The 230,686-nt window shown below is 33.7% G+C and carries 190 protein-coding genes, 9 tRNA genes and 3 pseudogenes (2 of these 202 running past the window's edge); 131 read left to right on the top strand and 71 right to left on the bottom strand.

The features are described from left to right. Positions 1–283 carry the final stretch of a UDP-glucose 4-epimerase GalE gene (galE, locus tag ACM55K_RS05865; protein WP_416849308.1) on the top strand. Its footprint begins 731 nt before the window's first position, so 283 of the gene's 1,014 nt are visible here — the last part of the coding sequence; its start codon lies off the left edge, out of view; its stop codon occupies positions 281–283. Between the two features lie 73 nt (positions 284–356). Here the strand turns inward: galE and ACM55K_RS05860 are convergent, their stop codons facing one another. The 6 genes from ACM55K_RS05860 to ACM55K_RS05835 all read right to left on the bottom strand — a co-directional run bounded on the left by ACM55K_RS05860 (position 357) and on the right by ACM55K_RS05835 (position 5,658). Next, on the bottom strand, positions 357–608 hold the full coding sequence (locus tag ACM55K_RS05860) for a hypothetical protein (RefSeq protein ID WP_416849307.1): 252 nt from the start codon (positions 606–608) through the stop codon (positions 357–359). A 120-nt stretch (positions 609–728) separates the two neighbouring features. After that, a complete protein-coding gene (gene fabD / locus ACM55K_RS05855; protein ID WP_416849306.1) occupies positions 729–1,604 on the bottom strand; it encodes an ACP S-malonyltransferase in 876 nt (291 codons plus the stop codon). Between the two features lie 199 nt (positions 1,605–1,803). Next, positions 1,804–2,754, bottom strand: a complete 951-nt coding sequence (locus tag ACM55K_RS05850) for a bestrophin family protein (protein WP_416849305.1) — start codon at positions 2,752–2,754, stop codon at positions 1,804–1,806. Positions 2,755–2,786: 32 nt separating this feature from the next. After that, a complete protein-coding gene (locus ACM55K_RS05845) occupies positions 2,787–3,512 on the bottom strand; it encodes a hypothetical protein (protein WP_416849304.1) in 726 nt (241 codons plus the stop codon). A gap of 80 nt (positions 3,513–3,592) precedes the next feature. Next, positions 3,593–4,981: a HAMP domain-containing sensor histidine kinase gene (locus ACM55K_RS05840; RefSeq protein ID WP_416849303.1), complete on the bottom strand. Its 1,389-nt coding sequence runs from the start codon at positions 4,979–4,981 to the stop codon at positions 3,593–3,595. Positions 4,982–4,983: 2 nt separating this feature from the next. Beyond that, positions 4,984–5,658, bottom strand: a complete 675-nt coding sequence (locus tag ACM55K_RS05835; protein ID WP_416849302.1) for a response regulator transcription factor — start codon at positions 5,656–5,658, stop codon at positions 4,984–4,986. 850 nt (positions 5,659–6,508) lie between these two features. Between ACM55K_RS05835 and ACM55K_RS05830 the strand changes: the two genes are divergently transcribed. The 4 genes from ACM55K_RS05830 (at position 6,509) to ACM55K_RS05815 (ending at position 13,466) form a co-directional block, all read left to right on the top strand. Then, a complete protein-coding gene (locus ACM55K_RS05830; protein WP_416849301.1) occupies positions 6,509–7,108 on the top strand; it encodes an RNA polymerase sigma factor in 600 nt (199 codons plus the stop codon). Between the two features lie 148 nt (positions 7,109–7,256). After that, entirely contained in the window at positions 7,257–8,441 is a 1,185-nt protein-coding gene (locus tag ACM55K_RS05825; protein WP_416849300.1) for a FecR family protein, read from the top strand. A gap of 97 nt (positions 8,442–8,538) precedes the next feature. After that, positions 8,539–12,021, top strand: a complete 3,483-nt coding sequence (locus tag ACM55K_RS05820; RefSeq protein WP_416849299.1) for a SusC/RagA family TonB-linked outer membrane protein — start codon at positions 8,539–8,541, stop codon at positions 12,019–12,021. A gap of 35 nt (positions 12,022–12,056) precedes the next feature. Then, on the top strand, positions 12,057–13,466 hold the full coding sequence (locus ACM55K_RS05815) for a RagB/SusD family nutrient uptake outer membrane protein (protein ID WP_416849298.1): 1,410 nt from the start codon (positions 12,057–12,059) through the stop codon (positions 13,464–13,466). 160 nt (positions 13,467–13,626) lie between these two features. Here the strand turns inward: ACM55K_RS05815 and ACM55K_RS05810 are convergent, their stop codons facing one another. Continuing rightward, entirely contained in the window at positions 13,627–13,989 is a 363-nt protein-coding gene (locus ACM55K_RS05810) for a DUF983 domain-containing protein (RefSeq protein ID WP_416849297.1), read from the bottom strand. A 91-nt stretch (positions 13,990–14,080) separates the two neighbouring features. On the opposite strand from ACM55K_RS05810, the gene ACM55K_RS05805 reads away from it, so the two are divergent. Further along, entirely contained in the window at positions 14,081–14,944 is an 864-nt protein-coding gene (locus tag ACM55K_RS05805) for an AraC family transcriptional regulator (protein WP_416849296.1), read from the top strand. Here the strand turns inward: ACM55K_RS05805 and purT are convergent, their stop codons facing one another. From purT to ACM55K_RS05790, 3 genes are all read right to left on the bottom strand, one after another. Beyond that, complete coding sequence (purT, locus tag ACM55K_RS05800) at positions 14,945–16,105, bottom strand: formate-dependent phosphoribosylglycinamide formyltransferase (protein WP_416849295.1); 1,161 nt, start codon at positions 16,103–16,105, stop codon at positions 14,945–14,947. A 235-nt stretch (positions 16,106–16,340) separates the two neighbouring features. Continuing rightward, positions 16,341–17,543, bottom strand: coding sequence for a pyridoxal phosphate-dependent aminotransferase (locus ACM55K_RS05795; protein ID WP_416849294.1), 1,203 nt, complete (start codon positions 17,541–17,543; stop codon positions 16,341–16,343). Between the two features lie 64 nt (positions 17,544–17,607). After that, positions 17,608–18,702: a fatty acid desaturase family protein gene (locus ACM55K_RS05790; RefSeq protein WP_416849293.1), complete on the bottom strand. Its 1,095-nt coding sequence runs from the start codon at positions 18,700–18,702 to the stop codon at positions 17,608–17,610. A 107-nt stretch (positions 18,703–18,809) separates the two neighbouring features. Between ACM55K_RS05790 and rsmG the strand changes: the two genes are divergently transcribed. Both rsmG and ACM55K_RS05780 read left to right on the top strand, forming a co-directional pair. Next, positions 18,810–19,439, top strand: coding sequence for a 16S rRNA (guanine(527)-N(7))-methyltransferase RsmG (gene rsmG, locus ACM55K_RS05785; protein ID WP_416849292.1), 630 nt, complete (start codon positions 18,810–18,812; stop codon positions 19,437–19,439). A 69-nt stretch (positions 19,440–19,508) separates the two neighbouring features. Next, on the top strand, positions 19,509–20,183 hold the full coding sequence (locus tag ACM55K_RS05780) for a DUF2490 domain-containing protein (protein ID WP_416849291.1): 675 nt from the start codon (positions 19,509–19,511) through the stop codon (positions 20,181–20,183). Positions 20,184–20,316: 133 nt separating this feature from the next. Here the strand turns inward: ACM55K_RS05780 and pruA are convergent, their stop codons facing one another. From pruA to ACM55K_RS05740, 8 genes are all read right to left on the bottom strand, one after another. After that, a complete protein-coding gene (gene pruA / locus ACM55K_RS05775; RefSeq protein ID WP_416849290.1) occupies positions 20,317–21,945 on the bottom strand; it encodes an L-glutamate gamma-semialdehyde dehydrogenase in 1,629 nt (542 codons plus the stop codon). A 293-nt stretch (positions 21,946–22,238) separates the two neighbouring features. Further along, positions 22,239–22,625, bottom strand: coding sequence for a Co2+/Mg2+ efflux protein ApaG (gene apaG / locus ACM55K_RS05770; protein ID WP_416849289.1), 387 nt, complete (start codon positions 22,623–22,625; stop codon positions 22,239–22,241). An 81-nt stretch (positions 22,626–22,706) separates the two neighbouring features. After that, the gene (locus tag ACM55K_RS05765) at positions 22,707–23,960 is read right to left on the bottom strand and encodes a type IX secretion system plug protein (RefSeq protein WP_416849288.1); all 1,254 of its coding nucleotides are present in this window, start codon (positions 23,958–23,960) and stop codon (positions 22,707–22,709) included. A 93-nt stretch (positions 23,961–24,053) separates the two neighbouring features. Further along, complete coding sequence (locus ACM55K_RS05760) at positions 24,054–24,887, bottom strand: class I SAM-dependent methyltransferase (protein WP_416849287.1); 834 nt, start codon at positions 24,885–24,887, stop codon at positions 24,054–24,056. Continuing rightward, positions 24,887–25,705 carry a type I methionyl aminopeptidase gene (gene map, locus ACM55K_RS05755; protein ID WP_416849286.1) on the bottom strand — a complete coding sequence of 273 codons (819 nt, stop codon included), beginning with the start codon at positions 25,703–25,705 and terminating at the stop codon, positions 24,887–24,889. Before map ends, ACM55K_RS05760 begins: the two co-directional genes overlap by 1 nt. 151 nt (positions 25,706–25,856) lie before the next feature. Then, positions 25,857–27,374: a 2,3-bisphosphoglycerate-independent phosphoglycerate mutase gene (gene gpmI, locus ACM55K_RS05750; protein WP_416849285.1), complete on the bottom strand. Its 1,518-nt coding sequence runs from the start codon at positions 27,372–27,374 to the stop codon at positions 25,857–25,859. Positions 27,375–27,515: 141 nt separating this feature from the next. Beyond that, a complete protein-coding gene (locus ACM55K_RS05745; protein WP_416849284.1) occupies positions 27,516–29,933 on the bottom strand; it encodes a DUF5916 domain-containing protein in 2,418 nt (805 codons plus the stop codon). A 193-nt stretch (positions 29,934–30,126) separates the two neighbouring features. Continuing rightward, positions 30,127–32,520: a DUF5916 domain-containing protein gene (locus tag ACM55K_RS05740; RefSeq protein WP_416849283.1), complete on the bottom strand. Its 2,394-nt coding sequence runs from the start codon at positions 32,518–32,520 to the stop codon at positions 30,127–30,129. Between the two features lie 188 nt (positions 32,521–32,708). Here ACM55K_RS05740 and ACM55K_RS05735 point away from each other — a divergent pair, with 188 nt between their 5' ends. Continuing rightward, entirely contained in the window at positions 32,709–33,431 is a 723-nt protein-coding gene (locus tag ACM55K_RS05735; RefSeq protein ID WP_416849282.1) for a murein L,D-transpeptidase catalytic domain family protein, read from the top strand. On the opposite strand, the gene ACM55K_RS05730 is transcribed toward ACM55K_RS05735, so the two are convergent. Both ACM55K_RS05730 and ACM55K_RS05725 read right to left on the bottom strand, forming a co-directional pair. Next, positions 33,420–35,006: a L,D-transpeptidase family protein gene (locus tag ACM55K_RS05730; RefSeq protein ID WP_416849281.1), complete on the bottom strand. Its 1,587-nt coding sequence runs from the start codon at positions 35,004–35,006 to the stop codon at positions 33,420–33,422. The genes ACM55K_RS05735 and ACM55K_RS05730 overlap by 12 nt on opposite strands. Next, positions 34,999–35,445, bottom strand: coding sequence for a GNAT family N-acetyltransferase (locus ACM55K_RS05725; RefSeq protein WP_416849280.1), 447 nt, complete (start codon positions 35,443–35,445; stop codon positions 34,999–35,001). Before ACM55K_RS05725 ends, ACM55K_RS05730 begins: the two co-directional genes overlap by 8 nt. A 171-nt stretch (positions 35,446–35,616) precedes the next feature. Here ACM55K_RS05725 and ACM55K_RS05720 point away from each other — a divergent pair. Together ACM55K_RS05720 and ACM55K_RS05715 are read left to right on the top strand one after the other, a co-directional pair. After that, positions 35,617–35,689: transfer RNA gene (locus ACM55K_RS05720), tRNA-Gly, on the top strand. Between the two features lie 48 nt (positions 35,690–35,737). Beyond that, a tRNA-Gly gene (locus ACM55K_RS05715) sits at positions 35,738–35,810 on the top strand. Between the two features lie 59 nt (positions 35,811–35,869). Here ACM55K_RS05715 and pepE read toward each other — a convergent pair. Further along, complete coding sequence (pepE, locus tag ACM55K_RS05710; RefSeq protein ID WP_416849279.1) at positions 35,870–36,577, bottom strand: dipeptidase PepE; 708 nt, start codon at positions 36,575–36,577, stop codon at positions 35,870–35,872. A gap of 172 nt (positions 36,578–36,749) precedes the next feature. Here pepE and ACM55K_RS05705 point away from each other — a divergent pair, with 172 nt between their 5' ends. The 7 genes from ACM55K_RS05705 to ACM55K_RS05675 all read left to right on the top strand — a co-directional run bounded on the left by ACM55K_RS05705 (position 36,750) and on the right by ACM55K_RS05675 (position 42,952). Further along, entirely contained in the window at positions 36,750–37,517 is a 768-nt protein-coding gene (locus ACM55K_RS05705; RefSeq protein WP_416849278.1) for a hypothetical protein, read from the top strand. Next, positions 37,504–38,232 (top strand): carboxypeptidase-like regulatory domain-containing protein, encoded by a 729-nt coding sequence (locus ACM55K_RS05700; protein WP_416849277.1) that lies wholly within the window; start codon positions 37,504–37,506, stop codon positions 38,230–38,232. The genes ACM55K_RS05705 and ACM55K_RS05700 overlap by 14 nt, the downstream gene beginning before the upstream one ends. Next, entirely contained in the window at positions 38,222–38,974 is a 753-nt protein-coding gene (locus ACM55K_RS05695) for a peptidase associated/transthyretin-like domain-containing protein (protein WP_416849276.1), read from the top strand. The genes ACM55K_RS05700 and ACM55K_RS05695 overlap by 11 nt, the downstream gene beginning before the upstream one ends. Positions 38,975–39,054: 80 nt before the next feature. Then, a complete protein-coding gene (locus tag ACM55K_RS05690) occupies positions 39,055–39,558 on the top strand; it encodes a DUF6702 family protein (protein WP_416849275.1) in 504 nt (167 codons plus the stop codon). Between the two features lie 65 nt (positions 39,559–39,623). Continuing rightward, positions 39,624–41,867 carry a M1 family metallopeptidase gene (locus ACM55K_RS05685; protein ID WP_416849274.1) on the top strand — a complete coding sequence of 748 codons (2,244 nt, stop codon included), beginning with the start codon at positions 39,624–39,626 and terminating at the stop codon, positions 41,865–41,867. Positions 41,868–41,978: 111 nt separating this feature from the next. Beyond that, positions 41,979–42,380, top strand: a complete 402-nt coding sequence (locus ACM55K_RS05680) for a Sec-independent protein translocase subunit TatA/TatB (protein ID WP_416849273.1) — start codon at positions 41,979–41,981, stop codon at positions 42,378–42,380. Then, positions 42,380–42,952, top strand: coding sequence for a phosphatase PAP2 family protein (locus ACM55K_RS05675; protein WP_416849272.1), 573 nt, complete (start codon positions 42,380–42,382; stop codon positions 42,950–42,952). The genes ACM55K_RS05680 and ACM55K_RS05675 overlap by 1 nt, the downstream gene beginning before the upstream one ends. Before the next feature lie 181 nt (positions 42,953–43,133). Here the strand turns inward: ACM55K_RS05675 and ACM55K_RS05670 are convergent, their stop codons facing one another. Beyond that, entirely contained in the window at positions 43,134–43,775 is a 642-nt protein-coding gene (locus ACM55K_RS05670; protein ID WP_416849271.1) for an O-methyltransferase, read from the bottom strand. An 81-nt stretch (positions 43,776–43,856) separates the two neighbouring features. Between ACM55K_RS05670 and rlmN the strand changes: the two genes are divergently transcribed. Then, the gene (rlmN, locus tag ACM55K_RS05665) at positions 43,857–44,900 is read left to right on the top strand and encodes a dual-specificity RNA methyltransferase RlmN (protein WP_416849270.1); all 1,044 of its coding nucleotides are present in this window, start codon (positions 43,857–43,859) and stop codon (positions 44,898–44,900) included. Between the two features lie 53 nt (positions 44,901–44,953). On the opposite strand, the gene ACM55K_RS05660 is transcribed toward rlmN, so the two are convergent. Then, positions 44,954–45,832, bottom strand: coding sequence for a hypothetical protein (locus tag ACM55K_RS05660; protein WP_416849269.1), 879 nt, complete (start codon positions 45,830–45,832; stop codon positions 44,954–44,956). Between the two features lie 321 nt (positions 45,833–46,153). Between ACM55K_RS05660 and ACM55K_RS05655 the strand changes: the two genes are divergently transcribed. The 5 genes from ACM55K_RS05655 (at position 46,154) to dnaG (ending at position 51,694) form a co-directional block, all read left to right on the top strand. Further along, positions 46,154–47,131, top strand: coding sequence for a polyprenyl synthetase family protein (locus tag ACM55K_RS05655; RefSeq protein ID WP_416849268.1), 978 nt, complete (start codon positions 46,154–46,156; stop codon positions 47,129–47,131). A gap of 146 nt (positions 47,132–47,277) precedes the next feature. Next, entirely contained in the window at positions 47,278–47,838 is a 561-nt protein-coding gene (locus ACM55K_RS05650) for an RNA polymerase sigma factor (RefSeq protein WP_416849267.1), read from the top strand. Further along, a complete protein-coding gene (locus ACM55K_RS05645; protein ID WP_416849266.1) occupies positions 47,825–48,514 on the top strand; it encodes a hypothetical protein in 690 nt (229 codons plus the stop codon). Before ACM55K_RS05650 ends, ACM55K_RS05645 begins: the two co-directional genes overlap by 14 nt. A gap of 31 nt (positions 48,515–48,545) precedes the next feature. Beyond that, the gene (locus ACM55K_RS05640) at positions 48,546–49,586 is read left to right on the top strand and encodes a hypothetical protein (protein WP_416849265.1); all 1,041 of its coding nucleotides are present in this window, start codon (positions 48,546–48,548) and stop codon (positions 49,584–49,586) included. Positions 49,587–49,717: 131 nt separating this feature from the next. After that, on the top strand, positions 49,718–51,694 hold the full coding sequence (dnaG, locus tag ACM55K_RS05635; RefSeq protein WP_416849264.1) for a DNA primase: 1,977 nt from the start codon (positions 49,718–49,720) through the stop codon (positions 51,692–51,694). On the opposite strand, the gene ACM55K_RS05630 is transcribed toward dnaG, so the two are convergent. Next, complete coding sequence (locus ACM55K_RS05630) at positions 51,691–52,320, bottom strand: response regulator transcription factor (RefSeq protein WP_039108911.1); 630 nt, start codon at positions 52,318–52,320, stop codon at positions 51,691–51,693. The two genes, dnaG and ACM55K_RS05630, sit on opposite strands and share 4 nt — an antisense overlap. Positions 52,321–52,428: 108 nt before the next feature. Beyond that, on the bottom strand, positions 52,429–53,220 hold the full coding sequence (gene nadE, locus ACM55K_RS05625; protein ID WP_416849263.1) for an NAD(+) synthase: 792 nt from the start codon (positions 53,218–53,220) through the stop codon (positions 52,429–52,431). Between the two features lie 99 nt (positions 53,221–53,319). Here nadE and gldB point away from each other — a divergent pair, with 99 nt between their 5' ends. Together gldB and gldC are read left to right on the top strand one after the other, a co-directional pair. After that, positions 53,320–54,276 carry a gliding motility lipoprotein GldB gene (gene gldB / locus ACM55K_RS05620; RefSeq protein WP_416849262.1) on the top strand — a complete coding sequence of 319 codons (957 nt, stop codon included), beginning with the start codon at positions 53,320–53,322 and terminating at the stop codon, positions 54,274–54,276. Further along, positions 54,276–54,611, top strand: a complete 336-nt coding sequence (gene gldC / locus ACM55K_RS05615) for a gliding motility protein GldC (protein WP_416849261.1) — start codon at positions 54,276–54,278, stop codon at positions 54,609–54,611. The genes gldB and gldC overlap by 1 nt, the downstream gene beginning before the upstream one ends. A gap of 87 nt (positions 54,612–54,698) precedes the next feature. Here the strand turns inward: gldC and yihA are convergent, their stop codons facing one another. Together yihA and ACM55K_RS05605 are read right to left on the bottom strand one after the other, a co-directional pair. Beyond that, the gene (yihA, locus tag ACM55K_RS05610; protein ID WP_039108916.1) at positions 54,699–55,319 is read right to left on the bottom strand and encodes a ribosome biogenesis GTP-binding protein YihA/YsxC; all 621 of its coding nucleotides are present in this window, start codon (positions 55,317–55,319) and stop codon (positions 54,699–54,701) included. A 30-nt stretch (positions 55,320–55,349) separates the two neighbouring features. Continuing rightward, the gene (locus ACM55K_RS05605) at positions 55,350–56,123 is read right to left on the bottom strand and encodes an alpha/beta fold hydrolase (RefSeq protein WP_416849260.1); all 774 of its coding nucleotides are present in this window, start codon (positions 56,121–56,123) and stop codon (positions 55,350–55,352) included. 382 nt (positions 56,124–56,505) lie between these two features. Here ACM55K_RS05605 and mraZ point away from each other — a divergent pair, with 382 nt between their 5' ends. The 15 genes from mraZ (at position 56,506) to ACM55K_RS05530 (ending at position 73,118) form a co-directional block, all read left to right on the top strand. Then, a complete protein-coding gene (gene mraZ / locus ACM55K_RS05600; RefSeq protein WP_416849259.1) occupies positions 56,506–56,979 on the top strand; it encodes a division/cell wall cluster transcriptional repressor MraZ in 474 nt (157 codons plus the stop codon). Next, positions 56,954–57,862, top strand: a complete 909-nt coding sequence (gene rsmH / locus ACM55K_RS05595; protein WP_416849258.1) for a 16S rRNA (cytosine(1402)-N(4))-methyltransferase RsmH — start codon at positions 56,954–56,956, stop codon at positions 57,860–57,862. Before mraZ ends, rsmH begins: the two co-directional genes overlap by 26 nt. Positions 57,863–57,868: 6 nt before the next feature. Next, positions 57,869–58,216 (top strand): FtsL-like putative cell division protein, encoded by a 348-nt coding sequence (locus tag ACM55K_RS05590; RefSeq protein ID WP_416844727.1) that lies wholly within the window; start codon positions 57,869–57,871, stop codon positions 58,214–58,216. Beyond that, on the top strand, positions 58,207–60,210 hold the full coding sequence (locus ACM55K_RS05585) for a penicillin-binding protein (protein ID WP_416849257.1): 2,004 nt from the start codon (positions 58,207–58,209) through the stop codon (positions 60,208–60,210). Before ACM55K_RS05590 ends, ACM55K_RS05585 begins: the two co-directional genes overlap by 10 nt. Then, positions 60,207–61,670: a UDP-N-acetylmuramoyl-L-alanyl-D-glutamate--2,6-diaminopimelate ligase gene (locus ACM55K_RS05580; protein ID WP_416849256.1), complete on the top strand. Its 1,464-nt coding sequence runs from the start codon at positions 60,207–60,209 to the stop codon at positions 61,668–61,670. Before ACM55K_RS05585 ends, ACM55K_RS05580 begins: the two co-directional genes overlap by 4 nt. A 6-nt stretch (positions 61,671–61,676) precedes the next feature. Then, positions 61,677–62,906 (top strand): phospho-N-acetylmuramoyl-pentapeptide-transferase, encoded by a 1,230-nt coding sequence (gene mraY / locus ACM55K_RS05575; protein WP_416849255.1) that lies wholly within the window; start codon positions 61,677–61,679, stop codon positions 62,904–62,906. 1 nt (position 62,907) lies between these two features. Further along, complete coding sequence (gene murD / locus ACM55K_RS05570) at positions 62,908–64,239, top strand: UDP-N-acetylmuramoyl-L-alanine--D-glutamate ligase (RefSeq protein ID WP_416849254.1); 1,332 nt, start codon at positions 62,908–62,910, stop codon at positions 64,237–64,239. A gap of 30 nt (positions 64,240–64,269) precedes the next feature. Continuing rightward, entirely contained in the window at positions 64,270–65,559 is a 1,290-nt protein-coding gene (locus ACM55K_RS05565) for an FtsW/RodA/SpoVE family cell cycle protein (protein WP_416849253.1), read from the top strand. Between the two features lie 60 nt (positions 65,560–65,619). Beyond that, positions 65,620–66,708: an undecaprenyldiphospho-muramoylpentapeptide beta-N-acetylglucosaminyltransferase gene (murG, locus tag ACM55K_RS05560; protein WP_416849252.1), complete on the top strand. Its 1,089-nt coding sequence runs from the start codon at positions 65,620–65,622 to the stop codon at positions 66,706–66,708. A gap of 37 nt (positions 66,709–66,745) precedes the next feature. Further along, positions 66,746–68,095 carry a UDP-N-acetylmuramate--L-alanine ligase gene (gene murC / locus ACM55K_RS05555; RefSeq protein ID WP_416849251.1) on the top strand — a complete coding sequence of 450 codons (1,350 nt, stop codon included), beginning with the start codon at positions 66,746–66,748 and terminating at the stop codon, positions 68,093–68,095. Then, positions 68,082–68,804 carry a cell division protein FtsQ/DivIB gene (locus tag ACM55K_RS05550; RefSeq protein ID WP_416849250.1) on the top strand — a complete coding sequence of 241 codons (723 nt, stop codon included), beginning with the start codon at positions 68,082–68,084 and terminating at the stop codon, positions 68,802–68,804. The genes murC and ACM55K_RS05550 overlap by 14 nt, the downstream gene beginning before the upstream one ends. Before the next feature lie 6 nt (positions 68,805–68,810). Beyond that, positions 68,811–70,193: a cell division protein FtsA gene (gene ftsA, locus ACM55K_RS05545; RefSeq protein WP_416849249.1), complete on the top strand. Its 1,383-nt coding sequence runs from the start codon at positions 68,811–68,813 to the stop codon at positions 70,191–70,193. Positions 70,194–70,244: 51 nt separating this feature from the next. After that, positions 70,245–72,191: a cell division protein FtsZ gene (ftsZ, locus tag ACM55K_RS05540; RefSeq protein WP_416849248.1), complete on the top strand. Its 1,947-nt coding sequence runs from the start codon at positions 70,245–70,247 to the stop codon at positions 72,189–72,191. Between the two features lie 342 nt (positions 72,192–72,533). Continuing rightward, on the top strand, positions 72,534–72,983 hold the full coding sequence (locus tag ACM55K_RS05535) for a GatB/YqeY domain-containing protein (protein WP_416849247.1): 450 nt from the start codon (positions 72,534–72,536) through the stop codon (positions 72,981–72,983). Between the two features lie 61 nt (positions 72,984–73,044). Further along, positions 73,045–73,118: transfer RNA gene (locus ACM55K_RS05530), tRNA-Arg, on the top strand. A gap of 158 nt (positions 73,119–73,276) precedes the next feature. Here ACM55K_RS05530 and ACM55K_RS05525 read toward each other — a convergent pair. Next, positions 73,277–74,308 (bottom strand): zinc-dependent alcohol dehydrogenase family protein, encoded by a 1,032-nt coding sequence (locus ACM55K_RS05525; protein WP_416849246.1) that lies wholly within the window; start codon positions 74,306–74,308, stop codon positions 73,277–73,279. 123 nt (positions 74,309–74,431) lie between these two features. Between ACM55K_RS05525 and ACM55K_RS05520 the strand changes: the two genes are divergently transcribed. The 10 genes from ACM55K_RS05520 (at position 74,432) to ACM55K_RS05475 (ending at position 93,933) form a co-directional block, all read left to right on the top strand. Further along, positions 74,432–75,853, top strand: a complete 1,422-nt coding sequence (locus tag ACM55K_RS05520; RefSeq protein WP_416849245.1) for an aminotransferase-like domain-containing protein — start codon at positions 74,432–74,434, stop codon at positions 75,851–75,853. Positions 75,854–76,080: 227 nt separating this feature from the next. Further along, complete coding sequence (locus tag ACM55K_RS05515) at positions 76,081–76,890, top strand: zinc-dependent peptidase (RefSeq protein WP_416849244.1); 810 nt, start codon at positions 76,081–76,083, stop codon at positions 76,888–76,890. A gap of 366 nt (positions 76,891–77,256) precedes the next feature. Further along, positions 77,257–79,980 carry a hybrid sensor histidine kinase/response regulator transcription factor gene (locus ACM55K_RS05510; protein WP_416849243.1) on the top strand — a complete coding sequence of 908 codons (2,724 nt, stop codon included), beginning with the start codon at positions 77,257–77,259 and terminating at the stop codon, positions 79,978–79,980. Positions 79,981–80,378: 398 nt separating this feature from the next. Then, positions 80,379–81,917, top strand: coding sequence for a glycoside hydrolase domain-containing protein (locus ACM55K_RS05505; protein WP_416849242.1), 1,539 nt, complete (start codon positions 80,379–80,381; stop codon positions 81,915–81,917). A 750-nt stretch (positions 81,918–82,667) separates the two neighbouring features. Further along, the gene (locus ACM55K_RS05500; protein ID WP_416849241.1) at positions 82,668–84,008 is read left to right on the top strand and encodes a sugar porter family MFS transporter; all 1,341 of its coding nucleotides are present in this window, start codon (positions 82,668–82,670) and stop codon (positions 84,006–84,008) included. Beyond that, positions 83,992–85,590 (top strand): glycoside hydrolase family 32 protein, encoded by a 1,599-nt coding sequence (locus ACM55K_RS05495; RefSeq protein ID WP_416849240.1) that lies wholly within the window; start codon positions 83,992–83,994, stop codon positions 85,588–85,590. Before ACM55K_RS05500 ends, ACM55K_RS05495 begins: the two co-directional genes overlap by 17 nt. 12 nt (positions 85,591–85,602) lie before the next feature. After that, a complete protein-coding gene (locus tag ACM55K_RS05490) occupies positions 85,603–88,749 on the top strand; it encodes a SusC/RagA family TonB-linked outer membrane protein (protein WP_416849239.1) in 3,147 nt (1,048 codons plus the stop codon). A 9-nt stretch (positions 88,750–88,758) separates the two neighbouring features. Beyond that, entirely contained in the window at positions 88,759–90,501 is a 1,743-nt protein-coding gene (locus ACM55K_RS05485) for a RagB/SusD family nutrient uptake outer membrane protein (protein WP_416849238.1), read from the top strand. Between the two features lie 190 nt (positions 90,502–90,691). Then, positions 90,692–92,914, top strand: a complete 2,223-nt coding sequence (locus ACM55K_RS05480; protein ID WP_416849237.1) for an alpha-galactosidase — start codon at positions 90,692–90,694, stop codon at positions 92,912–92,914. Between the two features lie 122 nt (positions 92,915–93,036). Then, a complete protein-coding gene (locus tag ACM55K_RS05475; protein ID WP_416849236.1) occupies positions 93,037–93,933 on the top strand; it encodes a carbohydrate kinase family protein in 897 nt (298 codons plus the stop codon). An 83-nt stretch (positions 93,934–94,016) separates the two neighbouring features. Here ACM55K_RS05475 and rpe read toward each other — a convergent pair whose 3' ends face one another. The 5 genes from rpe to ACM55K_RS05450 form a co-directional block, all read right to left on the bottom strand. Beyond that, complete coding sequence (gene rpe / locus ACM55K_RS05470; protein ID WP_416849235.1) at positions 94,017–94,679, bottom strand: ribulose-phosphate 3-epimerase; 663 nt, start codon at positions 94,677–94,679, stop codon at positions 94,017–94,019. 371 nt (positions 94,680–95,050) lie between these two features. After that, on the bottom strand, positions 95,051–95,914 hold the full coding sequence (locus ACM55K_RS05465) for a sigma-70 family RNA polymerase sigma factor (RefSeq protein ID WP_007137700.1): 864 nt from the start codon (positions 95,912–95,914) through the stop codon (positions 95,051–95,053). A gap of 164 nt (positions 95,915–96,078) precedes the next feature. Beyond that, complete coding sequence (locus ACM55K_RS05460; RefSeq protein ID WP_416849234.1) at positions 96,079–98,241, bottom strand: polyribonucleotide nucleotidyltransferase; 2,163 nt, start codon at positions 98,239–98,241, stop codon at positions 96,079–96,081. 153 nt (positions 98,242–98,394) lie between these two features. Next, positions 98,395–98,661: a 30S ribosomal protein S15 gene (rpsO, locus tag ACM55K_RS05455; protein WP_066079886.1), complete on the bottom strand. Its 267-nt coding sequence runs from the start codon at positions 98,659–98,661 to the stop codon at positions 98,395–98,397. A gap of 112 nt (positions 98,662–98,773) precedes the next feature. Continuing rightward, complete coding sequence (locus ACM55K_RS05450; RefSeq protein WP_416849233.1) at positions 98,774–99,229, bottom strand: GAF domain-containing protein; 456 nt, start codon at positions 99,227–99,229, stop codon at positions 98,774–98,776. Between the two features lie 75 nt (positions 99,230–99,304). Between ACM55K_RS05450 and xrtF the strand changes: the two genes are divergently transcribed. The 8 genes from xrtF (at position 99,305) to ACM55K_RS05410 (ending at position 106,377) form a co-directional block, all read left to right on the top strand. After that, the gene (gene xrtF / locus ACM55K_RS05445) at positions 99,305–99,856 is read left to right on the top strand and encodes an exosortase family protein XrtF (RefSeq protein ID WP_416849232.1); all 552 of its coding nucleotides are present in this window, start codon (positions 99,305–99,307) and stop codon (positions 99,854–99,856) included. Beyond that, positions 99,831–100,274: an exosortase F system-associated membrane protein gene (locus ACM55K_RS05440; RefSeq protein ID WP_416849231.1), complete on the top strand. Its 444-nt coding sequence runs from the start codon at positions 99,831–99,833 to the stop codon at positions 100,272–100,274. Before xrtF ends, ACM55K_RS05440 begins: the two co-directional genes overlap by 26 nt. Positions 100,275–100,332: 58 nt before the next feature. After that, a complete protein-coding gene (locus tag ACM55K_RS05435) occupies positions 100,333–101,163 on the top strand; it encodes an ATP cone domain-containing protein (protein WP_416849230.1) in 831 nt (276 codons plus the stop codon). Between the two features lie 43 nt (positions 101,164–101,206). Beyond that, positions 101,207–102,562 (top strand): MBL fold metallo-hydrolase, encoded by a 1,356-nt coding sequence (locus ACM55K_RS05430; protein WP_416849229.1) that lies wholly within the window; start codon positions 101,207–101,209, stop codon positions 102,560–102,562. 52 nt (positions 102,563–102,614) lie between these two features. Further along, a complete protein-coding gene (locus ACM55K_RS05425; RefSeq protein WP_416849228.1) occupies positions 102,615–103,031 on the top strand; it encodes an HYC_CC_PP family protein in 417 nt (138 codons plus the stop codon). A 74-nt stretch (positions 103,032–103,105) separates the two neighbouring features. Continuing rightward, positions 103,106–105,115, top strand: a complete 2,010-nt coding sequence (locus tag ACM55K_RS05420; protein WP_416849227.1) for a TonB-dependent receptor plug domain-containing protein — start codon at positions 103,106–103,108, stop codon at positions 105,113–105,115. Positions 105,116–105,156: 41 nt separating this feature from the next. After that, positions 105,157–105,498, top strand: a complete 342-nt coding sequence (locus tag ACM55K_RS05415) for a heavy-metal-associated domain-containing protein (RefSeq protein WP_416849226.1) — start codon at positions 105,157–105,159, stop codon at positions 105,496–105,498. 198 nt (positions 105,499–105,696) lie between these two features. Further along, a complete protein-coding gene (locus ACM55K_RS05410) occupies positions 105,697–106,377 on the top strand; it encodes a DedA family protein (protein ID WP_416849225.1) in 681 nt (226 codons plus the stop codon). Between the two features lie 74 nt (positions 106,378–106,451). Here the strand turns inward: ACM55K_RS05410 and groL are convergent, their stop codons facing one another. The 8 genes from groL to miaB all read right to left on the bottom strand — a co-directional run bounded on the left by groL (position 106,452) and on the right by miaB (position 113,367). Beyond that, entirely contained in the window at positions 106,452–108,080 is a 1,629-nt protein-coding gene (gene groL, locus ACM55K_RS05405) for a chaperonin GroEL (protein ID WP_416849223.1), read from the bottom strand. Positions 108,081–108,118: 38 nt separating this feature from the next. Continuing rightward, positions 108,119–108,394 carry a co-chaperone GroES gene (locus ACM55K_RS05400; RefSeq protein ID WP_035670228.1) on the bottom strand — a complete coding sequence of 92 codons (276 nt, stop codon included), beginning with the start codon at positions 108,392–108,394 and terminating at the stop codon, positions 108,119–108,121. Positions 108,395–108,530: 136 nt separating this feature from the next. Next, on the bottom strand, positions 108,531–108,875 hold the full coding sequence (secG, locus tag ACM55K_RS05395) for a preprotein translocase subunit SecG (protein WP_416849222.1): 345 nt from the start codon (positions 108,873–108,875) through the stop codon (positions 108,531–108,533). 3 nt (positions 108,876–108,878) lie between these two features. Next, entirely contained in the window at positions 108,879–109,733 is an 855-nt protein-coding gene (locus ACM55K_RS05390; RefSeq protein ID WP_416849221.1) for a tetratricopeptide repeat protein, read from the bottom strand. A gap of 80 nt (positions 109,734–109,813) precedes the next feature. Next, positions 109,814–110,317 (bottom strand): LptE family protein, encoded by a 504-nt coding sequence (locus tag ACM55K_RS05385; RefSeq protein WP_416849220.1) that lies wholly within the window; start codon positions 110,315–110,317, stop codon positions 109,814–109,816. 71 nt (positions 110,318–110,388) lie between these two features. Beyond that, positions 110,389–111,648, bottom strand: coding sequence for a sigma-54 interaction domain-containing protein (locus ACM55K_RS05380; protein WP_416849219.1), 1,260 nt, complete (start codon positions 111,646–111,648; stop codon positions 110,389–110,391). Between the two features lie 80 nt (positions 111,649–111,728). Next, on the bottom strand, positions 111,729–111,872 hold the full coding sequence (locus ACM55K_RS05375) for a hypothetical protein (RefSeq protein ID WP_416849218.1): 144 nt from the start codon (positions 111,870–111,872) through the stop codon (positions 111,729–111,731). Positions 111,873–111,921: 49 nt separating this feature from the next. After that, positions 111,922–113,367: a tRNA (N6-isopentenyl adenosine(37)-C2)-methylthiotransferase MiaB gene (gene miaB / locus ACM55K_RS05370; RefSeq protein ID WP_416849217.1), complete on the bottom strand. Its 1,446-nt coding sequence runs from the start codon at positions 113,365–113,367 to the stop codon at positions 111,922–111,924. Positions 113,368–113,663: 296 nt separating this feature from the next. Between miaB and topA the strand changes: the two genes are divergently transcribed. The 7 genes from topA (at position 113,664) to ACM55K_RS05335 (ending at position 123,405) form a co-directional block, all read left to right on the top strand. After that, positions 113,664–116,180 carry a type I DNA topoisomerase gene (topA, locus tag ACM55K_RS05365; protein ID WP_416849216.1) on the top strand — a complete coding sequence of 839 codons (2,517 nt, stop codon included), beginning with the start codon at positions 113,664–113,666 and terminating at the stop codon, positions 116,178–116,180. A gap of 1 nt (position 116,181) precedes the next feature. Then, entirely contained in the window at positions 116,182–117,333 is a 1,152-nt protein-coding gene (locus tag ACM55K_RS05360) for a formimidoylglutamase (protein WP_416849215.1), read from the top strand. Between the two features lie 272 nt (positions 117,334–117,605). Beyond that, a complete protein-coding gene (gene porK / locus ACM55K_RS05355) occupies positions 117,606–119,012 on the top strand; it encodes a T9SS ring complex lipoprotein PorK/GldK (RefSeq protein ID WP_416849214.1) in 1,407 nt (468 codons plus the stop codon). A 56-nt stretch (positions 119,013–119,068) separates the two neighbouring features. Continuing rightward, positions 119,069–119,719 (top strand): type IX secretion system motor protein PorL/GldL, encoded by a 651-nt coding sequence (gene porL / locus ACM55K_RS05350; protein WP_416849213.1) that lies wholly within the window; start codon positions 119,069–119,071, stop codon positions 119,717–119,719. Positions 119,720–119,764: 45 nt separating this feature from the next. Then, the gene (gene porM / locus ACM55K_RS05345) at positions 119,765–121,312 is read left to right on the top strand and encodes a type IX secretion system motor protein PorM/GldM (protein WP_416849212.1); all 1,548 of its coding nucleotides are present in this window, start codon (positions 119,765–119,767) and stop codon (positions 121,310–121,312) included. A gap of 48 nt (positions 121,313–121,360) precedes the next feature. Then, positions 121,361–122,251 (top strand): type IX secretion system ring subunit PorN/GldN, encoded by an 891-nt coding sequence (gene porN, locus ACM55K_RS05340; protein ID WP_416849481.1) that lies wholly within the window; start codon positions 121,361–121,363, stop codon positions 122,249–122,251. A gap of 101 nt (positions 122,252–122,352) precedes the next feature. Next, positions 122,353–123,405, top strand: a complete 1,053-nt coding sequence (locus ACM55K_RS05335; RefSeq protein ID WP_416849211.1) for an NAD(P)/FAD-dependent oxidoreductase — start codon at positions 122,353–122,355, stop codon at positions 123,403–123,405. Between the two features lie 2 nt (positions 123,406–123,407). On the opposite strand, the gene ACM55K_RS05330 is transcribed toward ACM55K_RS05335, so the two are convergent. Further along, positions 123,408–123,791, bottom strand: coding sequence for a DUF983 domain-containing protein (locus ACM55K_RS05330; RefSeq protein ID WP_416849210.1), 384 nt, complete (start codon positions 123,789–123,791; stop codon positions 123,408–123,410). A gap of 74 nt (positions 123,792–123,865) precedes the next feature. On the opposite strand from ACM55K_RS05330, the gene abc-f reads away from it, so the two are divergent. Further along, a complete protein-coding gene (gene abc-f / locus ACM55K_RS05325; RefSeq protein WP_416849209.1) occupies positions 123,866–125,773 on the top strand; it encodes a ribosomal protection-like ABC-F family protein in 1,908 nt (635 codons plus the stop codon). Positions 125,774–125,810: 37 nt separating this feature from the next. On the opposite strand, the gene ACM55K_RS05320 is transcribed toward abc-f, so the two are convergent. Beyond that, positions 125,811–126,779 (bottom strand): App1 family protein, encoded by a 969-nt coding sequence (locus tag ACM55K_RS05320; RefSeq protein ID WP_416849208.1) that lies wholly within the window; start codon positions 126,777–126,779, stop codon positions 125,811–125,813. 63 nt (positions 126,780–126,842) lie between these two features. On the opposite strand from ACM55K_RS05320, the gene ACM55K_RS05315 reads away from it, so the two are divergent. Continuing rightward, complete coding sequence (locus ACM55K_RS05315) at positions 126,843–127,733, top strand: diacylglycerol/lipid kinase family protein (protein WP_416849207.1); 891 nt, start codon at positions 126,843–126,845, stop codon at positions 127,731–127,733. Here ACM55K_RS05315 and ACM55K_RS05310 read toward each other — a convergent pair. Continuing rightward, entirely contained in the window at positions 127,726–128,874 is a 1,149-nt protein-coding gene (locus ACM55K_RS05310; RefSeq protein WP_416849206.1) for an 8-amino-7-oxononanoate synthase, read from the bottom strand. The genes ACM55K_RS05315 and ACM55K_RS05310 overlap by 8 nt on opposite strands. 97 nt (positions 128,875–128,971) lie before the next feature. Here ACM55K_RS05310 and ACM55K_RS05305 point away from each other — a divergent pair, with 97 nt between their 5' ends. Further along, entirely contained in the window at positions 128,972–129,250 is a 279-nt protein-coding gene (locus tag ACM55K_RS05305; protein ID WP_416849205.1) for a 4a-hydroxytetrahydrobiopterin dehydratase, read from the top strand. Between the two features lie 57 nt (positions 129,251–129,307). On the opposite strand, the gene ACM55K_RS05300 is transcribed toward ACM55K_RS05305, so the two are convergent. Then, positions 129,308–129,790 (bottom strand): DUF1761 domain-containing protein, encoded by a 483-nt coding sequence (locus tag ACM55K_RS05300; protein ID WP_416849204.1) that lies wholly within the window; start codon positions 129,788–129,790, stop codon positions 129,308–129,310. 181 nt (positions 129,791–129,971) lie between these two features. Here ACM55K_RS05300 and ACM55K_RS05295 point away from each other — a divergent pair, with 181 nt between their 5' ends. Beyond that, positions 129,972–130,826 (top strand): leucine-rich repeat domain-containing protein, encoded by an 855-nt coding sequence (locus tag ACM55K_RS05295; RefSeq protein ID WP_416849203.1) that lies wholly within the window; start codon positions 129,972–129,974, stop codon positions 130,824–130,826. Positions 130,827–132,066: 1,240 nt separating this feature from the next. Here ACM55K_RS05295 and ACM55K_RS05290 read toward each other — a convergent pair. Next, a pseudogene (locus ACM55K_RS05290) lies at positions 132,067–132,405 on the bottom strand (transposase). A 274-nt stretch (positions 132,406–132,679) separates the two neighbouring features. Between ACM55K_RS05290 and ACM55K_RS05285 the strand changes: the two are divergent. The 7 genes and pseudogenes from ACM55K_RS05285 (at position 132,680) to istB (ending at position 142,546) form a co-directional block, all read left to right on the top strand. Further along, complete coding sequence (locus ACM55K_RS05285; RefSeq protein ID WP_416849202.1) at positions 132,680–133,243, top strand: RNA polymerase sigma-70 factor; 564 nt, start codon at positions 132,680–132,682, stop codon at positions 133,241–133,243. Between the two features lie 101 nt (positions 133,244–133,344). Further along, on the top strand, positions 133,345–134,313 hold the full coding sequence (locus ACM55K_RS05280; RefSeq protein WP_416849201.1) for a FecR family protein: 969 nt from the start codon (positions 133,345–133,347) through the stop codon (positions 134,311–134,313). Between the two features lie 102 nt (positions 134,314–134,415). After that, a complete protein-coding gene (locus ACM55K_RS05275) occupies positions 134,416–137,790 on the top strand; it encodes a SusC/RagA family TonB-linked outer membrane protein (RefSeq protein WP_416849200.1) in 3,375 nt (1,124 codons plus the stop codon). 12 nt (positions 137,791–137,802) lie between these two features. Next, positions 137,803–139,230, top strand: a complete 1,428-nt coding sequence (locus ACM55K_RS05270) for a SusD/RagB family nutrient-binding outer membrane lipoprotein (protein ID WP_416849199.1) — start codon at positions 137,803–137,805, stop codon at positions 139,228–139,230. 13 nt (positions 139,231–139,243) lie between these two features. Continuing rightward, complete coding sequence (locus tag ACM55K_RS05265; protein ID WP_416849198.1) at positions 139,244–140,821, top strand: calcineurin-like phosphoesterase C-terminal domain-containing protein; 1,578 nt, start codon at positions 139,244–139,246, stop codon at positions 140,819–140,821. 17 nt (positions 140,822–140,838) lie between these two features. Next, positions 140,839–141,732, top strand: coding sequence for a glycerophosphodiester phosphodiesterase family protein (locus tag ACM55K_RS05260; protein ID WP_416849197.1), 894 nt, complete (start codon positions 140,839–140,841; stop codon positions 141,730–141,732). Positions 141,733–141,975: 243 nt separating this feature from the next. Further along, positions 141,976–142,546: pseudogene (gene istB / locus ACM55K_RS05255) on the top strand (IS21-like element helper ATPase IstB). A gap of 247 nt (positions 142,547–142,793) precedes the next feature. On the opposite strand, the gene ACM55K_RS05250 reads toward istB, so the two are convergent. Further along, positions 142,794–142,866, bottom strand: a tRNA-Met gene (locus tag ACM55K_RS05250). A gap of 31 nt (positions 142,867–142,897) precedes the next feature. Continuing rightward, positions 142,898–142,970, bottom strand: a tRNA-Met gene (locus tag ACM55K_RS05245). Positions 142,971–143,088: 118 nt separating this feature from the next. Here ACM55K_RS05245 and era point away from each other — a divergent pair. Both era and der read left to right on the top strand, forming a co-directional pair. Next, the gene (era, locus tag ACM55K_RS05240; RefSeq protein WP_416849196.1) at positions 143,089–143,970 is read left to right on the top strand and encodes a GTPase Era; all 882 of its coding nucleotides are present in this window, start codon (positions 143,089–143,091) and stop codon (positions 143,968–143,970) included. Positions 143,971–144,188: 218 nt separating this feature from the next. Next, positions 144,189–145,499: a ribosome biogenesis GTPase Der gene (gene der / locus ACM55K_RS05235; protein WP_416849195.1), complete on the top strand. Its 1,311-nt coding sequence runs from the start codon at positions 144,189–144,191 to the stop codon at positions 145,497–145,499. A 63-nt stretch (positions 145,500–145,562) separates the two neighbouring features. Here der and ACM55K_RS05230 read toward each other — a convergent pair whose 3' ends face one another. Both ACM55K_RS05230 and ACM55K_RS05225 read right to left on the bottom strand, forming a co-directional pair. Continuing rightward, positions 145,563–145,799, bottom strand: a complete 237-nt coding sequence (locus tag ACM55K_RS05230) for a hypothetical protein (protein WP_416849194.1) — start codon at positions 145,797–145,799, stop codon at positions 145,563–145,565. 129 nt (positions 145,800–145,928) lie between these two features. Then, entirely contained in the window at positions 145,929–146,687 is a 759-nt protein-coding gene (locus ACM55K_RS05225; protein WP_416849193.1) for a DUF2490 domain-containing protein, read from the bottom strand. 111 nt (positions 146,688–146,798) lie between these two features. Here ACM55K_RS05225 and ACM55K_RS05220 point away from each other — a divergent pair, with 111 nt between their 5' ends. Next, on the top strand, positions 146,799–149,615 hold the full coding sequence (locus tag ACM55K_RS05220) for an outer membrane beta-barrel protein (protein ID WP_416849192.1): 2,817 nt from the start codon (positions 146,799–146,801) through the stop codon (positions 149,613–149,615). A 91-nt stretch (positions 149,616–149,706) separates the two neighbouring features. Here ACM55K_RS05220 and ACM55K_RS05215 read toward each other — a convergent pair whose 3' ends face one another. The 7 genes from ACM55K_RS05215 to ACM55K_RS05185 form a co-directional block, all read right to left on the bottom strand. Continuing rightward, a complete protein-coding gene (locus tag ACM55K_RS05215; RefSeq protein WP_416849191.1) occupies positions 149,707–152,295 on the bottom strand; it encodes a TonB-dependent receptor in 2,589 nt (862 codons plus the stop codon). 245 nt (positions 152,296–152,540) lie between these two features. Then, positions 152,541–152,954 carry an RrF2 family transcriptional regulator gene (locus ACM55K_RS05210; protein WP_039109009.1) on the bottom strand — a complete coding sequence of 138 codons (414 nt, stop codon included), beginning with the start codon at positions 152,952–152,954 and terminating at the stop codon, positions 152,541–152,543. Between the two features lie 175 nt (positions 152,955–153,129). Next, complete coding sequence (locus ACM55K_RS05205) at positions 153,130–153,939, bottom strand: TPM domain-containing protein (RefSeq protein WP_416849190.1); 810 nt, start codon at positions 153,937–153,939, stop codon at positions 153,130–153,132. Then, on the bottom strand, positions 153,939–154,376 hold the full coding sequence (locus ACM55K_RS05200) for a TPM domain-containing protein (protein WP_416849189.1): 438 nt from the start codon (positions 154,374–154,376) through the stop codon (positions 153,939–153,941). The genes ACM55K_RS05205 and ACM55K_RS05200 overlap by 1 nt, the downstream gene beginning before the upstream one ends. A gap of 11 nt (positions 154,377–154,387) precedes the next feature. Next, positions 154,388–154,981 (bottom strand): LemA family protein, encoded by a 594-nt coding sequence (locus tag ACM55K_RS05195; protein ID WP_416849188.1) that lies wholly within the window; start codon positions 154,979–154,981, stop codon positions 154,388–154,390. 61 nt (positions 154,982–155,042) lie between these two features. After that, entirely contained in the window at positions 155,043–155,375 is a 333-nt protein-coding gene (locus tag ACM55K_RS05190) for a MerR family transcriptional regulator (protein ID WP_035670311.1), read from the bottom strand. A gap of 92 nt (positions 155,376–155,467) precedes the next feature. Beyond that, positions 155,468–156,445, bottom strand: a complete 978-nt coding sequence (locus ACM55K_RS05185) for a M23 family metallopeptidase (RefSeq protein ID WP_416849187.1) — start codon at positions 156,443–156,445, stop codon at positions 155,468–155,470. A 334-nt stretch (positions 156,446–156,779) separates the two neighbouring features. On the opposite strand from ACM55K_RS05185, the gene alaS reads away from it, so the two are divergent. The 4 genes from alaS to ACM55K_RS05165 all read left to right on the top strand — a co-directional run bounded on the left by alaS (position 156,780) and on the right by ACM55K_RS05165 (position 162,173). Next, complete coding sequence (gene alaS, locus ACM55K_RS05180) at positions 156,780–159,428, top strand: alanine--tRNA ligase (RefSeq protein ID WP_416849186.1); 2,649 nt, start codon at positions 156,780–156,782, stop codon at positions 159,426–159,428. 324 nt (positions 159,429–159,752) lie between these two features. Further along, positions 159,753–160,439: a hypothetical protein gene (locus ACM55K_RS05175; RefSeq protein WP_416849185.1), complete on the top strand. Its 687-nt coding sequence runs from the start codon at positions 159,753–159,755 to the stop codon at positions 160,437–160,439. Between the two features lie 154 nt (positions 160,440–160,593). Then, a complete protein-coding gene (locus ACM55K_RS05170; protein WP_416849184.1) occupies positions 160,594–161,550 on the top strand; it encodes a GSCFA domain-containing protein in 957 nt (318 codons plus the stop codon). A gap of 2 nt (positions 161,551–161,552) precedes the next feature. Further along, positions 161,553–162,173: a DUF4230 domain-containing protein gene (locus ACM55K_RS05165; RefSeq protein ID WP_416849183.1), complete on the top strand. Its 621-nt coding sequence runs from the start codon at positions 161,553–161,555 to the stop codon at positions 162,171–162,173. 97 nt (positions 162,174–162,270) lie between these two features. Here ACM55K_RS05165 and ACM55K_RS05160 read toward each other — a convergent pair whose 3' ends face one another. The 6 genes from ACM55K_RS05160 to ACM55K_RS05135 all read right to left on the bottom strand — a co-directional run bounded on the left by ACM55K_RS05160 (position 162,271) and on the right by ACM55K_RS05135 (position 168,958). Beyond that, positions 162,271–164,028, bottom strand: coding sequence for an aromatic amino acid hydroxylase (locus ACM55K_RS05160; RefSeq protein WP_416849182.1), 1,758 nt, complete (start codon positions 164,026–164,028; stop codon positions 162,271–162,273). Positions 164,029–164,251: 223 nt separating this feature from the next. Beyond that, positions 164,252–165,385, bottom strand: coding sequence for an esterase-like activity of phytase family protein (locus ACM55K_RS05155; protein ID WP_416849181.1), 1,134 nt, complete (start codon positions 165,383–165,385; stop codon positions 164,252–164,254). A gap of 72 nt (positions 165,386–165,457) precedes the next feature. Then, a complete protein-coding gene (locus ACM55K_RS05150) occupies positions 165,458–165,844 on the bottom strand; it encodes a group III truncated hemoglobin (RefSeq protein WP_416849180.1) in 387 nt (128 codons plus the stop codon). A gap of 129 nt (positions 165,845–165,973) precedes the next feature. Beyond that, positions 165,974–166,510, bottom strand: a complete 537-nt coding sequence (locus ACM55K_RS05145) for a DUF4136 domain-containing protein (protein WP_416849179.1) — start codon at positions 166,508–166,510, stop codon at positions 165,974–165,976. A 49-nt stretch (positions 166,511–166,559) separates the two neighbouring features. Continuing rightward, the gene (locus tag ACM55K_RS05140) at positions 166,560–168,542 is read right to left on the bottom strand and encodes a urocanate hydratase (protein WP_416849177.1); all 1,983 of its coding nucleotides are present in this window, start codon (positions 168,540–168,542) and stop codon (positions 166,560–166,562) included. A 239-nt stretch (positions 168,543–168,781) separates the two neighbouring features. After that, a complete protein-coding gene (locus tag ACM55K_RS05135) occupies positions 168,782–168,958 on the bottom strand; it encodes a DUF5522 domain-containing protein (protein ID WP_416849176.1) in 177 nt (58 codons plus the stop codon). 123 nt (positions 168,959–169,081) lie between these two features. On the opposite strand from ACM55K_RS05135, the gene ACM55K_RS05130 reads away from it, so the two are divergent. From ACM55K_RS05130 to hemL, 7 genes are all read left to right on the top strand, one after another. Next, positions 169,082–169,417, top strand: a complete 336-nt coding sequence (locus ACM55K_RS05130) for a hypothetical protein (protein ID WP_416849175.1) — start codon at positions 169,082–169,084, stop codon at positions 169,415–169,417. A 456-nt stretch (positions 169,418–169,873) separates the two neighbouring features. Beyond that, positions 169,874–171,436, top strand: a complete 1,563-nt coding sequence (locus ACM55K_RS05125) for an ice-binding family protein (RefSeq protein ID WP_416849174.1) — start codon at positions 169,874–169,876, stop codon at positions 171,434–171,436. Between the two features lie 287 nt (positions 171,437–171,723). Then, complete coding sequence (locus ACM55K_RS05120) at positions 171,724–173,316, top strand: ice-binding family protein (protein ID WP_416849173.1); 1,593 nt, start codon at positions 171,724–171,726, stop codon at positions 173,314–173,316. Positions 173,317–173,474: 158 nt separating this feature from the next. Continuing rightward, on the top strand, positions 173,475–175,304 hold the full coding sequence (locus tag ACM55K_RS05115) for a T9SS type A sorting domain-containing protein (RefSeq protein ID WP_416849172.1): 1,830 nt from the start codon (positions 173,475–173,477) through the stop codon (positions 175,302–175,304). A gap of 91 nt (positions 175,305–175,395) precedes the next feature. Beyond that, positions 175,396–176,337: a 1-aminocyclopropane-1-carboxylate deaminase/D-cysteine desulfhydrase gene (locus ACM55K_RS05110; protein ID WP_416849171.1), complete on the top strand. Its 942-nt coding sequence runs from the start codon at positions 175,396–175,398 to the stop codon at positions 176,335–176,337. Next, a complete protein-coding gene (locus ACM55K_RS05105) occupies positions 176,285–177,175 on the top strand; it encodes a glucosaminidase domain-containing protein (protein ID WP_416849170.1) in 891 nt (296 codons plus the stop codon). Before ACM55K_RS05110 ends, ACM55K_RS05105 begins: the two co-directional genes overlap by 53 nt. A 33-nt stretch (positions 177,176–177,208) precedes the next feature. Continuing rightward, positions 177,209–178,495, top strand: a complete 1,287-nt coding sequence (hemL, locus tag ACM55K_RS05100) for a glutamate-1-semialdehyde 2,1-aminomutase (protein ID WP_416849169.1) — start codon at positions 177,209–177,211, stop codon at positions 178,493–178,495. 84 nt (positions 178,496–178,579) lie between these two features. On the opposite strand, the gene ACM55K_RS05095 is transcribed toward hemL, so the two are convergent. Continuing rightward, the gene (locus tag ACM55K_RS05095) at positions 178,580–179,008 is read right to left on the bottom strand and encodes a hypothetical protein (RefSeq protein WP_416849168.1); all 429 of its coding nucleotides are present in this window, start codon (positions 179,006–179,008) and stop codon (positions 178,580–178,582) included. Positions 179,009–179,277: 269 nt separating this feature from the next. On the opposite strand from ACM55K_RS05095, the gene ACM55K_RS05090 reads away from it, so the two are divergent. The 5 genes from ACM55K_RS05090 (at position 179,278) to ACM55K_RS05070 (ending at position 184,698) form a co-directional block, all read left to right on the top strand. Then, a complete protein-coding gene (locus ACM55K_RS05090) occupies positions 179,278–181,092 on the top strand; it encodes a hypothetical protein (RefSeq protein WP_416849166.1) in 1,815 nt (604 codons plus the stop codon). A 137-nt stretch (positions 181,093–181,229) separates the two neighbouring features. Continuing rightward, positions 181,230–181,604, top strand: a complete 375-nt coding sequence (locus tag ACM55K_RS05085; RefSeq protein WP_416849165.1) for a hypothetical protein — start codon at positions 181,230–181,232, stop codon at positions 181,602–181,604. A gap of 113 nt (positions 181,605–181,717) precedes the next feature. Further along, positions 181,718–182,515 (top strand): MbnP family protein, encoded by a 798-nt coding sequence (locus ACM55K_RS05080; protein WP_416849164.1) that lies wholly within the window; start codon positions 181,718–181,720, stop codon positions 182,513–182,515. A gap of 169 nt (positions 182,516–182,684) precedes the next feature. Then, the gene (locus ACM55K_RS05075; protein WP_416849162.1) at positions 182,685–183,722 is read left to right on the top strand and encodes a cytochrome-c peroxidase; all 1,038 of its coding nucleotides are present in this window, start codon (positions 182,685–182,687) and stop codon (positions 183,720–183,722) included. Between the two features lie 4 nt (positions 183,723–183,726). Then, entirely contained in the window at positions 183,727–184,698 is a 972-nt protein-coding gene (locus tag ACM55K_RS05070; protein ID WP_416849161.1) for a transporter, read from the top strand. A 128-nt stretch (positions 184,699–184,826) separates the two neighbouring features. Here ACM55K_RS05070 and ACM55K_RS05065 read toward each other — a convergent pair whose 3' ends face one another. From ACM55K_RS05065 to lysS, 3 genes are all read right to left on the bottom strand, one after another. Then, a complete protein-coding gene (locus ACM55K_RS05065) occupies positions 184,827–185,192 on the bottom strand; it encodes a DUF5615 family PIN-like protein (RefSeq protein WP_416849160.1) in 366 nt (121 codons plus the stop codon). Further along, entirely contained in the window at positions 185,192–185,422 is a 231-nt protein-coding gene (locus ACM55K_RS05060; protein WP_416849159.1) for a DUF433 domain-containing protein, read from the bottom strand. The genes ACM55K_RS05065 and ACM55K_RS05060 overlap by 1 nt, the downstream gene beginning before the upstream one ends. A 319-nt stretch (positions 185,423–185,741) precedes the next feature. Beyond that, complete coding sequence (lysS, locus tag ACM55K_RS05055; protein WP_416849158.1) at positions 185,742–187,451, bottom strand: lysine--tRNA ligase; 1,710 nt, start codon at positions 187,449–187,451, stop codon at positions 185,742–185,744. A gap of 206 nt (positions 187,452–187,657) precedes the next feature. Between lysS and ACM55K_RS05050 the strand changes: the two genes are divergently transcribed. After that, positions 187,658–188,398, top strand: coding sequence for a hypothetical protein (locus ACM55K_RS05050; protein WP_416849157.1), 741 nt, complete (start codon positions 187,658–187,660; stop codon positions 188,396–188,398). A 109-nt stretch (positions 188,399–188,507) separates the two neighbouring features. Next, a complete protein-coding gene (gene lipB / locus ACM55K_RS05045; RefSeq protein ID WP_416849156.1) occupies positions 188,508–189,212 on the top strand; it encodes a lipoyl(octanoyl) transferase LipB in 705 nt (234 codons plus the stop codon). Between the two features lies 1 nt (position 189,213). Here the strand turns inward: lipB and ACM55K_RS05040 are convergent, their stop codons facing one another. After that, positions 189,214–189,873 (bottom strand): ribonuclease HII, encoded by a 660-nt coding sequence (locus tag ACM55K_RS05040; RefSeq protein ID WP_416849155.1) that lies wholly within the window; start codon positions 189,871–189,873, stop codon positions 189,214–189,216. A 175-nt stretch (positions 189,874–190,048) separates the two neighbouring features. Here ACM55K_RS05040 and ACM55K_RS05035 point away from each other — a divergent pair, with 175 nt between their 5' ends. From ACM55K_RS05035 to ACM55K_RS05010, 6 genes are all read left to right on the top strand, one after another. Continuing rightward, entirely contained in the window at positions 190,049–192,004 is a 1,956-nt protein-coding gene (locus tag ACM55K_RS05035) for a putative porin (protein WP_416849154.1), read from the top strand. Positions 192,005–192,162: 158 nt separating this feature from the next. After that, entirely contained in the window at positions 192,163–193,524 is a 1,362-nt protein-coding gene (locus ACM55K_RS05030; protein ID WP_416849153.1) for a pyridoxal-phosphate dependent enzyme, read from the top strand. Positions 193,525–194,075: 551 nt separating this feature from the next. After that, positions 194,076–195,473 (top strand): Gfo/Idh/MocA family oxidoreductase, encoded by a 1,398-nt coding sequence (locus ACM55K_RS05025; RefSeq protein ID WP_416849152.1) that lies wholly within the window; start codon positions 194,076–194,078, stop codon positions 195,471–195,473. 140 nt (positions 195,474–195,613) lie between these two features. Then, positions 195,614–196,096: a 3'-5' exonuclease gene (locus tag ACM55K_RS05020; protein WP_416849151.1), complete on the top strand. Its 483-nt coding sequence runs from the start codon at positions 195,614–195,616 to the stop codon at positions 196,094–196,096. A gap of 139 nt (positions 196,097–196,235) precedes the next feature. After that, on the top strand, positions 196,236–197,507 hold the full coding sequence (locus ACM55K_RS05015; RefSeq protein WP_416849150.1) for a DUF2851 family protein: 1,272 nt from the start codon (positions 196,236–196,238) through the stop codon (positions 197,505–197,507). Positions 197,508–197,604: 97 nt separating this feature from the next. Then, positions 197,605–197,832, top strand: coding sequence for a PspC family transcriptional regulator (locus tag ACM55K_RS05010; protein ID WP_099714538.1), 228 nt, complete (start codon positions 197,605–197,607; stop codon positions 197,830–197,832). A gap of 74 nt (positions 197,833–197,906) precedes the next feature. Here the strand turns inward: ACM55K_RS05010 and ACM55K_RS05005 are convergent, their stop codons facing one another. Continuing rightward, positions 197,907–199,544, bottom strand: a complete 1,638-nt coding sequence (locus tag ACM55K_RS05005) for an amino acid permease (RefSeq protein ID WP_416849149.1) — start codon at positions 199,542–199,544, stop codon at positions 197,907–197,909. 278 nt (positions 199,545–199,822) lie between these two features. Between ACM55K_RS05005 and ACM55K_RS05000 the strand changes: the two genes are divergently transcribed. The 24 genes from ACM55K_RS05000 (at position 199,823) to ACM55K_RS04885 (ending at position 223,298) form a co-directional block, all read left to right on the top strand. Continuing rightward, complete coding sequence (locus ACM55K_RS05000) at positions 199,823–200,707, top strand: ComEA family DNA-binding protein (protein WP_416849148.1); 885 nt, start codon at positions 199,823–199,825, stop codon at positions 200,705–200,707. Between the two features lie 17 nt (positions 200,708–200,724). After that, on the top strand, positions 200,725–201,867 hold the full coding sequence (locus ACM55K_RS04995) for an acyl-CoA dehydrogenase family protein (protein ID WP_416849147.1): 1,143 nt from the start codon (positions 200,725–200,727) through the stop codon (positions 201,865–201,867). A 261-nt stretch (positions 201,868–202,128) separates the two neighbouring features. Next, positions 202,129–202,323 carry a 30S ribosomal protein S21 gene (gene rpsU, locus ACM55K_RS04990; protein WP_035670421.1) on the top strand — a complete coding sequence of 65 codons (195 nt, stop codon included), beginning with the start codon at positions 202,129–202,131 and terminating at the stop codon, positions 202,321–202,323. 69 nt (positions 202,324–202,392) lie between these two features. Beyond that, positions 202,393–203,289, top strand: coding sequence for a tyrosine-type recombinase/integrase (locus ACM55K_RS04985; protein ID WP_416849146.1), 897 nt, complete (start codon positions 202,393–202,395; stop codon positions 203,287–203,289). A gap of 34 nt (positions 203,290–203,323) precedes the next feature. Next, a complete protein-coding gene (hpf, locus tag ACM55K_RS04980; RefSeq protein WP_416849145.1) occupies positions 203,324–203,626 on the top strand; it encodes a ribosome hibernation-promoting factor, HPF/YfiA family in 303 nt (100 codons plus the stop codon). Between the two features lie 90 nt (positions 203,627–203,716). Further along, positions 203,717–203,790 (top strand) — tRNA-Thr (locus tag ACM55K_RS04975). Positions 203,791–203,823: 33 nt separating this feature from the next. Continuing rightward, positions 203,824–203,904, top strand: a tRNA-Tyr gene (locus tag ACM55K_RS04970). Positions 203,905–203,988: 84 nt separating this feature from the next. After that, positions 203,989–204,060: transfer RNA gene (locus tag ACM55K_RS04965), tRNA-Thr, on the top strand. Between the two features lie 54 nt (positions 204,061–204,114). After that, complete coding sequence (gene tuf, locus ACM55K_RS04960; protein WP_416844030.1) at positions 204,115–205,302, top strand: elongation factor Tu; 1,188 nt, start codon at positions 204,115–204,117, stop codon at positions 205,300–205,302. A 57-nt stretch (positions 205,303–205,359) separates the two neighbouring features. Then, positions 205,360–205,430, top strand: a tRNA-Trp gene (locus ACM55K_RS04955). Between the two features lie 18 nt (positions 205,431–205,448). After that, a complete protein-coding gene (secE, locus tag ACM55K_RS04950) occupies positions 205,449–205,646 on the top strand; it encodes a preprotein translocase subunit SecE (RefSeq protein WP_039109059.1) in 198 nt (65 codons plus the stop codon). A 10-nt stretch (positions 205,647–205,656) separates the two neighbouring features. Beyond that, positions 205,657–206,208, top strand: coding sequence for a transcription termination/antitermination protein NusG (nusG, locus tag ACM55K_RS04945; RefSeq protein WP_416847061.1), 552 nt, complete (start codon positions 205,657–205,659; stop codon positions 206,206–206,208). Between the two features lie 68 nt (positions 206,209–206,276). After that, on the top strand, positions 206,277–206,714 hold the full coding sequence (gene rplK / locus ACM55K_RS04940) for a 50S ribosomal protein L11 (protein ID WP_066082293.1): 438 nt from the start codon (positions 206,277–206,279) through the stop codon (positions 206,712–206,714). A gap of 13 nt (positions 206,715–206,727) precedes the next feature. Beyond that, a complete protein-coding gene (gene rplA / locus ACM55K_RS04935) occupies positions 206,728–207,417 on the top strand; it encodes a 50S ribosomal protein L1 (RefSeq protein WP_416847062.1) in 690 nt (229 codons plus the stop codon). 22 nt (positions 207,418–207,439) lie between these two features. Next, entirely contained in the window at positions 207,440–207,952 is a 513-nt protein-coding gene (gene rplJ / locus ACM55K_RS04930; RefSeq protein WP_416849144.1) for a 50S ribosomal protein L10, read from the top strand. A 92-nt stretch (positions 207,953–208,044) separates the two neighbouring features. Then, a complete protein-coding gene (gene rplL, locus ACM55K_RS04925; protein WP_416844035.1) occupies positions 208,045–208,413 on the top strand; it encodes a 50S ribosomal protein L7/L12 in 369 nt (122 codons plus the stop codon). A gap of 276 nt (positions 208,414–208,689) precedes the next feature. Continuing rightward, positions 208,690–212,502: a DNA-directed RNA polymerase subunit beta gene (rpoB, locus tag ACM55K_RS04920; protein WP_416849143.1), complete on the top strand. Its 3,813-nt coding sequence runs from the start codon at positions 208,690–208,692 to the stop codon at positions 212,500–212,502. Positions 212,503–212,773: 271 nt separating this feature from the next. Further along, on the top strand, positions 212,774–217,087 hold the full coding sequence (rpoC, locus tag ACM55K_RS04915; protein ID WP_416849142.1) for a DNA-directed RNA polymerase subunit beta': 4,314 nt from the start codon (positions 212,774–212,776) through the stop codon (positions 217,085–217,087). Between the two features lie 54 nt (positions 217,088–217,141). After that, complete coding sequence (locus ACM55K_RS04910) at positions 217,142–217,453, top strand: DUF3467 domain-containing protein (RefSeq protein WP_416844038.1); 312 nt, start codon at positions 217,142–217,144, stop codon at positions 217,451–217,453. A 293-nt stretch (positions 217,454–217,746) separates the two neighbouring features. Next, on the top strand, positions 217,747–218,106 hold the full coding sequence (locus ACM55K_RS04905) for a hypothetical protein (RefSeq protein ID WP_416849141.1): 360 nt from the start codon (positions 217,747–217,749) through the stop codon (positions 218,104–218,106). 117 nt (positions 218,107–218,223) lie between these two features. Next, positions 218,224–218,463 (top strand): transposase, encoded by a 240-nt coding sequence (locus ACM55K_RS04900; protein ID WP_416849140.1) that lies wholly within the window; start codon positions 218,224–218,226, stop codon positions 218,461–218,463. Next, complete coding sequence (locus tag ACM55K_RS04895) at positions 218,441–218,554, top strand: transposase (RefSeq protein ID WP_416849480.1); 114 nt, start codon at positions 218,441–218,443, stop codon at positions 218,552–218,554. Before ACM55K_RS04900 ends, ACM55K_RS04895 begins: the two co-directional genes overlap by 23 nt. A 127-nt stretch (positions 218,555–218,681) precedes the next feature. Next, positions 218,682–218,813: a hypothetical protein gene (locus ACM55K_RS04890; protein ID WP_416849139.1), complete on the top strand. Its 132-nt coding sequence runs from the start codon at positions 218,682–218,684 to the stop codon at positions 218,811–218,813. Positions 218,814–219,125: 312 nt separating this feature from the next. Then, positions 219,126–223,298: a hybrid sensor histidine kinase/response regulator transcription factor gene (locus ACM55K_RS04885; RefSeq protein ID WP_416849137.1), complete on the top strand. Its 4,173-nt coding sequence runs from the start codon at positions 219,126–219,128 to the stop codon at positions 223,296–223,298. Positions 223,299–223,451: 153 nt separating this feature from the next. Here ACM55K_RS04885 and ACM55K_RS04880 read toward each other — a convergent pair. Further along, positions 223,452–224,084 (bottom strand): annotated as a pseudogene (locus ACM55K_RS04880) (transposase); the annotation flags it as partial. Between the two features lie 384 nt (positions 224,085–224,468). On the opposite strand from ACM55K_RS04880, the gene ACM55K_RS04875 reads away from it, so the two are divergent. The 3 genes from ACM55K_RS04875 to ACM55K_RS04865 all read left to right on the top strand — a co-directional run bounded on the left by ACM55K_RS04875 (position 224,469) and on the right by ACM55K_RS04865 (position 230,153). Continuing rightward, the gene (locus tag ACM55K_RS04875) at positions 224,469–227,492 is read left to right on the top strand and encodes a SusC/RagA family TonB-linked outer membrane protein (RefSeq protein WP_416849136.1); all 3,024 of its coding nucleotides are present in this window, start codon (positions 224,469–224,471) and stop codon (positions 227,490–227,492) included. An 18-nt stretch (positions 227,493–227,510) separates the two neighbouring features. Beyond that, entirely contained in the window at positions 227,511–229,037 is a 1,527-nt protein-coding gene (locus ACM55K_RS04870) for a RagB/SusD family nutrient uptake outer membrane protein (protein WP_416849135.1), read from the top strand. A 162-nt stretch (positions 229,038–229,199) separates the two neighbouring features. After that, positions 229,200–230,153 carry a sugar phosphate isomerase/epimerase family protein gene (locus ACM55K_RS04865; protein ID WP_416849134.1) on the top strand — a complete coding sequence of 318 codons (954 nt, stop codon included), beginning with the start codon at positions 229,200–229,202 and terminating at the stop codon, positions 230,151–230,153. Positions 230,154–230,267: 114 nt separating this feature from the next. Here the strand turns inward: ACM55K_RS04865 and ACM55K_RS04860 are convergent, their stop codons facing one another. Continuing rightward, positions 230,268–230,686 carry the end of a peptide chain release factor 3 gene (locus tag ACM55K_RS04860; RefSeq protein ID WP_416849479.1) on the bottom strand. It continues 1,171 nt past the right edge of the window, so the window shows 419 of its 1,590 coding nt (coding positions 1,172–1,590); the start codon falls outside the window, past its right edge; its stop codon occupies positions 230,268–230,270.

Genomic DNA, 230,686 nt, shown 5'->3' with positions numbered 1-230,686 from the left:
TATTGCTTTACAACGACTATTGAATAAAAAAAACACGGCTAAAGTAGAAACTTTTAATTTGGGAACCGGAACAGGAAGTTCTGTACTAGAAGTGATTAAAGCTTTTGAAAAAGTAAGCGGTAAAAAATTACCTTACAAAATAGTTGCCCGTAGAGAAGGAGATATTACTTCGGCTTACGCCAATACGGATAAAGCGAATAATGTTCTGGGCTGGAAAGCGCAATCCACTTTAGAAGAAGCTATGGAAAGTGCATGGAAGTGGGAACAGAAAATCAGGAAATAAAAAAAAGCTGCCAATGCATTACCCCCAATAAGTTAGACGCTATTTGGGGTAATGCATTGGCAGCTTTTTTTTATTATTTTTTTGCTGCTTCTTTTAGTTTTTCCGCGGCTTGATTCATTTTATCAGCCCCTTTTTCAAGAACTTCTCCTGCTTTAACCTTAGTAGAATCAGCTGCAGCATCAACTTTTACAGCTGCTGTATCTATAGCCTCTTCCATCTCATTTCCAACAGCTTCGGTAGCCTCTTTTACTTCGTCTTTTGTTTCTTTTTTACAAGAAGTCATTAAAGTTGCAACAAATGCTAATCCTAAAAGTGCTTTTTTCATTTTTTTTATTTTAAAAATTGATAATTGGATGAACTCATCCTATAAAGATAAAAAAAATCCTCACAAAATTTTATTCGTGAGGATTCTATTTTAAATCAATTTAAGATCCGTTATCAGAAATTACGCATTCGCAGTCACTGCTTCTTTATCAATTTTTCCAATCAATCCTGCCAATACTTTTCCTGGACCTACTTCAGTAAACAAAGTCGCGCCATCTTTAATCATTTGTTGTACGGATTGTGTCCATTTTACTGGAGCTGTCAATTGGATGATTAGGTTTTTCTTGATTTCGTCAGCGTCAGAAACAGCACTTGCCGTTACATTTTGGTATACAGGGCAAATAGGATTTGAGAAAGTCGTTGCTTCAATAGCAGCGGCCAATTCTTCTCTTGCCGGTTCCATCATTGGAGAGTGAAAAGCACCACCAACAGGCAATAATAAAGCGCGTTTTGCACCTGCCGCTTTCATCGCTTCACAGGCTTTTTCCACTGCCGATGTTTCCCCTGAAATCACTAATTGTCCCGGGCAGTTATAATTAGCAGCGACTACAATTCCGTCAATCGAAGCACAAACTTCTTCCACGATATTGTCCGCTAATCCTAAAACGGCCGCCATAGTCGAAGGTTTTATTTCGCAGGCTTTTTGCATCGCCAGCGCCCGTTTTGAAACCAATTGCAATCCGTCTTCAAAAGACAATGCACCGTTTGCCACTAATGCTGAAAATTCGCCTAATGAATGTCCCGCTACCATTTCCGGTTTGAAATCTTCACCCAATGTTTTTGCCAAAATGACCGAATGCAAGAAAACTGCGGGTTGTGTAACTTTGGTTTCTTTCAATTCTTCGGCGGTTCCTTCAAACATGATGTCTGTGATGCGGAAACCTAAAATTTCATTGGCTTTCTCGAATAATTCTTTTGCTAATGGGGAGTTTTCATATAAGTCTTTGCCCATTCCTGTAAATTGTGCGCCCTGACCCGGAAATACGTATGCTTTCATGTGTCTAATTTAAAGATTGAAAAATTTAAAGATTGAAAAATTAGTTTCAATCAGAACGCAAAAATACTATTTTTTACGGTATTTGAAACCATCTGTTTGGGTTCATTTTGCTACTGAAAAGTTTGCCTTTATTGTAGATAATTAAGATTCAATCAAAAAAAAATCCACTCAAATTAAGGAGTGGATCTACAAGTCAAAATTAAAGAACGAAATAAGCGTTATTTAAAGGTTGTATATGATGTGCTTTTGCTTCAGAAGCATGCACTTCTTCATCAAATTCATCTCGATATTCGTTAACCATCTGCATAAGGTTTTTTTCAATTGCATTTGAAATGGCACTTACGGGAGTGTCTGTAGGTCTGTTTTCAAATGGATCTTGTAAATGAATAGCCATTTTTTCGATTAAGAAAAAAGCAGCGGCAATAGTGGTCACTAATGGAATTTGAAGCCAGCCGATAATGTTAATTAATCCAAAAGGTAAGAGTATTATAAATAAACACAGCGCAAATCGGATGTACATACTGTATGTTGTTGGGAAAATAGTGTTTTTTATACGTTCACACTTTCCCATTGCATCACACAATCGTGTTAATGTATTGTCAATTTCCACTTGCTGGTAAACATTTATTTTATTGGTACTAAGTGCCTTTTTTAAATCTTTGGCGTGTAACATTAAAATAGCATTAGGAACATGTTTATGTCTTTTTACAAATCGCAAATCATCTTCATCCAGTAAATCCTTTATTGTTTTTGTAGGATCTTTTTCTCGCAGCATTTGTCCAAGGCTATAACACCAAGCAGCTTGTCTTTTTGCAAATTTTTCTTTGAAATCGTTTGCCTCTACCGAAAAATCGGGATCATTGTAGAAAATAATAATTTGTCTCAATAGTGTTCGGGAATCGTTAACGATGGAACCCCAAATTATTCGAGCTTCCCACCAACGGTCATAAGCTTGGTTGGATTTGAATGCCAGTAGTAATGAAATAATTGTACCAATTATTGTGGGGATTGCAATAGGAATATTAATAGACACAGTTTTGAAAAAATAGCGAAAAATTTCAAATGCAATGCAAAAGAAAATGACTAATGCTAATTCATTTTTTATTTTACCCAATACATATTTCATGGGAATTTTCTTTTTTAGTAACATATATTTTGAATTAAAATTTTAAACAATCATTATTAATAAATCTCTTCATATAAAGAAAGAACGGGTAAACCTAATGTTTCGTTAAGAGCAGTTTTTTCTTTTTTTAGCAGCTTTAGTTTCTTGGGTTTTCGTGTTTCAATCAGAATATTTATGTTGTTTTTTGATATTGTATCGGTTAAAAAATGTTCTATTTCATTCGCTTTTTGTCGGTCATCTATCTTGGTTTGACTTACAATTTTTAAAGAAAAAAGAGCATCTACATAGGTTTGTAAATCTTCTACTTGAAGGACTGAATCTGAATTTTTAATATACAACGCTTGGCTAAATGGTTCTTCTTCAAAGTTCGTGTTGAGGTGTAAAATGGGACATTTGCTATTAGAAATGATTTGGACACAATACATATTTATTTTCTTTTTAGAAGATTTAAAAGAAGGAGTAAGTATTGTTAATTCAATAGCGAAATGCTCCATTAGATTTCTAAAAAGGGGAGAAGAAATACCGTATTGATGGTGAATTTTTAAGCTGCAATTGTTGGATTCTAAAATAATTTCTCTACACATTTGTAAAACATTTTCCTGTGTAGTGCTTAGGTCCTGATTGATGTTTCTTAATAAATTGCTAGATGAATACGTATCCGGAATGTCAGTTATCAGCATCAAGATAAGCTGGCATTGCTCAGCATTAGATGATTTTATTGCTGCTTTAATTGCATTGATTGTGTCACTTTGTAATGTCGTAGGAATTAGAATATTTTTCATATGTATTAAATTTGATTTATTTATACATACAAAATAACAATACCCAGTTTATAGCAATCTTAAATTAAAATTAGAATATTCTAAGAATTTACATTAGAATTTCTAATGTTGGCGGTATTAAACGTGATGCTTACAATAGTGCCTTGATCTGGCTCAGATTGAATTTTAAGTTCTCCATTATGCATCCTAATTATTTTCATGGCAAGTGGAAGTCCTAATCCATAGCCATTGTATTTTGACGCTTTTTTGCCCCGGAAAAAAGGTTCGTAAAGGTGTGGAATGTCTTCTGCCGGGATACCAATTCCAATATCAGTAATCGAAATTTTGATAGATGAATTATTTCCTGATAAAGTAACAAAAACGGTTTCGTTATCTGAATATTTCACACCATTGGCAATAATATTATTCAATGAAAGTTCCAATAAGGGTCTATTACACGGGATTTCTAGTAAACTCGGATCACTAGGAATTTTATTGATTTTTATCCTTACTCTGTTATTAGGATAGATTTTATCAATATCCGATTTTACATCCATAAGAAGTTCATCAATTCTGACAACATCTAATAATTGTTTTTTTCCATCGTAACCGGTTTGTGTCAGTTTTAAAAGACTTTCCGTAAGATCTCCCAGTCGGGAGGCCTGACTGTGAATGTTTTCTAAAGAGGAGATATATTCCGTAACACTTCTTTCTTTTAAGAGCATAATCTCTGCTTCGGCAATTATGGTTGTTACTGGCGTTTTTAGTTCATGTGAAGCATTGTTGATAAAATTAGCTTGAATTTCAAATGAGGTTTCCAGTCGGTCCAGCATATTGTTAAATGTCTTTATCAAATCGCTAATTTCATCGGTGCTTTTGCTTTCGGGAAGTCTGTTGTGTAGGTTTGATGCGCTTATTCTTTTTACGTCGTAAGTAATTCGGGCGACTGGATCTATAACTCTTCTCGCCAGAAATCTACCAAAAACATAGGCTAACAGTATGAAAGCCAATCCTCCAAAAAATAGAATCCGAATAATATAAATGCTGCTGGTATTTCCCCTACGGTCTTTTGCAGTAATGATTATAATGTATTTTTGATTGGATTCGGTAAAAGTCTGGCCATAAAAATAACGGTTATCATCTTCAATCCATTCGGAGCCATTCGCCATCACTTTTTTATAAAAATCAGCAGGTAAATTAAGATTGGTGTTGTATTCAAATGTGTTTGTCCCGTTGACTTTAAGAACAAAATCTTCTTCATCAATCAGTTCTTCAAGTCCCTTTGCTTTAAATTCTTTGAAATAACGAGTTTTTACAGAGTCATTCTGATAATGAATCGAAGCACTAATCTTTGCTCGATCTTGTAATCTTTTCAAAAAATAATACTGGTTATTTTGTTTGAACAAAAAGAAAACCACCATACTCAATAAAAGGGTGCTGAGGGTTGAAAGAGCGATATAGGTAAGGGTAATTTTTTTCTTAATCTGCATTTTTATTGTTTCATTACATAGCCCAAACCTTTCATGGTGTGAATTAATTTAGTGTCGTATGGTTTGTCAATTTTTTTTCTCAAATAGTTAATGTAGACGTCGATAACATTTGTATTCATCTCAAAATTGATGTCCCAAACATTGTCTAGAAGTTGTTCTCGGGATAAAATGGTTTCAAAGTTTATTGCCAGATAATGCAAAAGTTTAAATTCTTTGGCTGTTAACAGAATAGTATCGCCATTTCTAGTTACCGATTTTGTTCTGGAATTAATTTCAAGATCAGCAATGTTGATAATTTCATGCGGTTTTTGTATTTGACCAGCTCTTCTTGACAGCGCATTGACTCTGGCATCAAGTTCCAAAAATTTAAAAGGCTTTACTAAATAATCATCGGCGCCGGAATTCAATCCATTTATTATATTTTCGCTACTTCCTAAAGCAGTTAATAATAAAATGGGAACAAAGTTTTTTGCAGCTCTCAAACGTCTACAAATTTCAATACCATTAATATCAGGCAACATCACATCTAATAGCACGACATCAAAATCATGATTAGAAAGCAGCTCTAATGCTGTTGTGCCATCGAGTGCAACACTTACATCGTGATTTTTTTCTGAAAACCCTTTCCGGATAATTGACGAAAGATTGGGTTCGTCTTCAACTATTAATAACTTCATTAAGATGTACTATTTGTACAAATCTAATGATTTAACTTTTGTTTTTTTTTAAAATAGAGCTATAGAGCCAATATTAACAAAATCTTATAATTATCAAAAGTTTCAATTTTAATTTTTTTGCAATCAGATTAAGTGGTTCTTTTAGATTCATTTTTGGTCGAAAAAATGTATGGTTAATTCACAAGTGTGAACTTCCATTCTAAACGGGTATTATCCGCATGAAGCTTGAATAATCTGTGTTTTAGTTCTCCTTTTCTATCATATCTTTATTAATACAGCTTAAAATAAAAAGATTAGGGTTTAACTTTTTCAGGAATGCTTAATTTCCTTGAACCCCGATAATAGTTTTTACAGGGAATCATTTTAAAACATATAAATCCTCAATAACCTGGAAAAACGTATGTTAAAGCAGTAAGTTGGACGTGTTTTTTCTATATTGTTTATAATCAGAGATATTATTCTTTTTTAAAGATTGACTCTGCAATATAGCTATTTTTAAGGTTTTGTTCTTTTTCTTAATTTGAATAATTCATCAACAATATCAGTAATCTTATTGAAACAAATCATAAGGAAAAGTTGGTTTAAGTGTCTATTTGTCAATAAACTTAAATATGCTAAATTTTGCTTTTTGTGCAATGGTTTAATCCAAATTATTAATCGAGTTCAGATTATGAAAAAGGATTTTATGTTAGTTCTAATATTGTATGTTTGTTTATATGTTTAATTTAATTAATATTGTAATTCAAGTTGCTATATTAGTATTGAGTAGGGTTCTAAATGAGAATTTTGATGCAAAACAAGTTATTTTATAGTAAATCAATAATTTATATGTATATAGAAGCTATTCACAATGTCTGAAACAAAAGCAATTAATAATAAACTGTTGGTTACAGAACTTATCGTGGGTAATGAAAAAGCCTTCACTGAACTTTTTAATACATATTGTAATGATGTTTATGCTTATAGTTTAAGTATGCTTAAAAATCAAGTCCTTGCAGAAGAAATTGTTCAAGATGTATTCTTAAATATCTGGCTACATAGAGACAGACTTAATACTGATTTGTCATTCAAGTCCTATGTGTTTACCATTACACGTAACTTAACATTTAATCTTATTAGTAAAGTAGCAAACATCCATAAGCTTAAGAAAGAAGTCTTTTACGTAAGTCAAAAGTCATATAGTCCAATTGAGGACATCATTGCTGAAGCTGATTATGATGTTATAAAAAATAAGGCTATTGAACAATTGTCTCCCAAGCGTAGAGTTATTTTTGAAATGTCACGTAATAAAGAAATGAGTTACGAGGAAATAAGTAAGGAATTGAATATTTCTGTAAGTACCGTAAAAGGTCAAATGAGCAAAACCTTAGCAGATATTAGAAATTTTTTGGAAACTCATGGAGATGTTACACTCCTTATTACCCTTCTTTCATCCCGTTGGCTGGAATAATTATTCGTTAATTATTATCGTTTTTTTTTCTTCTTTTCTTTTTATTTCTTTTTATTTTTTCTGTTTTAGTATTATTATTCAAAAAAAATAATAATAGTCAATAGTACTTTTCCTTTTCTCATCTGTATTATATATAAGAAAGTATATTATGCAACACGATAACCATATCAAAAAAATACTAAAAAAGTTCATTCTGAATCAATGCTCTAAAGAGGAAGTTGATGAAGTTGTACAGTATATTCAAGGGTTAACTGAATCAAGTGGACTACCAAACGTAGAAGACGTGTTGGCAATTTTAGACGAAAAGCCAATGATGACAGAGCTTGATGTTATTCGCATTCGGAACAAAATACTAGCGATTCCTCAAAAACAACAAAAGACATCGTTAAAAAGGAAATCTCATTTTATGAAATATACAGCTGCCGCTGTTTTCGTAGGGATTTTAACTACAGCTTATTTTTTTAAGAATGTCATTTTCAACAAGCCAGTTCAAGCTATTCCAGTAATAGTCCAGCAAGATGTAAATGCCCTTGAACCAGGTACTGATAAAGCGACACTTACCTTAGGGAACGGATCGCAAATAGCTTTAGTAAATGGAACTTCATTGAAAACACAAAATGCCAAAAGTAATGGTGAGGAAATTATTTATGAAGCGAAAGAAAGAAATACAAGTGAAGTAGTTTATAATTATTTGACAATTCCTAGAGGAGGTAAATTCTTTATTAAATTGTCTGATGGTACCCAAGTGTGGTTAAATTCTGAAACTAAATTAAAATTTCCAGTAGCTTTTATTGAAGGACAAACCAGACAAGTAGAATTAGTTTATGGAGAAGCCTATTTTGATGTGTCACCTAGTAAAAAGCATAAAGGGGCTCATTTCAAAGTGTTTAGTAATAAACAGGAAGTAGAGGTTATTGGTACAGAATTTAATATCAAAGCTTATAAGGATGAAGCTAATACCTATACAACCTTAGTTGAGGGGAAGGTGGATGTGAATATTGAAAATAGAAAACAAAGATTAATGCCAAATCAACAATTAAATTTTAACATCACAACAAGCAGTTCGTTTGTAAAAAATGTAGATGTTTATAATGACATATCATGGAAAGAAGGGGTTTTTAGTTTCGAAAAAATAACACTTAAGGATATGATGAAAGTATTGTCTCGTTGGTATGATTTTAATTTTATATTCAAAAATAAAGAAATTGAAAACGAAATTTTTGATGGCGTTTTAAGGAAAACCCAAACCTTAGATGAAATTTTGAGAAGTATTAAATATTTTAAAATTATAAAAAACTATGAAATAAAAGATAAAGAAGTAATTCTGGAATAAAAACCGGGTAGGAAGCATACATTCCTCTGTGACGCTTACGTCATCACACCATTTTAATCTATTAACCTATTGTATAACCAACCAACCCAAAAAAAATATGAAAATTATTAAAGTACTTAATGTCTTTGTTCCTGTTAGAGAACGGCTAATTAAAACTGTTATGAGAGCATTTATCTTTTTATGGTGTACAAATGTTTTTTGTCTCAATGTACACAACACATTTGCACAAGTGAATGTAATTATTGAAAAGGATCAATCAGCAACAATTTATCAGGTATTTAAAATTATAAAACAGCAGACTGATTTAAATTTTGTTTATCCTAGAAAAGTTTTTAAAGACATTCCGAATGTTGAATTAAAAAAAGGTAGAATTGCAGTATCTAAATTATTAGGACAATGTCTTTCAAGTAATAATCTAAATTTTGAGCTAACGGAAGATAATACCATCTTAATTAAAGAAAAGACTGTAATTGTTCCTAACAAAATACAGCAGAAAATAATAAGCGGAAAAATAACTGATGAATCTGGACAGCCTATTCCAGGAGTTAATATTATCGAAAAAGGAACCACAAATGGAATCCAAAGCGATTTTGATGGTAATTTTTCAATAAAGATAAATAGCGAAAAAGCAATATTAGTGGTTTCTTATATTGGTTTTAAAACAAAAGAAATTTTGTTAAATGGTCAAGTTAATCTTTTGATTAAATTAGAAGAAGACTCAGCTAAGCTAGATGAAGTGGTGGTGGTTGGTTACGGTTCCATTAAGAAAAAGGACTTGACTGGATCAGTGGTTTCTGTTGGCGCAGAAAAATTGCAAGGTAGGTCAAATAGTAATGTACTTCAATCACTTGCGGGACAGGCAACGGGTGTTCAAATTACACAGTCCCAAGGTGCTCCTGGTCTTGCTCCTACAGTAAAAGTACGTGGTGCTTCTTCGATAAATGCAGGTACTACCCCGCTTTATGTTATTGATGGAATTCCGTTGGAAGATAGTTCAACAAATTCAACAGATACAGGAATTACTACAGGGAGTAATTTGAGTTTTAATCGAAATCCATTGAATTTTATTAACCCCAACGATATTGAGTCGATTGATATATTGAAAGACGCATCTTCAGCAGCCATTTATGGTTCCAGGGGGGCAAATGGTGTTGTTATCATTACCACCAAGCAAGGAAAAGCAGGTAAAACCAAAATTGACGCGACTTTTGAGTCTGGTTTTTCTCATGTCAACCGTAAGACTGATGTGATGAATGCTTCAGAATTTATTGCCTTCAACACGGCTGCAAGAAATAATTCATGGGCGACAATTGTTGCCGCTAATCCATCGGCTACAAGAGGAATTAATGTAACTGTTCCTGTGGAATTCTCTGATCCGGCGTGGATTGCCCGTATCGGAAATGGGACTGACTGGCAGGATGTTGCATTTAGAACTGCACAAAACAGAAATTTTCAATTGTCGGCTTCTGGTGGTAACGAGAAGACCCAATTCATGGTGTCAATGGGGTATCTCGATTCAGAAGGTGTTGTTGATAGTAACACTTACGAACGAATTAATCTAAGGTCAAATATCAAGCATAAGTTTAATGATAAAGTTCGTATGGGAATGAACATTGGTCTTAGCCGCGCAAAAGAAGCACCATACGGCACAGGTGGAAAAAGTGACGTGGTGAGTTTGGCTTTGCAAAGTGATCCATTTTTTCCCCTTTATGTTGAAACGGGAAGTCTGGGCTTTAAAGATCCTACTTCAATTTGGAATACATTTTCTAAATATGGTTTCCAGCTTTGGCATCCTTATGCATTAACTAGGGAAGCAATTGCTAAAAAAATAACGAATATATCTACGGTTACTTCTTATCTAGAATGGGATATTATTAAAGATTTAACTATTAAAACTTCTGCGAGTTCTAATATTGAGAATACAGTTCATAATTTCTATTGGAATGCAGGCCAGAACTGGGGGTATTCAGGATGGGTACCAGCCCAAGCCGATTTCAAAACGCTGCAATCTAATAATTGGATTTCGGAAACTACACTGAATTACAATAAGAAATTTAATGAAAATCACAATTTAAATTTATTGGCTGGGTATTCTGCTCAAGAACAACGTACAGATTTGAGTAGTATGACAGCGGGTAGTTTCTCGAATGATTTAGTGCATACCTTGAATGCAGGTGTTGTGAATGCAGGTAACACTTTTTCAGAAGAGTGGTCATTAGTTTCCTATTTGGCTCGTGCTAATTATTCTTATAAAGGTAAATATCTGGCATCTGCAGCAGTTAGAGCTGATGGTTCTTCCCGTTTTGGGGCTAATAACAGATGGGGGTATTTTCCGTCAGGATCGCTTGCATGGCGTATGTCTGAAGAATCTTTTCTAAAGGATGTTTCTTGGTTAACTAATATGAAAGTTAGGTTAAGCTACGGAGCAACGGGTAATAATCAGATTCCAAACTACGGATCGATTGGGGTATTAGGTTATAGCCCATATGTAAGTTCAGGCACCGTGAACCAGGGAATTTATACATCAAATTTTGCTGATAAAAATTTGAAATGGGAAAAAACTGGTCAGACCAATTTTGGGGTTGATTTCAGTGTTTTTAATGGACGTGTGAAATTTACTGGTGATATCTATTATTCAAAAACTAAGGATTTGTTGCTTAATGTACCTATTCCAATTCTTTCAGGTTTTTCTTCTACTTTGACGAACATAGGGGAACTAGAAAACAGAGGATTTGAAATAAATCTTAGTACACAAAATATCGACAGTGAATTCAAATGGAGTACAGACTTTAATATTTTTGCCAACCGAAATAAAGTGTTAAAACTAGGTGTAAATGATGCTCCAATAGATATTAATGTTAGTAGTATGACATCACGCACAGCTGTAGGAGAACCAATAGGTATGTATTATGGTTATGTTGTTGACGGTGTAATTATGTCAAAAGCGGAGTTGGATAGCAAAGCTTATCCAGTATGGCCAGGCAGTGAAGCGGGTGATCCAAGGGTAAAGGATGTTAATAATGATGGTAAAATTGATTCTAACGATCGTACCTACCTTGGGAACAATCAAGCTGATTTTCAATGGGGATTGACTAATAATTTTTCTTTCTCAGGATTTGAACTTTCCGTTTTGTTGCGCGGTTCACAAGGTGGAGAAATTCTTAACCATAATGCCCGATATTTGAAATCTGGTGTAGGTGGAGGTAACCGTAACATGTATTCTGTTGTAAATAATTACTGGAAATCCGATGCTGATCCTGGCGACGGAATGATTCCTAAACCTCGTATGTTGCCAACTACTGTTCGCGATTTTGGATCCAGTTATTGGGTTGAAGATGGATCATTCGTTCGTATCCAAAATATACGTCTAGGGTATAATATACCGAAAAAACTAGCTGAAAAAATGAAGGTAAGTAACATCAAGTTATATCTAAATATGGAAAATGTACATGTGTTCTCTGATTATTTAGGTTTTGATCCGGAAGGTAGTACTTATCAATCTGGTGTCTTGGTAGGCTTTGATTACGGAGCTTATCCAAATCCTTTTACTGCTACTGCTGGACTAAATGTTAGTTTTTAAAAAAATCTAGACCAATCATTTAAAACTTAAGAAAAATGAAAAAAATAATATATATCGTACTTTTTTGCAACTTATTCCTATTGGGATGCAGTTCAGATTTTTTAGATAAAGCGCCTATTTCAAATGCTAATGAAGAGAATTTCTATAAATCCCAAAAGGATATTGAAACAGGGATGTGGTCTGCTTATAATTCGCTTTATACCTTGTACGGTCCTGAAAGTCTGCCGTCGTTCTATGGCGAGTTAATGTCCGACAATGCATATAGTGATAATGCTGCGGGAAGAATACAAGACTATGAAAGCTTTGAATTGCACACGATGACTATCGATAATGAGTTAGTCTTCAATTTTTGGAATAATTACTATAAAGCAATATATACTGTAAATAATAGTATTGTCAGTGCCGAAAAACTTGATTTTGCTAGTCGAGATGCTTTAATTGGAGAAGCTAAGTTTTTACGTGCGTTATACTATTTTGACATGGTTCGTGCCTGGGGAGATGTGCCATTAGTTATTACTCCAATCAGTATTGCTGATGCTTACGCACAAGGACGCACGCCAAAGGAGCAAGTTTATGCCCAAATTGTTGCCGATCTTGATTTTGCGGCAGCTAAATTACCGGTAAAAACAAGTCAGCGTTTTGTAGGTGCTGCCAGCCAGGAAGCCGCCAATACTTTACTTGGTAAGGTTTATTTAACTATGGGGAATAAAACAAAAGCTGCTGAAACTTTGTTGAAAGTTTATGGCAAGTTTAGTCTGGTACCTTATGCCGATTTATGGAATTTAACTAAGAAAAATGGTGCGTCGTCTATTTTTGAGATTCAATATAAAGGCGGTGTGTCCAATCCATACAGTTTATATTGGGCCATGTTTTCACCAGTTGACAATCGTGTGGTTACAGCTTGGGGAGGAGGATTTAATCAGATTACCAATGATTTATGGAATGCCTATGAAACTGGGGACCCAAGGAGAGATATTTCTATTCAAAATGGGTACACAACGGCTAACGGTTCATTTGTAAATGTAAAATTCCCAATTAAATGGAAAGATAAAACAGCTCCAGTTGCTGGTTTAAGGGAAGCTTCGGATAATAACTTTATCATTCTTCGCTATGCAGATGTTCTTTTAATGTTGACAGAAGCAACTTCTGATCCAAAATACATGAATGAAGTTCGTGCCCGTGTAGGATTACCAGCTTATGGAACTATAGGTTATCCAACCAAGTACAATACGGTTGAGTTAGCTTTGGAACATGAAAGTCAAGTTGAATTTGCATGCGAATTCCATCGTTGGTTTGATTTAATAAGAACTGGAAGAGCAATTCCAGTAATTAAAAGCAGTAGTAAAAATATCACTATTATAGAAGAGAAATTATTATTGCCTATTCCGTTTTTGGTAATTAACCAAAATCCAGGTGTGATTACTCAAAATGAAGCTTATAAATAGAAATTAGGGTTTTGAGTTAGTGTTAGTTTAGTTAGGAGTATAGACTGCTTCCTTGTCGAATAGACAGGTAAGTGGTCTTTCTTTTTTTGTTATGTCAGAGACATTATCTTCTTTAAATTGACTCTGCAATATAGCTATTTGTAAGGTTTTGTTCTTTTTCTTAATTTGAATAATTTTTAAACATATAAATCCACAATAATCTGGAAAAACGAATGTTAAAAGAAGCCATTGTAACAATAACAACCGCAATAATAGGAATGATTTTTAAATCGAAAGTTTCCTTAAAGAAAAATTGGGCAATAACATAGGTAGCAATTCCTTGAGCTACTGTTAAGCCATAATTGACATACATGGCACCAAAGAAATACCCAGGTTCTTTCTCAAATTTGAATTGACAATGCGAACAATACGTATTCATTTTAGGAAATCCAATATTGAAAAAAATATTCTTTTCTTTAAATACTTTGCCTTCAAGACAATGAGGGCAATCATTATTTAGGATATGAGCAATAGCGTTTGACATTTTTGTTATTTTTATCAAAGGTATTTCTTATCCACGTCATGGATGTTTTCTATATTCGCTAGTTATAGCACAATAAAGACATTTGGGAATTATGAAAAAATATCCTATTTATAACATTCAGCGGTTTAATTGCAATTCCGTGAATAGTGATTTGTACATTAACACATTCAAAAATCACTTAATAGACCATAGTTTTGTTGAAGAACCGCATCGGCATAATTCTTATGTTTTGGTCTTTTTTACGAAAGGCTCAGGAACACATGAAATCGATTTTGATGTATTTTCAATTCAGCCGGGAAGTATGTTTTTTTTGCAACCCGGACAAATGCACCATTGGGATTTATCGGATGATGTAGAAGGATTTGTAATTTTCTATTCGCAGGAAATGTATAATCTCTATTTTGGACAAAAAACCATAGGCGACTACCCTTTTTATTCTTCGGTGAATAATAAGCCTGAAATTGTATTTGACAGTCCCGAATCAAAAGCTATTTTGCCTTATTTTGAGAGTTTAATTTCTGAAACTAAAGAAAATCAAATGTTAAAGCAGGATAAAATCATGAACCTATTGGATATCATACATATTGAAATTGCCAGAAAATATAGTGAAACGCGTCTCCATGAAGCGCACCCATATAATTTGAAAATTAAAAATTTTGAAGTGCTTTTAGAAAAGAATTTTAAAATAGAAAAAGCACCTTCTTTCTATGCAGCACAATTCCACATCACGCTAAAGCATTTGAATAGGATATGCAATGAAATCTTGCAAAAAACAACAACCGAAGTGATTTCGGATAGAATCTTACTCGAAGCGAAACGCATGCTGATGGATAAAAAGTTTACCGTCAATGAAATCGCTACGGAATTAGGCTATGATGATTATTCTTATTTTACAAGACTTTTCAAAAAACATACTGGGATAACTCCGTCAGCTTTTCGTGTTTCTAAAAAGTAGTTATGAATTCACCGTAACTAAACTGGCTGCTTTTTTCGCTTTTTCCACTACTTCTTCAATAGGAGTTTCTAATGTGTCATTGACTAAAGCGACTCCCATTCTTCTATACGGTCTTGAAGTTGGTTTTCCAAAGATTCTGAAATCAGTTTTAGGTAAAGAAGCCATTTTTTCAATACCAGAATACGTTGGATTTGTGGAGTTTTTCGAAGCTAAAATCACGGCACTCGCTCCGGATTTTTCTAATGTAATTTCGAAAATAGGCAAACTCAAAATCGCTCTTAAATGCAATTCGAATTCGTTGAAATTTTGTGTTCCGGCTAATGTTACCATTCCGGTATCATGTGGTCTTGGGGAAAGTTCTGAAAAATAAACGCCGTCATCAGCTAAGAAAAATTCCACACCAAAAAGTCCTGCGCCACCCAAAGCTTCGGTTACTTTTTCGGCTATGTCTTGTGCTTCATACAAATCCTTGTCGGAAATTCTGGCGGGTTGCCAGCTTTCCTGATAATCACCTCTTTCTTGGCGGTGACCTATTGGTGCGCAAAATAAAGTAGGATTGTTATTTTGAACTACAGTCAATAAAGTGATTTCGGAATTGAATTTGACAAAAGCTTCTACAATTACTTCCACCACATCGCCACGGGAACCTTCAACGGCATAATTCCACGCTTTTTCGATATCGGCTTTGGTTTTTATCGTCGATTGTCCTTTTCCGGACGAAGACATTAATGGTTTTACCACGCAGGGCATTCCAACGGCTTCAACACCTTTTCGTAACTCATCGGCAGTTGTAGCGTAGCGATACTTGGCGGTTTTTAAACCTAATTCTTTGGCAGCTAAATCGCGGATCGCTTTTCGGTTCATGGTGAAATTTGCCGCTTTCGCTGATGGAACTACAGTAATGCCTTGCTTTTCGTAGTCATAAAAACGTTCGGTACGTATGGCTTCTATTTCCGGAACGATAAAATCAGGTTGGTGTTTAGCAACGATTCTATCTAAAGCTTCTCCGTCAAGCATATTGATGACTTCAAAATCATGGGCAACTTGCATGGCAGGAGCATTTTCGTAACTATCCACCGCAATTACAATTTGTCCGATGCGTTGGGCGGAGATTGTAAATTCTTTTCCTAATTCGCCTGAGCCAAGAAGTAGTATTTTCATATTTATCGTGTTAGGAACAGCTCGCGAGCTATACGTACTTTTTTGTTGTTTTTGCATGAGGGATAGCAGTGGAAATCCTTTTTATTCCCGTAGCGGTAGCGAAGGTAATAAAAAGATTGCAGCGGATAGCCCGACCCGCTTTTTCAGCGTGGCATGCCCATAAAAAAATAGTTTAAAGTATAAAGCGATGAAACTTTAAACCTTAAACTATTTTAAATTTTAAACAAATTTTATATTATGCAGGAACTTCGGTTAATGTTACCGCTTCTTTGATTCTGCGTAATGCTTCTTTCAATAAATCTTCGCTTGTTGCGTAAGAAAAACGGATACAGTCTGGGTTTCCAAATGCATCACCAGTTACAGTTGCTACATTCGCTTCGCCTAAAAGGTACATAGAAAAATCGTTAGCATCTTTGATGAAAGTTCCTTTCAATGTTTTTCCGAAGAAAGAAGAAACGTCTGGGAATACATAAAAAGCACCTTCTGGAACGTTGATTTTTACTCCTGGAATGTCTTTTAATAATCCAACCACTAAATCTCTACGGCTATGGAAAGCGTCAACCATGTGTTTTAAAACGCTTGGATCAGCGTCTACAGCAGTAATGGTAGCACGTTGTGCGATACTGTTAGCGCCGCTTGTTACTTGACCTTGAATTTTTGTACATGCTTTAGCAATGAATTCAGGAGCTCCAATATATCCAATTCTCCATCCTGTCATAGCGAAAGCTTTAGCTACTCCGTTTACGGTAATTGTTCTTTCTAACATTCCCGGGATGGAAGCGATGCTACAAAAAGTTCCTGAGAAATTGATGTGCTCGTAGATTTCATCAGCAACAACATAAACGTTTGGATATTTCTCCAATACTTTTGCCAAAGCTGTTAATTCTTCTCTGTTGTAAACCGATCCGCTTGGATTACAAGGAGAACTGAACCACATCATTTTTGTTTTTGGTGTGATAGCTGCGTCTAATTGTTCTGGTGTGATTTTGAAATCAGTATCTACAGAAGTGGGAACTTCTACAGGAACTCCACCCGATAATTTTACGATTTCGAAGTAAGAAACCCAGTAAGGAGCAGGTAAAATTACTTCGTCACCATCGTTTAACATTACTTGCGCAATATTGTATAAGGATTGTTTTGCTCCCGTTGAAACTACAATTTGCGATGGTTTGTACTCTAAATTGTTGTCTCTTTTAAATTTTCTACAGATTGCTTCTTTTAATTCAGCATATCCTTCTACTGGAGAATACGTGCTGTAATTTTCATCAATCGCTTTTTTTGCCGCTTCTTTAATAAAGTCTGGCGTATTGAAGTCAGGCTCGCCTAAACTTAAGCTGATGATATCTTTTCCTTGTGCTTTTAATTCTCTGGCCAAAGCAGCCATTGCTAGTGTTTGTGAAGTAGCTAAGTTGTTAATTCTGTCTGAAAGTGGATTCATTTTTTAGTTAATTGTAATTAGTTTTTTTAGTTTTTTATTTTGATGCACTAGTGTTCTAGTGTGATTATATAAGTTCCGGTTTCATTCCCAATTCTTTCAAATGCTTAAAGTGAGCGATAACTGCACTTCGCATCGTTTTATATTCGTAATAAGGCAAGTTACATTCTTGAGCAGTTTCTTTTACAATTTTTGCGATTTTCCCGTAATGCACATGACTTATATTTGGAAAAATATGGTGTTCGATTTGGTGGTTTAATCCTCCGGTATACCAGTTTACAATTTTGTTTTTTGGTGCAAAATTGGTTGTGGTAAACAATTGGTGAATCGCCCACGTATTATCCATTTCCCCTAATTCATTTGGCGAAGGATTAGTGGTTTCTTCAACTACGTGTGCCAATTGAAAAACAACACTTAGTATTAATCCTGCTGTATAATGCATTACAAAAAATCCAATAAGTACTTTCCACCACGTGATTCCAATAACGATTGGCAAAACAATCCAAATGGAGACATAAATTACTTTTGTAATGATTAAAGTGGTCCAAAGTATTTTTGGGCTTTTCGCTTCACCATAGGATAATTTTCTTTTTAGGTAACTTCTCATTTGTCTAAAATCAGTTGTTATAGCCCAGTTGAAAGTTAATAATCCATATAAAAAAACAGAGTAATATTGTTGGAAACGGTGAAAATTATACCATTTTGCTTCTTTTGTAAAACGAATGACACGTCCAGCATCTAAATCTTCATCATGACCGGGAATGTTAGTATAGGTATGGTGTAAAACATTGTGTTGCACTTGCCAGTTATAAACATTTCCTGCAAGAACATAAATAGTTCCTCCCATGAATTTATTTACCCAATTTTTATTAGAATAAGAACCATGGTTGCCATCGTGCATCACATTCATTCCCACTCCAGCCATACCAATTCCCATGACAATAGTCAATAATACATGTGCCCAAAATGGCATACCCAAAGTTAGTATCAAAAAATATGGCGCAAGAAAAACAGTGAACAGAATTATGGTTTTCAAATAAAGTTTCCAATTTCCTGTTTTTTGAATATTGTTTTCCTTGAAGTAATTGTTTACCCGCGAGTTAAGCGTTCTGAAAAACTTCAGATTGTCTTGCTTTGCAAATGTAGGAGCGGTCTTGTTCATAGAATTTTATAATAATCCCCAAAGATAATTATTATAAATTTTCAATATGCAAAATTGAGTTAAATATTTACAATCTAAAAATAGTACTTTTGTTAAAAAAATAGAACATGGACGAGATTCTTAAGTATTTTCCTTATTTAACCGATATTCAAAAAGAGCAATTCGCAAAATTGGATTTGCTATACCACGATTGGAATGAAAAAATCAATGTCATTTCGAGAAAAGATATTGATGCTTTATATACCAAACACATTTTACATTCGTTGGGAATTGCAAAAATTATAAAATTTGAACCGGGAACTTATGTTTTAGATGTTGGTACAGGCGGTGGATTTCCTGGAATCCCATTGGCGATTCTTTTTCCGGAAACGCGTTTTTTTCTGATTGATATTATTGCCAAAAAAATAAAAGTGGTTCAGGCTGTTGCCGAAGCATTAGAACTGAAAAATGTAAAAGCCGAACAATTGCGTGCCGAAAATGTAAAAGGGGATTTTGATTTTATCGTGAGTCGTGCGGTAACAAATATGCCTGATTTTGTTTCTTGGGTGAAAACCAAAATCAAAAAAAATAACAAACACGAATTGAAAAATGGTATTCTCTATCTAAAAGGAGGCGATTTAACCGAAGAGTTAAAAGATTTTCCAAAAGCTACAGAATACAATTTAGCGGACTTTTTCGAAGATGAGTTTTTTGAAACAAAGAAAGTAGTTCATGTTCCGTTGAAGTTTGTGGTGTAAGGTTTGTTTTGTGATATCGAATTTGTGTCTGTAAACTAGAAAAACACATAATTTAAAAATAATAATTTAATGACAAATAAATTAAAATTAGTTTGCTTTTTGTTGTTGCTATTGGTGGCAGCTAATGGTATTGCACAAAAATCAGATGTAGGGAATTGGTTTGCTTATTTGGGCAACCAGAAAATAAATGACAGATGGAATTTTCATAATGAAGTGCAATATCGAAATTTTAATTTCGCAGGCGATCTCGAACAACTGCTTATTAGGACAGGTTTAGGTTATAATTTATCTGAAAATAATAATAATGTATTGCTTGGTTATGCTTATATTCATTCAGAACCTTATATAGCGGGAACAGATGATAAATCTCTAACAGATGAGCATAGGATTTTTCAGCAATTTATTACAAAACAACAGTTTGGACGAGTGAGTATTTTACATAGATATCGTTTTGAACAACGATTTCTTCAAGATGATTTTAAAATGCGTTTGCGTTATTCTCTCTTGTTAAATATTCCAATAAATAAAAAAGTGATGGAGAAAAATACTGTTTATGCCTCATTGTCAAACGAAGTCTTCATTAATACAAAACAAAATCATTATGATAGGGACCGTGTTTATGGTGGTGTGGGATATTGTTTCAGTAAATATATTAAAGTTGAGGCGGGTGTGATGTCACAACTTTTGCCAACAAAGAGTAGAACTCAATTTCAAATTATGATTTTTAATAACCTGCCTTTTTAATTTGTTTGTATAAAATGGGGAAAAATGCTTCCTGTATATTTAGTGTAAAAACAAAACCCACAAGAACTCAAATGACTTGAATTCTTGTGGGTTTTTTTATCTAAAATGAGATTACTTTGTTGCTCGTAAAGATTTATTCTCCTAAAAACGCATATCTATAATCCTCAGGAGTTACAAATGTTTCTTTGATTGTTCTTAAAGATACCCAACGTAATAAGTTCAATGCAGAACCTGCTTTGTCATTGGTTCCTGACGCTCTTGCACCACCAAAAGGTTGCATTCCTACAACTGCTCCCGTTGGTTTGTCATTGATATAGAAATTACCAGCAGCATTTTGCAATTTGGTAGTTGCTTGCTCAATTGCATAACGATCTTGACTAAAAACAGCACCTGTTAAAGCATATTCTGAAGTCGTGTCAACCAGCTCTAAAGTTTCTTCCCATTTAGCATCTTCGTAAACAAAAATGGTCATAACAGGTCCGAATAATTCGGTTTCCATTGTCGTGTAATGTGGGTTTGTAGTTACGATTATGGTTGGTTCAATAAAATATCCAACAGATTTATCATAATTACCCCCAACGATAATTTCGGCATCAGTATCTTTTTTGGCTTGGTCAATAAAACTCGCCAATTTGTCGAATGAACCTTCGTGAATTACAGCAGTAATAAAGTTACCAAAATTTTCCGGAGAACCCATTTTCATAGATTTTGTATCGGTGATTAGTTGTTCTTTAATTGCTGGCCACAAACTTCTTGGAACATACGATCTTGAAGCGGCGGAACATTTTTGACCTTGAAATTCGAAAGCGCCACGTACAATTCCTGTTGCCACTTGTTTTGCCTTTGCACTTGGATGTGCGATGATAAAATCTTTTCCTCCAGTTTCACCTACAATTCTTGGGTAGGTTTTATAATGGTGGATGTTTGTTCCAATTTTTGACCAAATATCTTTGAATACATGTGTTGAACCTGTAAAATGGATTCCTGCAAAATCGCGGCTTGCCAAAATAGTCTCAGTAATCATCAAAGCATCTCCAAAAACTACGTTGATAACACCATCAGGAACTCCTGCTTCTTTGAAAACTTCAATTATGATTTGTGCTGAGAAAACTTGGCTGTCGCTTGGTTTCCAAATCACAACATTACCCATCATTGCGGCACTTGCAGGAAGATTTCCAGCAATGGCAGTGAAGTTAAAAGGAGTAATAGCATATACAAAACCTTCGAGAGGTCTGTATTCTAATCGGTTCCACATATCCGAATTAGATTTTGGCTGATCGCCGTAAATTTGAGTCATAAATTCTACGTTGAAACGTAAAAAATCGATCAATTCACAGGAAGCATCAATTTCGGCTTGATGGATGTTTTTGGACTGTGCAATCATTGTTGCGGCATTTATTCTTGCTCTGTAAGGTCCGGCAATCAATTCAGCTGCTTTTAGGAAAATAGCTGCTCTTTGTTCCCAAGCCATATTTGCCCATGCAGTTTTTGATTCTAATGCATTTGCAATCGCTTTTTCAACATGTGCTTTTTCAGCAAGATGGTACGTTCCTACGATATGTTTATGATCGTGAGGAGCGGTCATGTTTTTTGTATTACCAGTTCTAATTTCTTCGCTTCCAATGTATAATGGCACATCGATTTTAGAATTCCACATTTTTGTGTAAGCGGCTTGAACAGCTGCTTTTTCAGGTGAATTTGGTGCATACCCTTTTACTGGTTCGTTTACCGCTTTTGGTACATGAAAAAATCCTTTTAACATATTTGTAAAGTTATAAAATTAGAAATCTTTGTAGTGTATTTTAAATAATGCACAAAAGTACGAAGGATTGTTTGAAAAAAAACATTTTTTGCTGTAAACTAAAAGGGATAGTAGAGGAAGTGGTGTTTTAGCCCAGATAGAAATGGAAAGCTTTTTGTAGTCTCGTTATATTTTTTCTTGTGAAATAAGAGCGACTTTAGAAGCTCCTTATTTTACTTAGAAAAAAATAAATGAGGCGACGAAAACTTGAAATGAATAGCTGGATAAGCTACTAAAAAAAATGGAGATAAATTCTAATTCAAGGCGAATGGAGCGCACAACCTAAAGGTAGGTACGATAACTTTGAAATTTTTTGTAGAAGTAAAATTGATCATGTTAAAATGCCCTTTCATTGCACCATAAGGAGACGATAATAAGCATCCAGAACTGTAGGTGTGGAATTCACCTGGTTTTAAAACGGGTTTTTTTCCAATAATGCCTTCGCCATCTACCACTTCTATATCATTAAGAGAATCGAAAATTTCCCAATGGCGAGAAATTAATTGAACAGAATCTTTGCTATGGTTTTCGATTGTGATTTCATAACTAAAGGCAAAGTGAATCTTATAGTTTTTGAAGTAGGTGCCTTCAAAACTAGTCAATACCGATATCTTTATGCCTCTTGTTATTTGAGAAACCATGATAAATAAGTGAATAGGTGCTTAATAATGACAAATTTACAAAAATTTGATTTTGTATAGTCATTTTTAGAAAAGTTTTTTTTAGTTGATGATATTTAATGAATTTGCCGTCCCTTTTCCAATGGCTCTGTCATATCGGCCGGTGTTTTCTCGGTAATATACCATTATGAAATAATCATTTTCTGTTTGATAAAAATTTCCGTCAATTGCATTTTCATGGTCGATAATTCCTTTGTTGTCTGCAATTGTATATTGGAAATTTGTAAATCCTTGTTTTATTAAAACTGCTTTTTCATAAACGCCCTTTTTTTCATTATAATCCATTTTATATTCGGGTGTCAGATTATAATTATTGAACATACCGTTTATGTAAATGTCTTTATTCATTCTAAAAGTAGGAGCCGAAAGACTAAAATACACCCAGGCATAATCGGCTTCAATTTCATTATTGGTTGCGTTTATGTTCTTGACAACAAAATTTCCGTTTATATCTTGTGTTACAGAATAGGGGAAATTTGTTCGTGCATTACTGGTATATAAATAAGAACTATAGATTTCATTATTTGAATCTACGCGAGCTACATTATTATTAGCAGCTCTAATGTCTTTGTTTTCAAAATATAAAAACTCGTTTCCTGCCCAAAATTGGGTTTGCGTATCGTATTTATAAATCAAATCATTTCCAATCGTGTATTGGGGGACAATATTTGTAATCGCATCATTGAATTGTCCATTTTGAAATAAAACTACTTTCACGTTTTTCAATGGATTTTGAAAAGTAATGGTACTGGATTTAATAGTAAATTCCAGGTTATGTTTAAATTCCAAATTACTAACGGTTCTGGCTCTTTTTACTTGGATAGGAATTGTGACAACATCTTCATAAAGAATAAATTTTCTGGAGAAAACGGCTTCTTTGTTGTTGTTTAAAATTTTCAGAATGTAATTACCGCTGATCAATAATTGTGTAAACTGATTGGGAATAGCTAGTCTATAATGGGAATAAAGTTGTAAGGCATTGAAAGAATTGGTATAATCTGAAATTCTTTGGTTGTCAAAACCTCTTAAATACTCGCTTTTAGGGATTTCTGTTGGTTTCCAATTATAATCACAATGGGTTATTTCGTAATAATAATCAGCTTCATTACCAAACAAATCGTCAAATTGCAACTGAAATCCTTCTCCTAATTTAAAAATTGGAATTACATTCTGTTCACTTTGTACAAAAGAAATTGTCTTAATATTATATGGCGGAGCAATCTCTTTTTCTACTTGTGCAGTAGCCGAAGTGATTATAAAAAGCAGAACTATTTTTTGAAAAAAAGCTTTAAACATAATATATTGGATTGCTAAAATGTAAATATAGCGAATTAAGCAATACTATTATTATGCCAATTATAAGGTAGCTTTATTTGATTTGTCCTAAATCTATTTAAAACAAACAGGGATGATTTCGCCTTTCGCCAAGCAATATTTTTCTACTAATTCCGGTGCTATTTTATTAGTATAATCTTCTTCAATTACTTTAAAACCAATGCTTCTTAATTTGTCAAAATAATCGCGGCCATAAATACGAACATGATCGTATTGTCCGAAGATTTTTGCTCTTTCTTTCTGATCAGTAATGGTATCGTCTGCAAAAGTAGTGGCTCTGGATAAATCTTGTGGGATTTGTAAAATGGCCATTCCGCCTGGTTTCAAAACTCGATATAATTCCTGCATTGCTTTTGTATCATCTGGAATGTGTTCCAAAACGTGATTGCAAAGAATAACATCATATTGATTGTCCTCGAAAGGCAAATCACAAATATCCGCTTTTACATCAGCTAGTGGTGAAAATAAATCGGTGGTGGTATATTCCAGGTTTTTTTGATTTCGAAATAATTTATAAAAGGCTTGTTCTGGTGCAAAATGAAGGACTTTTAATGCTGAATTCGTTTCAGTATCTCTTAATTTTATTTTTTTAGTATTTGTAACTGAAGAACCTGAAACAAGTTCAGGTTTAAAAAAATCAGTCTCTTCATTTAAATACAGCCACAACAAACGGTGTCTTTCCAAGGAAAGTGTACTTGGCGAAAGCACATTATTTCGTTGTGTCCCGTAACCATAAGGCAGGAACATTTTGAAACTTTTCCCGTCAATAGGATCAGTAAATGTATTTCCTTTTAATGCTAATGCAAGAACTGGACGGGCCACGTAACTTAAACGGATAAGTAGAGGACGGGGGATGGTATTGAGTATAAGTTTAAAGAGTTTTTTCATTATAGAACTAAAGGTATTTTTCTAAACTCGTCTTCTTCATTACTCACAATTCCTAATGCTTTGTAGATGTATCCAAAAGTCGATAAAATCTCAGGTTTTCCATCGATAATTGCAACATCATGTTCAAAATGGGCACTTGGTTTTCCATCGGCAGTAAGGATTGTCCAGCCATCTTTTAATTGTTTGATGTTTCGGGTTCCCATATTAATCATAGGCTCAATGGCCACAACCATTCCTTCAACAAAAAGCTTTCCTCTTCCTTTTTTACCATAATTAGGCATTTCGGGATCTTCATGCATTTTTTGTCCTACTCCGTGTCCTACTAATTCACGAACGACACCATAACCATGTGCTTCATTGTATCTTTGAATAGCATTTCCAACATCTTCCACGCGGTTTCCTAATTTTAATTCTCGGATTCCTACGTATAAAGATTCTTTGGTTATTTGTAATAGCTTTTTAGTTTCGGGGGCTACTTCGCCAATTTCAAAAGAATAAGCGTGATCGCCATGGTATCCATTTTTATAAGCACCACAATCTACCGAAATAACATCGCCACTTTCTAATGGTTTGTTATTTGGAATTCCGTGAACTACTTGAGCATTCGGACTCATACAAAGTGAATTTGGAAATCCGTACAAGCCAAGGAAACTTGGTTCAGCTCCATGATCACGAATGAATTCTTCGGCTAATTTGTCTAAATATAAAGTAGTGACTCCTTCTTTTATTTCAGAAGCAATCATTCCTAATGTTTTTGATACGATCAATGCGCTTTCTCGCATCAATTCTATTTCTTCACGTGATTTTACAATAATCATAATTTCGAATTTTCAGTTTGCAAAAGTACAATTTTATGAGAACTTTTGATGTCAAATATTTGATAATAAAAAAGCTGTTCCAATTAGAACAGCTTTTCTGAGTTTTATTTAAATCGGATTTAAATATTTTGATCCAAATCACTTCTATGTTTTACAACAAAGAATGACACGTCATAACTTCAGGTTTTTGAATGCCCATCAACTGCAAAATAGTTGGAGCAATATCACCCAAAACTCCATCATGAATAACCCTTAAGTCTTTATCCACTAAAATAATTGGGACTGGATTTGTTGTGTGAGCAGTATTAGGACTTCCATCAGGATTTATCATGGTTTCGCAGTTTCCGTGATCCGCAATTACAATGGTAGTATAATTATGAGCTAATGCAGCTGTAATTACTTTTTCGACACATTTATCAACGGCTTCACAAGCTTTTATTGCAGCACTCATAATTCCGGTATGGCCTACCATATCGCCATTGGCAAAATTAAGACATACAAAATCAACTTCTTCTTTTTCAAGTTCAGGAACTAAAGCATCAGTAAGTTCAAATGCGCTCATTTCTGGTTGCAAATCATAAGTAGCCACTTTTGGAGAATTTTTCAAGATGCGACTCTCGCCAGCAAAAGGTAATTCTCTCCCGCCAGAAAAGAAGAAAGTCACGTGAGGATATTTCTCTGTTTCGGCAATACGAATTTGTTTTTTATGCGCTTTTTCTAAAACTTCACCAAGGGTTTCGGTAATGTTGTCTTTGTTATAAACAACTTTTACGTTTTTATACGTTTCGTCATAATTAGTTAGCGTTACATAATACAAATTTAATTTGTGCATGTTTTGCTCATGGAAATCTTGTTGCGAAAGCGCTTCTGTCAATTCTCTCCCTCTATCCGTTCTGAAATTGAAGAATATTACAACATCATCATCTTCAATAGTAGCGATGGGTTTGTCGTTATCATCAACCACAATCATTGGATGAATAAATTCATCAGTTACATTAACTTCATAACTTTCTATTATCGATGCAACTGGATTTTTAGTGTGGGTACCAGTTCCATTTACTAATAAATCGTAAGCTAGTTTTACTCTTTCCCAACGTTTATCACGATCCATTGCATAATAACGTCCAATTACAGAAGCTATTTTCACGGTAGTATTTGCAATATAATCTTCTAAATCCTGAATGTAGTTTTTACCCGATTTTGGATCAACATCACGACCATCAGTGAAGGCATGAACGAAAACTTTTTGCAATCCGTATTGTTGTGTTGCATCAATCAAACCGCGTAAATGTGAAGTATGGGAGTGAACACCACCATCAGAAACGAGGCCTAGAAAGTGTACTTTTTTATTGTTTTCTTTAGCATAAGTAAAAGCATCAACCAATACTTGTTCTTTTGCCAAAGTATTATGTGCTACGGCAAGATTTATTTTAGCTAAATCCTGATATACTATTCGTCCAGCACCAAGGTTCATGTGACCTACTTCGCTGTTTCCCATTTGTCCTTCCGGCAAACCTACATTTAGGCCATCGGTTCTAAGTTGGGCACTTGGGTAATTTTTATAAAGGCTATTTATAAATGGTACATTGGCATTATCAATTGCAGATACCTTAGGGTCAGGAGATTTTCCCCAACCGTCCAAAATCATAAGAATTACTTTTTTGTTCATAGGAATATATTTTGAGCAAAGATAAAGCATTTCTAAAAATGTTCGAAGCAATCGAAATCACTATTATTCATTCGTAACTTAACAATAACAAATAATGATGATTTTGTTGCAGAAAACGAGCTTTTCTAAAATTAATGCAACTTAGAATTTATTTTTCACTTCGTTATAATCAATAAAATAACGAATACTTATTGAGAAAACATGTTTTAGTTGATCGTTAGTCAATAAAGTAGTAACTTTTTTTCCAAAGTCTTTGTCGATTTCTCTTTGAAAATTAGCAGCATTGTTTCTATATAAAATAGAAATTTCACTACCTGGGGCAAACCACCAGGAATAAGAAATATCACCATTCCAAGAGAAAAAACTTGAATTTTTGTTTTCAGTATAATTGGAATAATCCGTTAATCTGCCGTTTTGTTCTAATGATAAAAAATTCTTGTTCTCGGCAAAAGACCAATAATGGCGCAAGGAAAGATTAAAAGTCATTTTACTGTTGATGGAGTATTTTCCGGAAAGAGAGTTGGAGTAGGTAATCACATTTCTATTGGCAAAAATGATAGTGTTTGGCGTTACCGAATTTAAATCATCATTTATACTGTCTATATATCCTTTGTTATTGTTTTGTCTAAAAAAGCTAAAGCTATAATTCAATGAAAATTTATCATTGAAACGGTATCTTGGACCTATGTCGATACCATACGAATTTCTTCCAGGTTCACTCAAAATAGCAAATGAGGGATTTATATCAATTGCAAATTTATTATTATAATTCGAAGAAAACATAAACCATCCTCCAAATCGTTTTGGGAAAATTAAATACCTGTTTTCTGTCCTAGGCTCATAATAATCATGGGATTCGATCGGATTGGCATTTATTCCTAATCCAAAATAATGGTTTTGTTTATTGTTTGAATTAATATTAAAATTGATATTATTGCCTTGAATTTTTCCGGTCTCTTTTTGAAACTGGGTGTACATATTGATATTTGTATTGAACGTATTGAAATATTTGGTTGGGTTTAATATCCTATAATTTACATTTCCATAAATTGCATAATAGTTGGTTTCAAAATTGATTCCTAAATCATTGTTGTCGAAATTTTTTGAGAGAATTTCTGTTCCTAAACTATATCTGTATTTTCCAGAAGTCTCAGCAAAGTTTAACGATGTCGCAGTTCCTTTTTTGTCTTCAGTGTCGTTTATGTAACTGTATTTAAAATTTCCGGAAAGATTATAGGTGTTTTTCTTTGTGTTTAAATCCCAAACTAATGCAGAAACATTTCCGTCACGAAAACTCCCGTTTCGGGTAACATTAGTATTCACAAATGAAATTGAGGAATTTTTTCGAAAGCGCTGGTCCAGAACCAAAACATTATAATTTGCTAATGGTTCCACCAGTTCTTTTCTTATTTCTTGAGTATCATTGTTTTGTATTGACGCATACGTTTTTTCAGTAACGGCATTTAAGATTCCTATTCCCAAACCATCTTTTGTTCTGCCGGATACTTTTAAGGCATTGATAAGATTAACGCTTGATGGATTGTCAATAATTTTTTCATCACTTGCAGTAGCTGGATAATTTGAAGGTTTTCCTCCAATTCTTCTCGAATAAAGTAAATTTCCTTTGCTGAATAAATCGGTTCCTTCGGTGAAAAAAGGTCTGTTTTCATTAAATTGTTGTTCGAATGGACCTAAATTTAAAATCTGATCATCATATTTTGTTTGGCCAAAATCAGGAATAAGAATAGCATCAAGTGTAAAAGCATCGTTTATGCCATACTTTATATCCAGACCACCTTTGATTGTTCCGTATGTTTTTTGCTGTGAATTTGCATTTACATAAAAAGAAGAATACGGTAAAAGAAACAGTCTGGTAGGTGTTTTTATATTTTCAATTCCTTCCAAAACTCCGGTTTGTTGTGTAAAAGTCCCAATTTTTGAATCAATAAAATTCCAACTGTATTTATGTTTATCACGTTTTATTTCTCTGAAAAAATTGAGCCCCCAAGTTTGTTTGTTTTCACCTGAAAATCTCAAAGCGGCATACGGAATTCGCATTTCTACAATCCAGCCAAAATCGGTAATAGTAGCTTTGCTTTTCCAAACGGCGTCCCATGAATAATCTTCTCCATTAGTGTCGGTCGTAATACAATCAGCTTGTCCATCAGATGCGGACACGTAAAATTGAAAATCTTGCTGCCCGTCATTAAAACCATTTACAAAAACTCCAAAAAGGTCCGAAGCACCAAAGTTATCTCTTTGTGCTATTTCTTTCATTATTTTATTAGGCTCGTCATCATACATTGCCGCCGCTATATAGATAGCGTCATTGTCATATAAAACTTTTACTTCTGTTTTTTTATTTTCAGGAATACTCTTTCCATTATCTGGTGCAAACATGATAAAATCCTTTGCTACCGGGAGAGATTTCCATGTGTTTTCGTCCAGTTTTCCGTCTATGATTATATTATTGGGAATGAATTTAGTTTGTAACACTTTTTTTTGGCTGTAGCCAAGAAATGAAAACAAGAGGAAACTTAGGAAAAGTATTTTTCTCATGATTTTTTTGATTGATGTGATTGATGATAAAGCGATGCGAAAATATAATTTCAATAATAGACTGAGTTTTTAACAAATTGTTACAGCTTTTAGAAAAAAAAAGCAAGAGTCACATTATTAAGTCTATTTCATAGAGTTGAAAAACGATTGTTTTTGAATTTTATTTTGACAAAGTGGCAAGTTGCAAAAAACTTTAAAATTTATTTTTCACCACATTATAATCAATAAAATAGCGAAGACTAATTGAAAAAATATTAGTCAGGTTACTGTCAAAAACATTTTTGAAATTAGTTGATAACTCTTTTTGAACATTTCGAGTACTTTCGAGTGCATAGTTTCGGTATAAAATAGAGATTTCACTGCCTGGGGCAAACCACCAAGAATACGATAAATCAAAATTCCAGGAATTAAAATTCCTGTTTTTATTTAATGAATACGCATTATTTTGAACCAAATAACCATTATCCTGTAAAGTAAGGAATCCCTGATTTTCAGAATAGGACCAGTAATAACGAGCCGTTAGGTTTAGCGTCATTTTATTGTTTATGGCATATTTTCCAGTAAGGTCATTTTGTAATATTTCCCTGTTACGCTCCGCAAAAATGATTCCCGTGTTGTCTTGGTCTACCCAACCTCTATCATTTACTTTTCGAGTATATTGGATGCCATGTGCTATTGAAAGTTTATCGTTGAATCTGTATTTGACACCGCCATTTAACATATAAGTTGCTCTCTGATTTTCATCAAATTTAGTTATTGATGTTTCAGCTTCATAAGTAAATGGTTTGTTTTGATCACTAACAAATGCAACATATCCCAAAACACTTTTAGGAATATAAACATATCTTCCTGCTTCCCGAGGTTCATAAAAATCATATCTATTTATAGGGTTTATTCTTAAAAATAATTCGAAATAATTATTTTTTAAGGTTGTTGCTTTTATTTGGGTAATAGAATAGGCCTCCTGTGTTTTTCCTGTTGTATTTTGGGTTTCTAAACTTAATTCTTGATAAACTTTAAAAGTGTTAAATTTATTTGTTGGATTCAATATTCTATAACTGCCATTTGCAGCAATGCTGTTATAGTTAGTGTAAAAAATGATTCCAAGGTCATTTATATCATAATCTTTAGAAATGTATTTCCCTGAAAGTATATATCTATATTTTCCACTTGTTTTTGCGAAATTTAATTCTGTTTTGTAACCATCGTAATCTTTGATGGTATTTATAGAGCTGTATTTGAAATCGCCATATAAATTATAAGTGTTTGATTTTGTTTTCAAATCGAATAATGCTGCTGAAACATTAGCATCTCTAAAGCCACCATTACGAGTTGTATTTGTGTTTACAAATGCAACGGACGAATTTTGATTAAAACGTTGGTCTAATACCAATATATTATAATTTGTAAGTGGTTCTATGACTTCTTTTCTAGTTTCATTCGTATCATTATCACGAATAGTAGCGTATGTTTTTTTTGTAACAGCATTCAAAAGACCAATTCCTAAACCTTTTTCTGTTCGTCCAGAAACTTTTACAGCATTTAGTAAATTAACAGTACTTGGGTAATTTATGATTTCTTCATTAGCATCAATTGTGGGTTCTGTGCTTGGAGCTCCACCAATTCTTCTGGAATAAAATAATCCTCCTTTATTGAACAAATCGGTACCTTCTGTAAAAAAAGGTCGGTTTTCATCTAGCTTTTGTTCAAAGGGTTCAAGGTTCAAAATAGCATTGTCAAATTTTGTCTGTCCAAAATCAGGTACTAAAATGGCATCCAATGTAAAGGAATCGTTGATGCCATATTTTATATCTAAACCAGCTTTAAATGTAGTTCCTGAAGCAATATCATTTTCTTGGTAATAGGCAGATGAATAGGGAATAAAGAAAAGTCTGGTCGGTGTTTTTATATTTTTAATTCCTTCTAGAATACCTGCTTGCGGAATTACAGCACCAATTTTTGTGTCCACGCGATTCCAAGTGTATTTTTGATTGTCTCGTTTTATTTCACGCATAAAATTCAGTCCCCAAGTTTGTTTTTCCGCATTTGAAAATCGTAACGCTGCATAAGGGATTTTCATTTCTACTGCCCAGCCAAAATCGGTTATGGTTGCTTTACTATCCCAAATAGCGTCCCAAGTGAAATCTTCACTGTCTTCTATTGCTAAACAATCCATTTGAACTCCTGCTGAACTCACAAAAAAACGAAAATCTTGTTGTCCGTCATTAAATCCGTTGATACTAACAGAAAAGTTATCCGAAACCCCAAAAACATCACGGTTTGTAATTTCTTTTTTTATTTTATTAGGTTCATCATCATATAATAAAGCAGCAATATAAATGGCATTGTTATCATATAGCACTTTAACTTCTGTTTTCTTTTTAGAACTTATTGGTCTTCCATTATCAGGTTCAAACATTATAAAATCGGTAGCAACGGATTCTTTCTCCCAAATTTCCTCGTTAATTTTGCCATCAATAGTGATGTTTTCTGTAGTGGATTTTGCCAAAAGAACCTTTTTTTGGCTATAGGTATTGAAACTATATAATAGTAAAAAAAATAGTGCTGTAGATTGAAATTTGGACATAAATTGTGAGTGTATCAAAACAAAAATAACAAAATTAACATAGTAAGTGATTTTTTTATGAATTTTTACTCAATATTTCCCTCCCTTATCCGTTATAGTTGGACTAAAGTTTTGTTAAATTATTTTCAATTACTATTTTTTGACGTACGTTTGCAATCCCGAATTAATCTATAACTTAAAGACAACCAATGATTTATAAGATATTTCCTGCTATTTTGTTTATGCTGCTTTCGTTCTCACCGAGCAAAGCAAGTTTTTCTGAGTCAAAGACTGTTAAGTCTGTTGTTTATGCCAAAACGGTAAAATCTAGCGTTGAAGCCAATATTGAAATGGCTTATAATAATTTACATTCCAATGAATTTCTTCTGCCTAAATTAGAAAGTTTTTCAGAAGCGTTAAAAGGATACTATTTGTTGAAAGAAAAAGGTTTAATCCAGAAAGACATTTTAACGTTAGTCGATTTTAGTTTGTCATCCAATTCTAAAAGACTTTGGGTAATTAACTTGGCAACTGGCGAAATCTTGTTCAATACTCTTGTTGCACATGGAAGAAATACTGGTGATGAATTTGCCTCTACTTTTTCAAATTCAGCGGAATCTTATAAAAGTAGTTTAGGTTTTTATGCAACAGGTGAAATCTATAGTGGTAAACATGGAATGTCACTAAAATTAGATGGCTTAGAAAAAGGTGTTAATGACAATGCAAGAGCAAGAGGTGTAGTTATGCATGCAGCAGAATATGTTTCTAATTCATTTATAAAAAACAATCATAGATTAGGAAGAAGTCAAGGCTGTCCAGCTGTACCAGTAGAATTATCTAAAGAAATTATCAGTACAATAAAAAACAAATCATGTTTATTTATTTATCACCCTTCAAGAGCTTTTAAATTGGCTTCAGAGTTAGTTTCTTAATTTGTTATACAAATTGGCATCAAGATTATAAATATCATCTCTGAAAATCAATTTATTGTTTTCACTCCAAGCTGTCCAATACAATAAATGAAAGGAAACATCTTCCTTTATTTTGACAAATTTTGTTCTTTCGTTTTGTAATATGGTTGTGATTTTTTCCAGATCCCAATTGACTGGGTCGTTCAGTAAATATTCTGTTAATTCTAGTGGATTGTCAACTCTGACGCAACCGGAACTCAACGAACGATCTATTTTGTCAAAATAATCCCTGTGATTTGTATCATGTAAATAAACAGAGAAGCGATTTGGAAAAATAATTTTTACCATGCCGAGCGAGTTAAAAGTTCCCGGACTTTGAATATAGCGATACGTTTCGGCTTGGGATAATTGCCACTCATAAGGATCTACTATTCTCCCATTACTATCATATACTTTAATGTTTGAATTTGTTAAATAGCTTCGGCTTTTTAAAATAGCCGGAATAACATCTTCTCTTAGAATAGTTGGCGGAACTGTCCACGTGGGATTAAAAACGACCTGAGTTAATTTTGAACTTAGGATTGGTGTTTTTCTTTTTGCTCTTCCCACGATTACTCTGTGTGTTCTCAATGTATCCTTGTCTTTAACTAATGTCAATTTATAGTCTGGGATATTTATGATTACGTATTCTTTTCCCATCTCTTTTGGATACCATTTCCAGCGTTCGAGATTGGCAATGATTTGATGGATCCGTTGTTGTTTTGAAAAATTGAGTGAAGCAATTGTTGCTTCTCTAATAATTTCGTCAGTAGCTAAACCATGACGAGTTTGAAACCTTTTTACCGCCATTACCGTTTCTTCGTCATAAACTGGTGTCAAACTATCTTTAAGTTGTAAATCTTTCCAATAAATCAATCTTTTTTTGATATCAATTAGGGAAGGATTAGTGTCATTTGGAGTAATGTTTCCTGCAATTTTTAAATTTTTAAAGTTTTCTTTGGGGAAAGTACTAATTAGTTTAAGTGCTTTTTTTAATTTTTTGTAAACAAGATGATTGGGTTTTAATTGTTCTATTTTATAGATTAACGAATCGCTGTTCAACAATTGGACAACCGTTTCATTTAGATCAATGTGGTTTTCTTTTAAGTCCCAGTTTTTATATAATTTTCTTGGGTCTAATGTTCCTTTAGTTAAATGTGAAATGTATTTTTGTAAACTAGAGGTCAGTAAAATGTCATATTTAGCTAGATCTACAGAGTCTAGAGTTACTAAATTTTTTTCGAAATTACTTAATGCTTTGACTTTGTAGTCTTCTGGATTTAATCCTTCTTCTTCCGATTTGAGGAGTTCCTCTAAAATTATTTTTCTCTTCTTGTCAGATTGCCAAACGGTTCTATATCCAGTCGATTTATAGAAATCAGTGAGTATTTTGTTCTCAAAGGAAATTAGTAAAGCAGAGTCAATTTTAATTGATTTCCCTTCAGGTTGAACACGGGGTTTTGAAGCCTCTTTTTCTAAGACCACTTCGCTTTTTAGTGCTTCTTTTTTACAACTAATCACGATGCATAATAACAGTATTGGAAATAATTTATTCACTATTCATTGTTTTAAACATGATAACGTGTTCTCCAACTCCATTTATTTCAAAAGGCAACCCTTTTACTTGATATCCCATTTTTTCATAGAAATGAATTGCTTCTTTTCTGGCATTTAACCAAATTAAATTTACGTTTTGGTCTGAACAATGTTTCTCGGAATTGCGAATGAGTTTTTCGCCAAAACCTTTTTTCTGATATTCTTTCAAAACCGCCATTCCCCGAATTTGAAACTGTTTTTCTGCAGTAAATAAATTATTTTTTGCTTCGAATAGTGAAATAACACCAATCAGATTATTTTGGTCAAGCAAACCAAAATGAATAGTAGTTTCTAAATTGTCGCCATCGAAATGACAATTATCTGTGGATTTGTCGGCTCGAAGGACAGGATGTCTTACTAGAAATGTCTCCAATGCAGAGATTTGTTTGATGTTTTGCATTTTTTTTCAAAGATTTTTTTCGGCTTAATAAAGGTATAATATTTTCATAATAAATTCTTTATGATTTACAGATGCTTTATTAAAAAAGAATGTGAGGAGAAGTTTATGATTTTTCAGAAAAAAAACTTGCATTGAAGCAGAATTATTATTTATATTTGCACCGTTGTTAATGCGAAAGTAGCTCAGTTGGTAGAGCTCCAGCCTTCCAAGCTGGTTGTCGCGAGTTCGAGCCTCGTCTTTCGCTCTAAAACCTCAAATTTTGGTTTGAGGTTTTTTATTTAAATTTTGTCATGCGAAAGTAGCTCAGTTGGTAGAGCTCCAGCCTTCCAAGCTGGTTGTCGCGAGTTCGAGCCTCGTCTTTCGCTCTTCAAAGCCGAAACTTAATTGTTTCGGCTTTTTTATTTAGTATCAATTCGTTTCCGACTTATTTTATAAAACTCAAATCGTTTCCGCTTTCTAATTCTTCAGGAGCTTGGTTTTGTCTAAAAAGTCTCGCCGATAAATTGCCTCTTAAAGTTGTTTTTTCGCCTTGAACATCTAACCAGCTTCCTTCTCGTAATCCTAAAACAGGAATAGTATTAAAAGCATGAAATTCTTTGATTCGTGTTTCTCGCGTTTCACCCATGTGTGTTGATTGTTCATCAGCATCTAAATAATGCGGATTCAAATTAAAAGGAATTAATCCCAATGTTTGAAAACTCGGCGGATAAATAATAGGCATGTCATTAGTGGTTTGCATCGTCAGTCCACAAATATTACTTCCGGCACTTGTTCCTAAATAAGGAGTCCCTTTTTTAACGGTATCAGCAAGAACGACCATGATTTTGTTTTTATACAATTGCGAAACCAATAAAAAAGTATTACCGCCACCAGTAAAAATTCCTTCTGCATTTTGGATTGCTTCAGCTGCATCTTCAAATTCATGAATTCCTTTTACGGTTTTATTTATTTTGGAAAAAGCCAAAGCAACTTTAGAGGTATATTCTTCATGTGAAATGCCACCTGAACGAGCATAGGGGATGAAAAGTATCGTTTTACAATTTAGAAAATGTAAACTTAATTTAGGTAATAAATAGTCTAGATAGTCCCCGCCATGAAGGGTAGATGTACTGGCGATAAGTATGTTTTTCATTGCGTTTTTTCTTGTAAAAAATAGTTTGTGTTAAAGGTATAAAATTGTCTATTTTAATGTTGTGTTTTACGTTTTTTAATTAACATATTTTTACCAAGTCATTAGTAATTAATTTTGAAGAGAGTAAGATACTTTTACAATATATCAATAATCGAAATTTGATTATCATCTGATGAGTAGAGTTGTTTGCCTGTTTTTTATTTTAGTTGCTTCTAAAGCCTTTGCGCAAGAACCTGTTCCGGTTAAACTAAACGGAAAAATAATTGCAGATATATCAGATCTGGAAGGTATTTATGTTATAAATTTAAAAACTGAAAAAGCTGCAATTACTGAAAAATCGGGCTATTTTTCGATACCTGCTGTTGTAGGAGACACACTTCTGTTTTCGGCAGTTCAGTTTAGAGGAATCCGAATTGTCTTGACCCAAAAACATTTTGAAAATGATTTTCTCTTTGTGAAAATGGAACCAATAATGAATCAATTAAGAGAAGTTATAGTTAGAAGAGGATATGATAATATCAATGCAGTTTCGCTTGGTATAATCCCAAAAGGTCAAAAATCCTATACAGAGGCGGAACGTAAATTATATACGGCAACAGATCTTAACGCATCAGCAAGTTTATCTGGAATGGCTGGTGGTTCAGTTTCGGCAGATCCGTTACTCAATTTTATTTCCGGAAGAACAGGTATGCTGAAAAAACAATTGGAAGTGGAGAAAAAAGAGTCTTATTTAAAACAATTGGAGCGACTATTTGATGTGGATCATTTTGTAAATAAATTAAAAATCCCTTCTGAATATGTAAAAGGATTCGAATATTTTGCTGTTGAAAACACTAAATTCACCAAAATTTTGGATTCAAAGAATGTAACGACGATTGAATTTTTATTAGGCGAATTAGCCACAAAATATAACGAAATAATAGCCAGTGAAAATAAATAAGATACTACTGCTGATTTTATTTTTTATAGTTACGATCACCTTTGGTCAAACTAGTATTCAAAAAGAAATTCGAGGAAAAATCACTGCTGATACAACTGCTGTTGAAGGAATAAACATTGTTAATTTATCTACTGAAAAAGCTACTGCAACAGATAAGAATGGCTCTTTTTTGCTATTTGTAAAAGAAGGCGATATTTTGGTTTTTTCTGCTGTAAATCTTGTAACTTTACATAAGAGAATAGCTAAACAGGATTTAATGCAGGATATTCTTAAGATTCAAATGACTCCAAAAAGTATTGAACTTAAGGAAGTTGTTGTCAATGAAAATCCACAAATAACGGCTGAGAATTTAGGAATTATCCCTTATGGTCAAAAAAAATATACACCAGCAGAGCGGAAATTATATACTGCAACTTCCGGTGGTGGAATCGATGGATTGCTAAATACGATTTCGGGTCGTAAAGCAATGTTGAAAAAAGAAATAGCAGTAGAGAATAAAGAACAGTCATTGAATAGACTTGCACCGCTTTTTGAAGATAAATATTATACTGAAGCCTTGAAAATTGCTGCTGATTATATCAAAGATTTTCAATATTATTGTGTTGATGATACTAGTTTTACTGCGGCATTGAAATCTAGAAATAAAACATTGATTATGTTTTTAATTGTTGGATTGTCTGAAAACTATAATAAAATCATTACAAATGAAAAATAAAATCGTAATACTGGTTTTGTGTTTGTGTTGTCAATTTTGTTTTAGTCAATTGACAAGAAAAACTTTGTATGGTCAAGTGTTAAATGACTCAATCAAGTTAGAAAATGGGATTGTTTTTAATGTGAATTCTAAGACAGGAACTGTTATAAACCAAAAAGGGTTTTTTAGTATTTTGGCAAAAGCCAAAGACACATTGGTTTTTTCTGGCTTAGCCTTTAAATCTAAGAAAATAGTTATTACTGAAAAAGAAATGTCCACTCCATTATTAAGAGTGAAATTGGATGCATTTGTCAACCTGTTACCGGAACTGTTGGTTTCCGGAAAGAAAAACCTAAACCCAATTTCAGAGAATACACAAAAGTATGTCGATAAGCAATATTTTGACGATGAGAAGTCTTCTCCAAAAAACAGAACAATGCCATCTGACGGAAGTATTGAATACGGCATGAATTTTGTTAGAATTTACAAAGATGTATTAAAAGTTTTAAGAAAGAACAATCCTGAAAGAACTGATTTCACAACCGACAAAAGTTTTACGCAGCTAACAATGAATAAAGTTGGTTATTTCTTTTTCACCAACACATTGAAGTTAAATGATGATGAAATAGGTCTTTTTCTTATTTTTTGTGAAAATGATTCTAAATCAAAGTCGTTTATGAAGTCAGACAATGAGTTTCAACTGATGGATTTTCTGGTTACTAAAAACAAAGAATTTAAAAGAATTACTACTTTTGAAAAATGAAATCGCCATGATTCCAAAATATGAATAAGATTAAGAAAGGCGATACTATATTCCGATAAAAAAACAAATAGAATCTTCGTATGAAAAAAACAATCTTATATACTTTCATTGGAATTTTATTCCTGAGTTTAACTGCTTTTAATGTTCATAAATTTTATATGGCAGTATATCAGGTAAATTATGCTTCAGAAAAGAAAATGCTCCAAATTACATCTCGGATTTTTGTTGATGATTTGAATAAAGCGCTAGAAAAAAAATACAATAAAAAACTGTATTTAGGATCTGAAAAAGAATCACCTGAAGAAATGCTTTTGCTAAAGAAGTATTTTTTGGAGAAATTTTCTCTAAAAGTTAATGGGCAAACAAAGACTGTTAATTTTTTGAGCAAAGAGCTGGATGGCGATATTCTTGTTTGTTATTGTAATGTAAAGGAAATCAACAAGATTTATTCGATTGAAATTTTTAATTCGGTTTTGATAGATTGGAATACTGAACAGCAAAATATCACTCATGTAACCGTGTTAGGAGATAAAGAAAGTATCCTTTTTACCGATTCTAAAAAAAGTGAAATGTTAAAATATTAATAGAATGAGGGGAATTTGTTAAAAAATTATTAATTTCACGCTCTAAAATAATTTGCATTCCACAGATGAAAAAAATCACTTTATTATTTATTTTTCCAGTAATTCTATTTGCTCAAGAAAAAACCACTACGGTAACCCCAAAACAATCAGGAAAGTACGATACCAACAAGTTTAGCCAGATGTACGATTTATTGGCAACGCCCAATATGTTTCGTACAGCGTCTGGAGCTCCAGGGCCAGCTTATTATCAACAGCAGGCGGATTATAAAATAGACGTAGAGCTAGATGATAAAAATGCGAAGTTGAGTGGATCGGAAACAGTAACTTATTATAACAATTCCCCAGACAGTTTGGAATATTTATGGGTACAGCTAGATCAAAATCAAGCAGCAAAAAACTCGCAATCTCCTTTAGCTGAAAGTGAAAAAATTGAACAAGTATTAGCTGCTGAAAAATTTACAAATGAATATTTGAAGCAAGGATTGGATCGTGGATTCAAGATTGAATATGTAAAAGATGCGAAAGGAAATCCTTTGTCTTATACTATAAATCAAACCATGATGCGCATTAATCTGGTTACTCCTCTTAAGCCAGGTGAAAAATTTATATTTTCAACTAAATGGTGGTACAATATCAATAACTACATTCAAGATGGTGGCCGTTCTGGTTATGAACCATTTGAAAAAGAAGGTAATAAATTGTATGTTATTGCTCAATTTTATCCAAGAATGGCAGTTTACAATGATGTAGAAGGTTGGCAGAATATGCAATTTTGGGGAGGTGGAGAATTTGCTTTGCCCTTTGGAAATTTTGATGTAAATGTTACTGTTCCTGCGGACCATGTTATGGATGCAACTGGAGAATTGATGAATAGAAGTGAAGTGTTTACGCCTGCACAAGTTAAAAGATATGAATTGGCTCAAAAATCATTTGATAAACCAGTAGTTATTGTAACTCAAGCTGAGGCTGAAATTGCTGAAAAAGGCTTTTCTGATAAGAAAAAAACATGGAAATTTAGCGCTAAAAATGTGAGAGATTTTGGTATAGCCACTTCAAGAAAGTTTATTTATGATGCTATGGCTGTACAATTGAGTACTAAAGTAGTAATGGCAGAATCGGTATATCCTAAAGAAGCGAATCCGCTTTGGGGAGAAACTTCTACAAGAACGGTTGCGCATACTTTAAAAAGTTATTCTTCTCATACTTTTGACTATCCTTATCCAAAAGCGGTATCTGTTTCAGCAGAAGATCAAGGAATGGAATATCCTATGATTTGTTGGAATTATGGTCGTCCAGACGAAAATGGAGTGACTAGCGAGCGTACTAAAAATGGAATGATAGGAGTAGTAATTCACGAAGTTGGTCATAATTTTTTCCCTATGATTGTCAATTCTGATGAGCGTCAATGGACTTGGATGGATGAAGGATTGAACTCGTTTATGCAATATATGGCAGAACAGGAATTAGGAACTAATTTCCCTTCTAATCGTGGAATTCCCAGTAAAATTGTTCCTTATATGAGTGGAGACCAAAAATTCTTGGAGCCTATTATGTCTAACTCAGAGAATATAATTCAATTTGGTAATAATGCTTATGGGAAACCGGCAGCTGGACTTAACATTTTGAGAGAAACCATTATGGGAAGAGAATTATTCGATCATGCTTTCAAAGTATATGCAAATAGATGGAAATTCAAACATCCTACGCCAGAAGACTTTTTTAGAACAATGGAAGATGCTTCGGCAGTAGATTTAGATTGGTTCTTCAGAGGTTGGTTTTATTCGACAGATTTTGTTGATATTGGTATCAGTGAAGTAAAACAATATTATGTTTCTGAAACTGCGACAGCAGATTTGAAAGACACCAAAGTGAGAAAAGGACGTTTTGGTTTAGATAAAGGTCCGTTTGTATATTTAATATCAGATAAAAACGGAGAATTAAAAGTATCAGATAAGAAAGCTTTGAAAATGGAGGAAGTAAAATTGCTTTCAGAATATGTAGATCAAAAACTTACAGCAGAAGAACGTGCCACTTTAAAAACACCTAAATATTTCTACGAAGTTGAATTTAATAAACCGGGAGGAATGTTGATGCCTATTCTAGTTGAAATTACTTTTGAGGACGGCACGGTTGAAAATTACAAATATCCAGCTCAAATCTGGAGGAAAAATAATGATATAGCCAAAAAAGTGTATGCCACTGAAAAAGCAATTAAAAAAATTCAGATTGATCCAAAACTTGAAACCGCTGATGTAGATGTAACCAATAATAGTTGGCCAAAAGTAGAAGTGAAATCAAAATTTGATTAATCAATTAAAATAGAATCAAAAAGACTCCAAAATGGAGTCTTTTTTTATGAAAAAATTAAAATACTGCGATTCAAAATTTGATATATTTGTATCCAAGAAAAATCTAAAATTATGTTTGGTATAGGAGGAGGCGAATTAATTTTTATAATGTTTATTGTACTCATGCTTTTTGGCTCAGATAAAGTGCCTGAAATAGCGCGTACTATGGGAAAAGCGATGGCGCAAATAAAAAATGCAACCAACGATATAAAAAGTGAAATTCAAAAAGGGGCAGATGCTAATGGTTTTGATACAAAATCATTGAGCGATATAAGGGGCAGTATTACATCAGAGATCAATAAAGCCAAAGATAATCTATTAGGAGATACAAGCTCGTTGACCGATATGACCAGTAATATAACGTCAGAAATCAATAAAGTCAAAGACAATCTTTTGAGCGAAACAACAACACAAATAGAAAAAACAAAAGAAGGAATTGACGACATTACAGGACCGATAAAACGCCAAATGTAATGTTGGAAAAAATTCTTTCTCTTGATACCGAGTTATTTGTTTTTCTTAACGGTCTGGGTTCTGAAACCTATGATGGATTATGGTTATTTATTACCAAACAAAGCAATTGGATTCCATTATTTTTACTCTTAGCATACTTGCTTTATAAAAAAATGGGTGCAAAGCAAACGCTGTACATGCTTTTGTTTATAGCTGTTTTGGTGACAATTACGGATCAGACAGCCAATTTGTTCAAAAATGAATTTCAAAGATTGCGACCGTGTAATAATCCAGAAATAAGTTCATTTATACGCGTTGTGCAATTTCGTAATTCCTTTAGCTTTTTCTCTGGACATGCGGCAAATTCTATGGCAGTAGCTACTTTTTTATTTTTCAATTTTAAACACAAAATCAAATACTTCGGCTTTCTGTTTTTATGGCCGTTAATATTTGCCTACAGCCGCATCTATCTAGGATTGCATTACCCATCGGACATTCTTACAGGCTATTTGGTTGGATTTGTTTTTGGCTTCTCCATGTTTAAAATATACAAAGCAGCACAATTAAAATATTTTCTTCGAACAGATAATTAGTAGCTTTTGGAGCTGTTTCCTGCTTTTCACTTCAATCTTTCTAATCCTGAACTTGTTTCAGGATTCTGAAACAAGTTCAGGACTAGAAAGGATTTTCGTTGTAATCAGGGCTAGGGCATTAGTTTTCTAAAAGACTACCTTTTTTAATTGACACAATTTGAATTGAGAATTCTGCGCTAAGTTATAGAACCCGGCTCACTGTCAATCCATCTCGAATAGGTAATAGAACCGTTTCTACTCGGGGATCATTTGCTAGCAATTTATTGTATTCCAGTAATACTTTTGTACTCAAATCTTTAGGGTTCAGTGGTTCAAGAACTTTACCGCTCCACAACACATTATCCGATAAGATAATGCCGCCTTTATTCATTTTTGGAACAATCAATTCAAAATAGTTGAGGTAATTTTCTTTATCGGCATCAATGAAAACCAAATCAAATTTCATATCAAGCGTTGGAATGATGTCAGTTGCTTCTCCCAAGTACTGAAAAATTTGCTTTCTCCAAGGCGATTTATCAAAATGTTTGCGCTGAAAATCAACTAATTCTTCCTTGATGTCAATTGTATGTAGCGCACCGTTTTCTTGCATTCCTTCACATAAGCACAAGGCAGAATAACCGGTATAAGTACCAATTTCAAGAATATTCACTGGCCGAATCATTTTCGATAGTATACTCAAAACACGCCCTTGAAAATGGCCACTCAACATTCTTGGCAATAAGATTTTTTGGTACGTTTCTTTGTTTAAAGCAGCTAATAAAGCTGGCTCTTTTTCAGAATGTTGCTCGATATAATCTTCTAATTCTTGGGAAATGAAATGCATTTTTGGATTTTTTTTCAATTGGAAGCAAAGTTATCAAATTATCAAATCAACAAATCAACAAATTGTCATTAAATTTGCACCATGCAAATGGAGAAAAAAGACATACGAGCCTTATCAAAAGAACAATTACGTGATTTTTTTGTGGCTAATAACGATAAAGCGTTTCGTGGGAATCAAGTCTATGAATGGTTGTGGAGCAAAGGAGCACACAGTTTTGAGGATATGACCAATGTTTCTAAGGGAACTCGGACTATGCTTGAAGCTAACTTTGTTATCAATCATATCAAAGTTGATACGATGCAGCGCAGCGAAGACGGAACCGTGAAAAATGCGGTTCGGTTACATGACGGTCTGGTGGTAGAATCCGTTTTGATACCTACAAATACGCGAACAACAGCTTGTGTTTCCAGCCAAGTGGGTTGTAGTTTGGATTGTAATTTTTGCGCTACAGCGCGATTAAAAAGAATGCGTAATCTGGAACCAGCCGAAATTTATGATCAAGTAATTGCTATCGATAAAGAAAGTCGGTTGTACTACAATCATCCGTTGTCCAATATTGTTTTTATGGGAATGGGAGAACCCCTCATGAATTATAATAACGTTTTGAAAGCCATTGAAATGATTACTTCTCCGGAAGGTTTGGGAATGTCTCCTAAACGTATTATGGTTTCAACATCTGGTGTGCCTAAAATGATTAAAAAACTAGCGGATGATGAAGTAAAATTCAAGTTGGCTGTTTCCTTACATTCTGCAATTGATGAAATTCGTTCTAGAATCATGCCTTTCAGTGAAAATTTCCCGTTGGCAGATTTACGGGAAGCATTAGAATATTGGTACAGAAAAACCAAAAGTAAAATATCCTACGAATATGTGGTTTGGAAAGACATAAATGATAATAAAGCTTCGATTGATGCCTTAGTGAAATTCTGTAAATATGTTCCTTGTAAAGTTAATTTGATTGAATACAACCCAATCGATGATGGAGAATTCCAGCAAGCCTCAGAAGAATCAATTAATGCGTACATAAAAGCACTTGAAGCTAGCGGTATTGTTGTGAAAGTACGCCGTAGCCGTGGTAAAGATATAGATGCTGCCTGTGGTCAACTGGCAAATAAAGAAGCATAAAAAAAGGAGTTCAATTTTGAACTCCTTTTGTTTTATATAATTGAAAAAGGCTTTTAATTACCTAAAGTAATTTGAGTTGCTGTACCACCATCAATAGATAGCATGGCTAAATTATCACAATCACCTGCTCCGTAATCAATTGTTGCGTAATGCGAGTTTTTTGAAAGTTTTACTATTCCAGAAACAGGAAATGGCATAGGAACTGGTATTAAACTACAGGCTGTTTTATGAACTAATGGAGTCGCTGCCTCAATTAAAGAAGTGAAAATAGTTCCATTTGGGTGAGTTGTTGTAAATGTCCCATAAGTTGAATATACATCATCGGTTGGACTTAAACGGGTTAAAAATCCAGCAGTCATTTCTCTTATACGATCTCCATTACGCGTGTAAATTCCAGTTGATGTAGTTAATTTCATACCGGTCATAGTAAATGTAGTCTTTGGATGTAAGGTAGTTCCACTACCCAGCATTTCTCTTTTCCAAGTCGATGTTCCTTCTAATTTGTTTTCATTTACATAAAAATTATTATAAGTAACAGTCATGATTTTAGGAAAAGTGGTTCCAATAGTTCGGGTTAAAATAATTTGCCCCTTTAGGGAATGGCCTCTAAAAACACATGGAGAACCTGTAGTTCCAAAAGTAATAGTTATAACTCTAACAGAAACGGTTGACCCTAAATCGCTAATTGTAGCGCAGCTTGGGAGAATTGAATAATAATTCCCCACACTCTTTCCAGTTGTTGAACCTTCACTTACTTCATATTGATTATCAGCAATAAGTGAAACGTCATCTATTGCATTATCCATCTTCTGGGTTGCGGCGACATCGTTGCTGGTAACGGTTGCTTCTGTAGCGGAATTAGAGTCTTGTGAACAGCTTGTGAATACAAGAGTACTCAAAATCATTCCGAAAAATAAAATTTTCTTTTTCATAATAGATAGGTTTTTGGTTAAAGCTTTGATTTATAAAAGCATAAAAGGTTTAATTGGGGCATAATTAAGTTATAAAAATACAAAAAAATCATTTAGATAATTGTCCTTTCATAAGTTTAGTTATATGAAAGCGCTATTTATAGTTTTGCAAATGTATAATATGTAGTTAATGTATAAATTTTAATTGGCATCATGATTAAGTTTTCTTACGAAACGGAATGAGAATTCAAATTGATTTTAAATAGAAATTGAGTAAAAAACACATATAACTACAGGAAATAGACAGAGGTTTTTATTTAAAATAGTATATTTGAAATCTAAATGAATGTCACCTCAAAAATAAAACAGCCCATTTTCGATGAAATGGAACTTTTTGAAAAAAAGTTCTACGAATCGATGACCTCAAAAGTGGCTTTGTTAAATAGAATCACCTATTATATTGTAAACAGAAAGGGAAAGCAAATGCGTCCCATGTTTGTTTTTCTGACTGCCAAAATGGTTTCGGCAGGAATTGTAAATGAACGAACCTATCGAGGAGCTTGTGTTATTGAGCTAATTCATACCGCTACATTAGTTCACGACGATGTAGTGGATGATAGCAATCGTCGAAGAGGTTTTTTCTCCATCAACGCACTTTGGAAAAATAAAATTGCAGTTCTGGTTGGAGATTATTTGTTGTCCAAAGGATTATTGCTTTCTATTGATAATGGCGATTTTGATTTACTTCGAATTATTTCTGTCGCTGTTCGCGAAATGAGTGAGGGCGAGTTACTCCAAATAGAAAAAGCCCGAAGACTTGACATCACAGAAGATGTTTATTACGAAATCATTCGAAAAAAGACAGCGACACTTATTGCTGCTTGTTGCGCTCTTGGCGCAAGATCCGTTATTGAGGATGAAGTTCAAGTCGAGAACATGCGAAAATTTGGTGAACTCATTGGAATGGCTTTCCAAATAAAAGATGATTTGTTTGATTATACGGATGAAGCCATTGGAAAACCAACGGGGATTGACATCAAAGAACAAAAAATGACTTTGCCTCTTATTCATGTTTTGAATACTTGTACTTCAAAAGAAAAAAGTTGGCTGATTAATTCCATTAAAAACCATAATAAAGATAAAAAACGCGTCAAAGAAGTTATTGCTTTTGTGAAAAACAATAATGGATTGTTTTATGCGGAACAAAAAATGGTAGAATTCCAGCAAGAAGCACTTTTACTTTTAGATAATTATCCAGATTCTGAGTTTAAAGATGCGTTGATTTTGATGGTAAACTATGTTATTGAAAGAAAAAAATAATTTTTTTCAAAATAATTTCCTTCGTAAACCATTGATTTTGTTCCCTTTTTTTATTTTCGAACAGTGAATCGAAAAAAATATAAAATAACATGCAACCCTTTTGCATTGTTAATCGTCTATGCTAATAGAAACACTTTATAAAGATTTTGAAAGTAATCAACTTACATCAGGAGGAAAATGAATTAATCCAGTTAGCTGTCGAAAGTAATCGGCAGGCGCAACAGAAGATTTATACCCAGTTTTCTCCAAAAATGTTAAGTGTTTGCCGTCAATACATAAAAGACATTCATCAAGCCGAAGATATCATGATTACTGCTTTTATGAAGGTCTTTATCAATCTAAAAAATTTTCAGCACAAAGGAAGTTTCGAAGGTTGGATTAGAAGAATTATGGTGAACGAATGTATTTCTTTTATTAGAGTCCAAAAAAAGGTGAAATATATTGAGGATGAAGACTATTTTGAAGAAAGCTTCAATAACATTGAAAGCCAATTTTCAATTGATGCTATCCAGTTTTTGATAGACAGTTTGCCGGATGGTTATAAAATGGTTTTCAATTTGTATGCTATTGAAGGGTACAAACATCAAGAGATTGCCAGTATGTTAGGGATTAATGAAGGAACATCTAAATCGCAATTGTCACATGCCAGAAAAATGTTGCAAGAGCAGATTAACAAGTTAAAAAATTACGATAATGGAACGGAATAAATTAGAAGCAAACTTCAAAGAGCAGTTAAATTCTCGGGAGATCAAACCATCAGAAATGGCTTGGAACAAACTGGATGAAATGCTTACTGTTGCAGAAAAACCGAAAGCTAAGTTTCCTTGGATGTATATTGCTGCAAGTATTCTGGGTTTTTTGTTGATAGGAACAGTTTATTTTAGCCAAAATAAAAACGAAATTGGAAAACAGAAAAATGAAGTTGTGATTCAGAATACGGTTAATACTAAAACCAATGTAACTCCTACTGTTGTTGTCAATCCAAAAATAGAAGAAGGAAAAAGGGTAGTTACTAATGTTGTCCAAAAATCAACTTCAAAAATCAATAAAACTCCTAAGAATGATAAATCAATAACCATTAAGAACAGTTTAAATCAAAATCAAGTAGCAGAAGTTTCAATCAGTAATCAAAAAACAGAACAAAAATCAATCAAACCTCAAGCCAACAATGTTGTAGTTGACGAACTGTTAGCAGCTGTTGAAAATCCTTCGAAAAAGGAAAAACAATTGAATCAAAAACCGGTTGTGCATGTAAATGCAAGTAATTTACTCTCGCAAGTAGATGGAGAATTAGAGTTATCCTTTCGAGAAAAAGTAATCAATAGGGTTGGTAAGAATTACCAAACAGTAAAAGTTGCTTTGTCCAATCGCAACTTAGAATAAAATCATCAATCATCATTAAAATCAAATCATCATGAGAAATTTTACCATTTACTTAGCGCTACTTTTATGTCTTTATGCCAGCAAAATGCTCGGACAGGAAACATTTGAAAAACGAGCAAAAGATATTGCTTCAAAAATCGAAAATATAACAAAAGAAGAAAAGGCTGCTTTGAAAATAGAAGTAGAAGCGGTTAATGAACAATTGGAAAACGGAACTATTACTTTTGCAGAAGCGGAGAATAAAAAGAAAGTATTAGCAGAGGCCAGAGCAATAAATATTGAATCGAAAGTAGCTCAGGAACAAGAAAACTTAAAAAATCTAGTTCAGGAAAAAGTGGACGGGAAAATTAAGGAGCGAGATTCGACTAGGAAATTTATCGTTTCTTTTCGTGGAATAAATAGTAAACACAATTGCAAGGATACTATTCAAGGAGAAAAAAGAACAACTTCTCAATTCGTTTTTGCTGTGGGTTTAAATAATTTGGTTACAGAAGAGAAAGTTCAGGATTCGGACTATAGATTTCTGGGTTCTCATTTCTATGAATTAGGGGTTTCTTATAATACCAGAATCGCTAAAAATAATAATCTGCTTCATGCAAAATATGGCTTGTCAGTGATGTACAATAATTTGCGTCCTACAGACAATCGTACTTTTGTAATAAACGGTAACGAGACTAATCTTGTGTTGAATCCTGTTGATATAAAAGATTCGCGTTTTAGAAATGTATATTTAGTGGCGCCAGTTCATTTAGAGTTTGATTTTTCAGGTAAAAAAATGAAAGAGGACAAGCCATTTTTCAAAACACATCAAAGTTTTCGTCTTGGAGTAGGGGGTTATGCAGGAATCAACTTAAAGTCAAAACAAATTATCAAATACGATGATAATGATTTAAAAGCTACGGAAAAAACCAAAGGAGATTTTAATACCAGTAATTTTATCTATGGTTTGAGTACTTATATCGGATATAAAGAAATAAGTTTATACCTGAAATATGATTTGAATCCTTTGTTTAAAGAAAATGCAGTGAAACAAAATAACGTTTCTTTAGGACTGCGTTTCGATTTAAATTAAAATTTGGTTAGTTAGTTTTATTCTTTGAGAGGCACTTTGAAAGAAGTGCTTTTTTTGTTTTAGATATTGAATTTTAAAGTTTGATTTGCGTATTTTTACACACTTTTAAACTATTAAATATTTTACCCAATTTGATTTCAAAAGCCACTATAGATACTGTTTTCGAAACTGCTCGTGTAGAGGAGGTAATTGGTGATTTTGTACACTTGAAGCGTGCAGGAAGTAACTTCAAGGGCTTAAGCCCATTTTCTGAAGAGCGCTCTCCATCGTTCATGGTTTCCCCTGCTAAAGGTATTTGGAAAGATTTCAGCTCCGGAAAAGGAGGGAATTCTGTGGCTTTTTTGATGGAACATGAAAAATTTACGTATCCGGAAGCCATTCGCTATTTAGCCAAAAAATACAATATCGAAATTGAAGAAACGGAACAAACAGATGAGGAGAAAGCCAATACTGATGTTCGGGAAAGTATGTATTTGGTTTCGGAATTTGCGAAAACCTATTTTCATAATACGCTTTTAAACTCTGAAGAAGGCAAAGCTATTGGGTATTCTTATTTTAAAGAAAGAGGTTTTACCAATGAAACCATAAAGAAATTTGGTTTAGGTTATTCTCCCGAAACCTGGGATGCTTTCACAAAAGAAGCATTAGGAAAAGGATACAAATTAGAATTCCTGGAAAGTACAGGTTTAACAATTGCTAGAGAAGACAGACCATTTGACCGTTTCAAAAGTCGTGTGATGTTTCCAATCCAAAGTATGTCAGGAAGAGTTTTGGGTTTTGGAGGAAGGATTTTAACCAATGATAAAAAAGCGGCAAAATATCTGAATTCCCCAGAAAGTGACATTTACCATAAAAGTAAAGTCCTTTATGGCATTTTTCAGGCCAAACAAGCTATCGCTAAACTGAACAACTGTTATTTAGTTGAAGGATATACGGATGTGATTCAGTTCAATCAATCCGGAATTGAGAACGTGGTTGCTTCTTCTGGAACAGCTCTGACACCAGACCAAATCCGTTTAGTCAATAGATTGACCAAGAATATTACCGTTCTTTTTGATGGAGATGCTGCGGGGCTTCGTGCTTCTATTAGAGGAATTGATTTGATTCTGGAGGAAGGAATGAATGTGAAAGTGTGTACTTTTCCTGATGGTGAAGATCCAGATAGTTTTGCCAAAAAAACATCTTATGACGATTTAGTTTTATATCTCGAAAATAATGCAAAAGATTTCATTCAGTTTAAAGCATCGCTTTTGATGAATGAAGCAAAGAATGATCCTATAAAAAAAGCCGATTTAATTCGGGATATGGTATTAAGTATTTCTAAAATTCCAGATAGAATTCAGAGAGAAATTTACATCCAGGAATGTTCCAGAATCATGGATATTTCAGAGCAAGTTCTGGTTAGTACTTTGGCGCAATTAGTTCAAAAAGATGTTTCTGAAGTTGGAAAAAAACAAAAACAAGAGCAAAAAGCTTTTGAGGTTGTGAAAAATGAAAATCCGGTTGAAGCCGAAAAAGTAGATGTTCTCTATCGTTTGGAAAGGAAAATTATCGAGATTCTTTTGTTGTATGGAAATAAAACAGAAGAGTTTGAGGATACTTTTTTGAAAACAAATGAGGATGGTGAAATCGAGAATGTTTTAGAAAAAAAGGAATATAAAGTATACCAGAGAATTTATTTGAGTTTACAGGAAGATGAGGTTGAATTAGCCAATCCATTGTTTCGCGATATATTCAATGATTTGATAAACTTCTATCATCAAAATGAAAGTTTTAGTTTGGAGCAGTATTTGATGCGTTTGCAAGTGGATTTTGCACAAGAGGTAACTGATATTTTGATGGAAGATGAAAGAGTTATTTTACACAATTGGGAAGGACAGAATATTTTTCCAAAGTCCAAAAATGATACAATAGTTCAGAATGTTTCCGAGACTATTTTAACGTTGCGATGGTATTTAGTTGGAAGAATTATCGAAGAATTAAAAAGCTCTGTATTATCGGAAGTGAATTCAGATAATACAGAGCCAATATCAATGATTATGGATTATAATATGCTAATCCATTCGTTTTCAAAAAAATTAGGAAGAGTAATGTCTAGGTATTACTAAACAATTTCTAATGTTTTTGCTTTGTTTACTAAATCTACTAAATTAGTAACATTCAGTTTTGTTAGTAATCTTAATTTGTAAGTACTAATTGTTTTTTCGTTGAGTTTTAGAATTTCGGCTATTTCATGATTCTTTTTTCCATCACTTAAATAGCGTAATACTTCTACCTCACGGTTAGAAAGCTTTCGATACAATCGTTCGCTCTTACTTTGTTTTGCAATTAATGCTAGGTTTTTCTTAACGGTTTCGTTAATAATTATCTTTCCTTGATGTACTTTGATAATTGAAATTCCTAAAGTTTCAAGTTTTTCTTTTTTGTGAATAAATCCTGAAACTCCAGCTTTTATAGCATTAGGTGCATAAATTTGTTCAGAAAGACCACTGAATATAATAATTTTTGTTTTTGGAAAGTTTTTCAAAACTGATTTTACTTCAAAAATACTTGAAAGCCCCTCTAATTCCAAATCCAATATTAATACATCAATCTCTTTGGTAAGCAGTATATCCCGAACCATCAAAAAATTACCTACATTGGCAACTATTGATATTTCTGCATGGTCTTTAAAGTAAGATTTTACTCCAAAATGCACTACGGGATAATTGTCGGCTAAACATACTTTAATCATGGTATTTAATTTTATTTAAGTGTTGTTTATCTTTTGGATAGTAAATTTAATAAAAAAATTCTGTAATTAATTGAAAATCAATATAAAATATGATTTTTTTTAGAGTTTTTATATCAAACAAACAGGTATTGCATTCATTTTGTGTTTGTTGGCAGTATTTAATCGTTTGTAAATTTCAAAAACCACCTTTTCTCTGCCAGTAAAATTATTTGCTAATTTTCCTGCTTCATCCTCATTCATTGCCCATTCTAGCTCATCATAACTGGCTCCCAACTGATCTTCATCAGTTCTTTCATCACCAAATAATCCGTCAGATGGAGATGCTTTTAAAATAGAATCCGGAACTTCTAAATAAGCTCCCAAACTATAAACTTCAGATTTTAATAAATCAGCAATAGGACTCAAATCTACTCCGCCATCACCATATTTAGTGTAAAATCCAACACCAAAATCTTCTACTTTATTTCCTGTACCGGCAACTAATAATCCATAAATCCCAGCGAAATAATACAAGGTGGTCATTCGTAAACGTGCACGAGTATTTGCTTGAGATAAATGAAGTTTATGTGTGTCAATAGTATCAGGAACTATGTTTTTGAAACTTTCAAAAACATAAGTTAAATCAGCTTCAACACTTGTTACATTTGGAAATCTATTTTTTAATTGTTCGATGTGTTCGCGTCCACGAGTTACATGGCTGTGCGGTTGGTGTATTGGCATTTCAACACATAAAACTTGTAATCCGGTTTGGGCGCATAATGTTGAGGTGACTGCTGAATCTACTCCTCCTGAAATTCCTATCACAAATCCGTTAACTTTTGCATTTTCTGCATAAGTTTTTAACCAATTTACTATTTGAGTATTCACTTTTTCAACTTGGATTGTACTTTTTTTAGTCATAATAGTTTACGTTTAAAAAGCAGGAATGTATATTTGCAAACTAAATTAGTTGCGCATTCGTTTCCTTAAATTCTTAGGACACAAATTTAATTAATAAATATGAAAAAAAATCTATTTTTTGTAGTCTTTTGTCTCTTTTTTTTATCCTGTGAGAAAAAAAATAAGATAGAAAATACCGTTTCAGCAATTCCTTTAGAAGTAAAAGTAGAGCGCTTTGACAAAATATTTTTTGAAACTTCCCCGAAAGATTTACAAAAAGTAAAAAAAGAATTCCCTTTCTTTTTTCCTGAAGGGAATGATAATAGTGTTTGGTTAAATAAAATGCAGGATCCAATCTGGAGGGAATTATATACTGAAGTTGAGAAAAAGTATGCTAATTTTGAACCTGTAAAAGTTGAACTTGAGTCACTTTTTAAACATATTAAATATTATTTTCCCCAAACTAAAGTGCCAAAAGTTATCACAGTAATCTCTGAAATGGATTATAAGAACAAGGTTATTTATACGGATAGTCTGGTCATTATTTCACTCGAATTATATTTGGGAAAAAATCATAAATTTTATCAATTTCCAAATTATATTAAGCAAAATTTTGAGCAAAGACAAATCATGCCGGATGTAGTTTCAAGTTTTTCATCCCGTAAAATTGCTTCTGTTACTGATAAAAATATGCTTAGCCAAATGATTTATTTTGGGAAGCAATTGTATTTAAAAGACTTACTTTTGCCAAATTATAGTGACGCAGAAAAAATGGGATATACTCCTGAACAAATAAAATGGTGTGAAGAAAATGAAAGTTATATGTGGCGTTATTTTATTGAAAAAGAAATGCTCTACAGTGATGATCAAAAGCTAATACCACGATTTATTAATCCTGCTCCATTTTCTAAATTTTATTTGGAAATTGATAATGAATCACCGGGACAAGTTGGTGCCTGGATAGGTTGGCAAATGGTACGGTCTTATATGAAAAATAATGAAGTACCTATAGCTGATTTGTTGAAAACCGATGCGAAAGAAATATTTGTGAAATCAAAATACAAACCCAAAAAGTAATGTCAAATCAAAATACCTCAGAAATTAAGTTTCTAATAGAATTGGACGATAACCGTGTTCCGGAAAAATTAATGTGGTCTGCACAGGACGGCGGAGTAGATCAAGAAGAAGCGAAAGCTATTATGTTGTCCATTTGGGATAGTAGAGTAAAAGAAACGATGCGTATCGATTTATGGACAAAAGATATGCCGGTTGATGAAATGAAAATTTTCTTTCATCAAACTTTGGTTGCTATGTCTGAAACGTTCAAACGTGCTACTGATGATGAGAAAATGGCGGACACCATGAAAGATTTCTGTGATTATTTTGCTGAAAAATTGGAGTTGACGAAATAAATTAGGCATTGTTTAAAACAAAAAATCCCAAAACTACTTTTGAGGTTTTGGGATTTTTTGTTTTTAAAATGTGACGGAGAGTATTTTCTAAAACTGACTGTTGTTTTTGAAAACTTCTTGATTTACTTCGTCAATATAACTTAATAATTCTTCTTTACCAGTAGATTCAGTTGCTGATGTAACAAAATAATGAGGCATTTCAGCCCAGTTATTAGCGAACATTTTCTTTTTGTACGCTGCAATATGAGAGTCGATTTTTACTTTACTGATTTTGTCAGCTTTGGTGAAAACAATACAAAAAGGAATTTCACTTTCGCCCATATAAGACATAAATTCGATATCTATGGTTTGGGCTTCATGACGAATATCAATCAAAACAAAAGCACAAACTAGTTGTTCTCTAGTTTCAAAATAATCAGTTATAAATTCCTGAAAAATAGATTTCGTTTTTTTAGAAACTTTAGCATAACCATAACCGGGTAAATCGACTAAGAACCAATTGCTGTTGATCAAAAAATGATTAATCAACTGCGTTTTTCCTGGTCTTCCTGATGTTTTAGCTAGCTTTTTATGGTTCGTTAGCATGTTTATCAAGGAGGATTTCCCAACATTTGATCGGCCTATAAAAGCATATTCCGGCAAAAAGTCTTTGGGACATTTGGCCACATCGGAATTGCTAATTATAAATTCGGCGGTATTAATTTTCATTTCTTTTAGGTATAAAATTCTTCTTTAAGATTAGTGTACTGCTAAATGGGTATGGGTTAGCCAATCCTCTAGCAAACGATTAAACTCATTAGGATGTTCCATCATGGCAGCATGACCACATTTGTCTATCCAATATAAAGTTGAATTAGGTAATAATTTATTAAACTCTTCGGCAACATCTGGCGGAGTAACTTTGTCATTTTTCCCCCAAATAATACACGTTTGAACATGCATTTTTGGTAAATCTTTTGCCATATTATGACGAATAGCACTTTTTGCAATTGTCAATGTTTTTATCAATTTTATTCTGTCATTTACGGATTCATAAACTTCATCAATAAGTTCTTTGGTAGCCACTTTTGGATCATAAAATACATCTTCGGCTTTTTTCTTGATGTATTCATAGTCTCCTCTTTTTGGATAGCTATCACCCATTGCGCTTTCGTAAAGTCCTGAGCTACCTGTTATTACAAGTCCAGATACTTTTTCAGGATACATTTTAGTGTGATACAAAGCAATGTGCCCACCTAATGAATTTCCTAAAAGTATTACTCTTTCTAATCCTTTGAATGTGATAAAATCTTTAACGTATTTTGCAAAACTTTTTACGTTTGTTTTTAAAATATTCTGTGTGTATATAGGTAAATCTGGAATGATTATTTTATATCCTTTATTAGAAAAGTAGCTTGCAACAGCATCAAAGTTGCTTAGTCCTCCCATAAGACCATGTAAGATGACAATTGGTGTTCCTTCGCCAGCTTCATAATAGCTGTATCTACCTTCTTTTTTATAGTGTTTTTCCATGTTTTTGAATCTGGATTTTCAATTTTGACAAATATAGGATTTAATAAATAAAAATGAATTTTTACAACAATTTTTAATTATTTAATTCTATCAGCAAATATGAAAATAGGGATCTTTTTTTGTGTATTTACCTGTAGTTTTATGATTATACTCTTTTTATTCCTATTGATTTTAAAGGATGCTTCGTACTCTTTTAATCTTGTCTTTTTTTATAACATTACCTTTCTTACAAATAAAAGAAAATGTAACCTAACCCTCTGATTGTCCAAAAATTAAGGGTTTTTGTCTAAAAGTGGTTAAACTTATCAACAAAGTGGTATATAGTGGTAAATTGTGGTAATATTTTTTATATTTTTGCTCAACATCATTAATAACTTTTTACTTGGATACAATTATTGGAACATATGAATGTAAAGTTGATGCCAAAGGAAGGTTGCTGTTACCAGCGCCTTTAAAAAAGCAGTTGGCTTCTTCTCTTCAAAACGGTTTTGTTTTGAAGCGTTCCGTATTTCAGCCTTGTTTGGAGTTGTATCCTATGAAAGAGTGGGATTTGATGATGCAAAAAATTAATAAACTGAACCGATTTGTAAAGAAAAACAATGACTTTATCCGCAGGTTTACCGCAGGAGTAAAAGTGGTTGAAATAGATGCTTTAGGTCGATTATTAGTACCAAAAGATTTAGTGATTTTTGCAAGTATTGCTAAGGAAGTTGTGTTTTCATCGGCAGTGAATATTGTTGAGATTTGGGATAAAGATTTATACGAAAAATCAATAAATGGTGAAGATGTTGATTTTGCAGATTTGGCAGAAGAAGTAATGGGAAATATAAATGACGACGACAATGGAATATCATAATCCGGTTTTGCTTCAGGCAACAGTAGATGGTTTAAATATTAAGCCCGACGGCATTTATATAGATGTAACTTTTGGTGGTGGAGGTCATTCAAAAGAAATTTTGAAAAGACTGGGGCCAAACGGAAAATTATTTGCTTTTGATCAGGACGAAGATGCTTTGGCTAATGCATTGCCAGATGAAAGATTTACGCTTATTAATGAGAATTTCCGTTTTATAAAAAGGTTTTTGCGTTTTTACGGAGTAAAAAGTGTTGATGGGATTTTAGCAGATTTAGGTGTGTCCTCACATCAATTTGATGTTCCGGAAAGAGGTTTCTCTACTCGTTTTGATGCTGGCTTAGATATGAGAATGAGTCAGAAAAATGATTTGAATGCGTATCGAGTCGTCAATGAGTATGATGAAGCGAATTTGAAAAGAGTGTTCTTGGATTATGGTGAATTGAAAAGTGCACCTGCTTTGGCAAGAACAATTATTGAAGCCAGAGAGGAGCAACCAATCAAAACAACAGATGAATTGAAAGCCGTTTTGGCGAAATATTTACCTGAAAGAGTTAGAAATAAAATATTGGCTCAAATCTATCAGGCTATCCGAATTGAAGTGAACCAAGAAATGGATGTTTTGAAAGAATTCTTGGAGCAATCCTTAGAAATATTAAATCCGGGCGGCAGATTAAGTGTGATTTCATACCATTCTTTAGAAGATAGATTAGTTAAAAGGTTTATGAAAAATGGAATGTTTGAAGGGGAGCCAGAACGCGACTTTTTCGGTAATTTTTCGGTTCCATTTAAAACAATTGGAAAATTAATTGTCCCGGATAACGCTGAAATAAAAGAAAATAATAGAGCAAGAAGTGCTAAATTAAGAATAGCTGAAAAGAGATAATTAGTTATGAAAAACGGAGTTTACAGCCTATTAAAAGCTAGATTTCTTATAGATGATGATGCTGTTAAAAACTGGCGATTCATTGTTTTTGTAATTATTTTGGCGATTGTTATGATTGCTAATACACAACGATTTGAGCAAAAAGTATTTATGATTGCCGATTTGACAAATCAGGTTAAAGAATTACGTTCGGAATTTGTGGACAGGCGTTCGGAATTGATGAAATTGAAAATGGAATCGACTGTTTCTGAAAAAATGGTGGAAAAACAAATTTTTCCGTCAACAGTTCCCCCAGTTAAAATCAAAGTTAAAAAAGAAGAAGAAAAAAGCTTTTTCAAAAAAATATGGCAGTAGAAGATAAATACATATCGTACCGAATTTATCTGGTTGCATTCGCTATCTTTTTGATGGCCATTGCGATTGCTGTAAAATTGACAAATATTCAATGGGTCGAGGGTGATTATTATAGAAAATTAGCCAAAGAAAGAACCGTTAGAAATTTTGTGATTCCTGCTAATAAAGGTAATATTTATTCTGCGGATGGGAGTCTTTTAGCTACTTCTATTCCTAATTATGAAATTAGATTTGATGCTGTTGCTCCAAAAGCAGAAGCATTTGAAAAAAATGTTAAGTCATTGTCAGATTCACTGGCATTAGTTTTAGGCAAACCATCAAATTTTTTCCAAAACGAATTAAGAAAAGCTAGAGCAAACAAGAATAGATATTATTTGATTGCCCGTAATTTGAGTTATACACAATATTTTAAAATTAAAGGTTTTCCATTATTTAAATTAGGAGCTTATAAAGGTGGAATTATAATCGAGCAAGAAACCGTAAGAGAACATCCAATAGGAAAAATTGCAGAACGAACTGTTGGTTACGAAAGAACTTCTCACGGTGCATCACTCGATGGAAAGGGAATAGAATGGGCTTTTAGAAAATATCTGAACGGTAAAGACGGGAAAATTTTAAAGCAAAAAATCGCAAAAGGACAATGGAAACCGATACGCGATATCAATGAAGTTGATCCGCAGGATGGTTATGATGTGATATCTACAATTGATGTTTATATTCAGGATATTGCGCATCATGCTTTGCTAAAACAGTTGGAATTGTATCAGGCAGACCATGGTTGTGTTGTGGTTATGGAAACAAGTACAGGTCATGTAAAAGCAATTTCGAATTTAGGAAGAGCTACCGACGGAACGTATTTTGAAACAACTAATTATGCGGTAGCGGAATCTCATGAGCCAGGTTCTACCTATAAATTAGCCGATTTAATGGCGCTTCTTGAAGACAAAAAAGTAGATACCAGTGCCGTTTATGACAGTAACGGAGGTGTTGTTGTTTACTCAGGAAGAAAAGTTCGGGATTCACACGAAGGCGGTTATGGAAAAATTTCTTTAGCAAGAGGTTTTGAAGTTTCGTCGAATACTGTCATGGTTCAAGCCGTTTATAATAGTTATAAAAATGAGCCTTCTAAATTTGTAAATCACCTTAATGATTTTGGACTAAACAGACCTTTGGGGCTTTCGATTAAAGGGGAAGGCCGTCCTTATGTTCCACAACCAAGTGATAAACACTGGTCAAATATTTCGCTTCCTTGGATGGCTTTTGGATATGGAGTTTCTATTACGCCAATGCAAACATTAGCTTTTTATAATGCTGTTGCCAATAATGGAGAAATGGTTAAGCCTCAGTTTGTTTCTGAAATTAAAGAATGGAATAAAACGATTAAAAAATACGATAAAGAAGTTTTGAATCCTAAAATATGTTCCCAAGAAACTATTTTGAAATTGAAAGCAATCTTATTGAATGTTGTTAAAAAGGGAACAGGTTCTAAGCTTTATTCTAAAGATTTTTCAATGGCCGGAAAAACAGGAACGGCACAGGTAAATTACGCGAAAGATGGCGGTTCCGGTAAATATTATGCCTCCTCATTTGTTGGTTATTTTCCTGCAGATCATCCCAAATATTCCTGTATAGTTGTGGTGCATAAACCAAGTACAGCATTAAATAATTATTACGGTGCGGATGTGGCAGGTCCAGTTTTCAAACGTATTGCGCAAAAGATTTTTACCGATGCGCCTTCAACTAATGAAATTAAAAATTTAGATAGAAAAATACAAAAGCAAGAGCGTAATTACGATTCGTATTTTGTTAAGTCACAAAAGAAAGGGCAGTTAATTCCTAACGTAAAAGGAATGTCAGGAATGGATGCTGTAGCCTTATTAGAAAATTTAGGCATAAAAGTAAAAGCTATTGGAGTTGGAAAAGTTAAAAAACAATCACTTCAGGCCGGACAAAACATAGTTAGAAACACAACAATTTTATTAGAATTATCGTGAAAATCTTAAAAGACATATTGTATAGAGTAGCTATCGAAGCGGTAAAAGGTCCGACGGATATTGCTATAAACAAAATGGATTTCGATTCTAGAAAAATCGAGGTCAATGATGTTTTTATTGCTATTCGTGGTTCTATTTCTGATGGTCATGATTTTATAGAAAAAGCAATTCAGCAAGGAGCTGTAGCTGTTATATGCGATACATTTCCGGAGAATATTGTAATAGGAATTACCTATGTACAGGTAAAAAACACCAATTCAGCCTTAGCATTTATGGCTGCAAATTATTTTGGAGACCCTTCTCAAAACTTGAAGTTAGTTGGAATCACAGGAACAAACGGAAAAACAACGATTGCTTCTTTGTTATACCAGTTATTTAAAAAAGCAGGTTTTAAAGTTGGATTACTTTCTACAGTAAAAATTTTAGTTGACGATGTTGAATATAAAGCGACTCACACCACTCCGGATTCAATTACAATAAACCACTATCTAAAAGAAATGGTGAAGAACGGTGTTGAATATTGTTTTATGGAAGTGAGTTCTCACGGAATTCATCAAAAACGAACAGAAGCATTGCATTTTGTTGGCGGTATTTTTACAAATTTGTCTCACGACCATTTGGATTACCATCCCACATTTGCAGAATATAGAGATGTGAAAAAATATTTTTTCGATAATTTACCGAAAACGGCATTTGCATTGTCCAATATTGATGATAAAAATGGGCAAGTCATGTTGCAGAATACTGCAGCTAAAAAATTGACTTATGCTTTAAAAACCTATGCTGATTATAAAGCACAAATTCTGGAAAATCAATTGTCAGGTTTGTTGTTGAAAATAAATGGAGATGAAGTTTGGGTAAAACTAATTGGGACATTTAATGCTTATAATTTATTGGCTATTTATGGAACTGCGGTTGAATTAGGGATGGAAAGTTTGGAAGTACTTCGATTATTATCTGATTTAGAAAGTGTTTCGGGACGTTTTCAATTTATTGTTTCGGCTTCAAATATTACAGCGATTGTGGATTATGCGCATACGCCAGATGCATTAGAAAATGTGCTAAAAACAATCAATGACATTCGTACTAAAAACGAGCAATTGATAACTGTTGTAGGTTGTGGTGGCAATAGAGATAAAGCCAAGCGCCCAATTATGGCTGGAATTGCATCTGAGTTGAGTGACAAAGCAATTTTTACTTCGGATAATCCAAGAAATGAAGAACCGGAAGTTATTATTACTGAAATGGAGCAAGGAGTTGCACCTCAAAATTATAAAAAAACATTGACTATAACAGATAGAAAGCAGGCTATAAAAACTGCTTGCCAATTGGCTCAGCCAAATGATATTATTTTAATTGCCGGAAAAGGGCATGAGACGTATCAGGAAATAAATGGCGTTCGCCATGATTTTGACGACATGAAAATAGTTAAAGAAATATTAGATCAACTTCATAAATAGAAAAATATGCTGTATTACTTATTTGAATATTTAGACAAAACATTAGACGTTCCTGGTACAGGCGTTTTTCAGTACATTACTTTTAGATCTGCATTGGCATTGATGCTTTCTTTATTGTTATCTACAATTTATGGAAAAAGAATAATCCGTTTCCTGCAAAGACAACAAGTAGGAGAAACGGTTCGTGAGCTTGGTTTGGCAGGTCAAAATGAAAAAGCTGGGACGCCAACAATGGGAGGTTTAATCATCATATTTGCCACTTTGGTTCCAGTTATACTTTTTGCAAAACTGCATAATATTTACATCGTTTTATTGATTGTGACCACACTTTGGATGGGAATAATTGGTTTTATAGATGATTATATTAAAATTTTCAAAAAAGATAAAGAAGGACTAAAAGGAATTTTTAAAGTCGTAGGACAAGTAGGTTTAGGTTTAATAGTAGGTACTGTTCTTTATTTTAGTCCGGCAGTTACGGTTCGTACGGATACAGCAAAATCGGATATTTTTAAAGTGCAAACAGAAACGGTTATTACGCCTGCTCCAGTTGAAGAAAAATCTACAGCTACGACAATTCCTTTCTTTAAAAATAATGAATTTGATTATGCTGAATTATTAGCATGGACTGGTGAAGGATATGAAAAATGGGCTTGGTTAATTTTTATTCCGGTTGTTATTTTCATTATAACGGCAGTTTCTAACGGTGCTAATTTAACAGATGGTATTGATGGACTTGCCGCAGGGACTTCTGCTGTTTCAGTTCTTGCATTAGGAATATTTACGTTCGTTTCGGGAAATATTATTTTCTCCAATTACTTGAATATAATGTACATCCCTAGTTCAGGGGAAATGACGGTTTTTATAGCTGCTTTTGTGGGATCATTGATTGGATTTCTTTGGTATAACTCCTATCCGGCATCTGTTTTTATGGGAGATACAGGAAGTTTGACTATCGGCGGAATTATTGCAGTTCTGGCAATTGCTGTTCGAAAAGAAATGTTGATTCCATTGTTATGCGGAATTTTTCTTGTCGAAAATCTATCCGTTGTTTTACAGGTAAGTTATTTTAAATATACCAAAAAACGCTTTGGCGAAGGCCGAAGAATATTCCTGATGTCGCCTTTGCATCATCATTATCAGAAGAAAGGCTATCATGAAAGTAAGATTGTAACCCGTTTTTGGATTGTTGCTATAATGCTGGCCATATTATCAATTGTCACTTTAAAATTAAGATAGTATGAGGCTAGTAATTTTAGGTGGAGGAGAAAGCGGAGTAGGAACTGCTATTCTGGGTAAGAAAAAAGGATACGATGTTTTTGTGTCTGATTTTGGAAAGATAAAAGGAAATTACAAAGAGGTTCTTATCATTAATGAAATTGCTTGGGAAGAAGATAAGCACACGGAAGATTTGATTTTGAATGCTGATGTGGTGATGAAAAGCCCTGGAATTCCGGATAAATCTCCAATAGTAAAAAAGCTTTTGGCAAAAGAAATTCCGGTATTGTCGGAAATTGAGTTTGCGGCTCCTTTTACAGATGCAACTATTATAGGAATCACCGGAAGTAATGGAAAGACTACCACCACGATGTTGACCCATCATTTGCTGAAATCAGCAGGGTTGAATGTAGGATTAGGGGGGAATATTGGAAAGAGTTTCGCTTGGCAGGTGGCAGATAATAAATTCGATTCGTATGTGCTTGAATTGAGTAGTTTTCAATTGGATGGAATTATAAATTTTAAACCACATATTGCGATTATTACTAATATAAGTCCTGATCATTTAGATCGATACGATTACAAATATGAAAATTACATTGATTCAAAGTTTAGAATTACAATGAATCAAACCGAGGATGATTACCTCATTTATGATGCAGATGATGAAGCTATTACAGAATGGTTTAAAACACACACAACCAAAGCCAAATTAATTCCTTTTTCATTGACAAAAACTTTCAGCGAAGGAGCTTATATAAAAAACAACAAAATGGAAATTTCAATCAATCAAGAAGAGTTTACAATGGACACAGCGCATATTGCCTTGGAAGGAAAACATAACATGAAAAACGCAATGGCAGCAACCTCTGTGGCAAAATTAATGCAAATTAGAAAAGCTACCATACGTGAAAGTTTATCTAATTTTCAAGGAGTGGAACATCGTCTTGAAAAAGTATTGAAAATCCAAAATGTACAATACATCAATGATTCAAAAGCAACCAATGTAAATGCCACTTTTTTTGCATTAGACAGCATGAGTACGCCTACGGTTTGGATTGTGGGTGGAGTAGACAAAGGAAATGATTATAATGAATTGATGTCATTAGTCCGTGAAAAAGTGAAAGCTATTATTTGCCTTGGTGTGGACAACAAGAAAATAATTGATGTTTTTGGAAATGTGGTTGATATGATGATTGAAGTTTCTAATATGAATGATGCTGTGAGAATGGCGCAACGATTATCAGAAAAGGGAGATACAGTATTACTGTCGCCAGCTTGTGCTAGTTTTGATTTATTCGAAAACTATGAAGACAGAGGAAATCAATTCAAGCAAGCAGTTAAGAATCTATAAACAAAATAAAACTTTAAACAAAAATCAAAAATGAAACAACTAGTTAACAGTTTAAAAGGAGATAAAGGTATTTGGTCATTTGTGGCCTTATTAGCCTTGTTTTCGTTTATGCCTGTTTTTAGTGCGAGTAGTAATTTGGCTTATATTGGCCAAGGGAACGGAAATACATTGGGTTATCTGGTAAAACATTTGGCACATATTTGTATTGGTTTCGCCATTATTTATTGGATTCATAAAGTACCATATCATTATTTTCGGGCTATTTCTAAAATAGGATTGCCTGTTGTTTGGATATTATTGGCTTATACATTAATAAAAGGAACTGTTATCGCTGGTGCAAATGCGAGTCGATGGATTCAAGTTCCATTCATTGGAATAACTTTCCAAACATCAACATTGGCATCCATAGTGTTGTTTATATACGTAGCGCGCTATTTGTCAAAAACTAGAGAGGAACCAATTGAATTTAAAGCTTCTTTATGGGAGCTTTGGTTACCGGTGTTTTTTACATTAATACTAATCTTGCCGGCTAATTTCTCCACAACTGCCTTGATTTTCTGTATGATATTGATGCTGACTTTTATTGGTAAATATCCCTTAAAATATATTGGAATCATTATTGGTTCTGGAATTTTATTTCTCGCTTTTTTTGTTCTTCTTTCAAAAGCTTTTCCAGATTCCAGATTTTTTAACAGAGTACATACTTGGGAAAGTAGAATCGAAAATTTCAGCACGGATAAACCGGATGAAGATGATTATCAGATAGAGAAAGCTAAAATTGCTATTGCATCTGGTAAAATTTACGGATTGGGTCCGGGTAAAAGTGTTCAGAAGAATTTTTTGCCACAATCTTCATCTGATTTTATTTATGCCATTATTGTAGAAGAATATGGACTTTTAGGAGGTTTGGGAGTTCTTGCGTTATATTTATTATTGTTATTTCGATTTGTCATTGCTTCACATAAAGCCAATACTTTGTTTGGGAAATTAGTGGTTATAGGATTAGGTTTTCCCATGATATTTCAGGCAATGATTAATATGGCGGTTGCAGTAGAGTTATTACCAGTTACAGGACAAACATTGCCATTAATAAGTAGTGGAGGAAGTTCTATCTGGATGACCTGTTTCGCACTTGGAATTATCATTAGTGTAACTAAAAAAGAGGAAGAAATCGCCCAAGAATTAAAGGATGCTGCCAAAAGAGAAGAAGCACTGCAGAAATTAATCGATAGAGAACTAGGAGAGGAAGATCTAATAGAAGAAAATTATTCTATTGAAGATAAAGCTACGAATCCAATGCATGCAGTTTTAAATAAGTAATTCGATTTTCAGAGAAAAAGTAAATTATAAAAACTTAGGAACTCAGTAACTTTCATAAAAATGAAACAGTATAAATTCATATTAAGCGGTGGCGGAACAGGCGGACATATCTATCCGGCAATTGCAATTGCCAATGAATTAAAATCTCGTTTTCCTGATGCCGAAATTCTTTTTGTAGGTGCCAATAATAAAATGGAAATGCAAAAAGTACCTCAGGCAGGTTACAAAATCAAAGGACTTTGGATTGCAGGATTACAGCGAAGACTGACATTTGATAATGTACTTTTCCCAATTAAATTGCTTTCAAGTTTATTAAAATCCAGAACAATAATAAAGGATTTTAGACCAGATGTAGTTATTGGAACTGGAGGTTTTGCAAGTGGTCCGTTGTTGCAGATAGCTGGGATTGCAGGTATTCCAACAGTAATTCAAGAACAAAATTCCTATCCTGGGATTACCAATAAATTATTGAGTAAAAAAGCAAGCAAAATTTGTGTTGCTTACGAAAATCTGGAACGATTTTTTCCAAAAGGAAAAATGATTTTGACCGGAAATCCAGTGCGTCAGGATTTAATAGATATCGAAAGTAAAAGGGCTGAAGCAATTCAATATTTTAATTTAGACTCTAAAAAGAAAACATTATTAGTTCTTGGAGGAAGTCTTGGAGCGAGAAGAGTAAACCAATTAATCGAAAAAGAATTGGAAAATATTATTTCTCAAAATGTTCAGGTGATTTGGCAATGCGGAAAATTATATTTAGAAGATTATAAAAAATATAACAAAGGAAATGTTCAGGTAGTCGCTTTTATCGAAAGAATGGATTTAGTTTATGCTGCTGCAGATGTTATTATTTCCCGAGCAGGAGCGTCATCAGTTTCGGAGTTGTGTATTGTTGGGAAACCAGTAATTTTTATTCCCTCACCTAATGTAGCTGAAGATCACCAAACTAAAAACGCACAAGCGATTGTAGATAAAAAAGGAGCGTTAATGCTCAAAGAATCGGAGCTTGATTGGCAATTTGGTCTTGTTTTTGAAGCCTTGTTGAAAGATCATGGAAAACAAAAACAACTGAGCGAAAATATAAAACAATTGGCTATGCCAGAGGCAACAAAACAAATTGTTGACGAAATTGTGAAGTTGATTAAATAGAAAGAAAAAAGATAATAGAGCAAAGACTTAAAATAATATGAACTTACATCAAATACATAACGTCTATTTTATAGGAATTGGAGGCATCGGGATGAGTAATCTGGCTCGTTATTTCAAGAATTTGGGAAAACAAGTTTCAGGTTATGATAAAACGCCTTCAGCTCTTACCAATGAATTAATAGAAAGCGGAATTTCAATCCATTTTGAAGACAGTATCGATTTAATCCCTACAGATTTTTACGTAGAAAATACTTTGGTGATAATTACGCCAGCAGTTCCGAAGGCACATTCGGAGTGGAATTATTTCTTGGAAAGAGATTTTCAGGTTAAAAAAAGAGCCGAAGTTTTAGGGATAATCACAAAAGATACTTTTTGTTTTGCAGTTGCCGGAACGCATGGAAAAACGACCACTTCAGGTATTTTAGGTCATATTTTGTATGAAAGTGGTGCTGATGTTACTGCTTTTATTGGTGGAATTGTAGAAAATTACAATTCGAATTTAATAGGAAGCGGGAAAACCGTAACTGTTGTTGAAGCCGATGAATTTGATCGTTCATTCCTGCATTTACATCCAAATATTGCTTGCATAACTTCTATGGATGCAGACCATTTGGATATTTATGGAACCAGTGAAGCGATAGAAGAATCTTTTGTTGAATTTGCTTCTAAAGTAGAAGACAAGAGTAGGCTTTTTATAACGAAAGAATTACCATTAGAGGGTATTACATGTGCAGTAAATGAAGACGCTGTTTTCAAGGCTTTTAATGTTAGAGTAGGAAATGGCAGTTATGTTTTTGACGTACAAACGCCTACTGAGATAATCAAAGATTTATATTTTGGATTACCTGGAAAACACAATTTGATGAATGCATTAATGGCTATTGCAATGGCAAATATATTCGGCACCCCAACCGATGCCATTGCAAAAGCCATTGCATCATTCAAAGGAATAAAAAGAAGATTTTCGTACCAAATTAAAACGGATGAGTTAGTTTATATTGATGATTATGCACATCATCCAACGGAGATAAATGCAGTACATCAGGCGGTTAGGGAATTGTATCCAAGCCAAAAAGTATTGGCAATTTTTCAACCGCATTTATTCAGCAGAACGAGAGATTTTGCTGATGATTTTGCCAAAAGCTTATCTGCTTTTGATGATGTTGTTTTATTAGATATCTATCCAGCCCGTGAATTGCCAATGGAAGGTATAAATTCACAATGGTTGATGGATAAAATGACTAATAATCATAAAAAAATAGTCTCTAAAAGCGATTTAATTTCAACAATTTTAGCTAGCGATGCTACCGTTATTGTAACAATTGGAGCAGGAGATATTGGAGAATTAGTGCCATCCATTAAAAAAGCGATAAATGAAACTCTTTAATTGGACCAATATTCGGTTAATGCTAATGTTTATAGTAGTAATTTTTCTGTTTTCGTTTACCTCAAATCGAAATAAAAACAGAAAATTGACTAAATCTGTAGTAGTTTTTGTTGGAGATAATGCACCTTTTGTTAAACAGGAAACGGTTAATAAATTGTTAATAGAAAATAAAAGAGATGCATCAAGCATTCAAAAAGTTAAATTAGATTTGAATAAACTGGAAAGAACTCTAGATGCGCAGGAAATGATTGAAAAATCAGATGTATTTGTGAGTATTGATGGTGTATTGAAAGCAGTAGTAAAACAAAAAACTCCTATAGCTAGGATTTTTGACGGAGGTGGTTCTTTTTATATTGATTACGAAGGGAATAGGATGCCATTGTCAACTAATTTTACAGCGAGAGTTCCACTTGTATCCGGGGGGATAAATAAAAAAAATAACGAATATTTAGCCGACTTATTTCGGGCAATCTATGACGATGCGTTTTTGAAAAAAAACATCATTGGAATTGAAATTATGCCGAATGGTAGCTTAAAAATGCTCAATAGAAATTTTGATTATCAAATTGATTTCGGTAGAATGATTAATGTGGAGCGAAAATTTAAGAATTACAAAGCTTTTTTTCAAAAGGCGGTTTTAGATAGTTCGTTGTATAAATATAAAAAGATTGATCTCCGATTTACGGAACAAGTAGTTTGCACTAAATAATAGATAATGGAAAAAGAGAATATTGCAGTAGGTCTAGATATTGGGACAACTAAAATAGTTGCCATGATAGGCAAGAAGAATGAATATGGGAAACTAGAAATTTTAGGTGTAGGAAAATCTAAAAGTTTAGGTGTGGCTAGAGGCGTTGTAAATAACATCACTCAAACCATACAATCGATACAACAAGCGATACAAGAGGCCGAAAATAATTCAGGCTATAAAATAAAAGATGTAGTAGTGGGAATTGCGGGTCAACACATCCGTAGTATTCAACATACGGATTACATAAGCAGAAACAATCCCGAAGAAGTAATTGGAGGATATGATATTCAGCTTTTGATTGACCAAGTAAATAAATTGGCAATGTTACCTGGCGAAGAAATAATTCATGTTTTGCCACAAGAATTTAAAATTGACGGACAATCTGAAATTAAAGAGCCTATAGGAATGTACGGTGGAAGATTAGAGTCTAGTTTTCATGTTGTAGTAGGACAAGCCTCGTCAATTCGTAATGTAGGCAGATGCATTCAAAGTTCAGGAATTGAATTGTCAGGTTTAACCTTGGAACCCTTAGCTTCGGCAGATGCGGTTTTGAGTCAGGAGGAAAAAGAAGCAGGAGTTGCACTTATCGATATAGGTGGTGGAACAACTGATTTAGCCATTTTCAAAGATGGTATTATTCGCCATACGGCGGTAATTCCTTTTGGAGGAAATGTAATCACAGATGATATAAAAGAAGGATGTTCTATAATTGAGAAGCAAGCTGAATTATTGAAAGTTAAATTTGGATCTGCTTGGCCAGGGGAAAATAAAGACAATGAAATTGTTTCTATTCCAGGATTAAGAGGCAGAGAACCAAAAGAAATTTCATTAAAGAATCTTTCTAAAATTATTCATGCTCGTGTTGTTGAAATTATTGATCAAGTTTTTACGGAAGTGAAAGCATACGGACACGAAGATCCTCGTAAAAAACTAATCGCAGGAATAGTGCTTACTGGTGGTGGTGCTCAATTGAAACACATCAAACAATTAGTAGAGTATATTACAGGAATGGATACGAGAATAGGATATCCAAACGAGCATTTAGCTGGAAATTCAGACGAGGAGATTTCAAGTCCTTTATATGCTACTGCAGTTGGATTGGTGATGAACAGCATCGAAAACAAAACGCAAAGTGCGGTTAGAATGGATGCTATCGAACAACCAAAAGCACCAGTGTACAGACAACCAGTTGTTCAAGCGCCAGTGATTGAGGTTTCTGAAGAGGAAGTTGAGGAAGAGGCACGAAACACTAATGAAAAACAGAATTCAACAGTGAACAGAATTCAGAGAAATTTCTTCGACCGTTATGTGGATAAGATTAAGGATTTCTTAGATAATGCAGAATAAGGGCAGTGCCCAAAAAACACAATAAATAATAAATATCAAAAACCAAATAAAATGATGAGCAACTCAGAATTTGGAAGTATTTCATTTGATTTACCTAAGAACCAATCAAATGTAATAAAAGTTATTGGTGTAGGTGGAGGCGGTAGTAACGCCATAAATCACATGTTTAAACAAGGGATCAAAGGCGTAGATTTTATCGTATGTAATACGGATTCTCAAGCCTTACAGAGCAGTTCTGTGCCTAACAAAATACAGTTAGGAGTACATTTAACCGAAGGACTTGGCGCTGGAGCAAACCCAGATGTGGGTCAGCAATCTGCTATTGAAAGTATTTCCGAGATTGAAAAAATGTTGGATCGCAATACTAAAATGGTGTTCATCACTGCCGGAATGGGTGGTGGAACTGGAACGGGAGCTGCACCAGTAATTGCACAATTGGCTAAAGAAAGAGATATTCTTACTGTAGGGATTGTGACATTACCTTTCTTATTTGAAGGGAAAGTGCGTCAGGAACAAGCGTTAATTGGTATAGAAAAATTACGTAAACAAGTCGACTCTTTAATTGTTATCAATAACAATAAATTAAGAGAAGTATATGGAAATCTTGGTTTCAAAGCTGGGTTTTCAAAAGCAGACGAAGTTTTGGCGACAGCCTCAAGAGGAATTGCTGAAGTAATCACGCATCACTATACTCAAAATATCGATTTAAGAGATGCCAAAACAGTATTGTTTAATAGCGGAACGGCTATTATGGGATCTTCTGTTTCTTCAGGTGAGAATAGAGCTAAGGAAGCCATTATTGCTGCTTTAGATTCTCCTTTGTTAAATGATAATAAAATTACTGGTGCCAAAAACGTATTGTTGCTTATCGTTTCTGGAACTAATGAAATTACAATTGACGAAATTGGAGAAATCAATGATCATATTCAAGTTGAGGCAGGTCATAATGCTAATATTATCATGGGGGTTGGTGAAGACGAATCGCTTGGAGATGCTATTGCAGTGACTATAATCGCTACAGGTTTTGATATTGAACAACAAAATGAAATCGTAAATACAGAGCCAAAAAAAATAATTCACACATTAGAAGATGAGCAGAGAAGTGTTCATAATCTAAGTAATAAAACGGTTACTGCATTTGATTTGAATACAGAATCTCCAGTTTCTAATTCAAACGAAAGAATTGTTTTCGATTTGTTAGAAGATACTGTAGTTGCGCCTGAACCAGCGGTAACAATACCAACACCAGCACCAACAATCAATAAAGAAGAGTTGATGGTTATGTCTGAATTTATTAAAAATTTAGATGTTACTTTCGAAATTGTTTCGCCTATCACTGATATTGATTTCACAATCACATCTCCAGTAGCCGAAGTGAAAGCTGTACAGCCAAAAGTTATTGAAAGACAAGAACAAACTACTTTCTCTTTTGATTTGCCACTTTTCAAAACAGAACCGGTAGCACAAGTGGAAGAAAACAAAGTTTTGTTTGAACTAACGAATGAAACTCGTGATATTAAGGTAAATGAAGCAGTTCAATTTGTTCCAGTAACGGAATTGACTGATAACGGAATTATCAAATATTCTCTTGAAGAATATATGGAACCTGAGAATGATTTCATGGCTAAGCCAGTTGCTAAGACTCCAGAAGTTGTTATTCCGGCTGAGTTGAACATTACCATGAAACAAGTGAATACACCAGTAAATACGCCTGTTGACTTTGATGCCATTTCTCCTATGGAAATGACCATTGAAGAATCATTGCGAATGAGAGCTGATGAAAGAAGAAAAAAATTAAAAGAATTCAATTATAAGTTTCATAACAATGTTTCTAAAATTGATGAGTATGAAAAAGAGCCAGCTTACAAAAGATTAGGAATAGACATTTCAAACAATCAAACTAATAATACAAATTCGAGAATTTCAGTTGGAACAGACAGCAACAACGATCTACAGTTGCGTTCTAACAATTCGTATTTGCATGACAATGTAGATTAACTAACTCAAACCAAAATGAAACAGCCCGAAAATTCAATTTAATTTTCGGGTTATTTTTTTGTGTAGCGAGAAGAAAGCAATCTATTGTTAATTCCAGTAAATTTCTTTAAATTTGTCGGGCCTTAATCCAGCTGTCGTTTCAAGCTTTTTCTCGAAAATGCTTTTTTCTAAGTCCTTAAAAGAGCTTCTAAAGTCGCTTTTTAAGTATAAGAAAAAATACATTTTCTCTTAAAAAGGCTTTTCACTACCATCTGGGGCATTTAAAGAGCAGTCGTTTTCATAATTAGCATTTCAACAATCGATTAAACAAATAATCGATTAACCAAATTAACAATAAAGAATATGAGTTTATCAGTACAAATCATGGACGAAATGAAAACTGCCATGAGAGCCAAAGATACCGTTGCATTAGAAGCTTTAAGAGCTATAAAATCTGAAATCCTATTAGCTCAAACAGCATCAGGATCAAAAGAAGAAATAACGGAAGACGACGAGGTTAAATTGCTTCAAAGATTAGTGAAAACCCGTAAGGAAAGTGCTAGAATTTTTACAGAACAAAACCGTTTGGATTTGGCTGAACCAGAATTGGCTCAAATTGCAGTAATCGAAAAATTCTTGCCAGCGCAATTAAGCGAAGCAGAAGTGGAAGCAGTGATTGCAAAAATCATCTCCGAAACTGGAGCTGCAGGTATTGCTTCAATGGGAAAAGTGATGGGATTAGCTGCTGCGCAATTAGGCGGAACTGCAGAAGGAAAAACCATTTCTACAATAGTTAAAAAATTATTGACATAAAATATTTATAATTTTAGATTTAGGAATTGGGATTTCAAATAGCCTAAATCTAAAATTAAATGACTGCGTAGTTCAACTGGATAGAATATCAGATTTCGACTCTGAGGGTTGCAGGTTCGAACCCTGCCGTGGTCACAAGAAAATTAAAAAGCCTGCAAAATATTAATTTTGCAGGCTTTTTTTGGTTCTACAAAATTATCGATAGATCTAGTTGATTAATGATCCCTTATATTTTTTGAGTTTACCAGTTCGAATCCTTTAAAGTTATTTTGAGATTTTAGATTACTAGCTACTTAACTAATTTTAATTACAATTTTCCCAAATGCTCCTTTGGCTAAATGGCGATAGGCTTCAATTGCGTCTTCAAATTGGTATACTTTTTCGATAACTGGTTTAATATTATACTGGTCAAAAGCTTTATTCATTTCTTCAAACGCAGAACGATTCCCAACCGCGATACCTTGAATTTTAGTCTGTCTAAAAATTACCTGCATCAAATTGAGATCAGTGGTTTGCCCAGCCAAGAATCCTATGACTGATATTTGTCCGGTAACTTTCGTTGCTTTAACTGAATCGTTTAATCCATCTCCGCCAACTACTTCTAATAGTTGATCTACTCCTTTTCCATTCGTTAATCTAACTACTTCAGCAGCCCATTCCGGTGTTTCCACGTAATTGATTACTTCCTGAGCACCTAATCTGCGAGCCCTTTCTCCTTTTTCGTTACTGCTTGTAGTAACAATAACTCTTGCGCCCAAAGCAGTCGCAAGTTGGATACCAAAGATTGAAACACCGCCCGTTCCTTGTATCAAAACCGAATCCCCTTTTTGTAAATTACCATATGTAATTAGAGAATACCAAGCTGTAAGTGCAGCGATTGGTAAAGTAGAAGCTTCTTCATCAGTCAATGTTGATGGTGCCAAAACTGCAGATTCTTCATGAATAATCATATACTCTGCAAGACCACCAGGCAGCGGAGAACCAAAACAGAAATCAGGTTCATTATGGGCGGGTGCACCTTCTATCCATTTAGAATATAAATGAGAAGTTACCCTGTCCCCTAATTTGAATCTGGTTACATTTGCACCAATCTGTACAATTGTTCCGGAAGCATCAGATATAGGAGTTAATGGATTCGGAACCATTTCTGGTTCATAGATTCCGTCTACAATAGCCTTGTCTCTAAAATTTAATGATACAGCTCCAACTTTGATTAAAACTTCATTCGCTCCTGGAGTCGGTATAGCAATATCTTCTAATTTCAAATTATCTAAACCAAAGCCTTTTAATTGCCAAGCTTTCATAGTATTTTTTTCTAGTATCATATCTTAATTATTTTATGGTACAAATATCAAACTAATACAAATACAAGAACAGATTCAGATCTTATAAAAAAAATGAGATCAGATTGCATATCTTTGCCTTTATCAATATTTAATTAAGTAGATATGATGACAGGTAAAAGTTTTCGATATGAACAGGTTGCAGAAAAAGTAGAAGAGAATATAAATATTTTGCAGCTTAAGCCAGGTGACAAAGTTCCATCAGTACGTCAGGTAGGAAGAGATTTGAAAGTAAGTTTAAATACAGTATTTCAGGCTTATTCTTTGCTTGAAGCAAAAGGTTTAATCATCTCTCGTCCTCGTTCAGGATATATCCTAAATTCCTTCGGTTCTTCTTTAAAAGTACCTGAAACTAAATCACGACCAATGTTGCCAGCAAACGTTGAGATTACTGCGATGGCGGCTGCGATGATGAAAAACGCTAAGGAAAACGGCATTATCAATTTTTCGATCCTTGCACCTGTAAATGAATTTATTCCAATAACAAGTCTTAACAAAGCGGTCAAGGCATCGCTTAGTGAAGCGGGTAATGACAACTTCCAGTATCCGCTGGTAGATGGCCATCCGAACCTGCTCAAACAGATATCGAGGCTTTCCCTTGAATGGAAAAAGCCACTAAATCCCAAAAATATATTAGTTACCAATGGTGGTATGGAAGCTATCAATCTTTGTCTCGATTGCATTACTAACAAGGGCGATATTATAGCAGTTGAATCGCCAACCTACCACGGAATTTTGCAAAGTTTGGAACGCCGTGGGTTAAAAGCCCTTGAAATTAAAGTAGACCCCGAAACTGGTTTATGTATCGATGATCTTGAACTGGCTTTAGCAAATAATAAAGTAGCCGCCTGTATTTTTATGCCTCGCTGCCATAACCCTACCGGAAGTTCCATGTCTGAAGAAAATAAAATAAGGCTGGTTGAATTATTAGGCAAGCTAAATATTCCGATGATAGAAGACGATTGTCTTGGAGAATTGTCCTTTGGCGCTGCTAATGGTTATCCTGCAAAAGCCTACGACAATTATGATAATGTCCTTTATTGCAGCTCTTTCTCAAAAACACTCGCACCGGGCTTCAGAATAGGCTGGGTATCCGCAGGCAGGCATCATCTAAACATTGAGAAATTAAAATTTGGTTCTAATATATCTACCAATGGGATTTTGCAGGACGCTATCGGTAAGTATTTAGAAAGTGGTCTGTACAGCAAACATATTAGAAAAATGCGTAATGATCTTCAGGGACAGATGATCAAATATATCGGTGCGATTAATCAGTATTTCCCCGAAGGGACTAAACTTGCAGTACCGAAAGGAGGGCTAAGTATTTGGATTGAACTCCCTGCTGGTATTGATGCATTTAACTTTCAGAAAAAGGCACTTAGTCAGGGAATAGGTATCTGTCCCGGCCATATCTTTTCTTCATTAGAATACTATCAAAACTATATTCGATTAAACTATTGTCCTTTATGGACCAATAAAATTGAAAATGCCATTAGAAATCTGGCGCATATAATTATGTCATATTGAGCATCTGTAGTACTGTGTATTAATGATAAGTTATTAATAAAGCAAAACCTTTTAAAATACTTTTCTTTTCAAACCTCTGTTAGCTCGCTTAAAATCTGTAAATATTCTAATAAAAGGTTCGAATTTTGTACCAAGAAGTTCACAAACTCGAATAGAAATACTCCAAAATAATTTCAAGTAAACTTGATTATTTTGGAGTATTTTTGTTTTTAAAAGAAGGCAAAAATATGACAGAGCAGCTTTTTATTTCTATACTTTTTGGGACATTATTCCTTTTAATAATTATTTTTAGAGTTCTGGAACCTGCTTATCTCTTACTATTCAATAAACCACTTTATATTCATTGGTATCCTTTCTCCAAGAAATTAAAATTAAACCAAAGACAAGTTTTAGTAAATGGATTTCCATTTTATAATAGGCTTTCCCCTAAAAGGAAAATGTATTTTGAACATTGGGTGAATAAGTTTATTGGAAATTATCAGTTTATAGGTAAAGAGATTGCTATTACGGAACACATGCAAATGCTGATTGCAGGAACTTATATAATGTTAACTTTTGGAATGAGAAATTATCTTGTCAGTTTATTTGATAAAATAATTATTTATCCTTCCAGTTATTATTCTACCGTAAATCAAGAATATCATAAAGGAGAATTTAATCCTAGAATGAAAGCGATAGTTTTTTCATGGGATGATTTTTTATTGGGGCATTCAAAATCAAATGACAATATTAATCTTGGTCTACATGAGTTTTCACATGTACTGCATTTTCATTGTTTGAAAAGTAATGATCCAAGTGCAATTGTCTTTTTTGATGAATTCAATGAAGTCATAAAATATTACACGGATCAAAATTTAAATAATGAACTACAACAAAAAGGCTATTTTAGATTGTATGCCTATGAAAATCAATTTGAATTTTTATCGGTAATCTTAGAGCACTTTTTTGAAACACCTCCTGTTTTTAAAACAACCCATCCTCAATTATATGCTCATGTTGCTAAGATGATCAATTTTAAAGAAGAATATTTAAATTAAAAGGAATGATTCAAATCAGCTTAATTCGGTTTTGTATTTTATAATAATTTCTTTTTGATAAAAATTATCAGTAAGTTCCTAAAAAGAAAATCGTTATCTAAAATGAAATAGTAATGCCATATTTTTATATATTTGTCCATAATTGTAAAAATCATTTTATACTCAAAAGGAAATGATATTAGTTCTAAAAAGAAGAACAATTACTACACTATTTGAAATTATCATAATCAGGAATCATTTTTGTAAGGTTAAGAGCGTCTATAGTCAGTGATATTATTATTGACATGATTTTAGAAAAATCAATTACAAGAATAACTGAAATTACTCTAAAATTTTTATATTGTTATTTTTATAATCATAAATCGTATGTCAAGAAGAGGCTGTTTTATACTACTGGCAAGTTTTATATGTATACTGAATTCCTGTAATTCATCAGAAGGTGATAGAAAGAAAATTTCTATAGGATTTTCACAAAGTGTGGATGACGATATTTGGAGAACATCGATGAATCATGCAATGGAGGTAGAAGCTTCACTTCATCCAGAGGTTAGCCTGAGAATTTATAATGCGAATCGTCAACCAAAAAAACAGATTCATGATATTGAAAAGTTTATTGAAGATAAAGTAGATGTCATCATAGTTTCTCCTTTTGAATCAGATTCGATTGTCCCAGTTATAGAAAAAGCAAAGATTAAAGGTATTCCGGTAATCGTTGTTGATAGAAAAGTAAATACGAGTAATTATACAGCATATTTAGGCGCAGACAATATTGAAGTAGGAAGATTAGCGGGTAAACATCTTGTTTCAATTTCTAAAGGACATGCTAATGTAATTCAAATTTATGGGGATTTAGATACATCACCTGGTTTAGAAAGAAGCTTGGGGTTTAAACAAATTATTAACCAATATCCTGGTATTAAAGTTTTTGACATCGATTCAGATGACTTTGGACATCCAAAAACAAATTATATAAAGTTATTAGATAGTCTGCCTAATATTGATTACGTCTATGCCTTTAATGATTTTATTGCGTATAACGCGTGGAAAATTGCAAAGGATAAAGGGTTAGATAAAAAAATAAAATTTATAGGGGTTGATGGGCTTAATGGACCATTCGGAGGGATACAATATGTAAAAGATAAAATTTTAGAAGCAACTGTTTTATACCCAACAGGCGGTAGCGAAGCGATACGATTAGCTTTAAAAATAGTCAATCAAGAAATTGTTCCTAAAAATAATAAACTCAATACGATATTGATTGACTCTCTTAATGCAGATATAATGAGTAATCAATTTGATAAAATAACAATCCAACAATCTGATATTGAACAACAACAAAAGATTATTAAAAATCAAGAAAAGAAATATTCAACTCAGAGTAATCTTCTGAAACTTTTAATTTCTTTATTTATAATTGTACTAAGTTTAGCGATATATAGTATTTATTCTGGAATTACAATTCGTCGTAAGAAGAAAGAATTAGAAGAGACAAATAAAAAAATTATCAGCCAAAGAAATGAAATTGAAAAATTTTCTGAAGAGCTAAAACTAAGTAACGAAGCAAGACTTAATTTTTTTACAGGTTTGTCTCATGAATTCAAAACGCCGTTAACGCTGATATTGAGTTCTATTGAATCTTTGGGAAATGAATTTAGGAATAAAGGGGTTTCCGTGAATAAGGAAATAAATTTGATGTATAACAACTCCAGAAGGTTACTCCGGTTAATTAATCAATTATTAGACTATAGAAAAACAGAGGATCAAAAATTTACTTTAAGAGCATCAAAAACTAATATTTTAGATTTTTCAAAAAGTATTATTGGTGATTTTGATCGGGAAGCAAAGAAAAGAAATATTGATTTTTCACTGACAACTAACAATCCGGAACTCGAGGTCTATATCGACCGAAACCTAATGGATAAAGTCTATTTTAATTTGTTGTCAAATGCCTTTAAATTCACCCCTGAAAAAGGTAAAATTTCGATTGTAATAAAAGAAGATAAACCCAATAATACAGTTAAAATTCACTTTAAAGATTCGGGTATAGGGATTCCTGAAAATGAGTTGAAGGAGGTTTTTAATGCTTTTTATCAAGGTTCTAATAATTACAGGAACAGTTCTGGAATAGGGCTTCATTTATCAAAAAGTTTTATTGATCTGCACAAAGGGAAAATTGATATTAATTCAAAAAATGGAGCAGAATTTATAATTACTTTACCATTAGGAAAAGAGCATCTTGATGAAAAATATATAATAAAAGAACCAATGCTAGATTTTATTCATGAACCGGATTATCTGGATTCAGAGTTTATTCAAAGTGTTGAGCCAAAAAACACCGAAGATAAATATTCGATTCTTTATATAGAGGACAATAAGGAGCTTTTAGATTTTGTGTCTCATAAATTTTCTGCAGAATATACTTTTTTTGCTTCTGATGGTACCAATGCAATTGAAAGAGCATTGGAATTAATTCCCGATATTATTATCTGTGATTTGAATTTGCCTGAAAAGAATGGTTTTCAAATTTGTGAAATCCTGAAGAAAGATTTGAGAACATCACATATTCCTATTATAATGCTTACGGCTTCGGATAATCAAGATTCCTATTTAAAGGCTTTAGAAAGTGGTGCCGATATCTTTTTGACAAAACCTTTCAATTTAAAAGTACTGGCGCAATCTATTAAAGGATTGCTCTTTAACAGAGAAAAACTTCGATTTTATTATACCAATAATATTTTAAATATTGAGGATGCTGATTTTGGAGTTTCTGAACAGGATTTTCTAAGAAAGTTGAATGATCTTATTGAAAAAAACTTGGATAATTCTGCTTACACTGTTGAAGATCTTGCGCGAAGTTTAACTATTTCTCGGGTACAATTGTATCGAAAAGTGAAAGCTATATTAGGAATTAGTGTCAGTGACCATATTAATAATATACGATTAGATAAATCAAAAGAATTGCTGAAAAAGGCGGATTTAAATATTTCAGAAATTGCATACGCGGTTGGTTTCTCCTCACCAAATTATTTTTCAACTTCCTTTAAAAATAAATTTGGGGTTACGCCTAAAGAATATAAAAGTAAAAAGTAGATTATTTTCTATGAAACCATTTTCTTCCTAACAAAAATAGCGTAACATAATTGTACTTTATGTAACATAAGAGCAACTACAACGAAGTAGTTGCTCTTTTTATTTATGTGTAATTAATTAATAATTAGAGTGTTGAATTATTTTTATTGATTTTATTAAGTAGTATATGAAACCACACCATTCTTGATATAAAAGCCGATTTTTAAAAAATATCTTGGTAATTGAATTTAAGATCTAAACTGCACTACTTTTTTTGTTTGATTTTAAATTGGAGCTGCGAAAGCTTTTGGGAGTTTTCTATTTCTTTTCACTGATTTCGTTTTTCTGATAAAAATTATTTAATCTGAGATTATCAAGTCTTTTCTGCGCACTTTATAGTTCTCGTAAACCATTCAAAAATGAAAATAAATCGCACGTTTTTATGCCTTCCACTTTGTTTTGTATTATTTTATAATTGCACTAAAGAGGATAAACCAACTGAAAATCCTATTTTAGGAACAAACGCTCCAGCGTGTCAAACCCCTAATGAATCAGATAGTACGTATCGAACGTTCTTTAAACCTTCTGTGGGTTGGGTTGGGGATCCCATACCATTTTATGAAAATGGTATATTCCATCTTTTCTATTTGTACGATGCAAGAAATACAATGCCCACGTTTCATCCATGGTATAAGGTAACTACGTCTGATTTTGGAACGTTCACCGACACTAGTGAAATGATAGCCACAGGAACTGCGAATCAACAGGATGGTGCATTGGGAACCGGATCCGTTTTTAAAAGGAATGGTGTTTATTACGCTTTCTATACTGGTCATAATGGAAATCTTGATCCCAAAGAAAAAATTATGCTTGCAACGTCTATGGATTTAAAAAATTGGACCAAAGATCCTTCCTTTTTATTACAGGCTTCTTTCGGATACGACCGTAATGAATTTAGAGACCCAATTGTTATAGAGGATAAAATTACTGGAAAATATAAAATGTTGATTGCGACACGTTCTGAGGTTGGTTTAGTTTCTAATAGTACTGTCCCATGGCGAGCAGTTATCGCTCAATACAGTTCTACGAATTTGAGAGATTGGACTTTGGAAAAGCCACTTTATGAGGATACAACCACCTTTATAACGGAATGTCCTGATGTATTTACTATGGGTGACTATCAGTATTTAGTTTATTCAAATATTGATGATCGAATGGTACACTATAAATACCGTCTGCTAACAGCCAATACTTGGATTACTCCTGTAAATAGTAAGTTGGATGGGATTGCCTTTTATGCGGGGAAAACAGTTACCGATGGCATAAACCGTTATATAGCAGGATGGTGTCCCACTAAAAATAAAAATAGTGATGCCACTATTTTTGATTGGGCTGGATCGCTTGTAACGCATCGACTTGTTCAGCATCCAAATGGAACATTAGGCATTGCGATACCTAATGGTGTAGACAGCAAGTTTATTGTTAATGAAGCTTTAAATGCGACTATAGGTTTTGGAACTACAAAGCAAGGAGATGCCTATACATTGAAGGGTAATGCGGCTGGAAAAGCATTTTCAGTATTTGAAAGAAAAGTGGGTGCATTTAAAATTAAAGCACATATAAAAGCGACATCCTCCACTCAATTTGGTTTTGAATTTGGAGCGTGTGAAACGCGAAATGAAGTATTTGCTATTGTATTCGATTTAGCCAAAAATCAATTAAGATTAGATAAGGTTATAAAAAATGCGTCCTCCCTAAATGTAACGCAGCTTCCACTAAATGTCCCGGCTAATAAAGAGTTTGATATTACAATCATTTCTGAAAATTCGGTATGTGTGATATATATTAATGACGAAATAGCTTTTACAAATCGTATTTATAAAATGAATCAAAATCCATGGGCTATTTTTGCTGATAATGGGGAAGTAACTTTTTCAGACTTAAAAATTTTTAAATAAAAGTTGGTTATAGAAAACGTTGACCTTAGCCTTTCCAATCTTTATTACAACGCTTGTGTTATATAGGTTCAGACTCAGTAAAGACATAAATTTTGTTACTTTTTTAGTTATTTAATGTTACAATCAGAACCATCAAAATCTAATTTTGATGGTTTTTTTATGACTTTATTTGAATGGAATAATTTAGTTGCTTTCCGCGGAGGATCAAACTATTCGAAATCTGGGTTCGAGTACATTTTGTGTAATAAAACGAAGCAGAAAATATATTGGGAATTGTTTTTTAATTATAAATTGTTTTGTCCTTGTTGCAATTCCTGTAAGTAGATATAAAAATATCCATGGATCTTGAGGTTACAATGTATTTAATCTGCGTGATTTTTTTAAACCTTTAGAATACTTTTATAATATGGAATTAATAAATTCATTTTTTTTATGGATTATTTTTAAACTTCCTGTAAAAATAAATTTAAAATTATAGTAATTGAGTAAAATCAGTCCAGTAGCTTTTTTTATTAACCTATATCCAGGGTTTCTTTCTTAAAATTGGGGTAACATAATTGTAACAGGTGTAACATAATTGAACTACAACGAAGTAGTTCTTTATTTATTTTTACATGTAATATCTTTAAATACAGTAGTTTACGTTTTTGTTTTCGATTAAAAACAGTATTAAATGAAATTGTAACATCCTCAAAATAAAAGCAAAATTTATGCGGATATCTTAGCAATCTAATTTAATATTTTTTGATAATGAAAAAAATTGTTGTTTGGTCTCTGATTGCTTCATTAGCAGGGTTTCTTTTTGGATTTGATACCGTTGTTATTTCTGGAGCTGATAAAAAGCTACAAGTTTTATGGAATTCCTCAGATGCTTTCCATGGAACAGTAGTTATGGGAATGGCTTTATGGGGTACCGTATTCGGTGCAATATTTGGTGGCATTCCAACTAATAAAATAGGAAGAAAGAATACACTATTATGGATAGGAATTTTATTCTTCATTTCGGCTATTGGTTCGGCTATGGCAAACAATCCATTTGTTTTTGCCGCATTTAGATTTATTGGAGGTCTTGGAGTAGGAGCATCAACAATTGCTGCACCCGCTTATATCTCTGAAATTGCACCTGCAAAAGATAGAGGTAAACTGGTTGCTTTCTATCAGTTTAATATTGTTTTAGGAATCCTAGTTGCTTTCCTTTCCAATTACTTATTAAGGAACACGGGTGAAAACTCATGGAGATGGATGATGGGAGTGCAAGCAATTCCATCTTTTATTTATACACTATTTATTTTTACGATCCCAAAAAGCCCAAGATGGCTATTGTCTAAATCCAGAAATGAGGAGGCTAAAAAAGTCTTGCAGCTAATGGGGCAAGAAGCCGACTTTGAAAAAATGATGGTGGAGATTAACCAGCATAATAATGATGCGACTATTTCCAATGAAAATATTTTCATGAAAAAGTATCGCACTCCTTTGATTTTAGCCTTTTTTATAGCACTGTTTAACCAATTGTCTGGGATTAATGCATTCTTATATTATTCACCCAGAATTTTTCAAGAAGCTGGTTTGGGAGAAAGCACCGCTTTATTGAGCAGTATAGGAATTGGAGCCATAAATTTAGTTTTTACGCTGATTGGTGTTTTTCTAATTGACAGACTGGGGAGAAAAGTCTTGATGTATATTGGTTCAGTAGGATACATTGTTTCACTTTCTCTTGTTGCCATGGCCTTCTTTTTCCATTGGCAAGGAATGGCGGTTCCAATCTTCTTGTTTTTATTTATTGCTTCACATGCAATAGGTCAAGGAGCCGTAATCTGGGTTTTTATTTCAGAAATTTTTCCAAATCATCTTAGAGCATCCGGACAAGCTTTTGGGAGTACAACGCACTGGGTTTTAGCAGCAATAATTCCATCTCTAATTCCATTTTTGTTTTCGACGATAGGTCCTGGAGTTGTGTTTTTATTTTTCGCAATAATGATGGTTTTTCAGCTCTTGTTTGTTGCGGTTTTGATGCCGGAAACTAAAGGGATTTCCTTAGAAGAATTAAGTAAAAAATTAATAAAAAAAGAAAATTATGATTACAGTAACTAAAAAAAGATACTTCTTGTCAATATGTTGTGCAATGGGATTACTGACTTTATTTAGTTGTAAGGAATCTTCCCTTTTGGATAAAAAAGTCTATTCAGAGGAAGAACTTTACAGACCAAATTTTCATTTTACGCCCAAAAAGGGATGGATGAATGATCCTAATGGAATGTTTTTTTATAATGGCTATTACCATCTTTTTTATCAACATTATCCAGATTCAAATGTTTGGGGACCAATGCACTGGGGCCATGCTATAAGTAATGATCTTATAACTTGGACAGAAAAACCAATAGCTATTTATCCGGATGAAAAAGGGTATATTTTTTCGGGAAGTGCTGTAGTTGATTTAAAAAACACCTCTGGTTTTGGTAGTTTACAAAATCCGCCCATTGTAGCGATGTTCACCTATCACAATCCTGTAAAAGAGAAATCTGGTGAGGCAGGTGTTCAGTCGCAAGGAATTGCTTATTCGTTAGACGAAGGTTTGACTTGGACTAAGTATGAGAAAAATCCAGTTGTCAAATTTCCAAATATCAGAGATTTTAGAGATCCAAAAATGACTTGGGATAATGTCCATAAACAGTGGTTAATGGTTTTAGCAGCAGGAGATAAAACGATGTTTTATAGTTCTAAAAACTTAAAAGATTGGCAGTTACTTTCTGATTTTGGTAAAAACATTGGGGCTCATGGTGGTGTTTGGGAATGTCCAGATTTTTTCCCGATGCTTATAGATGGTTCCGATGAATATAAATGGGTGCTTTTGCTAAGTATAAACCCTGGAGGTCCTAATGGAGGTTCTGCTACTCAATATTTTGTTGGAGATTTTGATGGTACCACATTTACTTTGGATGAATCCTTTTCTGCCGATTTGAAACAACATAAATCACTTTGGATTGACTACGGCAGAGATAATTATGCGGGTGTTACGTGGTCAAATATTTCAGAGACTGATGGTAGAAAATTGTTTACGGGTTGGATGTCCAATTGGCAATATGCGAACAAAGTACCTTCAGAGAAATGGAGAGGGAGCATGACGCTGCCAAGAGAATTGAAACTTATAAAAGCAGGAAATCATTTCAGGGTTTCTTCTCAGCCAGTTAAAGAATTACAAAATTATGTTTCAAAGACTATAAAAAAAGAGGTGCTTAAAATTGAGAAAAAAACGGTGTTGATTGATAAATCGCTGATTGATTTATCAAGAGTGGATATCCGATTTACAATGAAGAACTTGAAAAAAGATGTCTATACTTTTTCACTTTCCAATAGTTCTGATAACACTATAAGTTTTGGCATCAATAAAAAAGACAAGTACTTTTTTATCGATAGAAGAAAATCAAGGAATTTGTCTTTTTCAGATGTTTTTGCAAAGGAAGTTTCTAAAGCACCATTTACCGAAGATTTTGATAAAATGGATGTAAGAGTACTAATTGATAAAACCTCAATCGAAGTATTTTACAATAACGGACAAACAGTTATGACCGAAATATTTTTTCCGGAAAAACCAATGGAAACATTTTCAGTCACTAAAGAAAATTTCAATTTCACTATTGAGAATTTAATAATTAACCAACTAAAATTTAACTAAACTATCTAAATTATGAAACAAAAAATCATCCTCTACTTAATTTTAATGGGCTCCTTTTTTTCACTTACGGCCCAGAATATAGGAATAAAAGGAGTGGTAACCTCTTCCGAAGACGGAATGTCACTTCCCGGGGCAACAATTACGGCCTCCGGAACAAAAAATGCTACCACGACCGATCTTGATGGTCATTATGCGCTTAACAATGTAGATAAGAATGCTACTTTGATAATTAGTTTTACAGGTTTTGCAAGTCAAACAATTAAAGTTAACGGTCAAGAATCGATAAATGTTATTTTAAAACCGGAGTCCATCAATTTAAGCGAAATTGTTGTAGTAGGATATTCAAAGGAGCGAAAAGTAGATGTAACTGGAGCCGTTACGGTGGTAGATTTAAAACCAATTACCGGACAAAGTATGAGTTCTGGAAATGCTATGCAGGCTTTACAAGGGAGAGTTGCCGGATTGACCATTGAAAAATCGGGTGACCCAAGTGGAGCGAACAGCAGAATATTAATCAGGGGTGTGAGTACGCTGGGAAATACAGATCCTTTGTATGTAATTGATGGAGTTCCTACGGTAAGACCGGAAGTATTTGCCAGCTTGAGTCCAAGTGCTATAGAATCAGTTCAAGTATTGAAAGATGCTTCTGCTTCCTCTATTTATGGATCTAGGGCTGCAAACGGTGTTATCATTGTAACAACAAAGAATGCTGCAAAAGGAGTGATGAGTGTTTCTTACAGTACTAATGTTTCAGTGCTTTCTGAGAAAAAGCAACGTTATAAAATGCTTAATGCACTGGACAGAGGAAAGGTTTTGTGGCAGGCATCAGTTAACGATCATGCAGATCCAGCTGGCGGGTATGGCGAGATCTATAATTTTGACTGGAATAATGATTTTAATAACCCAGTGTTAAACAGCGTAACTGTTAAACCTTATGTGGGTGGGAATACCAATGTGCCTGTGGGAGATACAGATTGGCAGGATACGATGTATAAAACAGGATTGCTAATCAACAATGATTTGTCAGTATCTGGTGGATCTGATAAAGCAAATGCAGTATTGAATATGGGTTATTTAGATAACTCAGGAATGTTGAAGTATACTAATTATGAAAGATATTCTGCCAGACTTAATGCCAATTTTAAGTTGTTCAATGATAAAGTTAGGTTTGGTGTAAACTCTCAATTTACACAGTCTAACGAAAGAAGTGCCGCTAATGATGTAGGAAATGCACCAACACCAGGTTTAGCCATAACTTTAGCGCCAACTATTCCTGTATTTACAGCATCTGGTGAGTATGCCGGACCATTAGGATCGGGTTATTCAGATAGAAATAATCCTTTATTGATGCAATATCTTAACCGATGGGATAACAACAGAAAAATGTCTTTGTATGGAAATGTCTTTACTGAAATTGATATTTTGAAAAATCTTACCTTCAGAAATAGTATTGGAATGGATTTTAATGATTTCAATAGGAAAGACATTGAGCCAACTGTGAGTAATGGGTTTGTAAATAGAAGTACCAATAGTTTGACTTTCGACACCAATAAATATTCAAGTTTAACAATTTCAAACACGTTAAGTTACAACTTGAAAGTTTCAAATCATAAAATTGGAGTAGTTGTAGGGACTGAATCCACTAAAACCGATTTGAATACTTTATATGCTCGTGCTGAAGGATTTGCAGTAGAGTCAGAATCGTATTTTACGCTTTCTGCAGCTACGGGAGCCAGAACTAATAATGGTATTTCAACAGGTAGCAGGTTGCTTTCTCAGTTTGGTAAAGTGAACTATGCGTTTTCAGACAGGTATTTGGCTACGTTTACTATCCGAAGAGATGGTTCGTCAAGATTTGGACAAGACAACAGATATGGAATTTTTCCAGCTGCTACTGTAGGTTGGAAGATTAATAATGAAGATTTTTTCAAAAACATAAAAGCCGTTTCAGCCCTTAAGCTACGTGCTGGTTATGGAGAAGTGGGGAATCAATCTATTGGAGATAATGCTCGTTTTGGATTGTATGAAGCACGATACGGATCGAATCAAAATGTATATTTTCCTGATTTTTTCAATATCTATTATAATGTTGGAACTGCCTATGATTTGAATGGAACTAATACCGGGAATTTACCTTCTGGATTTGTATCTATACAAGCCGCTAATTCAGGGTTAAAATGGGAAACTACCAAAGAGGTTAACGTAGGTCTTGATTTTGGTTTTTTCGAAAATAAATTATCAGGTTCCTTTGACTATTTTTCAAGACACACCGTTGGGATTTTAATTAAACCGCCAGTAGCATCTGCTGTAGGAGAAGGGCAACAGCGTTTTGTAAATGGAGCTTCAACTGCAAATAAGGGTTGGGAACTTACAGTGGGATATGCTGATAAATTAGAAAATGGATTGTATTTTAACGTTTCGACAAATTTTGGAGCAACAAAAAATAAGATTACAGATTTACCGGCAGAAGTTAGAGCAGCATATCCAGGTACAGCTTTAAACTCTATAATTGGTCATTCACAGTTTGAAATTTTTGGTTTTAAAACCGATGGATTATTCCAAAGTCAGGCAGACATTGATTCTCATGCGACTCAAGTAGGTTCTAGACTGGGAGGTATAAAATTTGTAGACATCAATGGTGATGACAAAATAAATTCAGATGACAGAACTTTTATTGGTACAACACTTCCAAAATTAGAATATGGTATTAATATTAGTTTAGCGTATAAGAATTTTGACTTTTCTGTTTTTGGTTCTGGTGTAGCCGGAAGAATTGGAGTTGATCCTTATATTTACTGGAATAATTTTGTTCAAGGTAGAGATAATGCAGGGCCGGGAACATTTAATGCTTGGACACCAACCAATACCAATACGGATGTGCCGTCTCTTTCTTTGGCGCATAATGACAGTCAGACTTCAGATTATCTTTTTAGAAATAATTCCTATTTTAAACTTAGAAATCTACAAATTGGATACTCTCTTCCTGACGGTTTAGTTGGTAGAACAGGATTCATAACCAGATGTAGAGTGTATGCACAAGGAGAGAATTTATTTTGGTTTACTCCAAAGGGGTACATAGGATCAGATCCAGAGCGAACAGATGTTAACAGAATACCGGTGCCTACTACTTTATCATTAGGTGTAAACTTTAATTTTTAATTAATTCTCATGAAAAAATATAATAAAATAGTTATCAGCTTCTTGTCAATCCTATTTTTGGCATCATGTAGCAAAGAGTTTTTAGATTATGAACCTACCGGAGTATTATCTTCCGGGAATGTGGCTACAGCTGCAAATGCAGATGCCCTTGTTAATGCAGCTTATGCTGCAATAGGGAATGATGAAATGGTGGGGCCAATAACGCACCAATGGGTTTATGGAAGTGTACGATCAGATGATGCTTACAAAGGTGGAGGTGGTCGTGGAGATGTTGATGTTATTGACCGTTACGAACAATACAATCTAACCACTCCGGATTATGGAGATTGGATGTTACCTAGAACTTGGACGAATCACTATAAAGCGATTTCAAGAGCTAATTTTGCTTTATCTGTAATCAATGCGATTCCTGATGCGGATTATCCGTTAAAAAAAGTGAGACAAGCAGAGTTGCGCTTTTTAAGAGCACATTCTCATTTTATGTTGAAATTGTTGTTTAAGAAAGTTCCTTTTATAACAGAAGATTTAACTCAGGATCAGATTCTAAAAACTTCTAATGATTTGTCAAATGAGGATTTGTGGAATAAAATTGCAGATGATTTTCGTTTTGCATTCGATAATTTAGAGCAATCACAAGGTCAAGTTGGGAGAGCTGATAAAAATGCAGCAGCTGCTTATTTAGCAAAATTAAGATTGTATCAGGCTTACGAACAAAATGATACACATCAGGTTACAAGCATTAATGCAGCTAGATTGCAAGAAGTTATTGATTATGCTGATAAAGTAACCGGAAGTTTAGAACCGGACTTTGGGAATAACTTTTTAGATGGTCATGATAATGGATCAGAATCTATTTGGGCTGTTCAGTTTTCTATCAATGATGGTACAAATACAGGAAGAGTTAGTTTTGTAACCGGGTTAAATTCTCCTCATGGTACACCTCTTTATGGATGTTGTGGTTTTCACATGGCAAGCCAGAATATGGTAAATGCTTTTAGAACAGATGCTAACGGTTTACCGTTATTGGATACTTTTAATAATTCGGATATTTTTAACGTAGTGGATGGGAACGGAAATGCGCCAATTGCTGCAGGTGTTACTATTGACCCTAGGATTGACCATACAGTGGGCGTTCCAGGAAGACCTTTTAAATACAAAAACACACTGAAAACTACCGGTGATATGGTTTACAAATTCAGTTGGGCTAGAGATCCTGGAGTTTATGGATACTTTGGAAATATGAAAGAGCAACAATCTCCGGACTGTTCTTGTTATGTGAAAAATGGACCATTCATTGGTACTTCAAAAAATGTTGATTTTATCAGATACGCAGATGTGTTATTATTTAAAGCAGAAGCATTAATACAATTAAACAGATATACTGAAGCATTACCTATAATTAATCAAGTAAGAGCAAGAGCTGCAGCTAGTAAAGCAATGCCATTGGCAGCAGGAGCTTCAGATGTTTATAAAATTGCTCCATATGTTTCTTTTCCGTCAAAAGATTATGCTATGAAAGCACTTATGTTTGAAAGACGATTGGAGTTTGGAATGGAAGGTCCAAGATTCTTTGACTTAGTGAGATGGGGTAAAGCAGAACAAGTTTTGAACGCTTATCTTGGTGTAGAAAAAACAAAGAAAGATTTCCTTTCAAATGCGCATTTTACTGCGGGTAGAGATGAATATTATCCGATACCTCAAAGAGAAATTGATTTTACTGGAGGTTTATACAAACAAAATCCTGGATATTAAAAATAAGGTTACTAATAATGTTTGTTTGGTTAGTGTTTTAAATTAGGTTAAAGGCAAGTTTTAAACTTGCCTTTAATTTTTAAATTTTTTAGTAATGTGCATGAAATACTTTTGCTAAGCGTATTTAGTTTGATGATGTTTTCATTAGATTTTTTAGACTTACAAAAATTCATGTTTTAAAATAAGTAGTATGGAAGAAAAACGAGTGTCCTATCTTAATAAAAAAATCATATTCCTTTTTAGTTTTATGATTACTGCAATCAATTTATCAGCTCAAGGAGTAACCATTCCTATTGCGACTGCAAATAATGTTTTACTGTTGCAAACGGATAGTAACAATAGATTGCGGACCATTTATTTTGGAAAACCCCTTGATAATGAAAGTGAATATGCGGCTGTTTCAGCTAATTATAAGTATGATGAATCCAATGCGGGAATTTACAACTCGTCGTACACACCTGCAGGTACTTGGAATCTATCCGAGCCCGCCATTCAGGTCAAACATGCAGACGGAAATCCTTCTTTGGAACTGAAATATGTGAGTCATAAAATCGAAAAAATAGATGCTAATACCTCCATTACCAGTATTCTTCTGAAAGATCCCATTTATCCGTTTGAAGTTGCTTTATTGTACAAAGTTTGGGCAAAAGAAAATGTAATCGAGCAATGGACAGAAATAATACACAAAGAGAAAAAAGCTGTTCTATTGCAAAAATACGCTTCTGCTAATTTATATTTTTCCAATAAAGATTTCTATCTAACGAGTTTTCAGGGAGAATATCTAAAAGAAATGCAGCCTATTGAAACAAAGCTTTTACAAGGTATAAGAACGATAGATTCTAAATTAGGAACAAGAGCGATGCTTTTGCAAACGCCAAATTTTATGGTGTCTTTTGGTAAACCCGCTTCAGAAAATGAAGGAAGTGTTTTATTGGGACAGTTGGCTTGGAGCAGTAACTTCAAACTTGATTTTGAAATCGATTCCCATAAAAATCTTCGTTTAATCGCGGGTATCAATCCGTTCGCTTCAGAATATTCCCTGGCTCCAAACGAAACTTTCAAAACACCTTCTTTAATTTATGCTTTATCAAATCATGGTACAGGGGAAGCCAGTAGAAATTTGCACGACTGGGCAAGAAAATACAGGATACTTGATGGCCAAGGAGAACGTCTTACTTTATTAAATAATTGGGAAGCCACCTATTTTGATTTTGATGAAAATAAAATAAAAGCCTTATTTAAGGATACAAAAGATTTAGGTGTAGATCTATTTTTATTGGACGATGGTTGGTTTGGTAATAAATATCCAAGAAATAATGATGACGCAGGGCTTGGCGACTGGCTGGAGAATAAAAAGAAACTTCCTAGCGGATTGGGCTATTTGGTAAAAGAAGCCAAAAAAGAAGGGGTGAAATTTGGAATTTGGATCGAACCTGAAATGGTAAATCCTAAAAGTGAATTGTACGAAAAACATTTGGATTGGGTGATACGACAACCGCAAAGACCTGAGATTTATTATAGAAATCAAATGGTGTTGGATCTGTCGAATCCTGAAGTGCAAGATTTTGTTTTTGGAATAGTTGATAATTTATTTGTAAAAAATCCAGAATTAGCGTTTATAAAATGGGATTGTAATGCGGTTATTTATAATGCTTATTCTGCTTATCTCAATAAAAAAGGATTGCCTCAGTCTAATTTGTACGTGGATTATATGAAAGGATTGTATAAAGTCCTTCAACGAATTCGTGCAAAATATCCAAAAGTTCCTATGATGCTGTGTTCAGGTGGCGGTGGCCGAGGCGATTATGAATTTTTGAAATATTTCACTGAATTTTGGCCAAGCGATGATACGGAACCTTTGGAAAGGATATTTCTGCAATGGGATTATTCTTATTTTTTTCCTTCTATTGCCACTGATAATCATGTCACCGATTGGGGAAAACAACCACTGAAATTTAGAGTTGACGTGGCTAGTATGGGTAAGTTGGGTTTTGATATTGTTGTCAGTAAACTGAATGAGAATGATAAATTGTTTTGCAAACAAGCCATCACAAATTACAACGCATTTAAAGATATAGTGTGGCATGGCGATATGTTTCGTTTGGTCAATCCCCATGAAAATGATATTGCTGCATTGATGTATGTAAATCCAGATAAAAGCAAAGCGATTGTTTTTAACTATTTAGTGAATAATAGATTTAGCATTACTGCAACGGAGCGCCCAGTGGTTTTTAACGGATTGAATTCAAAGAAAAAATATACCGTAAAAGAAATTAACTTGTATCCGGGTGTTACTTCAACAATTGCTTCTGACAAAGTTTACACAGGGGATTTCTTGATGAAAGCAGGATTCAATCCTAATGTTACTTTGCAAAGAACAAGTGTGTTGCTGGAGATAAATGAAGTTAAATAAGTAAAACCATATTTAGATTCAATAGTATTCTTGACTATTGGAGCAGGAGTTGGGAAATAAAACAGAGGCTTGTTACTTTATTTATTAGCTTAAACAGGCTCTTAATTTTTAAATTTTATAAGATGAATACAAAATATATGCTAAGTGTAGTTAGCTTTGGAGAGGTTTTATGGGATCTTTTCCCAACTCATAAAAAAATTGGAGGAGCGCCATTGAATGTTGCGCTTCGAATGAATTCTTTGGGAGCAGAAACAACGATTATAAGTCGGGTTGGTGCAGACGAAGATGGGAACGAAATTATATCTTTTATAAATAATCAGGATGTGAGTTCAGATGCTATCCAAATAGGGGAAGATTATAAAACAGGTGTGGTTAATGTAATGATTAACGAAAAGGGAAATGCTTCTTATGATATTCATTACCCGTCTTCCTGGGACAAAATTACACCCAGTAAAGAAATGGATGAAAAAGTTTCGGAATCAGATGCTTTTGTTTTTGGGAGTTTAATATGCCGTGATGAGGTTTCCAGATCTACTCTGTATGATCTTTTGGATAAAGCTAAATATAAGGTTTTGGATGCGAATCTAAGAGCTCCGTATTATACGGCAGATGTCCTTAATGAATTGATGCTAAAAGCAGATTTCATTAAGCTCAATGATGAAGAATTATATGAGATAAGCCAGCAATTGGAATCGCCTTATAATTCCTTTGAGCAGAATATTAAATTTATCGCTGAAAAGACAAATACAAAACATGTTTGCGTAACAAAAGGGGCATTTGGTGCGGTCTTATATTACAATGATAAATTTTATTACAATAGCGGTTATTTTATAAAAGTAGTTGATACTGTAGGAGCTGGGGATTCTTTCTTAGCCTCTCTGATAGTCAAATTGCTTAGAGGGAAATCACCACAAAAATCATTGAATTATGCGTGTGCTGTTGGCGCATTAGTAGCGGGGCATGAAGGAGCCAATCCTAAAATTTCCGAAAAGGAAATAAGTAAATTCATGAAGCTTTAACAAAATAGTTTAAGCATAAAATTAAGTATATAAAAAAGCCAAAGAAGCAATATCTTTGGCTTTTTTATGTAAAATAATAGGAACTAAAAAGAAGTCAATTTCTTCAAATCGGCAATTGTTAGTGTTGGATTTTCGGCTTTAAAAACAAAACTTCCCGCCACAAGAACATCAGCTCCTGCTTCCACAAGTTGTTTTGCATTTTTATTGGTAACGCCACCATCAATTTCTATAATTGTATGTGCTCCTTTTCGGGTAATTAAATCTTTTAATTTTTGAACCTTAGCGTAAGTGTTTTCTATAAAAGATTGTCCGCCAAAACCTGGATTCACACTCATGATACAAACCAAATCGATATCATTGATTACATCTTCCAAAAGGTCAATGTTTGTGTGTGGATTTAAAGCTACTCCAGCTTTCATGCCCTCGGCTTTAATAGCTTGCAAGGTTCTGTGTAAGTGGGGGCAAGCTTCATAATGTACACATAAAATATTTGCTCCTAAATCAGCAAAAGTTTTGATGTATCGGTCTGGATCTACAATCATTAAATGAACATCGATTGTTTTTTTTGCATGTCTTGAAATAGCTTCAAGAACGGGCATTCCAAAAGAGATGTTTGGTACAAAAACGCCATCCATGATGTCAATATGAAACCAATCGGCTTCACTGTTATTGATCATTTCGATGTCGCGTTGCAGATTAGCAAAATCAGCAGCAAGAACTGATGGAGCAATAAGTGTATTCTTCATTGTGTAGTTGAATTGTTTGTGCAAAAGTAGTTTTTTTACAGCAATTGGCGAAAATTTTTTATAGATTCAATTCGCGACTCATCCTGCGATTTGCGTAAGGGATTGAAGTGGAAATCCTTTTTATTTTTTTAAATAAAAAGATTGCAACGAAAAGCCCGACCCGAAGTTTTTACGGAGGGTTACGCCCAAATGATTTTAAACAGGAATAGGTTCAAGGGAATCTGAAATGAATTCAGATTAAAAAAAATAAAACTCCGGTAATCAGCCGGAGTTTCAATCATCAATCAAAAAACGAACAGTCAATCAAACTGTTGTTCATTTTGAATTAAAAGATTTAAGATTTAAAAATTTTAATTGGGGAATATTGTGAATTAACCTAAGTAGGTTTTTAATATTTTACTTCTGGAAGTGTGTTTCAATCTTCGGATTGCTTTTTCCTTGATTTGACGTACACGCTCACGAGTTAAGTCGAAAGTTTCTCCAATTTCCTCTAATGTCATTGGGTGTTGATCACCAAGACCAAAGTACAAACGAACAACATCAGCTTCTCTAGGAGTTAATGTTTCTAATGAACGCTCGATTTCAGTACGCAATGATTCGTGGATTAATTCTCGGTCTGGATTTGGAGACTCACCAGAACGCAATACATCGTAAAGGTTAGAATCTTCTCCTTCAACAAGAGGTGCATCCATTGATAAGTGACGGCCAGAGTTTTTCATACTCTCTTTTACGTCATTTACGGTCATGTCAAGTTCTTTTGCAATTTCCTCAGCAGATGGTGGACGCTCGTTAGATTGCTCTAATAAAGCGTACATTTTATTGATTTTGTTGATAGAACCAATTTTATTCAAAGGCAAACGAACGATACGGGATTGTTCAGCCAATGCTTGTAAGATAGATTGACGAATCCACCAAACGGCATACGAAATGAATTTGAAACCACGTGTTTCATCAAAACGTTGTGCTGCTTTTATCAATCCTAAATTCCCTTCGTTAATCAAATCGGGAAGGGTTAACCCTTGATTTTGATATTGTTTTGCTACCGAAACCACGAAACGTAAATTGGCTTTTGTCAATTTTTCTAATGCTTTCTGGTCACCGGCTTTAATCTTTTGTGCTAATTCTACCTCTTCGTCAGCGGTAATAAGGTCAACTTTTCCAATTTCTTGTAAATACTTGTCTAATGAAGCAGTTTCACGATTGGTTACCTGCTTGGTGATTTTTAGTTGTCTCATGTTTTTTTGTCTCCTAAATTTTAAGTGTACAAATGGTTATACGTATGGGGTCGCTAAAAAGTTACAATAGTTTTGAAAATAAATTTAAATAAAAACAAAAATCCCGTTTCAAATACATGAAACGGGATTTTCTATAAATAAACCTTTAGTAAACTAAGATCTGATTACTCTTTTCTTTCCTCACGTAGAGGTCTTGCTTCCTCACGTGCAGGTCTTGGTAAAAGTGCTTTTCTTGACACTTTTTCTTTTCTTGTTTTTGGATCCATACCTAAATATTTCACTTGAAAAACATCACCCATTTTCACAACGTCAGAAACATTTTCAGTACGTTCCCAAGCTAACTCAGATACGTGAAGCAATACTTCATTTCCTGGTGCAGCTTGGTATTCAACCACCGCTCCAAAATCAAGCATTTTGATTACTTTCACTTCATAAGCATCACCCACAACTGGTTTGAATGTCAATGAGTCAATTTTACGTAAAACTGCTTCAATTCCGTCCGGATCAGTTCCAAGAATTTCAACTTCACCTTGTTCGTTCACTTCGTTGATAACGATAGTTGTTCCTGTAGATTTTTGTAATTCTTGAATTACTTTTCCACCAGGTCCAATTAATGCACCAATAAAGTTACCAGGAATAGTTACTTTGATAATTTTCGGAGCATATTTCTTAACAGTTGGTCTTGGGGTAGCCAAAGTTTCTGTTATTTTTCCAAGGATATGCAAACGACCATCACGAGCTTGAGCTAATGCTTCTTCCATGATGTTATAAGCCAATCCTTCTATTTTGATGTCCATTTGACAAGCAGTAATTCCATCAGCAGTTCCTGTTACTTTAAAGTCCATGTCTCCTAAATGATCTTCATCACCTAAAATATCAGACAATACAGCAAAACGACCTGTTTTTTCGTCAGAAATTAATCCCATTGCAATACCAGAAACTGGTTTGATCATTTGAATACCAGCATCCATTAATGATAATGTTCCAGCACAAACCGTTGCCATAGAAGAAGAACCGTTAGATTCTAATACTTCAGAAACGATACGAATAGTGTAAGGACAATCAGCAGGAATCATGTTTTTCAAAGCACGTTGTGCTAAGTTTCCGTGACCGACTTCTCTTCTTGAAGTTCCTCTTAAAGGTTTTGCTTCTCCTGTAGAGAAAGGAGGGAAGTTATAATGCAAGTAGAATTTCTCTTCACCTTGTTGTGATGGAGAGTCAATTTGGTTCGCTTCTCTAGAAGTTCCTAAAGTAGTTGTAGCCAATGCTTGAGTTTCTCCTCTTGTGAAAATTGCAGAACCATGAACTGATGGTAAATAATCTACTTCAGCCCAAATAGGTCTGATTTCAGTAGTTTTTCTTCCATCAAGACGTAAACCCAAATCAAGGATTACATTACGAACTGCTTCTTTACTTGATTTCGCAAAATATTTAGAAACTAAATCTCCGTTTTCAGCTAATTCTTCTTCTGTAAATAAAGATTTTACAATCTCTTTTACTTCAGCAAATTGAGCTGTTCTTTCGTGTTTCGCTGTTCCTTCTTTTGCAATAGCGTAACATAAATCGTAAGATGCCGTTTTTACTTTGTCGTAAATTGCAGTATCTTCTTTTTCTTGCTCGTATGTTCTTACTTCTTTTTTACCAAAAGCAGCAACTAATCTTTCTTGTGCAGCAATTTGTAATTTGATCGCTTCGTGAGCAAATTTAATTGCTTCAACCATTTCGTGCTCTGAAATTTCTTTCATTTCACCTTCTACCATTGCGATAGAATCTTTTGAAGCACCAATCATCATGTCAATATCTGACAATTCTAATTGAGTACGACTTGGATTGATGATAAATTTACCGTCAACTCTAGCCACACGAACTTCAGAAATCAATGTTGAAAAAGGAATGTCAGATAAAGATAAAGCTGCCGAAGCGGCTAATCCTGCTAATGCATCCGGCATAACATTTTCGTCATGAGACATTAACTGTATCATCACTTGCGTTTCAGCGTGATAATCATTTGGGAAAAGTGGACGCAATACACGGTCAACTAATCTCATCGTTAATATTTCATTATCACTTGGTCTTGCTTCTCTTTTGAAGAAACCACCTGGAAAACGTCCAGCGGCAGCAAATTTTTCGCGATAATCTAATGTTAAAGGCAAGAAATCAATTCCTGGACTTGCTTTTCTGGCAGATACAACTGTTGCAAGCAACATGGCATCTCCCATTTGTACTACTACAGAACCATCGGCTTGTTTGGCCAATTTTCCTGTCTCGATTGAGATGCTTCTGCCATCTCCTAAATCGATAATTTCTCTTGAAACTTTTGGAATCATAATTTTAATTCTCTTTAGATTAAACAATGGGTTCTAGTTGTGTTGTAGTTGTTGTTGTGCGTAGTTAATGCCTAAAACCCAATGAAAAACCAAACTTTTTTATTGTTGTATGTAAAAACAAAAAGAGGCACTTTCGCACCTCTTTCATATTGATTATTTTCTGATATTCAATACTTTGATAATCTCACGATATCTGTTGATTTCTGTTTTCTTTAAGTAATCCAACAAAGATCTTCTTTTACCTACTAGCAATACTAATGAGCGCTCTGTGTTATAATCGTGACGATTTTTTTTCAAGTGCTCCGTTAAGTGGCTAATTCTGAAAGTAAACAAAGCAATTTGAGCTTCTGATTTTCCAGTGTTTGTTTTTTCTCCGTGTTTAGCGAAGATTTCTTCTTTAATCTCTTTAGTTAAATACATTCCAATATTTGTTTAATGATTTTTATGTATGTCATACAGCTATTGTAAGACGGCTGCAAAAGTAAAAAATAATTATGAATTATGAATTATGAATTGTCAATTATTTTAAATCTTAATACAACTTCGCAATTTCCTCATTTACAAACTCTAGAAATTGTTCGTCATCTTTGTTAAATGGATTGAGTACGTGGCTGTCAATGTCAATTTGTCCTATATTTTCTCCATTTACAAAAAGAGGAACCACAATCTCTGATTTTACCGTAAAGCTACAGGCAATATAATTGTCTTGTGCTGCAACATCAGGGACTACAAAATTTTCATTAGAAACCGCCACTTGTCCGCAAATACCTTTCCCAAAAGGAATCACGGTATGATCTGTTGCTGCTCCTACATAGGGACCTAAGTGTAAAGTTTTAGTTTCTTGATTTGCAAAATAAAATCCTACCCAATTGTAATAGTCAATAGAGTCACTTAGAAGCTGGCAAATAGACAAAAGTTTTTCGTCTTTGGAAAGTGTAGTGTGTAGTGTGATTTCGGTTACTTTTGGCTGTAATTCTTGAAATGTCATGGTTTTTATTTATATTTATACAAAAGTATTTAAAGCAGGTTTCAAAAATTATATAAATTTGTTAAAAAATAGATTTTGAAAAAATATTTTATTCTCTACAAACCTTTTTTACTTTTTCTGGCTACCTTTTTTTTGACCTATATTATTCTTACGTTTTTGTATCAGGAATATCTTAATAGTTTTGAAGAAAAAAAACTGGACGGAATCACTAAATTGGTTGGCGAAAATACAAAGCAAGTATTGCAATTGTTTGATAATGATGCGACTGTTGAAGAGAATAAATTGGAACCTTACATTAAATTGTTTTATAACCAAAAATATATGGCCCGAATTATTGAAGGTTGTAATGCTATTAGTGTTATCATTTTGTTTGTGTCTTTTGTAGTAGCTTTTTCAGGGAAATTAAAACAAACGCTACTTTTTATTTTTGGCGGAAGCCTATTTATCTATGTAATGAATGTATTAAGAATAGGTTTTTTATGTGTGTTGATGTTTAATTTTCCGAATCAAAAGCAATTTTTACACGGAGTGCTTTTTCCTTTATTTATTTACGGAGTCATTTTTATTTTGTGGTTAATTTGGGTTAATAAATTTTCAAGATATGCTTCAAAAACTATTAAAAAATAAAATTAGATTGGTGCAATTTGTTTTTTTAGTTGCATTATTAGTGCTTATTCGTGCCTATGAAGATCAATTGTTTTATGATCCTTTTTTAGATTACTTCAAAGGTGATTTTACTAATTTGCCATTGCCAAATTTCAATTCATTCCAATTGTTTTTGGGACTACTTCTCCGTTATACATTGAATACCGTTATATCATTAGGCATAATCTATGTCCTTTTCGAAGAAATACAGATGGTGAAATTTGCCTTAGTTTTATATTATTTTTTCTTTATGATTTTGATTAGTGCTTTTTTCTTTATAATTTACTACTGCAGAGAACATAGTAATTTAGTTCTTTTTTATGTTCGACGGTTTTTAATCCAACCCATTTTTGTTATGTTATTTGTTCCGGGATTTTATTTTCAAATACAAAATAAGTAATCTTTTTTATTTATCTTTAATGTTGAATTAATTTATTAATTATCAACATGATAAGGGTATGAAAATAATAAAACATTCCGGGGATATTGTTGAATTTAATGCTGAAAAGTTAAAAAAATCGTTATTAAAATCAGGAGCCAACAGCGAAGTGGTTGAAAGAATTTTACAATCAATTCAAAGCGAAATCTACGAAGGAATTTCTACGAAGCAAATTTACAAAATGGCTTTTACGATGTTGAAAAAAATAGCTAATTCGCACGCAGCACGCTATAATTTAAGAGAAGCAATACGATTATTAGGACCAGCAGGTTTTTTCTTTGAAAAATATATAGCCCGACTTTTTTTTGCAGAACAATATGAAACCGTAACCAACTTGACTTTACAAGGGAAATGTGTTTCGCATGAAATTGATGTTGTTGTCAAGAAAAATGGTACTATTGCGATGGTTGAATGTAAATATCATGCCGGTAGAGATGCTGCTTCTGATGTGAAGGTTCCTATGTATATATTGTCCCGTTTTAATGATTTAAAAGGAAATCAGCATGCTATTTTTGGCAAGGAAGAAATTATTTCAAAATGTTGGATTGTCACCAATAACAGGTTTACAACAGATGCTATTGATTTTGCAAATTGTTCAGGATTGAATTTATTAAGTTGGAATTATCCCGAGGACAATAATTTAAAAACAAAAAATGACAACAGTTATCTTTATCCTGTAACTTGTTTAACGACTTTGTCACTCGCCGAAAAAGATAAATTGTTAATCTTGGATGTGATTTTGGTGAAAGAGATTATAAATAATTCAGATTGTTTAGAAAAAATTGAATTGAGCGGTAGCCGGATTAAAAATGTATTAAAAGAAGCCTCGGATTTGTGTAGGTATATTTAAAAAATAATGGGTTTTGGATTGTTTAATTTTAAATTCAAATCAAATGAAAATTAAATTTATTGGAGGAGCAGGAACTGTAACCGGTTCTAAAACATTAATCGAAAGCAATGGAGTTAGAATTTTGATAGATTGCGGCCAATTTCAGGGGATTAAACCGCTGCGAGAACTCAATTGGGAACCATTACCCGTTTTACCTTCAACAATAGATTTTGTGTTGTTAACCCATGGACATTTAGACCATTGTGGATGGCTGCCCAGATTAGTTAATCAAGGCTTTAAAGGGAAAATTTATTGTACAAGCCCTACTATGGCTGTTGCCAAGTTGATTCTTCTCGACAGTGCTAAAATTCAGGAAGAAGAGGCTCGAATAGCGAATGAAGGAAAATTTTCTAAGCATGAAGTTGCTGAGCCACTTTATACGGTAGAGCAAGCTCAAAAAGTTTTCCCACATTTTAGAGTGATTAAAATCAATGAATCCATTCCCTTAGATGCAGAAATTTCGGCTGTTTTTTTTAATGCAGGACATATTATTGGAGCCTGTAGTATTGAAGTAACGCTTGAAAATAAAATTTTGGTTTTTTCAGGAGATATTGGGCGTGATAATGATGTGTTAATGCATCCGCCAACCAAGCCTAAAAAAGGTGATTATATATTTCTTGAAAGTACTTATGGAGACCGACTTCACCCCAATACGGATGCCAAATTAGAACTTGAAATGTATATCAACAATACAGTTGAAAAGGGGGGGACAATAATTATTCCCAGTTTTGCCGTTGAACGTGCCCAAATGATTATGTACTTGCTATGGCGTCTTAAAGAAGAAGGTAGAATTCCCAATATTCCTTATATTATTGATACACCAATGGGGATTAATGCGTTGGAAATTTTTATCAATAATAAAAATTGGCATAAATTATCGGTGCACGATTGTACCGAAATGAGTAAAATGTTCACACTGGTTTCTGATTATCAGGAAACGATTGAAACTATTTTTGATAAACAGCCTAAAGTAGTGATTGCGGCAAGCGGAATGGTTACCGGCGGCAGGGTTTTGAGTTATCTGGAGCATTATATCGGTTTGCCTGAAACGACGGTAATCATTGTTGGTTATCAGGCCGAAGGAACACGCGGAAGAAAATTATTGGAAGGAGTAAAAGAAATTAAAATTCATGGTAAATATTATCAAGTTCTTGCGAAATTTCTTGAAATAGAAGGATTGTCAGCACATGGCGATCAAAAAGATTTACTCAATTGGCTTTCTGTATTAGAAAATAAACCTAAAAAAGTGTTTTTAGTTCATGGTGAAAATACGCCAGCTGATGAACTTCGAATAAAAATTCAAGAGAAATATGCTTTTGATTGTAAAGTTCCTTTAATGGGACAAGAGTTTGAGCTTTAATTTTTAACAGAACTTTGATTTTATAGATTGATTAAATCACTAATTTTGCAACATGAAATTCAAAAAGCACATTAGTATTCTTTTAGCTTTTTTCCTGTTGGTTTCCAATGTGGGATTGGCTTTTGATGTGCATTATTGCGGGGATAAAGTAGCCTCAATCCAGCCATTTTACTTAAAATCTGGCGAAACTTCAAGTTCAGTTGAAAAAGGATGTTGCGAAAAAAAAGTTTCAAAAAAAGACAGTTGTTGCAAGAATAAAGTCGTTCATTTTCAAAAAAAATCAGATAATGTACTTATAAAAGCATTTTCTTTAAATGCTGCCGATACGCCATTTTTAATAAAGGAATGGAAACCGATTGTTTTTTCTAAAATTACTATTTTTAAAAGCTTTGAGAATAACTCTTATTACTGTGAGGCTCATGCGCCGCCACTTTTCAAGCTTTACAGCCAATATATTTTTTACGCCTGATTTTAATGTTTTTTTAAGTCAAATCATTTTGTATGATTTGAAATTACTTTTTATAAACATTAAAATATTTTGCCATGCAAAAATCAATAACGCTATTTGTTATTATTTTTTTTTCAATTCCGCTGTTTTCTCAGGAAAAACTGGATGAAGTCAAAGTGATAAAAAAGCAGAAAGGCATCCAAAAATCATTTACCGTAACAGGGAATATCACACTTATAACGAGCAAAGAATTACTTAAAGCAGCCTGTTGTAATCTTGCCGAAAGTTTTGAAACGAATCCATCGATTGATGTGAGTTTTTCAGATGCTTTGACAGGAACAAAACAAATCAAAATGCTGGGGTTGACCAGCCCCTATTTGATGATTACCGAAGAAAATATTCCATCAGTTCGCGGTGCTTCACAAGCCTACGGATTGTCATTTACACCCGGAACTTGGGTCGAAAGCATCCAAATAACAAAAGGGGCCGGAAGCGTAGTGAATGGATATGAAAGTATTTCGGGGCAAATTAATACGGAATTAATTAAACCGATTAATGATATTCCATTTTTCCTGAATGGGTATGGTTCGTCAGATTCTCGTTTTGAATTAAATACCCATTTCAATAGAAAAATATCAGATAAATGGAGTAGCAGCCTGTTTCTTCACGGAAATACAAGAGTTGCAAAAACCGATATGAATAATGATGGATTTTTGGATAATCCGTTAGCCAAACAAGTCAATATTCTCAATAGATATCAATATTACAATCCTGAAAAAGGTTGGGTGAGTTTTATTAATTTCAGGTATATGAATGATAAAAAACAAACCGGGGAATTAGACTTTGATCCAGACAAAGACAAGGGAACTACAAATTATTGGGGTTCTGAAATCAACACGGAGCGATTGGATGTTTCTACAAAAGTGGGGTATGTTTTTAAAGACTTGCCTTATCAGAGTATTGGTTTTCAGAATGCTTTTAACAGTCATAATCAGCAGTCTTATTTTGGTTTGAACCAATACAATATTAAGCAAAGCAGTTATTATTCGAATTTGATTTTTAATTCAATTATCAGTAACATAATGAATAAGTTTGCTGCGGGTTTGAATTTCACCTACGATAAATATCAAGAATTTGTCAATATAAATGATTACAGTAGAATTGATAATTCAGTTGGTGCTTTTTTCGAATATACTTATGATAATGCAGATAATTTTAGTGTCATTTTGGGAGGAAGAATTGATAATCACAACCGTTTGGGGACATTTTTAACCCCACGATTGCATGTGCGATTCAATCCTTGGGAAAAAGGAGTTTTGAGATTCTCAGCCGGTAGAGGAAAACGAAGTGCCAATATTTTTGCCGAAAATCAACAGCTTTTTGCGAGTTCAAGAACATTTGATGTTTTAGACTCAAACGGTAAAATATATGGATTGAATCCAGAAATCGCTTGGAACTATGGTGTGAGTTTTGCTCAAAAATTTATGCTCTTTGGCAAAAGCGCGGATGTTGGGTTTGATTTTTACAGAACGGATTTTCAAAATCAGGTAATTGTTGATGTTTTACAAAGCCCACAACAAGTTTTGTTTTATAATTTAAATGGGAAGTCGGTTGCCAATAGTTTACAAGTGGAATTCAATTATGAAATTTTAGATCATTTCAATTTCCGCTCAGCCTATAAATTTTATGATGTAAGGACGGACTATATTTCTGGAAATTATCAAAAGCCATTACAAGCGAAACACCGTTTTTTTGGAAATTTGGAATATGAAACCCACATTGGAGAGAAAGGGAAACAATGGAAATTTGATTATACTTTCAATTGGATTGGAAAACAGCAATTGCCCACTAGGGCTAGCAATCCAATAAATGATAGATTACTGGAATTTTCGCCTTCTTATTCGTTGATGAATGCTCAAATTACAAGAACTTTTTCTTCCACTTTTGAAATGTATATAGGTGGGGAGAATATTGGGAATTATACACAGGAAAAAGTGATACTTGGCAGTGAAAATCCTTTTGGACCAAATTTTGATACTTCAATTGTATATGCACCTGTTTTTGGACAAATGTATTATGCAGGATTGCGATTTAAAATAAAATAAGCGCAGCATGAAAAATTAATAATCACAATAAAAAAGTAAAAATGAAAAATATTATTTTAATACTAATGGTAAGTTTTCTTGGATTTGCTGCTCAAGCTCAAGAGAAGAAGAATAAAAATGCTAAATATCTAACTGAAGTAAACGGAAATTGTCAACAATGTCAGAAACGAATTCAAAAAGCAGCTTATTCAGTGGCTGGAGTGAAATCAGCAATTTGGAGTATTGAAACCCATCAGTTGAGTCTGATACTTAATGAAGAAAAGACGTCTCCATTAGACGTAAAAAAAGCAATTGCCAAAGTAGGTCATGATACGGATGAAGTGAAAGCGACAAACGAAGATTATCAAAGTCTTCATAGCTGTTGTCTGTATGAGCGACAATAATTTTCAAACCCAAAGTGAAAGCTTTGGGTTTTTAATTTTGTTTAAATGATACGATTTAAAATGGGTTTGTAATTAAGTTTATCATGGTTGATTAATGCTTTTATGCGTTAATTAAACTTTAAAGTATGGCAATAAATTGTGGTTAAGGTAATTTATTCTTACTTTCACGACCAATAAATTTAATTACAAATCGTTTTTATGAATAATTTTGATTGGACACAATTACTTAATCCGGAATTTTATATTAACCTTCAAATAGGAGAAGTTCAAATAGGTTTGTATATCGTTTTATTTATAATTTTTGCCGAAACTGGTCTTTTTGCCGGTTTTTTTCTTCCTGGAGATAGTTTACTTTTTCTTGCGGGAATTTACAGTAAAGATTTGGTCCAAAATATGGTTACTATAGAAAGCGATTTTATTAATGTTACTTTATTGTCGCTATTGGTTGCTGCTGCAGGAATTGTGGGGAATATGGTTGGCTATTGGTTTGGGGCAAAAAGCGGGTATTATTTATTTAAAAAAGAAGATACTTTTTGGTTTAAGAAAAAATATCTTTTGCAATCAAAAGATTTTTTTGAAAAATATGGTGGGAAAGCCATAATATTTGCTCGTTTTTTACCAATTTTCAGGACTTTTGCGCCAATTGTAGCTGGAATTGTATCCATGGATAAAAGTAAATTCATGTTCTTCAATGTTTTGAGTTCTTTTTTATGGTCCTTTATTTTGATTTTCTCCGGACATTATTTGTACGGTATCTTTTTAGAGAAATTCGGAATTGATTTGAAAGAACATATCGAATATATTATAATAATCATTGTTCTTATTACTACGGTTCCAGTTTTATTCAAGCTTTTGAAAAAAAGAGTTCATATAAAATAATCATTAATACACATAAATAAAAAACTCCGTTTCAATTAGAAACGGAGTTTTTTTATTTAAAAATAGGACTGATATTACATCATTCCTGGCATACCACCACCCATTGGGTTTCCGCCACCATGATCTTCTTTAATATCAATCAAGGCGCATTCTGTAGTCAAGATCATTCCAGCTACTGAAGCTGCATTTTCTAATGCCACACGAGTTACTTTCTTTGGATCGATAATACCTGCTTTAAGCATATCGACATATTCGTCTGTTTTTGCATTGTAACCAAAATCACCTGAACCTTCGGCAACTTTTGCAACAACAACGGAACCTTCAAGTCCTGCATTTTCAACAATAGTTCTCAATGGAGATTCTACCGCACGAGATACAATTTGAATTCCTGTTGCTTCATCAGCATTGTCAGCTTTAATAGTACTAAGTGCATTTTTAGCTCTCAATAAAGCAACACCACCACCAGCAACAATTCCTTCTTCAACAGCAGCACGAGTTGCGTGAAGTGCATCATCAACTCTATCTTTTTTCTCTTTCATTTCTACTTCAGAAGCAGCACCAACATAAAGTACAGCAACTCCACCAGCTAATTTAGCCAAACGTTCTTGCAACTTTTCTTTGTCATAATCAGAAGTTGTAGCTTCCATTTGACCTTTGATTTGGTTGACACGATTTTTGATCATATCAGCTTCACCAGCACCACTTACAATTGTAGTATTGTCTTTATCGATAGTCACTTTTTTAGCAGTTCCTAACATTTCGATAGTTGTGTTTTCCAAAGTGTACCCTCTTTCTTCCGAAATTACGGTACCTCCAGTTAAGATAGCAATATCTTCAAGCATTGCTTTTCTTCTGTCTCCAAAACCAGGTGCTTTTACAGCAGCGATTTTCAAGGCTCCACGTAATTTATTTACCACCAATGTAGATAATGCTTCACCATCAACATCTTCAGCAATAATCAATAATGGTTTTCCAGATTGAGCAACTGGTTCCAAAACTGGTAATAATTCTTTTAATGAAGAAACTTTTTTGTCATATAAAAGGATGTAAGGATTTTCCAATTCTACTTCCATTTTTTCTGAATTAGTCACAAAATAAGGAGAAAGATATCCTCTGTCAAATTGCATCCCTTCAACAACATCAACGTACGTATCTGTTCCTTTGGCTTCTTCAACAGTGATCACACCTTCTTTTCCAACTTTTGCAAAAGCGGCAGCGATTAACTCACCAATTACTTCATCATTATTAGCAGATATTGAAGCAATTTGTTTGATTTTTTCAGAATCACTTCCTACCACTTTGGCTTGTTTTGCTAGGTCAGCGACAATAGCTTCAACAGCTTTGTCGATACCACGTTTCAAATCCATAGGATTCGCTCCTGCAGCAACGTTTTTCAAACCTTCTTTCACAATAGCTTGTGCCAAAACAGTTGCAGTTGTAGTTCCGTCTCCAGCTAAATCATTAGTTTTAGATGCAACTTCTTTAACCATCTGAGCCCCCATGTTTTCCAATGGATCTTTCAATTCAATCTCTTTTGCAACGGTAACACCATCTTTAGTAACAGTTGGTCCACCAAAAGCTTTTCCAATAATTACATTACGACCTTTTGGTCCAAGGGTTACTTTTACTGCATTTGCCAATGCATCTACACCACGTTTTAATCCGTCACGTGCTTCAATATCAAATTTTATGTCTTTTGCCATTTTAATTTATTTGTTAATTCGTTTATTTGTTAATTCGATTATATTATTGCTAAAATATCGTCTTCACGCATGATCAAATAATCTTTTCCTTCTAGTTTCAATTCAGTTCCAGCATATTTCCCGTAAAGAACAGAATCACCAATTTTCACAGTCATTGTGTGGTCTTTTGTCCCGTTTCCAACAGCAACTACAGTTCCTTTTTGTGGTTTTTCTTTAGCTGTATCTGGAATAAAAATCCCTGACGCAGTTTTAGTTTCAGCTGCTACTGGTTCGATAAGAACTCTGTCTGAAAGTGGTTTAATGTTTAAAGCCATGATTTTATATTTTTTTTATTATTTTTATGATTGCATTTAAGATTTCAGAAATTGTGCCATCCTATTATAACTGACATATTTTCTTATAAAAAATGCCAGCTTTGACAGGCTGGCATTTAGAATAAAAAGTGTTGTTTTATTTTTCTTGATTTGTTGGAGCAGGTGTGTTTTGAACTGGAGATGCTGGAGCAGCAGTTGCCGGTGCAGCAGTTCCTGTTTGTTCAATAATTTTAGAATCATTATCACTTAATGCTCCTGTAAAGCTTAAGCTAGAAAGAAGTATAAGTGCAATTAAAATAGTCGCAAGTGTCCAAGTGCTTTTGTCTAAAAAATCTGTTGTTTTTTGTACACCACCTAACATTTGAGAACCACCTATAGTAGAAGATAATCCACCACCTTTAGGGTTTTGAACCATTATTACTACGATTAATAGGAAACAAACTATTGTTATTAAAACTAAAAAAATTGAAAATGTGCTCATTGTTTAATTATTGTTTTGTTGTAAAATCTTAATATCCGCTATGCGGTCTGCAAAGAAACTACTTTTTTCTGGATATTTCAAAATTAATATTTCATAAGCTTGAATCGCTTTTTGATATTTTTTTTGTTCCAAATAAACCCGTGCTAAAGTCTCGGTCATCAGATAGGAATTGTCGTCTTTATTGAGGTCAAAAGTAACTGTTGACGGAACACCATGTTTTACAGGCGAAATCTTTGGGCTGGTTTCTATAAATTTATCGATTAACGCTGCTTTTTTCTTTTTGTCTTTATCTTCTATTGGCAGGGTTTTAAAAGGATTTACACTTTCCGTTTCTCTGACAATAGGCTGCGTTCGGGATAATTGAAGCCATTCTTGGAAGGAATGTTGTTCGCTTATGGAAAAATCCAAAGGAGTTCCAATGGCTAATTTTTCTTCTGTGGTTTTCGAATTTTCATTAGATTCTAACGGTAAAGCTTCCTTTATAGAAGTAAGAATCGATTGTTCCAGAGTATTTATCTTGTGCTCCAGTTTTTCTTCCTGAATAATTATCTCACTATCAACTACTGTAATGTCAAGAAGCGCTACTATTTTTTTATCGTATAAATCTTTTTGAATCGCAGTAAAAGTATCCGAAGTAATAAAGTCAAATAAAACCGTTCTGTCGGTTGTATGTGCGGCAGTAACTTTTAAAGCAAAATTATACTTAAAACTATTTTGATTATAAAGACCTTTTAAACGTAAAGCTCTGGCGCTTTGAAAATATGGGAATTCATCCAATACATTTCCCAATGCTTCCGTTTGCTTCTCATTGATAGCATCTGGTCTGTTTATTAAATAGGTATAATCGGTTACGTTCATAAAGGTTATTCGTTTATTTGGTTATTCGTTTATTTGTTCCTCGAGTAACCGAACCAACAAATTACCGAATCAACTCCTCATTACCATTTAGCAAGTGATTCATTAAAGATATCTTGGGTTATTCTTTCGAATATTTCTTTCAATGCACTATTCAAAGTAGAACCTACAAGTTGTTGCTCAGCGGGATAATCATAATAAAACTCAAATGTTTTTTCAAAATCATCTGTCTCTTTATTTTTATTGATAAACCGAACATTTACTCTTATTTTTAATCTGTTTTGAGAAGCTTGTTGATCTGCAGTTGCGGTCATGGGACTTATTCTGTAATCTACAATTTCCCCTTCGTAAGTTAAATCACCACTACTTTTTACTAGGTTTAAGTTAGTTTGATTCTGAATAAGATCTTGTAACGCTAGCGTAAAGGTTCTGTCAATACCAGGTTCAATTAATTCGGCATTATTTTGGAAAAAATTCACCTGAAATGTTTTTGCATCAATTTTCCCCGTCCCTGTAAAGTTGTAAACGGAGCAACTATTGAAAGTTACTGCGATTAACAAAATAAAAATATATTTAATGTTTTTCATTCTAAATTTTAAAATTGCTTCACCAGTTTGCTAACGCTCGGGGCAAAGATATTCATTTTCAAATTGATTTTTTACAAATCGAATTGTTTGATTTTTCGGTACAAAGTTCTTTCAGAAATCCCTAATTCATCTGCGGCAGCTTTTCGTTTTCCTTTATTTTTTTCCAATGATTTTTTAATCATTTCAATTTCTTTCTGCTCTAATCTTAAAATTTCCTCTTCCTCTTCTATTGTTTCCGCAAACAGGTAGCTATCGTCATTTTCTTGATAACGCTCTTCTTTATTTGGAGTGGCAATCAAAGCGGTTCTTGGTTCTTCTTCAAAATCTATTTCGCTGTCATTTTCTTGGGAACCGTAGATTTTTTTGATTAAATTTTGATTTGTTTCTTGCACTTTAGAACTTCCGCTTTGCATTAGTTCCAAAGTAAGTTTTTTCAAGTCATGCAAATCACTTTTCATGTCAAAAAGGACTTTGTACAAAATCTCTCTTTCGGTATTGAAATCGCTGTCGCCTTTCTTGTCTTTAATTACTGAAGGTAAATTGGTACCTTCAGCAGGCAAATAAGATTGTAAAGTTGCAGCCGTAATTTCGCGGTTCGTTTCCAAAACCGAAATTTGTTCCGCAACGTTTCTCAATTGACGGATGTTACCGCTCCAACGAAATTTTTGCAAAACAGCAATAGCATTTTCGTCTAATTTTAAAGGTGGCATCTTGTATTTATGTGCAAAATCAGAAGCGAATTTTCTGAATAACAAGTGAATATCTTCTTTCCGTTCTCGCAACGGAGGTAAAGTAATATCTACGGTGCTCAAACGATAATACAAATCTTCACGGAACTTTCCTTTTTCGATCGCATGAAACAAATTTACATTGGTAGCTGCAACAATACGGACATCTGTTTTTTGCACTTGTGAAGAACCTACTTTTATGAATTCGCCATTTTCCAAGACACGAAGCAACCGTACTTGAGTAGTCAAAGGCAATTCACCTACTTCATCAAGGAAAATCGTTCCGCCGTCAGCCACTTCAAAATATCCTTCACGCGTGTTAGTTGCTCCCGTAAAAGCGCCCTTTTCATGCCCGAAAAGTTCACTGTCAATCGTTCCTTCAGGAATCGCACCACAGTTTACAGCAATGTATTTTCCATGTTTTCTATGAGAAAGCGAATGAATGATTCTGGGGATATTCTCTTTTCCAACACCACTTTCACCAGCTACCAGTACCGAAATATCAGTAGGAGCAACTTGAATGGCTTTTTCTATGGCACGATTGAGTTTTGGGTCATTCCCAATAATCTCAAATCGTTGTTTTATAGCTTGAACTGATTCCATATTTTTTTATTTTACACGAATTTCGCAAATTATTAAAACTGATTTTTTGTTTAAATAATATATTCGATTCGTAGAATCTACTATTGTGGTTTTGTTAAGCTGTCTTTTACAGGAACTGTTTTTTCAACTTTATGTTTTGGAAAATAGGTTCTAATGATAAAGAATGTAATTCCAAATCCAATTATAAAAGTAACTAAACCAATTATTATATTTTTTCTTAACATTTTACTCTTTTAAAATTTTCTTTATGAATTTAAATTTCAGCTAATTTTTTTAATTCATTTTACTTAAACCAACTGCTTCTCCTTTCAAAGTTCCACTGGTACAACTCAAAATTCTCACATTCACAAAATCTCCGATCTTATAATTCTCTTTTGGAAAAACCACGGTAATACTTTGTGAATTCCTTCCAGAAAACTCTTCGGTCGATTTTTTGGAAACTTTTTCTACCAAAACTTCTACGGTTTGACCAATGAATTCTTCACTGCGCAACCAAGCATGTTTTTGTTGTAAATCGACAATTTCCTGTAATCTTCTTGCTTTCGTTTCTTCGGTAACGTCATCTTCCATTTTTCTTCCTGCCAAAGTTCCCGGACGTTCAGAATATGAATACATATAACCAAAATTATACTTCACATATTCCATCAAGCTCATTGTGTCTTGATGATCTTCCTCGGTTTCTGTTGGGAAACCAGTAATCATGTCTTGCGAAATGGAGCCATTCGGAATAATAGTTCTGATTTTATCAATCAAAGTCATGTATTCTTCACGCGTGTGCAAACGGTTCATTTCTTTTAGGATTCTATTGCTTCCAGATTGGACAGGTAAGTGAATGTGCTTACATATATTAGGATATTTTGCAATCACATGTAAAATACTTTCGTGCATGTCTTGTGGATTGGATGTCGAAAATCGAATGCGCATTTTAGGAAAACCAACCGCTACCATTTCCAGTAATTGGTCGAAATCAACTGCGGTCGCCTTTTGCATTTCGGTAGCATTTTCGAAATCTTTTTTCAAACCGCCACCATACCACAAATAACTATCCACATTTTGTCCTAAAAGTGTAATTTCCTTAAAACCTTTGTCCCACAAATCCTGAATTTCCTTCATAATACTTTGCGGTTCACGGCTGCGTTCTCGTCCTCGGGTGAAAGGCACCACGCAAAACGTGCACATATTATCGCAACCACGGGTGATAGAAACCAAAGCCGTAATTCCGTTGCTCATTAATCGCACAGGTGAAATATCTCCATAAGTCTCATCTTTCGACAAAATCACGTTAATCGCATCGCGCCCTTCTTCGACTTCTTGCAAAAGGTTGGGTAAATCTTTATACGCATCAGGACCCACAACTAGGTCTACAATTTTCTCTTCTTCCAGAAATTGACTTTTCAAACGCTCCGCCATACAGCCTAAAACGCCCACTTTCATTTTCGGATTGATGCGTTTCACCGCATTATATTTCTCCAAACGTTTGCGAATCGTCTGCTCCGCTTTGTCCCGAATAGAACAGGTATTTACCAAAACCAAATCGGCTTCCTCCAGAATTTGTGTTGTATTATATCCGTTTCCGGATAAAATAGAAGCTACGATTTCACTATCCGAAAAATTCATCGCACAGCCATAACTTTCTATGAATAATTTTTTAGTATTCTCGGGTTTATGTTCTAGAACAAGACTTTCGCCTTGCTTACTTTCTTCAATAATCTTTTCCATCCTATATTTTCAAAGCACAAAGATAACGCAATTCAAATAAATATGACAAGATGTCAGACGAAGAATTAACATTGTTTTAAGGCATTGTTTCTGGGGAGCTATTTCCCGCTTTTCGCTACAATCTTTTTATTTGCCGAAAAAGGCAAATAAAAAGGATTTTCACTGTAATCGGGGCTAAAAAAACTTCTCTTGACTGAATCATTTCTTTGTAAATCTTCGCGTAATAGTTTTAAAAATGAATTCAAAATCTCAATATTTAAAAAAAATAGATACTTTTGTTCCAGAAAAATAGAGCAATGGCAAAGAATTTAGTTATAGTTGAGTCCCCTGCAAAGGCAAAAACAATCGAGAAATTTCTAGGAAGTGATTTTCAAGTGGAGTCCAGTTATGGGCATATTGCTGACTTACCTTCCAAAGAAATTGGTGTAGATGTAGAAAATGGTTTCAAACCCAAATATGAAGTTTCTGCCGATAAAAAAGCGTTGGTCACCAAATTAAAAGGATTAGCAAAAAAAGCTGAAATGGTTTGGTTAGCAAGTGATGAGGATCGCGAGGGTGAGGCTATTTCTTGGCATTTAGCCGAAGAATTAAAATTAGACAAAAATAAAACCAAGCGAATTGTTTTTCACGAAATCACTAAAACTGCGATTCTAAAAGCAATTGATAATCCACGAGAAATTGATTATAATTTAGTCAATGCACAACAAGCCCGTCGTGTTTTGGATCGATTGGTTGGGTATGAATTGTCGCCTGTACTTTGGAGAAAAATAAAAGGAGGACTTTCTGCCGGACGTGTACAATCGGTTTCTGTTCGTTTGATTGTAGAACGTGAAAGAGAAATTCAAAACTTCAAAGCAGTTGCATCGTATTCTATTGTAGCAGAATTCACTAACGAAGTCGGAAAGTCATTCAAAGCCAAACTGCCGAAAAATTTCAATACGAAGAAAGAAGCCGAAGATTTTTTAAATAAAAATATCGGGTCTACCTATAAAGTTTCAGATTTAGAAACGAAGCCTACCAAAAAATCACCAACTGGTCCATTTACAACTTCGACTTTGCAGCAAGAAGCCGCTCGTAAATTGTATTTACCTGTTGGAATTACGATGCAATTGGCACAACGTTTATACGAAGCTGGACTCATCACATATATGAGAACGGATAGTGTGAATTTATCCAAAGATGCGATGGAAGCTGCTCAGGCAGAAATCATCAAATCCTATGGAAAAGAGTTTTCAAAGCCTCGAACTTTTGTCAATAAAAGCAAAGGCGCACAAGAAGCACACGAAGCGATTCGTCCTACGGATATGTCGCGTCATACAGTAGACATCGATAGAGATCAAGCCCGTTTGTATGATTTAATTTGGAAAAGAACATTGGCTTCGCAAATGAGTGACGCACAATTGGAGCGTACTAATGTGAAAATTGAGGCCAACAATCATGGCGATATTTTCACGGCATCCGGCGAAGTTTTACTTTTTGAAGGATTCCTAAAAGTGTATCTTGAAGGTCATGATGATGATGAAGAGGAGCAAGAAGGCATGTTGCCAGCTATGAAAGTCAACGAAAAATTACAAAACAATTACATCACTGCAACCGAAAGGTATTCTCGTGCAGCTGCAAGATATACTGAAGCTTCTTTGGTGAAAAAATTAGAGGAATTGGGAATTGGTCGTCCTTCTACTTACGCACCAACAATTTCTACGATTATCAATAGAAATTATGTTGAGAAAGGAAATCTTGATGGTCAGGAACGTAATTATACACAGCTGACTTTACAATCAGGAAAAGTTGGAGAGAAGTTACTGAAAGAAAATACGGGTTCTGATAAAGGAAAATTAGTTCCTACAGATATTGGGACTATTGTTACGGATTTCTTGGTTAAGAATTTCGGAAATATTTTAGATTATAATTTCACTGCAAAAGTGGAGCAGGATTTTGATGAAATTGCAGAGGGAAATATCGAGTGGACAAAAATGATGCAAGAGTTCTATGATAAATTTCACCCAACGGTAAAAGATGTAGAGGCAAATGCGGATAGAGAAAGTGGCGAAAGAATTCTGGGAACAGATCCAAAAACGGGGAAACCAGTTTCGGTGCGTTTAGGGAAATTTGGACCAATGGCTCAAATTGGAGCTGCAGATGATGAAGAAAAAAAGTTTGCCAGTTTAATGGCGGATCAAAATATTGGAAATATAACTTTAGAGGAAACTTTAAATTTATTTTTGTTGCCAAAAAACCTTGGAAATTATAAAGACGAGGAAGTTGAAGTGAGTAATGGTCGTTTTGGGCCTTATATTCGTCATGGAGCGGCTTTTGTTTCTTTGCCGAAAGGAGAAAATCCTTTGGATGTAGATTTTGAAAGAGCTAAAGAATTAATTGATGAAAAAGCAATAGCTGATGCGCCGATTGCAGTTTATAAAGGAGAAGGTGTTCAAAAAGGCGTTGGTCGTTTTGGTCCGTTTATCAAATGGAATGGTTTGTTTATAAATGTAAGCAAGAAATACAATTTCGATAATTTGTCACAATCAGATGTTGAAGAATTGATTGAAGATAAATTGCAAAAAAATATAGATAAGGTTTTACACAACTGGGAAGACGAAGGGATTTTAGTTGAAAAAGCCCGTTGGGGACGTTCGGTTATCACCAAAGGAAAAATCAAAATTGAATTAAGTAAAGAGGTTGATGCCACAAAATTGACATTAGCAGAAGTTCAGGAAATGATTGCCAAGAAAACACCAGCTAAAAAAGTAGCTGCCAAAAAAGCTCCGGCAAAGAAAGCTGTTGCAAAGAAACCCGTAGCAAAAAAGAAATAAAATGGAATTTGATTTTCTGAAACCCGTAGATGATGAAATCCTTAGTTATATAAACGGATTAACTTCTCAGCAATTGGGAAGTAAAATTGTATGGCATACAAAAGAACAGTTTCCGGATTTAAATAAGATTAAAATTGCCGTAATAGGCGTTTTAGAAAATCGGGGAGATAAAAAAGCTGTTTCGGATGTTGATTTAATACCAATCAGAAAAGAGTTGTACGGATTGTTTCCAGGGAACTGGGATGCCTCGATTGCTGATTTAGGCGATATTCTTGCTGGAAATTCGGCTGCGGATACTTATTTTGCATTAAAAAAAGTGGTTGCAAGCCTAATCAAGAAAAAGATTACCCCTATAGTTATCGGAGGCTCTCAAGATTTGACGTATGCGCTTTATAGAGCTTATGATGATTTGGAACAAATGGTCAATTTAGTTTCCATTGATAATAAATTTGATTTCGGAAAAGAAAATGAAGAGGTGTCAGCTGCTTCTTATTTGACAAAAATAATTATCGACGAACCTAACAATCTTTTTAACTATTGTAATATCGGTTATCAAACGTATTTTAACTCTCAGGAAGAAATAGATTTGATAGAAAAATTATTTTTTGATGGCTATAGATTAGGGGAGATTTCTAATAATATTTCTGTTGCTGAGCCAGTTTTTAGAGATGCAGATTTAGTGAGTATTGATTTGAATTCGGTTAAGTCAGCTGATTCAGGGAATTTTATTTCGTTTTCACCGAATGGATTTAATGGTAAAGAAATTTGTTCTTTGTCCAGATATGCAGGAATAAGTGACAAAGTATCTTCTTTTGGGATATTTAATCATAATAATTCGGTTCAGGAATCTGTCATTATTGCACAGATAATCTGGTATTTTATAGAAGGATTTCATTATCGTTCTAATGAATATCCTTTTGGAAGCAAGGAAAACTATTTGAAATATATCGTTCCATTGGAAGAAGAGGAGCTTGTTTTTTATAAAAGCGATAAAACGGACAGGTGGTGGATAGAAATACCATTTATTTCAAACGGTAATAATAAATTAAAAAGAAATACGTTATTACCATGTTCCTACGATGAGTATTTATTGGCATGTAATCAAGAATTACCTGAAAGATGGTGGAAAGCGCAAAGAAAAAACATTTTATAATTGATGTTTTTTAAAATTTATCTAAATACATAAAATCACCTTAATACTTAAGATAGTTTTATAGGTTTAATATTACAAAATTCACAAAAAAATCACTTTTAATGTATTGCATCGATTTTTTTAGCACTTTATCGGTAAAATATTTTTTTTGTATTTTATTTAACTTTATTTTTGGCCTTGAATTAATTTAACAATGAAAAATATTGTTTTATTAATAAATAATAAATAGGTTTACGCAATTTTAAGACAAAGAATAGATAATCCAAACTTATATGAAGAATTTCATTGTATTTACGGCAATTTTGACACTGTTAATTGGCTGTGGTAAATCAAGCGACAAAGGAGAATTAGTTGGTATTAATGGAGGGAAATGGCATCCGGAGAAACCTTATGGAATGGCTTTAATTCCAGGTGGTGCTTTTATTATGGGTAAATCAGATGATGATTTAGCCGATGTTGAAGATGCGCCTACAAAAACAGTAACTGTTCGTTCTTTTTATATGGACGAAACTGAAATTACCAATAGTGAATATCGTCAATTTGTAGAATGGGTAAAAGACTCAACAATGAGAGTTCGATTAGCTATTCTTGCAGATGAAAGCGGGCAAAAAGCAGGTGATGGAAAAGGGAAAGGTAAAAATGCCGGAAGTATCGGTGATTTTGCTTTTAATGATTCTGACCCTGAAAAGATGACCGCATATGATAAATATATGTATGATAATTATTACAGTATAGGTACTGCGGATGATCCTTATGCGGGAAGAAAATTGAATAAAAAAGTAAAATTAATCAAAGATACTAAGTTGTATCCGGATGAATATTATACTGAAGTGATGGATTCTATGTATTTACCACAAGAAGCATCTTATAATGGATTACGTACAATAGATGTAAATAAATTGAAATTCCGTTATTCTTGGATGGATATTCAGGCTGCTGCCAAAGCTAAAGTAGGGAAAAGAAAAGATTTTATTAAAACGGAAGAAGTTAATGTATATCCTGACACAACTGTTTGGATTAAAGATTTTGCATATTCATATAATGAGCCAATGCATAATGATTATTTTTGGCACAAAGCGTATGGAGATTATCCAGTTGTAGGTGTAAAATGGACTCAAGCAAAAGCTTTTTGTGCTTGGAGAACGTTGAATAAAAACACTTATATAAAATCTAAAAAGAAAGGCCACGATTTGATAAATTCTTTTAGATTACCTACTGAAGCAGAATGGGAATATTCGGCTAGAGGAGGATTGCAGTCTGCAACATATCCTTGGGGTGGGCCATATACTAAAAATGACAGAGGCTGTTTTCTTGCTAATTTTAAACCAAATAGGGGAGATTATGCAGCAGATGAAGCTTTGTATACTGTAGAGGCAAAATCGTATGAGCCAAATGGTTATAATTTGTATAACATGGCAGGAAACGTTTCGGAATGGACAGACTCATCATATGATCCAAATGCATACGAATATGTGTCTTCTATGAACCCTAATGTTCTGGATGCTTCAAATAAACGCAAAGTAGTTCGTGGAGGTTCGTGGAAAGATGTTGCTTATTTCCTACAGGTAAGCACAAGGGATTTCGAATATGCGGATTCTGCAAGAAGTTTTATTGGTTTTAGAACCGTTCAGGATTACATGGGATTGCAAACTACCGGAAGTAACAAAAGAGGTAAATAATAAATAACGATAAAAGAAACCAAATCTTTAAATAATTAACCCCAAAATAAAACATTATGGCATTACTTAGCAAAAAAACAATGAATTTCGCATACGGAATGGGAGCGGCAGTTGTAATCATTGGAGCATTGTTCAAAATTACTCACCTTGAATTCGGTTTTATAACCGGAAATTTAATGTTAACCATTGGACTTATTGTAGAAGCTGGAATTTTTGCACTTTCAGCATTTGAACCAGTTGATGATGATTTGGATTGGACGTTAGTATATCCTGAACTGGCAAATGGTAAAGCAACTGGTGTAAAAAAAGCAAAAATTGAAACTCCATCAGATGCTCAAGGATTGTTGTCTCAAAAGCTAGATGCAATGTTAAAAGATGCTAAAATTGACGGTGAATTAATGGCGAGTTTGGGGAGTAGCATTAAAAATTTCGAATCTGCTGCAAAAGGGATTGCACCAACTGTAGATTCTATTAATTCTACTAAGAAATATAGCGAAGAGTTGACTTTGGCTGCAGCCCAAATGGAATCTTTGAATAGTTTATACAAAATACAATTACAAAGCGCTTCAAGAAATGCACAAATAAATGAAGAAGTTGCTGAGAATAACTTAAAATTAAAAGACCAAATGCAGTCTTTGACATCTAATTTGTCATCACTTAACAATGTATATGGAGGAATGCTTTCTGCAATGCACAATAAAGGATAATTAGTTTCAAACTATATAAAAATAACAAACTAATTAGTAGAAAATATGGCAGGAGGAAAACTAACCCCTAGACAGAAGATGATTAACCTAATGTACTTGGTTTTTATCGCAATGTTAGCATTAAATATGTCCAAAGAAGTGTTGTCAGCTTTTGGGATTTTGAATAATAAAATAGTAGAGTCCAACTCTATAACGGACACACGAAATCAATCTTCATTTGAACAATTAGCTCAAAAGGCAGTGGATCAGCCAGGGCAATTTGGTGATAAAAAAGCAAAAGTTGAAAAAATCAGAGCTTTGTCTAAAGATTTTACTGATTATTTAGAAAATATCAAAACAACTGTTACCAGTAAATTTGTAAGAGATGCGGAAGGTAATTTGCCATATGAGCAGATGGATAAAGGCGATTTGATTGACAGAAAGTTCTTTACAGGGGATAGAGTTTCTAAGGAAGGACAAGAGTTTTTAGATAAGATTAATAATTTCTCAACTCAAATCAAACAAATTGGCGGAAGCTCAATTGCTGATTCTGAAATGAAAAAAATTGAAGCCAGATTTGCCACTAAACCAGTTTATTCTGAAAAAGCAGGGGCGAAATTAGCTTGGATTGATTATAATTATAAAGGATATCCACTTATTGCTACAATTACAAAATTGTCTCAATTGCAAGCTGATATTAAAACAACTGAAAGCGATGTAATGACTGGAATGTTCCAATCAGATTTAGTTGCTGCAGCCTCTCTTACCGCTTATCAACCAATAGTGGTTCTTGAAAAGTCAGTTTTCTTTCAAGGAGAAGCGGTTAAAGGAAAGATTATTCTCGGAAAATTCGACCCTTCATTAAAAGCTAAATCAGTAATTGTGAATGGTTCAAGTATTGCAGCACAAGCTGGTCAAGCTAATTTTTCTTTTGGAGCAGGTAGCATAGGGGAGCACCCAATTGGTGGTTCTTTCAATTTTGATGAAAATGGAAAAGTAGTTAGTTTACCTATTAAAGATAAATATGTAGTTGTAGCAAGACCAAAATCGGCTACAATTTCTGCCGATAAAATGAATGTTGTTTATAGAGGTGTTGTAAACCCAATGACGATTTCTTTTGCTGGTGTCTCAGCTGATAAAGTTACAGCATCAGCTCCAGGATTGAGTTCTGCAGGTGGAGGGAAATACAATATGAGCCCGGGAGCAGGAACTGAAACTGTAATCAATGTGACTGGAACACTTCCTGATGGTTCTAAGGTTTCGGATAAAAAAACCTTTAGAATAAAAGGTATCCCTGGTCCAACTGGAACTATTAGAGGAGAAATGGGTGTGGTAAAAGGGCCTAAATCAAATTTGCAAATTGCTACAATTGGAGCTAAATTAGTTGATTTTGATTTTGAAGTTGGTTTAAATGTAGTTGGCTTTAATTTGAAAGTAACGGGACAGCCTACTGTTGTTGTTCAAGGGAATAAATTGAATGCACAATGTAACGCGGTTCTTTCTAAAGCGGTCAGGGGTGACCAAGTTACTATTTCTGAAATTAAAACAAAACTTGTAGGTGCGGGTAGTTATTTATTACCAAGAACCGCTCCAGTAATTTTTGAAATACAATAATAAGTAGTTATACAAACCACTACTTCATTAACTTATAATGAAATCATGATGAATGTAAGAAATTTTTTAATAGCTATTATCTCTGCCACTTGGAGTTTTGCATCTGTAGCACAATCTAATTTGCTTAATGCTAAAACGCCAGATCAAATAGGGCTTAAAACTGCTGCACAGCTCATTTCTGATAATGACAAACCATTGGCTTATGGTTATGTGCATGATAGAGACGTTTTGATGGGTAAAACAACTTGGGAAATAATCGATTTAAGTGAAAAGATTAATTTTTCTTTGTATTTTCCTATTGATACTGCTAATATTGGTTCTGATAGAAGGTCTTTATATGATGTTTTGACAAAGGCAATGAGAAATGGTAAAATAACAGAAGTGTATACTGACAGTTATTTTAATACCAAAAAATCTATGAAAGATATTCAAGGTTCATTGACCCGTATTGACACAACTGACGCAGGAAGAGAGCAAATAAATGCAGGAGCCCAGATATCTCCTGAGTATATTTTAAAATCAGATCTTACAGCACAAGATGTTACCCAATATAAAATTAAAGGATACTGGTATTTTGACAAACGTCAAAGTGAATTGAAGTATCGTTTACTTGGAATTTGTCCTGTTACGCCAGATGTGTTTACCATGAACACTGATGAAAAAGATTACATTGAGCTATTTTGGATATTTTTCCCTGCTGCTAGAGACGTATTACATGAAGCAAAAGCTTTCAATGATAAAAATTCTGCGATGCCCGTTTCTTTTGATCAAATTCTTAATTCAAGGAAATTTAACAGTGTAATTTACAAAGAAGAAAACGTTTATGGAGACAGATCAATTGCTGAGTATATGAAAGATAATGCCCAGAATCAATTGTTAGAATCGGAAAGAGTGAAAGAAAAAATTCGTAATTTTGAACAAGATATGTGGAATTACTAATTTCAATTTTACAATATAAAGAGAAACTCTTACTATAATGGTAAGAGTTTTTTTGTTTTAATGTCCTTACTTTGTATTTATTTTAAAAGGTAATATTTCTAATGGTTGATTATTTAATAATAGGTTCTGGTTTAGCGGGTATTTCATTTGCAGAGATTGCTTTGAGAAATGAGAAAACTATTTTGGTTTTGGATAATAATTCTCAAAATTCGTCCAAAATTGCCGGCGGTTTATATAATCCGGTTATTCTAAAACGCTTTAGCGAAGTATGGCAAGCTCAAGAGCAATTGGTATTGATGAATGAATTTTATACTTTTTTGGAAGAAAAATTAAAATGTAAAGTTGATTTTAAAAGGCCTATTTTAAGAAAATTTTTCTCTATCGAAGAACAGAATAATTGGTTTGCTGCATCAGATAAAGTAGCGTTGGCTCCCTTTTTATCCACACAATTGATTTCTAAAAAGTATTCGGGAATTGATTCTCCTTATGGGTATGGCGAAGTGTTGCAAACGGGCTATGTGGACACCGCCTTATTATTAAATAAATACAGAGAATATCTGAAAGAAAACAATCTATTTAAGGAAGAATCATTTGATTATGATGCTTTGCAAATAGAAAGTGACGGTATTCGTTATAAAGATATTCAGGCCAAACATATTATTTTTGCGGAAGGTTTTGGCATGCACTCAAACCCATATTTTAAGCATTTGCCTCTAGACGGGACAAAAGGCGAGCTTTTTATTATAAAAGCACCTCAGTTGGATTTAGATGTAATCGTAAATACGAGTGTCTTTATTTTGCCTCTAGGCAATGATTTATATAAAGTGGGCGCTACTTATAATTGGAAAGATAAAACAGACTTACCTACAGAAGAAGGAAAGATTGAATTAGAGGAAAGGATAAGAGAAATTATAACCTGTGATTTTGAAATTGTGGAGCATTTTGCGGGAGTTAGGCCAACTGTAAAAGACAGAAGACCATTAGTAGGAACACTTCAAAATTGTGAATCAATACATATCCTAAATGGTTTGGGAACAAGAGGAGTGATGCTGGGCCCAGCAATGGCTAAAGCATTATTTGACAATATAGAACATCAAATTCCTTTAAATAAGGAAATTGACATTAACAGATTTCTGCATAAAGGGCAGCAATAATATTATTTTAGTTTTGTTTTTGGATCATACGAAACAAACATATTAATATATATGTTTCTGGACCAACGTAAAACAAATGGGAAGGAGAGAATTAGCGCGGCAATTATTGAAATAAAGGCAACTTTTAGACTGGAGCCAAAAAATATAAAAGAGATTATAAAGGCAGCGATTCCAATCCCAACATTCAATCCATAACTGACATACATTGCACCATAAAAGAAAGAAGGTTCAATTTGATATTTTAAACCACAATGACTGCAATTTTCGTGCATTTTTAAAATTTTATTGAAATGTAGTGGATTTTTATCCAAATACATACTCTCATTCTGACATTTAGGACAAGTTCCTGTTAAAATGCTATATAATTTGGATCCTTTTTTTAACATTTGCAAAAAATTTAATTTTTCCTTTTTTTAGAGTTACAAATTTACACTTTCAAAAAGGAATAAAATAACAATACATGCTTAATATACACAATTTATCCGTTTCGTTTGGTGGTACTTATTTATTTGAAGAAGTTACCTTTCGATTGGGTGCTGGAGACCGTGTGGGTCTTGTTGGAAAAAATGGGGCCGGAAAATCTACGATGCTTAAAATGTTGGCAAGAGATTTTGCACCGGATTCAGGTGTTATTTCTCAAGAGAAGGATCTTCGAATGGGTTTTTTACGTCAAGACATCGATTTTGAACAGGGGAGAACGGTTCTTGAAGAAGCCTATGAAGCTTTTACGGAGATTAAAATTGTGGAGAAAAAGCTCGAAGAGATTAATCACTTATTGGTTACCCGTACCGATTATGAAAGTGACGAATACAGTCAAATTATAGAAGACTTATCTGATTACACCCATCGTTTTGAATTGTTGGGTGGATATAATTATGTTGGAGATACTGAGAAAATTCTTCTTGGGTTGGGATTTAAAAGAGAAGTTTTTGATAATCAGACAGAAACTTTCTCTGGTGGATGGAGAATGCGTATCGAGTTGGCTAAATTATTATTACAAGCAAATGACGTTTTATTGCTGGATGAGCCTACAAATCACTTGGATATTGAGAGTATCATTTGGTTAGAAAGTTTCCTTCGTAATTATCCTGGTGTTGTGGTGATTGTTTCACACGATAAAATGTTCTTGGATAATGTGACCAATAGAACCATTGAAATTTCTCTTGGGAAAGCCTATGATTTCAATAGACCGTATTCTCAATATTTAGAATTGCGTCATGAAATTCGTGAAAAACAATTGGCAACACAAAAAAATCAAGCCAAAAAAATTGAAGAAACCGAGAAATTAATTGAAAAATTCCGAGCCAAAGCGTCTAAAGCTTCGATGGCGCAATCGATGATTAAAAAACTCGACAAAATAGAACGTATTGAAGTTGATGAAGATGACAATTCGGTGATGAATATTACTTTTCCAGTTTCCAAAGAACCGGGACGAGTAGTTATAGAAGCCGAAAATGTAACCAAAAGCTACGGTGATAAAACGATTTTGAAAGATATCAATTTGTTAGTAGAACGTGGAAGTAAAATTGCATTCGTTGGACAAAATGGACAAGGGAAATCGACTTTTATCAAAGCTATTGTAGATGAATTTGAATATAAAGGAAACATCAAATTAGGTCATAATGTACAATTGGGTTATTTCGCACAAAATCAAGCAGAATATCTTGATGGTGAAATCACCCTGTTGCAAACTATGGAAGATGCTGCAGCAGATACCAATCGTTCTAAAGTACGCGATATGCTGGGTTCTTTCTTGTTTCGTGGCGATGATGTGGAGAAAAAGGTAAAAGTCCTTTCTGGGGGTGAAAGAAACCGTCTGGCACTGTGTAAATTATTACTGCAGCCTATTAATGTTTTGCTGATGGATGAGCCTACGAATCACTTGGACATCAAATCCAAGAATGTTTTGAAAGCGGCACTTCAAAAATTTGGTGGTACTTTATTGTTAGTTTCTCACGATAGAGATTTCTTGCAGGGAATGTCAAATTTGGTATATGAGTTTAAAGACCAAAAAATAAAAGAATATTTAGGGGATATCAACTATTTCTTGGAACAACGTAATATGGAGAATATGCGTGAAGTAGAGAAAAAAGATGCTCAAAAAGCAGCAGCACCTAAAGAAAGCAATAAAGCTTCTTATGAAGACCAAAAGAAAGGGAAAGCCTTACAGAATAAATTGAGCAAAGTGGAGAGTCAAATCAAGCAATTAGAAAAAGACATACAGCAAGATGACAAAATGCTCGCTTCTAATTACGACAAACACATTGAGGATGCTAAGTTTTTCACAGCATACAACAAGAAAAAGGCTGAGTTGGATAAATTCCTTTTAGAGTGGGAAGTGGTTCAAGAAGAAATTGATAAATTATAATAAAAAAAGAGTTCCAAAAATTTTTGGAACTCTTTTTTTATACAATAATCCCAATCATTTTAGAGTGTGTAATGGCTTCGCTGCTATTTTTGAAATAACAAACAGAAACTTTTAAGGTTTCTAAATTTTTCAAAACAGCTGTCACTTTTTCTTTTTTAGAGTCGCCGGTTTGTCTGATATAAACTGCTTTTACTGTAACGGGGAAAATTTTACAAATTGCTTCGTATAAAAAGGCATCATGCTGTGAATCGTCACCCAGCAGTACATATTCTAAATTGGGGTAGAATTCCAGAATGTGTTTTATTTTGTCAAACTTATGATTGTGATTACCTCTTCCGGTCAGAAAAAAATCAGTCAGACTCGTTTTAATATCTTTCAATAATAAAACTGCTTTTGGCAGTTGATGTAGTTCAGTGAATTTTATAATAAAACGGTACAAATTCCATTCGCTACTCGAAACATAAAAAAAAGCATTGAATTCTTCTTTGTTTTCTCTTCCAGCCGTACTTAATGCCTGATAATGTGTGACAACGTCTTCGTAAATTTTTCTTTTATTTATGTTTTTGAATAACAAAACATATAATTTCTTAAAAGGATTCAGTGTATGTGATACTAAAAAGGTATCGTCGATATCGGATATAATTCCTAAATTGCCTTTGTGTGGGCGAATGTAACTGTCTTTGGTCGTTATCGGTTCGTCATTATAAACAATACTTACTTCATAGTCAATCCATCCATAAAGGGCAAATTGGTCTAATGGTACGCAAAATTTAAAATAACCGTCATTCAGTGTTTTGGTATGGATTTTTATTTTATTATGGTCTAAATAGACATCAGCATTCGCTTGTGTTTTAATTCTAAACATACCAATGACTGAAGTTGCATTTTTGATATTTTTTTTCTGAAAATCATAATCTTTGGCTGTTGTCGGTCTAAAAACATGACCCATAACTATTAATTCTTGTTCATTAGCATAGCCGCGGTATAATTTTAAAATAGGTTTCATTTATTTAGTACTTTTGGGATGAATTGTAAGTTGTAAGTTTTCACCAATAAAAGTAGGCAAATTTTGAGAAAGAATATCATAATGGTCGTTAATCCTATTTCTGGAGATATTGATAAAGCAGAACTTATTACTAGTGTAGCGCTTTTTAGCGAAAAAGAAAACCTGAATCTTGTCATTTATACTACTTCGGGAGTTGCTGATATTGTCAATATAAAAGCGCTTTATGAAACCTACAAGCCAGAACGAATTATTGTGGCGGGTGGTGATGGAACAATAAAAATGGTTGCTGAGGCAATGGAAAAACAGAATGTGATTCTTGGAATTTTACCGGCTGGTTCTGCCAACGGTTTAGCAGTAGATTTAGATTTGCCATCAACACTGGAAGAAAATTTAGCAATAGCGTTCCATAATAATTATATGGAAATAGATATGATTTCCATCAATGGAAAAAAAAGTATTCATCTAAGTGATTTGGGGCTTAATGCGGAAATGATTAAGAACTATGAAAAAAGTACCATTCGTGGTAAATGGGGCTATTTTTTACAAACTTTTAGTACTTTGATTGATTTAGACGATCCTTTCACAGCTACTATTACTGGTGATTTTGAAACAATTGAATGTGTGGCAAGAATGATTGTAATAGCTAATTCTAAAAAATATGGCACAGGAGTTTCCATCAATCCAAATGGAGTTATGGATGATGGGAAGTTTGAATTGGTAATTTTGAAAAACTTGGATTTGGTAACACTCGGGAAAATTATCACTGGGAATATGCCAATAGATTCCGAAGATATAGAGATAATTTCAACCGATAGAGCAACAATAACGACAAATGTACCAGTTAGTTTTCAAATTGATGGAGAATATTTTGGAACAAAAACAATGCTGAATATCGAAATTTTACCTAAACAGATGAAGGTAGCAATCCCTAATCCAATTAATGAAATTATTTAAATGGATTTCGTTCTTGCCAAATAGTTTCAGGTTCTAAATATTTAAAAATTTTAGGCATGTAGGAATTAAGTATGGGATTGGTGTGCTCTATAAAACCATACATTTTTACAGGTTTTGCTCCTACTGAACTTTTAATTTCCAAAGCGGTTCTTGCAAAAACAATTTCCTTAAAACCTTTATTGATAGAATAGGCAATCATATCGTATAACATATTCAAATACAACATTTTTTCACGTTGGATACTATCATCATATCCTAGAAAATAGGTATCCATCACATCGCCATTTTTTATTAAAGTATTAAAACCAATTAGTTTTCTATCAATGAAATAGCCATAAAAAAGGAATTTATCTTTGAAGGTTTCTTTAAAAGTTCTAAAATGATTTTTTGGAAGGAAAAAAGTATTGAAAGGGGCATTTTTGGCTACATGAATATACAAATCATAAATGGTCTCTTCATTTGCAATGATGTCTTCGAGATGCATTTTTCTTTTTTCAACCACAGCTGCTTTTTTTCGGGCTCTTTTGTATTGATCTCGGTATTTTTTTGAAAGTGAGTCGATGTAATCTTGCTCTGATTTCCAATTTTCATTAATCGAAAAAACCATATTTGGCTGTGTTGAAAACTGATAATCGTTTTTAAATTCTGGAATGTCAAAGTTTTTAATTTCTTCTTTGTCAAAATCTTTAAAGGAGGTGATATGAATCTTTTTGCCTTTGGATTCAAACATTTTTTTCAATGCAGCTGTTGCCAATTTTAATGTTTGTAACCCTTTCTTTTTATCTATAATATTTGAAAAAGCAAAAGAATTTTGTCCGGTTAACATATTGTTGCCAATGAGTAATACATTGGAACAAAAATTTCTGAAAGCAAAATTCCGTAAAGCGGTTTTAACACATTTATCCCGTTCTCCAAAAGATTCCAATTTATTTAAATCTAAAAATTGTGAAACGGCAATACCAACTAAAGTATCATTTTTAAAAATTCCGATAAAATGACACATCATGTTTTCTGGAGGTGATTTTTCTAGTACTTCCAGATAATTTTTGGATAAAAAAATAGTTGATATAGCTAAATCATTCCAATTTTTTGGAAGTTGAGCAGTTGAATTATAAATTTTGAAATAATAAGATGTATTCAAATTGAATTTTAATTTTTTACCAAAATTAGTTAATAAAGTTAAAGTATTGTTCTATGATTCTAATTTAGCTAACTTTATATGAATAAAAAAATAAATTATGAAAACGTATACAGAGCAAACAGTTCAATCCCAATTAAAAGAGCTTAAGGACTGGCAATTTATTAATAATGGAATAGAGAAAAAGTTTAAATTTTTAAACTTTACTCAGGCATTGGGTTTTATAGTTCAGGTAGGAGTGATGGCTGAGAAAAGAAATCATCATCCGGAATTATTTAATGTATATAATAAAGTGACGATTCGGTTGACTACTCACGATGCTGATGGAGTCACAGATAAGGATGTTGAGTTAGCAAAAGCTATTGAGCAAATCCAATAAAAAATAAATTTCGTCTTGTATTATTCGAAGACGAAATTTATTTTAATTTTTTTCTAATTATTTCCAAGCGCAAATAATTCCGCCCATAATCATAAAGCATACTATCCAAAAACCGCCTGTAACTAGCGTGTATTTGAAGCTTCTTCTTTCGTATAAAGCGTTAGTCCCTATAACTGGTAACGCCAAAAATAGACCAGTCATAAAACCGTGTAATGCTCCGTGCTTGAAAGTCCTAAACGCTGATCCATAATCGGCCATGAAAATTTCGTAGGACGGTTTTGCGATGCTAGGATCTCCGCCAACCATTCCTAATGCACCTGTTTGATGTATTGTAACGAACTGAAGTACGAAGCTTATAAAAAAAGCGTATAGTAATGATATTCCAAATGTTAAGAGCATATTTCCTCCTTTCATTTTTTCTTCAGTCATGCCAGATTCTTTCATCCAAACTGTTCCAAAAACTTTTGGATTGTACCAAACAAATCCTACTACAAGTGTGGACAAAGCAGCAACAAAAAGTGCTAGAAAATTCATTTCCATAAAATTGATTTTTAAAGGTTAGTAAATCAAATTTAGTGAATTATTATTTAACAAATAATTTGTATTTTTTGTAGGATATAACTCTATAAATAATATAAAACAGTGCGTTTTGTCGATTTTATTTGCGAGTTACTCTTATTGTATGTAGATTTAGATAAATAAAAAGCAAAAACTTTAAGTTATGAAAAATCTAACTACTCTATTTTTAACCGTTTTGTTTTCCTTTTCCATGTTGGCTAATGTTTCTCTTTCAGAGAAAGATGCACTTGTAAAATTATATCAAGCAACAAATGGAAATCAATGGACTGTAAAATGGGATTTATCATCACCAGTTTCTACTTGGTACGGAGTTAAGTTGCAAGGTGAGAAAGTGGTTTCAATAAATTTGGCTGATAATAATTTAAATGGTGAAATTCCATCTGATATTGTCAACTTAGTTAGTCTGCAAGAATTGAATTTGCACAAAAATCACCTTTCTGGAAAAATTCCATCTGATATTGGAAACTTAAAAGACTTGAAAGTGTTAAACCTTTCGTTTAATAATTTATCAGGGACAATACCTTCCTCTGTTTGTAAAATGAATAATTTAAAAGACTTAGAGTTATATATGAATATGCTTTCAGGTGAATTGCCTTTGCAAATAGGAGCCTTAAAACAATTAGAAGTTCTGTCATTATATAACAATGAAATAACTGGACAAATTCCGACTTCACTTTATGATGTAAAAACAATAAAAATTTTACTTCTAAGTAGTAATAAATTTATTGGGGCGCTAAGCCGTAATGTGGTAAATATGTCATCTCTTGAAAATCTTAGTTTATTTGACAATAAAATGAATGGTCAAGTGCCATTTGAGTTAGAAAAATTGAATAAGCTTAAAGAAATGAATATTTCTTATAATATGTTTAATGGGCTAGTATCTAAAGATTTAGCAGTTTTGGATACCTTGAATATGACAATGATAAATGATAGAGGTGTTGCCGTTTTATTAGATGTAACTTCTAATAAAAATACAGCTATAGTTTCTGAAGATTAGTATTTGAAATAAATATGAGGTTTAGTTTTTTTTTTTAAATAAGTTTAATTTAATAAGTTTAGTTAGAAAAACCTGTGTAGCTTTTGTGCTTCACAGGTTTTTTTGTACCAATTAATCAGATTAAGCTGTGGGAAATAAAAATCTTCAAATTTCTCTAAAGCTTTTCTAGATGGTCTCAGTCGCATAAGCTGCTAACTAATATTTTTTTTAATAGCAAAAACCTTTTTAGGACAGTTCTTTTAGGTTAATCTCATATCAGTTCGAATATCAAGGAAGCTTACGAGTTTGTCAACATTTTCTTGATTCCAACTGGATAGTTTGGTTGTGGGAGTATACCGTCATATAAAACCCAACTGTTTTTAACAAATTGAAGTTTGGTCTAAAGTTTCGTATTTTTCTGGTCAAGTATACGCAAAATTTAATCAAATTTTTCGATTTGATTGTCTTTTATTCATTCATTTGCATCTCTCAAAGAATTGTTAATCTCCCATCTGATTCAAATTATTTATTTTTTATTGATAAATAATCCGCACTATTATCAATTGAAATCTTAGATTTTTCGTTCGTAGCATCCTTAATACAAGAAAGAAAGACCTGTTCCTGTACCAAGTTCTAAAAGACTCCAATTGGTTTAGAGGTTACAAGGGTTGGTGGTAAGGTAAGATGCTAATTGGTTCTAAAATATATAGGTATAATCGTACTAACCACAATTAATTATAGCAAAGCAAGACTATAAAGAGAATCTGTTGTGCAGTTAATATCAATGCAACCTTAAATTTTTTCCATAAAAAAAGCTCCAGATTTCTCTGAAGCTTTTCTAGTAGCGAGTAATCTTGAAAAATCTAACGAAATTATAGAAGATTATTATAAAATTGTTAGTGTTAATGATGATCTTTAAAGTAAGTAAATTTTTAAATTGAAAATCCTTGATTTGAAATTATAGTGATTTGAATATCTTATTTTCAAAATTTTCTATAATGAAATAATGACTTCGTCGAGAATTCATTTGAAGAAATTAAGTTAGATATAAAATTATTGATTTTAAATTAGCATTGGTTCGAATCCCATTATGGTCACTTAACCGACAAAATATACGAAAGTATATTTTGTCGGTTTTTTTTATTTGTAAATAGTTGATTTTATGTATTTATTTGCAAGATGGGGTCAAGAATTATTTTTGGGGACTAGCGTATTTATGCATATAATTTTGTTAGTCTGAATAAGAATAATTTCACATCTCTCACTCCTCTAAATTGTGCTCTAAATTCTTTATTTTGGCATTGAAGGATTCTGCAGAAGTATTCGTACTTCTGTTGTCAAAGTAGTTTAATATGGATTCCTAATGTTTTTTTTTTGATTTTGATATTGTATTAAAAGATTTAAATTACGCTTTTTCTATTTCATTATACCATTGCGCTAATTTTAATCGGGCTAAATTTTTATCGAAAGTCTTTTCGTAAATATTGGATAGGTTCTGAGCTAATTGGTACGCACTTTCTATCCTGGGGTACAATTGAAATAATATTGAAGTTCTTTTAATTTGTGTTTTAGTCCACCTGGATGTAGACTTGAAGAGCACATATTTACTTCTGGTTAAAAGTTGTTTTTTAGTATCCCCGTTGCTAAGTAAAAAAACTTAGGTTTTCAAACGTATCATTTAATTCTGTAATTACTTATTATTGAATCACAAAGGAAGAAACGAAAACTAAGAGTTGGGAGTAATTGAAGAATGGACTAAACTTATAGTAATGCATTATATCTTTATACTATTCTGTAACAAGATGGACCAGAGTTAACAGAAACTTAAAATCAATAATTAGTGGCATCGTAAAAGATTGTTTTCATTTGTTGCTATGAAAATAGATTTTAAATCAATGTCAGATGGAGAGCTACAAAACTTGCTCCAAAAGGGAAATAGATTTGCTTTTGAAGTGATTTTTAATCGGTATTGGAAACGGCTGTACACGTATGCCTATAATATTTTTAAGGAAGAGGAGGTTTGTGAAGACATAGTTCAGGAAATTTTTATCAGTTTATGGAAAAATATAGAAACAGCAACAATATTAAATTTAGAATCCTACCTTTTCAGGGCTGTTAAATACAAAATAGCCAATCATATTCGAGATTTGAAATTTACCAAAGAACATATTGATGTTTTAGAGTATATAGGTTCTTCTACCAATACAATTAATGATATCGAGTATAAAGATTTCGAAAGAGAAATTATGAGTCATGTCGATGAACTTTCTCCTAAATGTAAAGAAGTATTTATGATGAGTAGATTTGAAGATTATTCAAATCTGGAAATTGCAACAAAGCTTAATCTTTCCATCTATACAGTCGAAAAGCATATTAGTAATGCTTTAAAGAATCTTCGTTCGACAATTTCTTCTCAATTGCACCAAATGTTTCTTTAATGTTAAGCAGATTTGCTCTTGTTTTAAGAAAAAGTTAAGACTAGAAATACCACTACTTGTTTGTTCTAAAAAATGTGACTTATAGTTAAAATCATATTATTTTGAACACAGAAGAATTTAAAATCATTGCAAAGAAATACTCCAAAAATCAGTGTAATGATCAGGAGAGAAGTATTGTAGAAGCATTTTTTAATAAAATGCAAAAAAGCGAAAGTGCAGTGTTGCTTTCAAATAAGAAAGGGGAAAAAATATCCCATACAATATATGCTCAAACAATTAAATCTACTAAAAAAACTGTTAGATTAAGAATATTGCAAGTTGCCGCTATTGCAGTTCTTTTTTTAGGAATTAGTTTTCTAATCAAACAATTCCTAACACCAAAAGAAATTATTCAAATAACAAATAGTGAGGAGAAGAAAGAAATCATTTTACAAGATGGAAGTATCGTGGTTTTAAATAGAAATAGCACTGTTTCTTATCCTGAAGAATTTGGAAATACTAGAAGCATTAAACTCACTGGTGAAGCTTATTTTAAAGTAAAGAGGAACCCAAAAAAGCCATTCATCGTGACAATGCAAGATATGACTTTAAAGGTTTTAGGGACTTCTTTCAATATAAACTCTTATGCTACAGGTTCAACAAAAGTAAGTGTGCTTACAGGAATAGTGAATCTTAGATCTAATTCAGGGAAAAGTGTAATTCTGACTAAAAATCAACAGGCAGATTTTATTAATTCAGCTTTTCATGTCACAAAGGAAGAAAGTATTGAGAAAATAGCTTGGACAAAAAACAATATTGTTTTAGAACAGACAACACTGGGAGAAACTGCAATAATTTTGGAAAACAGCTATAATGTTACTATTGATTTTGAAGATAGAGAATTAGAAAAATTAATTATATCTGGAAAATTTAAAGAAGAAAAATTAGAAAATATTTTAGCAAGTATTGCTTTTGTTAAGAAACTTAAAATAGATTATTTAACTAAAAATCAAATTATTATAAGAAGAGATAAACAAATTATTAAAAAAATAAACCCGCTTCTGGTTGCAACAGAAACAGGTTTTAATTAAATGACTACAAAAAAATTATAGCCCATACTAATGAAGACAATATTACAATTTTTAAATCAGTTATTAAAGAAAAAGTGTTTCCATTTATTTGTCACTTTCTTTATGTTAACTCCTCTATTTGCTTCAACAGCAATATATTCTCTAAAGGAAATAAAAATTTCGTTAGACATTAAAAATGCCTCAATTACAGAAGTTTTCGATGCTATTGAACAGAGAAGCTCATTAACATTTGTTTTTGACGAGCAAATAACACGCACTTCTCAGCATATTTCGATTAAAACACAAGACGAGAGTGTTGATAATGTGCTAAAAATAATATCGGATAAAACGGGATTCAAGTTCAAAAAAATAAACAACACGATAAGTGTTATCAAACCTAATCAGGTACAAAAAACAATAAAAGGAAATGTTGTTGATGAACAAGGAATGCCTGTACCGGGAGTTTCGATTATAGAAAAAGGTACTAAAAACATTGGTGTAACTGATATTGATGGAAATTTTAATTTATCTATTATTAACCCAAATGCAGTTTTAGTGATTTCTTACATAGGATTTGAAACTAAGGAAATTAAAACATCCGGTTTAGCAGTTGTGAAAGTAATCTTGAAGATGGACACTAAAGAACTGAATGAAGTTGTTGTTACCGCTTTAGGAATTAAGCGCGAAGAAAAACGTTTAGGTTTTAAACAAGAGACTATAAAATCGGAAAGTTTAGCACAAACAACACCTAATAATTGGTCTTCGGGATTGAAAGGAAAAGTAGCGGGATTAAATATTATTTCTACTGGTTCAGGACCTTTAAACTCACAACAAATTACTTTGAGAGGAAATAATTCATTAGACCCAAAGGGGAATTATGCACTTATTGTTGTTGATGGTGTACCCATGAATACTGAAATGACTTCTGCAGGTTCAACAAGTGCTTATATGGGACAAGATTCTCCGATTGACTACGGAAACGGAATTTCAGATTTAAACTTAGATGATATAGAAAGTGTAACTGTTTTAAAAGGAGCAGGAGCAACAGCGCTTTATGGAAATCGTGCTGCTAATGGTGCTTTGATTATCACAACCAAGTCGGGTAAAAAGGCTAAGGGTTTTGGAATTACATATAATTCAGGCGTTACTTTTGATGTTATCCAAAGATGGCCAGATTACCAATACAAATATGGGCAAGGAGCAGGGAGATCATTTGATAAAGATGGAAATCCATATTATTCCTATGGTAGTTCAGAAGATGGAACAAGTACAGGAGGTACGAGTTCGGCATGGGGACCTGCTTTTGAAGGACAATATTTTTACCAATACGACCCTACAACTCAAAGTCAATCTGCCGATAGACAATTATGGAAACCTTATAAAGACAATCGCAAAGATTTTTGGAGAACAGGTTTCACAACAAATAATAATGTTTCCTTACAAGGGGGAGATAAAAACGGCTCTATGCGTGCTTCGTTTGGGCATTCAAAAAACGAATGGATAATGCCTAATACTGGTTTTGAGCGTATTACTGCAGCTGTCAATGCAAACTACCAGATTTCGGATAAAATAAAATTGAATAGCTCTGTAAATTATAATGACAGAAGTAGCGATAATTTGCCTTCCACAGGATATAACAATGGCTCCATTGCTTATTTTATGATTTTTCAACAACCTAATATTCCTTTAGATTGGTATAAACCAATTTGGGAAGAGGGAGGGGAAAATATTATGCAGTTACATCCTTTTAGTTCTTTTATAGATAACCCTTATCTTATTGCTTATGAAGCTACTAATTCTTTAGAAAGCAATCAAATAGTAGGTAGTTTATCGGCTACAATTGATTTTTCGCCAAATTTGAATTTAATGTTGCGTTCTTCTTTGAATACGTATACTCAAAACAGAGAACAACATAGGCCTTACAGTATCAATCGATATGCGAAAGGATATTTTAGCAGGCAAGATGTATCAAAAATGGAAACTAATTATGATTTTTTATTGTCTTATAAAAAGAAATTCAATGAAGCATTCTCTCTTTCCGCTTCATTTGGTGGAAACGCATTAAATTATAAATACAAAAGTTTGAGTGCTAGCGTTGAAGGGCTTGTTGTTCCAGATGTATACAAACTTTCTAACGGAGTCAATATGCCAAATATTTCTGTTGGAGATAGATATAAAAAAGTGAACAGTTTGTATGGATTAGTTTCTCTTTCGTATAAAGATATATTGTTTTTAGATGTAACCGGTAGGAACGATAAGTCGAGTACCCTTCCTGAGGCACATAATTCGTTTTTTTATCCTTCGGCAAACACGAGTTTGATAGTATCTGAAATGGTTGACTTACCTAAAAGTATTAATTTTCTAAAGTATAGATTTTCGTTTGCTGAAGTAGGTAATGATACTGAACCTTATAGAACAAAAAAATATTACGATCAAAACACTTTTGCAAGTTCAGCGATATTGCCATCGCTGCTGTATAACGAAAATTTTAAACCCGAGATCACTACTAGTTTTGAAACAGGTTTTGAACTTTTAATGTTAAACAAAAGGTTCAATTTTGACGCAACGGTCTATGAAAGTAGAACTAAAAATCAAATCATTGAGGTTCCACTAGACTGGAGTGTAGGATATAGCGATGCTATTTTAAACGCGGGAGAGGTTAGAAATCGTGGTATAGAGTTGGTATTTGGAGGGAAAATAGTAGATGGGAAAGTTTTTAAATGGAAAACTTCATTCAATTGGTCTCGCAATTGGAATAAAGTGATGGACTTACCTGATGGTATTAATGGTCAGCAAGTAATTGGCGAAGGTGGTACAGCGTCAATTATTGCAAAAGTAGGAGGAAGCGCTACGGCAATATACGGTTTTGGATTTGTAAGATCACCAGAAGGTGAAATTGTTTATGATGCCGCGGGGTTACCAGCATATCCGACTGAAATTCAATATATAGGTGATGCCAGTCCCGATTGGAAAGCTGGGTTTGTAAATAATTTTACAATTGGAAATTTTAAAATGGGTGTTACCATAGACGGTCAATATGGTGGGGTAGTTTATTCACAAACCCATCATAAACTGGCAGAACAAGGGAAAATTACCTCTACTTATATGGGTAGAGAAGAGGGATTCATAATTGGAGATGGAGTAGTTGCAAATAGCGACGGTTCTTATTCTCCAAATACCGTAAAAGCGGTTACTCCAGATTGGTATGCACGTTATTACCGTAGAGCAAATGTGGAATCAAATTCATTTGATGCTTCTTTTGCCAAATTACGTGAAATAAGCTTACAGTACGATTTTCCTAAAAGTTGGTTGAAAAGGACTAGCTTGGAATCTGTTCAATTCTCTGTTTTTGGAAGAGATTTAGCTATGATAAGTGATTTTCCAATTTACGATCCAGAAGCAGGTGCTCTAAATGGAGACACTATTTTGCCTGGACTTGAAATGGGACAAATGCCATCACCTGCAAGTTATGGTTTTAATTTAAAAGTAAATTTCTAATCTAAAATGATAATGAAAAAAATACAATATTTAGTAACAGCTTTAGCATTAGTTTTTATAATTAATGCGTGTTCAAGCGATTTTAAAGATGTTAATGATGATCCTAATAGAATCTCAGTGATTAGTCCAGGGACCTTACTGAATCCGATAATTTATGGTATTGCGTCACATAATGCAACCAGAAGCGCCAGTGTAACATTTGATTTAATGCAAGTTTCTCTTCCGTTTCCGAGTGTTTCAGGAGGTTTGCACCGTTATGATGTTAGTCCTAGTATAGGAAATTCTTCTTGGAATACTTATTATAAATATTTGGCTAATATTAATGAAATGCGAATAGCGGCACAAAAAGCAGGTGATGCTAATTATGAAGCCATTTCATTGACTCTTAATGCTCTTGTTTATTCTAATCTTACTGATTTATTTGGACCAGTTCCAATGACAGAAGCAGTAAGAGCTGAAGATGGTATTTTATATCCCAAATATGATACTCAAGCGTTTATTTATGAAACCATTTTAACTGATTTGGAGAAAGCTAACGCAATGTATGATGCTAGAGCGATGATATATTCTGAAGACATTTTATTTCGTAATGATGTAAATAAGTGGAGGAAATTTACTAATTCTCTTCATATGAGATTGTTGCTAAGAATTTCAAACAGAGCTGAAAGTAATGCTTTCAGTAAGTTAAAAATAATGATAGAAGATCCCATAAAATATCCTGTTTTTACTAATACTGCAGAGTCGGCAATTTTACAAGTTACTGGAGTTACTCCGAATGTATCACCATGGGGAAGACCTCAAGATTTTCCCTTAGGAGCTAAGGTGGCTTCCTTTTTCTTAGATAATCTTAATAATTTTAATGATCCCAGAAGAAATATTATAGCTACAGTTGCTAAAGATTTACAAAATAAGAGTATTGGATATGTAGGGATACCAAGTGGTTATGTAGGTGCTGACTCTCAATTTAAATATAATGCTTCTGGTTTAATGCAAGCACAAGTAGTGAATCCAATGCAGATATTTTTATTAACTTATGCTGAAGTCGAATTTATTAAGGCTGAACTAGGGCAGCGTGGTTATATTGCTGATCCTGCTTCTTACTATAAAAACGGAATTAAAGCTGCTATTGAACAATTAAAAGCGACGATTCCTGCAAATTATTTTGATAACCCAATAGTGCAATATAATGGAACATTACAACAAATAATGTTGCAAAAATACTATGCGTTGTACTTTACAGATTATCAACAATGGTTTGAATATCGTAGGACTGGTTTTCCTATTTTACCTACAACTTCTGCGATGGGCAATAACGCCATAATGCCGTCTCGATTTACTTTCCCTACAGATCAGCAATTGTATAATTTAGACAATTATAAACAAGCTGTAAAAATGATAGGTGAGGATACTATTAATACTAAAGTTTGGTGGGATAATTAAATAAATTATGAAAATGAAAAAAATAATGATTAACAGTATTGTACTGTTTTTTACACTAGCTGTTTCTGCTCAAAGTACTGTAAAAGGTTTTGTGTTTGAAGATACTAATGGAAACGGAAAGAAAGATAAAAACGAAAAAGGAATTGCTAAAGTTGCCGTTAGTAACGGTGTTGAGGTAATACTTTCGGATAACAAAGGACAATATGAGTTGCTTCTTAAAAATAATGCTATTATTTCTATAATCAAGCCATCAGATTATAAGGTTCAGACTGATGAGAATAACAAACCTCAGTTTTTTTATATACACAAACCTTCAGGTTCTCCAAAAATGAAATTTGACGGTGTTTTGCCTACAGGTACATTACCTAAATCAGTTGATTTTGGATTGATTCCTCAAAAGGAGGAAGATGAATTCACCGCTCTTATTTTTGGAGATCCGCAGCCTTATAATTTAGAAGAAGTTGATTATTTTTATAGAGGAATAGTCTCCGAAGTTGAAGGAATTAAAAAAGTTTCATTTGGTCTTAGTATGGGTGATCTTGTGGGGAATGATTTAAGCTTGTTCAATCCATATATTCAAGCGGTAAAAAAAGTTGGAATTCCATGGTACAATCTTTTAGGGAATCATGACCTTAATTTTGATGCTACCAGTGATGATTTAGCTGATGAGACCTATGAAGCACATTTTGGACCTGCTAATTATGCTTTTAATTATGGTAAAGTACATTTTATTGTTTTGGATGATGTTCTTTATCCTGATCCAAGAGATAGTAAAGGATATTGGGGCGGGTTTACTCCAGAACAATTACAGTTTATTGAAAATGATTTGCAATTTGTACCTAAAAACAACTTGATTGTATTGGCTTTTCATATTCCAATAAGTGAGCCAGATGCTAAAGATGATTCGTTTAGAGATTCTGATCGTAACCAACTATTTTCTTTGTTAAAGGATTTTCCTAATACTTTGTCTTTGTCTGCACATACGCACATGCAGCGTCAAGATTTTTTAAGCAAAGAGCAAGGATGGTTGCAAAACAAGCCGCATCATCATTATAATGTTGGGACAACTTCAGGAGATTGGTATTCAGGTAAATTAGACGAAAAAGGAATTCCAATTTCTGTAATGCGAGATGGAACTCCAAAAGGATATGCTTTTATCAATTTTAAAGGTAATACCTATAATGTTGAATATAAAGCGGCAGGAAAAGAAAAAGAGCATCAAATGAATATTTTTTTGCCTAAAGTTGTAGCTAAAGGAAAGAGTACTAAATCTTCTTTATATGTCAATTTCTTTATGGGAAGTGAAAATGATCAATTGGTTTATCGAGTAGATAGTGGAGAATGGAAAAACATGGAACGTGTTATTGAAGCAGACCCTTCTTATGTAGAATTAGTATATGAATGGGATTTGTCCGAGAAACTAATGCCTGGAAGAAGATCTTCTGATCCTTCAATTTGTACCCATGTTTGGAAAGGAAAAATACCAGCTAATCTAGAATTAGGAACTCATAAAGTTGAGGTTAAAGCTACTGATATGTTTGGAAATACACATACGGCAAGTGAAAATTATCGAATAGATATGATTAATTAATTTCAAAATAGATAAGAATGAATAGTTATAAAATAAATTTTCTTTTACTGTTTTTCATATTTCTTTATGGATGTAAAATAAAAGAGAAGGAGTTAGCAAAACAACATGTGGAAATACAGGGACATCGGGGAGATAGAGGAAATTTTCCCGAAAATACAATTCCAGCTTTCCTAAGTGCTATCACTAAAGGCGCAGATGTTATAGAGATGGATGTTGTTATATCTAAAGATAAAAAAGTGTTAGTTTCTCACGAAGCTTTTATGTCTTCAGTGTATATGCAAACTCCTGATGGTTCTGCTATTGTAAAAGAAAAAGAGAAATCGTATAGCTTATATACAATGAATTATGATAGCATCAGAAAATTTGATAGTGGTTCAAAAGGGAATGCACTTTTTCCTCAACAAAAAAAACTAAAAACCTATAAGCCATTGTTAATAGAGGTAATTGATAGTGTTGAAAAAAGGATTGCTAAGAACAAACATAAAAGAGTGACTTATAATATTGAAATTAAATCCGAGAGAAAAGAATACGGTATAAGTCAGCCCCAACCTGAAGAATTTGTTGATTTAGTTATGAAGGTCATTCATGAAAAACAAATTGAATCTTTCATGAATATCCAATCTTTTGATACTCATATTTTGAATGTATTACATAAGAAGTATCCAAAGGTAAAAGTGGCGTTATTAACTGCTAGAGCAGGTATAAATAGAAATCTTAGTGAATTGACTTTTATACCACAAATTTATAGTCCAAATTTTCAATTGGTAAATGCTGATTTTCTAGATTCGTTAAGGGCAAAACAGATTAAAGTTATCCCTTGGACAGTGAATGAAAAAGAAGATATTAGAAAAATGCTGGATTTAAAAGTTGACGGAATAATAACTGATTATCCAGAACGGATCTTAAATTAATTAGCGAAGAGTGTCATTTTTTGATATCAGAAAAAATAAAAATAGAGATAACCGATTTCTTAAAGTGATACAGAATTCATAAAAATAGATTATAATTTTCAAACAGTAGTTAACTTAGACTAACTACTGTTTTTTTTGTTTAATAAGGTCTCATTTTAATTTGACTTTCCTGAATTTTTTACATAAAAAGATCTGTAAAATTTGGTTTCACAGGCTTTTTTGTGACGGGCATTTGATTTTAAAATTTACAAATTTAAGACGATACAAAATATTTTAGAAAACAACTTAGACCATATTTATTTTGACCAAACCCGTAATCTGGAACGAAACACCGTACTGCGTCTGGCAGAATGCGAATTTGTAGAAAAAAATGAAAACATTTTAATCACAGGAAGTACGGGTGTAGGCAAAAGTTATTTACACAGCATTGGGTTGTCAGGCCTGTATACAAGGTTTTAAAGTGAGTTATTTTAATACTTCGAAGTTGTTTGCTAAATTAAAAATGGCCAAAGCAAATGGCTCTTACCTGCGAGAACTTGCCAAAATTGAAAGGCAAGATGTCATTATATTGGACGATTTTGGGCTGCAAGCATTAGATAGTCATAACCGAATTACCCTTTTGGAGATCATTGAAGACAGGCATAATAATGGTTCTATAATTATAACATCACAAATCCCAGTGCAAAGTTGGTATGACATCATTGGAGAAAAAACCATAGCTGATGCAATTTTGGATAGGCTAATACATCAATCTCACCGAATCGAATTTCACGGAGAATCCATGAGAAAGAAAAGAGGTATAAATAAAGGGTAATATTTTAATTATATTTTGAATACTAATTAACAGATGAAAAAAAGTAGTTTTAATGAAAAATAGAGGTGGTCATTTTACTCCGAAATCAGGTGGTCAATATCACTGGAGTTTGCAATTAGGGCGGAAAATAGGGAATATCTAACCAAAAAAGTGAATGGTATTTTTGAACTAATCTCAGTGTTTGTAGGGGTTGAGGAAGGTAGTGAAAATGAAAAAACCCATCAAAAAGTTGATGGGTTCTCCTCAGTAGCGGGAACTGGACTCGAACCAGTGACCTTCGGGTTATGAGCCCGACGAGCTGCCTACTGCTCTATCCCGCGATGTGCGTTTGTAATTTCAATAAATTCTTAGTAGCGGGAACAGGACTCGAACCTGTGACCTTCGGGTTATGAGCCCGACGAGCTGCCTACTGCTCTATCCCGCGTTGTTTCGGGTGCAAATGTACGACGAAATTTGATACTTTCAACAAAAAATTTTAAAAAATGTTTTATTTCGTCTATTGACTTGATATGTCTACCTTTGCAAAATAAATTATAATAGAAATGTCACATAAAGCAGGTTTTGTAAACATCATCGGGAATCCAAATGTTGGGAAATCAACACTAATGAATGCCTTTGTTGGAGAAAGATTGTCAATAATCACGTCAAAAGCACAAACAACACGTCATAGAATTCTTGGAATTGTAAACGGGGAAGATTTTCAAATGATCTTATCGGATACGCCTGGAATCATCAAACCAGCATACGAAATGCAGGAATCGATGATGAATTTCGTTAAGTCCGCTTTTGAAGATGCTGATATCCTGATTTATATGGTTGAAATTGGAGAACAAGAGTTGAAAGACGAAGCGTTTTTTAATAAAATTATCCATGCCAAAATCCCTGTTTTATTGTTGTTGAATAAAATTGACAATTCAAATCAGGCGCAACTGGAAGAACAAGTGGCTTTCTGGACTGCGAAAGTTCCCAATGCAGAAATTTTTCCAATATCAGCCTTACAGAATTTTAATGTGCCAGAAGTTTTTGGAAGAATCATTGAATTATTGCCAGAATCTCCTGCATATTATCCAAAAGATCAATTGACGGATAAACCGGAACGTTTTTTTGTAAATGAGACAATCCGTGAAAAAATCTTGTTGAATTACAGCAAAGAAATTCCATACGCAGTAGAAATTGTTACCGAAGAGTTTTTTGAGGATGAAAATATCATCAGAATCCGTTCTTTGATTATGGTGGAGCGTGAAACCCAAAAAGGAATCATTATAGGTCATAAAGGTGCTGCTTTGAAAAAAGTAGGAATGGAGTCTCGTGTTGATTTAGAGAAATTCTTTGGAAAGCAAATTCATATTGAGTTGGTAGTGAAAGTGAATAAAAACTGGAGAAGCAACGCGAATATGTTAAAGCGTTTTGGTTATAACCAATAAGAGTTGATTTGTTTATTCGATTATTTGTTTAATCGTTTGAAAATAAAAGCTATTTGATCTGAAAAATGCCCTAGCCCCGATAGCAGTGAAAATCCTTTTTATTTTTTTCTTTAAAAAATTAAAAGATTGTAACGCATAGCGGGAAATAGCTCCCAAAACTTTAAAGTTAAAAGCTTAAACAAAAAGCATACCTTTGCAAAATATTTGAAATTAGGATTATGAATAACATTGTTGCCATTGTAGGAAGGCCAAACGTAGGAAAATCGACGCTTTTTAATCGATTGATCCAAAGAAGAGAAGCGATTGTAGATTCAGTTTCGGGTGTGACCCGTGATAGAAACTACGGAAAAAGCGAATGGAACGGAAAGGAATTTTCTGTAATTGATACGGGCGGTTACGTACGTGGGTCGGATGACGTTTTTGAAGGCGAAATTCGTAAACAAGTAGAACTTGCAATTGATGAAGCGGATGTTATCATTTTTGTGGTTGATGTAGAAGAAGGGATTACTCCAATGGATGATGCTGTTGCGAGATTGTTGCGTAAAGTAACGAAACCAGTTTTACTTGCAGTAAATAAGGTGGATAATGCGATGCGTGAGAAAGATGCGATTGAGTTTTACAACCTTGGTTTAGGAGAATATTATACGTTTGCCAGTATTTCTGGAAGCGGAACAGGGGATTTATTGGATGCATTGATTGATGCTTTTCCAGTGAAACCAGAGCCAACTCAAGAAGAAGTGGTATTGCCTCGTTTTGCAGTTGTAGGGCGTCCTAATGCTGGAAAATCTAGTTTTATCAATGCTTTAATTGGTAAAGAGAGATATATTGTTACTGATATTGCGGGAACTACCCGTGATTCTATTGATACAAAATTTGATCGTTTTGGGTTCGAATTTAACTTAGTTGATACGGCAGGAATTCGTCGTAAAGCGAAAGTGAAGGAAGATTTAGAGTTTTATTCGGTAATGCGTTCGGTTCGTGCGATTGAGCATGCTGACATTTGTATTTTGATTATTGATGCCACACGTGGTTTTGAAGGTCAGGATCAAAGTATTTTTTGGTTGGCGGAGAAAAACCGTAAAGGAGTTGTAATTTTAGTGAACAAATGGGATTTGGTCGAAAAAGAAACGATGTCAACTCGTGATTATGAAGCTAAAATCAGAGAAGAATTAATGCCATTTACGGATGTGCCTATTCTTTTTGTTTCGGCATTAACGAAACAACGTTTATTGAAAGCATTAGAAGCAACCGTAAAAGTTTTCGAGAACAGACAACAACGTATTGCGACTTCAAAATTCAACGAATTTATGTTGAAAGTGATTGAAGCATATCCACCGCCAGCGACAAAAGGGAAATATGTAAAAATTAAATATTGCATGCAGTTGCCAACACCAACACCACAATTTGTGTTTTTTGCCAATATGCCACAATATGTTAAAGAACCTTATAAACGTTATCTGGAAAATAAAATTAGAGAAAACTGGGACTTTTCAGGAGTGCCAATCGATATTTATATCAGAGAGAAATAATAGAAAATCCCGAGAAATCGGGATTTTTTTGGTTTAAATTATTTGATAAGAAATGGAATAATTCTAATTCTCTTCTTCTTCTAAAGTTTCTATAGGATAGTCTTCATACCAATCCTTGAAAGTTTTAGAAGTTTTGTAATCATCATGTAGAACTGTATATACCATAAACAGGATTAATGGTATACCAATGCAATATAGGGTCATTATTACCGGCAAAATAACGTTAGTTTGACATAAACCGGCAAATACAAAAACATAAATGGTGGTAAACCACACTAGTTTGATTGCAAAATTTTTCATGGCTATATCTTTTATTAAAGTTACGCCATAAAACTTAAAAAATCAGTTAATTAATTGCTAATCAATGTTTAAAATAATCATTAATGCTAATTTTAATTGATTTTTTACTAATTGTAGTTTTTTATTCCTCTATAGAGATGATTTGTTTTTGACCTTTTTTTGTAATCTTAGTTTGTGAAAAACACTCAATCGGATAATGTCTCTGTTAAAGTAATCTACTCCGTTGGCCCGTTGTTGAAAACTGTTTAAATATCCAAGTTCTACAGCGAAATTTTTGTTGATGCCATATTGTATTGCACCATAAATTCTATTTTGATCAAAGGTATTTTTGATTATTTTTTTACCGAAATTAATCATTATTTCATCGGATATTATTGCTTTTAATAATTGATTTTCTTTTTTCCAAAAAGTATAATCGCCTTGAATTCGGTATCTAAATCTCCAAGAAAAAGTGGTTCCTGATAATAATTCTTGTTTGCTGGCATTGTGAATAAAGCGTTCTTCCAGTTGAAAACGCTGATTGAAAGTGATTTTGTCTACCTCTTGTTTCCAAGTAATATCTTGTTGTCCTCTATATTCGGGGATGTTAAAATCGTAGTTTCGTTCAGGTTCTTGTGTAGCGACAGAGAAATGAACAAAACCAACTCCTGCTTCTAAATGGTCGTTGATTTTATAGCGCCCTTGCACGCGTATGACATATAGATTTTCGGTAACAGGTTTTAGAAAAAGCCTATTATCAAATTCAAAATTTAAGGACCATTTGTTGTTTAAAGTCAATTGGTTATTATATCGTGTCCAAAGGATGCTTTGATGATCTATCTTTTTTTCGGTTTGAGCTCGGGATATAAAGCCGACTAAGAGAAAGAAAAGGATTTTGGTTATTTTCATGAAGTTTCATTCAATTTTTGGCAAATTTACATAAACTCTATAAAAATGATGGGATAGATTAAACCTTTTATTCATTTTAGCATCTTATCACTTTATCTAAATAAAGTTTACATGTCTAAGTTCTACTCCTTTTTACTTTTTTTGCTTTTTTGTTTTTCTGCTAATGCTCAGGATGAGTTTACTATTAAAGGAACAGTCCTTGACGTTACTACCCAGGTTCCTTTAGAGGCAGCAACAGTTTATTTTTCTAACGTAAAAGATTCTACAGTATTAGAATATGCTACTACTGATAAAAATGGTCTTTTTAAAATTACGACCAAGAAATACGATAAACCAGTTTTTTTGAAAGTTTCCTATATGGGATACCAGAGTTATGTTGAGGAACAAAAAGAGATTGCTGAGAATAAAGATTTTGGTAAAGTCTATTTATTAGAAAGTGTAAATGCATTAGCTGGTGTAATTATAAAAAGTGAAGCTCCTCCCATTCGTGTAAAAAAAGATACATTAGAGTTTAATGCTAATTCTTTCAAAGTGCGCCCAGATGCCAATGTAGAAGCCTTATTAAAACAATTGCCCGGCTTTGAAGTGGATAGTGATGGCAAAATTACAGTAAACGGTAAAGAAGTGACCCAGTTTTTGGTAAATGGGAAAACTTTTTTTGATAGAGACGGGGCAATGGCTTTGAAAAACCTGCCAGCCGAAATCATTAATAAAGTTCAAGTTTCCGATTTCAAAACCAAAAAAGAAGAATTGTCTAAACAAGAATCAACTTCAGATTATTCGAGTATCAATTTGACTATAGATGAAAAGAAAAACAAAGGGTTCTTTGGTAAATTCTTAGGTGGATATGGCACGGATGATCGTTATGAAGGCAGTTTTGTGATGAACTTTTTTAATAATAAACAAAAAATAAGTGTTTTAGCTTCCTCAAATAATATTAATTCTACCGGGTTTTCTATGGATGAGGTATTTGATAGCATGGGCGGTGGAAGAAACAGTAGAGGAGGAGGCAGTGGAGCTTCAGGAAGCGGTAAGGGAATTACCCAATCTAATTCGGCAGGATTCAATTATACCGATGAATGGTACAAAGGTTTTGATGCTACTGCAGGTTATTCTTTTTCGAATACAGTTACCGAAAATGAAAGTAAGTCGAAACAAACTAATTTCTTGCCTACGGGTAGCTTCTCCACTGAATCGGAATCGAAATCAAGAGATGAGAATACTGGAAATAAGGTGAATTTGGAGTTTGAATATAAAATTAATCCAACGACACGAATTGCTTTTATGCCAAAAGTGAATCTGTCAAATTCTAATAGTAATTCTAGTGCTGAAAGTTTATCCAGAGGTGAAGATGAGGAACTTTTAAACGAAAGCGCATCAAAATCATATAGAGAAAATAAATCAACTAATTTTGGGAATACAATAAATTTTAATAAAGCTTTTCAAAAAAAGTCTCGTAATTTAAGTTTTGTTTTCACTAATAGTAATACCAATAGTGGCTCAGATGCGTTAACGGAGTCTAAAACTATTTTTTATCAAGATGGTCAATCTGATGATGAGAGAAATCAAAAGAGTAAAAATGAAAATACGTATGATTCCTATTCGGCTGATATTGAATATACAGAGCCGATAACCGATTCTATACGAGTTCGTTTTGGTTCCGATTTTGGATGGACGAAAGAGATAAAAGATTTGAAAACATTCGATTTTGAAGATAATTCTCAATCGTATTCTGTTTTAAATGAGTCCTTGTCTAATTTTATTACTTCCAGCCAAAATTCCATTAGCCCAAAAGTAGGCATCACTTTCGAAAAGAATAAATTTACGTTCAATTTGAATTCCAGTACTTCCATTATTGATTTTGATAATCATTCGCTATACTTAAATAAAGCAACCGATTTGAATAAAAAATATGTGCTGCCTTATGGAAGAGCGCAAATTAGATACAAGTTGGATCGTTCAAAATTTATTACTTTGCGATATGATTATTCTAATAGTTTACCTTCTTCAAGTCAATTGCTGGCTGTAGAAAATTTGGCTAATCCTTTGAATACGATAATAGGAAATCCTAATTTGAATCCTAATGAAAAACATAGTGCTAATATCAATTTCAGGAATTTTGATTTCCGTACCCGCTCAGGTTATAGTTTGTTTGTAAGGGGAGATTATAATAATAGCGAAGTGGTTTCCATTTCGATATACGATGCCAATAGAAAAAGGACTACGACTTATGAGAATATTTCAGGAACATACACTACTGCTGTAGGAGGAAATTGGAATCAAACCATAAAAAGAGAAGCACATTCGTTCCGATATGGGATTGGTTTAAACAGTAGTTATTCTTTGGATAAAGGGTATACCAATGGCGTTTTGTATAGTGCGAAATCATTGGGGATTACACCAAGGGTATATTTAAATTATGACTATGGAGAAGTCTTGACTATAGCTCCATCATATAGTTTATCTTATAATGAGTCGAAATATTCAAATTATGTAACCAGTGGAAGCTCTAATGTGGTGCACAGAATTAATTTACAAACTACCAGTTACTGGCCAAAAAACTGGATTTTTGGAAATGATTTCGGATATACCTATAATTCCAGAATTGCAAGTGGTTTTAAGAAAGATTTTTATTTATGGAACACCAGTTTGTCCTATGGTTTCTTTAATAAAAATATGATTGCAAAAGTAAAAGTGTATGATGTTCTGAATCAGAATCAGAGTTTTTCCAGAACAATTTCGGCTACTACAATTCGTGATGAAGAAAATACAATTTTAAAACGATATGCCATGTTTTCGCTAACCTATAAAATTCAAGATTTTTCTGGGATGAAGAAGCTTCCAAGAGGTGAAAATAGAGGACAAGGAGGATCAGGAGAAGGAAGAGGCGGAATGGGAGAAGGAAGAGGAGATTTGATGGGGAATTAAAAAAAGCGGTTGTGAATTAACAACCGCTTTTTTTTGCTATATATGTTCCGTCCTGAAATAGAGATATCGTTAAACGGATAGGAAAACTTAACTATAATGAATAGCGAAGGGTAATTCCATAAGTTCTTTGGTCACCTAATACACCAGCATATTGTCCAGCATTACCTCCCGCAGGTAATAATTGTTCAAAATAATCCTTATTCAATAGATTGCGTCCCCATAAGTAAACTGATAAACCTTCTGAAGCACGGAAACCGATACGACCGTTAAGCAGCGCATAAGAATCAACTACTAGATACTTCGAAGGAGAAGCACTTGAAGAAAACGAAGAGCGATAGTACGTGTCTAAGGCGAAGAAGAACTTCCCTACATTGCCAAATAATTTACCTGAATCAGAGATTTCACCTCCTAAAGACCCTGCCCATTTTGAGATACCAGGAAGGGCGCCTCCCGAAATATCCTTAGCATATATGGCATTATTATTTGCATCTTTTAATCCTGTTTCTTCCAGAGGCAGTGGTGCATTCTTGAAAGAAATATATTTACCATCAGTGTAAGATACGGCACCGGTGAACGATAGATGTTTGTTGACAGTAATACTAGCATCAAGCTCAGCACCGCGTACACGTACCTTTTCTGCGTTAGCAAGATAACCACGGTTTAGACTCACATCAGGACTTTGAACCAGCGTTTGAAAATTTTTGATGTCTGTATTATAAAGAGTGACATTCAGTATAGTACGGTCAAAAGGGGAGGTTTTTACTCCAACTTCAAAATGATTTACTTGTTCTGGTTTTATTTCAGCAAGTGCTAGAATCGGACCATTAGCATCAGTAGGTATTCCACCTACATTAACACCTACAGGTTTGTAGCTTCTCGCATAAGTTGCAAAAGTATTGACACGGTCAGAGGCTTTGTAAGCCAATGTTAAATTTCCGGAAAAGTTGGTATCGTCTACATCCACTTTGAAAGCCTGATTAGAATAAACCTTCTTTTTCAAGGCAAGTAAAGCTGGATCGGTTGTTTGAAGACCTCCGTAGGTTTCTCTACTGTAGTCCAATTTTTTCTTGTCATAATTATACCTTAGACCAGGCAATAAATGAAGACCCTCAGTAATTTCCCAATCAAGTTGACCAAATATTGCCCCACTGAATGTGTTGAGTGTATTTTTGGTTTTGATTCCGTATCCATTCAATAGTCCAGGTGTCTGCCATAAGGAGTATCCATTAGCATCGTTTGGTGTATCTTGAGAAAAGCGCCATTGTGCGGATCCAGCTTCCTCAATTTGAATAGGATCTGCTTTAAGTGCTTGTCCGATGGCGAATACACCAATTACCCCACTTAATCTACGGGAGAAATCTCCTGCATAGCGAACCTCTTGTGACCATTGTTGGTGTTTTGACGTAGCTTGAGATAATTTAAGTACTTGAAGCCCTGTAAAATCTCTATCATTGGATGGATCCCAATTCCAGTAACGCCAAGCTGAGGTTGAAGTAAGCGTTCCTTCTCCAATTTTAGTTTCAATATTTAGCGATATACCTCCTAAATCTTGTCCTGAACGCCAAGGAGTATCATGATCAATCTTACGGTCGAATGCATTCTGACTTGGAAGGCTATAGTTTAAATCAGCAATAATCTGATTGAACTGTCGGTAAGCGGCACGTTTTGTCGGGGCAACACCAGCAATAACTTGAGCATATCCATCTGGACGTTGACGCGAAAAATCTGCAGCTAAAGTGATATCTGTATTTTCTGTTGGTTTATAAAGCAACTGCCCTCTAACTCCTTGATTATTCAAATCGTTTACCCATTTTCCTGTTGCTACATTTTCTATTAGACCATCACGTTGCGTTCCTGAAAAAGATAAACGTCCTGCAAATTTTTTACTTAAAGCTCCAGTGATAGAAGCCTTAGCCTGAAGGAATCCATAATTTCCAAAGCTAACCTCAAAGTTGGCCCCTGAAGTAAAACTTGGTTTACGAGTGGTTACATTAAAGGCACCTGCAGTCGTGTTTTTACCAAACAACGTACCTTGTGGTCCACGTAATACCTCAATTCGGTCGATGTCAATAAAGTCTAATGTTGTCGCAGCAGGACGGGCGTAGTAAACACCATCTACATAAAAACCCACACCTGGATCGATACCATCGTTAGTAAGTCCAAAAGTGGAGCCCAGACCACGAATGTTAATAGTTGTGTTTCTTGGATTTGAAGAATACAATTGAACTGATGGAACTAATTCCTTCAAACGATTTACGTTGAAAGCTCCAGCTTCCTCAGCCTGTTTGCCACTCACAACCGAAATTGGAATGGGAACGTTTTGTGCTTTTTCAATTCTGCGTCTGGATGTGATGACCACTTCAATAAGTTGATTCTCCTCCGAAAGGATTATTTCTAAAGGTGTATCTTGTAGTTCAGTAATCGTAACTTCTTTAGATTTATATCCAACATATTGTATAATAAGCGAAAAAGGAAGTTTTTCTTGGGTATCAATTGTGAACTTGCCGCTGGAATCTGCAGTAGCACTATATTTAGTGCCTTTTAATACCACATTGGCACCTTCTAAGGGTGATTTTTGGCTATTCGTTACTACTCCAGTAACAGCGGTTTGTGCAAAAGATGGAGAGAATGTGAACAGTAATAATAGAGTTGTAATTATTTTTGTATAAATAGTTTTCATTATATGTTTATTATATGTAATTAGTAGAGTTTTAATTAAATTTTTTTTACTATCACATACACATTAATTGATTACTGTTTTCTTTATTTGCAATTACTTGTTTATTTCCTAGTTGTTCATTTAAAATAACGAACGTGTTTAAATACGTTTTCATACGTTTAAAATTGGATTATTAATTATGCGTTAAATTCTATGCAAATATATAATTAATTCTATAAAAATAGTAGAGTTTAAAAAATATTTTTTTATTTTTTAACTAATGAGGAAATTGTAATGCCTTGCATAGCCTTTAAAGTCTCGTCTCGAATAGTCATTAATCCGTGTCGTAATAGGCATTCAGACTCACTAGTGCAATCGGAGCAAGGCTCGTAAAAATTTAATGAAGCACATGGAAGTAATGCAATTGCACCATCAAATAATCGATGGATATCAGCTAAGGTAATTTCGTTTTTAGATTTTAAAAGATAATAACCGCCAAATTTACCTTGTTTGCTCCCCACAAAATGTCCACGTTTTAAATCCAATAAAATCTGTTCCAAAAACTTTTTTGGAATATTGGCTGCTTCAGCAATTTCAATAGTTCTTGAAATGTGATTTTCGTCTTGTTGCGCTAAAAACAGTAATGCCTTGAGAGCATATTTGGCTTTATGTGAAAGCATTTTTAATGTGTTTTATAATTGTAACTTTAAAATTAGATGCAATTTCAAATTTATAAAATGAAAGTAAAAACAAACATAAACTATTTTAATTTATAATTTTATAAATAATACTGATTTTTGAATTCTGAATTCGATTTTGAAAGTATTTTATTAACGGAACAGAATGGTTTTAAATTTACCAATCTCCGCCTGATCCGCCACCTGAGAAACCTCCGCCACCAAATCCACCACCGAAGCCTCCTCCGCCACCGCCAAAACCACCGGAAGAACCCCCAAAGCCTCCGCCGCCACTACTTCTGCCAAGGCTACTAAGAATGAGAACATCAAGCAAACTAGGTCCGCTACCTCTGTTACCAGAATTTCCACCTCCACCTTTATTTCTTGAAATTAGCACAAGAATAATAATGGCGATGACTATAATTGGCATAATTGGAAAACCTTTCTCTTTTTCTTTGATTTGTTTTCGTTCCCCTTTATATTTTCCTTTAAAAACATCAATTATAGCATCGGTACCTTTGTCAAGACCTCTGTAGTAACTTCCGGCTTTAAATTCTGGAATAATTATATTTCGGGTAATTTCCCCACCAATTCCAGCAGTTAAACGATCTTCAAGTCCATAACCTGGTGAAATCCATATTTTTCTTTCGGCTTTAGCCAATAAAATAAGAACACCATTATCATCTTTTGCAGTTCCGCCGATGCCCCAAGTTTGACCCCATTTTGGAGTAAGAATACCTATGTCTTCGCCTTTAAGGCTTTCGATAGTGATAATTACAATTTGGGTTGTCGTAGAATCAGAATATTTGACTAGTTTTTCTTCTAATTGTGATTTTTCAGTTGCACTTAAAACATTTGCATAATCGTAAACAGAAGTCTGAAAACTTGGTTTTTCAGGAATGGTAAATTGAGCAAAAGTAAGTTGTGTAAATAAAAAACAAACTAACAGCTTTAGAAAAATTGGGTTATTCTTTTTTTGTAATTGCATTATCCTTTAGATATTTCGTTTGATAATTCATTAGTATCACCATCTTGCCAAGGGAAATGTTTCTGCAATTGTTCACCGGCTCTAGCAATTCCATCGATAAGTCCTTGCTTGAAATCTCCTTTTTTGAACTCAGCCACCATGATATCACGGGTGCAATTCCAAAAATCATCTTGAACCACATCATTAATCCCTTTGTCACCACAAATTACAAAATGTCTATCTTCTACTGCTAAGTAAATTAAAACACCGTTTTGAAGTTCAGTTTCGTCCATTTTCAGTTCATGAAAAACTTCCATTGCGCGATCATACGCATCAATGGAAGTTGTTTTTTCTATATGAACTCTAATCTCGCCAGAAGTATTTTTTTCGGCCATGCGAATAGCTTCAACAATTGCTTGCTCATCTTCTTTGGTTAAAAAATCTTCTACTTTTGACATTGTTTTTTAGATTAGAATTTTACTTCAACGGGTTTGTCTGCACCTTCAACAGCATTAAAGTATGCTTTTTCTTTGAAACCGAACATTCCTGCAAATAATGAATTTGGGAACGTTTTAATGTGTGAGTTATACGGTTTAACGGCTTCATTGAAACGGGTTCTTGCAGTAAGGATTTGGTTTTCAGTACTGGCCAATTCGTCTTGTAATTTCAAGAAATTTTGGTTGGCTTTCAAATCAGGATATGCTTCAACGGTTACTAGTAATCTTGACAAAGAGCTGCTCACACCACTTTGTGCTTTGTTGAATTCAGCTAATTGTTCGGGAGTAATATTTGCTGGATCAATCTTTACGGAAGTAGCTTTTGCTCTAGCTTCAATAACAGCGGTTAAAGTTGATTTTTCAAAATCAGCGGCTCCTTTTACAGTGTTTACTAAATTTCCGATAAGGTCATTTCTTCTTTGGTAGGCTGTTTGTACATCTCCCCAAGATTGTTCTACTGTTTGATTTAAAGTTACTGCAGTATTGTTGATGCCTTTAACCCAGCTGTAAATTCCAATGATTAATACTGCTGCAATAATCCAAGGTAAAAATTTTTTAAAATCCATTTTTGTTTAATTTAAAGTTTAGTGTTTAATTGTTATTTTTATAAAATCGGCAATCAACAATCTAAAGTTGATTTTTAATATTTGTTAATTGTGTTCGTATTGTTTCCAGTTTTCTAATAATTTCAAATTTATCCAAAGTTTTTTTCTGACCTTCTTTCAAATGTGTTTTGGCACCTTCCAGCGTAAAACCTCTTTCTTTCACTAAATGAAAGATGAGTTGTAAATTAGTCACATCTTCAGGAGTAAACATGCGATTGCCTTTGGCATTCTTTTTAGGTTTCAGAATATCAAATTCATTATCCCAAAAACGAATCAGTGAGGCATTCACATCAAATGCTTTGGCTACTTCACCAATGCTGTAATACCTTTTATCTTTAGAAAGTTCAATATGCATATTGTTTTTATTTGACTTTTAATTCTGCTACCAATATATGTAGACTTTTTCATTCCTAATATCGGATCACTAACCACTCTTTTTTATAAGCATTAATCTAATGACTGATTTTCTTGGTTTGCCAATTTTGAAATGGCAACATACTCAATTGCCGAAATATTTCCGTAATAAAAATTTAATGGATTCACGACATTCCCATCTTTGTGCACTTCATAATGCAAGTGCGGTCCTTCGGATCTTCCTGTGCTGCCCACATATCCTATAATATCACCGCGTTTTACATGTTGCCCAGCACGAACTTTATATTTACTTAAATGTCCATATAAGGTTTCATAACCGTAACCGTGTTTAATTACGATATGATTTCCATAACCTGATGCCGTATTATCCGCCTTGGCAATTACGCCATCTCCGGTAGCATAGATAGGAGTTCCGGTATTTGCAGAGAAATCCATTCCTTTATGCATTTTTCTCGCTTTCGTAAAAGGATCCGTTCGATATCCAAAACCAGACGCCAATTGTTTTAAATTCTCATTTCTTACGGGCTGAATAGCTGGAATAGCTGCCAATAATTTATTTTTTGCTTTTGCTAAGTCCAAAATAATATCCAGAGATTTCGACTGAATCGCTAATTCTTTAGTAAGCACATCAACCCTTTTTGTCGTGTTCATTACAAGTTGTGAATTGTCATAACCTGCTAATTTTTTATAGCGATTGATATCACGAAAACCTGATTTTCGCACTGAGTCAGGAATCGCTGAAATATTAAAATAAACCCGATACAAATTGTTATCTCTATTTTCAATGTCTTCAACAACACCATCAACCTGATCCATTTTCTTGTTTAAAATAGAAAAATTCAACTTCAAATTGTCAATTTCACGTGCTTGCAAACGATCTTTTGGCGTTTCAAAATAGGGAGTGTTCAATAAAATAATAAAACATAAAAATCCAAACAAGGCCGATGCTACTAAAAATAAGGCTACAACACCAAATTTCTTTCTTTTTCTTACTTTTATTTTTCGGTATGCTAGATTTTCGGAATCGTAATAATATTTTACTTTCGCCATATTTTAAAATACCCTATTTTTGCACCTTCGTAAAAGGTTAGTCGAACAAATTTAATAAATGTTTCATTCGTTCAGCCCTTTTTTTAGGAATAAATATAATAATGTGCCTATTCCAGCTATTCGTTGCAAGTTCTCGTCTTGAAATCTTTTTTTCTAATGAGCCAGCAGGAACTTCCTCCGGTCGCTCTGCCATCTCAAGAAAAAATAAATTTCAAAGTCGCGAAGCTTTTCACTTCTATCTGGGGCAAAATAACAATAATATAATTCAAATATTTAAAGATAGTTTTAGGTTTAACAAACTTTTAAACTTTAGACTTTAAACAAATTTTAGTAAATGAAATCACAAGACGTACGTAAACAATTTCTGGATTTTTTCGCATCAAAAGGACACTTAATCGTTCCATCAGCACCCATAGTTCTAAAAGATGATCCAACCCTGATGTTCAACAACTCGGGAATGGCGCAGTTCAAAGAATATTTCCTTGGGAACGCCACGCCAAAAAGCAATAGAATTGCCGATACACAAAAATGTCTTCGGGTTTCAGGAAAACATAATGACTTAGAAGATGTAGGTTTTGATACGTACCACCACACCATGTTCGAAATGCTTGGTAACTGGTCTTTTGGTGATTATTTCAAAAAAGAAGCCATCAACTGGGCTTGGGAACTTTTGACAGAAGTCTATAAAATCCCAAAAGAAAATTTATACGTTTCCGTATTTGAAGGAAACCCGGAAGAAAACGTACCATTCGATCAGGAAGCCTGGGATATTTGGAAAGGATTGATTGACGAAGACCGAATCATTCTTGGAAACAAGAAAGATAATTTCTGGGAAATGGGTGACCAAGGACCTTGTGGACCTTGTTCTGAAATTCATGTTGATTTACGTTCAGAAGAAGAAAAAGCTTTAATCTCAGGAAAAAGTTTAGTGAACAATGACCATCCGCAAGTAGTGGAAATTTGGAATAACGTATTTATGGAGTTCAACCGTAAAGCAGACGGTTCTTTAGAGAAACTTCCCGCGCAACATGTTGATACCGGAATGGGATTTGAGCGTTTGTGTATGGCATTGCAAGGAAAAACTTCCAATTATGATACTGATGTTTTTACGCCACTTATTGAAAAAGTAGAACAAATTACAGGATTAAAATACACTTCAAATGATGTCACTCTGAGCGGAGTCGAAGAGAGCGAAGAGCAAAACAAAACCAATATCGCTATTCGAGTAGTGGTCGATCACGTTCGTGCGGTGGCTTTTGCTATTGCTGACGGACAATTGCCATCAAACACAGGTGCTGGTTATGTAATTCGTAGAATTTTGCGTCGTGCCATTCGTTATGGATTTACCTTCTTGAATACCAAAGAGCCTTTCATCAATCAATTGGTTGCCGTTTTAGCGAATCAAATGGGGGAATTTTTTCCGGAAATCAAATCGCAACAACAATTGGTTACCAATGTGATTCGGGAAGAAGAAGCATCGTTCTTAAGAACGTTAGACCAAGGATTACAATTATTGGAAAATGTAGTTGCCGATACTAAAGGATCAACCGTTTCCGGTACTAAAGCATTTGAATTATACGATACTTTCGGATTTCCAATTGACTTAACAGCATTAATTCTTAGAGAAAAAGGATTTGAACTGGATGAAGCAGGTTTTAACACTGCCATGCAAGCTCAAAAAGCCCGTTCGCGCGCCGCATCAGAAGTTTCCACCGAAGATTGGTCTGTGTTGATCCCAGGAAATGTAGAAACATTTGTGGGTTACGATCAATCAGAAAGTGACGTAAAAATCACTCGCATCCGTAAAATTGACAGTAAAAAAGACGGAGTTTTATACCAAATCGTTTTAGATAACACGCCATTCTATCCAGAAGGTGGAGGACAAGTGGGTGATAAAGGAACTTTGGTTTCTGCAAATGAAACTATCGAAATCATCGATACTAAAAAGGAAAATAACTTGATTTTACATTTTGCAAAAAAATTGCCAGAAAATGTAAACGCTAGTTTTACAGCTAAAGTAAATCAGGATTTGAGAAGTTTGTCTTCTAGAAATCACTCGGCTACACACTTGATGCACCAAGCGTTGAGAAGTATTCTTGGAACACACGTAGAACAAAAAGGTTCCTTAGTAAATCCAAACTATTTGCGTTTTGACTTTTCTCATTTTGCTAAAATGACGGAAACCGAATTGCAGCAAGTTGAGGAATTTGTAAATGCAAGAATCCAACAACAATTACCATTAATAGAAAGAAGAAATATTCCAATCCAACAAGCTTTAGAAGAAGGCGCAATGGCATTATTTGGTGAAAAATACGGAGATAATGTGCGCGCGATTAAATTTGGTGAAAGCATGGAATTATGCGGAGGAATCCATGTAAAAAACACGGCCGAAATCTGGCATTTCAAAATCGTTTCTGAAGGAGCGGTTGCTGCGGGAATTCGTCGTATCGAAGCCATTACAAGTGATGCTGTTAAAACACATTTTGCTTCCTATGAAAACACATTGAATGAAGTGAAAATAGCGTTAAAAAATCCTCAGGATATTTTGAAAGCCGTTCATTCGATGCAAGAAGAAAATACCAAATTGGCCAAACAAATTGAGGCTTTGGTGAAAGACAAAGTTAAAAATTTGAAAGCAGATTTAACAGCAGAAATACAGGAAATAAACGGCATACAATTCTTAGCAAAACAAGTGGATTTGAATCCGGAAGGAGCAAAAGATTTGGCGTATGAATTAGGAAATTTAGGGAATAACCTATTTCTTGTTTTAGCTACAGCCGACGAAGAAAAACCAATGTTAACCTGTTACATTTCTAAAGAATTAGTCGCTGATAAAAACCTAAATGCTGGGCAAGTAGTTCGTGAATTGGGTAAATTTATCCAAGGAGGCGGTGGCGGACAACCATTTTTTGCTACAGCTGGAGGAAAGAATATAGCCGGAATTCAAAACGCCTTAGAAAAAGCGGTTGAGTTTGTAAAATAAAACAAATTTATTTTTTATAATAGAAACCCTTTTAGAACTTCTGCTCTAAAAGGGTTTATTTTTTTGTTTAACTCACTTATATATGGTCTTCATATAGTGTTACAGCTAAGTTAAAAAAAGTAGTTTAACCGAAATATAGGGATTGTAACGATGAATATTGTAGCTTTTGTTTTATTTTTTTAGGTTTGATTTATATAGAACGAAAGGTTTGATGAAGATCTATGCGATTTATTTAGTATTATGAAAAAAACAAAAAAAATATTTTGTGTCTTATCGGTTTTTTTATTGACTCTTTGTTCGTGTTCAAATGATACTGACGATAGCATGAAATTACTAAAAAAGGTAGTTGCTACTTCAGCAGATGGCACTTCGGCAACAACTTTGTTTACTTATAATGGCAATAAAATTGTAAGTATTGATGGCGTTCAGAAACATGTTGATTTTACTTATACGGATGGTTTAATTTCGAAAACAGTAACGTTAAACAAAACAAATCAACTTCTCGAAACTGTAGAATACACTTATGTTGCCGGTGAATTGATACGCATAAAGTCCCCAAACAATTATATAATAAATTACATTCATAATTCAGATGAAACTGTTTCTTATGAAAAATTAACGATTAATTCAGGGAATCAAGAAGTGAAAATGTATCATGGAATTTTGTATTTTCAAAATGAAAATTTCATCAAGGACGAAAGAATATTAGACAACACAGCAGTAGGAGTTACTTCTAGTTACAGTATAAGTTTTGATTATGATTCTAAACACAATCCATTGTTTAATGTATTGGGATATAAAAAGCTATTGGATTATAATGAAACAATCTCGTCGAATAATAGTTTGATAAATACAGTGATTATAAGTACTACCAAAGACGAGCAAATATCATCTTCAGCTAAATTTTATAAAAATTCCTTTGCATACGATTTAGAGAATTATCCAACTGAACAGGTTTCGGAAACATCAATTTCTACTAATGGTTATCTGAAAACACAATATTTCTATTAATAAAATCATGAGTTCATAGAAAACTGGCAAACCCTTTCATAGTTTAAAACATTGAAAGGGTTTTTTAATTTAAAATATAAATGATGAATGAAAAAAGAGTTAAACGGTATTTAATTCACTAAAATTATTCAAATTTGTAGTAAATAAAATAACAATGCAATTTAGAACTCCAATTCCCATTTCTCAAAGTAGTCATTCTATTGATTACAATTCTAAAATTGTGTCTTTGGGATCTTGTTTTGTGGAAAACATGGGTAAAAAATTCAATTATTTTAAATTCGAAAATATCATAAATCCTTTCGGAATAATTTTCAATCCGGTTTCTATTGAAAAACTAATTTATCGTATTGCTAATCAATTTTTTTTTACAGAGAAAGATATTTTTTTTCATAATGAACGCTGGCATTGTTATGAGGTTCATTCAGATTTTAGTGATGTTGACCAAAAAGAATTGCTTGAAAATTTGAATGCTATTTTAAGAATTTCATTGATACAACTATTTCAAGCTTCTCATCTAATTGTCACTTTTGGAACGTCTTGGGTATATCGAAATTTTGAAAGTAATGCTATCGTTGCCAATTGTCACAAAATGCCGCAAAATCAATTTAAAAAAGAAATTTTGTCAGTGGGAACAATTGAAAATTCTATTAAAAACACCATTGATTTAATCAAAAAAATAAATCCTGATTGCAATTTTATTTTTACCGTTTCACCGGTACGTCATATCAAAGACGGTTTTGTGGAGAATCAGTTGAGTAAAGCGCATTTGATTTCGGCTATTCACAGTATTCTGAATTCTGAACACTGCAAACTGAACACTGAATACTTTCCTTCTTACGAGATCATGATGGATGAACTTCGGGATTACCGGTTTTATGGGGAAGATATGTTGCATCCCAATCAAGTGGCAATCGATTATATCTGGAAGCGTTTCAAGGAAACTACCATTTCTGAAACCGCTTTTTCTACAATGGAAGAAGTAGAAAGTATTCAAAAAAGTCTTTCACACAAGCCTTTTAATCCTGATTCTGAAAGTCATTTGAAGTTTGAGTCCAAACTCCGAGAAAAAATCACTAAATTGGAAAAACAATATTCATTCATGAAATTTTAATTATGCTTAGAAGAATACTTATTGGAATAGGAGTTATTGCCGGAATATTTTTATTATTTAAATTTTGTGACTTTAAGAAAAACGATGATGAAGACATCAGTTACAACACAAATCTTATTCAGCAACAAATTGTAAACGTTGGGAAATTGGTGGTTACCGAAGGTCATTTTTCAGAAGTAATAACCTATAAAAATCAACAAAAATACTTGTTGGATATGCTTTCTTTCGAGAAAAAAGCATTAGTTATTGTCAATGCTGATGTAACAGTTGCGTATGATTTGCACAAAATGAAGTACGACATCGATGAAAAAAACAAAACCATCACGATTATTAGTATTCCAAAAGAAGAGATAAAAATAAGTCCAGATATTCAGTTTTATAACGTGGAACAAAGTAAACTGAATCCTTTTACAGGAGATGATTACAACAAAATCAACAAATCAGTTAAAGCGAATTTAGCCAAGAAGATAGAAAAATCGTCGTTGAAAATAAATGCTCAAAACCGCTTAATTAGCGAATTATCTAAAATACTAATTTTAACCAATACCATGGGTTGGAAGTTACAGTATGAGGGAAAAGTAATCGAAAGCGAGAAAGATTTTGGGCAAAAAATAAAACTTTAGATAAAATTTTAAACACGAATTTCACGAATTAGCACTAAATACAGACGTATTATAATTGGTGCTAATTCGTGAAATTCGTATTTAATTTTATTAGATATTAAGCTTTCTCTTTGTCAAAAATTAAATCCAAACCGCCAGCAATCAAATGTGCTACTTCGGGTCTTTTTACTTTCAATTGATCCAGATAAAGCATTATTTCCTGTAGTAATTGCGGTTCGTTTCTGTCTCTCAAAAGTTCCGTGATTTCAACTGCTAATAACCAGTCATTTGGGTGATTGGTATGTAATTTATCAAAAATTGGTGCTAAAGAAGTTTGCATGTCTTTGGATTCTCTGATCATTCGAATCGTTTGGTACAAAACCTCTAAATCGTCACGTTCTGCGGTATGTTTCGCCTTGATGGTTTTACTTGTTGGTACATGCGAAATCAAATCAAAACTATTCACATCAGCAGGACCTGAAAAAGCCGAAATTACTTTTTTTCCTATCGCCATATCGTAATTGCCCCATTCCGGTTGAAACAAAACAGTTTCTTTGTGTGTTACAGTACAGTTTTTTAAACTGATTAAAATAATCTCGCCATGCAGGTTTCTGGACCCAGTTATAATTTCTCCTTTTACGATAATATCACCTTCAAATTCCAGTGTTACACTTTTGTTTTCAGTGATGGAATAGGCACTTAAGTCTCTTGGACTCATGTCTTCGATAGCAAGATTTATACCTTTTAGTTTTCCAATGGGACTTCCAAAACCTTCCGGATGTTTGATTGTTCCATTACCCACTAATTCTTTTTCTCTATAAGATAAGGCTGTTTTTCCTGTAGTTTGAATATAAACGGGTTTTCCTTCTTCTTCAATAACATTAGTAAAAACTCCCGAAATCTGTATTCCGGTACTCAGTTCAATCGTTCCTAAAGCATTCGAATGAATCAATTTATTAATTCCAGATAATCCTCCGGTACGCAATGCCATTTTATTGGCAAACTCTTCCAAAATCAAACTTAAATACCCAAAATCTGGGGTGACATAAAGCTGAGGTTGCAGTTTTGTAATATCAAAACTCTGTTTGGCTGCTGCTATATCGTAAGGGATTTTCTTCACATTATCAGTCATGCACCACGCACTTTCACCAATAGACGAAAGTAATCCGGCGCCATAAATTTTCGGGTTGTCAACTGTCCCTATCAAACCATATTCCACGGTCCACCAATGCAGGTTTCTAATTTGCGCCATCTCCGATAATTCACCCATATTGTTTTGCAAATCCTCCACCGCTTTTTCGGCAGCATCAATATCGGCTTGAGGCGTATCTTCCGCTTCTTTCAAGATAGAAAGCAGTCGGATGGCTTCATACATTTGGTAATCTTTGTTTGAAGAAATTGCTTTGCAGCCTATTTCCCCAAAACGGCGTAAATATTCCGCATATTCCGGATTGGCAATTATGGGTGCATGACCGGCACCTTCGTGAATAATATCTGGTGCTGGCGTGTATTCTATATGTTCAAGTTGACGAATGTCAGAAGCAATTACAAGTACATTATACGCTTGGAATTCCATGAAAGCATTAGGCGGAATAAATCCGTCTACCGCCACCGCAGCCCAACCTATTTCAGTCAGAATGCGGTTCATGCCGTACATGCTTGGAATGTGGTCAATTTCGATTCCTGTTTTTTTCAATCCTTCGAGATACGAACTATGCGCTACTTTCGAAAGATAATTCACATTTTTGCGCATCACATATCGCCAAACCGCTTGATTTATAGGCGTGTAATCGCTATAGTCTTGAGGTTTGATAAATTGCTTTAAGTGCTTTGGCAATCTGTCTAATAACGGATTACTTTCAATAGTTGAGTTCATTTCGAAATCGTTGTAGTTATAGTGCAAAAGTACAAATTTCAGGAGCTATTTCCAGCTTTTCATTGCAAGTTTTTGCAAACCCGTTTGTTTTTCTAAAGTTCATAAAAGAGCTTCCTCCGGTCGCTTTTTATAAACAAGAAAAACCAAAACGGCTTTCGCAAAAAGCTTTTCATTTCAATCTGGGCTAGGGGAGTGGTGGATTGATAGAAGTTTTTCGGATTTACTATTCCACCAACTCAAACACCAACACCTGCGTTTTTTGGATTTCAGAAAAATTATTATCTGAAATAAAAATAATGGATTGGTGGCCATTTGCTAATTTTGGTCCAAAAGTAAGTCCTTCGATATTATCAATAAAAATACCCAAATCATCCATGTTCAGCATCAGTTTTTTGGAAGCCAATTCATAATGTTGGTTCTTTAAAGAACCGTAGTTTTTAACATTAGTTGCTTTTTTTAAATCACACAGATAAACTTTAACCGTGCAAGCTTGTGTGCCGGTAGAATAAGAGCGTTCCACTACCAGCAACTGGTTTTTATCATAATATTGAATTGCCGAAACGCCATTCACGGCAAAAGCGCCTTTTGGATTCGGTTCCAGTGCAATAGGTTCTAATTTGTATCCATATTGGGCGGTATTTTTTTTTGTTTTGGCATTAAATTGATACAATCGAATCAAACCTCCTTTGCTGGTATTGGCTTGGTCACCGTCTTCAAATAAAGGTTCTTCAATGTTAGTATAAATTTTTTTGTATTTTCTGTCAAAAGTAATCCCTTCTAAAGTCCCATTATTTCTAGGGCCTTTTTCCTCTTTTTGTATTTCTAAATTCGCTGGTAGTTTGGCTTTAAATTTGAAATTACCTTTCAAATCCATAAAGTTTAGGGACGGATTTTGTAAAACTAATTTAGCTGTGGTAACTACACGAGCGCCTTCGCTGCTCCAAACAAGCGAGTTGGTTTTTGGATTGTACCGCATGTCTTCTGGATCACATGCAGTTGTTGGACTGGTATTCCAGTTGCCATAACTTTTTCCGGTTTCATCTTTTAAAGTAGTAACGCTTTGAAAATGGATGCTTTCTAATTTATTTTCGATCAAACGAATTTTTGCAGTGTAAAATCGGGAATCGTTAAACACCGATCTGTCGTCGCATATAAGGTAATACAGATCTTGTTTCGGATCATAATCGATTCCGGATAAACCACCAACCTTAGTATCTTGAAAAGTTTGATTAAAAGGAATTTCTAACGAACTGATAAATTTTAAACTGGGAGTTGGTTTGTTTTCAGTTGTTTGTTTTAAATTGGAACAAGAAAGAAGAGCAGCTTGTAAAACAACGAGAATTAAAAATTTACGCATAAAAGGTTTTGTTACTATGCAAAAGACAACGGATGAATTGATTGGAAATACGTTAGAATACGGATTATTAATTTAATTTTTTTCGACATTCCTGAAATACTCAATTTTATAATTGAACATTTCTGCCATATTCATAGCACGAAGTTTAGCTTCTTCGGCTAATGGGCCTACAAATAAACTATCTGTAGTTTCAATGAAAATTTCCATCCAGCGTTCAAAATGTTCTTTGGCAACAGGTAATTGTTTGTGTGGCGGAAATGGGCTGCCGGAATAGGTGTGTTCTTCCAGTAAAATTGTTTGCCAGAAACGATACATTTTTTCTAAATGTTCCGGCCAGCGGTTGCCTATTTTTTCGTTGAATATTGGTCCAATAAATTTATCTTTTTGAACTTTAGAATAAAAAGTATCAACCAGTAATTTGATATCTTCAAGAGTGGTAATATCCGTAAGTTGTTTCATGATTTGGTATAAAAAAAGCCTACACAAAGGTAGGCCATTTATATCAAATAATAGTTTAAAAGGTTCTCGCTACTTTTTAAATTATATCCCGAAGACTATTGTTACTGTTTACTATAATCTGAAAACTGATTACTTTTTAACAGGCGGAAATTGCTCTAAAATTTTCGCCACAAATTCATTGATTTGTTTTTCTTTTTCATTGCGGTTTTCAGTCAAATAACCAACACCTTCACCTTGCCAAACCAATTCTTTTTTCTTGGCATCAATTAAATCAATATACAATGTTCCTTCGGTTGAAGAGGAAACATAAGTACTTCGGCCTCCCCATAAATAAGGATTCCACCCCCATCCCCAACCATAACCCCATCCGGCGTTGTATTGGTTTACGTCAATTTTTTCTCTTTCTTTGGTTAGTATATTAATCAGCAAATCTGGATTTTCACTTTTAGTCATTCCTTTTTTGCTTAGTTCTCTGTCTATGGCATTAAGTATTCTTTTCTTATCCAATTCTGAAATTTCAACTCGATCAATTCCTTTTTTATGAAAAGCATACGTTTTGTATTGACTAAAATCTACATCGTTATCATAATCTGAATACACTCTTACGGAACTGCAAGAGGCAATTACGAAAAGTAGAAATACGGGAAGGAGTTTAATTGCTTTCATGATGTGATTATTTGATTACTATATGTTTACTAAAGATACGCTCAAATTTTTAAAAATCCAACAAATTGTCGGCTACTATATTAGGGATAGTAACTTTCAACAAAGGTTGCGTCTCCATCGCTCTTTTTATTGCAAATAATGCTCCGTCGTTTCGCGCCCAGCTTCTTCTGGAAATTCCGTTGTTGACATCCCAGAAAAGCATTGATTCTAAACGTCTTGAAGCCTCTTTTGAACCATCAAGAACCATACCAAATCCACCGTTAATTACCTCTCCCCAGCCAACTCCTCCGCCATTGTGAATAGAGACCCAAGTAGCACCACGAAAGCTGTCTCCAATGACGTTTTGTATCGCCATATCAGCGGTAAAACGGGAGCCATCATAAATATTAGACGTTTCTCTGTACGGAGAATCAGTCCCGGAAACATCATGGTGATCTCGACCTAAAACGATAGTTCCTATTTCGCCTTTGGCAATAGCCTGATTAAAAGCTTCGGCAATTTTTACACGTCCTTCGGCATCAGCATAAAGGATTCGGGCTTGTGAACCTACGACCAGTTTGTTTTCTTGTGCTCCTTTTATCCAATGGATATTATCCTGCATTTGCTGCTGAATTTCCTTAGGAGCCGTTTTTGCCATTTCTTCCAGAACCTGGCAGGCAATTAAATCTGTTTTGGCTAAATCTTCTGGTTTCCCTGAGGCACAAACCCATCGGAAAGGACCAAAACCATAATCAAAACACATAGGACCCATGATATCCTGGACATAACTTGGATACCTGAAATCAATATGATTTTCGGCCATTACATCAGCGCCTGCACGGGAAGCTTCCAGTAAAAAGGCATTTCCATAATCAAAGAAATAGGTTCCTCTAGCAGTATGTTTATTGATTGCATTAGTGTGTCTGCGTAAAGTTTCCTGTACTTTTATTTTGAATAAATCAGGATTAGTAGCCATCATTTCATTGGCTTGTTCAAAGGAAACGTCAGCAGGATAATAGCCGCCCGCCCAAGGATTATGTAAGGAAGTTTGATCGGATCCTAAGTCGATATGAATATTTTCTTCGTCAAATTTTTCCCAAACATCTACCACATTTCCGAGATAGCCGATAGAAACGCTTTCTTTATTGGCTTGTGCCAAAGCGACTCTTTTTACTAATTCATCTATATTTTCAACCACTTCATTTATCCAGCCCTGACTGTGGCGAATGTGGGTGATTTTTGGGTTTACTTCGGCACAAACGGTGATACAACCGGCAATATTTCCTGCCTTAGGTTGTGCGCCAGACATTCCCCCCAGTCCTGAGGTAACAAATAAACCACCCTTTGGACTGCGTTTTATTTTACGAAAACCATTTAAAACGGTAATGGTTGTTCCGTGAACAATTCCTTGTGGACCAATGTACATATAGCTTCCGGCGGTCATTTGTCCGTATTGAGAAACGCCTAATGCATTCATTTTTTCCCAGTCATCCGGCTTGGAATAATTAGGAATTACCATTCCATTTGTGACAACAACTCGTGGAGCTTCTTTATGCGAAGGAAACAATCCCATAGGATGGCCGGAATACATGGTCAATGTTTGCTCTTCAGTCATTTCCGACAAATAGTGCATTGTCAAAAGATACTGTGCCCAGTTTTGGAAAACAGCTCCATTTCCGCCATACGTAATCAACTCATGCGGATGTTGTGCTACGGCATAATCTAAATTATTTTGAATCATCAACATGATTGCTTTTGCTTGTTCACATTTTCCGGGATATTCAGCAATAGGTCGCGCATACATTTTGTAATCAGGACGAAAGCGGTACATGTAAATACGGCCATATGTTTCTAACTCTTCTGAGAATTCTTTTACTAATTCAGCATGATGTTGAGGTTCAAAATAACGAAGGGCATTACGTAATGCTAGTTTTTTTTCTTCAGCAGAAAGGATTTCTTTGCGTTTTGGGGCGTGATTGATATCCGTTTCGTATGGTTTTATTTTCGGTAAAGCCGATGGAATTCCTTGTTGAATTTGTTCTTGGAAAGTCATTTTTGATGTTATTCGTTAATTTTTTTATGTGTAATTTTAAAAGAAAAGGATCTCGACTGCGCTCGATAGGACACCATTTTAATTTTAAGAATACACTAAGGATAACGAATATCCGACCTGTGGTAGGATTTATGAATTTTGATTCTATATTTCTGTAAACAAATATCCATTTAGTTCTTTGTTGATGTTTTTTAAAACTGTCTTCTCTTGATTTCTGCTATGTGTAACTTGAATATTGACTACTTTTTATTTGTGCCTGTTTTTTTATCATAACCATACGGGCAATGACGACAACCACTTTTACAACAATAGCCGCGTTTTAGATGGTATTTTTCAGTGAAACATTTGTAACCTTCCGGTGTGTAATAGAAATCTTCTCCTTCTATTAATTTATTTTCATTACTTTGCTCATTCATACCTGGGATTATTCTATTGTAAAAGTCATTCGATTTGCTTTAATTGACAAAAGAACTCAATCGATTGAGTTTTTCATTAAATAGGGCCATTTTATCAGTACAAATTTATAAATTTTATAGCGAATGTTTCTAATTGTTGCTAAATATTTAATTCCAAAAGGATATCGTGGATTGACTGCATTTCCTTTTGTATTTGTAAAACATCATATTGATAAAGAAAATAAAGTTTTTGTTAATCACGAAAAAATACACCTGCGCCAACAATTAGAACTTTTAGTGATTCCTTTTTTTATTTGGTATTTTATAGAATACCTTTTTCGTTTGATTCAATATAAGAAAACTGATTTAGCATACAGAAATATCAGTTTTGAAAGGGAAGCTTACGCCAATGAATCAAATTTTGAGTATTTAAAAAACAGACCTTTTTTTAAGTTTTTAAATTATTTAGATAAAAAATAATTTTATTCATACATACTTTAAAAATCGATTTCTTTAAGAAAATTATAGTTTATTGAACGCCCTTTTTTATCGTTCAGTTGCGATTAATCAAGGAACGCTAGCTTTTATTATCCTTATTTTTAAATTGTAGAAAGAAACTATTAAAAAAATAGTGCAGTTTGTTCCTTATTTGCAAGAAAAAGCTTATTTATATAAAAAAAATGTTATTTAGATTCAAATAAAATTTTGCTCATAAAAGTGACTGTTTACTGATAATTATAAGTTAAAATGAATACTAAAAGATAAAAAAAGATATTTATGATGTGTCGATAAGACACTTTTTTTTTTTTAACAGTTGTTTAGTCATTAATTAACATCACATTTGCATCACATTGGATTTTTAATAAATTTTTAGATTTAAAACGTGTTGTTTTTCAGTAAATTAAGGATAAATCTCAATTGAGTAATTAAAAATATATGAAAAACAGTATCCCGTTCTTATTAGTTTTATTCTTACTAATTTCGAAAGCATCAAATGCACAAGTAGGAATAGGTACAACAAATCCTGAAGTTTCATCGATACTAGATATTCAATCTACTAATAAAGGATTTCTTTTGCCTCGATTGACTACGGTACAAAGAGATGCAATAAGTTCACCTGCAACAGGACTTCTTATTTATAACACTACGACTTCAATTTTCAATTTTTATAATTTGGGTTGGAAAGATTTTAATACAGGTTTAGTTTTGCCAATAAATGGAGGAACTGGAATAGCCAATAGTAACGCATCTACTCTTGCATTACCTGGAGCATTTGCAATTACAATTACAACTACTGGATTAACAGACGTTACATTGCCTAAGACAGGAACTTTGTACGGAACGGAAACAGGAAGTATAACTTCAGCACAAATACAGAATTCATCGAACGATGAAACAGGGACTGGAAAGTTAGTGTTTTCTGAATCTCCAACTTTTACAGGAATAACGCAAGCTCCTACTGCAGCAGTGGGAACGAATACGACACAATTAGCAACGACGGCTTTTGTTTTTGCAAACACTACAAGTAATTATAAATCCATTAATGCTACTGGAGACATAATGACTAGTTCAACTACGGATGTTTTAGTACCGGGAATGTCAATAAGTCCCCTAACAGGAACTTATGCTGTTGCCTTTAATGGCCAATATACAATAACGCCTGGTAATAAAGCGACGCAAGCAGCAATCGCTTTACAAGCATTTTACAATCAATTGAATTCAGTCGCAGTTACAAATACTACCCATTCAGCTACGTTTGGAAGTGAGACCGTGAACCCAGGAGTGTATAGTATAGCTACGGCAGGCTCTGTATTAGGCACCCTTACCTTAGACGCACACGGGGATACCAATGCTCTTTTTATTTTTAAATTCGGAGCAGCCTTTAACACTGGGGCAAGTGCTACAATAATCTTGCTCAATGGAGCATCTGCTGCTAATGTTTTTTGGTTGGCACAAGGAGGGATAGGGCTTGGAGCTTCAACTATTATGAAAGGAACTCTTCTTGCTAATAATGGTGCAGTTGCTTTAGGAGCATCTTGTATGCTTGAAGGAAGAATACTTTCTACGGCGGGAGCAATAAGTACTAATACTTTAACCATGACTAAAACTGCTAGTAGTTCTCATGCTACTTTGGGAGCTTTGTCTTCCTTTGCTATGTTTACTTCTTCTGGAGGTGTTGATAATACAGGAATTTCAAATATTACGGGAGACATAGGCACTAACGCAGGTGCTATAACAGGTTTCGAAACTTCTTATGTGAATGGTTCTTTTATTACTCCTACTACTGTTAGTGCTTTGGCTACTTTTAGTATTTATCAAAATGGAGTGTTAATTGAAAACTCCAGTAGAACGAGATTAAGTTCTGTAAATACTGTAGATGTGTCATTGCAAGCCATTGCATCTGTTTCGGCAGGTCAAGATGTTGATGTAAGATGGAACATTGATGCAGGAACATTAAAGCTAGGAAATAGAATATTAACACTAATCAATGTAAGGTAGTTTTGTTGATTATCAAGTGTTTAGGTGTGTTGTCTTTTTGTTTTTATTAATATGTCTTAAGGTGTTTGCTTTATTTTTAAAAGATCCCCTCAATTTTTTTAAAATAAATTTATAAGATTAGTATTTGTATTTTAGGTTAAATAAGAATATTTTTTAAATGTGTCAAGTTATTCAATAGCATCACATTTGCATGCTTTAAAATTTATAATGTACTTAATTAAAGTATATTAATACATTGTTTTCAATGTATTAATGATTTAGATCAATAGAATATATAAAATAAATAAATGAAAAATAATATCTTGTTTTTATGCGTTTTATCCCTGCTAATTTCGGAAGTTTCTAGTGCACAAGTAGGAATAGGTACAGTTACCCCTGAAGTTTCATCAGCTTTAGATATTCATTCTACCGATAAAGGATTTCTTTTGCCTCGTTTGACTACAATACAAAGAGATGCCATTAGCTCACCCGCAACAGGACTTCTTATTTATAACACTACGACTTCAATTTTCAATTTTTATAATTTGGGTTGGAAAGATTTTATTACAGGTTTAGTTTTACCAATTAATGGGGGGACAGGAATAGCTAATAATAATTCGTCGACACTTGCTTTACCAGGTGAATTTGCAACTACAATTACAACAACAGGAGTAACAAATGTAACATTACCTACAACAGGAACAGTTTACGGAACGCAAACTGGAAGTATTACTTCAGCACAATCACAGAATTCATTGATTGATGAAACAGGTACTCAAAAGGTCGTGTTTTCAGATTCGCCAACCTTTACAGGGGTGGCATTAGCTCCAACTGCAGCGGTTGGCACGAACACTACACAATTAGCAACTACGGCTTTTGTACTAGCCAATTCAGATAATTTTAATTCGGTTAATGCAACTGAGGATATAGTAACTAATTCAGATACTGATGTTTTAATTCCAGGAATGTCATTGACTCCTGCTGCAGGGACTTATCTGGTTATGTTTAATGGTCAATATAGTATTACTTCCAGCTATTCTTCTAGATCTGTAAATACTGATCAAGGTAGATTAGATTTAAAAGCGGCATACGATCAGTTGTTTACGGTTCCTACTACTAGTATTCATTTGCCTTCTCTTGGTAGTGGCGAGACTCTATTAGCGGGTGTATATTCAATAGCAGCTGCGGGATCAATAGCAGGAGTTTTAACTTTGGACGCAGGAGGAAATCCAAATGCGGTGTTTATTTTTAAAATTGGAGGGGCATTTACTACAGGAGCAGGTACTGTTGTTGCATTGACTAACGGCGCATCTGCATGTAACGTATTTTGGATTATAGAAGGCGCAGTATCTATGGCTGCTTCAACTACAATGAAAGGAACTGTCATTGCTAATAATGGAGCCGTTTTTATGGGGGCTAATGGAACGCTTGAAGGGCGGTTGTTTTCAACAACGGGCGCCATTAGTTTTGGGCCTGGAACTGCATATATTCCTTTAAACTGTTCTTATCTTGACTTAGGAATATTATCTACTTTTGTTATATTTACGACTAATGGTGCCATTAGCAATACGGGGAATTCGTATTTTACCGGAGACATTGGTACGAACTCAGGTGATATTTCAGGTTTTCAGTTTTCAAGCGTGAATGGTACTATATTTAAACCCGGTACTACTACCATAGCAACCCCTAGTAAAGCATTAGCAACGTTTAGTATTTATCAAAATGGAGTTTTAGTTCCTAACTCGAGCAGAACTTGCGCAAGTAGTCTGAATACGGGATCAGTTTCTTTACAGGCAATTGCTACAGTTTCTTCGGGGCAAAATATTGATATTAGATGGAAAATTGATTCAGATGCAATAATTCTGAAAAATAGAATCTTGACCTTAATGAGTGTGAGATAAGATTGTGTCAAAAACTATCGTAAATATCTAGTTTGCACCTTGAAATTTTTTATTATTCTTAATAGCTTCATTTTCTAACACTAAAGATATTATAGTGTCTAATGAGATTACTTATTAAAACATCTAAACTCTTATAAATTAACTTAACTAATAAGCTTGTGTACTCAAAATTACTTAAAATAATACTGTTAATTGTTTTTGAAATTTTATTTCAGAGCAATGCTAATGCCCAGATGTATATTAGTCCTAATAGTTATGTCTTTGCAAGTAATGAAGTTGTTTTTATAAAACAAGACTTGGAATTAAGTTCAGCTAGTAGCAATTTCTATTTGAGAAAAGATGCCCAATTGTTGCAAGGCTCTACTTCGGTCGGAACAAATAAAGGAGTTGGTGAGTTATCTATTTTTCAAGAAGGGAGTACGAACAATTTTCAATTCAATTATTGGTGTTCTCCTGTTGGAGGAAATAGTGCTGTCACGGGGAATTCTCCTTTTGGTATTACCCAACTTAAAGACATTGTAAATTTGACTAGTAGCAATAATCCAACCATTTTAGCAATGAATAATTACGATGGTAAAGCTAGTCCATTTGCAATTGCCCCATATTGGATAAATAAATTGATAGCAACATCGAATTATTCGAATTGGATTCAAGTGGGTTCTGCTTCTAGCATAAATGCAGGAGAAGGTTTTACGATGAAAGGAACTTCAGGGACTAATTTAACTACTGTAAATGGGGTTCAAAATAATCCGACAAGTCAACAAAGATATGATTTTAGAGGAAAACCAAATGATGGAACAATTTCTATTCCAGTGAAAATCCAGCAATTTACGTTAACTGGAAATCCTTATCCATCAGCAATAGATTTGTCTGCCTTTTTAATAGCTGCAAGAAATTGTACGGGGATTGCTTATTTCTGGGAGCAAGATAAAACGATAAACTCTCATTATATAGCTGATTATAGAGGGGGATATGGAACTTTTTCACCTGGTTCTTTAGGAAGTAATGGAGTTTATGTTCCTGCAACTTTTTATTCTTATGATGGTTCTGGTAATCAGGTAACGAGTATTAGTACAGGAGGGATTTATGAAAGACGTTTTAGTCCAGTTGGACAAGGTTTTTTGATTGAAGGAACTGTAAATAGTACTGTGGAAATGAAAAATATTTATCGCGTATTTGTTAAGGAGAACGTATCAAATTATTCTCAATTTAATAAAAATCAAGATAAAACGAAAAATATCTCTTCTTATTTATCGGATATTCAATCAGTATCTGGTTTTGATTATACCAAAGTGAGTATTCTCCCAACGCCACAAATACGATTCAATATATTGATGAATAATGAAGGAGTCCGTCAAATGGCTTTGGCATTTATTCCTGAAGCAACGGATGGTGTTGATCGTGCTTTAGATGCAATATCCCCAAGCGATGGACCTCCTGCAGATGTTTACTTTGTAGTAGAGGATAACGAATATGTAATAAATGCTGTGAATTTCAATGTCGATAAAAAAATCCCTATTGGTTTTAAAAATGTGGCCAAAGCTAATTATAAAATTACAGTAAAAGAAATTTTGAATTTTACAGGAGCTAATACTGTTTACTTACATGATAAAGTGGCGGATAAATATTTTGATATTAAAAATGATTTCCATGAATTGACTCTTCCAGCAGGTGTCAATAATACACAATTTGAAATCACCTTTAAAAGTAATGTTTCCTTGGGAGTTGAAGATTTGACGAGTGAAGGTTTTGTGGTTTACCAAAATAATTCCACTAAAAATCTAACAATCAATAATCCATTGTTAATAGATTTTACTACCTGTGCTTTATATGATGTCGCCGGAAAATCAATTTTTAATAAAAACGATTTGGGAGTAAATTCATCTTATAAATTTTCTACGTCAGCTCTTGGAGATGGAATTTATATTGTTAAGTTATCCACCAAAGACAATATTTCGGTTGGTAAAAAAATAATAATTAAAAACTAAAACTCATTTGAAATGAAAACAATAAATGCAATCTGTAAAGGTTGCATTTTTGTTATATATAAATTTTACCTTTGTAAAAAAATAACTTAGCTTGAATCAACAGTTAACGATATTATTTCCAAACTCCATTTCAGTGCATATCAAACGGGAAGATTTGATTCATCCTTTTGTTTCAGGCAATAAGTTTAGAAAACTTAAATATAATTTGCTTAAGGCGAAAGAAGAAAATCAGGAAACACTGCTTACTTTTGGAGGCGCTTTTTCGAATCACATTGCAGCGGTTGCTTTTGCAGGGAAAGAAAAAGGATTCAAAACTATTGGGATTATTCGCGGAGATGAATTACGCACTAAAATTTTAGAAAATCCAACCTTATTGTTTGCTCAAAATTGTGGGATGCAATTGGAATTTATTTCGAGAGAAGCGTATCGCTTAAAAAACGAGATTTCATTTTTAGAAAATTTAAAACAAAAATTCGGCAGCTTTTATCTTATTCCCGAAGGCGGGACTAATGCATTGGCCATCAAAGGGTGTCAGGAAATTTTAACACAGAAAGATGCTGAATTTGATTATATTTGCTGCCCAATAGGAACAGGGGGTACTATTTCAGGAATTATAAATAGTGTTTTGCCGCATCAGAAAGTTTTAGGGTTTCCAGCTTTAAAAGGGGATTTTTTAAAAGCCGAAATTTGTAATTTTGCACAAAATGAGAATTGGGAATTAATTACTGATTACCATTTTGGAGGTTACGGAAAAGTAAATAACGAATTAATCGGGTTCATTAATAAGTTTTATGAAGATAACCAAATTCCTTTGGATCCTATTTATACAGGAAAGATGGTTTTTGGCGTTATAGATTTGATACATAAGAACTATTTTCCGGCTCAATCAAAAATTTTACTAATTCATACCGGTGGAATTCAGGGAATTCAAGGAATGAATATGAAATTAAGAAACAAACAATTACCAACAATTAATGTCAATGTTAAAAAAAATTCTGCTGATTCTCACAATAATAACTTTGGTAGGTTGTAAAGCTACAAAGCCAGTTATTGTAACTACGAAAAAAGTTGCTTTAAAACCAAAATCAGAAGTTGTTACCACTGTTAAAAAATCGAATGTCCCAAAATCAATTATTACAAAACCCGTAAAAAAAGAACCAACGATTAGTGAAACGGAAGTAATTGTTTCTACTTCAAAAACGGTAGTTACGAATGCTGTTGTGAAAGGGTATATTTCTCAATTTAAAGAAATTGCAATGGGAAATATGAAGAGTTTTGGTATTCCTGCAAGTATTATTTTAGCTCAAGGAATTTTAGAATCAGGTGCTGGAGTAGGTGATTTGGCTATAAGTGCCAATAATCATTTTGGTATAAAATGTCATGAAGGCTGGACTGGAGAAAGTGTTCGTCATGATGATGATTCTGATCAGGAATGCTTCAGGAAATATAACAATCCATCAGAATCGTTTAAAGACCACGCTATATTTCTAACTGGCAGAAGTAGATATTCTAAATTATTTGCATTGCCAAAAGGAGATTATAAGGCTTGGGCAAGAGGGCTTAGAACTGCCGGCTATGCTACAGATCCAAAATATCCGGATAAATTGATAGCTTATATTGAACGATACAATTTGCAACAATATGACCGTGAGGTTTTAGACGTAAATTATGTGTCGAATGAAAAACAATTAGTAGCAGAATTATCAATAGAAAATAAAAACTCAAAAGGTTCAGACTCCTATGAGGTTCAAAAAGGAGATACGTTGTATTCTATTTCTAAAAAATTCGAATTAAGAATTGACGAATTAAAAGAAAAAAATAATCTTTCTGATAATTCTCTTTCAATCGGACAAAGACTGATTATAAAATAAATTAAAAATAACCAAAAATTCATAATTCATTAAATGTTATATAAAAGAAGCAGTCAGCTTTTTGCTGAAGCAGAAAAAGTAATTCCAGGAGGTGTGAATTCACCAGTAAGAGCTTTTAAAGCAGTAGGAGGAACTCCAATTTTTGTCAAAAGTGCCAAAGGTGCTTATTTGTATGATGAAGACGGTAACCGTTTAATCGATTATATCAATTCATGGGGGCCTATGATTTTAGGTCATGCTTTTGAACCGGTTGTACGAGCCGTGATTGAGAAAGCTAAATTGGGAACTTCTTTTGGAATGCCAACAGAATTAGAGACTCAAATTGCCGCTTTGGCTGTTTCCATGGTTCCGAATATCGATAAAATCAGATTTGTAAATTCAGGAACTGAAGCTTGTATGAGCGCGGTAAGACTAGCTCGTGGATTTACCAAAAGAGATAAAATAATAAAATTTGCAGGTTGTTATCACGGTCATTCTGATTCATTCTTGATTCAGGCCGGAAGCGGAGCTATTACTTTTGGTTCACCAAATAGTCCTGGAGTAACCGCAGGAACTGCCAAAGATACTTTGTTGGCACGATACAATGATTTAGAGAATGTGAAAGCTTTAATTGAAGCCAACATAAATGAAATTGCTGCAATAATTGTGGAGCCAGTTGCAGGAAATATGGGTTGTATTCCTCCAAACAAAGGTTTTCTGGAAGGATTACGCCAATTGTGTACAGACAATGGAATTCTATTGATTTTTGATGAGGTAATGACAGGTTTTAGACTTGCCAGAGGTGGTGTTCAGGAATTATTCAATATAACTGCTGATATAGTTTGTTTTGGGAAAGTAATAGGAGGAGGTTTACCTGTTGGTGCTTTTGCCGCCCGTGCCGAAATTATGAATTATCTGGCGCCATTAGGTCCTGTTTATCAAGCAGGAACGTTATCTGGAAATCCGTTAGCAATGGCTGCTGGATTAGCGATGTTGCAATCTTTAGATAGTGATCGTGCTATTTTTCAAAGATTAGAAGAAAAAACAGCGTATTTGGGTGCAGGAATTGACAGAGTTTTGAAAGCAAATAATGTTGCTTTTACAATCAATAGAATTGGATCTATGATTTCAGTCCATTTTGATACTGCTCCAGTTGTTGATTTTCAAACTGCTGCCAAAGGCGATAATGAAACTTTCAAGAAATTCTTTCATGGATTATTAGAGGAAGGAATTTACATTGCTCCATCAGCTTATGAAACCTGGTTTATTACTGATGCATTAACATACGATGATTTAGATTTTACCATTTGTGCTATAGATAAAGTTTCTAAAACTTTTTAGAAATCATACTACCTTCTCTCCCTTCAAGAACGTTCGGGTGAGAGTAAAAAAAAACTTCCGGCGAAACCGGAAGTTTTTTTATTCTTATTTTCGATCACCGCCTCTTCGATCACCTCTTCTTTCTTGTTGTTTTTCTTTTTCTGTATTCCATTTTTCAAATTGTTCCGCTGATAAGATGATTTTCATTTTACCTTTCATTGCAATTTGCTCATCCATCATTTTGGTTCTCATGTCAAAATTCTCGCCAGTATTTTTTTCCTGATTTGCTTTTCGTTCAGCTCTCATGGCTTCCCTTTTGGTGGTTTGTTCAGCAATAACCTGTTTCATTTGCTCTTGCTGTTTTGCATTCAAATCAAGGTCTAATGTCATTTTTTTTAACATTAATTCATTGCGTTGCTCTGGAGTTAATTTTTCCATTTCAGATTTATTAGGTCTTTTTTCCATTTCATTATTGTCTTGAGCAAAAGCAGACAGACCAACAACTAATAATGCGGCGATAAATAATTTTTTCATTTCTATTGTTTTTAAGTTATAATTATAAGACAGAGATAAAGGTCAAAGGTTTAATTCTTTAACGAAAATTTATTGTTTATCCATAGTTATAAAAAAAAAGATAATTAAGTATGGTTAAGTTTAATAATATAGTGACTTTAAAACAATCTCAAAATAGTACTTTAAAAGGTTAAGGTATTTTGATAAAGTAGAATAGCGTATGATATTTATCAGCTTTTATGCCGTTTTGTTTCTCGACTTTTGTGGTTTATTTATTAAATCATTTAGGCATGACAACAATTAAACCACTTCATACATTTCATATTCCGGTAATGGGACTTGCATATACGATTGATAGTCCTATAAGAGTAGCGAAGTATGGAATATCTTCCGTAATTTCAATTATGGATGATGAACTTATCGAAAAGATGAATGCTTTTTATAGCAAAAAATTTGACCTTCCTTACCAGGGAATTACTCAAAAAATACATGATTATCGCGCGGAACGTATTACTTCTTATTTGAATTTGGTAGACAAAATCGTAAAAGAAAAATTTGAAAATTTCAAAACTGAATTGTCCGAAAGCAAATTGGCATTGGAAAATTATATGGCAATGTTGCCCAATAAATCGGAGATTAAATTAGGCTTGCAAAATTTGTTGGAAGACGGTTTTACTTTCAAAGAAAATATCAAAAATTATCTGGAGAATAATCTTTATCCGGGGGCTATTGATGTGAACATAATGACCAAACTCGATAAGGATAATTTCATTAAAGACGAACAATTACCAATTGCTTTCAATGATGCACATGCTGCTCTTCGGGGTTTTGCCAATAGCACATTAGAATCTTCAGTTGTTTTATCTGCCGGAATGAATCCCAGATTGTACAGTTATTTTGAAAATTTTACGGCTTTCTTTCCAGATTTGAATAACAACCTTAAAAAGAAAATTACGCTGAAAGTAAGCGATTTTCGTTCGGCGATGATTCAAGGAAATTTTTTAGCTAAAAAAGGACTTTGGGTTTCTGAATACCGAATAGAATCTGGACTAAATTGTGGAGGACATGCTTTTGCAACCGAAGGTTATTTGTTGGGACCCATTTTAGAAGAATTCAAACAGAAAAAAGACCAATTGATTCAATCTGCCCATGATTTGATGGTGAAAGCCTTGGGGCAAAAAGAAATGCATATTCCGGAACAACCATTAGATTTAAAAATCACCGTTCAAGGTGGCGTAGGAACTGCTGAAGAACATGATTTTCTATTGGACCATTATAAAGTTGATGCTGTGGGTTGGGGTTCCCCGTTTTTATTGGTTCCCGAAGCGACTTCGGTAGATAAACACACCAGAGTATTATTGGCTGGAGCCAAAGAAGAGGATTTGTATTTAAGTCATATTTCGCCTTTGGGAATTCCTTTTAATACTTTACGAGGAACAACTAATGAAAAATTAAAACTGAAACGTATTGAGGAAAGTAAAGCGGGAAGTTCGTGTCCAAAACGATTTTTGGCGTTAAGCAAAGAATACGATGTAAAAGGAATTTGCACTTCTTCCAAAAAATACCAAGATTTAAAACTGGAGGAATTACTCCAACAAAAAGATGTTTTATCTGCGGAAATTTTCGAAAAAAAGAAAAATAGCATCACTGAAAAAGCATGCCTTTGTGTAGGTTTGGCCAATGCTTCTTATCTTGAAAATGACATTAAAATTAAAGGTCAGGCACAAGGCGTAATTATTTGTCCCGGACCCAATATGGCTTATTTTGATCAAGAAGTTTCACTTTCTAAAATGGTGCAACATATTTACGGAAACGCGTCAGTATTAACGGTTACGAATCGCCCGAATCTATTTGTCAAAGAATTAAAAATGTATTTGGATTATTTAAAAAATGAAATCACAGCAGTTTCTGATGAAATTACTGCGGCACAAATAAAAAAATGGCATTCATTCAAAAAGAATTTGATGGAAGGAATTGCATATTATGAAGATTTATTTTCAACAACGCCTTTTTTCGAAACAACTAAAAAAGAAATTCTAAATCAATTTAATTCCTATAAAACGGAATTGATTGAAATTGAAATTCCGGAATTAGTTCTGGTTTAATACTAAATAGGCTTGAAATTTTTTCAGGCCTATTTAATTATTTTATGTAATCGAAGAAATAATATAATGAAATAAAAAAGGTCTTTTAATTTTTCAAATTATATTTACTTTAAAGAATTATAATCTACCTTTGCCGCGTGAAAAAAATAGCATTCATAATAGTATTGTTCCTGTTTCTAAAGCCACTATTCCCGGTTTTAGAATATGCTGTTAATTATGAGTATATTTCAAAAGTACTGTGTGTTAATAAGGCAAAACCGATGATGCATTGTAATGGAAAGTGCCATTTGATGAAAGAATTAGCCAAAGCACAAGAAGAAGAAAAACAAACACCTTCTAATAAAAAAAATACAACATTTGATACCGTTGATATAATTTTGGATATCAAAAACGACTTTTCCTTATTAGTTTATAATGGAAATACCAAAACAACAATACATTCAAAATATAGTAATTTATATTCCCACCTGAATTTATATTCCATTTTTCATCCGCCCATTTTTATTTCATAAATTTTAGCTGAAACACCTTTGCGTGTATTTTTTCATTTGACAAATGTCATTTGAAACTGTTTTGTACGTGCAATTATTTCAAAACAAAAAATAAGAAATATACAATCATATAAATGAAAAATTTACTGAATAAAGCAATAGCAATTATTGCATTAAGCACTGTGTTTACAGGCTGTACTAATAATGATGAGGTAATCTCAGGAACAGGAAACTTAGGGGTTGAATTCGATAATTCTTTTGGTTCAAATGACTTGATTTTAAACACCCAAGCTAATATGACTTCCAACGGGGAAATATTGAAAATCAATACCGTTAAATACATTATCAGCAACATCGTCTTGACAAAAGAGGATGGAACTACTTTTACCTATCCAAAAAGCGAAAGCTATTTTATCGTTGATGAAGCTACGGAAGCCAGTCATTTATTGGAATTAACGAATGTTCCTGCGGCAAATTACACCAAAGTAAAATTTGGAATAGGAGTTGACAAAGCGCAATGGGAATTGGGCGCAGCGGGCCAAGGAAATTTCCTGGCTACAGCTCAAGCTGCCGATATGTTGTGGAGTTGGTCTGCGGGGTATAAATTCCTGGCTTTCGAAGGTACATTTACGTCTGCGACAGTGGCTAACAGTACGTCGTTTATGGTCCATACAGGGCAAACGGGAACAAATTATAACTATACCGAAGTAACACTTGATTTGCCTACAAAAGCGATGGTACGAACAACTGTTGCTCCAGAAATTCATGTTGTAGCCGATGTGTCTAAAATTATCGACGGAACAAACAAAATCAAATTGTCTGACAATAACATGGGCGGAATGGGAGCCATGATTATGGGCGGAACAAATTTGCCTTTAATCACAGCAAACCTTAACGGAATGTTTACGGTAGCGCACGTTCATAACGATTAATTCGTGTTGAATTAGAAGCTATTTCCTGCTATACATTGCAAGTCCTCGCTAAAAAATGTGGTTTTCTAAGCTGGAAAAAGAGCTTCCTTTGGTCGCTTTTTTCCAGCAAGAAAAACTACATTTTTCTGCTGCGGGCTTTCCATTACTATCAGGGCTAAAAAACGTGAAGATGTACAAATTAATAGTGTTATTTCTCTTTTTGACTTTACTTTCCAGTTGTTCGGATCAAGATGATGTTTATGTCAATAAACCTTTAGATTTCGAAGTGCCGTCTAATTTTCCGGATTTGGCTTATAATATTGCATTGAATCCGCCAACAGAGAAAGGATTTGAACTGGGTAAGAAGTTGTTTTACGATGGAAGATTATCTTCAGATGGTCTTGTTTCTTGCGGTTTTTGCCACATTCAGGAAAATGCATTTACACATCATGGACATACTTTCAGTCACGGCGTGGGTGATAATATAGGAACCAGAAATACGCCTCCGATTCAAAATCTGGGCTATCAAACGGCATTTATGTATGATGGGGCAACAACGCATCTGGACTTACAACCCATTATTCCATTGACAAGTGCTATTGAAATGAATGGAAATCTGACGGCAATTGTTGCCATGATGAAAGCGGATAAAACCTATCAAAAGCTTTTTCAGCAAGCATTTACTGATGGAGCCATAAATACCGAAAATATGCTGAAAGCACTTTCTCAATTTATGTTGATGGTGACTTCATACAATTCTAAATTTGATAAATACAGACGTAATGAAACGGGAGGTACTTTAGCGTCGGAGGAATTAGCTGGGTATGCTCTTTTTAATGCAAAATGTGCTTCGTGTCACGCCACGGATTTGATGACTGATAATTCCTATCGAAATAATGGTTTGGCAGTCAATCCGCAAATAAATGATGTGGGAAGATTTCGTGTGACACAAGTAGCAGCGGATTATTATAAATTCAAAGTGCCCAGTTTGCGAAATATAGAAAAAACGGCGCCTTATATGCACGATGGAAGATTCGGAACATTAGAATCCGTTTTGAATCATTATGCTTTCGGAGTTGTAAATGGGGTAACTTTAGACCCGATTCTAAATCAAAACGGAAATTTAGGAATTCCGCTTTCTGGTACTGAAAAGACACAATTAATTGCCTTCCTAAAAACACTAACCGATAATCAATATCTCACCGATAAACGATTCTCAGAATATTAAAACCATGAAAAATAAAATTTTAATTATTGTTTTATTTCTTTTTGTAAACCAGTTTGTTTCTGCTAAAATTGAAAAAGATAGCATTTCGAGATTTACTTTCCAGAAAATGCAATTACTGGAAGATTTCGAAGATGATTGTGATGCCTGTGGCTGTTCAGCCAGTGGTGGAAGTATGGGATTTAGTTCTATGCTGAACAACAATTTTGTAGGCTTGCGCTATTTCAATCAAAGTTATACGAGCAGAGACGGGATTTTCGCCAACTCACCGTGGATAGATGAAAATTTCAATACAGTACAAATTTGGACTAAAATTCCAATTACAGAAAAAATCCAGATTTCGGCTTTGGTTCCGTATCATTTTCACAATCGGGAACGTTCCACCGGAACAGAAAATATTCAAGGATTGGGCGATATCTCCGTTATGGCGATGTATTCCGTGTATCAAACGCACAAAGACAGCACGGTTTTTACGCATAAACTGCAATTGGGTGGTGGAGTAAAAATACCAACAGGAAAATTTGATGAAGCTAACAATACCGGAAGTGTGAATCAGAGTTTCCAAGTAGGAACAGGCAGTTGGGATTATCTTTTGGTTTCTGAATATGTTATAAAAAAGCAAAATTTGGGATTAAGCACGATGCTGAATTATACTTTCAAAACCGAAAACCAAAAGCAGTACCAATTTGGAAATCAATTTAATTACGGCAGTACACTGTTTTATCTTTTTGATTTACCGGCTGTGAAACTGGTTCCGCAATTAGGCTTGGCTGGCGAAGTCTATGAAACCAATAAGCAATATGGAGAAAAATTACCGGATACTGCAGGAGATATTCTTTTTAGTAAATTTGGGATAGAAGCCGGAAAGGGAGACTTCTCCATTGGTGTCAACGCGATGCTTCCCATCAATCAACATTTATCGAATTCAAAAATCGAAGCCAATTACCGTTGGAGTATCAATTTGAATTATACGTTGTAAAGTAAAAAAGGAGCTCGAGAGCTCCTTCTTTTATTATTTTTTTAAGAATGAATAGCGAAACTATCAAATCCAATCTCCAAAAAAACGCAAAAAGCACAAATTAGGTGATTTTGACTGTTTGCATAAGTTTATTGATTGCTAGTCACTTTAATAAAATGACTGTCAATTTCAATCATGTATTGATTGTGATTATTGTTGATTGTCTCTATTTCAGTAATAAATTGGTTGAAGTTATTAATTAATTGTGTGTTTGATATATTGCCTAAATTTATCTTTATTAATTTTTTTGGAGTTTTATGAACTAGGAAGGAGCTTTTAAAATCAAAATCTTTCGTGATTAGTATTAAATCGTTTAAATCGGAAAATTTAGCAATAGTACTATCAGATGTAAACCATTTATCAAGAATTGTATTAATATGAATGCATTCAAATCCTTGGTTATTGATGTGTTTTGCAAGTTTTATTGAAATATGGACATCACATAGAAATTTCATTAACTTACTTCTTTTAGAATATCACCTGAAATCGATAATTTGGCATAATACAATGAAGCTAAAATGTCTTCTTTCTCTAATTCAGGATGGTCTTCTAGAATTTCGCTAGTTTCCATACCAGAACCTAACATGTCTAATATTACTTCCACCGGCCATCTCATATTTCTTACAGTTGGCTTTCCGTGGCAAACATCTGGGTTTATTGTAATTCTTGAAATTAGATTTTCCATCTTGTTTAATTTTACTCAAATATAAAGATAATATTCTATATAAAAAAGGAGCTTCAATCGAAGCTCCTTTTTTGCGCGTGAGTAGGGATTCGAACCCAAACTTTGAACTATTCACTTGACATTAGGTAGAATAAAATTGTGCTCACGCAGTCAAAGTTTTATACACGCCGTTTTTTATTTTTTCCATAAGTCTCGATTTATTAAAGTAACAAGTTATACAATCATACAAAATGCCTAAACCCAATTTTACGTACAAACTAATGTCATAACCCGTTATCAATGTTAATATCCAACAGATTAAATGAATGCTTTAATATTTTTATTCCGCTAATTCCACCACTTTACTATCACCTACTAAAGCGACTTTCACTAAACCATGTTTAGCCAAGCCTTTCATGGCAGCATCCCATTTCTTTCCACTCAAATCTGATTTTACTTTCAATAATCCCAAATCCATTTTGCTTTCATTGGTTTTCAAAAGAGCAATGATTAATTTCTCTTCGTCTAGCAATTCAATTTGAACTTGTTTTTTCTCTGGTCGCATTTGTGGAAACAACAATACTTCTTGAATAGAAGCATTATTAGTCAAATACATAATTAATCGATCCATTCCAATTCCCATTCCAGATGTTGGAGGCATTCCGTATTCTAAAGCTCTTAAGAAATCTTCGTCGATTATTCCAGTGGCTTCATCATCTCCCTTTTCAGCCAATCTCATTTGGTCTTCAAAACGTTCTCTTTGGTCAATTGGGTCATTCAATTCAGAATAAGCGTTCGCTACTTCTTTACCACAAACCATTAATTCAAAACGTTCTGTCAATTCCGGATTGTCACGGTGTTGCTTACACAATGGTGACATTTCCTTTGGATAATCCGTGATATAAGTGGGTTGAATATAATTTCCTTCACATTTTGCTCCAAAAATCTCATCAATCAATTTTCCTTTACCCATGGTTGCATCCACATCAATTCCCATACCTCTGGCAGCGTCAAATAACTCTGTTTCACTTTTTCCAGAAATATCAAATCCTGTAAAATGTTTGATAGAATCGGTCATTGTAACTCGAGCATAAGGTGCTTTGAAATTGATGGTATGTTCTCCAAAAGTCACTTCTGATTTCCCATTTACGGCAATCGCGCAATGTTCCAAAAGATCTTCGGCAAATTTCATCATCCAGTTGTAGTCTTTGTAGGCTACATATATTTCCATGGCAGTAAATTCCGGGTTGTGCGTACGGTCCATTCCTTCATTACGGAAGTTTTTCGAAAACTCATAAACCCCTTCGAAACCACCAACAATTAATCTTTTCAAGTACAACTCATTCGCAATACGCATGTATAAAGGCATATCGAGCGAGTTGTGGTGCGTGATAAAAGGACGCGCTGCAGCACCACCAGGAATTGGTTGTAAAACAGGAGTTTCAACCTCTAAATATCCTTTATCATTAAAGAAAGAACGCATTGCATTGAACAATTTAGTTCTTTTGATAAAAGTCTCTTTCACGTGATCGTTCACTGTTAAATCTACATAACGACGACGGTATCTTTGTTCCGGATCTGCAAAAGCATCGTGCGTTTTTCCATCAGCATCCGTTTTTACCACAGGAAGTGGTTTCAAGGCTTTCGCTAAAACCGTCAATCCATAAACATGAACTGATATTTCCCCAACTTGCGTTTTGAAAACCGTTCCGCGAACCCCAATAAAATCCCCAATATCCAATAGTTTTTTGAAAACTACATTGTACATTGTTTTCTCCTCATCAGTCGAAATGTCATCTCTTGAAACATAGATTTGAATACGTCCTTCAGCATCTTTCAATTCTGCAAACGACGCCTTTCCCATGATACGCTTACCCATCAAACGTCCTGCTAAAACAACTTCCTTTCCTTCGTACTTCTCGAAATCGGCTAGGATTTCGCTCGAATAAGCGGTTGTGATAAATTCGGCTGCTGGATAAGGCTCAATGCCTAAATTGCGTAATTCGGTAAGTGCTTCTCTACGTAATATTTCTTGTTCGGATAATGCCATTTTATGCTGTTTTTAAGAGCGCAAAGATACTGTATAAGTAGCAAAGTAGCAAAGTGCTAAAGGTTTTTTGGAGCTATTTCCAGCTTTCCGTTACAATCTTTTTATTTTTAAAGAAAAAATAAAAAGGATTTTCACTGTAATCTGGGCTAGGGATTGTAGTTATTATTTTACATTTGGTAAGAAATAACGATTCAAAATCATAAAAATTGAAAAATAAAATTTACGTTTTTTTGCTTTTAGGGCTACTCGCTACAAGCTGCCAAATCACCGAAACCATCCATTTAAACCAGGACGGAACGGGAAGAATAGAAACCGAATCACTTCGCGACGAACACAGCTACATGCAAATAGCGGGTGAAAATTATTCGAAAGAAGAAAAATTCGAGGACACAACATACGTTTTCAAGGATTTTATAACGAAATATTCGGAAACATTTTCGAAACTTCCGGCATCCGAAAAGGCTATTTTTCAAAAATATGCAACCGTAAACGTTCACATAAAGAAAAGTTCTTACGAGAAGGAATTTCGAACAAAAATCAATCAAAACTTCGATAAAATAGACGAAGTGGCGGATTTATACAAAACCCAAGAGTATGCGGATGATTTAGAACATAATTATGCCTTAACTGCCGAAGAACATTATTATAATGTGAGTTATGCTTTTGACGGAAGTCTTTTTAAAAGAACAGTGAAAATTACAGATCCAGTTGAATTAAAAAAACAACAAAATAAAATTTCAGAATTGAAAACCCGAGTAGCCAATTTTAAAATCAATCAACCTTATGTTTTAAAATATCATTTTCCTCGAAAAATAAAATCAGTTTCGAATACAAATGCAAAAATAAGCGAAGACAAAAAAGCATTAGAATTGCAATTCCTGTTATCGGATTGTTTACAAAATCCAGAAAGCACGAATTTAGAGGTGATTTTGGAACCAGAATTTTAAACTAAAAGATGTAATGGAACACTGTATTATTCATTCTTGAAAACTTTGTACCTTTACCAATCAAAAATAAGGGAACGAAACAGGATTGCTTCGTTCCTCGCAATGACAAATGAACAAAACCATCCAACTTCAAGATTTAGGGAACAAAGATTACAAGGAAACTTGGGAATACCAAGAAGAATTGTTCAAAGGAATAGTTGACTTAAAAATTAAAAATAGGAGAGAGGAAACGAGTTTACAAACGCCCAATTATTTCCTTTTTGTGGAACATCCTCATGTTTATACTTTGGGTAAAAGTGGCGATTTAAGTAATTTGCTTTTATCTGAGAAGCAACTCCAAGCCAAAGGAGCCACTTTCTATAAAATTAATCGTGGCGGTGATATCACCTATCACGGACCCGGACAAATTGTGGGTTATCCAATTATTGACTTAGAAAATTTCTTTACTGATATTCATAAATACTTGCGTTTTCTGGAAGAAGCCATTATTCTTACCCTTCAAGAATATGGGATTTCTTGCGGTAGAAGCGAAGGGGAAACAGGAGTTTGGTTAGGCGCAGGTACACCATTTGCAAGAAAAATTTGCGCTATGGGCGTTCGTGCTTCCCGTTGGGTGACCATGCACGGATTTGCATTAAATGTAAATGCGGATTTGGGTTATTTTGACAATATTATTCCGTGTGGAATTCGCGGTAAAGCGGTAACTACATTAAACGTAGAACTTGGAGTTGAAAGAGTAAACGAAGAAGAAGTGAAAGAGAAAATCCTAAAACATTTCTCCCATTTGTTCGAAGCTACATTTGAGAAATCTTAAATCAAAAATCAAAAGAATATTGTTCCGGTAACAATCGAAAAGTCATTCGGTGGTATTTCGTTATCCCATATTTCCGTATTGCTTCACGATGTTCTTTGGTAGGATATCCTTTGTTTTGTTTCCAATTGTACATTGGGAATTCCTCATGAATCCGATTCATATACTCATCCCGATAGGTTTTTGCCAATACCGAAGCAGCGGCAATACTCATAAATTTAGAATCGCCTTTTACAATACTCGTATTTGGAATCGAATTTAAAATTTCGAGTTCAGCAGCGGTAAAAATTTTTCCTCCACGGTTTTTTATTCCTTTTTTATGGATCAGTGGCGCATTTCCATCTACAATAATGTATTCAGGTATGGGATTGAGTTTTAAAATGCTTTCCTGCATCGCTTTTATGGACGCATTGAGAATGTTGATTTCGTCAATTACTAAAGGTTCAAGATGCGTAACTGCAAAAGAAATGGCCTGTTGCTCAATAATGGGTCTTAATTTTTCTCTGATTTTTTCTGAAAGTTGCTTACTGTCGTTAAGGATTACGTTTTTGAAATCGAATGGTAATATTACGGCCGCTGCAGTAACAGGGCCGGCAAGACAACCACGACCCGCTTCATCAGTTCCGGATTCCAGAATAATTTTCGAAAAATTAATTGAAAGCATATAGTGTTACTTTGAATTAACAAAGGTTATAAAATTTTCTCTGTAAAAATCCGTTAATTTTCTATTTGTTATAACAATCCTATAAAATGCTGTGTTTTTTTATTTATATGTTTTTATAAATTACCTTTGCTTGATTAAAATTGTAAAAATAATTGCCTAATTATACCCATTTCAAATGAGAATTCTCTTTTTTTTTATTTTTTTATCATTCTCCAGTTTGCTATTTTCTCAGGAAAAAAGTAAAAATTTAGACTTCAATAGTAAATACAACAGCTCGGATTCAATAAGTAAAAAGAAACAACCAGTTGCTACCATAGATATGTATCGGGTGATTACTTTGGATCGTGATACAACTTATATCGATACTTCGCTGACCATTCAAAAAGAATACAGTCATAATTATTTACGAAAAGACATTTTTGGGCTTTTACCTTTTCCAAATGATGGACAAACATACAATACGTTGCAATATAGTTTAACCGATTTTTCGCCTTTACCAGAATTTGGATTCAAAGCAAAACATTTTAATTTTCTAGAAGCAAACCAAATACGATATAGCTCTGTAGCCACTCCTGTTACCGAACTATATTTTAAAACTACCCTACAAAAAGGCCAGTCGACAGATGCGTTTATTACGTTGAATACATCTGAAAATCTTAATTTTTCTATTGCCTACAGAGGATTACGATCTGAAGGGAAATATATAAATCAATTGTCAAGTACGGGAAATTTTAGATTCACCGTAAGTTATAATACTAAAAATAAACGCTATTTTTCTAATGCACATTTCACGTCTCAGGATATTCTAAATGAAGAAAATGGAGGAATTACAACAATTAGTAATTTCGAAAGTGAAGATCCTAAATACAACAACAGACAACGACTTGAGGTCTATTTTTTAGATGCTAAATCATTTTTGAAAGGGAAAAGAATATTCTTGGATCACAATTTTAGAATCAATGCGAATAAGGGTGCTAATAATTTATATGTAACGCATCAGTTTAATTACGAAAATAAATTTTTTGAATACAATCAGGCGACTGTTCCTTCAGCTGTAGGAGGAATGATGGTGTATAGATTTGGAGATTCTTTTAAAGATAGTGGAATCAATGACCAAACCCGTTATAATAAAATGTACAATAAGGCAGGGCTAATTTATGAGAACACTACTTTAGGGAAATTTCAGTTTTTTGTGGAGGATTTCAGATCTAATTACTATTACAACCAGATATTGATTTTTGATGATAAAACGGTTGGTAGTTCTTTAAGTCAAAACATAAATAATGTAGGAGGGCAGTATGAATACCGAAAAAATAAATGGAACGGTAAATTTTTGTATTCAAGATCGATTACTAATCAATCTTTATCAAATTTGGATGCGAAGGTAAAATATGATTTTAATGATGAAACGGAATTGTCATTCCAATATCAAAACATAAATAAGTTGCCAAATAATAATTACAACCTGTATCAAAGTAGTTATGTTCAATACAATTGGTCAAATGATTTCAAGAATGAAAAAATAAATACAATTAACGTCAATGCCATCACACCTTGGGTTAATGCATCGTTACAGTATTCAGTTCTAAGTGATCATTTGTATTTTAATGATGTTTCAACCGCTGCGCAAATATTGGCACATACTCAAATCGTTGCCCCAGCACAATACGGGAACACGATAAATTATGTATCAGTTAAAGTGAGTAAAGAATTGAAATTTGGGAGTTTTGCATTAGATAACACTGTTTTGTATCAAAAAGTGGGTCAGCCAGATAATGTCTTAAATGTACCTGAAATTCTGACGAGAAATACCTTTTATTATTCGGGTTATTTTTTTAAAAAGTACGCTTTGTTTTTGCAAACGGGAGTTTCACTTAATTGTTTTACAAAATATTTTGCGAATGATTACAATCCGGTTATTGGTGAGTTTTTTGTTCAAAATAAAAAGGAAATTGGAAATTATCCAAACCTAGATTTCTTTATTAACGCAAAGATTCAAAGAACCAGAATTTACTTAAAAGTAGAGCATTTTAATTCGACTCTGTCGGGGAATAATTTCTATTCTTCACCTAATAATCCTTCTCGGGATCTTACAATCCGTTTTGGATTGGTTTGGAATTTCTTCAATTAATAAATACGTGGTGTAATATTCCGGTAAAAAAGGTCATATGATAAGAATCTCATCAAGAATTAATGTGTGCAAAATTCAGTAATCCGTATTTTTTTGTAACAAAATGCTATCTTTGTATTGCGATTTATAACAACTGACACTCTTAAATGAATAATAAAATGCAGTACGCAGAAAACATATTAGGCACAATAGGGAACACACCATTAGTAAAACTTAATAAAGTTGTTGCCGGAATAGATGCTTTGGTACTTGCTAAAGTAGAAACTTTCAATCCAGGAAATTCTGTAAAAGACAGGATGGCCGTTAAAATGATTGAAGATGCAGAAGCGGATGGAAGACTAAAACCGGGAGGAACTATTATCGAAGGAACTTCAGGAAATACCGGAATGGGATTAGCGTTAGTAGCCATTATAAAAGGGTACAAACTTATTTGTGTGATTTCGGATAAGCAATCCAAAGAAAAAATGGATATCCTTCGTGCGGTAGGGGCAAAAGTGGTGGTTTGTCCCACCGATGTAGAACCCACGGATCCACGTTCGTATTATTCTGTTTCTAAAAGATTAGCCGAAGAAACACCTAATTCCTGGTATGTAAATCAATACGATAATCCATCCAACTCTTTAGCTCATTACGAGCAAACAGGACCGGAAATTTGGGAACAAACTGGTGGAAAAATTACTCATTTTGTTTCTGGGGTAGGAACGGGAGGAACAATTTCAGGAGTTGGAAAATATTTAAAAGAAAAAAATCCAAAGATTAAAATTTGGGGAATTGATACCTATGGTTCCGTATTTAAAAAGTATCATGAAACAGGAATTTTTGATGAAAATGAAATCTATTCTTATATAACAGAAGGTATTGGCGAAGATATATTGCCAAAGAATGTTGACTTTTCTTTGATTGATGGTTTTACAAAAGTAACCGACAAAGATGCGGCAGTTTACACCCGAAAAATTGCTCTTGAAGAAGGGATTTTTGTTGGGAATTCTGCAGGTGCAGCCGTAAAAGGATTATTACAGCTTAAAGAACATTTCAAATCCGAAGATGTGGTGGTGGTTCTTTTTCACGATTCAGGAAGTCGTTATGTAGGCAAAATGTTCAATGACGATTGGATGCGTGAAAGAGGTTTTTTGGACGAAGAAATAAAAAAAGCCGAAGATGTTATCAAAGATCATATAGACAAACCATTGATAGTAGTTCGTACCGAAGAATTAGTTTCACACGCTATAGAAAGAATGCGTAAATACAAGATTTCTCAAATTCCGGTAATTGACGTCACAGGTTTCGTAGGTTCAGTTGATGAAAGTGATTTGTTCCAAAGTTATGTTGCCGATAAAGATGTAGCGGATAGACCTATTAAAGAAATTATGGGAAAACCATTTCCAATCGTGAAATTAGGAACTTCAATTGAAGAAGTTTCGAAATTATTTACCAAAGAAAACGATGCGGTTTTGGTTGAATTAGAGAATGGAAATCACCATATTATTACCAAATATGATATTATTGGGTCAATAAAATAAACTTGAAAGGCACATTTTTTTAATATACTCCTACAAGGTTTTTTAACCTTGTAGGTTTTTTTTTGAACGATATGGTTTGATTTTAGGATTCTATACATCTAGACCCATTTTATTATTTTGCCTAACGTAATCAAGACGGCATATTTTATTGGATAAAATATTTTTTTTTGTGATCTTATAAATTATTTTAAATATGCTGTCAACTATGATTTTCGCAGTAGCTATCATATATTAGTTTTGTAATCAATTTTTTATTATTGATTATAATTTTTTAAAGATATTCTGTTGTTTTTCTACTTAAGTCTTTTGATATTAAAAGAAGTGTATGTTTTTTAGAATAGTTTTATTTATATAACAATTATTCTGTGTTTTTTTTATATTTATGTTAATTTAATTGATTTTATTTTGGTGAATTAAGAATTATTAATTATGTTTGGGTAATCGATTGCACTTTGTTTAAAAGCAGTTTTATAAGTGTATTTACAAACATTAACAAATAACGTTCAAGTTGCATTGATAACTTGAACCCACCGAACATTAAAGCTGTAAACATGGAAAATTCAAGAAGAAAATTTTTAACATCAATAAGCATGTTAGCCGCATATAGTGCTTTCCCAATTAATTCTTTCGCTTTTGGCAATTCAAAAAAACTTAGAATTGTTCTTGTTGGAACAGGGGTTCGGGGAACAAGCTTTTGGGGAAAAAGACTCATTGAAGAATATTCTGATATTTTGGAATTTGTTGGACTTAGCGATATAAATCCAGGAAGACTTCAGTACGGAAAAGAATATATGGGAGTTAATTGTCCCACATTTGTAGATTTTGATGAAATGTTGAATACAACAAAACCCGATTTGATCATTGTTACAACCGTAGATGCAACCCACCATAAATTTATAATAAAAGGTTTGGAGTTTGGGTGTGATGTGCTTACTGAAAAACCACTTACCACCGATGAAAATAAATCACAAGAGATTTTAAATGCCGAAAGGAAATCAGGGAAAAATCTTATCGTTGGATTTAATTATCGTTGGAGTCCATATGCCACTAAAATTAAGGAAATATTGGCTAATAATACGATAGGTAAAATTACTTCTGTAGATTTTCACTGGTACTTAAATACTTACCATGGGGCTTCATATTTTAGAAGATGGCACGGTCAAAAAGACAAAGGAGGTTCGCTTTGGGTACATAAAGCAACCCATCATTTTGATCTGTTGAATTGGTGGATAGATTCAGATCCCACTGAAGTCTTTGCCTATGGAGATTTAGAACATTATGGAGCTAACGGTCCGTTTAGAGGAAATAATTGCCGAACCTGTGAATATAAAACCAAGTGTGATTATTATTATGATATCACAAAAGACAAACATTTAATGAATCTTTATGTAGCCAACGAAAAGCATGATGGATACATTCGCGATAATTGTCTTTTTAGAAAAGAAATTGACATCTATGATAAAATGTCAGCTCAGATAAAATATGCAAATAATGTAATTGTAAATTACTCGCTAACAACCTATTCTCCTTATGAAGGATGGAGAATAGCCTTTAACGGAACTGAAGGTAGAATAGAGGCGTCTTTAGATATACCGTATAATAAAAATGTAGCAGTAAATCAAGCAGAAATGCATGCGAGAGAAATGGAACAAACTGTTCTAGAAAATACCAGTACCGAATCAATTATAGTTCATAAACTATGGAAAGATTTTGATACCATAGTAGTGCCCATTGAAAAAGAAGGTCATGGAGGTGGAGACAAACGGTTGCATGATAAAATATTTAAAACGGCAGTAATAGATGATCCTTATGATCGATCTGCAGGTATAAGAGATGGGGTTATGTCTGTATTGATTGGAATTGCGGCAAGAAAAAGTATAGAAACGGATAGCCCAATTAAAATCGCGGATTTAACGGATCTTAAACCAATGTCTAAAAGAATTACATAAAATAAGTAAACCTTGATTCTTGATGGGTAAATAAATACGGTCATCATCAATTTTGAAGTATTTAAATTTTTACAGCCATGAATTTGACGAATTTAATTCGTTAAATTTGTGGTTTTTTAGTTTTATAAAATACAAATAAAATGACCTTCACCGCTATAGATTTTGAAACCGCAACCGCGTTCCATCCGTGCTCCGTAGGTATTGTTACCGTAGAAAACGGAATAATTGTAGATGAATTTGTCAGTTTAATCAAGCCACCAAATAATCTATATTCTCCTTTTACCATTCAAGTTCATGGGATATATCCGCGGGATACGGTCAACGCAAAATCATTTGCGCAAGTATATCCTGAAATACAAAAACGGCTCAAAAACAGAGTTATTGTAGCTCATAATGAAAGTTTCGACAGAAATGTTCTCGCTAAATCTATGGCACTGTATAATTTAGACTATGCTGATTTGAATATCGCTTCTCGTTGGGAATGTACCGTAAAAATCTACAAAGCCAAAGGATTAAAACCAACCAAATTAAGTGATTGTTGCCGGGAAATGAAAATACAGTTGAATCATCATGAAGCTTTATCAGATGCTCGGGCTTGCGCCAAATTGTATTTACTCCGCTAGTCATTGCTTGGGACGAAGCTAAAAACAGCTATTCTTTTGTGAATTGAAGAATATTTTTTTATTTTGTAAGATAAGTTATTGTTTTTGTGTTACTTTAGAGTCTGATTTCTAAGTCGATACTTTATTATCTGAAAAAAATATGAAAGAAGATTTCCTCCATTATCTTTGGAAATTCAAGAAGTTCGATACCTTGAATTTAAAAACGTTCAATAATGAAGAAATCACAATTGTCCATGTAGGTCAATATCTTGAATTGGCGGGTCCTGATTTTTTCAATGCTCAAATCATTTTAGATGCTCAAAAATGGGCCGGAAACATTGAAATTCATCTTAAATCTTCAGATTGGTATGTGCATCATCACGAAAAAGATGCAGGTTATGAAAATGTGATTTTGCATGTGGTTTGGGAGCATGACACAGAGATTTTTAGAAGTAACAATACCGAAATTCCAGTTTTGGAACTCAAAAACTATGTTGAGAAAGAGACTGTAGAAAGTTACCAATCTTTGATAGCTCCAAAATCATGGATTTTTTGCGAAAAGCAACTGAAAGAAATTGATGAATTTACCTTTAAAAACTGGCAAGAGCGTTTGTTTTTTGAACGTTTAGAAAGGAAATCCCAACCTATATTTGATTTATTGGAACAAACCAATCAAGATTGGGAAGCGGTTTTGTTTTGTCTTTTGGCTAAGAATTTTGGTTTAAATACGAATGGAGAAATTTTTTTAAAAATCGCCCAATCGATTCCTTTTTCAATAATTAGAAAAGAAAGTTTTGAAGTGGAGAATCTTGAAGCTTTGATTTTTGGAGCTTCTGGGTTATTGGATGCAGAAAAAGAAGATAATTATTTCAAAGATTTAAAATTCAGGTATTTCTACTTATTACATAAATATCAAATAGAGAAAATTTGTATCGAACCAGTCCAGTTTTTCAAGCATCGTCCGGATAATTTTCCTACGATACGACTTTCTCAATTGGCCAATTTATACCACAGTCAGCAAAATTTATTTTCGAAAATAAGTACTTTAAATTCATTAAAAGATATTTACGAAGTTTTCCAAGTGACCGCTTCAGAATATTGGTTGAATCATTATCAATTTGATAAGGAAAGTCCGAAGAAAAAGAAACCGCTTTCTAAATCTTTCATCGATTTGATTGTTATAAATACTATAATTCCACTTCAGTTTGCTTTTGCCAAAAGTCAGGGAAAGGAAATTTCTGAGGATTTGATACGACTTTTAAATGAAGTTGCTCCTGAGAAAAATGCGATTATGGATAAATTTAGTTCTTTTGGAATACAACCAAAAAGTGCTTTTGAAACACAATCTTTGTTGCAACTTAAGAATGAATATTGCAATAAAAGTAAATGTTTAGAATGTGCTATTGGGATGGAATTGTTGAAAAAAAGTTGATACAGTTATTTTGGATTTATTTACCAGAGATTGCGCTAATGTTGTAAATTTGTTATTTCGAATAAAAGAATAACCAGTTCAACAAATAAAATAAAAGATGTCAGTAGTAATCAAGCTCAAGTTTTTTTTTGAGAAACACGGTTTTCATGTTTCTTCCCGTTTGGCTGATACATTAGGAATGCGGGCCAGTAGTGTGCGATTGTTTTTTATCTACTTGTCGTTTGTTACTGTTGGATTGTGGTTTGCCGTTTATTTGACATTAGCTTTTTGGATTCGTTTGAAAGATTTGATTAGAGCCAAACGAACTTCAGTTTTTGATTTGTAAAATGATATAAATAAAAAAAGGGATTATAAAGTGCTTAAATACTTTATAATCCCTTTTTCAATTAGCGCTTTTTATTATCTGGTTTTTTTGAAACTGTAAGAGTAAATAAAAATATGAATTGCAGCAAATATCAGAGAGAAATAAAATAAGAAACTGCCTTCTGCACTTGGATCTAATTGGTTGATATATGCTATAACAATTAAGGCAAATACCATTCCTAAACCTGAACCTGAAACAGTCTTGTAACTATCTAAACTAAAATTCCCTTTATTTAAAATACTGTGTTTCATTCCGTAAAATAAGTATAAATCGAATCCAATCATCATCCAGACGATAAGACGAATCCAAGTATCTAATGGTAAAAAAACCATCATAAACAAGCATACTAAAACTCCGGCAATTGGTACAAAAGGTACAAAAGGAGTTCTAAAAGCTCTTGGTGCTTCTGGCATTTTTTTACGCATAATTAACACTCCTATACAAACTAGAATAAAAGCAAATAAAGTCCCAATACTTGTCATTTCTCCAACTACTCTTGCAGGAACAAATGCAGCAAAAAGACTCACAATTACCATAAATAATAAATTATTTTTTGCAGGAGTTCTAAATTTAGAATGCACTTCTGAGAATACTTTTGGCATCAAGCCATCTTTACTCATAGAGAAAAACACTCTACTTTGTCCCATCAGCATCACTAAAATTACAGAAGAATATCCGCCTAAAATAGCTAGTAAAATAGCATTGTTTAGCCAAGGATAAGCAGGTGTTATCATTCCGTCAGGTCCAACAGTTCCCATTGCTTCAACAGCAATCGCAACAGGTGCAATTCCATCTTTTCCAGCAAATGCTTGATAATTTACAACTCCTGTCATTACATGAGCAAAAAGGATGTAAAGAATGGTACATATCGCTAATGATAACAATATCCCAATAGGCATATCTCTTTTTGGATTTTTAGCTTCTTGTGCTGCTGTTGAAACTGCATCAAAACCAATATAAGCGAAAAATACGATTGCTGCAGCTCTAATTATTCCGGAGAAACCAAATTCTCCAAATTTACCTGTATTCTCAGGTATGTATGGGGTGTAGTTTTCAGGTCTTATGTATTGCCATCCTACAGCAATGAACACTAAAACAACTGTTACTTTTAATAAAACAATAATTCCATTTATTAATGCCGATTCTCGAGTTCCTCTAATTAATATTAATGACATTAACATAACGATACAAACGGCTGGTATATTGATTATTCCTCCTTCAAAAGGAGAAAGCATGTAGGCTTCATTTATATGAATACCATAGCCACCTAAGAATTTACCAAAATATCTGGACCAACTAATAGAAACAGTTGCGGCACCTACAGCATATTCTAAAACTAAGTCCCAACCAATAATCCAAGCAACAAATTCTCCCATTGTTGCAAAAGAATAGGTGTAAGCACTTCCTGCAACAGGAATCATTGAAGAAAATTCGGCATAACATAAACCTGCAAAAATACATCCAAATGCAGCAACAAGAAACGAAATTGTTATCGCTGGCCCCGCATTCATGGATGCTGCCAGTCCGGTTATTGAAAACAATCCGGCTCCAATAATTGCCCCAATTCCTAGTGCAACTAGCCCGGGTGCGGTTAATGTTTTCTTTAATCCCTTTTCAGAATCAGCGGCCTCTGCTAAAAGCTGAGCTAATGGTTTTCTTTTCCAAATAGACATATTATATGGTTTTTTTGTTATTAAGCTCCAAATGTATTCTTTTTTATAAAAAATAAAAACAATAATTCAGTTTTAAGTTATAAAAAAACAATCTGCAGCTCTTTTTAGGGATTTATTTTATAGAAAAGCCTTTATTGTATCTATCGATGTCGAATATTTTGTTGCAACTCAAAATAAATTTTCTGTTTCCTCGAATATTTTCCTTTAGAAAGTGATGCGTCTAGATTTAATTTATAATTTTAGGATTCTAATTAAATAAATCAACACGCGGTCATCAGATGAGTTATAAAACAATTCTTACTTATTTTAAATTCACTCGGGAGCAACGTACAGGCGTATTTTTATTATTTGCGATTATCATTGTTTTGCAACTGGTTTATTTTTTTGTTGATTTTAGTGCTGTAATAAAAAATTATCCAGAAAAACAGAAATGGCTTTCGCTGCAATCTCAAATTGATTCCATGAAAACGGATAGTTATAAAGAGTTCCCTAAAATCTATCCTTTCAATCCTAATTTTATTACCGACTATAAAGGATATAAACTGGGAATGTCAGTTCAGGAAATTGACCGCTTATTGGCTTTTAGAAAAGAAAATAGATATGTCAATTCTTCTAAAGAATTTCAAAACGTGACTAAAGTTTCGGATTCGTTATTAAATGAGATTGCTCCTTTTTTTAAATTTCCAGATTGGGTGAAAAATAAAAAAGAATTCAAAGCCTATAGGAATTATACAAGTCAGGCTTTCGCCAAAAAGGAAAAAATTGTTTTAATCGATATCAATCAGGCGACCAAAGAAGATTTGATAAAAATTTATGGAATAGGAGAGGCCATATCGCTGCGGATTTTAAAACAAAAAGAAAGCTTAGGCGGTTTTGTTTCAATGGAACAAATGAAAGACGTTTGGGGATTATCACCTGAAGTTATTGAAAATTTGAATACCCATTTTAAAATTTTAGTACTCCCGAATTTTAAAAAAATAGACATTAACAATGCTTCTTTAAAAGAGCTTTCCCAGTTTTATTATTTCAGATATGCTTTGGCTAAAGAAATTGTGACTTATAGAAGTATGACAGGAAATATTAAGAATATTGAGGATTTAACAAAAATTAAGGGATTTCCTGTTGATAAAGCAAATATAATTGGCTTATATTTGGGCTTTTAAAATAAAACACTATCACAATGAACTTTGATTACAACGAAACGCAATCTATGATTGCACAATCTATAAGAGATTTTGCTGAAAAAGAAATTCGTCCGAATATAATGGAGTGGGATGAAGCACAAACATTTCCTGTGCCATTGTTTAAAAAATTAGGTGAAATGGGGTTTATGGGTGTTTTAGTGCCAGAAGAACTTGGAGGTTCTGGATTAGGATATCATGAGTACATTACTGTTGTAGAAGAAATATCAAAAGTGGATCCATCCATTGGACTATCTGTAGCTGCACATAATTCTTTATGTACCAATCATATTTTAACTTTTGGAAACGAAGAGCAAAAGAAAAGATGGATTCCGAAACTAGCGACTGCTGAGCATATAGGTGCTTGGGGGTTGACAGAGCACAATACAGGATCAGATGCTGGTGGAATGAATACTACTGCAAAAAAAGATGGAGATTTCTGGATTATCAATGGAGCTAAGAATTTCATAACACATGCTATTTCCGGAGATATCGCCGTGGTAATTGTTCGTACGGGTGAAAAAGGAGATTCGAAAGGAATGACTGCTTTTGTATTCGAAAAAGGGATGCCGGGTTTTACTTCTGGGAAAAAAGAGAATAAATTAGGAATGCGTGCCAGTGAAACAGCTGAATTAATATTTGATAATTGTCGTATTCCTGATGCTAACAGATTAGGGGAAGTCGGACAAGGTTTTATTCAAGCGATGAAAGTTTTAGATGGTGGAAGAATATCTATTGGAGCATTGTCGCTAGGAATTGCTAAGGGAGCGTATGAAGCGGCGTTGAAATATTCGAAAGAAAGACATCAATTTGGGCAGCCAATTTGTGAGTTTCAAGGAATTTCATTCAAGTTAGCTGATATGGCTACTGAAATTGAAGCTTCGGAATTGTTGCTGCACAAAGCGGCTTTCTTAAAACAACAACACAAACCGGTTACCACGATGGGAGCTATGGCTAAAATGTATGCTTCAGAAGTTTGTGTAAAAGTAGCGAATGAAGCGGTGCAAATTCATGGTGGATATGGTTATATTAAAGATTATCCAGTGGAGAAATTCTATAGAGATTCTAAATTGTGTACCATTGGAGAAGGAACTACTGAAATTCAAAAAATAGTAATTTCCAGAAATTTATTGAAAGCATAGTTTTTGAAAATTTGAATATAGTATAAAGAGTCAAGATGAATTAAATTGTAGCTTGACTCTTTTTTTGCGTGAAGGATGGAAGAGGAAAGCCCGGAATGCAATGAGGACTTGAAACGGACAGCCTGACGGCGGACGAATTAACGTTTTGTGAATGATAAAAGTGATGTCTGCCGGCACGCCCAAAAATAATCTATAATTCATGAATCATAATTCAAAATAATGTTTACTTTTGCACACTTAAAGAAAGGGGGTGTCTATATTATGTTAATTATACCAATTAAAGACGGAGAAAATATCGATAGAGCGTTAAAACGTTACAAAAGAAAATTTGATAAAACAGGAACTGTTCGTCAATTAAGAGCGCGTACTGCTTTTATTAAGCCTTCAGTTACAAATAGAATCAAAATTCAAAAAGCGGCTTATATCCAAAATATGAGAGATAACTTAGAGAGTTAGTCAATATCTATTAGAATAAAGTACCGTTAGTCATTAAAGTTTTATAACTTTGATGCTAACGGTTTTTTTATGGCTACTAATAAAGATGCATTTCGGGATTATCTACAGTTAGAGAAAAAATATTCTTCGCATACTGTAACTGCTTATTGCAATGATATTGCTTCTTTTGAGTCATTCAATAAGATTCATTTTGATCAAGAGAATATTGAGCAAGTCAATTATAGTCAAATTAGAACTTGGATTGTTTCTCTTGTTGATAATGATATATCAAATACCTCGGTTAATAGAAAAATTGCATCCTTAAAAGCATTTTATAAATTTCTATTAAAAACAAAACAAATAGAAGTGAGTCCGCTATTGAAGCACAAAGCGCTAAAAACTCCTAAAATATTACAAATTCCATTTTCTGAAAAAGAACTTGAGGATGCGTTGATTCATGTGCAAAATCCAGTGGGCTTTGAGGAAATAAGAAATAAACTTATAGTCGATTTGTTTTACACTACGGGCATGCGAAGAACGGAGTTGATTCATTTAAAAGTAGTTAATGTCAATTTATCTGGCGGTACGGTTAAAGTGCTGGGGAAAAGGAATAAGGAGCGGATATTGCCAGTTTTGCCGATAATTATAAATCAGTTTTCTTTGTATTTAAAGGAGCGTTCCTCTGTGCTGTCGATAGTGGATGGCGATTATTTTTTTCTCACAAAAAAAGGGTTAAAATTAAATGATTCTTTTGTGTATCGATTAATAAATTCTTACTTTAGTGCTGTCTCCGAGAAAGTAAAAAAGAGTCCGCACATATTGCGACATACGTTTGCAACTCATCTATTAAATAACGGAGCCGATTTGAACTCAGTAAAAGAATTATTAGGACATTCTAGTTTGGCGTCAACGCAAATATATACGCACAGTAGTTTAACAGAGTTAAAAAAAGTATATGAAGATGCGCATCCAAGGAATCAGAAGTAATTCGGAAATGTTTAACTATTAAAAAAAAATGATTATGAAGGTAAATGTTCAAGCGGTTAACTTTGCTGTTGACAGAAAGCTACTAGATTTTGTTCAGGAAAGAATGGACAAATTAGAAAAATATTACGATAAAGTAGTATCGGCGGATGTTTTTTTGAAAGTTGAAAAAACAAGTGATAAAGAGAACAAAATTGCTGAGATAAAAATTAATGTTCCGGGAGATGATTTTGTAGTTAAAAAGCAGTGTAAAATTTTTGAAGAAGCGGTGGAGCTTTGTGCTGAATCTTTAGAACGATTGTTGGTAAAAAGGAAAGAAAAAATAAGTTCACACATTTAATACAAATTTTTTTGAAAAAATGTTTTGATTGAGAGATAAAATCTCTACATTTGCAGTCCGTTAGAAATAGCGGACTTTTTTTATTGATTCGCCAGCGTAGCTCAGTTGGCTAGAGCAGCTGATTTGTAATCAGCAGGTCGTGGGTTCGAGTCCCTCCGCCGGCTCAAAACTGTAACGGTTTGACAATAGAAGAAGTAGGGGAGATACTCAAGCGGCCAACGAGGGCAGACTGTAAATCTGCTGTGTAAACTTCGCAGGTTCGAATCCTGCTCTCCCCACAGAATAATGTAGAATTGAAATTAAGGTTTTAAATTTTTTTTGAATCTGAAATCTCAAATCAAAGTTCTGACATCAAGGATTCTGCCGGTGTAGCTCAGGGGTAGAGTGCTTCCTTGGTAAGGAAGAGGTCTCGGGTTCAATTCCCGACATTGGCTCAAGTAAGTAGGAAATAGAAATTAATATATAACTAAGATTAAAAATTAAGTAAAATGGCAAAGGAAAATTTTAACCGTAACAAGCCCCATTTAAACATTGGAACAATTGGGCACGTGGATCACGGAAAAACGACATTAACTGCGGCAATTACAAAAGTATTGTCTGATGCAGGTTACTGTCAAGCAAAATCATTTGATCAAATTGATAATGCTCCAGAAGAAAAAGAAAGAGGTATTACAATTAATACATCTCACGTTGAGTATGAAACTGCTAATCGTCATTACGCTCACGTTGACTGTCCTGGTCACGCGGATTACGTAAAAAACATGGTTACGGGTGCTGCTCAAATGGATGGTGCTATTCTTGTAGTTGCTGCGACTGATGGACCAATGCCACAAACGCGTGAGCATATCCTTTTAGGACGTCAGGTAGGTATTCCTAGAATGGTTGTATTCATGAATAAAGTGGATATGGTTGATGATGAGGAATTGCTTGAATTAGTTGAGATGGAAATCAGAGACTTGTTATCTTTCTACGAATATGATGGAGATAATGGTCCTGTTGTTCAAGGTTCAGCTTTAGGTGGATTGAATAATGATCCAGCTTGGGTACCAAAAATTCTTGAATTGATGGAAGCTGTTGATGCTTGGATCGAAGAGCCAGTAAGAGATGTTGCAAAACCTTTCTTGATGCCTGTTGAAGATGTATTCTCAATCACTGGTCGTGGAACTGTTGCTACAGGTCGTATCGAAACAGGTGTTGCTAATACTGGAGATCCAGTTGAAATCATTGGTATGGGAGCTGAAAAATTAACTTCTACTATTACAGGAGTTGAGATGTTCCGTAAAATCCTTGATAGAGGAGAAGCTGGAGATAACGTAGGTATTCTTTTAAGAGGTATTCAAAAAGAAGACATCAAAAGAGGAATGGTTATTTGTAAGCCAGGTTCAGTTAAACCACACGCTACTTTTAAAGCAGAGGTTTATATCTTGAAAAAAGAAGAAGGTGGTCGTCATACACCATTTCATAATAACTACCGTCCACAGTTTTACGTACGTACAACTGACGTAACAGGTATCATTACTTTGCCAACAGGTGTAGAAATGGTTATGCCTGGGGATAACTTAACTATTGATGTTGTATTGCTTAGTGCAATTGCATTAAATGTTGGTTTACGTTTCGCTATCCGTGAAGGTGGTAGAACAGTAGGTGCAGGTCAGGTAACTGAGATTGTAGCATAATCCTATAAATAAATTATGAAGCCAGTAACTTCTTAGGTTGTTACTGGCTTTTAACAGACGGGCGTAGTTCAAGGGTAGAATAGCGGTCTCCAAAACCGTTGATGGGGGTTCGAATCCCTCCGCCCGTGCAAATAAACTAAATCATAATGACAAAAGTTGTTAATTACATATCAGAAGCATTTGAAGAATTAAAATCAAATGTTACTTGGCCGGCTTGGGCTGAGGTGCAACGTCTAACGATTGTTGTTGCTGTTTTCTCAGTATTATTCGCTTTGGCAACTTGGGGAGTAGATGAAATTTTCGCAAAAGCTTTGGCTGGATTTTTTAACTGGATAAAAGCGTAATTTTTTTGTTATGGCAGATAGTAGTATTAAAAAGTGGTATGTAGTTAGAGCAGTAAGCGGACAGGAGAATAAAGTGAAAGCATACATCGAAACTGAAATCGCAAGATTAGGGATGGGTGATTATGTTTCGCAAGTTCTCGTTCCTACTGAAAAAGTAGTTACTGTAAAAGAAGGAAAGAAAATAATCAAGGATAAAGTTTATTTTCCTGGTTATGTCATGATTGAGGCGAATCTAATAGGTGAAATACCTCATATTATCAAGTCTATAACAAGTGTTATTGGTTTTTTAGGTGAAATTAAAGGCGGTGAGCCTGTGCCATTAAGACTTTCTGAAGTGAATAGAATGTTAGGTAAAGTGGATGAGTTAGCTGTTAATACAGATACCCGTTCTATCCCTTTCAATATTGGAGAAACTATTAAGGTTGTTGATGGTCCTTTCAATGGTTTCAATGGAACGGTTGAGAAAATCAATGAAGAAAAGCGTAAACTGGAAGTTATGGTGAAAATTTTCGGAAGAAAAACACCATTGGAGCTGAGTTTTATGCAAGTTGAAAAAGTATAATTTTTTGTTACATCTATAATATCCATTACAATCGCTTCCAATGATTGTAGTGTTAAATTTTTTAAAAAATGGCTAAAGAAATTAGTAAGGTAGTTAAACTACAAGTTAAGGGAGGTGCTGCGAACCCGTCGCCACCGGTTGGACCTGCTTTAGGAGCTGCTGGGGTAAACATCATGGAATTCTGTAAGCAATTTAATGCTAGAACTCAAGATAAACCCGGCAAAATATGCCCAGTACAAATTACTGTGTATAAAGACAAATCATTTGATTTTGTTGTAAAAACTCCTCCAGCAGCAGTTCAGTTAATGGAAGCTGCAAAGCTAAAATCTGGTTCTGGTGAGCCTAATCGTAAAAAAGTAGCTAGTGTTACTTGGGAACAAATTAGAGCTATTGCTGAAGACAAGATGCCAGACTTAAATGCATTCACTATGGAGTCTGCAATGAGTATGGTTGCTGGAACAGCTAGATCTATGGGTATAACTGTATCAGGAGACGCTCCTTTTTAATTAAGAGAAAGACATGGCAAAATTGACAAAAAAGCAAAAAGAGGCTGCTTCAAAAATTGAAAAGAACAAATTATATTCTCTTAAAGATGCTGCGGCATTGATAAAAGTAATTGCTTCTGCAAAATTTGATGAGTCTGTTGATATCGCAGTGCGTTTGGGCGTAGATCCAAGAAAAGCGAATCAAATGGTTAGAGGTGTGGTAACATTACCTCATGGAACTGGTAAAGACGTTAAAGTATTAGCATTGGTTACTCCAGACAAAGAAGCGGAAGCTTTGGCAGCTGGTGCAGACTATGTAGGTCTTGACGATTATTTACAAAAAATTAAAGACGGTTGGACAGATGTTGATGTAATCATCACTATGCCATCTGTTATGGGTAAATTAGGTCCATTAGGTCGTATTTTAGGACCAAGGGGTTTAATGCCAAACCCTAAAACAGGTACTGTAACTATGGATGTTGCAAAAGCTGTTCAAGAGGTTAAAGCTGGTAAAATTGACTTTAAAGTTGATAAAACTGGTATCGTGCATGCAGGAATTGGTAAAATTTCTTTTGGAAGCGAGCAAATCGTTGACAATGCACACGAAATTATTCAAACATTAATCAAACTTAAGCCAACTGCTGCTAAAGGAACATACATCAAAAGTATTTACCTAACTAGCACTATGAGTCCAGCAATTGCTTTGGACCCTAAAGCAGTATAATTGGCAGTTAAAAATTTTTAGTATGACTAGAGAAGAAAAATCAATCGCGATTGAAGTTTTAACTGCACAGTTAGCTGGTACAAACATTGTTTATGTATCTGATATTTCTGGAATGAACGCAGAAACAACTTCAAACTTGAGAAGAGCTTGCTTTAAAGCAGGTATAAAATTAGAAGTAGTTAAAAATACTTTGCTTGCAAAAGCAATGGAAGCTTCAGCTAATGATTATGGAGATTTACCTTCAGTTTTGACTGGTAATAGCGCTATATTCATTTCTGAGATAGCAAACGCTCCTGGTAAGATAATTAAAGATTTCAGAAAAAAATCAGCTAAACCTGTATTGAAGGGAGCTTATATTAATGCTGAAATTTATATTGGAGACGATCAATTAGATGCATTAGCAACTATTAAATCTAAAGAAGAGCTTATCGGCGAACTTATTGGATTATTGCAGTCACCAGCACAAAGAGTTATTTCTGCTCTTCAAAACCAATTCGCAAAAAGCGAAGAGGTTACAGAAGAAGTGGAAGCATAATGAAAATAGAGTCTTACTCTAATTTTATTACACAAAAAGCGCACAATAAATAAATTATATTTTTTACAAATCATTTTAAAACGATAGAAAAAATGGCAGATTTGAAACAATTCGCAGAACAATTAGTTAACCTAACAGTAAAAGAAGTTAACGAATTAGCAACAATATTAAAAGATGAGTACGGTATCGAACCAGCTGCTGCAGCTGCAGTAGTTTCTGGTGGTGGTGATGCTGCTGTTGAAGAAGCTCAAACTGAATTTACAGTTGTATTAAAAGCAGCAGGTGCTTCTAAATTAGCAGTTGTAAAATTAGTTAAAGAACTTACAGGTTTAGGTTTGAAAGAAGCTAAAGATGTAGTTGATAGCGCACCAAGTAATGTAAAAGAAGGTGTTTCTAAAGAAGAAGCTGAAGGGCTTAAAAAATCTTTAGAAGAAGCTGGAGCTGAGGTTGAACTTAAATAGTTAAACTCGGTTTAAAGAATTAGGTTTAGGTCTTGGGTTTAGTCGCCCAATGACCTAAACCATTTTTCGTATAACAAAAGTCTACCTTGTGTAATTACATAATAGTCTTTTAAAACAAATTCATTTTACCCATTACGAGGAAAAAAAATTAACAGATAATAAAAAAGTAGTTATCTTAAATTGGTTTTTAAAGATGTAATGGTTGTAAAAGGAAAGTATAAATAAATTAATATTTGTACCAAAAAATTACTTTTTTAATCAAAATTTTGTCCATTGATGATAACAAATCAGACTGAAAGATTGAATTTTGCCTCTACAAAAAATATTCCTGATTATCCAGATTTTCTAGATGTTCAGGTTAAATCGTTTAAAGATTTTTTTCAATTAGAAACTAAATCTGACGAAAGAGGCGACGAAGGGCTTTACAATACCTTCATGGAAAATTTCCCAATTACTGATACAAGAAATAACTTTGTATTGGAATTCCTTGATTATTTTGTAGATCCACCACGTTACACAATTCAAGAATGTATAGAAAGAGGTCTTACTTATAGTGTGCCCTTAAAAGCAAGGTTAAAACTATATTGTACTGATCCAGAACACGAAGATTTTGAAACAATTGTCCAGGATGTATATCTTGGTACAATTCCTTACATGACACCAAGTGGTACCTTTGTTATTAATGGTGCTGAGCGTGTAGTTGTATCTCAATTACACAGATCACCGGGTGTTTTCTTTGGTCAATCATTCCATGCAAATGGTACAAAATTGTATTCTGCCAGAGTAATTCCTTTTAAAGGTTCTTGGATAGAATTTTCTACAGATATTAATAGCGTAATGTATGCTTATATTGATAGAAAGAAAAAATTACCAGTTACCACTCTTTTTAGAGCAATTGGTTTTGAAAGAGATAAAGATATTCTAGAAATTTTTGACCTTGCTGAAGAAATTAAGGTTTCTAAAACAGGTCTTAAAAAATATGTCGGTAGAAAATTAGCTGCCCGTGTATTGAATACATGGCATGAAGATTTCGTAGATGAAGATACTGGTGAAGTAGTTTCTATCGAGCGTAACGAAATAATCCTTGATAGAGATACAATTATCGACAAAGATAATGTGGAAGAAATCATCGATTCTAACGTTAAATCTATTTTGTTGCATAAAGAAGATGCTAATCAAGGTGATTATGCCATCATTCACAATACGCTTCAAAAAGATCCAACAAATTCTGAAAAAGAAGCTGTTGAGCATATCTACAGACAATTGCGTAACGCAGAACCGCCTGATGAAGAAACTGCTCGTGGGATTATAGATAAATTATTCTTTTCTGATCAACGTTACAACTTAGGTGAAGTAGGTCGTTATAGAATGAACAAAAAACTTGGTTTAGATATTCCAATGGAAAAGCAAGTGCTTACCAAAGAAGATATCATTACCATTGTAAAATATTTGATCGAATTGATCAACTCTAAAGCAGAGATTGATGATATTGATCACTTATCAAACCGTCGTGTTAGAACAGTTGGAGAACAATTGTCTCAACAATTCGGTGTTGGTTTAGCTCGTATGGCTAGAACTATTAGAGAGCGTATGAACGTTAGAGATAACGAGGTGTTTACACCAATAGATTTGATTAATGCTAAAACATTATCATCTGTTATCAACTCTTTCTTTGGAACAAACCAGTTGTCTCAGTTTATGGATCAAACGAATCCACTTGCCGAGATTACGCACAAAAGAAGATTATCTGCACTAGGACCAGGTGGACTTTCGAGAGAAAGAGCAGGTTTTGAGGTACGTGACGTTCACTATACGCATTACGGACGTTTATGTCCAATTGAAACTCCTGAGGGACCAAACATTGGTTTGATATCTTCTCTTGGTGTTTATGCTAAAGTAAACGGAATGGGTTTCATCGAAACACCTTACCGTAAAGTAACAAATGGAACTGTAGATTTAGTTTCCACTCCTGTTTACTTAAGCGCAGAAGAAGAAGAAGGAATGATGATTGCTCAGGCAAATATCCAAATGGATGCTACAGGAAAAATTACTGCCGAAGACGTAATTGCGCGTCAAGAAGGTGATTTCCCGGTAATTGAACCAACAAAAGTAGATTATACTGATGTTGCTCCAAATCAAATTGCTTCTATCTCCGCTTCTTTGATTCCTTTCTTAGAACATGATGATGCGAATAGAGCCTTGATGGGATCTAACATGATGCGTCAGGCCGTACCATTAATTCGTCCTGAAGCTCCAATTGTTGGAACTGGTTTAGAGCGTCAAGTTGCTTCTGATTCCAGAGTTTTAATTAACGCTGAAGGAGATGGAGTTATTGAATATGTAGATGCGAATATTATCACTATCAAATACGATCGTTCTGAGGAAGAAAGAATGGTAAGTTTTGAGCCTGATGAGAAAACATACAATCTAATTAAATTTAGAAAAACCAATCAAGGAACAAGTATCAACTTGAAACCTATCGTAAGAAAAGGGGACAGAGTGGTTCTTGGACAAGTATTATCTGAAGGATATGCGACCCAAAATGGTGAATTAGCTTTAGGTCGTAACCTAAAAGTTGCATTTATGCCATGGAAAGGATACAACTTCGAGGATGCGATTGTAATTTCTGAAAAAGTAGTTCGTGACGATATTTTTACCTCTATTCACGTTGATGATTATTCATTAGAAGTTAGAGATACTAAATTAGGTAACGAAGAATTGACGAACGATATACCAAACGTTTCTGAAGAAGCTACTAAAGATTTAGATGAAAATGGTATGATCAGAATTGGAGCCGAGGTTAAACCTGGCGACATTCTTATCGGAAAAATTACTCCAAAAGGAGAATCAGATCCTACTCCGGAAGAGAAATTGCTTCGTGCAATCTTCGGGGATAAAGCAGGTGATGTAAAAGATGCTTCATTGAAAGCGTCTCCTTCTTTACATGGTGTTGTTTTAGACAAAAAATTGTTCGCAAGAGCAGTAAAAGATAAACGCAAACGTACGCAGGATAAAGATGCTTTAGGCGCTTTAGAAATGGAATTCGAAACTAAATTCGTTGAATTAAAAGACAAATTGGTTGAGAAACTTTTCTTAATCGTTAACGGAAAAACATCTCAAGGTGTAATGAATGATTTGGGTGAAGAAGTTTTACCAAAAGGTAAAAAATATACTCAAAAAATGCTTTATGCAGTTGAAGATTTTGCTCACTTAAGTAAAGGTCAATGGGTTGCTGATGATGCAACTAATAAAATGGTTAATGATTTAATTCATAACTATAAAATTAAATTGAACGATTTACAAGGTGCATTACGTAGAGAGAAATTCACTATTACTGTTGGGGATGAATTGCCTGCAGGAATCTTGAAATTAGCGAAAGTATATATTGCCAAAAAACGTAAACTGAAAGTTGGGGATAAAATGGCGGGACGTCACGGTAACAAAGGTATTGTTGCTCGTATCGTTCGTCATGAAGATATGCCTTTCCTTGAAGACGGAACGCCAGTTGATATCGTGTTGAACCCATTAGGTGTACCTTCACGTATGAACATTGGTCAAATTTATGAAACTGTTCTTGGTTGGGCTGGACAAAACTTGGGTAGAAAATTTGCTACACCAATTTTTGACGGAGCAACTCTTGATCAAATCAATGAATTGACTGACGAAGCTGGAATACCACGTTTTGGACATACACATTTATATGATGGTGGTACAGGAGAACGTTTCCATCAAGCGGCAACAGTAGGAGTTATCTACATGTTGAAACTTGGACACATGGTTGACGATAAAATGCACGCACGTTCGATAGGTCCATACTCATTGATTACTCAACAACCACTTGGAGGTAAAGCTCAATTTGGAGGGCAACGTTTTGGAGAGATGGAGGTTTGGGCACTTGAAGCTTATGGAGCATCAAGTACACTTAGAGAAATCTTGACTGTGAAGTCTGATGATGTTATCGGTAGAGCTAAAACTTACGAAGCAATCGTTAAGGGTGAATCTATGCCAGAACCAGGATTACCTGAATCATTCAATGTATTAATGCATGAATTGAAAGGTCTTGGACTTGACATTCGTTTAGAAGAATAAATAAATTTTGTCAACTGTAGAGACGCGATTAATCGCGTCTCTACTTTGGCATTTATATAAGTTTTTAGGATTTATACCCGTAACCCGTTCCGATTTTTTATTTAGACCCAATCGGTTTTATAAATAGCACTTCAAAATTTTTATTGAAGTTTAGAGAAGTAATTCGAGGTAATAGTTTAATGATTTAAATCTTTTTTTGGGCGATTCGCTTAAAAATAAATCATAAATCTAAAATCAATTTTTAATTGCAAATAAATCAATAGTAAAAACTATGATGAATAATAGAAATAATAACAATAAAGATAAAAACCCTGTAAAAAGGTTTAATAAAATCTCAATAGGACTTGCTTCTCCTGAATCTATCTTGAAAGAATCAAGAGGTGAAGTATTGAAGCCGGAAACTATCAACTACAGAACGCACAAGCCGGAGCGTGACGGACTTTTCTGCGAAAGAATTTTCGGACCAGTAAAAGATTTTGAATGTGCTTGTGGTAAGTATAAAAGAATACGTTACAAAGGGATCATCTGTGACCGTTGTGGTGTAGAAGTAACTGAGAAAAAAGTACGTAGAGACAGAGTAGGTCACATCAATCTTGTTGTGCCTATTGCTCATATCTGGTATTTCCGTTCGCTTCCAAACAAAATTGGTTATATCCTTGGTCTTCCATCTAAGAAATTAGATATGATTATTTACTACGAAAGATACGTAGTAATCCAAGCTGGTATTGCTAAAAATGCAGAAGGAGAATCGTTGCAAAGACTAGACTTTTTGACAGAAGAAGAATATTTAAATATTTTAGATACGCTTCCTGCTGACAACCAGTATCTTGATGATTTTGATCCAAATAAATTTGTTGCCAAAATGGGAGCAGAGTGTATTATGGATTTATTAGCAAGAATTGATCTTGATGCTTTGTCTTACCAATTGAGACATAATGCTAACAATGAAACGTCTAAACAACGTAAAACAGAAGCGTTAAAAAGATTACAAGTTGTTGAATCTTTCCGTGAGTCTAACTTGAACCGTGAGAATCGTCCGGAGTGGATGATTATGAAAGTGGTTCCAGTTATCCCACCAGAATTACGTCCACTTGTGCCACTTGATGGAGGTCGTTTTGCAACTTCAGATTTAAATGATTTATACCGTCGTGTAATTATCCGTAACAACCGTTTGAAAAGATTAATGGAGATTAAAGCTCCAGAAGTTATCTTGAGAAACGAAAAACGTATGTTGCAGGAATCTGTAGATTCACTTTTCGATAATACGCGTAAAGCTTCTGCAGTAAAAACAGAATCAAACAGACCATTAAAATCATTATCTGATTCCCTTAAAGGTAAGCAAGGACGTTTCCGTCAAAATTTACTTGGAAAACGTGTGGATTATTCTGCTCGTTCGGTAATTGTTGTTGGACCTGAATTGAAATTATCTGAATGCGGTATCCCAAAAGATATGGCAGCAGAATTATACAAACCTTTCGTTATCCGTAAATTGATAGAAAGAGGAATTGTAAAAACTGTAAAATCAGCTAAGAAAATAATAGATAAGAAAGAGCCTGTAGTTTGGGATATCCTTGAAAATGTAATCAAAGGTCACCCAATATTACTGAATCGTGCTCCTACTTTGCACAGATTAGGTATCCAAGCATTCCAACCAAAATTAATTGAAGGAAAAGCAATCCAATTGCACCCTTTAGTTTGTACTGCATTTAATGCGGATTTTGATGGGGATCAAATGGCAGTTCACTTGCCATTAGGACCAGAAGCTATTTTGGAAGCACAACTATTAATGTTGGGTTCTCACAATATTCTGAATCCTGCAAATGGTGCTCCAATCACGGTACCTTCTCAGGATATGGTTTTGGGTCTATACTATATGACCAAAGAACGTTTATCTACTCCTGAGCTTAAAATTTTAGGAGAAGGAATCACTTTTTATTCTGCTGAAGAAGTAAATATTGCTTTGAATGAAGGTAGATTAGAATTGAATGCTCGTGTGAAAATTAGAGCAAAACATTTTAATGAAGCAGGTGACTTGGTGTTCCAAATCATACAAACTACTGCAGGTCGTGTATTATTTAATGAAGTAGTACCGGAAGCAGCTGGATATATCAATGATGTATTGACTAAGAAAAACCTTAGAGATATTATCGGACACGTTTTAAGCGCTACCGATGTACCTACAACTGCGGCTTTCTTGGATAACATGAAAGATATGGGTTACAAATTTGCCTTCAAAGGTGGATTGTCATTCTCTCTTGGTGATATTAGAATTCCAGATCAAAAACCTAAATTAATTGCAGACGCCAGAGAACAAGTTCAAGGTATTTCTGTAAATTATAATATGGGTCTTATCACTAATAACGAACGTTACAACCAAGTTATTGATGTTTGGACATCTGCGAATGCTCAACTTACAGAGTTAGCAATGAAAAACATTAGAGAAGACCAACAAGGTTTCAACTCGGTGTATATGATGCTTGATTCTGGAGCGAGGGGTTCCAAAGAACAAATTCGTCAGTTAACCGGTATGCGTGGTTTGATGGCTAAGCCAAAAAAATCTACTGCTGGTGGTGGTGAAATTATTGAAAATCCAATTCTTTCTAACTTTAAAGAAGGTCTTTCTATCCTTGAGTACTTTATTTCTACTCACGGTGCACGTAAAGGTCTTGCGGATACGGCATTGAAAACTGCCGATGCAGGATATTTAACAAGAAGATTGCATGATGTATCTCAAGACGTTATTGTTAACATCGATGATTGTGGTACACTTAGAGGTGTTGAAGTATCTGCATTGAAAAAGAATGAAGAAATAGTTGAAACTTTAGGAGAAAGAATTTTAGGACGTGTTGCATTGCAAGACGTAATTAATCCTTTAACTAGTGATGTTTTAATTAAATCGGGCGAGCAAATTACTGAGGTTATTATGAAAGCAATTGAAGCTTCTCCTATCGAGAAAGTGGAAGTGCGTTCACCATTAGTTTGTGAAGCTTTAAAAGGTATTTGTGCTAAATGTTACGGTAGGAATTTAGCTACCGGTAAAATGACACAAAGAGGAGAAGCAGTTGGTGTAATTGCTGCTCAATCTATTGGAGAGCCGGGTACACAGTTAACATTACGTACATTCCACGTTGGTGGGGTTGCAGGTGGTATTTCTGAAGAATCTAGTATTGTTACCAAATTTAACGGTAAACTAGAAATTGAAGATTTAAAAACTGTTAAAGGTGAAGATAGTGATGGTAATGCAGTTGATATTGTAGTATCTCGTTCATCTGAATTGAAATTAATCGATGAAAGAACTGGTATCTTATTAAGTACAAATAATATCCCTTACGGTTCAAGTATCTTCGTTAAAGACGGTCAATCTGTTGTTAAGGGTGATGTGATTTGTAAATGGGATCCATATAATGGAGTTATCGTTTCTGAGTTTACCGGTAAAATTGCTTACGAAGATTTAGAGCAAGGTCAATCATTCATGGTTGAAATTGATGAGCAAACTGGTTTCCAAGAAAAAGTAATTTCTGAATCTAGAGCTAAAAAATTAATTCCAACTTTATTGGTTTACGGTAAAGACAATGAGCTAATCCGTTCTTATAACTTACCGGTTGGAGCCCACTTGATGGTTGAAAACGGTGAAAAAATTAAAGCAGGTAAAGTATTGGTGAAAATCCCACGTCGTTCTTCTAAATCAGGAGATATTACAGGAGGTTTACCTAGAATTACAGAGTTGTTAGAAGCTCGTAATCCTTCAAACCCAGCTGTTGTTTCTGAAATCGATGGAGTTGTTTCTTTTGGAAAAATCAAAAGAGGAAACCGTGAGATTGTTATCGAATCTAAATTTGGTGATATTAGAAAATACTTGGTTAAATTATCAAGCCAAATTCTAGTTCAAGAAAATGACTTCGTAAGAGCAGGGGTGCCTTTATCTGATGGTGCAATTACTCCGGACGATATTTTAAGAATCCAAGGACCAGCAGCTGTTCAACAGTATTTGGTAAATGAAATTCAAGAAGTATATCGTTTACAAGGGGTAAAAATCAACGACAAACATTTTGAAGTAGTAATACGTCAAATGATGCGTAAAGTAAGAGTACAAGATCCAGGTGATACTTTATTCTTAGAAGATCAATTAATTCACACTAAAGATTTTATCGTTCAAAATGATAAATTATATGGTATGAAAGTAGTTGAAGATGCTGGAGATTCTAGCGCTTTAAAAGAAGGGCAAATTATTACGCCTCGTGAATTGCGTGATGAAAACTCTCTTTTGAAACGTACAGATAAAAATCTTGTTGTAGCTCGTGATGTTATTACTGCAACTGCAACACCAGTTTTACAAGGTATTACAAGAGCATCACTTCAAACGAAATCGTTCATCTCTGCTGCATCTTTCCAAGAAACAACTAAAGTATTGAATGAAGCTGCTGTTGCAGGTAAAATCGATTACTTAGAAGGATTGAAAGAAAATGTAATTGTAGGACATAGAATCCCTGCCGGAACGGGTATGAGAGAATATGATCATACAATTGTAGGTTCGAAAGAAGATTATAATGACATGATGGCTAATAAAGAGGAATACATTTATTAATTCTCACCTTAACCCTCTCCTTCGGAGAGGGGAATGGAAAAAAATAAAATATTTATGAGCAATTCAAATCAACAACAAGAACAGATCAACATTGAGTTGGATGAAAAAACTGCTGAAGGGATTTATTCCAATTTGGCAATAATCAATCATTCCTCTTCAGAATTTGTTTTAGATTTTGTAAGTATCATGCCTGGTATTCCTAAAGCTAAGGTAAAATCAAGAATTGTCTTGACACCGCAACATGCCAAAAGATTGTTGAAAGCAATTGGAGAAAACATTCACCGTTTTGAAGCAGCCCACGGCGAAATAAAAGACACCGAACAACCTCCTATTCCACTTAATTTTGGTCCAGCAGGACAAGCATAGTAATAGAAAGGCTCCAGAAATGGAGCCTTTTTTTTGTTTATTTTTTTAATGAAGAGCTTTTCTTAAAAGATAATAATTTTAATCTGTTTCATTTTATCCTTATTTAAGAAGAACAGCAGAAAGATTGATTAAGGTGCCAATAATATAAATTAAGCCGTGTTCATATTCAAATTTTGTCGCTTAGACGGGTATAATGGTGGTTCATCGAAAATATTTTTTATTAGAAAGTTAATGGTATAGTTTCGTATCAGAATAAGAGAAACATCTTATTTAATTTAATAAAAAACATACAAATGAATCATTTTTCAAAACATAATAGAAATAAAAAGATTAACAACGTTTTTATGTTGTTGGTAATTATTTTATTATCTAATGTTTCTGCTTTTGGTCAATCAACTGAAAATAATTTAGCTGCTAATGCTATTGAAGTTGTAAGTGTTGCAAAGCAAAATAATGTTTCGACAAATACTACTTCTAATAATATGAATTTTGTGCTTTGGTTCATGGGTTCTAAACAAGATCCAAATAATACTATTTCTACTGAAGGTATAAATACGAAAAAACAAGTTATTACTTCTGGAACAGCTCCAAACCGTTTGTTAATCAAAGCTTTTTTGAAAAAAGCAGTAAATTTAGAGAGTTCATTAACTTAAGATTAAATTGATTTTTAATCCACATAAAAAAAGAGGCTGTCCGAAAAGTAATTTCGGGCAGTTTTTTTTGTTTTCAATCTTGATTATCAGTGTTTTTAAGTACTAAAAACACTGATAATGCAGCCCGTTTTCAAATATCATTCAGTTCATCAACAAGAACTTTTTCCGTTGAATTTAAATGATTTAATCTCAGAAAATCATTCCGCTAGATTAATAGATTGCGTTGTTGAAAGATTAGAAATCCCTGATATTATCTCACAATACAAAGGAGGTGGAACTTCTAGTTACCACCCTAAAATGCTGTTTAAAATATTATTTTACGGGTATTTAAACAATACTTATTCTTACAGAAAATAGCTCCATTAAGGAAAACATTTACTTTATGTGGCTTTCAGGTGGTTTGCAACCTGATTTTAGAACCATAAATGATTTTAGAGACAGAAATTAAAAGGAAGTATTGAAAAACTGTTCAGTCAACTCGTTGAAATGATGGTTGATTTAGAACTCATTAGTTTAGAGAAGCAATTTATCGATGGGACTAAAATAGAAGCCAATGCGCATAAATACAGTTTTGTTTGGAAAAAGCAGTTGAGAAAAATAAAGAAAGACTTCAAGGTAAAATTGATGCTGTTTTAGCAGAAATTGGTCAAGACATCGAGTCGGACATTATATGTTCTCATAATCAAAAAGATACAAAAAATAGATAGTCAGAAGTTTCAAGAAAAAATCCGTGAGATTAACCAAAGTTCAAAAAAGGAAAAGCTGCGTAAACAGCAAAACAAATCACTCGAAAAATTAGAAAGCGAACAGCTGTCAAAATTTAAGGAATACAACATGTCCCATACTGAAATAGCGACACACAATTTAATTTGTCTACCCTAAATAATTTATTGCTGTTAATGGACTAAAATACTTATTAAACATAATAATTTTAATTTGTTAGGGAAATTTAAATGATTTATATAATTTAAAGTGTTAATTTTAGCTATATTTATTTTTGAAAAAAGGGGTGTTGTAATATGAAAAAGAATTTTTTTGTTTGTTATTTAGTGTTGTTATCCATAACTGCTTGGTCTCAAAAACCAGTTGAAAAGTATAGATTTGTTAAAATAAAAGAAAGCATTTCCCAAATTGGCGTACCTACAATAATTCAAGACCATTACGGTTTTATTTGGCTAGGTACCAGTGGAGCTGGATTAAATAAATTTGACGGCAGTGATTACAAAACCTATAAATTCAAACCAAACGATCCTTCCTCCTTAAGTAATAATACTATCAATTGTTCTTATCTTGACCATAAGAACAGATTGTGGTTTGGTACGGACGAAGGACTCAATTTATACGACTACAAGAATGATTGTTTTAAAAGAATTCTTTTAACGGAATTCAATAAAAATAAAAGAAACGTTTTGGTTAAAAGTTTGAAAGGAGATAATAAGGGGAACTTATTTATTGGTACTATAGAACTAGGATTATTCAAGTTGGATTTAAATAATTTTAAGGTTGAAAAAATACCATGTCAAGAATCTAACTTAACTTCAACGATTACGATAAATGCGCTTCAGGTAGATTCTAAGGGAAAGGTTTATGCTGGAACTGATAGAGGTCTTAAAGAGTATGACGCTAAAACAAATTCACTTAGACGTTCTGTTTTTAAAAATAAAGAAGGGGTTAAGTCCATTAATGACCCTGTCCATACTTTATTAATAGAAAAAAATAATATATGGATTGGAACTGTGTCTACAGGCTTATATAAAATTAAGAGGAATGATAATAGTAATGATCATCTATTTGAGATAGATCATTTTCAAATTTCACAAAATCGTATTTTATCCATTATTAATCTACCCGACAAAACTTTAATGTGTGGTACGGAGAATGAAGGGTTATTTCATATTGACTCCAATGGGAAAATTTTAAATCATTATTTATCAAGTAAATCCGAAAGAAAAAATATTCTATGTAATTCTATTTGGTCTTTATTTGTGGATCGTAATGAACGGATATGGATCGGGTATTATAATGCAGGAATCGGTGTTTACGACAAGTTATATGATAAGTTTGAAAATCTAGAAAGCATTCCTGGTATTCCTAATTCATTACAAATAAGCTCTGTTACTGCTATTGTAAAAGATCGTTTTAATAAATTTTGGATAGCTATGGATGGTGGTGGTATCGATGTTTTTGATCCTAAATCAAGTCAGTATACTCATATTGGTTCTGCAGAAAACAAGGTGTTTTCTGGGCTGACCGATAATTATGTCGAAGCATTACTTATTGACAGTAAACAAAATATATGGGCTGGTACCTGGAATGGAGGAATATATTTTTTAAAGAATGGCGGTAAAAAATTCATTAATTACACTGTAAAAAATTCAGGTGGAGGTTTAGCCTCCAATAATATTATAAGTATTACGGAAGATTTAGAAGGAACTATTTGGTTTGCTAGTCGGGATAAAGGGCTGCATTCGTTCAATCCAGCTACAGGAAAATTTATAAATCACAGATCGGAGCCATTTTTAAAATCTGGTATTTCAGATAGTTATGTGTCTAAAATATTGTTTGATAAAAAAGGTAATCTTTGGGTAGCGACAACAAATATAGGTTTGTTTAAGATTAAAAAGTTAGCAGGGAATACGTTTTCTATAGTATCAATGGCTAATAGGATGGCTAAAGAATTTAAAAATTATGCGAAAACGAACGTTATTTTGTCACTATACGAAGGAGAAGACGGTTCAATATGGATTGGAACAAAAGGAGCTGGTTTGTGTAAATATAGTGGTAAAACAGATCGTTTTAAATGGTATAACAAAGGAAGTGGTTTAGAAGCCGATAATATAGTGGGTATTATTGGAGATTTAAAGGGAAATATTTGGCTAAGTTCAAATTCAGGGGTTACAAGATTTGACGTTAAAACCAATACGTTTACTAGGTTTACAAAAAATGATGGACTTCTTTCTAATGATTTTAACCGAAATGCTGCTTTTAGAGATGAACAAGGAATTATTTATTTTGGTAATTATTTTGGATTAGATTATTTCAACCCTTCAAATATAATAGTTAATAATGTTTTACCATCGTTATATTTAACAGGTTTTAAGTTATTTAATAAAACGGTTAAGACAAATCAGAAAGGGTCCCCCCTTCAAAGCGTTATTGGTGAAACGAAGAGTATTACTTTAAATAATACAGAATCTGTATTTACTATTGAATATACAGGTATTAACTATACAAGACCCGAAAAAAATCAATATGCTTATTATCTTGAAGGTTTGGAAAAATCATGGAATTATGTTGGTAGATTAAAAAGTGCCACGTATACAAATTTGGAACAGGGTAATTATATATTCAAATTAAAATCTGCCAATAGTGATGGTAAATGGAATAAAGAAATATTAGAACTAAAAATAACTGTTTTACCACCTTGGTGGAAGTCAAATATAGCTTTGTTCTCTTATGTTGTTTTCTTGCTTTTGGGGGGCTATTATTTTAATAAGATGATGCTTAGTAGGTTGAATAAAAATAAAGGAATCATTCTAGAACAAAATAAAAGAGTGCAAGAAAAGGCTTTAAATGAAAAAAAGTTTCAGTTTTTCACTAATATATCCCATGAATTAAGAACACCTCTTACCTTAATTATGAACTCTATTGACGATATTATTAGAGATGATACCTTAAACCTTGCAACACGAACAAAAGAAAAGCTTAATATTATTCATAAAAACACCAATAGACTTTATAGATTGATTAACGAGCTATTAGATTTTAAGAAACTGGAATCAAATAAATTAAAGGTTAAAGCTGTGAAATTAAATTTAGTGGATTTTATTAAAGATGTTGTAATCCATTTTAGAGAAGAATTATCTATCAAAGGAATAGAATTTGATCTAGATTCAGATGTAGCAGATCTATCAATTTGGAGTGATGCAGATATGTTGGAAAAGATTATTTTCAATATACTATCAAATGCGATTAAGGTTACACCAAATGGTGGGACAATCAATATCAATCTTCAATCAACGGATAAGTTATTCCATTTACCTTTAGTGAATAAAACTGAGGGGGTAAAAGCGGTAGAGATTATTATTTCTGATACGGGTCCGGGCATTGAAAAAGGAGAATTGGAAAAAATATTTGAGCGGTTTTATCAAGTTGAAAATTTAAATAAAAGTTATTACGGAGGTACAGGAATTGGTTTAGAATTGGTTCGAGATTTTGTTAGGTTACATAAAGGCGAAATTGAAGTTGACAGTAAAGTAGGAGAAGGAACTACTTTTACAATCATATTGCCAATAGGTAAGTCTCATTTTGATGATAATGAAATACTTTTAGATAGTGTAGAGGTTCAAGTTAAAAAGGAACAAGCACTTACAAGTTTTGAAAAAGAAAAAGAAAAGGAAAAGGGAATTGATATAGAGGAAAATCTACATAAATACACATTGTTAATAGTAGAAGATAATTACGAACTTAGAGATTATTTAAAAAAAGAACTTGAAAATGAGTACAAGGTTTTAGTTGCTAATAATGGGAAAAGTGGAATTGATTTAGCTAATGAGTTTCTTCCGGATATTATATTAACAGATGTCATGATGCCAGAGATGGATGGGTTCGATTTTTGTAAAAATATAAAGAGAGATTTAAGAACAAGTCATATACCTGTATTAATGCTTACTGCCAAAACTGAAATCGAAGATAGAATAGAAGGTATTGAAGTGGGTGCAGATGCTTATATGGTTAAGCCTTTTGATATGAGGCTATTAAGGTTGCGCTTGTCCCAGTTAATAACTAGCAGGCAGTTAATTTTTAATAAATATTTTAGTTTAATTAGTACAGTGCCTGAGGGAATTAAAACATTATCCTTAGATAAAGAATTTATTGAGAAAGTGTTAAACTATATTAAAGAGAATATAAGTAATCCGGATTTAAATGTAGAATCACTTGCTACTCAATTAAAATTGAGTAGAAGCCAATTTTATAGAAAAATTAAAGTGCTCACCAACCAGACCGCTAATGAGTTTTTAAGAAATGTTCGACTTCAAAAAGCAAAACAAATTTTGGAAAAGGACAATGTAAGTATAAGCGAAGTATGTTATAAAACTGGATTTTCTTCCCCTTCTTATTTTACAAAATGCTTTAAGAGTTATTTTGGTATATTACCTACAGATGTTAAAATCAATAAAAACGAGCTTTGATGATTGGTTTAGTCGATTAGAAAATCAGTGTAGAATCCTCATTTTTAAACCCACTAAGTGCAATATTCCAAAAAGGGTGTAAGTTGAAATGGATATGTAATAAAAATGACACGCTCCCCAAAAGTGTGTAAGTTAAAAAGTTAGGCTTCGATTTTATAATCGGAGCCTTTTTTTAATATAAGGATAAATTGGTTTAAAACAATTGCCCAATTTTGAATCGGCATGAACTATTTTTTGGTTACTTCTCTTAAAGCCAAAAAAATACTGATTTTAGAACTGCCTAATCCGTAGGGAATGGCAATTTGTTTTTGGTGTGTTTTCGGATTTTACCAATAAGATTTTCAATTAAATTGTAGCATAAATGATTTTTCAGATTACAATTGTAAAGTCAAAAAATACCGTTAGCTCCTCCCAGTTATCGTGCCAGGATTTGAGAACATAAAAATATTTACTTTCCCATTTGTCGGTAAAATCGTTTAAAGTCAGCTCTGCGGCTTTTTTGGTTGGAGCGTTATGATAGTTTCATATCGGCAGTAAATTGATTACGGTTCTTCCCCTATTTGTGTTTTGGATATCGGAAAAACACTTCTGTCTTCAACAACACTAGTTTTTAAATCGGTTAAGAGATTCATCCAAAAACTGCTGCTTTCGTATTTGCCGAACCGCATCCCCAAATCTTCTTTTTTATCCTTTTCTGTTGGGGCGTAAGGTTTAAAAGGTGGTTTTGTTGATGACTTTTGAGCCTTCTCTAACATTAAAAACAATGCAATCCATCCAAATAATTAATTAAAGGCCTTCTATGATCTATTGGATATATAAATCAATCAATTATAGAATCGAATTATGATAGAAGGTCGTTTATAAAGGGATATTTATAGTTAAAATGGAATTTAAGACTATAAAAATTGTTGCATCGACTATAAAAATATCGCTTAAAGGTTAGTTAAATAGGTAATAGCTTTAAAAATTATAGTTATTGCTTTAAAATTGATATTTTAATTTTTGGATTTTCTTAACATTTGTCGAACTATGGAATTTAAATTTTCTTAATGGAATTAATTTGTTGAAATACTACTATTTAGATGCTCTCATTGCATTTTTATTATTCACATTGATCCTTTTTTTAAAATTAAATCTCATAGTACTAAAACTAACCAAAAAAAAATTTTTATGAAAAACAAACTGCTAAAAAAACTAATACTTCCAGTATTCTTATTATTTGGAAGTATTATTTATGCTCAATCAGTATCGGGTACTGTATCCGATAAAACAGGTCCTATTCCAGGTGTTAATGTATCGGTTAAAGGTACTGCTGCAGGAACACAAACAGATATTAATGGGGCTTATGAAATCAATGCTAAGAATGGAGATGTTCTAGTCTTCACTTTTATAGGTTTTAAATCTCAAGAGATTAATTATAAAGGGAAATCTCCAATTAATGTAGTGTTGGAAGAGGATTCAGCTGTTTTAGACGAAGTTGTGGTTGTAGGTTATGGGGTAAAGAAGAAAAGTTTAGTAACAGGGGCAATTTCTAGTATTAGTGCTGCTGATATTCAAAATTCTTCGTCAGCACGTGTTGAGTCTGTGTTGCAGGGTAAAACATCAGGTGTTACCGTTGTGTCTTCTTCTGGGGCTCCAGGTTCTGGTTCTAAAGTTAGAATTAGAGGTGCTGGTTCTAATGGAAATTCAGATCCATTATATATTGTTGATGGAATGAAAGTAAGTTCTATAGATAATATTTCTCCAAATGACATTGCTAACATGGAGGTTTTAAAAGATGCAGCATCTTCTGCAATTTATGGTACACAAGGAGCAAATGGAGTTATCATTATTACAACTAAACAAGGTAAGCCTGGAGAAACAATAGTTAGCTACAGTACTCAATTAGGTACTCAATCCGTTAGGTCTAATATGAAGTTGATGAATGCGTCTCAATTTGTAACCTATTTCCAAGAGGCAGGAAGAACCCAGATAGTTGATAACGGCATTAATACAAATTGGATCGATGAAACTTTTAAAAATGCCGCTACACAAAGACATGATTTAAGTATCTCTGGAGCTAACGAGAAAACGTCTTTCTATTTTTCAAGTTCATATATGGATCAAGATGGTGTTGTTGGTAAAGATTCAAACTATAAAAGATTTACAGGAAGACTTAATCTTAAAACTCAAGTCAATGATTGGCTAGAATTAGGTTCTAATATAACCTATTCAAATATAGGGTCTTCGCCTATTACTGAAGATAATTCAACAGCTGGAGTTGTAACTCAAGCTTTAGTTATGGATCCATTAACGCCAGTGATTTATGCAGGAACTTTACCACAAAGAGCTTTAGCTGGAGTAGCTGCAGGAACAGCTATGACAGATGGTAATGGGAATGTTTACGGATACCCAACTTATGCAACGGGTGAGGCTGTCAACCCTGTGGGATTAGCAAATTACACATTTAGAGGAGGTATTGATACGGATAAAATTTTAACATCGGTGTTTGCTAAATTGAATTTAGCGGAAGGTTTATCATTTACCTCTAGATTCGGATATGAAAGAACCAATACGTTTGATAATAGATGGACCCCTATTTGGGTTGTATCGTCAGAAGCTCAAAATCCTACTGTAACATTAAACAATCAGATTTCAAGAAGTTCAAAATGGTTATGGGAAAATTTTGTGAGCTACACTAAAGAATTTGGTAATCATAATATAACAGGATTATTGGGGTATTCATCTGAGAAAACTAAGAGTCCATTTTATTCTTTACGCGGATCGCAAATTCATGATCAAACGGACCAATTTGCATACTTTGACTATGCAAACCGAGATAATGATGTAATTGGTGGTAGTATTGTTGAAAAAAGGGGAAGCTCAGTTTTTGGAAGAATTTCATATGATTATATGGGTAAATATTTATTAGAAGGCTCGTTGCGTAACGATACCTCTAGTTTTTTTCCGACTTCAAAAAAATCGGGGTATTTCCCGGCAGCTTCTGCAGGATGGTTAGTATCTAAAGAAAATTTTTGGGCAGAAGGCTCTAAAATTGATTATCTAAAACTACGAGCTAGTTGGGGACAAAATGGTAGTGATAACAATTTAAGTACTTACATAAGCAGTTTAATATTTCAAACTGTAGCAACAGAAACTGCTTTAACAGTTCCAGTTGTTTACGAAGGTGCAAGTGGTATTACTCCAGGGAATTTACCAAATACTAATTTAGAATGGGAACGTTCTGAACAATTGGATTTGGGCTTAGATTTACGAGCATTAAATAATAGGTTAAATTTTTCAGTTGATTATTATGTTAAAACAACTAAAAATTTACTTCTTGTAAATGGAAATATCATTGCGCCTCCATCTTTAGGTGTAGGAGTTCCTTCTATTAATGCAGGAACAGTTGAAAATAAAGGTTTTGAATTTGAAATGGGGTACAGTGATAAAACAGCGGGTGGTTTTAGTTATGGCATAGACCTTAATTTGTCAACCTTGCATAACGAAGTTACTGATATCAATTATGTAGGTGATAATGGTTTTATAATAGGTGCACTTGCACCACAAAATAATGATGGTGTAACTCGTTTTCAAAAAGGATTACCATTATGGTATTTCTATGGATATAAAACTGACGGTATAGATCCTGCAACAGGAAAAATAAATATTGTAGACACCGATGGTGTAGCTGGAATCACATCAAACGATAAAACAAAAATTGGTTCTCCTCACCCGGATCTTCTTTATGGAGGAAATATTCAATTTGGATATAAAGGTATTGACTTAAACATTAGAGTTCAAGGTACGCAAGGGAATGATATTTTTGAAGCTTACCACCAGACTTCAAGACCGATTACCAATAAACCAATTCAATTTTTTAATGGTAGATGGCAACAGGCAGGAGATATTGCATCTTATCCTGCTGCGCAATATGCAACATCTGCATATGATACTGATTTAGTAGTAAATGATGGTTCTTATATGAGAATTAAACAAATTCAATTAGGATATAACTTCTCTAAAGAAGTATCTAATAAGTTGAAATTGAATAAACTAAGAACTTATGTGTCTTTAGACGACTATTTTACCTTTACTAAATACAATGGTTTGGATCCTGAAGCAGGAAGTTTTTCTGATAATAGTATAGGGGTAGATAGAGGATTTTATCCAATAGCTGCTAAAATATTATTTGGTTTGTCACTTGAATTTTAATAAAATAAAACATTAAATATGAAAAAAATAATATATAGTGTTATGGTTATATTTTTAATAACTGTATCATGTAGTTCAGATTTTACGGAGGTAACTCCGGTAGGTGTGCTGGAGAGTACAACTTTCTTTAATAGTGAAAGTAATACGGAAGAAGCTTTAATTGGATTGTATGACCTTGTGCAATTTAATAATGCTCAGGCCTGGAATTCAGCTTTTATAATTAAAGTACTGCCGGGTGATGAGGCTAATGCCGGTGGTGGTAATGCAACAGATCAAAAACAATTACAAGAAATTGATGATTATACAAATATATCTATTTCTAATCCCTCTTTGGAAGGTGTTTGGAATAAGGAATATAAAACAATTGCACTTGCAAACACTATTATAGAAAAGGTTGAAGCAGGAAGCTTGAGCAATAAGACTTTTGCAATTGCAGAAGCAAAGTTTATGAGAGCTTGGTGTTATTTTGAGCTAACAACTATGTGGGGTGCTGTGCCTTTGCGTTTAGAAAATCCCACAACAATTAGCGCTGAAGCTTTTGCCAAACCAAAAAGTCCAAGAGCAGAAATTTATGCTCAAATAGAAGCTGATTTAGTTGTAGCTATTGCTGGTTTGCCAGATAAAAGCGCGGTTAAAAATAATTTTAGAGTTTCAAAAGGAGCTGCTCAAGCATTACTAGGGAAAGTTTTGGTTTTTCAAGGGAAAACTCTTGCTGCAATTCCTTATCTAAAAGCTGTAATAGATAATCCCGCTCATGGTTTAGAGTCAGACGTTTCAAAAGTTTGGTTAAAAGATTCAGAATTTGGAAAAGAGTCTTTATTCGAAGTAGGCTTTCTTACTACAAAAGGGTATGATGCGAATAATGCAAATCTTGCTGGTCGTAATGAAAGTAACATATTTATACAATTAATGGGTGCTCGTGGTGATGGTTACTTTAATTTGACGGGTACTGGATTGAGTAATGGATGGGGCTTTAACTTGCCAACAGCAAAAATATTAAATGCTTTTGATGCTGCAGGTGATGTAACTCGTAAGAAAGTTACGGTAATGAGTGAAGCGGAACTTAATGCATTTGGCGGAAGTTTAACTGGCAGCCCTTGGGACTATGAAGGAGGTATCAGAACAAAATATGCTGCACGTGCTTCAGAAACAAGCAGTACCGGCAACGCCTCTCGTAATTATGGTACAAACTTCAGATTATTTAGATTTGCTGAAGTATTGTTGCTTGCGGCCGAAGCTTATAATAAGGAAGGACAAGATGACAAAGCGAGAATAGAATTAAACAAAATTAGAAATAGAGCTGGATTAGCTGCTGTGTCTTCGACCTTAACAGGTGCAAATTTGTTTAACGCTATTGTAAATGAAAAATTCTTGGAGTTAGCTTTTGAAGGACAGCGTTTTTGGGATTTAGTTAGATGGGGAAGAGCTACTGCAGAGTTATCAAGTAAAGGATATACTGCTAAAAATAATTTATATCCAATTCCTGCATCAGAAATTGCTAAAAATAAAGCACTAACGATTGCAGATCAAAATCCAGGTTATTAATATAATTTGTTAAGTTTGTTTGTTAATGGTGGCTGCCCGAAAAGTGATTTTCGGGCAGTTTTTTTATAAAAAAAGTACACTTTTGTGTAAAATGATTATCGAATCTTTTAAAATTAGTTCCATTATTTTTTATTTTTAAATTAATACTCTAAAATATTTACTATGAAACGTCGTCAATTTCTTCAAAGCACAGCTCTATTTTCTGTAGCAACTTTATTAAACGCAAATGAAATGTTTGCCAAAACTCCATTAGTCAATATACTAGGATTAGGTTTATTCTCTATACCAAAAATGTTAGAAAACAACTTTGATAGTACTTTTGCTATGTTAGCTGAAATGGGATACAAAGAAGTGGAATGTTTTGGGCCTTATGAATTCAGTACTGAAAAAGCAAAAGCTTCATGGAATTCTGTTACACCTAGACTAGGATTTAAAGGGAGTGGCTTCTTTAATAATACAGCTTCTGGTTTTTTTAAAGCAGCAAAATCAAATGGTATCAGTATTCCTTCTATGCATACTGATTTTGATACACTTTCAAATAATATGGGACCATTGGCGGAAGCCGCTCATTTAATTGGGGCAAAATATGTGGTACTTCCTTCCATTCCCGATATTGAAAGAAAAAACTTGGACGATTACAAACGAGTAGCAGAAAAATTCAATTCAATTGGTGCTGAAGCCAAGAAAGAAGGAATTCGTTTTGCCTATCACAATCATGGTTATGGTTTAAACAAGGTGAATGGAGTTATGCCATTAGATATTATTTTTGACCAAACAGACCCTAGCTTGGTTTATTTTGAAATGGATATTTATTGGACAATAGCCGGTGGCGCAGATCCTGTCGAATTATTCAAAAAGCACAAAGGCCGGTATAAAATGATGCATATAAAAGACATGAAAGAAGCAAAAAGATTCTCAGGAGATGGTGGTGATGTTTCACAACGGATTAGCCTTTATCCATATATAACTTCATGTGGTGAAGGCGTGCTGGATTTGCCAAAAATACTTACTGCTGCAAAACAAAATGGTGTTGAGCATTTCTTCGTTGAGCAAGATATGGTACAAACTCCTGAAATAGCATTGAAAAAAAGTATTGATTATTTAAAGACTCTTTAAATTTATAATCGTAATTTTTTAAAAGAGAAGAAGCACATATTAAAAATTGAAAAGCCTCTTCAGTAATGAAGAGGCTTTTTTTATGTTCGCTATTTCAAGCGTATGTTTTGCTATTTATTCAAATTCCGAGGTGAAAAATAATTTGACATTTGGATATTTATTCTGAGTCATTTGAATTGTAAAATCAGAATCAGCTAGAAATACTAATTGTCCATATTTATCATGTGCCAGGAATTTTTGTTTGATTCTCCTAAATTCTTTAAATTCATCACTTTTTAAATCATTTGGTTTTACCCAACACGCTTTATGAACTGGGAAATTCTCATACGTACATTTTGCACCGTATTCATGTTCTAAACGATATTGAATAACCTCATATTGAAGTGCGCCTACAGTTCCAATGATTTTTCTGTTATTCATTTCTAAGGTGAATAATTGTGCAACACCCTCGTCCATTAACTGATCAATTCCTTTGTCGAGCTGTTTGGCTTTCATCGGATCGGCATTATTTATATATCTGAAATGCTCCGGTG

It is taken from the genome of Flavobacterium arabinosi (assembly GCF_048158725.1).
Lineage (GTDB): Bacteria > Bacteroidota > Bacteroidia > Flavobacteriales > Flavobacteriaceae > Flavobacterium > Flavobacterium arabinosi.
This window is presented reverse-complemented; position numbering and strand designations above follow the sequence as displayed.

Excerpts from the sequence above, each read along its gene's own strand:
- ACM55K_RS05060 (WP_416849159.1), bottom strand. The coding sequence starts at position 185,422 with ATGGAAAATCTAATTTCAAGAATTACAATAAACCCAGATGTTTGCCAC.
- ACM55K_RS05740 (WP_416849283.1), bottom strand. The coding sequence starts at position 32,520 with ATGTCCAAATTTCAATCTACAGCACTATTTTTTTTACTATTATATAGT.
- ACM55K_RS05285 (WP_416849202.1), top strand. The coding sequence starts at position 132,680 with ATGAAAATAGATTTTAAATCAATGTCAGATGGAGAGCTACAAAACTTG.
- ACM55K_RS05010 (WP_099714538.1), top strand. The coding sequence starts at position 197,605 with ATGTCAGTAGTAATCAAGCTCAAGTTTTTTTTTGAGAAACACGGTTTT.
- lipB (WP_416849156.1), top strand. The coding sequence starts at position 188,508 with ATGAACAAAACCATCCAACTTCAAGATTTAGGGAACAAAGATTACAAG.
- rplL (WP_416844035.1), top strand. The coding sequence starts at position 208,045 with ATGGCAGATTTGAAACAATTCGCAGAACAATTAGTTAACCTAACAGTA.
- ACM55K_RS05130 (WP_416849175.1), top strand. The coding sequence starts at position 169,082 with ATGTTTCTAATTGTTGCTAAATATTTAATTCCAAAAGGATATCGTGGA.
- ACM55K_RS05220 (WP_416849192.1), top strand. The coding sequence starts at position 146,799 with ATGTCTAAGTTCTACTCCTTTTTACTTTTTTTGCTTTTTTGTTTTTCT.
- ACM55K_RS05260 (WP_416849197.1), top strand. The coding sequence starts at position 140,839 with ATGAATAGTTATAAAATAAATTTTCTTTTACTGTTTTTCATATTTCTT.
- ACM55K_RS05765 (WP_416849288.1), bottom strand. The coding sequence starts at position 23,960 with ATGTTTAAAGCTTTTTTTCAAAAAATAGTTCTGCTTTTTATAATCACT.
- ACM55K_RS04900 (WP_416849140.1), top strand. The coding sequence starts at position 218,224 with ATGCAGCCCGTTTTCAAATATCATTCAGTTCATCAACAAGAACTTTTT.
- porK (WP_416849214.1), top strand. The coding sequence starts at position 117,606 with ATGAAGAATTTCATTGTATTTACGGCAATTTTGACACTGTTAATTGGC.
- ACM55K_RS05565 (WP_416849253.1), top strand. The coding sequence starts at position 64,270 with ATGAAACAACTAGTTAACAGTTTAAAAGGAGATAAAGGTATTTGGTCA.
- ACM55K_RS05270 (WP_416849199.1), top strand. The coding sequence starts at position 137,803 with ATGAAAAAAATACAATATTTAGTAACAGCTTTAGCATTAGTTTTTATA.
- ACM55K_RS05705 (WP_416849278.1), top strand. The coding sequence starts at position 36,750 with ATGAGTAGAGTTGTTTGCCTGTTTTTTATTTTAGTTGCTTCTAAAGCC.
- ACM55K_RS05430 (WP_416849229.1), top strand. The coding sequence starts at position 101,207 with ATGAAAATTAAATTTATTGGAGGAGCAGGAACTGTAACCGGTTCTAAA.
- mraY (WP_416849255.1), top strand. The coding sequence starts at position 61,677 with ATGCTGTATTACTTATTTGAATATTTAGACAAAACATTAGACGTTCCT.
- gpmI (WP_416849285.1), bottom strand. The coding sequence starts at position 27,374 with ATGAACAAAAAAGTAATTCTTATGATTTTGGACGGTTGGGGAAAATCT.
- ACM55K_RS05660 (WP_416849269.1), bottom strand. The coding sequence starts at position 45,832 with ATGAAAAAGAAAATTTTATTTTTCGGAATGATTTTGAGTACTCTTGTA.
- ACM55K_RS05410 (WP_416849225.1), top strand. The coding sequence starts at position 105,697 with ATGAATAATTTTGATTGGACACAATTACTTAATCCGGAATTTTATATT.
- ACM55K_RS05075 (WP_416849162.1), top strand. The coding sequence starts at position 182,685 with ATGTACAAATTAATAGTGTTATTTCTCTTTTTGACTTTACTTTCCAGT.
- ACM55K_RS05080 (WP_416849164.1), top strand. The coding sequence starts at position 181,718 with ATGAAAAATTTACTGAATAAAGCAATAGCAATTATTGCATTAAGCACT.
- der (WP_416849195.1), top strand. The coding sequence starts at position 144,189 with ATGAATAACATTGTTGCCATTGTAGGAAGGCCAAACGTAGGAAAATCG.
- murD (WP_416849254.1), top strand. The coding sequence starts at position 62,908 with ATGAGGCTAGTAATTTTAGGTGGAGGAGAAAGCGGAGTAGGAACTGCT.
- tuf (WP_416844030.1), top strand. The coding sequence starts at position 204,115 with ATGGCAAAGGAAAATTTTAACCGTAACAAGCCCCATTTAAACATTGGA.
- rlmN (WP_416849270.1), top strand. The coding sequence starts at position 43,857 with ATGCAAATGGAGAAAAAAGACATACGAGCCTTATCAAAAGAACAATTA.
- ACM55K_RS05725 (WP_416849280.1), bottom strand. The coding sequence starts at position 35,445 with ATGCAAAACATCAAACAAATCTCTGCATTGGAGACATTTCTAGTAAGA.
- ACM55K_RS05195 (WP_416849188.1), bottom strand. The coding sequence starts at position 154,981 with ATGGATTTTAAAAAATTTTTACCTTGGATTATTGCAGCAGTATTAATC.
- ACM55K_RS05860 (WP_416849307.1), bottom strand. The coding sequence starts at position 608 with ATGAAAAAAGCACTTTTAGGATTAGCATTTGTTGCAACTTTAATGACT.
- ACM55K_RS05215 (WP_416849191.1), bottom strand. The coding sequence starts at position 152,295 with ATGAAAACTATTTATACAAAAATAATTACAACTCTATTATTACTGTTC.
- ACM55K_RS05495 (WP_416849240.1), top strand. The coding sequence starts at position 83,992 with ATGATTACAGTAACTAAAAAAAGATACTTCTTGTCAATATGTTGTGCA.
- ACM55K_RS05680 (WP_416849273.1), top strand. The coding sequence starts at position 41,979 with ATGTTTGGTATAGGAGGAGGCGAATTAATTTTTATAATGTTTATTGTA.
- rpoC (WP_416849142.1), top strand. The coding sequence starts at position 212,774 with ATGATGAATAATAGAAATAATAACAATAAAGATAAAAACCCTGTAAAA.
- ACM55K_RS05380 (WP_416849219.1), bottom strand. The coding sequence starts at position 111,648 with ATGGAATCAGTTCAAGCTATAAAACAACGATTTGAGATTATTGGGAAT.
- ACM55K_RS05305 (WP_416849205.1), top strand. The coding sequence starts at position 128,972 with ATGAAAACGTATACAGAGCAAACAGTTCAATCCCAATTAAAAGAGCTT.
- topA (WP_416849216.1), top strand. The coding sequence starts at position 113,664 with ATGGCAAAGAATTTAGTTATAGTTGAGTCCCCTGCAAAGGCAAAAACA.
- ACM55K_RS04885 (WP_416849137.1), top strand. The coding sequence starts at position 219,126 with ATGAAAAAGAATTTTTTTGTTTGTTATTTAGTGTTGTTATCCATAACT.
- ACM55K_RS05170 (WP_416849184.1), top strand. The coding sequence starts at position 160,594 with ATGCAATTTAGAACTCCAATTCCCATTTCTCAAAGTAGTCATTCTATT.
- ACM55K_RS05125 (WP_416849174.1), top strand. The coding sequence starts at position 169,874 with ATGAAAAACAGTATCCCGTTCTTATTAGTTTTATTCTTACTAATTTCG.
- ACM55K_RS04870 (WP_416849135.1), top strand. The coding sequence starts at position 227,511 with ATGAAAAAAATAATATATAGTGTTATGGTTATATTTTTAATAACTGTA.
- ACM55K_RS05150 (WP_416849180.1), bottom strand. The coding sequence starts at position 165,844 with ATGAAACAACTTACGGATATTACCACTCTTGAAGATATCAAATTACTG.
- ACM55K_RS05795 (WP_416849294.1), bottom strand. The coding sequence starts at position 17,543 with ATGAATCCACTTTCAGACAGAATTAACAACTTAGCTACTTCACAAACA.
- ACM55K_RS05155 (WP_416849181.1), bottom strand. The coding sequence starts at position 165,385 with ATGCGTAAATTTTTAATTCTCGTTGTTTTACAAGCTGCTCTTCTTTCT.
- ACM55K_RS04905 (WP_416849141.1), top strand. The coding sequence starts at position 217,747 with ATGAATCATTTTTCAAAACATAATAGAAATAAAAAGATTAACAACGTT.
- ACM55K_RS05440 (WP_416849231.1), top strand. The coding sequence starts at position 99,831 with ATGCTTCAAAAACTATTAAAAAATAAAATTAGATTGGTGCAATTTGTT.
- ACM55K_RS05020 (WP_416849151.1), top strand. The coding sequence starts at position 195,614 with ATGACCTTCACCGCTATAGATTTTGAAACCGCAACCGCGTTCCATCCG.
- pruA (WP_416849290.1), bottom strand. The coding sequence starts at position 21,945 with ATGTTAAAAGGATTTTTTCATGTACCAAAAGCGGTAAACGAACCAGTA.
- ACM55K_RS05200 (WP_416849189.1), bottom strand. The coding sequence starts at position 154,376 with ATGTCAAAAGTAGAAGATTTTTTAACCAAAGAAGATGAGCAAGCAATT.
- ftsZ (WP_416849248.1), top strand. The coding sequence starts at position 70,245 with ATGATGAGCAACTCAGAATTTGGAAGTATTTCATTTGATTTACCTAAG.
- ACM55K_RS05140 (WP_416849177.1), bottom strand. The coding sequence starts at position 168,542 with ATGACTTTCCAAGAACAAATTCAACAAGGAATTCCATCGGCTTTACCG.
- ACM55K_RS05230 (WP_416849194.1), bottom strand. The coding sequence starts at position 145,799 with ATGAAAAATTTTGCAATCAAACTAGTGTGGTTTACCACCATTTATGTT.
- ACM55K_RS05585 (WP_416849257.1), top strand. The coding sequence starts at position 58,207 with ATGGCAGTAGAAGATAAATACATATCGTACCGAATTTATCTGGTTGCA.
- gldB (WP_416849262.1), top strand. The coding sequence starts at position 53,320 with ATGAAAAAAAATCTATTTTTTGTAGTCTTTTGTCTCTTTTTTTTATCC.
- secG (WP_416849222.1), bottom strand. The coding sequence starts at position 108,875 with ATGAGCACATTTTCAATTTTTTTAGTTTTAATAACAATAGTTTGTTTC.
- ACM55K_RS04910 (WP_416844038.1), top strand. The coding sequence starts at position 217,142 with ATGAGCAATTCAAATCAACAACAAGAACAGATCAACATTGAGTTGGAT.
- ACM55K_RS04985 (WP_416849146.1), top strand. The coding sequence starts at position 202,393 with ATGGCTACTAATAAAGATGCATTTCGGGATTATCTACAGTTAGAGAAA.
- ACM55K_RS05375 (WP_416849218.1), bottom strand. The coding sequence starts at position 111,872 with ATGTTAAGAAAAAATATAATAATTGGTTTAGTTACTTTTATAATTGGA.
- ACM55K_RS05850 (WP_416849305.1), bottom strand. The coding sequence starts at position 2,754 with ATGTTACTAAAAAAGAAAATTCCCATGAAATATGTATTGGGTAAAATA.
- ACM55K_RS05175 (WP_416849185.1), top strand. The coding sequence starts at position 159,753 with ATGAAATTACTAAAAAAGGTAGTTGCTACTTCAGCAGATGGCACTTCG.
- ACM55K_RS05090 (WP_416849166.1), top strand. The coding sequence starts at position 179,278 with ATGACAACAATTAAACCACTTCATACATTTCATATTCCGGTAATGGGA.
- ACM55K_RS05835 (WP_416849302.1), bottom strand. The coding sequence starts at position 5,658 with ATGAAGTTATTAATAGTTGAAGACGAACCCAATCTTTCGTCAATTATC.
- porL (WP_416849213.1), top strand. The coding sequence starts at position 119,069 with ATGGCATTACTTAGCAAAAAAACAATGAATTTCGCATACGGAATGGGA.
- porM (WP_416849212.1), top strand. The coding sequence starts at position 119,765 with ATGGCAGGAGGAAAACTAACCCCTAGACAGAAGATGATTAACCTAATG.
- ACM55K_RS05320 (WP_416849208.1), bottom strand. The coding sequence starts at position 126,779 with ATGAAACCTATTTTAAAATTATACCGCGGCTATGCTAATGAACAAGAA.
- ACM55K_RS05070 (WP_416849161.1), top strand. The coding sequence starts at position 183,727 with ATGAAAAATAAAATTTTAATTATTGTTTTATTTCTTTTTGTAAACCAG.
- ACM55K_RS05005 (WP_416849149.1), bottom strand. The coding sequence starts at position 199,544 with ATGTCTATTTGGAAAAGAAAACCATTAGCTCAGCTTTTAGCAGAGGCC.
- ACM55K_RS05605 (WP_416849260.1), bottom strand. The coding sequence starts at position 56,123 with ATGGAAAAACACTATAAAAAAGAAGGTAGATACAGCTATTATGAAGCT.
- murC (WP_416849251.1), top strand. The coding sequence starts at position 66,746 with ATGAACTTACATCAAATACATAACGTCTATTTTATAGGAATTGGAGGC.
- ACM55K_RS05485 (WP_416849238.1), top strand. The coding sequence starts at position 88,759 with ATGAAAAAATATAATAAAATAGTTATCAGCTTCTTGTCAATCCTATTT.
- hemL (WP_416849169.1), top strand. The coding sequence starts at position 177,209 with ATGTTATATAAAAGAAGCAGTCAGCTTTTTGCTGAAGCAGAAAAAGTA.
- ACM55K_RS05675 (WP_416849272.1), top strand. The coding sequence starts at position 42,380 with ATGTTGGAAAAAATTCTTTCTCTTGATACCGAGTTATTTGTTTTTCTT.
- ftsA (WP_416849249.1), top strand. The coding sequence starts at position 68,811 with ATGGAAAAAGAGAATATTGCAGTAGGTCTAGATATTGGGACAACTAAA.
- ACM55K_RS05830 (WP_416849301.1), top strand. The coding sequence starts at position 6,509 with ATGTCTGAAACAAAAGCAATTAATAATAAACTGTTGGTTACAGAACTT.
- ACM55K_RS05655 (WP_416849268.1), top strand. The coding sequence starts at position 46,154 with ATGAATGTCACCTCAAAAATAAAACAGCCCATTTTCGATGAAATGGAA.
- abc-f (WP_416849209.1), top strand. The coding sequence starts at position 123,866 with ATGCTTAATATACACAATTTATCCGTTTCGTTTGGTGGTACTTATTTA.
- ACM55K_RS05135 (WP_416849176.1), bottom strand. The coding sequence starts at position 168,958 with ATGAATGAGCAAAGTAATGAAAATAAATTAATAGAAGGAGAAGATTTC.
- rplJ (WP_416849144.1), top strand. The coding sequence starts at position 207,440 with ATGACTAGAGAAGAAAAATCAATCGCGATTGAAGTTTTAACTGCACAG.
- ACM55K_RS05825 (WP_416849300.1), top strand. The coding sequence starts at position 7,257 with ATGCAACACGATAACCATATCAAAAAAATACTAAAAAAGTTCATTCTG.
- ACM55K_RS05105 (WP_416849170.1), top strand. The coding sequence starts at position 176,285 with ATGTTAAAAAAAATTCTGCTGATTCTCACAATAATAACTTTGGTAGGT.
- era (WP_416849196.1), top strand. The coding sequence starts at position 143,089 with ATGTCACATAAAGCAGGTTTTGTAAACATCATCGGGAATCCAAATGTT.
- ACM55K_RS05035 (WP_416849154.1), top strand. The coding sequence starts at position 190,049 with ATGAGAATTCTCTTTTTTTTTATTTTTTTATCATTCTCCAGTTTGCTA.
- ACM55K_RS05400 (WP_035670228.1), bottom strand. The coding sequence starts at position 108,394 with ATGGCTTTAAACATTAAACCACTTTCAGACAGAGTTCTTATCGAACCA.
- ACM55K_RS05525 (WP_416849246.1), bottom strand. The coding sequence starts at position 74,308 with ATGATACTAGAAAAAAATACTATGAAAGCTTGGCAATTAAAAGGCTTT.
- secE (WP_039109059.1), top strand. The coding sequence starts at position 205,449 with ATGACAAAAGTTGTTAATTACATATCAGAAGCATTTGAAGAATTAAAA.
- ACM55K_RS05760 (WP_416849287.1), bottom strand. The coding sequence starts at position 24,887 with ATGAAAAAACTCTTTAAACTTATACTCAATACCATCCCCCGTCCTCTA.
- ACM55K_RS05810 (WP_416849297.1), bottom strand. The coding sequence starts at position 13,989 with ATGTCAAACGCTATTGCTCATATCCTAAATAATGATTGCCCTCATTGT.
- ACM55K_RS05845 (WP_416849304.1), bottom strand. The coding sequence starts at position 3,512 with ATGAAAAATATTCTAATTCCTACGACATTACAAAGTGACACAATCAAT.
- rsmG (WP_416849292.1), top strand. The coding sequence starts at position 18,810 with ATGGACGAGATTCTTAAGTATTTTCCTTATTTAACCGATATTCAAAAA.
- ACM55K_RS05265 (WP_416849198.1), top strand. The coding sequence starts at position 139,244 with ATGAAAAAAATAATGATTAACAGTATTGTACTGTTTTTTACACTAGCT.
- rpoB (WP_416849143.1), top strand. The coding sequence starts at position 208,690 with ATGATAACAAATCAGACTGAAAGATTGAATTTTGCCTCTACAAAAAAT.
- ACM55K_RS05510 (WP_416849243.1), top strand. The coding sequence starts at position 77,257 with ATGTCAAGAAGAGGCTGTTTTATACTACTGGCAAGTTTTATATGTATA.
- ACM55K_RS05815 (WP_416849298.1), top strand. The coding sequence starts at position 12,057 with ATGAAAAAAATAATATATATCGTACTTTTTTGCAACTTATTCCTATTG.
- miaB (WP_416849217.1), bottom strand. The coding sequence starts at position 113,367 with ATGGAAAAGATTATTGAAGAAAGTAAGCAAGGCGAAAGTCTTGTTCTA.
- groL (WP_416849223.1), bottom strand. The coding sequence starts at position 108,080 with ATGGCAAAAGACATAAAATTTGATATTGAAGCACGTGACGGATTAAAA.
- rpsU (WP_035670421.1), top strand. The coding sequence starts at position 202,129 with ATGTTAATTATACCAATTAAAGACGGAGAAAATATCGATAGAGCGTTA.
- ACM55K_RS05040 (WP_416849155.1), bottom strand. The coding sequence starts at position 189,873 with ATGCTTTCAATTAATTTTTCGAAAATTATTCTGGAATCCGGAACTGAT.
- hpf (WP_416849145.1), top strand. The coding sequence starts at position 203,324 with ATGAAGGTAAATGTTCAAGCGGTTAACTTTGCTGTTGACAGAAAGCTA.
- ACM55K_RS05190 (WP_035670311.1), bottom strand. The coding sequence starts at position 155,375 with ATGCATATTGAACTTTCTAAAGATAAAAGGTATTACAGCATTGGTGAA.
- ACM55K_RS05120 (WP_416849173.1), top strand. The coding sequence starts at position 171,724 with ATGAAAAATAATATCTTGTTTTTATGCGTTTTATCCCTGCTAATTTCG.
- ACM55K_RS05330 (WP_416849210.1), bottom strand. The coding sequence starts at position 123,791 with ATGTTAAAAAAAGGATCCAAATTATATAGCATTTTAACAGGAACTTGT.
- ACM55K_RS05300 (WP_416849204.1), bottom strand. The coding sequence starts at position 129,790 with ATGGAAATGAATTTTCTAGCACTTTTTGTTGCTGCTTTGTCCACACTT.
- ACM55K_RS05590 (WP_416844727.1), top strand. The coding sequence starts at position 57,869 with ATGAAAAACGGAGTTTACAGCCTATTAAAAGCTAGATTTCTTATAGAT.
- nusG (WP_416847061.1), top strand. The coding sequence starts at position 205,657 with ATGGCAGATAGTAGTATTAAAAAGTGGTATGTAGTTAGAGCAGTAAGC.
- rplK (WP_066082293.1), top strand. The coding sequence starts at position 206,277 with ATGGCTAAAGAAATTAGTAAGGTAGTTAAACTACAAGTTAAGGGAGGT.
- ACM55K_RS05420 (WP_416849227.1), top strand. The coding sequence starts at position 103,106 with ATGCAAAAATCAATAACGCTATTTGTTATTATTTTTTTTTCAATTCCG.
- ACM55K_RS05385 (WP_416849220.1), bottom strand. The coding sequence starts at position 110,317 with ATGAAAAACATTAAATATATTTTTATTTTGTTAATCGCAGTAACTTTC.
- ACM55K_RS05390 (WP_416849221.1), bottom strand. The coding sequence starts at position 109,733 with ATGAACGTAACCGATTATACCTATTTAATAAACAGACCAGATGCTATC.
- apaG (WP_416849289.1), bottom strand. The coding sequence starts at position 22,625 with ATGGTTTCTCAAATAACAAGAGGCATAAAGATATCGGTATTGACTAGT.
- ACM55K_RS05840 (WP_416849303.1), bottom strand. The coding sequence starts at position 4,981 with ATGCAGATTAAGAAAAAAATTACCCTTACCTATATCGCTCTTTCAACC.
- ACM55K_RS05360 (WP_416849215.1), top strand. The coding sequence starts at position 116,182 with ATGGAATTTGATTTTCTGAAACCCGTAGATGATGAAATCCTTAGTTAT.
- ACM55K_RS05780 (WP_416849291.1), top strand. The coding sequence starts at position 19,509 with ATGACAAATAAATTAAAATTAGTTTGCTTTTTGTTGTTGCTATTGGTG.
- ACM55K_RS05160 (WP_416849182.1), bottom strand. The coding sequence starts at position 164,028 with ATGAACTCAACTATTGAAAGTAATCCGTTATTAGACAGATTGCCAAAG.
- ACM55K_RS05745 (WP_416849284.1), bottom strand. The coding sequence starts at position 29,933 with ATGAGAAAAATACTTTTCCTAAGTTTCCTCTTGTTTTCATTTCTTGGC.
- fabD (WP_416849306.1), bottom strand. The coding sequence starts at position 1,604 with ATGAAAGCATACGTATTTCCGGGTCAGGGCGCACAATTTACAGGAATG.
- ACM55K_RS05630 (WP_039108911.1), bottom strand. The coding sequence starts at position 52,320 with ATGATTAAAGTATGTTTAGCCGACAATTATCCCGTAGTGCATTTTGGA.
- purT (WP_416849295.1), bottom strand. The coding sequence starts at position 16,105 with ATGAAAATACTACTTCTTGGCTCAGGCGAATTAGGAAAAGAATTTACA.
- ACM55K_RS05435 (WP_416849230.1), top strand. The coding sequence starts at position 100,333 with ATGAAAATAATAAAACATTCCGGGGATATTGTTGAATTTAATGCTGAA.
- pepE (WP_416849279.1), bottom strand. The coding sequence starts at position 36,577 with ATGAAAAACATACTTATCGCCAGTACATCTACCCTTCATGGCGGGGAC.
- alaS (WP_416849186.1), top strand. The coding sequence starts at position 156,780 with ATGAAATCACAAGACGTACGTAAACAATTTCTGGATTTTTTCGCATCA.
- rplA (WP_416847062.1), top strand. The coding sequence starts at position 206,728 with ATGGCAAAATTGACAAAAAAGCAAAAAGAGGCTGCTTCAAAAATTGAA.
- ACM55K_RS05425 (WP_416849228.1), top strand. The coding sequence starts at position 102,615 with ATGAAATTCAAAAAGCACATTAGTATTCTTTTAGCTTTTTTCCTGTTG.
- ACM55K_RS05550 (WP_416849250.1), top strand. The coding sequence starts at position 68,082 with ATGAAACTCTTTAATTGGACCAATATTCGGTTAATGCTAATGTTTATA.
- yihA (WP_039108916.1), bottom strand. The coding sequence starts at position 55,319 with ATGAAAATTAATACCGCCGAATTTATAATTAGCAATTCCGATGTGGCC.
- ACM55K_RS05535 (WP_416849247.1), top strand. The coding sequence starts at position 72,534 with ATGAGTTTATCAGTACAAATCATGGACGAAATGAAAACTGCCATGAGA.
- ACM55K_RS05515 (WP_416849244.1), top strand. The coding sequence starts at position 76,081 with ATGACAGAGCAGCTTTTTATTTCTATACTTTTTGGGACATTATTCCTT.
- ACM55K_RS05000 (WP_416849148.1), top strand. The coding sequence starts at position 199,823 with ATGAGTTATAAAACAATTCTTACTTATTTTAAATTCACTCGGGAGCAA.
- ACM55K_RS05480 (WP_416849237.1), top strand. The coding sequence starts at position 90,692 with ATGGAAGAAAAACGAGTGTCCTATCTTAATAAAAAAATCATATTCCTT.
- ACM55K_RS05165 (WP_416849183.1), top strand. The coding sequence starts at position 161,553 with ATGCTTAGAAGAATACTTATTGGAATAGGAGTTATTGCCGGAATATTT.
- ACM55K_RS05465 (WP_007137700.1), bottom strand. The coding sequence starts at position 95,914 with ATGAGACAACTAAAAATCACCAAGCAGGTAACCAATCGTGAAACTGCT.
- rsmH (WP_416849258.1), top strand. The coding sequence starts at position 56,954 with ATGACGACGACAATGGAATATCATAATCCGGTTTTGCTTCAGGCAACA.
- lysS (WP_416849158.1), bottom strand. The coding sequence starts at position 187,451 with ATGGCATTATCCGAACAAGAAATATTACGTAGAGAAGCACTTACCGAA.
- nadE (WP_416849263.1), bottom strand. The coding sequence starts at position 53,220 with ATGACTAAAAAAAGTACAATCCAAGTTGAAAAAGTGAATACTCAAATA.
- ACM55K_RS05685 (WP_416849274.1), top strand. The coding sequence starts at position 39,624 with ATGAAAAAAATCACTTTATTATTTATTTTTCCAGTAATTCTATTTGCT.
- ACM55K_RS05460 (WP_416849234.1), bottom strand. The coding sequence starts at position 98,241 with ATGATTCCAAAAGTTTCAAGAGAAATTATCGATTTAGGAGATGGCAGA.
- ACM55K_RS05015 (WP_416849150.1), top strand. The coding sequence starts at position 196,236 with ATGAAAGAAGATTTCCTCCATTATCTTTGGAAATTCAAGAAGTTCGAT.
- ACM55K_RS04995 (WP_416849147.1), top strand. The coding sequence starts at position 200,725 with ATGAACTTTGATTACAACGAAACGCAATCTATGATTGCACAATCTATA.
- ACM55K_RS05145 (WP_416849179.1), bottom strand. The coding sequence starts at position 166,510 with ATGAAAGCAATTAAACTCCTTCCCGTATTTCTACTTTTCGTAATTGCC.
- rpe (WP_416849235.1), bottom strand. The coding sequence starts at position 94,679 with ATGAAGAATACACTTATTGCTCCATCAGTTCTTGCTGCTGATTTTGCT.
- gldC (WP_416849261.1), top strand. The coding sequence starts at position 54,276 with ATGTCAAATCAAAATACCTCAGAAATTAAGTTTCTAATAGAATTGGAC.
- ACM55K_RS05790 (WP_416849293.1), bottom strand. The coding sequence starts at position 18,702 with ATGAACAAGACCGCTCCTACATTTGCAAAGCAAGACAATCTGAAGTTT.
- ACM55K_RS05670 (WP_416849271.1), bottom strand. The coding sequence starts at position 43,775 with ATGCATTTCATTTCCCAAGAATTAGAAGATTATATCGAGCAACATTCT.
- ACM55K_RS05065 (WP_416849160.1), bottom strand. The coding sequence starts at position 185,192 with ATGAAATTTCTATGTGATGTCCATATTTCAATAAAACTTGCAAAACAC.
- ACM55K_RS05640 (WP_416849265.1), top strand. The coding sequence starts at position 48,546 with ATGAGAAATTTTACCATTTACTTAGCGCTACTTTTATGTCTTTATGCC.
- ACM55K_RS05490 (WP_416849239.1), top strand. The coding sequence starts at position 85,603 with ATGAAACAAAAAATCATCCTCTACTTAATTTTAATGGGCTCCTTTTTT.
- ACM55K_RS05025 (WP_416849152.1), top strand. The coding sequence starts at position 194,076 with ATGGAAAATTCAAGAAGAAAATTTTTAACATCAATAAGCATGTTAGCC.
- ACM55K_RS05805 (WP_416849296.1), top strand. The coding sequence starts at position 14,081 with ATGAAAAAATATCCTATTTATAACATTCAGCGGTTTAATTGCAATTCC.
- ACM55K_RS05820 (WP_416849299.1), top strand. The coding sequence starts at position 8,539 with ATGAAAATTATTAAAGTACTTAATGTCTTTGTTCCTGTTAGAGAACGG.
- ACM55K_RS05095 (WP_416849168.1), bottom strand. The coding sequence starts at position 179,008 with ATGAAAAAATTATTTATCGCCGCATTATTAGTTGTTGGTCTGTCTGCT.
- ACM55K_RS05645 (WP_416849266.1), top strand. The coding sequence starts at position 47,825 with ATGGAACGGAATAAATTAGAAGCAAACTTCAAAGAGCAGTTAAATTCT.
- ACM55K_RS05415 (WP_416849226.1), top strand. The coding sequence starts at position 105,157 with ATGAAAAATATTATTTTAATACTAATGGTAAGTTTTCTTGGATTTGCT.
- ACM55K_RS05520 (WP_416849245.1), top strand. The coding sequence starts at position 74,432 with ATGATGACAGGTAAAAGTTTTCGATATGAACAGGTTGCAGAAAAAGTA.
- ACM55K_RS05185 (WP_416849187.1), bottom strand. The coding sequence starts at position 156,445 with ATGGCGAAAGTAAAATATTATTACGATTCCGAAAATCTAGCATACCGA.
- murG (WP_416849252.1), top strand. The coding sequence starts at position 65,620 with ATGAAACAGTATAAATTCATATTAAGCGGTGGCGGAACAGGCGGACAT.
- ACM55K_RS04865 (WP_416849134.1), top strand. The coding sequence starts at position 229,200 with ATGAAACGTCGTCAATTTCTTCAAAGCACAGCTCTATTTTCTGTAGCA.
- ACM55K_RS05695 (WP_416849276.1), top strand. The coding sequence starts at position 38,222 with ATGAAAAATAAAATCGTAATACTGGTTTTGTGTTTGTGTTGTCAATTT.
- map (WP_416849286.1), bottom strand. The coding sequence starts at position 25,705 with ATGATTATTGTAAAATCACGTGAAGAAATAGAATTGATGCGAGAAAGC.
- ACM55K_RS05275 (WP_416849200.1), top strand. The coding sequence starts at position 134,416 with ATGTTAACTCCTCTATTTGCTTCAACAGCAATATATTCTCTAAAGGAA.
- ACM55K_RS05475 (WP_416849236.1), top strand. The coding sequence starts at position 93,037 with ATGAATACAAAATATATGCTAAGTGTAGTTAGCTTTGGAGAGGTTTTA.
- ACM55K_RS05335 (WP_416849211.1), top strand. The coding sequence starts at position 122,353 with ATGGTTGATTATTTAATAATAGGTTCTGGTTTAGCGGGTATTTCATTT.
- ACM55K_RS05295 (WP_416849203.1), top strand. The coding sequence starts at position 129,972 with ATGAAAAATCTAACTACTCTATTTTTAACCGTTTTGTTTTCCTTTTCC.
- ACM55K_RS05690 (WP_416849275.1), top strand. The coding sequence starts at position 39,055 with ATGAAAAAAACAATCTTATATACTTTCATTGGAATTTTATTCCTGAGT.
- rpsO (WP_066079886.1), bottom strand. The coding sequence starts at position 98,661 with ATGTATTTAACTAAAGAGATTAAAGAAGAAATCTTCGCTAAACACGGA.
- ACM55K_RS05210 (WP_039109009.1), bottom strand. The coding sequence starts at position 152,954 with ATGCTTTCACATAAAGCCAAATATGCTCTCAAGGCATTACTGTTTTTA.
- porN (WP_416849481.1), top strand. The coding sequence starts at position 121,361 with ATGAATGTAAGAAATTTTTTAATAGCTATTATCTCTGCCACTTGGAGT.
- ACM55K_RS04875 (WP_416849136.1), top strand. The coding sequence starts at position 224,469 with ATGAAAAACAAACTGCTAAAAAAACTAATACTTCCAGTATTCTTATTA.
- ACM55K_RS05735 (WP_416849282.1), top strand. The coding sequence starts at position 32,709 with ATGATTTATAAGATATTTCCTGCTATTTTGTTTATGCTGCTTTCGTTC.
- ACM55K_RS05450 (WP_416849233.1), bottom strand. The coding sequence starts at position 99,229 with ATGACATTTCAAGAATTACAGCCAAAAGTAACCGAAATCACACTACAC.
- ACM55K_RS05500 (WP_416849241.1), top strand. The coding sequence starts at position 82,668 with ATGAAAAAAATTGTTGTTTGGTCTCTGATTGCTTCATTAGCAGGGTTT.
- ACM55K_RS05205 (WP_416849190.1), bottom strand. The coding sequence starts at position 153,939 with ATGCAATTACAAAAAAAGAATAACCCAATTTTTCTAAAGCTGTTAGTT.
- ACM55K_RS05225 (WP_416849193.1), bottom strand. The coding sequence starts at position 146,687 with ATGAAAATAACCAAAATCCTTTTCTTTCTCTTAGTCGGCTTTATATCC.
- ACM55K_RS05505 (WP_416849242.1), top strand. The coding sequence starts at position 80,379 with ATGAAAATAAATCGCACGTTTTTATGCCTTCCACTTTGTTTTGTATTA.
- ACM55K_RS05030 (WP_416849153.1), top strand. The coding sequence starts at position 192,163 with ATGCAGTACGCAGAAAACATATTAGGCACAATAGGGAACACACCATTA.